General features: G+C 74.4%; 178 protein-coding genes and 4 pseudogenes (2 of these 182 running past the window's edge). 74 read left to right on the top strand and 108 right to left on the bottom strand.

The window, feature by feature from the left end; translation table 11 throughout:
- Window positions 1-16, top strand: partial view of a hypothetical protein gene (locus tag AB0I60_RS19075; RefSeq protein ID WP_360731521.1) — the final stretch only. Its footprint begins 290 nt before the window's first position; the window shows 16 of its 306 coding nt (coding positions 291-306); the start codon falls outside the window, past its left edge; it ends in the stop codon at window positions 14-16.
- Between the two features lie 83 nt (window positions 17-99).
- On the top strand, window positions 100-669 hold the full coding sequence (locus AB0I60_RS19080; protein WP_360731523.1) for a hypothetical protein: 570 nt from the start codon (window positions 100-102) through the stop codon (window positions 667-669).
- A 46-nt stretch (window positions 670-715) separates the two neighbouring features.
- On the opposite strand, the gene AB0I60_RS19085 is transcribed toward AB0I60_RS19080, so the two are convergent.
- Window positions 716-1,939, bottom strand: a complete 1,224-nt coding sequence (locus AB0I60_RS19085; protein WP_360731525.1) for a globin domain-containing protein — start codon at window positions 1,937-1,939, stop codon at window positions 716-718.
- Window positions 1,940-2,085: 146 nt separating this feature from the next.
- Here AB0I60_RS19085 and AB0I60_RS19090 point away from each other — a divergent pair, with 146 nt between their 5' ends.
- On the top strand, window positions 2,086-2,571 hold the full coding sequence (locus AB0I60_RS19090; RefSeq protein ID WP_360731527.1) for an Rrf2 family transcriptional regulator: 486 nt from the start codon (window positions 2,086-2,088) through the stop codon (window positions 2,569-2,571).
- 46 nt (window positions 2,572-2,617) lie between these two features.
- On the opposite strand, the gene AB0I60_RS19095 is transcribed toward AB0I60_RS19090, so the two are convergent.
- Both AB0I60_RS19095 and AB0I60_RS19100 read right to left on the bottom strand, forming a co-directional pair.
- Window positions 2,618-5,326, bottom strand: a complete 2,709-nt coding sequence (locus AB0I60_RS19095) for an RNA repair domain-containing protein (RefSeq protein ID WP_360731529.1) — start codon at window positions 5,324-5,326, stop codon at window positions 2,618-2,620.
- Window positions 5,326-6,966, bottom strand: a complete 1,641-nt coding sequence (locus AB0I60_RS19100; RefSeq protein ID WP_360731531.1) for an RNA ligase family protein — start codon at window positions 6,964-6,966, stop codon at window positions 5,326-5,328. Before AB0I60_RS19100 ends, AB0I60_RS19095 begins: the two co-directional genes overlap by 1 nt.
- A gap of 148 nt (window positions 6,967-7,114) precedes the next feature.
- Here AB0I60_RS19100 and htpG point away from each other — a divergent pair, with 148 nt between their 5' ends.
- A complete protein-coding gene (htpG, locus tag AB0I60_RS19105) occupies window positions 7,115-8,986 on the top strand; it encodes a molecular chaperone HtpG (protein WP_360731533.1) in 1,872 nt (623 codons plus the stop codon).
- A 47-nt stretch (window positions 8,987-9,033) separates the two neighbouring features.
- Here htpG and argS read toward each other — a convergent pair whose 3' ends face one another.
- Together argS and AB0I60_RS19115 are read right to left on the bottom strand one after the other, a co-directional pair.
- Entirely contained in the window at window positions 9,034-10,776 is a 1,743-nt protein-coding gene (gene argS, locus AB0I60_RS19110) for an arginine--tRNA ligase (protein WP_360731535.1), read from the bottom strand.
- A 125-nt stretch (window positions 10,777-10,901) separates the two neighbouring features.
- Window positions 10,902-11,534: a DsbA family oxidoreductase gene (locus tag AB0I60_RS19115; RefSeq protein WP_360731536.1), complete on the bottom strand. Its 633-nt coding sequence runs from the start codon at window positions 11,532-11,534 to the stop codon at window positions 10,902-10,904.
- A gap of 116 nt (window positions 11,535-11,650) precedes the next feature.
- Here AB0I60_RS19115 and AB0I60_RS19120 point away from each other — a divergent pair, with 116 nt between their 5' ends.
- Entirely contained in the window at window positions 11,651-12,007 is a 357-nt protein-coding gene (locus AB0I60_RS19120; RefSeq protein ID WP_360731538.1) for a helix-turn-helix domain-containing protein, read from the top strand.
- Window positions 12,008-12,159: 152 nt separating this feature from the next.
- Here the strand turns inward: AB0I60_RS19120 and AB0I60_RS19125 are convergent, their stop codons facing one another.
- Window positions 12,160-13,080 (bottom strand): hypothetical protein, encoded by a 921-nt coding sequence (locus tag AB0I60_RS19125; RefSeq protein ID WP_360731540.1) that lies wholly within the window; start codon window positions 13,078-13,080, stop codon window positions 12,160-12,162.
- 280 nt (window positions 13,081-13,360) lie between these two features.
- Here AB0I60_RS19125 and AB0I60_RS19130 point away from each other — a divergent pair, with 280 nt between their 5' ends.
- Together AB0I60_RS19130 and AB0I60_RS19135 are read left to right on the top strand one after the other, a co-directional pair.
- Entirely contained in the window at window positions 13,361-13,741 is a 381-nt protein-coding gene (locus tag AB0I60_RS19130; protein WP_360731541.1) for a hypothetical protein, read from the top strand.
- A gap of 130 nt (window positions 13,742-13,871) precedes the next feature.
- The gene (locus AB0I60_RS19135; RefSeq protein ID WP_360731543.1) at window positions 13,872-14,174 is read left to right on the top strand and encodes a hypothetical protein; all 303 of its coding nucleotides are present in this window, start codon (window positions 13,872-13,874) and stop codon (window positions 14,172-14,174) included.
- A 54-nt stretch (window positions 14,175-14,228) separates the two neighbouring features.
- Here the strand turns inward: AB0I60_RS19135 and AB0I60_RS19140 are convergent, their stop codons facing one another.
- Window positions 14,229-14,846 (bottom strand): hypothetical protein, encoded by a 618-nt coding sequence (locus tag AB0I60_RS19140; RefSeq protein WP_360731869.1) that lies wholly within the window; start codon window positions 14,844-14,846, stop codon window positions 14,229-14,231.
- A gap of 254 nt (window positions 14,847-15,100) precedes the next feature.
- Window positions 15,101-15,679 carry a helix-turn-helix domain-containing protein gene (locus AB0I60_RS19145; RefSeq protein ID WP_360731545.1) on the bottom strand — a complete coding sequence of 193 codons (579 nt, stop codon included), beginning with the start codon at window positions 15,677-15,679 and terminating at the stop codon, window positions 15,101-15,103.
- Between the two features lie 106 nt (window positions 15,680-15,785).
- Here AB0I60_RS19145 and AB0I60_RS19150 point away from each other — a divergent pair, with 106 nt between their 5' ends.
- Window positions 15,786-16,655, top strand: coding sequence for a VCBS repeat-containing protein (locus AB0I60_RS19150; protein ID WP_360731546.1), 870 nt, complete (start codon window positions 15,786-15,788; stop codon window positions 16,653-16,655).
- 178 nt (window positions 16,656-16,833) lie between these two features.
- Window positions 16,834-17,640 carry a DUF1684 domain-containing protein gene (locus AB0I60_RS19155; RefSeq protein ID WP_360731548.1) on the top strand — a complete coding sequence of 269 codons (807 nt, stop codon included), beginning with the start codon at window positions 16,834-16,836 and terminating at the stop codon, window positions 17,638-17,640.
- Between the two features lie 84 nt (window positions 17,641-17,724).
- Here AB0I60_RS19155 and AB0I60_RS19160 read toward each other — a convergent pair whose 3' ends face one another.
- Together AB0I60_RS19160 and AB0I60_RS19165 are read right to left on the bottom strand one after the other, a co-directional pair.
- Complete coding sequence (locus AB0I60_RS19160) at window positions 17,725-20,256, bottom strand: FtsX-like permease family protein (RefSeq protein ID WP_360731549.1); 2,532 nt, start codon at window positions 20,254-20,256, stop codon at window positions 17,725-17,727.
- Window positions 20,256-21,017, bottom strand: a complete 762-nt coding sequence (locus AB0I60_RS19165) for an ABC transporter ATP-binding protein (protein ID WP_360731551.1) — start codon at window positions 21,015-21,017, stop codon at window positions 20,256-20,258. Before AB0I60_RS19165 ends, AB0I60_RS19160 begins: the two co-directional genes overlap by 1 nt.
- A gap of 146 nt (window positions 21,018-21,163) precedes the next feature.
- On the opposite strand from AB0I60_RS19165, the gene AB0I60_RS19170 reads away from it, so the two are divergent.
- The 3 genes from AB0I60_RS19170 to AB0I60_RS19180 are packed head-to-tail and all read left to right on the top strand — an operon-like array spanning window position 21,164 to window position 23,812.
- Window positions 21,164-21,856, top strand: coding sequence for a response regulator transcription factor (locus tag AB0I60_RS19170; protein ID WP_360731553.1), 693 nt, complete (start codon window positions 21,164-21,166; stop codon window positions 21,854-21,856).
- Window positions 21,849-23,339 carry a HAMP domain-containing sensor histidine kinase gene (locus tag AB0I60_RS19175; protein ID WP_360731555.1) on the top strand — a complete coding sequence of 497 codons (1,491 nt, stop codon included), beginning with the start codon at window positions 21,849-21,851 and terminating at the stop codon, window positions 23,337-23,339. The genes AB0I60_RS19170 and AB0I60_RS19175 overlap by 8 nt, the downstream gene beginning before the upstream one ends.
- Window positions 23,336-23,812, top strand: coding sequence for a hypothetical protein (locus tag AB0I60_RS19180; protein WP_360731556.1), 477 nt, complete (start codon window positions 23,336-23,338; stop codon window positions 23,810-23,812). The genes AB0I60_RS19175 and AB0I60_RS19180 overlap by 4 nt, the downstream gene beginning before the upstream one ends.
- Before the next feature lie 10 nt (window positions 23,813-23,822).
- Here AB0I60_RS19180 and AB0I60_RS19185 read toward each other — a convergent pair whose 3' ends face one another.
- Entirely contained in the window at window positions 23,823-25,211 is a 1,389-nt protein-coding gene (locus tag AB0I60_RS19185) for an FAD-dependent monooxygenase (protein ID WP_360731558.1), read from the bottom strand.
- A 229-nt stretch (window positions 25,212-25,440) separates the two neighbouring features.
- On the opposite strand from AB0I60_RS19185, the gene AB0I60_RS19190 reads away from it, so the two are divergent.
- Window positions 25,441-26,592 (top strand): epoxide hydrolase family protein, encoded by a 1,152-nt coding sequence (locus AB0I60_RS19190; protein ID WP_360731560.1) that lies wholly within the window; start codon window positions 25,441-25,443, stop codon window positions 26,590-26,592.
- 13 nt (window positions 26,593-26,605) lie between these two features.
- On the opposite strand, the gene AB0I60_RS19195 is transcribed toward AB0I60_RS19190, so the two are convergent.
- From AB0I60_RS19195 to AB0I60_RS19210, 4 genes are all read right to left on the bottom strand, one after another.
- Window positions 26,606-27,370, bottom strand: a complete 765-nt coding sequence (locus AB0I60_RS19195) for a class I SAM-dependent methyltransferase (RefSeq protein WP_360731561.1) — start codon at window positions 27,368-27,370, stop codon at window positions 26,606-26,608.
- Window positions 27,357-28,514 carry a DegT/DnrJ/EryC1/StrS family aminotransferase gene (locus AB0I60_RS19200; RefSeq protein WP_360731563.1) on the bottom strand — a complete coding sequence of 386 codons (1,158 nt, stop codon included), beginning with the start codon at window positions 28,512-28,514 and terminating at the stop codon, window positions 27,357-27,359. Before AB0I60_RS19200 ends, AB0I60_RS19195 begins: the two co-directional genes overlap by 14 nt.
- Before the next feature lie 5 nt (window positions 28,515-28,519).
- Window positions 28,520-29,857, bottom strand: a complete 1,338-nt coding sequence (locus AB0I60_RS19205; protein WP_360731565.1) for a nucleotide disphospho-sugar-binding domain-containing protein — start codon at window positions 29,855-29,857, stop codon at window positions 28,520-28,522.
- Between the two features lie 80 nt (window positions 29,858-29,937).
- Window positions 29,938-32,145, bottom strand: coding sequence for a hypothetical protein (locus tag AB0I60_RS19210; RefSeq protein ID WP_360731566.1), 2,208 nt, complete (start codon window positions 32,143-32,145; stop codon window positions 29,938-29,940).
- 132 nt (window positions 32,146-32,277) lie between these two features.
- Between AB0I60_RS19210 and AB0I60_RS19215 the strand changes: the two genes are divergently transcribed.
- The 3 genes and pseudogenes from AB0I60_RS19215 (at window position 32,278) to AB0I60_RS19225 (ending at window position 35,256) form a co-directional block, all read left to right on the top strand.
- Window positions 32,278-33,543: a class I SAM-dependent methyltransferase gene (locus AB0I60_RS19215; protein WP_360731567.1), complete on the top strand. Its 1,266-nt coding sequence runs from the start codon at window positions 32,278-32,280 to the stop codon at window positions 33,541-33,543.
- Between the two features lie 240 nt (window positions 33,544-33,783).
- Window positions 33,784-34,940, top strand: a pseudogene (locus AB0I60_RS19220) (IS110 family transposase).
- 10 nt (window positions 34,941-34,950) lie between these two features.
- Window positions 34,951-35,256, top strand: coding sequence for a hypothetical protein (locus AB0I60_RS19225; RefSeq protein ID WP_360731568.1), 306 nt, complete (start codon window positions 34,951-34,953; stop codon window positions 35,254-35,256).
- 108 nt (window positions 35,257-35,364) lie between these two features.
- On the opposite strand, the gene AB0I60_RS19230 is transcribed toward AB0I60_RS19225, so the two are convergent.
- Window positions 35,365-37,017 (bottom strand): MFS transporter, encoded by a 1,653-nt coding sequence (locus AB0I60_RS19230; RefSeq protein WP_360731569.1) that lies wholly within the window; start codon window positions 37,015-37,017, stop codon window positions 35,365-35,367.
- Window positions 37,018-37,229: 212 nt separating this feature from the next.
- Between AB0I60_RS19230 and AB0I60_RS19235 the strand changes: the two genes are divergently transcribed.
- Window positions 37,230-40,433: a BTAD domain-containing putative transcriptional regulator gene (locus AB0I60_RS19235; RefSeq protein WP_360731571.1), complete on the top strand. Its 3,204-nt coding sequence runs from the start codon at window positions 37,230-37,232 to the stop codon at window positions 40,431-40,433.
- Window positions 40,434-40,685: 252 nt separating this feature from the next.
- Here the strand turns inward: AB0I60_RS19235 and AB0I60_RS19240 are convergent, their stop codons facing one another.
- From AB0I60_RS19240 to AB0I60_RS19255, 4 genes are all read right to left on the bottom strand, one after another.
- Window positions 40,686-41,867 carry an acyl-CoA dehydrogenase family protein gene (locus tag AB0I60_RS19240; RefSeq protein WP_360731573.1) on the bottom strand — a complete coding sequence of 394 codons (1,182 nt, stop codon included), beginning with the start codon at window positions 41,865-41,867 and terminating at the stop codon, window positions 40,686-40,688.
- 155 nt (window positions 41,868-42,022) lie between these two features.
- Window positions 42,023-42,487: an SgcJ/EcaC family oxidoreductase gene (locus AB0I60_RS19245; RefSeq protein ID WP_360731575.1), complete on the bottom strand. Its 465-nt coding sequence runs from the start codon at window positions 42,485-42,487 to the stop codon at window positions 42,023-42,025.
- Between the two features lie 128 nt (window positions 42,488-42,615).
- Entirely contained in the window at window positions 42,616-44,259 is a 1,644-nt protein-coding gene (locus tag AB0I60_RS19250; protein ID WP_360731577.1) for a GMC family oxidoreductase, read from the bottom strand.
- Between the two features lie 15 nt (window positions 44,260-44,274).
- Window positions 44,275-44,844 (bottom strand): DUF5987 family protein, encoded by a 570-nt coding sequence (locus AB0I60_RS19255; protein ID WP_360731579.1) that lies wholly within the window; start codon window positions 44,842-44,844, stop codon window positions 44,275-44,277.
- A gap of 654 nt (window positions 44,845-45,498) precedes the next feature.
- Here AB0I60_RS19255 and AB0I60_RS19260 point away from each other — a divergent pair.
- On the top strand, window positions 45,499-46,230 hold the full coding sequence (locus tag AB0I60_RS19260; protein WP_360731580.1) for a helix-turn-helix transcriptional regulator: 732 nt from the start codon (window positions 45,499-45,501) through the stop codon (window positions 46,228-46,230).
- Window positions 46,231-46,293: 63 nt separating this feature from the next.
- Here the strand turns inward: AB0I60_RS19260 and AB0I60_RS19265 are convergent, their stop codons facing one another.
- From AB0I60_RS19265 to AB0I60_RS19290, 6 genes are all read right to left on the bottom strand, one after another.
- Entirely contained in the window at window positions 46,294-47,658 is a 1,365-nt protein-coding gene (locus AB0I60_RS19265) for a cytochrome P450 (RefSeq protein WP_360731581.1), read from the bottom strand.
- Entirely contained in the window at window positions 47,655-48,716 is a 1,062-nt protein-coding gene (locus AB0I60_RS19270) for an enediyne biosynthesis protein (protein ID WP_360731582.1), read from the bottom strand. The genes AB0I60_RS19265 and AB0I60_RS19270 overlap by 4 nt, the downstream gene beginning before the upstream one ends.
- A gap of 2 nt (window positions 48,717-48,718) precedes the next feature.
- Window positions 48,719-50,665 (bottom strand): CRTAC1 family protein, encoded by a 1,947-nt coding sequence (locus tag AB0I60_RS19275; protein WP_360731584.1) that lies wholly within the window; start codon window positions 50,663-50,665, stop codon window positions 48,719-48,721.
- The gene (locus AB0I60_RS19280) at window positions 50,662-51,642 is read right to left on the bottom strand and encodes a DUF1702 family protein (protein ID WP_360731586.1); all 981 of its coding nucleotides are present in this window, start codon (window positions 51,640-51,642) and stop codon (window positions 50,662-50,664) included. The genes AB0I60_RS19275 and AB0I60_RS19280 overlap by 4 nt, the downstream gene beginning before the upstream one ends.
- A 119-nt stretch (window positions 51,643-51,761) precedes the next feature.
- Complete coding sequence (locus tag AB0I60_RS19285; protein ID WP_360731588.1) at window positions 51,762-52,751, bottom strand: DUF1702 family protein; 990 nt, start codon at window positions 52,749-52,751, stop codon at window positions 51,762-51,764.
- A gap of 34 nt (window positions 52,752-52,785) precedes the next feature.
- Complete coding sequence (locus AB0I60_RS19290) at window positions 52,786-53,700, bottom strand: hypothetical protein (RefSeq protein ID WP_360731590.1); 915 nt, start codon at window positions 53,698-53,700, stop codon at window positions 52,786-52,788.
- Between the two features lie 343 nt (window positions 53,701-54,043).
- Between AB0I60_RS19290 and AB0I60_RS19295 the strand changes: the two genes are divergently transcribed.
- The 4 genes from AB0I60_RS19295 to AB0I60_RS19310 are packed head-to-tail and all read left to right on the top strand — an operon-like array spanning window position 54,044 to window position 61,722.
- On the top strand, window positions 54,044-59,737 hold the full coding sequence (locus AB0I60_RS19295; protein ID WP_360731592.1) for a type I polyketide synthase: 5,694 nt from the start codon (window positions 54,044-54,046) through the stop codon (window positions 59,735-59,737).
- 1 nt (window position 59,738) lies between these two features.
- Window positions 59,739-60,194 (top strand): acyl-CoA thioesterase, encoded by a 456-nt coding sequence (locus tag AB0I60_RS19300; protein WP_360731594.1) that lies wholly within the window; start codon window positions 59,739-59,741, stop codon window positions 60,192-60,194.
- On the top strand, window positions 60,194-60,697 hold the full coding sequence (locus tag AB0I60_RS19305) for a flavin reductase family protein (protein ID WP_360731596.1): 504 nt from the start codon (window positions 60,194-60,196) through the stop codon (window positions 60,695-60,697). Before AB0I60_RS19300 ends, AB0I60_RS19305 begins: the two co-directional genes overlap by 1 nt.
- Before the next feature lie 14 nt (window positions 60,698-60,711).
- Window positions 60,712-61,722, top strand: a complete 1,011-nt coding sequence (locus tag AB0I60_RS19310) for an SDR family NAD(P)-dependent oxidoreductase (RefSeq protein ID WP_360731597.1) — start codon at window positions 60,712-60,714, stop codon at window positions 61,720-61,722.
- A gap of 61 nt (window positions 61,723-61,783) precedes the next feature.
- On the opposite strand, the gene AB0I60_RS19315 is transcribed toward AB0I60_RS19310, so the two are convergent.
- The 4 genes from AB0I60_RS19315 to AB0I60_RS19330 form a co-directional block, all read right to left on the bottom strand.
- Window positions 61,784-62,434, bottom strand: coding sequence for a TetR/AcrR family transcriptional regulator (locus AB0I60_RS19315; protein WP_360731598.1), 651 nt, complete (start codon window positions 62,432-62,434; stop codon window positions 61,784-61,786).
- A gap of 57 nt (window positions 62,435-62,491) precedes the next feature.
- Entirely contained in the window at window positions 62,492-63,283 is a 792-nt protein-coding gene (locus AB0I60_RS19320; RefSeq protein ID WP_360731600.1) for a TIGR03084 family metal-binding protein, read from the bottom strand.
- A 149-nt stretch (window positions 63,284-63,432) separates the two neighbouring features.
- On the bottom strand, window positions 63,433-64,737 hold the full coding sequence (locus AB0I60_RS19325) for an amidase family protein (protein ID WP_360731602.1): 1,305 nt from the start codon (window positions 64,735-64,737) through the stop codon (window positions 63,433-63,435).
- 191 nt (window positions 64,738-64,928) lie between these two features.
- Entirely contained in the window at window positions 64,929-65,291 is a 363-nt protein-coding gene (locus AB0I60_RS19330) for a YciI family protein (RefSeq protein ID WP_360731603.1), read from the bottom strand.
- Between the two features lie 296 nt (window positions 65,292-65,587).
- On the opposite strand from AB0I60_RS19330, the gene AB0I60_RS19335 reads away from it, so the two are divergent.
- Window positions 65,588-66,091 (top strand): carboxymuconolactone decarboxylase family protein, encoded by a 504-nt coding sequence (locus AB0I60_RS19335; RefSeq protein ID WP_360731870.1) that lies wholly within the window; start codon window positions 65,588-65,590, stop codon window positions 66,089-66,091.
- 6 nt (window positions 66,092-66,097) lie between these two features.
- Here AB0I60_RS19335 and rho read toward each other — a convergent pair whose 3' ends face one another.
- From rho to AB0I60_RS19365, 6 genes are all read right to left on the bottom strand, one after another.
- Window positions 66,098-67,234: a transcription termination factor Rho gene (rho, locus tag AB0I60_RS19340; RefSeq protein ID WP_360731605.1), complete on the bottom strand. Its 1,137-nt coding sequence runs from the start codon at window positions 67,232-67,234 to the stop codon at window positions 66,098-66,100.
- 411 nt (window positions 67,235-67,645) lie between these two features.
- On the bottom strand, window positions 67,646-72,589 hold the full coding sequence (locus AB0I60_RS19345; RefSeq protein ID WP_360731606.1) for an RHS repeat-associated core domain-containing protein: 4,944 nt from the start codon (window positions 72,587-72,589) through the stop codon (window positions 67,646-67,648).
- Entirely contained in the window at window positions 72,583-73,065 is a 483-nt protein-coding gene (locus tag AB0I60_RS19350; RefSeq protein ID WP_360731608.1) for a YbaB/EbfC family nucleoid-associated protein, read from the bottom strand. Before AB0I60_RS19350 ends, AB0I60_RS19345 begins: the two co-directional genes overlap by 7 nt.
- Window positions 73,062-73,394 carry a type VII secretion target gene (locus AB0I60_RS19355; RefSeq protein ID WP_360731610.1) on the bottom strand — a complete coding sequence of 111 codons (333 nt, stop codon included), beginning with the start codon at window positions 73,392-73,394 and terminating at the stop codon, window positions 73,062-73,064. Before AB0I60_RS19355 ends, AB0I60_RS19350 begins: the two co-directional genes overlap by 4 nt.
- 173 nt (window positions 73,395-73,567) lie before the next feature.
- On the bottom strand, window positions 73,568-75,055 hold the full coding sequence (locus tag AB0I60_RS19360) for a HAMP domain-containing sensor histidine kinase (RefSeq protein ID WP_360731611.1): 1,488 nt from the start codon (window positions 75,053-75,055) through the stop codon (window positions 73,568-73,570).
- Window positions 75,052-75,738 carry a response regulator transcription factor gene (locus tag AB0I60_RS19365; RefSeq protein ID WP_360731613.1) on the bottom strand — a complete coding sequence of 229 codons (687 nt, stop codon included), beginning with the start codon at window positions 75,736-75,738 and terminating at the stop codon, window positions 75,052-75,054. Before AB0I60_RS19365 ends, AB0I60_RS19360 begins: the two co-directional genes overlap by 4 nt.
- Window positions 75,739-75,938: 200 nt before the next feature.
- Between AB0I60_RS19365 and AB0I60_RS19370 the strand changes: the two genes are divergently transcribed.
- The gene (locus tag AB0I60_RS19370) at window positions 75,939-76,346 is read left to right on the top strand and encodes a hypothetical protein (RefSeq protein ID WP_360731614.1); all 408 of its coding nucleotides are present in this window, start codon (window positions 75,939-75,941) and stop codon (window positions 76,344-76,346) included.
- A 94-nt stretch (window positions 76,347-76,440) separates the two neighbouring features.
- Here the strand turns inward: AB0I60_RS19370 and AB0I60_RS19375 are convergent, their stop codons facing one another.
- Window positions 76,441-77,856, bottom strand: coding sequence for a BTAD domain-containing putative transcriptional regulator (locus tag AB0I60_RS19375; RefSeq protein WP_360731615.1), 1,416 nt, complete (start codon window positions 77,854-77,856; stop codon window positions 76,441-76,443).
- A gap of 199 nt (window positions 77,857-78,055) precedes the next feature.
- Here AB0I60_RS19375 and AB0I60_RS19380 point away from each other — a divergent pair, with 199 nt between their 5' ends.
- Window positions 78,056-79,648, top strand: a complete 1,593-nt coding sequence (locus AB0I60_RS19380) for a hypothetical protein (protein WP_360731617.1) — start codon at window positions 78,056-78,058, stop codon at window positions 79,646-79,648.
- 126 nt (window positions 79,649-79,774) lie between these two features.
- Here AB0I60_RS19380 and AB0I60_RS19385 read toward each other — a convergent pair whose 3' ends face one another.
- The 4 genes from AB0I60_RS19385 to AB0I60_RS19400 form a co-directional block, all read right to left on the bottom strand.
- The gene (locus AB0I60_RS19385; protein ID WP_360731619.1) at window positions 79,775-80,434 is read right to left on the bottom strand and encodes an RICIN domain-containing protein; all 660 of its coding nucleotides are present in this window, start codon (window positions 80,432-80,434) and stop codon (window positions 79,775-79,777) included.
- A gap of 43 nt (window positions 80,435-80,477) precedes the next feature.
- Complete coding sequence (locus AB0I60_RS19390) at window positions 80,478-81,098, bottom strand: hypothetical protein (protein ID WP_360731621.1); 621 nt, start codon at window positions 81,096-81,098, stop codon at window positions 80,478-80,480.
- 193 nt (window positions 81,099-81,291) lie between these two features.
- Window positions 81,292-82,848, bottom strand: coding sequence for an MFS transporter (locus AB0I60_RS19395; RefSeq protein WP_360731623.1), 1,557 nt, complete (start codon window positions 82,846-82,848; stop codon window positions 81,292-81,294).
- Window positions 82,849-82,850: 2 nt separating this feature from the next.
- Window positions 82,851-83,435 (bottom strand): TetR family transcriptional regulator, encoded by a 585-nt coding sequence (locus AB0I60_RS19400; protein WP_360731625.1) that lies wholly within the window; start codon window positions 83,433-83,435, stop codon window positions 82,851-82,853.
- Window positions 83,436-83,627: 192 nt separating this feature from the next.
- Here AB0I60_RS19400 and AB0I60_RS19405 point away from each other — a divergent pair, with 192 nt between their 5' ends.
- Window positions 83,628-84,206, top strand: a complete 579-nt coding sequence (locus AB0I60_RS19405) for a hypothetical protein (RefSeq protein WP_360731626.1) — start codon at window positions 83,628-83,630, stop codon at window positions 84,204-84,206.
- Window positions 84,207-84,232: 26 nt separating this feature from the next.
- On the opposite strand, the gene AB0I60_RS19410 is transcribed toward AB0I60_RS19405, so the two are convergent.
- Window positions 84,233-84,646 (bottom strand): hypothetical protein, encoded by a 414-nt coding sequence (locus tag AB0I60_RS19410; RefSeq protein WP_360731628.1) that lies wholly within the window; start codon window positions 84,644-84,646, stop codon window positions 84,233-84,235.
- A gap of 342 nt (window positions 84,647-84,988) precedes the next feature.
- Here AB0I60_RS19410 and AB0I60_RS19415 point away from each other — a divergent pair, with 342 nt between their 5' ends.
- Window positions 84,989-86,302 (top strand): GAF domain-containing protein, encoded by a 1,314-nt coding sequence (locus tag AB0I60_RS19415; RefSeq protein ID WP_360731630.1) that lies wholly within the window; start codon window positions 84,989-84,991, stop codon window positions 86,300-86,302.
- A 37-nt stretch (window positions 86,303-86,339) separates the two neighbouring features.
- Here the strand turns inward: AB0I60_RS19415 and AB0I60_RS19420 are convergent, their stop codons facing one another.
- Complete coding sequence (locus AB0I60_RS19420) at window positions 86,340-86,903, bottom strand: EF-hand domain-containing protein (protein ID WP_360731631.1); 564 nt, start codon at window positions 86,901-86,903, stop codon at window positions 86,340-86,342.
- Window positions 86,904-87,170: 267 nt separating this feature from the next.
- Here AB0I60_RS19420 and AB0I60_RS19425 point away from each other — a divergent pair, with 267 nt between their 5' ends.
- Complete coding sequence (locus AB0I60_RS19425; RefSeq protein WP_360731633.1) at window positions 87,171-88,001, top strand: serine protease; 831 nt, start codon at window positions 87,171-87,173, stop codon at window positions 87,999-88,001.
- 79 nt (window positions 88,002-88,080) lie between these two features.
- Here AB0I60_RS19425 and AB0I60_RS19430 read toward each other — a convergent pair whose 3' ends face one another.
- From AB0I60_RS19430 to AB0I60_RS19450, 5 genes are all read right to left on the bottom strand, one after another.
- Entirely contained in the window at window positions 88,081-88,662 is a 582-nt protein-coding gene (locus AB0I60_RS19430) for a dihydrofolate reductase family protein (protein ID WP_360731635.1), read from the bottom strand.
- Window positions 88,663-88,691: 29 nt separating this feature from the next.
- Window positions 88,692-91,040, bottom strand: coding sequence for a molybdopterin-dependent oxidoreductase (locus AB0I60_RS19435; RefSeq protein WP_360731637.1), 2,349 nt, complete (start codon window positions 91,038-91,040; stop codon window positions 88,692-88,694).
- Window positions 91,041-91,154: 114 nt separating this feature from the next.
- Window positions 91,155-91,706, bottom strand: coding sequence for an EF-hand domain-containing protein (locus tag AB0I60_RS19440; RefSeq protein WP_360731639.1), 552 nt, complete (start codon window positions 91,704-91,706; stop codon window positions 91,155-91,157).
- A gap of 102 nt (window positions 91,707-91,808) precedes the next feature.
- Window positions 91,809-92,966 (bottom strand): hypothetical protein, encoded by a 1,158-nt coding sequence (locus AB0I60_RS19445; RefSeq protein ID WP_360731641.1) that lies wholly within the window; start codon window positions 92,964-92,966, stop codon window positions 91,809-91,811.
- A 188-nt stretch (window positions 92,967-93,154) separates the two neighbouring features.
- Window positions 93,155-93,562, bottom strand: a complete 408-nt coding sequence (locus AB0I60_RS19450; RefSeq protein WP_360731643.1) for an SRPBCC family protein — start codon at window positions 93,560-93,562, stop codon at window positions 93,155-93,157.
- A 628-nt stretch (window positions 93,563-94,190) separates the two neighbouring features.
- Between AB0I60_RS19450 and AB0I60_RS19455 the strand changes: the two genes are divergently transcribed.
- Window positions 94,191-94,664 (top strand): DUF4082 domain-containing protein, encoded by a 474-nt coding sequence (locus AB0I60_RS19455; RefSeq protein WP_360731645.1) that lies wholly within the window; start codon window positions 94,191-94,193, stop codon window positions 94,662-94,664.
- Between the two features lie 143 nt (window positions 94,665-94,807).
- A complete protein-coding gene (locus AB0I60_RS19460; protein ID WP_360731647.1) occupies window positions 94,808-97,108 on the top strand; it encodes an excinuclease ABC subunit UvrA in 2,301 nt (766 codons plus the stop codon).
- Between the two features lie 5 nt (window positions 97,109-97,113).
- On the opposite strand, the gene AB0I60_RS19465 is transcribed toward AB0I60_RS19460, so the two are convergent.
- From AB0I60_RS19465 to AB0I60_RS19510, 10 genes are all read right to left on the bottom strand, one after another.
- Entirely contained in the window at window positions 97,114-97,791 is a 678-nt protein-coding gene (locus tag AB0I60_RS19465; protein ID WP_360731648.1) for a hypothetical protein, read from the bottom strand.
- A gap of 630 nt (window positions 97,792-98,421) precedes the next feature.
- Window positions 98,422-100,218, bottom strand: coding sequence for an ABC transporter ATP-binding protein (locus AB0I60_RS19470; protein ID WP_360731650.1), 1,797 nt, complete (start codon window positions 100,216-100,218; stop codon window positions 98,422-98,424).
- Between the two features lie 9 nt (window positions 100,219-100,227).
- Entirely contained in the window at window positions 100,228-100,647 is a 420-nt protein-coding gene (locus AB0I60_RS19475; RefSeq protein ID WP_360731652.1) for a lasso peptide biosynthesis B2 protein, read from the bottom strand.
- The gene (locus AB0I60_RS19480) at window positions 100,644-100,910 is read right to left on the bottom strand and encodes a lasso peptide biosynthesis PqqD family chaperone (protein ID WP_360731654.1); all 267 of its coding nucleotides are present in this window, start codon (window positions 100,908-100,910) and stop codon (window positions 100,644-100,646) included. The genes AB0I60_RS19475 and AB0I60_RS19480 overlap by 4 nt, the downstream gene beginning before the upstream one ends.
- Complete coding sequence (locus AB0I60_RS19485) at window positions 100,907-102,733, bottom strand: asparagine synthase-related protein (protein ID WP_360731655.1); 1,827 nt, start codon at window positions 102,731-102,733, stop codon at window positions 100,907-100,909. Before AB0I60_RS19485 ends, AB0I60_RS19480 begins: the two co-directional genes overlap by 4 nt.
- Before the next feature lie 112 nt (window positions 102,734-102,845).
- Window positions 102,846-103,094, bottom strand: a complete 249-nt coding sequence (locus tag AB0I60_RS19490) for a lasso RiPP family leader peptide-containing protein (protein WP_360731657.1) — start codon at window positions 103,092-103,094, stop codon at window positions 102,846-102,848.
- Between the two features lie 307 nt (window positions 103,095-103,401).
- Entirely contained in the window at window positions 103,402-110,220 is a 6,819-nt protein-coding gene (locus tag AB0I60_RS19495) for an amino acid adenylation domain-containing protein (RefSeq protein WP_360731659.1), read from the bottom strand.
- The gene (locus AB0I60_RS19500; RefSeq protein ID WP_360731660.1) at window positions 110,217-112,175 is read right to left on the bottom strand and encodes a beta-ketoacyl synthase N-terminal-like domain-containing protein; all 1,959 of its coding nucleotides are present in this window, start codon (window positions 112,173-112,175) and stop codon (window positions 110,217-110,219) included. Before AB0I60_RS19500 ends, AB0I60_RS19495 begins: the two co-directional genes overlap by 4 nt.
- Entirely contained in the window at window positions 112,168-114,450 is a 2,283-nt protein-coding gene (locus AB0I60_RS19505) for a non-ribosomal peptide synthetase (protein WP_360731662.1), read from the bottom strand. Before AB0I60_RS19505 ends, AB0I60_RS19500 begins: the two co-directional genes overlap by 8 nt.
- A gap of 91 nt (window positions 114,451-114,541) precedes the next feature.
- On the bottom strand, window positions 114,542-115,948 hold the full coding sequence (locus tag AB0I60_RS19510) for a PLP-dependent aminotransferase family protein (protein ID WP_360731664.1): 1,407 nt from the start codon (window positions 115,946-115,948) through the stop codon (window positions 114,542-114,544).
- Here AB0I60_RS19510 and AB0I60_RS19515 point away from each other — a divergent pair.
- Window positions 115,947-116,915, top strand: a complete 969-nt coding sequence (locus tag AB0I60_RS19515) for a DMT family transporter (RefSeq protein WP_360731666.1) — start codon at window positions 115,947-115,949, stop codon at window positions 116,913-116,915. The genes AB0I60_RS19510 and AB0I60_RS19515 overlap by 2 nt on opposite strands.
- A gap of 37 nt (window positions 116,916-116,952) precedes the next feature.
- On the opposite strand, the gene AB0I60_RS19520 is transcribed toward AB0I60_RS19515, so the two are convergent.
- Complete coding sequence (locus AB0I60_RS19520; protein ID WP_360731667.1) at window positions 116,953-117,618, bottom strand: TetR/AcrR family transcriptional regulator; 666 nt, start codon at window positions 117,616-117,618, stop codon at window positions 116,953-116,955.
- A gap of 207 nt (window positions 117,619-117,825) precedes the next feature.
- Between AB0I60_RS19520 and AB0I60_RS19525 the strand changes: the two genes are divergently transcribed.
- From AB0I60_RS19525 to AB0I60_RS19555, 7 genes and pseudogenes are all read left to right on the top strand, one after another.
- On the top strand, window positions 117,826-119,187 hold the full coding sequence (locus AB0I60_RS19525) for a serine hydrolase domain-containing protein (protein ID WP_360731668.1): 1,362 nt from the start codon (window positions 117,826-117,828) through the stop codon (window positions 119,185-119,187).
- 185 nt (window positions 119,188-119,372) lie between these two features.
- On the top strand, window positions 119,373-120,953 hold the full coding sequence (locus tag AB0I60_RS19530) for a helix-turn-helix domain-containing protein (protein ID WP_360731669.1): 1,581 nt from the start codon (window positions 119,373-119,375) through the stop codon (window positions 120,951-120,953).
- Between the two features lie 83 nt (window positions 120,954-121,036).
- Window positions 121,037-121,423, top strand: a complete 387-nt coding sequence (locus AB0I60_RS19535; RefSeq protein ID WP_360731670.1) for a phage holin family protein — start codon at window positions 121,037-121,039, stop codon at window positions 121,421-121,423.
- Complete coding sequence (locus AB0I60_RS19540; RefSeq protein WP_360731671.1) at window positions 121,420-121,851, top strand: DUF3618 domain-containing protein; 432 nt, start codon at window positions 121,420-121,422, stop codon at window positions 121,849-121,851. Before AB0I60_RS19535 ends, AB0I60_RS19540 begins: the two co-directional genes overlap by 4 nt.
- Window positions 121,848-122,132: a DUF4235 domain-containing protein gene (locus AB0I60_RS19545; RefSeq protein WP_360731672.1), complete on the top strand. Its 285-nt coding sequence runs from the start codon at window positions 121,848-121,850 to the stop codon at window positions 122,130-122,132. Before AB0I60_RS19540 ends, AB0I60_RS19545 begins: the two co-directional genes overlap by 4 nt.
- Before the next feature lie 115 nt (window positions 122,133-122,247).
- Window positions 122,248-122,836 (top strand): annotated as a pseudogene (locus tag AB0I60_RS19550) (IS481 family transposase); the annotation flags it as partial.
- Between the two features lie 102 nt (window positions 122,837-122,938).
- Window positions 122,939-123,667 carry a hypothetical protein gene (locus tag AB0I60_RS19555; RefSeq protein ID WP_360731872.1) on the top strand — a complete coding sequence of 243 codons (729 nt, stop codon included), beginning with the start codon at window positions 122,939-122,941 and terminating at the stop codon, window positions 123,665-123,667.
- Here the strand turns inward: AB0I60_RS19555 and AB0I60_RS19560 are convergent, their stop codons facing one another.
- Window positions 123,668-126,496, bottom strand: a complete 2,829-nt coding sequence (locus tag AB0I60_RS19560; RefSeq protein WP_360731673.1) for a BTAD domain-containing putative transcriptional regulator — start codon at window positions 126,494-126,496, stop codon at window positions 123,668-123,670. It abuts the gene before it with no gap.
- A gap of 85 nt (window positions 126,497-126,581) precedes the next feature.
- On the opposite strand from AB0I60_RS19560, the gene AB0I60_RS19565 reads away from it, so the two are divergent.
- Window positions 126,582-126,959, top strand: a complete 378-nt coding sequence (locus AB0I60_RS19565; protein WP_360731674.1) for a hypothetical protein — start codon at window positions 126,582-126,584, stop codon at window positions 126,957-126,959.
- 157 nt (window positions 126,960-127,116) lie between these two features.
- Here AB0I60_RS19565 and AB0I60_RS19570 read toward each other — a convergent pair whose 3' ends face one another.
- Window positions 127,117-127,977, bottom strand: a complete 861-nt coding sequence (locus AB0I60_RS19570) for an NYN domain-containing protein (protein WP_360731675.1) — start codon at window positions 127,975-127,977, stop codon at window positions 127,117-127,119.
- A 153-nt stretch (window positions 127,978-128,130) separates the two neighbouring features.
- On the opposite strand from AB0I60_RS19570, the gene AB0I60_RS19575 reads away from it, so the two are divergent.
- Together AB0I60_RS19575 and AB0I60_RS19580 are read left to right on the top strand one after the other, a co-directional pair.
- The gene (locus AB0I60_RS19575) at window positions 128,131-128,280 is read left to right on the top strand and encodes a hypothetical protein (RefSeq protein ID WP_360731676.1); all 150 of its coding nucleotides are present in this window, start codon (window positions 128,131-128,133) and stop codon (window positions 128,278-128,280) included.
- A gap of 362 nt (window positions 128,281-128,642) precedes the next feature.
- Window positions 128,643-130,574, top strand: a complete 1,932-nt coding sequence (locus AB0I60_RS19580; protein WP_360731677.1) for a Xaa-Pro dipeptidyl-peptidase — start codon at window positions 128,643-128,645, stop codon at window positions 130,572-130,574.
- 236 nt (window positions 130,575-130,810) lie between these two features.
- Here AB0I60_RS19580 and AB0I60_RS19585 read toward each other — a convergent pair whose 3' ends face one another.
- Complete coding sequence (locus AB0I60_RS19585) at window positions 130,811-132,271, bottom strand: amidohydrolase family protein (protein ID WP_360731678.1); 1,461 nt, start codon at window positions 132,269-132,271, stop codon at window positions 130,811-130,813.
- 140 nt (window positions 132,272-132,411) lie between these two features.
- Here AB0I60_RS19585 and AB0I60_RS19590 point away from each other — a divergent pair, with 140 nt between their 5' ends.
- Window positions 132,412-133,767 carry a serine hydrolase domain-containing protein gene (locus AB0I60_RS19590; protein WP_360731679.1) on the top strand — a complete coding sequence of 452 codons (1,356 nt, stop codon included), beginning with the start codon at window positions 132,412-132,414 and terminating at the stop codon, window positions 133,765-133,767.
- A 192-nt stretch (window positions 133,768-133,959) separates the two neighbouring features.
- On the opposite strand, the gene AB0I60_RS19595 is transcribed toward AB0I60_RS19590, so the two are convergent.
- Window positions 133,960-134,250 carry a hypothetical protein gene (locus AB0I60_RS19595; RefSeq protein ID WP_360731680.1) on the bottom strand — a complete coding sequence of 97 codons (291 nt, stop codon included), beginning with the start codon at window positions 134,248-134,250 and terminating at the stop codon, window positions 133,960-133,962.
- A 335-nt stretch (window positions 134,251-134,585) separates the two neighbouring features.
- On the opposite strand from AB0I60_RS19595, the gene AB0I60_RS19600 reads away from it, so the two are divergent.
- Window positions 134,586-135,416, top strand: coding sequence for a hypothetical protein (locus tag AB0I60_RS19600; protein WP_360731681.1), 831 nt, complete (start codon window positions 134,586-134,588; stop codon window positions 135,414-135,416).
- A gap of 13 nt (window positions 135,417-135,429) precedes the next feature.
- Here AB0I60_RS19600 and AB0I60_RS19605 read toward each other — a convergent pair whose 3' ends face one another.
- Both AB0I60_RS19605 and bla read right to left on the bottom strand, forming a co-directional pair.
- Window positions 135,430-135,999 carry a D-alanyl-D-alanine carboxypeptidase family protein gene (locus tag AB0I60_RS19605; RefSeq protein ID WP_360731682.1) on the bottom strand — a complete coding sequence of 190 codons (570 nt, stop codon included), beginning with the start codon at window positions 135,997-135,999 and terminating at the stop codon, window positions 135,430-135,432.
- 40 nt (window positions 136,000-136,039) lie between these two features.
- A complete protein-coding gene (gene bla, locus AB0I60_RS19610; RefSeq protein WP_360731683.1) occupies window positions 136,040-137,068 on the bottom strand; it encodes a class A beta-lactamase in 1,029 nt (342 codons plus the stop codon).
- Between bla and AB0I60_RS19615 the strand changes: the two are divergent.
- From AB0I60_RS19615 to AB0I60_RS19630, 4 genes and pseudogenes are all read left to right on the top strand, one after another.
- Window positions 137,054-137,913, top strand: a pseudogene (locus AB0I60_RS19615) (LysR family transcriptional regulator); the annotation flags it as partial. The gene bla and the pseudogene AB0I60_RS19615 overlap by 15 nt on opposite strands.
- A gap of 110 nt (window positions 137,914-138,023) precedes the next feature.
- Complete coding sequence (locus tag AB0I60_RS19620; protein WP_360731684.1) at window positions 138,024-138,929, top strand: serine hydrolase; 906 nt, start codon at window positions 138,024-138,026, stop codon at window positions 138,927-138,929.
- An 82-nt stretch (window positions 138,930-139,011) separates the two neighbouring features.
- Window positions 139,012-141,237 (top strand): glycoside hydrolase family 3 C-terminal domain-containing protein, encoded by a 2,226-nt coding sequence (locus tag AB0I60_RS19625; RefSeq protein WP_360731686.1) that lies wholly within the window; start codon window positions 139,012-139,014, stop codon window positions 141,235-141,237.
- A gap of 415 nt (window positions 141,238-141,652) precedes the next feature.
- A complete protein-coding gene (locus AB0I60_RS19630) occupies window positions 141,653-147,115 on the top strand; it encodes a carboxyl transferase domain-containing protein (RefSeq protein ID WP_360731687.1) in 5,463 nt (1,820 codons plus the stop codon).
- 459 nt (window positions 147,116-147,574) lie between these two features.
- Here AB0I60_RS19630 and AB0I60_RS19635 read toward each other — a convergent pair whose 3' ends face one another.
- The gene (locus tag AB0I60_RS19635; protein ID WP_360731688.1) at window positions 147,575-148,720 is read right to left on the bottom strand and encodes a S8 family peptidase; all 1,146 of its coding nucleotides are present in this window, start codon (window positions 148,718-148,720) and stop codon (window positions 147,575-147,577) included.
- Between the two features lie 170 nt (window positions 148,721-148,890).
- Between AB0I60_RS19635 and AB0I60_RS19640 the strand changes: the two are divergent.
- Window positions 148,891-149,067 (top strand): annotated as a pseudogene (locus AB0I60_RS19640) (serine hydrolase); the annotation flags it as partial.
- Between the two features lie 252 nt (window positions 149,068-149,319).
- Here the strand turns inward: AB0I60_RS19640 and AB0I60_RS19645 are convergent.
- The 7 genes from AB0I60_RS19645 to AB0I60_RS19675 form a co-directional block, all read right to left on the bottom strand.
- Window positions 149,320-149,991 (bottom strand): papain-like cysteine protease family protein, encoded by a 672-nt coding sequence (locus AB0I60_RS19645; protein WP_360731690.1) that lies wholly within the window; start codon window positions 149,989-149,991, stop codon window positions 149,320-149,322.
- A gap of 273 nt (window positions 149,992-150,264) precedes the next feature.
- The gene (locus tag AB0I60_RS19650) at window positions 150,265-151,842 is read right to left on the bottom strand and encodes a carboxylesterase family protein (RefSeq protein ID WP_360731691.1); all 1,578 of its coding nucleotides are present in this window, start codon (window positions 151,840-151,842) and stop codon (window positions 150,265-150,267) included.
- A gap of 157 nt (window positions 151,843-151,999) precedes the next feature.
- The gene (locus AB0I60_RS19655) at window positions 152,000-152,644 is read right to left on the bottom strand and encodes a class I SAM-dependent methyltransferase (RefSeq protein ID WP_360731693.1); all 645 of its coding nucleotides are present in this window, start codon (window positions 152,642-152,644) and stop codon (window positions 152,000-152,002) included.
- A 28-nt stretch (window positions 152,645-152,672) separates the two neighbouring features.
- Entirely contained in the window at window positions 152,673-153,620 is a 948-nt protein-coding gene (soxR, locus tag AB0I60_RS19660) for a redox-sensitive transcriptional activator SoxR (protein ID WP_360731694.1), read from the bottom strand.
- Between the two features lie 134 nt (window positions 153,621-153,754).
- Window positions 153,755-154,852, bottom strand: coding sequence for a CU044_5270 family protein (locus AB0I60_RS19665; RefSeq protein ID WP_360731696.1), 1,098 nt, complete (start codon window positions 154,850-154,852; stop codon window positions 153,755-153,757).
- Window positions 154,845-155,450, bottom strand: coding sequence for an RNA polymerase sigma factor (locus AB0I60_RS19670; protein ID WP_360731698.1), 606 nt, complete (start codon window positions 155,448-155,450; stop codon window positions 154,845-154,847). Before AB0I60_RS19670 ends, AB0I60_RS19665 begins: the two co-directional genes overlap by 8 nt.
- A gap of 80 nt (window positions 155,451-155,530) precedes the next feature.
- Window positions 155,531-156,157, bottom strand: a complete 627-nt coding sequence (locus AB0I60_RS19675; RefSeq protein WP_360731700.1) for a hypothetical protein — start codon at window positions 156,155-156,157, stop codon at window positions 155,531-155,533.
- A gap of 19 nt (window positions 156,158-156,176) precedes the next feature.
- Here AB0I60_RS19675 and AB0I60_RS19680 point away from each other — a divergent pair, with 19 nt between their 5' ends.
- The 3 genes from AB0I60_RS19680 to AB0I60_RS19690 all read left to right on the top strand — a co-directional run bounded on the left by AB0I60_RS19680 (window position 156,177) and on the right by AB0I60_RS19690 (window position 157,064).
- On the top strand, window positions 156,177-156,341 hold the full coding sequence (locus AB0I60_RS19680; RefSeq protein WP_360731702.1) for a hypothetical protein: 165 nt from the start codon (window positions 156,177-156,179) through the stop codon (window positions 156,339-156,341).
- Between the two features lie 53 nt (window positions 156,342-156,394).
- The gene (locus AB0I60_RS19685) at window positions 156,395-156,694 is read left to right on the top strand and encodes a hypothetical protein (protein WP_360731704.1); all 300 of its coding nucleotides are present in this window, start codon (window positions 156,395-156,397) and stop codon (window positions 156,692-156,694) included.
- Window positions 156,695-156,758: 64 nt separating this feature from the next.
- Window positions 156,759-157,064, top strand: a complete 306-nt coding sequence (locus AB0I60_RS19690; protein ID WP_360731705.1) for a hypothetical protein — start codon at window positions 156,759-156,761, stop codon at window positions 157,062-157,064.
- Window positions 157,065-157,119: 55 nt separating this feature from the next.
- On the opposite strand, the gene AB0I60_RS19695 is transcribed toward AB0I60_RS19690, so the two are convergent.
- Together AB0I60_RS19695 and AB0I60_RS19700 are read right to left on the bottom strand one after the other, a co-directional pair.
- The gene (locus AB0I60_RS19695; protein ID WP_360731707.1) at window positions 157,120-157,554 is read right to left on the bottom strand and encodes a hypothetical protein; all 435 of its coding nucleotides are present in this window, start codon (window positions 157,552-157,554) and stop codon (window positions 157,120-157,122) included.
- A 56-nt stretch (window positions 157,555-157,610) separates the two neighbouring features.
- The gene (locus AB0I60_RS19700; protein ID WP_360731709.1) at window positions 157,611-158,297 is read right to left on the bottom strand and encodes a TetR/AcrR family transcriptional regulator; all 687 of its coding nucleotides are present in this window, start codon (window positions 158,295-158,297) and stop codon (window positions 157,611-157,613) included.
- Window positions 158,298-158,391: 94 nt separating this feature from the next.
- Between AB0I60_RS19700 and AB0I60_RS19705 the strand changes: the two genes are divergently transcribed.
- From AB0I60_RS19705 to AB0I60_RS19715, 3 genes are all read left to right on the top strand, one after another.
- On the top strand, window positions 158,392-159,246 hold the full coding sequence (locus AB0I60_RS19705) for an MBL fold metallo-hydrolase (RefSeq protein WP_360731711.1): 855 nt from the start codon (window positions 158,392-158,394) through the stop codon (window positions 159,244-159,246).
- A 268-nt stretch (window positions 159,247-159,514) separates the two neighbouring features.
- Window positions 159,515-161,137: an ABC-F family ATP-binding cassette domain-containing protein gene (locus tag AB0I60_RS19710; RefSeq protein WP_360731712.1), complete on the top strand. Its 1,623-nt coding sequence runs from the start codon at window positions 159,515-159,517 to the stop codon at window positions 161,135-161,137.
- Window positions 161,138-161,168: 31 nt separating this feature from the next.
- Entirely contained in the window at window positions 161,169-162,794 is a 1,626-nt protein-coding gene (locus AB0I60_RS19715; protein ID WP_360731714.1) for an ABC-F family ATP-binding cassette domain-containing protein, read from the top strand.
- 116 nt (window positions 162,795-162,910) lie between these two features.
- Here AB0I60_RS19715 and AB0I60_RS19720 read toward each other — a convergent pair whose 3' ends face one another.
- Entirely contained in the window at window positions 162,911-164,110 is a 1,200-nt protein-coding gene (locus tag AB0I60_RS19720; RefSeq protein WP_360731716.1) for a glycoside hydrolase family 3 N-terminal domain-containing protein, read from the bottom strand.
- Window positions 164,111-164,193: 83 nt separating this feature from the next.
- On the opposite strand from AB0I60_RS19720, the gene AB0I60_RS19725 reads away from it, so the two are divergent.
- Both AB0I60_RS19725 and AB0I60_RS19730 read left to right on the top strand, forming a co-directional pair.
- Entirely contained in the window at window positions 164,194-166,815 is a 2,622-nt protein-coding gene (locus AB0I60_RS19725; RefSeq protein WP_360731718.1) for an AAA family ATPase, read from the top strand.
- A gap of 40 nt (window positions 166,816-166,855) precedes the next feature.
- Window positions 166,856-167,530: a DUF1986 domain-containing protein gene (locus AB0I60_RS19730; protein WP_360731720.1), complete on the top strand. Its 675-nt coding sequence runs from the start codon at window positions 166,856-166,858 to the stop codon at window positions 167,528-167,530.
- Between the two features lie 61 nt (window positions 167,531-167,591).
- Here the strand turns inward: AB0I60_RS19730 and AB0I60_RS19735 are convergent, their stop codons facing one another.
- Window positions 167,592-170,291 (bottom strand): hypothetical protein, encoded by a 2,700-nt coding sequence (locus tag AB0I60_RS19735; protein WP_360731722.1) that lies wholly within the window; start codon window positions 170,289-170,291, stop codon window positions 167,592-167,594.
- 323 nt (window positions 170,292-170,614) lie between these two features.
- On the opposite strand from AB0I60_RS19735, the gene AB0I60_RS19740 reads away from it, so the two are divergent.
- Both AB0I60_RS19740 and AB0I60_RS19745 read left to right on the top strand, forming a co-directional pair.
- Window positions 170,615-171,871: a D-alanyl-D-alanine carboxypeptidase family protein gene (locus tag AB0I60_RS19740; RefSeq protein ID WP_360731724.1), complete on the top strand. Its 1,257-nt coding sequence runs from the start codon at window positions 170,615-170,617 to the stop codon at window positions 171,869-171,871.
- A 132-nt stretch (window positions 171,872-172,003) separates the two neighbouring features.
- Window positions 172,004-173,446, top strand: coding sequence for an NB-ARC domain-containing protein (locus AB0I60_RS19745; protein WP_360731726.1), 1,443 nt, complete (start codon window positions 172,004-172,006; stop codon window positions 173,444-173,446).
- Between the two features lie 92 nt (window positions 173,447-173,538).
- Here AB0I60_RS19745 and AB0I60_RS19750 read toward each other — a convergent pair whose 3' ends face one another.
- Window positions 173,539-174,003 carry a hypothetical protein gene (locus tag AB0I60_RS19750; RefSeq protein WP_360731728.1) on the bottom strand — a complete coding sequence of 155 codons (465 nt, stop codon included), beginning with the start codon at window positions 174,001-174,003 and terminating at the stop codon, window positions 173,539-173,541.
- A 270-nt stretch (window positions 174,004-174,273) separates the two neighbouring features.
- Between AB0I60_RS19750 and AB0I60_RS19755 the strand changes: the two genes are divergently transcribed.
- Entirely contained in the window at window positions 174,274-175,287 is a 1,014-nt protein-coding gene (locus AB0I60_RS19755; protein WP_360731873.1) for a helix-turn-helix domain-containing protein, read from the top strand.
- A 436-nt stretch (window positions 175,288-175,723) separates the two neighbouring features.
- Entirely contained in the window at window positions 175,724-178,516 is a 2,793-nt protein-coding gene (locus tag AB0I60_RS19760) for a BTAD domain-containing putative transcriptional regulator (RefSeq protein ID WP_360731729.1), read from the top strand.
- 13 nt (window positions 178,517-178,529) lie between these two features.
- Here the strand turns inward: AB0I60_RS19760 and AB0I60_RS19765 are convergent, their stop codons facing one another.
- From AB0I60_RS19765 to AB0I60_RS19775, 3 genes are read right to left on the bottom strand one after another with little or no spacing between them, the layout of a single operon-like run.
- Window positions 178,530-179,963 (bottom strand): VWA domain-containing protein, encoded by a 1,434-nt coding sequence (locus AB0I60_RS19765; protein ID WP_360731731.1) that lies wholly within the window; start codon window positions 179,961-179,963, stop codon window positions 178,530-178,532.
- A gap of 15 nt (window positions 179,964-179,978) precedes the next feature.
- Window positions 179,979-182,240 (bottom strand): tetratricopeptide repeat protein, encoded by a 2,262-nt coding sequence (locus AB0I60_RS19770; RefSeq protein WP_360731733.1) that lies wholly within the window; start codon window positions 182,238-182,240, stop codon window positions 179,979-179,981.
- Window positions 182,237-183,724 (bottom strand): serine protease, encoded by a 1,488-nt coding sequence (locus tag AB0I60_RS19775; RefSeq protein WP_360731735.1) that lies wholly within the window; start codon window positions 183,722-183,724, stop codon window positions 182,237-182,239. Before AB0I60_RS19775 ends, AB0I60_RS19770 begins: the two co-directional genes overlap by 4 nt.
- 195 nt (window positions 183,725-183,919) lie before the next feature.
- Here AB0I60_RS19775 and AB0I60_RS19780 point away from each other — a divergent pair, with 195 nt between their 5' ends.
- Window positions 183,920-184,414, top strand: coding sequence for a SigE family RNA polymerase sigma factor (locus tag AB0I60_RS19780; protein WP_360731737.1), 495 nt, complete (start codon window positions 183,920-183,922; stop codon window positions 184,412-184,414).
- Window positions 184,415-184,430: 16 nt separating this feature from the next.
- On the opposite strand, the gene AB0I60_RS19785 is transcribed toward AB0I60_RS19780, so the two are convergent.
- Complete coding sequence (locus tag AB0I60_RS19785; protein ID WP_360731739.1) at window positions 184,431-184,955, bottom strand: MarR family transcriptional regulator; 525 nt, start codon at window positions 184,953-184,955, stop codon at window positions 184,431-184,433.
- Between the two features lie 84 nt (window positions 184,956-185,039).
- Between AB0I60_RS19785 and AB0I60_RS19790 the strand changes: the two genes are divergently transcribed.
- Window positions 185,040-186,383 (top strand): MFS transporter, encoded by a 1,344-nt coding sequence (locus AB0I60_RS19790; RefSeq protein WP_360731741.1) that lies wholly within the window; start codon window positions 185,040-185,042, stop codon window positions 186,381-186,383.
- A gap of 101 nt (window positions 186,384-186,484) precedes the next feature.
- Here AB0I60_RS19790 and AB0I60_RS19795 read toward each other — a convergent pair whose 3' ends face one another.
- The 3 genes from AB0I60_RS19795 to AB0I60_RS19805 form a co-directional block, all read right to left on the bottom strand.
- On the bottom strand, window positions 186,485-187,573 hold the full coding sequence (locus AB0I60_RS19795) for a trypsin-like serine protease (protein WP_360731743.1): 1,089 nt from the start codon (window positions 187,571-187,573) through the stop codon (window positions 186,485-186,487).
- Window positions 187,574-187,936: 363 nt separating this feature from the next.
- Window positions 187,937-189,679 (bottom strand): carbohydrate binding domain-containing protein, encoded by a 1,743-nt coding sequence (locus tag AB0I60_RS19800; protein WP_360731745.1) that lies wholly within the window; start codon window positions 189,677-189,679, stop codon window positions 187,937-187,939.
- A gap of 254 nt (window positions 189,680-189,933) precedes the next feature.
- A complete protein-coding gene (locus tag AB0I60_RS19805; RefSeq protein WP_360731747.1) occupies window positions 189,934-190,323 on the bottom strand; it encodes an SH3 domain-containing protein in 390 nt (129 codons plus the stop codon).
- Window positions 190,324-190,463: 140 nt separating this feature from the next.
- Here AB0I60_RS19805 and AB0I60_RS19810 point away from each other — a divergent pair, with 140 nt between their 5' ends.
- A complete protein-coding gene (locus AB0I60_RS19810; protein WP_360731749.1) occupies window positions 190,464-191,411 on the top strand; it encodes a winged helix-turn-helix domain-containing protein in 948 nt (315 codons plus the stop codon).
- A 31-nt stretch (window positions 191,412-191,442) separates the two neighbouring features.
- Here AB0I60_RS19810 and AB0I60_RS19815 read toward each other — a convergent pair whose 3' ends face one another.
- The gene (locus AB0I60_RS19815; RefSeq protein WP_360731751.1) at window positions 191,443-191,910 is read right to left on the bottom strand and encodes a hypothetical protein; all 468 of its coding nucleotides are present in this window, start codon (window positions 191,908-191,910) and stop codon (window positions 191,443-191,445) included.
- 218 nt (window positions 191,911-192,128) lie between these two features.
- Here AB0I60_RS19815 and AB0I60_RS19820 point away from each other — a divergent pair, with 218 nt between their 5' ends.
- The gene (locus AB0I60_RS19820) at window positions 192,129-193,757 is read left to right on the top strand and encodes a sodium:proton antiporter (protein ID WP_360731753.1); all 1,629 of its coding nucleotides are present in this window, start codon (window positions 192,129-192,131) and stop codon (window positions 193,755-193,757) included.
- A 45-nt stretch (window positions 193,758-193,802) separates the two neighbouring features.
- On the opposite strand, the gene AB0I60_RS19825 is transcribed toward AB0I60_RS19820, so the two are convergent.
- From AB0I60_RS19825 to AB0I60_RS19855, 7 genes are read right to left on the bottom strand one after another with little or no spacing between them, the layout of a single operon-like run.
- Window positions 193,803-194,324, bottom strand: coding sequence for a GNAT family N-acetyltransferase (locus tag AB0I60_RS19825; RefSeq protein WP_360731755.1), 522 nt, complete (start codon window positions 194,322-194,324; stop codon window positions 193,803-193,805).
- On the bottom strand, window positions 194,321-194,659 hold the full coding sequence (locus AB0I60_RS19830; RefSeq protein ID WP_360731756.1) for a DUF6204 family protein: 339 nt from the start codon (window positions 194,657-194,659) through the stop codon (window positions 194,321-194,323). The genes AB0I60_RS19825 and AB0I60_RS19830 overlap by 4 nt, the downstream gene beginning before the upstream one ends.
- 44 nt (window positions 194,660-194,703) lie before the next feature.
- Window positions 194,704-195,243 carry an HPP family protein gene (locus AB0I60_RS19835; protein WP_360731757.1) on the bottom strand — a complete coding sequence of 180 codons (540 nt, stop codon included), beginning with the start codon at window positions 195,241-195,243 and terminating at the stop codon, window positions 194,704-194,706.
- Window positions 195,240-195,962, bottom strand: coding sequence for a respiratory nitrate reductase subunit gamma (gene narI, locus AB0I60_RS19840; RefSeq protein ID WP_360731758.1), 723 nt, complete (start codon window positions 195,960-195,962; stop codon window positions 195,240-195,242). Before narI ends, AB0I60_RS19835 begins: the two co-directional genes overlap by 4 nt.
- Window positions 195,959-196,588: a nitrate reductase molybdenum cofactor assembly chaperone gene (narJ, locus tag AB0I60_RS19845; RefSeq protein ID WP_360731760.1), complete on the bottom strand. Its 630-nt coding sequence runs from the start codon at window positions 196,586-196,588 to the stop codon at window positions 195,959-195,961. The genes narI and narJ overlap by 4 nt, the downstream gene beginning before the upstream one ends.
- Complete coding sequence (gene narH, locus AB0I60_RS19850; protein WP_360731761.1) at window positions 196,585-198,120, bottom strand: nitrate reductase subunit beta; 1,536 nt, start codon at window positions 198,118-198,120, stop codon at window positions 196,585-196,587. The genes narJ and narH overlap by 4 nt, the downstream gene beginning before the upstream one ends.
- Window positions 198,120-201,809: a nitrate reductase subunit alpha gene (locus AB0I60_RS19855; protein WP_360731762.1), complete on the bottom strand. Its 3,690-nt coding sequence runs from the start codon at window positions 201,807-201,809 to the stop codon at window positions 198,120-198,122. Before AB0I60_RS19855 ends, narH begins: the two co-directional genes overlap by 1 nt.
- A 260-nt stretch (window positions 201,810-202,069) precedes the next feature.
- Between AB0I60_RS19855 and AB0I60_RS19860 the strand changes: the two genes are divergently transcribed.
- Window positions 202,070-202,501 carry a hypothetical protein gene (locus tag AB0I60_RS19860; protein ID WP_360731763.1) on the top strand — a complete coding sequence of 144 codons (432 nt, stop codon included), beginning with the start codon at window positions 202,070-202,072 and terminating at the stop codon, window positions 202,499-202,501.
- Window positions 202,502-202,712: 211 nt separating this feature from the next.
- Here AB0I60_RS19860 and AB0I60_RS19865 read toward each other — a convergent pair whose 3' ends face one another.
- The 8 genes from AB0I60_RS19865 to AB0I60_RS19900 form a co-directional block, all read right to left on the bottom strand.
- Window positions 202,713-203,519 (bottom strand): alpha/beta hydrolase, encoded by an 807-nt coding sequence (locus AB0I60_RS19865; RefSeq protein WP_360731765.1) that lies wholly within the window; start codon window positions 203,517-203,519, stop codon window positions 202,713-202,715.
- A gap of 45 nt (window positions 203,520-203,564) precedes the next feature.
- On the bottom strand, window positions 203,565-204,671 hold the full coding sequence (locus tag AB0I60_RS19870; protein WP_360731766.1) for a hypothetical protein: 1,107 nt from the start codon (window positions 204,669-204,671) through the stop codon (window positions 203,565-203,567).
- Complete coding sequence (locus AB0I60_RS19875) at window positions 204,668-205,906, bottom strand: proton-conducting transporter membrane subunit (RefSeq protein WP_360731768.1); 1,239 nt, start codon at window positions 205,904-205,906, stop codon at window positions 204,668-204,670. Before AB0I60_RS19875 ends, AB0I60_RS19870 begins: the two co-directional genes overlap by 4 nt.
- Window positions 205,903-208,599, bottom strand: a complete 2,697-nt coding sequence (locus AB0I60_RS19880; protein WP_360731769.1) for a DUF2309 domain-containing protein — start codon at window positions 208,597-208,599, stop codon at window positions 205,903-205,905. Before AB0I60_RS19880 ends, AB0I60_RS19875 begins: the two co-directional genes overlap by 4 nt.
- Window positions 208,596-210,215: a SulP family inorganic anion transporter gene (locus AB0I60_RS19885; protein WP_360731771.1), complete on the bottom strand. Its 1,620-nt coding sequence runs from the start codon at window positions 210,213-210,215 to the stop codon at window positions 208,596-208,598. The genes AB0I60_RS19880 and AB0I60_RS19885 overlap by 4 nt, the downstream gene beginning before the upstream one ends.
- 71 nt (window positions 210,216-210,286) lie before the next feature.
- A complete protein-coding gene (locus tag AB0I60_RS19890) occupies window positions 210,287-210,580 on the bottom strand; it encodes a hypothetical protein (RefSeq protein WP_360731773.1) in 294 nt (97 codons plus the stop codon).
- A 442-nt stretch (window positions 210,581-211,022) separates the two neighbouring features.
- The gene (locus AB0I60_RS19895; protein ID WP_360731774.1) at window positions 211,023-211,217 is read right to left on the bottom strand and encodes a hypothetical protein; all 195 of its coding nucleotides are present in this window, start codon (window positions 211,215-211,217) and stop codon (window positions 211,023-211,025) included.
- 16 nt (window positions 211,218-211,233) lie between these two features.
- Entirely contained in the window at window positions 211,234-212,013 is a 780-nt protein-coding gene (locus AB0I60_RS19900) for a sigma factor (protein ID WP_360731776.1), read from the bottom strand.
- A 316-nt stretch (window positions 212,014-212,329) separates the two neighbouring features.
- Between AB0I60_RS19900 and AB0I60_RS19905 the strand changes: the two genes are divergently transcribed.
- Both AB0I60_RS19905 and AB0I60_RS19910 read left to right on the top strand, forming a co-directional pair.
- The gene (locus AB0I60_RS19905; RefSeq protein ID WP_360731778.1) at window positions 212,330-213,295 is read left to right on the top strand and encodes an aldo/keto reductase; all 966 of its coding nucleotides are present in this window, start codon (window positions 212,330-212,332) and stop codon (window positions 213,293-213,295) included.
- 28 nt (window positions 213,296-213,323) lie between these two features.
- Window positions 213,324-214,253 carry an alpha/beta hydrolase gene (locus tag AB0I60_RS19910; RefSeq protein WP_360731780.1) on the top strand — a complete coding sequence of 310 codons (930 nt, stop codon included), beginning with the start codon at window positions 213,324-213,326 and terminating at the stop codon, window positions 214,251-214,253.
- Window positions 214,254-214,335: 82 nt separating this feature from the next.
- On the opposite strand, the gene AB0I60_RS19915 is transcribed toward AB0I60_RS19910, so the two are convergent.
- Together AB0I60_RS19915 and AB0I60_RS19920 are read right to left on the bottom strand one after the other, a co-directional pair.
- Complete coding sequence (locus AB0I60_RS19915; protein ID WP_360731782.1) at window positions 214,336-214,929, bottom strand: TetR/AcrR family transcriptional regulator; 594 nt, start codon at window positions 214,927-214,929, stop codon at window positions 214,336-214,338.
- A 154-nt stretch (window positions 214,930-215,083) separates the two neighbouring features.
- Window positions 215,084-216,079 carry a hypothetical protein gene (locus AB0I60_RS19920; RefSeq protein ID WP_360731783.1) on the bottom strand — a complete coding sequence of 332 codons (996 nt, stop codon included), beginning with the start codon at window positions 216,077-216,079 and terminating at the stop codon, window positions 215,084-215,086.
- A gap of 129 nt (window positions 216,080-216,208) precedes the next feature.
- On the opposite strand from AB0I60_RS19920, the gene AB0I60_RS19925 reads away from it, so the two are divergent.
- The 4 genes from AB0I60_RS19925 (at window position 216,209) to AB0I60_RS19940 (ending at window position 219,879) form a co-directional block, all read left to right on the top strand.
- Window positions 216,209-217,267 carry an ATP-binding protein gene (locus AB0I60_RS19925; RefSeq protein ID WP_360731785.1) on the top strand — a complete coding sequence of 353 codons (1,059 nt, stop codon included), beginning with the start codon at window positions 216,209-216,211 and terminating at the stop codon, window positions 217,265-217,267.
- 59 nt (window positions 217,268-217,326) lie between these two features.
- Window positions 217,327-218,457, top strand: coding sequence for a hypothetical protein (locus AB0I60_RS19930; protein WP_360731787.1), 1,131 nt, complete (start codon window positions 217,327-217,329; stop codon window positions 218,455-218,457).
- A complete protein-coding gene (locus tag AB0I60_RS19935) occupies window positions 218,442-219,092 on the top strand; it encodes a response regulator transcription factor (protein WP_360731789.1) in 651 nt (216 codons plus the stop codon). The genes AB0I60_RS19930 and AB0I60_RS19935 overlap by 16 nt, the downstream gene beginning before the upstream one ends.
- Before the next feature lie 124 nt (window positions 219,093-219,216).
- On the top strand, window positions 219,217-219,879 hold the full coding sequence (locus AB0I60_RS19940; RefSeq protein WP_360731791.1) for a hypothetical protein: 663 nt from the start codon (window positions 219,217-219,219) through the stop codon (window positions 219,877-219,879).
- Between the two features lie 65 nt (window positions 219,880-219,944).
- Here AB0I60_RS19940 and AB0I60_RS19945 read toward each other — a convergent pair whose 3' ends face one another.
- On the bottom strand, window positions 219,945-220,541 hold the full coding sequence (locus AB0I60_RS19945; protein WP_360731793.1) for a phosphoribosylanthranilate isomerase: 597 nt from the start codon (window positions 220,539-220,541) through the stop codon (window positions 219,945-219,947).
- A gap of 305 nt (window positions 220,542-220,846) precedes the next feature.
- Here AB0I60_RS19945 and AB0I60_RS19950 point away from each other — a divergent pair, with 305 nt between their 5' ends.
- Both AB0I60_RS19950 and AB0I60_RS19955 read left to right on the top strand, forming a co-directional pair.
- On the top strand, window positions 220,847-223,261 hold the full coding sequence (locus AB0I60_RS19950) for a hypothetical protein (RefSeq protein ID WP_360731794.1): 2,415 nt from the start codon (window positions 220,847-220,849) through the stop codon (window positions 223,259-223,261).
- Window positions 223,262-223,480: 219 nt separating this feature from the next.
- The gene (locus AB0I60_RS19955; RefSeq protein WP_360731796.1) at window positions 223,481-224,029 is read left to right on the top strand and encodes a GrpB family protein; all 549 of its coding nucleotides are present in this window, start codon (window positions 223,481-223,483) and stop codon (window positions 224,027-224,029) included.
- A gap of 81 nt (window positions 224,030-224,110) precedes the next feature.
- On the opposite strand, the gene AB0I60_RS19960 is transcribed toward AB0I60_RS19955, so the two are convergent.
- The 4 genes from AB0I60_RS19960 to AB0I60_RS19975 are packed head-to-tail and all read right to left on the bottom strand — an operon-like array spanning window position 224,111 to window position 229,248.
- Window positions 224,111-226,606 (bottom strand): CHAT domain-containing protein, encoded by a 2,496-nt coding sequence (locus AB0I60_RS19960; protein WP_360731798.1) that lies wholly within the window; start codon window positions 226,604-226,606, stop codon window positions 224,111-224,113.
- A 5-nt stretch (window positions 226,607-226,611) separates the two neighbouring features.
- Window positions 226,612-227,094: a hypothetical protein gene (locus AB0I60_RS19965; RefSeq protein WP_360731800.1), complete on the bottom strand. Its 483-nt coding sequence runs from the start codon at window positions 227,092-227,094 to the stop codon at window positions 226,612-226,614.
- The gene (locus AB0I60_RS19970) at window positions 227,091-227,702 is read right to left on the bottom strand and encodes a sigma-70 family RNA polymerase sigma factor (RefSeq protein ID WP_360731802.1); all 612 of its coding nucleotides are present in this window, start codon (window positions 227,700-227,702) and stop codon (window positions 227,091-227,093) included. Before AB0I60_RS19970 ends, AB0I60_RS19965 begins: the two co-directional genes overlap by 4 nt.
- Window positions 227,683-229,248 carry a S8 family serine peptidase gene (locus AB0I60_RS19975; protein WP_360731804.1) on the bottom strand — a complete coding sequence of 522 codons (1,566 nt, stop codon included), beginning with the start codon at window positions 229,246-229,248 and terminating at the stop codon, window positions 227,683-227,685. The genes AB0I60_RS19970 and AB0I60_RS19975 overlap by 20 nt, the downstream gene beginning before the upstream one ends.
- A gap of 182 nt (window positions 229,249-229,430) precedes the next feature.
- On the opposite strand from AB0I60_RS19975, the gene AB0I60_RS19980 reads away from it, so the two are divergent.
- On the top strand, window positions 229,431-230,686 hold the 5' portion of the coding sequence (locus AB0I60_RS19980) for a LamG-like jellyroll fold domain-containing protein (protein ID WP_360731805.1). It continues 481 nt past the right edge of the window; the window shows 1,256 of its 1,737 coding nt (coding positions 1-1,256); the start codon lies at window positions 229,431-229,433; its stop codon lies off the right edge, out of view.

Here is a 230,686-nt window from a genome sequence, read left to right on the forward strand (position 1 = left end):
CATCAACACCAACTGAGTCGTGGTCCGGGTGGAGGTGAGCGCCCTCGCCCGGACCGCGCGTGAGGCGGGAGGACGATGCGAGGTCATCGGATCGCAGCGGTGGTGGGGGTGCTCGTCGTGGTGGCGGGCGGGTGTGGCACTCCGGTGGGCGGCCCGGCCGGTGGGACGTCGGCGAACGTCACCACGACCCCCGACTCCCGACCGCTCGACGACCCGTCGGCGTGGAACTCCCCTCCGGTGGACGACCCGTCGGCGCGGGCCACCCGGATCGCCGAGTTCTCCAGGCGGCGGGCACCCGAAGCGTTCGCCGGCACAGCTCTGAACAAGGCGGGGCCGGCGATCCTGGTCTACCGCAAACCCGGCTCCGGGCTCGACCAGGCCGTGACGACGATCTTCGCGGGCGTCCCGGTGGAGTTCGTGGACGCCGTGCGCAGCGAGGTCGAGCTGCGCGCCGTGCTCGACCAGGTCCTCGGTGCCGCGAAGGAGTGGTCGGAGCAGGGTGTTCGCGTCCGGAGTGCGAGCATGGACTTCGTGCATGGTCGTGTCGAGGTCATGAGCCCGGACGGCGACCGCGCGGTCGACCTGCTCAAGCGGCGGTACGGCGACGTGGTCGAGGTCGTGGACGGCGACGTGGTGCCCCCGACGATGCCTGGCACGTCGAGGCGCTGAGGCACCACCGGCGACGGGGCGTCGCCGCGCGGGCCGGGGATCGCGGTCAGGCGGTGGTCGGCGTCGGGGTTTCGCGGCCCAGCCACGCGTCCGGACCGAACACCTCGTAGCGGATGTCGGTCGCCGCCACGCCGCGATCCAGCAGCGCGCGCCGGACGATCCGCATGAACGGCAGCGGACCGCACAGCAGGACCCGGGTGCCGGGCTCGACCGGGATCAGGTCCGGGTCGATTAGACCGGCCGCGATCTCGGTGCGGGGCGGGAGGCTCGTCGGGCGGCCGTTCTCGTACCAGAGCAGCAGCGACGCCGTGGGCAGGTGCTCCACCGCCGCGAACAGGTCGGCTCGCAGCGCGTGCGCGGCGGGTGCGCGGTCGGCGTGGACGACGGTCACCGGGCGCGGGTCGTCGCGTCGGGCCAGGTCGAGCAGGGTGGCGACGACCGGTGTCGTGCCGACGCCCGCGCCGACCAGCAGCAGCGGGCGGTCGTCGGCGGGCAGGACGGCGTCGCCGAACGGCGGGCTCACGGCGAGCCGCGTGCCGGGCGTGACGCCGTGCAGGAGGGGGGACACCTCGCCGGCGGGCCGGTCGTCGGCGGCGCGGTGCCGCTTCACGGTGATGCGGAGGTCGTCCTCGCCCGGCGGGCTGCTGATCGTGTACTGGCGGACCTGCCTGCCGCCGTCGGGCAGGGTGACCGCGACGCTCACGTACTGGCCCGGCCGGTGGACCGGCGGCGGGCCGTCCACCGGACGCAGGCGCAGGCTGAGCACGTCCTGCGTCTCGCGCTCGACGCCGGTCACCACGTGGGTGCTGAACGGTCGGCCGAAGTCGTTGCCCGCGCCCTGGTACAGGCGGGCTTCCTCGGCGACCAGCAGGCACGCGAACAGCCAGTAGACCTCGTCCCACGCCGCGATCACGTCGGGCGTCGCGGCGTCGCCCAGGACCTCGCGGATGGCGGCCATGAGGTGCCGGCCGACGACCAGGTACTGGGCGGGCGCGACGCCGAGCGACGCGTGCTTGTGCGCGATCCGGCTGATCACCGCGGTGAGCGGCACCGGTCCGAGGCCGGCGAAGTGCCCGGCGACGGCGGCGACGGACGCGGCCAGCGCCTGCCGCTGCACGCCGGTGGCCTGGTTGCCCCGGTTGAACAGGTCGAGCAGTTCCGGGTGGGCGGTGAGCAGCCGGCGGTAGAACCGGCCGGTGATCTCCGCGCCGTGGCGGGCGACGGTGTCGGCGGTGGCGCGGATGATCCGCACCGAGTCTGGGGCGAGCATGGCAGGTGGCCTTCCGCTGCGAGTCGATCTCGACATAAAAAAGGTATCAGCGATGCCTCTTTTCAGTCCCCGTGCTGATGAACACCTAGAACCAGGGACCTTTGGACGTTCCTCGGGCGGTACCGACTGCTTGGTAGCCTCGGCCCATGCGGTTGACCAGGGGTACCGACATCGCGCTCCGGGTGCTGATGGTCGCCGCCGCCCGCCAACGGCTGTCCACTGTGGACGAACTCGCCGAGCTGATGGCGGTGCCGCGCAACCACCTGGCCAAGGTGGTGCAGCGGCTGGCCCGGCTCGGCCTGCTGGTGACCGTGCGGGGGCGGACGGGCGGCCTGCGGATCGCGCCCGAGGCGCTCACCTGGTCGGTGGGCCGGGTGGTCCGCGAGTTCGAGGGGCAGGACGAGGTGGTCGACTGCGAACACCCGCCGTGCCCGCTGCGGGGCGCGTGCCGCCTGCGCGGCGCACTGCGCCGGGCGCACGACGCGTTCCTGGCCGAACTCGACGCGGTGCCGCTGCACAGCCTGGTCAGCCCGCCGATCGCCGACCTGGTGACCGCCGACCCGGTGCCGGCTGACCGGCCGGCCGCCGACGTGGCGAGCGGTGACCGGCCGCACCGCCTCCCGCTGGTCTGATCGACGCACAGCCGTTCGGCGCAGGACAGGTGCAGCGCAGGACGGTTCAGCGCAGGGTGGGCACGTCGCCGTTCTCCGCGCGGGTCACCTCGACGTCGCGCCGGCCGCCGCGCCACTGCGCGCCCAGGCGGCGCACCACCGCCGCGTCCGGTGGGCGGCGGCCCAGGCCGATGGCGAACCGCACGGCCTTCGCGTCGCGCTCGAACGGGCGCGGCCACGCGTGTGCGTCCGCCGCTCCCGCCGACTCCAGCGCGGTCAGCAGCGCCCGCAGCCGGCCGCGCACCGGCCCGACCTGGTCCGGTGGCGTCGTCACGACGGCCCACGCCGCGTGCGCCCGGTGCAGGTACGGCGGGGTCGACAGGCCCTCGCCGCCGGCCTCGGCGATCTCCCACCCCCGGTACAGCTCGGTGGTCAGCAGGTCGCGGAAGCCCGGTCCCACCTGGTCCGTGCACGACCGGACCGGCGCGGCGGGCGTCATGATCGTCACCGGGGCCCCGGTCCGGCCGACCTGGCCGGTGAGGCTGATCGGGTCCCGCCAGTCCCACGCGGCCCACGTCCCGAAGAAGTCCCCGAGCCGGTCACCGCCGTCGAGCGCGGTCCGGGCCGCCAGCACCGCCCACCCGAGCCCGGGTACGCCGCCGAACGGCGCGGAGTCCAGGCCGCGCGCCCGCGCCCACGCCTTCACCTCCCGGGCCAGCCGCTGGAAAGCACCGGCCCGGTCGCCCACCGCCGCCAGGAGCGCGTCGGCGTCGCCAACCGAGGCCGCCGCGACCGGATCGCCCTCCACCGCCTGCACGAGGTCGACGCCCAGCCCGCCGACGTCCAGCCGCCACCCCGGCGACCGCGCCCCGACCACCGGCCGCAGCCCGGTCGCGTCCGGCAGCGCCGCCCGCACCCGCTCCGCCACGGACGCCGGCCCGACCGCTGCCGCACCGGACACAGCGGCATCGGACACGGCGGCACCAGCCACCGGGGGAGCGGCCATGACGACCAGGTCCAAGTCGCCGTCCGGCAGGGCGCAGCCCGTCCGGCGCGAACCGACCACGCGCACGTCGCCCAACGCCTCCGCGAGCGCGTGCGCGACCCGGTCGGCCACCGCGTCCAGCGACGGGCCCGGCGGGTCGGGCTCCTCGGCGCACCACCGGACCTCGCCCGTGCCGAGCGCGACGGCCAGCCGGGGCCGCATCGGTCCGGCACCGCGCCGGGACAGCACCACCACCTCGTCCACCCGGCCGTCCCGCGCGCCGATCCGCTCGGCCGCCTGCCGCGACCGGCCGACGGTGAGGTGCGGGGTGAACCCGTCGCGCGCGGGTGTGGCCGGGAACCGCCGGCGCAGCGCGTCGTGCAGCGCCGTCCACGGGCCGCCGCCGGCCGCCGGGTCGAGCCACACCAGGTCGGGCCGGAACTCCCGGACGCCCTCGACCCGCACCGGGAACGGCGGCAGCCCGGCCACCGCCCCGGCCAGCAGCGGCGCGGCGCGCTCGAACTCCGACTCGGGCACGAACCCGTGCAGCAGCGTGACGTGCGGCGGCCAGCGGTCGGCGCGCGGGTCGTGCTCCCGGCGCAGCCGCTCGACCTCCTCCCACGGTCCGGGCAGCCACACCACGGCCGTGCGCGGCGTCGGCGGCACGTCGAGCACCCCGGCCGGCGAGTCCTCGGCGACCGGCACCACCAGCCCGGTCAGCACGCCGTAGTGGTCCGACGGGAACAGGCCGTCCACCGGTCGGTCACCGACCAGTTCCGCCCCCGTGCAGCGCACCCGGCCGCGCACCAGCACCCGGTCGAGCCGCGCGGCACGCCCGGTCAGCGACGACACGGCCGCCAGCGGGTTGGTCACCGGGTCGAACGTCGGCGGCTCGTCCTCGCGCGCCTCCAGCCACGCGTCGCGCATTCCGAGCGCGGTCGCGGGCCGGCGCGTGCCGTCGTTGAAGTCGCCGACCAGCACCACGTCGCCGTCGACCCCGGCCAGCGCCTCGCCGACGCGGGCGAGCTGCGCCCGCCGCTTGGCCGCGCCGTTGGCGGTGTGGTCGCTGGTCAGGTGGGTGGCGGCGACCACCAGCGGACCCGACGCAGTCGCCACGACGGTCGCGGCCACCGCCTTGTGCGCGCCCAGCGGCAGCCGCCCGGCCTCCAGCACGGGCAGCCGGCTGAGCACCACGACCCCCGTGCGGTCGACGTCCGGCGCGGCCGGGTCCACGTCGAGCGCGTAGCCCGCCCGCACCCACGGCTGCGCCAGCAGCAGGGCCAGCAGCGCGGGCTCGACCTCCTGCAGCGCGATCACGTCCGCGTCCGCCGCCGCCAGCGCCGCGAGCAGCAACGGCCGCCGCCGCGCGGTGTGCACCAGCTCCCGGTCGTACCGGTCCCACAGCACGTTCCAGGTCACCACCCGCACGGCCGCCGCCGGTCCCGGCCGGGCGCGGTCCGGCCCGGCGAGCGGTGCCCAGCCGCGCGCCGGGGTCCAGGCGTGGGGCGTGCTCGCGGTGAACGCGGACGGGCTGAGCAGGCGCGGCGCGCGCACCCGGCCCGCCGTCGAGTCGCCGACCCGGTCCAGCCCGGTCTCCCGGTCCCACACCCGCTCGCCGTCCGCCTCCACGAACAGCACCCGGTGCCACGGCACGTCGCCGCCGGGCGTGAAGGCCGGCAGCGCGACCCTCTTGGGCCGGGCCCCGCGCTGGTGCAGGCCCAGCACGAAACGGGCCGGGTCGAACCTCGGGTCCCAGCGGACCTGGTGGTAGACCTGCTCGCTGGTGCGCATCACGGCTCCTCGTCGGCGATGACGCCGGCCGCGCCGACGTACCAGGTCCGGTGCGCCTGCCACGGGTAGGGCGGGTCGAACCGGCGGGCCTGCGCGTCCTGCACCGGGGCCGGCACGGGGTGCGCCCGCGCCGCGTTGCGCCGTGCCGCCTCGCGCCCGTCCACCAGCAGCACGGCGTGCGTGAGCGTCGCGTCGTGCCGGCGCGCGACCTCGTGCACGGCCACCCGCTGCCGGGCGGTGAGCGAGGTGGCGTCCCACACCACGGTCCGGTGCGCGCGCAGCGCGGCGTCCAGCCGGTCCAACCCCTCCCGCAGCACGCGCGCGTTCGCGCGCTGGTCGGCGCGGTCGCCGGCTTCCTCGCGCAGGTCGTCCAGCGACACCCGCGCGTCGACGTCGGGCAGCCCGGCGACGAACGTCGACTTGCCGCTGCCCGCGACGCCGCAGGTCTGCACGAGCGCCGGGTGGTCGCCGGCCCGCCACCGCCACGTCGCGGCCTCCGCCTCGGCGGCGCCGAGCACCCGCCCGGCGCGGATGCTCGCGTCCCGAGCCTCGGCCAGGCACCGGCCGCGCAGCGCCGCGCGCAGCCCGTCCCAGCCGCCGACCTCCTCGGCGTGCAGGGCCGACCACGCCACCCGCTCCCGCCCGTCGTGGTCGTCGGGCGGCAGCACGGCCGCCGCCACCGCGTGCAGCACGTCCAGCTCGACCGCCGTCGACATCCGCAGCAGGCCGGGCCGGCGCGCGTCGTCCGGGAACGGGTCGGCCGGCCGCCGGTGCAGGCCGACCAGGTCGCCGACCCGCCGGGCGAGCCCGACGCCGACCACGCCCGCCAGCGCCGACATCAGCAAGCCCCGCCCCGCCCCGTGCAGCGCGGCGGCGAGCACACCCGCCAGGCGCGCGTCACCGACCCGGGCCAGGCCCTCGGCGACCACCTCGGCGGGTGCCGCGTCCCCGGCCAGGCCGACGACGTCCAGCAGGTCCGCGACGGCGAACGGCCCCCCGGACCGCACGTCCCACAGCACGGAGCGGGCGGCCCGGCCGTTGGGCACGACGGGGGCGTTCATCCAGTGCGTGCCGGTCCGCACGTGCCGCGCGCGCACCCACTTGGCCACCCGCGACCCGAACTCGGCGCGGTCGAACCCGTCGGCCGCGCGCACCACGAACCCCTCCTGGCGGTCGGTGTCGACCTTCAGCCGGCGCAGCGCGCGCTCGTCGAAGACGCCGCGCCACAGCACCGGGGGAGTGGGCACGCCGACGCCCCGCAGGAAGCGGGCGGTGTCGTCCCAGCCCAGGCAGCGGTCGCCGTCCCACACCGAGAAGCCGTAGAACCAGCTCTCCAGCCCGGAGTAGGCCAGCGAGTGGCGCGCGTAGACGTTCTCGCCGCAGATCCGGCGGCCCGCCGCGAGGTGCGGCGCGATCCGGCCCTGGAGCGCCTTCACCCACGAGCGCGACGGGTGGTGCGCCGAGTCCACCGACCGGGCGTGCAGGCCGTCCGCGTACAGGGTGGTGTTCTCGCCGTCGAGCTTCTCGGTGACGACGACCTCCCGGCCGCGCAGCCCGTCCAGCCCGGTGACCCGCACGTCGTCCGGCGACGCGCCCGGCGACCACGGGAGGTGCGGCGTGCGCGGGTAGTGCGCGCGCATGGCGTTTCCCCTCCCCAGTCGGCGCGGCGGGTGTCCCGGTGCACCCTAGAGACCGCCGCCCGGCGTGATCGACCGCATTTCCGCGACCGCGCGCGGCCGGCGGTCGATACCATCGCGGGTCGACGGTGCACGGACGGAAAGGAAGATTGTGGAAACGCTGGAGTTCCAGTCGGAGGCGCGTCAGCTGCTGCGGCTGATGATCCACTCGATCTACTCGAACAAGGACACGTTCCTGCGCGAGCTGGTGTCGAACGCCTCGGACGCGTTGGACAAGCTGAGGCTGGAGACGTTCCGGGACAAGGACCTGGTCGCGGACACCTCGGACCTCCACGTGGCCATCGAGGTCGACCGCGCGGCCCGGACCCTCACCGTGCGCGACAACGGCATCGGCATGACCCGCGACGACGTGGTCGGCCTGATCGGCACCATCGCCAAGTCCGGCACGGCGGAGTTCCTGGACAAGCTCAAGGAGGCCAAGGACGCCGCCGCGTCCCAGGACCTCATCGGCCAGTTCGGCATCGGCTTCTACTCGACGTTCATGGTCGCGGACAAGGTCACCCTGGTCACCAGGCACCCGCGCTCCGCCGAGGGCGTGCGGTGGGAGTCGACCGGCGAGGGCACCTACACCATCGAGGACGTCCCGGACGTCCCGCAGGGCACGTCGGTGACCCTGCACCTCAAGCCCGCCGACGCCGAGGACCAGCTCGCCGACTACACCTCGACCGCGAAGATCACCGAGATCGTCAAGCGGTACGCCGACTTCATCACCTGGCCGATCCGGCTCGCGCCGGAGGAGGAGGGCGGCGAGCCGACCACCGTCAACTCGCGCAAGGCGCTGTGGGCGCGGCCCGCCTCCGAGGTCACCGAGGAGGAGTACGCCGAGTTCTACCGGCACGTCAGCCACGACTGGAACGCGCCGCTGGAAACCATCCGGATGCAGGCCGAGGGCACGTTCGAGTACCAGGCGCTGCTGTTCCTGCCGTCGCAGGCGCCCTTCGACCTGTTCATGCGCGAGCGCAAGCGCGGCGTCCAGCTCTACGTCAAGCGGGTCTTCATCATGGAGGACTGCGAGGAGCTGATGCCGGAGTACCTGCGGTTCGTCAAGGGCGTGGTGGACGCCCAGGACCTGTCGCTCAACGTCTCGCGCGAGATCCTCCAGCAGGACCGGCAGATCCAGCTCATGCGCCGCCGGCTGGTCAAGAAGGTGCTGTCCACCGTGAAGTCGATGGCGGCCGACAAGCCCGACGCCTACCGGACGTTCTGGCGCGAGTTCGGCGCGGTGGTGAAGGAGGGCCTGATCGCGGACTCCGAGAACCGCGACGCGATCCTGGCCGTCTCCTCGTTCGCCTCCACGCACGACGAGGAGGAGCCGACCACGCTGGCCTCCTACGTCGAGCGGATGAAGCCCGACCAGCAGCACATCTACTACATGACCGGCGACTCGCGGACCGCGATCGAGCAGTCCCCGCACCTGGAAGCGCTGCGCGCCAAGGGTTTCGAGGTGCTGGTCCTGACCGACCCGATCGACGAGATGTGGGTCGGGTCGGTGCCCGCCTTCGCCGGCCACGAGTTCCAGTCGATCGCCAAGGGGCAGGTCGACCTGGAGACCGACGAGGAGAAGGCCGAGGCCGAGCAGCGCGAGAAGGACTTCGCCGGGCTGCTGGGGTGGCTGACCACGACGCTGGACGAGCACGTCAAGCAGGTCCGGCTGTCCTCGCGGCTGACCACCTCGCCCGCGTGCGTGGTCGGCGACACGCACGACCTGACCCCGCAGCTGGAGAAGATGTACCGGGCGATGGGGCAGGAGATGCCGCACGTCAAGCGCATCCTGGAGCTCAACCCGAACCACCCGCTGGTGAGCGGGCTGCGGGAGGCGTTCGACGGCTCGGAGGACCACGCCGCGCTGGTCGGCACGGCGGAGCTGCTGTTCGGCACGGCGGTGCTGGCCGAGGGCGGCGACCTGCCCGACCCGGCCCGGTTCGCCAAGCTGCTGGCCGACCACCTCCAGCGCTCGCTGTGACGCGCGGGCCGTCGCCCCGGTCCACCCCGGGGCGACGGCCGTCCCCGCTACATGCGCTCGGGTGCGGTGATGCCGAGGAGGCCCAGGCCGTGGCCGAGGGTGCGCGCGGTCAACCGGCACAGCGCGACCCGGTTGCCGCGCACCGGCTCGTCGGCCTTGAGCACCGGGCACGCCTCGTAGAACGCCGTGAACGCCCGCGCCAGCTCGTAGAGGTACCCGCAGAGCCGGTGCGGTTCCAGCGCGTCCGCCACCTCGACGAGCACCGCCCCGTAGCCGTCCAGCTCCAGCGCGAGCGCCCGTTCGGCCGGTTCCAGCGGCACGTCGGCGTCGATCGCGGACTCGCCCGCCCGGCGCAGGATCGAGCTGATCCGGGCGTGCGCGTACTGGAGGTACACCCCGGTGTTGCCGGTGAACGACACCATCCGGTCGACGTCGAACGCGTAGTCCTTGACCCGTGAGGTGGACAGGTCCGCGTACTTGACCGCGCCGATGCCCGCCTGCTCGGCGATCCGGTCCAGCGCTTCCGGGGCGAGCGCGGGGTTCTTCTCCGCGACCACGGCCCGCGCGCGCCCGACGGCGGCGTCGAGCAGGTCCGACAACCGGACCGTGCCGCCCGCGCGGGTCTTGAACGGCCGCCCGTCCGGGCCGAGGACCGTGCCGTACGCGACGTGCTCGGCGCGGGTCGCGCCGGTCAGCCAGCCGGCACGGCGGGCCGCCTCGAACACGAGCCGGAAGTGCAGCGCCTGGCGCGCGTCGGTGACGTAGACCAGGCGGTCGGCGGCCAGCGCGCGGACGCGGTGGCGGAGGGTGGCCAGGTCGGTCGTGTCGTACCCGTAGCCGCCGTCGCTCTTGCGCACCACGAGCGGCACCGGGGTGCCCTCGGGCCCGGTGACCTCCTCGGAGAACACGACGACCGCGCCGTCGCTGACCACGGCGACGCCTGCGGCGAGCAACTCCTCCACGGTGTCGGCCAGCAGCGGGTTGTAGAACGACTCGCCGACCGAGTCCTCCGGCGTGAGCAGGACGCCCAGCCGGCGGTAGAGCCCGTGGAACGCCTTCTCGGACTCGGCCACGATCGCCCGCCACGCGGCGACCGTCTCCAGGTCGCCGGCCTGCAGCTCCACCACCCGGGCGCGGGCGCGGTCGGCGAACGCCGGGTCGGCGTCGAACTCCGCCCGCGCGGCCCGGTAGAGCGCGTCCAGCGCGGACACCCCGCTGCCGCCGTCCTGGCCCGCCGCGCCGGGGTGCCACGCCGCGCCGGGGTGCTCGCGCAGGTGCTGGATCAGCATCCCGAACTGGGTGCCCCAGTCGCCGAGGTGGTTCTGCCGCACCACGTCCGCGCCCAGGAAGTCCAGCACCCGGGTCAGGCTGTCGCCGATGACCGTCGTGCGCAGGTGGCCGACGTGCATCTCCTTGGCGATGTTCGGCGCGGAGTAGTCGACCACCGTCCGCCGGCCCGCCTCCGGGCGCGGCACGCCCGAGCGCGGATCGGCGAGCCGGGCCGCGACCTGCCGCCAGATCACCCGGTCGGGCAGGGTGAGGTTGAGGAACCCGGGCCCGGACACCGCCGCGCCGCCGCCCAGCGCGTCGACCACCGAGGCGGCCAGCTCGCCGGGCGGCACGCCGACCCGCTTGGCCAGCGCGAGCGGCGCGTTCGACTGGTAGTCCGCGCGGTCGGATCGCCGCACCACGGGGTCCGCCCCGGCCAGGTCCGGTCGGACCCGGCCGATCGCACCGGCCACCGAACCGGCGACCTGGTCGAGCAACGGCGACACCGCGTGCAGGCTCATCTCCCCACGCATCCCTTCGCGAGCGTGCCCTGGTTCGGGTGGCCCACCTTCTACGGGAACCGGGGTGCGCGGGGCCACCTTATTTCGGCGGTCGCGCACCCCCCGGGACCGGGAGCCCGGCGCGATCAGCTCCGGGCGTCGGTCCACGCGGTGCCCAGCGCCTCGGCGAAGGTCTCCACGGGCTGCGCGCCGGACACGCCGAACTTGCGGTCGATCACGAAGAACGGCACGCCGTTCGCGCCGAGCTGGGCGGCCTCGGCCTCGTCGGAGCGCACCGCGTCCAGGTAGGACTGCGGGTCCTCCAGCACGCCGCGCGCCTCGACCGGGTCGAGGCCGGCCTCCTTGGCGACGGTGACCAGCGCCTCGGTGCCGAACAGCGAGGTGCCCTCGGCGAAGTGCGCCGCGAACAGCTGCTTCACCAGGCGGTGCTGCACGCCCTGCTCGCGGGCGAAGTGCAGCAGCCGGTGGGCGTCGAGGGTGCTGCCGACCTCGCGGTCGGTGCGGTAGCCGAGGCCCTCGCCGCGCGCCAGCTCCGCGACCTCGCCGTCCATGGTCGCGCCGCGCGGGCCGTACTTGGCGGTGAGCATGTCGGTGACCGACTCGGTGGCGCCGGGCTCGCGGGCCGGGTCCAACTCGTAGGAGCGGTGCACGACCTCGACGTCGTCGGCGTGCTCGAAGCCGGCGAGCGCCTGCTCGAAGCGGGTGATGCCGATGTAGCACCACGGGCAGACGAGGTCGCTCCAGATTTCAACGCGCATGTGGCTGTTCCTCAAAGCATGGGGCTGGTCAAGCCGGGCTGGTCGCCCACCAGCTTACACTGCGCTTTCGACAGCACTAACTTTTACGCAGCGCTGACCGGCGGTAAGCTGTCAGGGTGAAGTTCGACGTCTTCGCCAAGGACTGCCCGTCGCGTGGGGTATTGGACCACCTGACCGGTCGGTGGGGTGTGCTGACCCTGACCGGCCTGCGCCGGGGCCCGGCCCGGTTCAACGCGCTGCGCCGGCGGGTGGACGGGGTCAGCGAGAAGATGCTCGCGCAGACCCTGCAAGCGTTGGAACGGGACGGTTTCGTGCGGCGGGAGGTGCTCGCGGCCATGCCGCCGAGCGTCAACTACTCGCTGACCCCGCTCGGTGAGACGACGGCGGACCACCTGCTCGCGTTCATCGGTCACGTGCAGGAACAGATGCCGGCGGTGCTCGACGCGCGAGCGGCGGCGGAGCAGCGCGCCTGACCGTGCGTGGGTGTGGATGCGCCCGACACCTCGGACTGGTGATCGGGCGGCGCGGCCGGTCGTCACATGCGGTGACTACGGGCCGATCGTGATCGACTGACGGATGATCTTGCGCCACCAACGGGCGGACTGTTCCCCTTCCGGGTCGGCTGCTACGCGTTCGCGCGGCGCAGGCGTTCGGCGGCCTGCGCGCGGACGGTGCCGCACGACAACGGGGCGTCCCCGTGCAGGGCCTCCCACCGCGCGTTGTGCAGCGCCGGCCACAGCCCCGCCGCCCACGCGACCTCTTGCTCCTCTGCGGTGAACCGGCGTCCCCGGTGGCGTTGGTAGGCGGCGAGGAACGCGGCCGAAGCGGCGATCGGGGCCAAGGTCGGCGGCGTGGCGCTGGAGAACGCCCCGGACGCCGCGCCGACCAGGGCCGCCTCCGGTTGCCAGGCCAGGCTGTCCCAGTCGTGCACCACCCACACGCGCCCGTCACGCCAGCGGAGGTTCTGCGCCTCGAAGTCGGCGTGACCGAGCACGCGCGGCAGGGCCGTGGCGAGCAGCCGCACGCGGACCCGCCCGGCGGCCTCCACGACGTACCGGGGCACGGCCCGCTGGTCGCGTTCGTCGAGGAACCCGATCGGGGGCCACAGCCCGGGACCGTCGTGGTCCCACCGCACCCAGCGGGGGTTGGGCAGCGGAGGGGGCACGTCGACCGCCGCCAGCTCCGCCGTCGCCCGCGCGAACACCGCCGCACAGCGGGCCGCGACGTCCGGCGAGTCACCGGCGAGCGGTGCGCCGCCGGGCCGGAACTCCTCGGCGTGCACGGCAAGGCCGTCGACCGCGAGCACGGGCGTGAGCGGGCGTGGACACGGGAAACCTCGCTCCGCCAACCGCTTCTGCGCCACCACGCACGCCCCGGCCCGCCCGTCGTCCGCGCGCGCCTTCACCACGACGTCCCGACCGTCGTCCAGCCGCACCCCGAACACCGTCGAGATCCGCTGCCACCGGAAGATCACGCGGACGGGTCGTGCGCCCAGGTGGGCGTCGCACCACGCGTCCAGCCACCCCGGCAGGTCGTCCGACGCCATGGGGACGACTGTGCCACGCCCTGCCGATCGCGGGGGTGCGCTGCTCGCCGGAGTCACCAGTGCAGGCCAATTCTGTTACGAGCACCTGTGGCGCGCATCACGGTTGAGCCCGGGTTGGTCGTCTTACCAGCGGAGTCAACGGTTCCCGCGCCCTCCTTCCGGAGAGGTTATTTCACCGTCGTGAAATTGGAGTCGGAAAAGGGCCGGTATTCGGTTGTTAGCGTCCTCGGAGCCGTCCGCGAACACCTCGGCGCGCGGTACGACGACTGGAGGAACAGACATGGTGAAACTCGCCCGTGCCCTGACCGCCGCCACGGCCGCCCTCGCCGGGGTGGCCGCCCTCTCGCTCGGGGCGGGCACCGCCCAGGCGTCCTCGACCGACCCGGTCTACCTGCTCACCACCGACAACGTGACCTGCGGGCAGATCGGCACCAACGGCACGAGTGGCGGCGTCTTCTCCAGCTACGAGTGCAGGAGCGGCATCGCCGGCTACAGCGTCCTGGTGCGGCCGACGAGCGGCTCGTTCGACAACGTCTACCTCGCGACGCTGTCCCTCGCGGATTGCGCCTCCGCCGGCGACAACGGCGTGAACGGCGCCATCTGGTCGAACTACGTGTGCCAGTTGGGCGTCGCCGGCTACAGCCTGAAGGTGACCGGCTGAGCGCCGGGCTGGGCGTTCCAGATTATTCCCACATCCACCCCAGGCGGCCTGCCTAGCTTGGGCGGCGATGGTCCGCCGGGTGCCCGACCTGGCGGAGAAGGGGGAAAGGATCGTGCGTACGTTCACGAGGATGGCGACCGTGGCGCTGTCGACGGCGGCTGCGGCCACGGCGGTGGCCACGGTGTCGTTGCCCGCTGCGTCGGCTGCCGAGGTGTCGGCTGCGGTGACCTGCCAGACGGGGATCGACTCGCGGGGGCCCGGCGGGGCCGGGCGCGGGCACACGTGGTGCACCGGGAAGCGCGTCTACGTGCAGACCACCGTCTACTGCGACAACGGGTCCAGCTCCAAGAGCGCCTGGCTGTGGGAGTACTCCAAGGCGGAGTGCCAGTACGGCATCAAGGCGTACAAGGTCTCGTACGCCACCCGTACCTGACCGCCGGTCGCACGGCCCCCGGCACCGCGTGCCGGGGGCCGTGCGGTCCGGGCCTCACAGGCAGGGCGGCTGGTAGCCGTTGATGCGCAGCTCGCGGAATTCGAGCTTGTTGGGCGTCTTGCCGACGAACACCAGGCCGCGCGCCTCGGCCAGCGCCGACGCGAACGAGTGCCCCGGCTTGCCCAGCTCCGGCAGCCACGTCCACTTGTCGGGGGAGAAGCTGAAGAACTTCCGGACCACCTTGCCGCCGGTGGAGGGGATGAGGGTGAGCCACTTGTCGCCGCCGCTCCAGTGGGGCGCGGGGCGCAGTTGGACGTAAAGGTCGTCGGTGGCGCTGTAGGTCATCCAGAAGCCGGACGACCGGGACAGGTCCGCCTGCGCCTCGAACTCGTTGCCCAGCCACACCACGACCACGTGCCACTCGGCGTTGAGGAAGGCGACCTTGGCGGCGTACCCCTTGCCCTGGCGGACGAGCAGGCTGCCGGTCGGTGGCACGGTGGTGCCCTCGCCGGACGCGAGCCACTGCTGCAACCGGTCGATGGAGGGGGTCGCGCACTCGCAACCCCTCCGGGCCGAAGGCCCGTTGTCGGGAACCCCTGCCGGCGTGGCGTCCGCGATCGCGGACGAGCCGAGGAGGGAGAAGGCCACTGCGTAGACGAGAGCCGCGAACACCTTGGAGAACGCGACCTTCGTGCGACCGTACGTCGAACTTTCGCGCATTCACCGGAAGCTAGCACAGGGACGGGCCGTACGGTGGTCTGGACCACATGAATCCGGATCGGACCGGTTCGCGCTACGTGGTGCCGAACCCGCCTTGTGCGGCAACGACTCCAGGGAACGAGCGCATCCGGGGGAACGTCGAGGCGTAGCAGGAGCGCAACGCGTTGGGCTCGACGGCCGACGTGCCGGACCGCCGGAAGCGCACCTCAGCCGACGGGGTTGCGCGGTCGGCTCAGCGCCGCGTTCACGGCTCGTGCCGCGTGGCGCACGGCGTCGGCGACGAACGAGCGGCGGCGCTGGTCGGGTAAGACCGCGCCGACCGCGCCCACCTGCCGCCCGGTCGGCGTGAGCACCGGGGTGGTGACGAGGTCCAGGTCCCGGGGCACCGGGCAGCCCGGTCTCAGCAGCAGCACGTCCTCGGGGCCGGCCGGGCTGGTCGCCGCGACCAGGTCCTCCCGGCGGCAGCGCACGGTGAGCACCGCGCCGGACCGGGTGGCGGCGGCCAGGTCCTGCAACGGGCGGCGGGCGGCGGCCAGCAGGTGCGGGTAGGGCTGCCATGCCTGGCCGAGCCGGAAGACCTGCGGGCCGACCCGGTAGAGGTCGCTGGACCGCTCCACCACGCCCAGCGCTTCGAGCTGCCGCAACAATCGGTGGGTGGTCGCCTTGGGTATTCCGCAAAAATGTGCGATCCAGGTCAACCCGACTCCATCCGGATGGCTCACCAGTGCGTCCAACAGGGTGAATGCGCGGCCCAGGACACCGCGTTCCGACTCCGTTTGGTTCATGGCCTGTTGCACCCCCTCGAGTCGTCATTAAACCGGAAGTTGCTTTCCGGTCCACTGGGCGGAACAGGTGGTTTCCGGGGTGCTGCACCGGTCGCAGACTGTCGCCATGTTCAATTTCCGGAAACAGTTCGCAGTCGGTGCGGCCGTTGCCGCGGCACTGGCCCTGGGCCTGCCCCCGGGCGTTGCCGCCGCCACCCCGGACGACGATCTCCAGATCAAGTCGACCGCATCGGACTCGTCACCCCAAAGAGTGGCGGGTGACTTCAACGGTGACGGAACCGACGATGTCGCCGTGTGGCGGCCGAGTAACGGCACCTGGTACGTCCAAGGTCAGTTCACCGTGCAATGGGGTGTCGGCGGCGACATCCCGGTGGCGGCCGATTTCAACGGCGACAACATCACCGACATCGCGGTCTGGCGGCCGAGCAACGGCACCTGGTACGTGCGCGGCATCGGGAACGTCGTCTGGGGCGTGGGCGGTGACGTCCCGGTGGTCGGCGACTACAACGGCGACAACCGCGCCGACTACGCGGTGTGGCGGCCGAGCAACGGCACCTGGTACGTGCGCGGCATCGAGACCGTGGCCTGGGGTTCCGGCGAGGACGTCCCGATCGTGGGCGACTACAACGGCGACAACCGCGCCGACTACGCGGTGTGGCGGCCCAGCAACGGCACCTGGTACGCGCGCGGGATCGCCACCGTGGCGTGGGGCGTGGGCGGCGACATCCCGGTGACCGGCGATTTCGACGGCGACAACACCTCCGATTTCACCGTGTGGCGACCGAGCAACGGGACCTGGTACGTGCGCGGTATCGGCAACGTCGGCTGGGGCGTGGGCGGTGACGTCCCGGTTTCCGGCGATTTCAACGGCGACAACCGGACCGACTACGCGGTGTGGCGGCCGAGCAACGGCACCTGGTACGCGCGCGGCCTGTTCACCACGGCGTGGGGCGTCGGCGGCGACATCCCGGTGTGATCCGGCGGATACCGACACTTCGCTGAAGGCCCGGCACGGCGAAAACCCGGTGCGGGAACGCGTGGTCCGCGTTCCCGCACCGGGGCGTGCCCGGAAATCCCGTCAGGTGGGACGCGGAATAGCCGTGCGGCAGCCTTGTTGGCACCGGCGACGACGTTTTCGTGGAATGAGGTGCGCGGTGGGCAGTGCGGTGGCGGAACAGGCGCAGGGGTTCGCCCGGCAGTGGCAGGAGTGGAAGGACGAGCGGGAGCGGTTGCTGGCCGACCCGCACGGCTGGTTGGCGCTGGTGTCGCTGGACTGGTTGGAGGACGCGCCGCGCGCCTACCCGGGCCTGCCCGGCGTGTGGTGGCAGGACGCCGACGCGGCGCACTTCGACCCGCAGGGCGCGCAGGCCGTCCACGACGGTGCGCCGGTCACCGGACCGGTGCGGTTCGACCTGGTGCAGAGCGGGCCGGGGACGCGGGTGGTGGTCGGCGACGTGGAGGTCGAGGTGGCCCGCCGGGGCGGCTACCTGATCCGGGTGCACGACCCGGCGGCACCCGCGCTGGCCGGCTTCCGGGGCGTGCCGAGCTACGAACCCCGCCTGGAGTGGGTGCTCACCGGCACGTTCGAGCCGTTCGACGAGCCGCGCCCGACCACGGTCGGCGCGGTGGTCGAGGGGCTCAGCCACGTCTACACCGCGCCCGGCGTGGTCCGGTTCCGGCACGGCGCGCAGGAGCACGTGCTGACCGCGTTCAACGGCAAGGACGGCGGGCTGAGCATCCTGTTCACCGACGGCACCAGCGGGGTCACGACGTACGCGGCGAACCGGTCGCTGGCGGTGGCCGCGCCCTCGGCGGACGGGGAGGTCGTGCTCGACTTCACCCGCGCGGTGAACCTGCCGTGCGCGTTCACCGACTACGCGACCTGCCCGCTGCCGCCGGAGGGCAACCGGCTGCCGTTCGACGTCGAGGCCGGGGAGAAGATCCCCCACGAGCGCTCCTGAGCAGGAGTCGCCACGGCGGTCGCCCGCCGCGTGCCGACCGGGGTCCCGGAGCGGCCTTCGCCGCCGCTCCGGGGCCCCGGGCCCCTACCGGTCGCGCATCCCGGTGACGATCGCCGTGCGCGCCGCGCGCCGGGCCGGGACCAGGGCCGCGAGCACGGACGCGGCCACGGCCACCAGCACGGTCGCGCCGAGCTGCCCGAACGGCACGACGAAGTCCAGCGGCTGGGTGGGCGTGGACGCGGCCCGCGCGAGCAGCCACGCCGAGCCGAGGCCGAGGGTCAGCCCGATCACCGCGCCCGTCAGCGCCATCAGCAGCGACTCGACCACCAGCACCCCGCGCAGTCGACCCCTGGTGAGGCCGAGCGCGCGCAGCAGCGCGGACTCCCGGGTGCGTTCCAGCACCGACAGCGACAGCGTGTTCGCGATCCCGGAGACGGCGATCAGCACGGCCAGCCCGACCAGCGCCCAGAGGAACGACAGCAACTGCCGGATGCCCTTGCTGCCGCGCTCCCGGGCCTCGGCGGAGCTCTCCACCTGCGCCAGCGGCGCGTCCCCGGTGGCGCGGTCGACGGCGGCCCGGCCGTCGACCGCCGACACCCCGGGCTCGAGCTTGACCAGGACGTCGGCGAACCCCGTGGCACCGGGTTGCAGTTGCTGCCGGGTGCCGAACTCGACCAGCCCGAGGTCCAGTCCCGTGGCGTTGTCGTACACGGCCACGACCTCCAGGTCCCGCTGCACGCGCTCGTCGCCGTAGGACGTGGTGGGCGCGGTGTCACCGACCACGAGACCGGTCAGCTCCGCCAGCTCGCGGCTCAGCGCGATCTCGCCGGGGCCGAGCCGGTCGAGCGCCCCGCTGAGCACGGCGGGCCGGACGACCGTGCCGATCGCGTCGGCGCGCACGGCGGTGAGCTGCGCGGCGGCGCTGCCCACCTCCACGCCGAGCACGTCGCGCGGCGCGGCGACGGCCACCTCGGGCAGGCCGGCGAGCCGGTCGGCCAGGGGAGCGGTCAGCGGTCGGCCGTGCACGGAGGAGGAGACGGTGAAGTCCGCCGGGAACTGCTCGTCGAGCCGGCGGTCCGAACTCTGCTGCACCCCGGCCGCGACGCTGGTCACGAGGGTGACCACGGTCAGCCCGATGGTCAGCGCGGCGGTGGTGGCGGCGGTCCGGCGGGGGTTGCGGCGGGCGTTGGCCGTGGCGAGCCGGGCGGGCACGCCGAACAGCGCGCGCGGGACCGCGCCCAGCGCGGTGGCCGCCGGGCCGACCAGGAGCGGCCCGAGCACCAGCACCGCGCCGAGCAGGGCCGCCGACCCGGCCGTGGTGAACCCGACGCCCTCGCCGTCGGCGGTACCCAGCCCGACCGCGATGGCGACCGCGCCGGCCGCCACCAGCACCGAGGCGAACGCGATCCGGGCCCGCCCGACGCGGGCCGGGGTCGCGCCGTCCGGCGGGGTCCGCAACGCGGCCACCGGGGCGACCCGGGTGGCCTTGAGCGCCGGCAGCACGGCGGCCAGCACGGTGACCACCACTCCCACGCCGAGTGCGACGGCCGCTGTCCGCTTGGACAGCGGCAGGTACACGGCGACCTCCGCGCCGTGCGAGCCGAACGAGCCGATGCCGAGCTGGAGCAGCGCCGCGACGCCCAGCCCGCCGAGCACGCCCAGCGCGGACGCGACCACGCCCATCACCGCCGCCTCGGCCAGGACGCTGCCGAAGACCTGCCCGCGCCCCGCGCCCACGCACCGCAGCAACGCCAGCTCCCGGGTCCGCTGGGACACCAGGATCGTGAACGTGGTGGCGATGACCATCGCGGCCACCAGCAGCGAGAGCACCGAGAACGCGGTCAGGAAGCGGGTGAACCCGGCGGCCTCGGGCGCGGTCTGCCGGACCAGCGCCGCGACGGCCTCCTCCCCGGTGGCGACCACGACGTCCGACCGGTCCAGCGCGGCCCGGACCGCCGCCGCGAGCTGCTGCTGGTCCGTGCCGGGCCGGGCGCGCGCCACGACCTCGGTGAACCCCCGGTCCGGTGCGACCGAGCGCAGCGCGCCGGGCAGCACGACCAGTTCGGCACCGCTCGCCAGCTCCCCGGTGGTCACGGCGGGCCGGAACGTGCCGACCAGGGTGAACGCCCGCTCCCGGTCCTCGGCGTCCAGCAGGGTCACGCGCTGCCCGAGCGCGTAGCGGGCCGCCGTGGTCGCGTCGAGGGCCACCTCGTCGTCGGTGCCCGGGTAGCGCCCCTCGGCCCGGTCGTAGGGCCGCAGGAGCTCGTCGGACGGCAACGCCGAGACCAGGGCGGTGGCGGCCTTGCCCGACGGGCCGAGCAGCGGCACGCCGGCCGACGCGCGGCCCTCCGCCGCCGCCACCCCGGGCACGGCGCGGACCGCGTCCAGGGTGCGCTGGTCGAGCGGGCTGTCCGGGCGGTAGGACCCGGTGGTGATGGTCACCGAGACGTCCACGTTGCGGGCCGCCTTGGCGAAGGCGTCGCGCAGGCCCGCCCGCGACGCGTCGGTCAGCACCAGCGACCCGGTCACGAACGCGACGCCGAGCACGATCGCCGTGGACGACAGCAGGAGGCGGGCGGTGCGGGCCCGCAGGCCGGCGAGGACCGTGCGCAGCATCACGCGCCCCCGAGGTGCCGGAGCGCGGCCAGCACGGTGTCCGGGGTCGGGCGGTCGACCTCGCCCGCGAGCCGGCCGTCCGCCAGCAGCACGACGCGGTCGGCGTAGGACGCGGCCACCGGGTCGTGCGTCACCATCACCACGGTCTGGCCGAACTCGCGCACCGACGCGCGCAGGAAGCCCAGCACCTCCGCGCCCGCCCGGGAGTCGAGGTTGCCGGTCGGCTCGTCGGCGAACACCACGTCCGGCCGGCCGACCAGGGCCCGCGCGCACGCCACCCGCTGCTGCTGGCCGCCGGACAGCTCCGCCGGCCGGTGCCGCAGCCGGTCGCGCAGGCCCAGGGCGTCGACGACGGCGTCGAACCAGGCCGGGTCGGGCTCGCGCCCGGCCAGCTCCAGGCCGAGCAGGACGTTCTGGCGCGCGGTGAGCGCGGGCAGCAGGTTGAACGACTGGAACACGAACCCGATCCGCTCCCGGCGCAACCGGGTCAGCTCCCGGTCCGTCCGGCCGGTGACCTCGGTCCCTCCGATGTGGACCGTGCCCGAGTCGACCGCGTCCAGCCCGGCCAGGCAGTGCAGCAGGGTGGACTTGCCCGAGCCGGACGGTCCCATGATGGCGGTGAACCGGCCGGCCCCGAACGACACCCCGACGCCGTCCAGCGCGCGGACCGAGGCGTCGCCCCGCCCGTGGACCTTCACCAGGTCCCGTGCGGTGACGGCGGCGCGGACGCCCGCCTCCCGGGGTGTGGACAGCAGTTCCATCGCGCACTCGCTCCCTGTCGCGTCCGGACGGGCCGCGCCTCGGCGGCCCGGCTCGCGGCCAGGCTGGCAGGGGCGCGCTGAGCGCCGCCTGAAGCCACCTGAAGATCGCTTCAGCTCCGGTCCGGGAGGTCTGGGAGGATGGGGACGTGCGGGTACTGGTGGTCGAGGACGAGCGGCGGCTGGCCGAGACGCTCCAGTGGGGACTGGAAGCGGACGGCTACGCCGTGGACCTCGCGCACGACGGCGGCGAGGGCCTGCGGCTGGCCGAGGAGCACCCGTACCAGGCGATCGTCCTCGACCTCATGCTCCCGGTGCTCAACGGCTACCGGGTGTGCGCCGAGCTGCGGCGACGCGGCGTGACCACCCCGATCCTGGTGCTCACCGCCAAGGACGGGGAGTACGACGAGGTGGAGGCGCTGGACACCGGGGCCGACGACTTCCTGAACAAGCCCTTCTCCTACCCGGTGCTCACCGCCCGGCTGCGCGCGCTGATGCGCCGGGGGCCGGCCGGGCGCGAGCCGGTGCTCCGGGTCGGCGACCTGGCGGTCGACCCCGGCCGCCGCACCTGCCGGCGCGCGGGGCGGGAGATCGCGCTGACCGCCAAGGAGTTCGCCGTGCTGGAGTGCCTGGCGCGGCGGGCCGGGCAGGTGGTGTCCAAAGTGGACATCATCGAACAGGTCTGGGACATGGCCTACGACGGCGACCCGAACATCGTGGAGGTCTACGTGAGCGCGTTGCGCCGCAAGGTGGACGCGCCGTTCGGCCGCCGCACGATCGGCACCGTGCGCGGCGTGGGCTACCGGCTGGTCGCCGACACGACCGGTGTCGCCGGTGGCTAGGTGGTGGCCGGTGTCGCTGCGCGCGAGCGCGGCCCTGGCCGCCGGACTGGCGTGCGCGGGCGTGTTCGCGCTGGGCGGCCTGGCGATGCGGGCGGCGGTGCACGACGGCCGGCTGGACGCCGCCGAGGGCACCACCCGCGTCCAGCTCGGCCGGGTGGCCGACGCCTACCGGGCCGGCACCCGCACCCCGCCCGCCGACGGCGGCCTGGCCGGCGACGCGATGTTCGAGGTGGTCGCCGACTCCGGTGAGGTCGTGGTGCGCAGCGCGAACCTGGCCCGGCTCGACCCGCGCCGGGCCGCGCTGCCGCCGGCCCCGGCCGGTGCGCCGCCGGACTGGACCACCCGCACCACCGACACCCTGCGGCCGGGGCAGCACCCCGACTGGCGGGAGTACCGCGAGTACACCGTGCTGGGCACGGTGGTCGACGGCGTGCCCTCCGCCCTGGTCGAGCCCCTCGGGCGGGCCGCCGCGACGCCGTTCACGGACCTCGCCGGCACCGAGGACGGCCGCCGCCACCGGCTGACCCTGTACCTGTTCGTGCTGCCCTGGGACGCGCAGTCCGCGGCGCGCGGCGTCACCCAGGTGCTGCGCACCGCCGTCCCGGTCGCGGTGCTCGTGGTGGCGGCCGTCGCGTGGCTGGCGACCGGCCGCGCGTTGCGCCCGGTGGAGGCGATCCGGCGGGAGATGGCCGAGATCGGCGAGCACGACCTCGCCCGCCGCGTGCCCGTGCCGCAGTCCGGGGACGAGGTGGCCGGGCTCGCCGCCACCACCAACGCCACCCTCGACCGGCTGGAGCGGTCGCTGCGCAGGCAGCAGCAGTTCGTCGCCGACGCCAGCCACGAGCTGCGCAGCCCGCTCGCGGGTCTGCGCGCCGGGCTGGAAGTGGCGCTGCTGCACGCCGACCGCGCCGACTGGCCGCGCACCGCGAGCCGCGCGCTCGCCGACGTGCAACGCCTCCAGGACCTCACCTCGGACCTGCTGCTGCTGGCCGGGTCCGAGGCCGACCAGGTGCCGCCGGTCGCCGTGGACCTCGCGGAGATGGCCCGCGAGCAGGCCGCCGAACGCGGTGTCGCCTGCGTCGCGGACGGGCCGGCGCCCGTGCGCGGCCGGCCGGCGCGGCTGGACCGGCTGCTGCGCAACCTCCTGGACAACGCCCAGCGGCACGCGCGCTCGCAGGTCACCGTGCGGGTCACGACCGAGCACCCGGCCGGTGCCGGTCCGGGGGAGGTCGTGGTGGAGGTGCTGGACGACGGCCCCGGGATCGCGCCGGAGGACCGGGAGCGGGTGTTCGAGCGGTTCACCAGGCTGGACGACGCGCGGGCGCGGGACACCGGGGGCTCGGGCCTGGGGCTGGCCATCGCGCGCGGGATCGCGCAGCGCCACGGCGGGACGCTGCGGGTGGAGGACGGCGACGGGGCCCGCCTGGTGGCCAGGCTGCCGCTGCTAACGGATCACGCCCCCGCAGCGAGTCCACCTGCGTGAGAACAGTCCTCTTCGCCGTACTCGTCCTGGTCGCGGGGTGCTCCGTCAGCGTGACGGGCAGCGGCGGTTCCACCGCCACCACCGCGACCGCCCCCACCACAGCCGACGAGACCACGGCGGGCGGGAGCACCGCCACGACGGAACCCGGTGCGGACGAGCCGACCGGCAGCCCGCTGCCGCTGCCCCCGGTCGACGAGTCCGCGCCCACCCGGTTCTGCGACCGGCCGTTCACCGGGGCGCTGGGCAAGCCGATGCTCGCCGCCGTCGTGGAGACCCCGTCGGGCCGGCTGGACTGCGACCGGGCGGGCGCGGTGCTGGTCGACTACTACGCCGAGCGCCACGACCCCACCGCCGGTCTGCCGCCCCTCGTCGTCGCCGGCATGACCTGCAACCAGGTGCCGGAACCGGCGTTGCCGCAGGTGGTGTGCACCGACGGCGCGGACGTCATCTACTCGATGTGGCCCCAGACCTGACCCGCGCGGGTCAGGAGTCGGCCGTGCGGACGGGGGTGTGCTCGCGGGGTGCGGCCGACCGGGACGGGCCGGGCCCCGGCTTGCGCAGGCCGTGGCGCAGGACGCGCAGGACCATGCCCGGCCGCATGAGCGCGGTCGGGGGGTCCACCAGGCCGGCGACCCGCATGAACGCGTCGGTGACCTCCGGGTCCCGGGTCGCCGCGTACTGGACCCGGGCCAGGTAGGCGTTGCCGATCCGGACCTTGGGGGTGCGGCGGCCCTCCACGCCGGGGAAGTCCAGGTCGCCGCCCGCCGAGATCTCCCACGGGTTGTCCACGACGTCGGCGATGGCGGACAGCAGCGCGCCGGTCCGCACCTCGTCGTGGGCGCGGAGGTGGTCGCGCAGCGCGACCGCCTCCAGCGCGGCGACGCTCATGCCCTGGCCGTAGACGGGGTTGAAGCTGCACACCGCGTCACCGATCGGCACCAGCCCGTCGGGGAACCGGCGCAGTCGCTCGTAGCGCCGGCGGACGCTGGCCGGGAAGCGGAAGCTCACCGGGTCGTCCAGCGGCTGCCCGTCCACGACGGCCCGGTAGATCTCCGGCACCGGCAGCGACCGGGTGAAGTCGAGGAACCGCTCCGGGTCGGTGGGCGGGTGGTCGCCGAGGAGGCCGGTCAGCGACAGGATGCAGACGTCCCGCCCGATCTGCCCGAAGAACGCGCCGCGCGGGTGGGCCGGCGAGGCCACCGGGTTGATCGACTGGACGCCGTCGAACCACTCCGGGCGGGTGCGGTAGAGGCGGCTGGTGTAGGCCAGGCCGACCTTCACCCGCTCCTCCTCGGGCCGCCGGTAGCCCCACTGCTCCAGCCACGCCGGGGTGCGCGAGCCGCGCCCGGTGGCGTCGACCACCAGGTCGGCGGGCAGCACGCGCTCCTGCCCGGCCTTGTCCCGCACCCGCGCGCCGACCACCCGCGCGCGGTCGGCGGTCGTCTCCAGGCCGAGGACGTCGTGCTCCTCCAGGAAGTCCACAGTGGACATGTCGGCGACCTCGGCGCGGAGCCGGCCCTCCAGGAACGGCCGGGGCGCGGTCACCGACACCAGGCCGGTGTGGCTGGGGCGCAGCTCGCGGGCGTTGAAGTACCAGCGCATCTCGCCCAGGTCGCCGGTCGGCACGCCGGCCGCGCGCATCCGGTCGGTGAAGCCGGGGAACAGCTCCTCCAGCACCAGGTGGCCGCGCGCGTGCAGGCCGTGCGCGTGCCGGGTGTGCGGTGTGCCGCGCCGGGCCTCGAACACCCCCAGCACCTGGTCGCGGTCCACCACGGTGACCTCGCGGTAGGACTCGGCGAGCACCCTGGCCGCCAGCACCCCGGCGATGCTCGCCCCGAGCACAACGGCACGTCCTCGAACCAGTCTGCCCATGGCGGCGGCCTGCTTTCCGGTGTCGTCGGTTGGCGTCCTGCGGCCCGATGGTGGCAGCCGCCCGGTCCGTCGCGCTTCTCCCGGATTGCGGGGCCGCGCGGAATCCGGCCGGCGTGCCGCATCGAACCCCGTTGCGCACGGACCCCATTGCGCACGGCGGGAGATGCGCGCGCGGTGCTGCCGGCGAAGGCTGGCAGGGATCGTCACCGCCGACCCGGGGAGGGCACCCATGGACCCGTTCCGCATCGAGGTCCCCGAGACCGAGCTCGCCGACCTGCGGCAGCGCCTGACGTCGGCGCGCTGGCCCGCCGCGCCGCCCGACGAGGGCTGGGACCGGGGCGTGCCGCCGTCGTACCTGCGCGAGCTGGCCGAGCACTGGCGCGCCACCTACGACTGGCGCGCGCACGAGGCCCGCCTCAACGAGCTGCCCCAGTTCACCACCGCGATCGACGGGGTGGACGTGCACTTCCTGCACGTCCGCTCGCCCGAGCCGGGCGCGACCCCGCTGCTGCTCACGCACGGCTGGCCGGGCTCGTTCGTGGAGTTCTCCGAGGTGGTCGGCCCGCTCGCGGACCCGGTCGCGCACGGCGGCGCGGCGTCGGACGCGTTCCACGTCGTGGTCCCCTCGCTGCCCGGCCACGGCTTCTCCGGACCGGCCGGCGCGGGGTGGGACTACCCGCGCGTGGCACGGGCGTGGGCGGAGCTGATGGACCGGCTCGGCTACGGGCGCTACCTCGCGCACGGCGGCGACCACGGCGCGTTCATCTCGCTGGAACTGGCCAGGCTGGCGCCGGAGCGGGTGCTCGGCGCGCACGTGAACATGTTGCTGGCGCTGCCCGGCGGCGACCCGGCGGAACTGGCCGGGCTGACCGAGGTCGAGCAGGGGCGGCTGGCCCGGCTGGGCGCGTGGGAGCGCGAGCTGTCCGGCTACATGAAGCTCCAGGCCACCAAGCCGACCACGCTCGGGTACGCGCTCACCGACTCCCCGATCGGCCAGCTGGCCTGGATCGCGGAGCGGTTCAAGGACTGGACCGGCGCGAAGAACGTGCCGGAGGAGGTCGTGGACCGCGACCACCTGCTGACCGACGTCTCGGTCTACTGGTTCACCCGCACCGCCGCCACCTCCGCGCAGGCGTTCTACGACAACCGCGAGTACATGGCGCGGGTGTTCACGCCGGGCGCGGTCCCGGAGCCGGTGCGGGTGCCGATCGGCGTCCTGGTGCTGGGGGAGGACATCGCGCCGGTGCGGCGGTTCGCCGAGCGGGACCACCCGTCCATCACCTGGTGGACGGAGTTCGAGCACGGCGGCCACTTCGCGTCGATGGAGCAGCCGGGGGTCTTCGTGGACGACCTGCGCGGGTTCGCCGCGACGCTGCGCTGACCGGTCCGGGCGGTCACGCCGGCCTGGGGTGCTGCCCGGAGTTCTGGGCGGGCACCCCGGCCGGCGCGGTGCGGTGCCGCGCCACGAACACCCCGCGCCCCGACTGGACGTCCGGCAGGTACCGGGCCGTGCAGCCCGCGACGCGGAACGCCGCCAGGTACTCCTCGCGCGTCCACAGGCCGAAGTCCTGCGTCTCGGTGAAGTGCTCGATCCCGGACGCGTCGGCGACCGCGTAGTGGCTGACGATCCGCGCCGCGCCGCCGAGTCCGCGCGTGTGCGAGAGGCGGGTCACCGTGACCGGGCCGACGCGCAGGGCGTCGCCGGCCACGTGCCCGTCGAGGAAGTTCTCCGGGAAGTACCAGGGTTCCACGACCAGCACGCCGCCCGGTGTCGCGTGCGCGGCCATCGCGGTCAGCGCCCGCGCGAGGTCCGCCCGCGACGGCAGGTAGGCCACGGCCGTGGACAGCGAGATGACCGCGTCGAAACACCGCCCCAGGCGGAGGTCGCGCATGTCGGCGTGGTGCAGCGGCACGTCCGGCAGCTTCCGGCGGCCCACCGCGAGCATGTCCGCCGACAGGTCCACCCCCTCGACGTGGTCGAACGCCGGCACCAGGTGCCTGAGGTGCTCGGCCGTGCCGCAGCCGACGTCGAGCAGCGACGCCGCGCCCGGCCGCGCGTCGCGGACGATCCGCACCACGTCGGCGCTCTCCGCCGCGAAGTCCTGGCCCCGCGCGGTGTACACGAGGTCGTACACCTCGGCCAGCTCACGTCCGAACAAGGTGGCTCTCCACGACGGTGCGCAACTCGTCGGCCACCAGGTGCACGTCGTCGTCGCTCAGCCCGTGGTGGCCGGGCAGGATCAGGGTGGTGCGGGCGGCCTCCTCGGTCCCCGGCAGGGTGCCTTCCCACCCGAACACCGGCACGGCGTGCAGCGGCGAGTAGCGGAAGGTCGTGTAGATGCCCCGTTCCAGCAGGTGCTGCGCCACCGCGTCGCGGATGCCGCCGGCGAACTGCACCCAGTAGAAGTAGTTCGACGTCGTGTGGCCCGGCGGCAGCGGCGGCGGCGTGCGCACGCCCCCCACGTCGGCGAGCAGCCGGGTGTAGAGGTCCGCGATCTCCGCGCGGCGGCGGAGGAACGCGGGCAGCCTGGCCAGCTGGACGCTGCCGATGGCGGCGGTCATGTCGTTGCCGATGACCCGCCGGCCGACCTCGGAGATGTGCAGCTCCCACCACTGGGCCGCGCCCTTGCCGGCCGTGGTGAACGCACTGCGGTCCTCCAGGCCGTGGTAGGCCAGGCGGTGCGCCCTCCGCGCCCGTTCCGGGTCGCGGGTGTAGAGCACGCCGCCGTCGCCGGTGGTCATGATCTTGCGGGAGTCGAAGCTCCACATGGCGATGTCGCCGAACGTCCCGCACGCCTTGCCGTCCACGGTGGACGAGATGGAGCACGCCGCGTCCTCGATCAGCGCCACGCCCCGGGACCGGCACAGCTCGGCGATCGCCGCGACCTCGCCGGGGTAGCCGCCGTAGTGCAGGACCACCACCGCGCGGGTGCGCGGCGTCAGGGCCGCTTCGACGTGCGCCACCGTCGGGTTCAGCGTGCGCGGGTCGACGTCGCAGAAGACCGGCCGCGCGCCGACCGCGACGACGGAGTTCGCGTTGGCCACGAAGCCCTGCGACGGCATGACCACCTCGTCGCCCGGCATGAGGTCGAGCAGCTCGCAGGCCAGGAACAGGCCGGCGGTGGCGGAGTTGAGGAACAGCACCCGGTCCGGCGGCACGCCGATCCGCTCGGCGAACTCCGCCTCGAACCGCCGGGTGCGCGGGCCGTACCCCAGCCAGCGCCCGGCGAACACCTCGGCGATCGCGGCCAGCTCCTGCTCGCCCAGGTCGGGCTGGAAGACGTTGATCATCCCGTGCGCCACGGCGGTCACCTCCGGTGCTGCGCGGTCAGGGCCTCCAGCACCGGCACCACCTCGGCCGGGCTGGGGGTGGCGAGCGCGTCGGCGCGCAGACCTTCCGCGCCCGCCCGGAACGACGGGTCGGTCAGCACGGAGGTGATCTGCTCGCGCATGGCGTCCACGTCGGGCCGGCCGATGTCGAGCACGGCTCCCGCGCGCTTCGCCGTCACGTGCCGCACGGTCGCCGGGGACGCGGCGTGCCGGGTCGCCCCCGTGCCGTCGCCCTCCTCGGTCGCGGTCACGCCCGCCTCGGGCGAGTCGGTGATGAGCTGCGGCACCGCTGCCGCCGCCGCTGCGGCGTAGCTGCCGAACCCGCCGTGGTGGATCAGCGCGCCGCAGGTCGGCACGAGCTGGTTGACCGGCACGTAGTCGCAGACCCGGACGTTGTCGGGGATCCGGGTGGCGTTGGCGGTCTGCTTGCGGTCGAGCGTGGCCACGACCTCGACGTCCAGGGTGGACACCGCGTCGAGCAGGAGCGGGACGTGGTCCCAGCCGCCCTCCAGGTAGCGGCGCCACGACAGACCCAGGGAGATCGCCACGCGGGGCCGCTCCGGGACCGGGTACAGCCAGTCCGGCATGGGCGTCTGGCCGGAGTGCGGTATCCAGCGCACGCCCACCGTCCGGGTGTCCACCGGCAGCCTCATGCCGACCGGCAGCGGGGTGACCGTCCACTGGCCGCGCAGCAGCTCGTCGTCCAGCTCCACGCCGTGCCGGTCGGCGACCGGCGCCATCGTCTCCACCACCGGGTCCACCGCGCCCGCGCCCGCCAGCCGGTCCGCCCGGTCGCGCAGCAGGTCGAGGGAGTGCACCCAGTAGTCCGGCGCGGTGATGAACCGGGCCTGCGCCGCGCCCACCGCCCGCGCCGCGACCGCCGCCCCGGGGAAGCACGGGTCCCACAGCACCAGGTCGGGCCCCCAGTGCCGGGCGAGGTCCACCAGCCGGTCCATCACCGGCTGCGGCTCGCCGGGCGAGGCGCCGAAGGGGTGGAAGTCCCACATGGCCGGGAGCATGAACTGGCTGAACGAGTCCCACGCCTCCCGCTCCCCGGGCCCGACTCCCAGCGCGGAGGTCGCCTCGGCCACGGCGGCGCGCTCGCGCACGTACGGCCGGCCCGGACCCATCGGCACCGGGAGGTCGGCGCGGTCGCCCAGCGGCACGGCGGTGAGCCCCACCGAGGCGACCGCCTCGGCGATCTCGGGGTGGGACGGCACGCACACCTCGTGCCCGGCGGCCTGGAGCGCGTGGGCCAGCGGCACGACGGGGTAGAGGTGCGACGGGTTGGGCCAGATGGGCAGCATGACGCGCATACGGACTCCCGTGGTCTAGGCGAGCGGTCGTGGCGGTGCCGGCCGGCGGAGGTGCGCCGTGCCGGCCGGCGGTCGGGGCGTCAGCAGGCGATCGTGACGCGGGGCGAGCTGCGGTTGAACGCCATGTTCGGGTCGAACATGACCGCGCTGTACGTGCCGGTGCCCGCGCACGGCACGTCGAGCCGCGCGCTGCCGCCGGGCGGGATCACCTGCTCGGTGCTGGAGTGCCACGCCGAACCGTCCGCCTCGTGGCGCAGCAGCCAGAACGTGAGCGGGGTGGCGCAGTTGTTGCGCGCCTCGCTCCACACCCGCAGCCCGTCGCGGACCGGGGTGGACGGCGTGGTGATGCACGCCGACGGGGTGGGCCGGTCGCCCGGGACGGTGTTGCCGGGCGCGTCCGCGCCGTCGTCGAACCGCAGGGCGTCCACGATCCGCTGGTCGACCGCGTTGCCGTGCGAGTCGGCGAACTCGGCGCGCAGCGACAGCCGCGCGCCCTGCACCGGCACGAGCGCGGTGGACGCGGTCGCGGTGCGCTGCCGCACCTCGACCGGGTGCCACGTCCGGCCGCCGTCCCACGACGCGCCGACCTTCGGGGTGCCGGGCGTGCCGACCGCCGCCCCGGGCTGCGCCGAGACCTCGACCGGCAGCTCCAGCACCCGTCCGGCGCTCACCCGGTTGTCCTGGTCGACCTCGGGGAAGTAGCGGACCACCCACAGCGGCAGCGCGGCGTCGGCGACGGTGTCCGACCGGAACGTCCACGTGGTGTCGACCCGCGTGGACAGCCGGAACATCGAGGACCGCTCGGAGGTGTTCTCGACGCGCAGCCGGGACGGCCCCGGCCGCACGGTCGCCTGCGCCTGGCCGCCGGACGAGCGGCCGACCTCCCGGCCGTCCTGGAACAGCCGCACCGAGGCGCGGTCGGTGCGCGACCCCGCGCGGTGGTCGCGCTGGTCGGTGTAGAGCGGCGAGCCGAACCAGATCCGGTCGCCGGTGCGGCGCGCGTGGTCGGGGCGGAACAGGAACGGGCCGAACACCGCCTGGTTCCAGCGGTCCTCGTACCGCGTGCCCGCCCGGTACGCCCGGTAGTCCGAGCCCATGGCGGTGGCGTAGACCATCACGCCGCCCTGCTCGACCTGCTCGCCGAACGAGCCGGACCACTGGGTGTCGCGGGTGTCGAGCAGGTGCGTCACGCGGGCGGGCAGGTCGTAGGGCAGCAGCGTGCCCGAGATCGCGGCGTAGCCGGTCGCCAGGCCGTACCAGCCCTTGGTGGCCTGCCGGCCGGGCACCTGGCCGTGGTGCCACGCGGTCTGCGTGGCGAGTTCGGCGTCCCGGACGTCGCGGTGGAAGCCGGTGAAGAACCCGCCCTGCTCGGTGTCGAGCAGGTTGTAGGTGTAGGGGGTGTTGCGGAAGTCGCCGTGCGGCCCCGGCACGCCCCACGCGGACGACAGGCCCGAGGTCATCTCCTCGGGCGTCACGCGCGGCCCCAGGTGCGCGGTGTGCAGCTTGCCCAGCGGGACCGACGTCAGCGAGGTGCTGAACACCTCGCCCTCGCCGTAGCGCCGCTCGAAGCCGAGGTCGACCCACGCGGGCCGGGCGTCGGGCCGTTCGACGGTGGTCGTGACGGGCCGGGTGGTGCGGGCGTCCACCACGACGGTGGTGTCGCCGGTCAGCTCCAGGGTCGGCTGCACGATCCGGTGCCAGTCGCCGTCCGCCTCGACCACGTCGCCGACCAGCGTGTAGCGGCCCGGCGGGAGGTCCAGCGAGGACTCCGGCCCCCTGGCGTAGCGGTCCACGTCGGCGTCCAGGCCGAACAGGCGCGTCTCGGCGCGGTCCGCCGGCCGCCCGTCCGGGCCGAGGTGCCGGACGGTGAGCCGGTGCGTCCCCGCCGGCGGCGCGGGCTCGCGCCGGGCCGGCAGGCTCGCCCGCCGCGCGTCGCGCACCCCCGCGCCGAGCAGGCCGCGCACGTCGAACAGGCGGCGGTCGAGGCGGCCGGCGGCGAGGTCGTCGCGGACGTCCTCGGGCACGACCTCCAGCCGGTCGCCGACGCGCGAGGTGGTGAACCGCACCCCCTCGCGGCCGGGCGCCCCGGTGACCCGCGCCCGCGTGCCGTCCGGCGAGACGGTGACGCGGTCCCCGGTGACCAGGGTGACCTCGCGGTCCCCGCTCGCGGGAGCCGGCGCGGCCGGCGGCGGCTCGCCGGGACCTGGTCGCGCGGCGGTGGCGCAGGTGACCGCCAGGGCTATCGGGAGCAGGATCGCGGAACGGTGCGGACGACGGCGAAAGGGCATTGTGCTACCTCCTCCGACATCGTGTCCGGTGCGCCGCGAACGGCGCATCTCCGATCGTGCGGCATCGCGCCGGAGGGGACGTCCGCATTCTGGGAGAAGGGTTCGCCGAGGGCCTCCGCCGATACTCGGAATATGACCGAGAAATCGACTGCGCCGACCGTCGGTCGGAAAGCGGAGAACACGTTCCCGTGCCGGATCTGCGGTGGTGAGGTGCGCCAGTGGTTCGACTTCGGGCGGCAGCCCGTGTCGAACGCGTTCCTGCCGCCCGAGCAGGTCGGGCGCACCCTCTTCTACCGCCTCGCGGTGGGCCTGTGCACGTCGTGCGCGATGGTCCAGCAGGCCGAGGAGCTGCCGCGCGGCCGGATGTTCCACGCCGACTACCCGTACCGGGCGTCCGGGTCGGCCTGGATGCGCAAGCACTTCAGCGAGGTCGCGGAGCGGTTCGTGGAGACCGAGCTGGCCGGGCCGGACCCGTTCCTGGTGGAGATCGGCAGCAACGACGGCGTGATGCTGCGGACGATCAGCGAGGCCGGGGTGCGGCACCTGGGCGTCGACCCGTCCGGCGGGGCAGCCGAGGTGGCCGCGCGGCAGGGCATCGACGTCCGGGTCGACTTCTTCGAGGAGTCCCTCGCCCGGGAGGTCCGGGCCGAGCACGGGCCCGCCGACGTCATCTACTCGGCGAACACGCTGAGCCACATCGCCTACATCGACTCGATCCTGCGCGGCGTGGCGGCCCTGCTGGCACCGGACGGCGCGTTCGTCTTCGAGGACCGCTACCTGGGCGACATCATAGAGAACACCTACTTCGACCAGGTCTACGACGAGCACTTCTACCTGTTCTCGGTGCGGTCGGTCGGCGCGATGGTCGCGCGGTTCGGACTGGAGCTGGTGGACGTCGAGCACCTGGACACCCACGGCGGCACGATCCGCTACACGGTCACCCTCCGGGGGGCGCGCAGGCGGGACTCCTCCGTGCGCGAGGCGCTGGAGCGCGAGGACGAGCTCGGGCTGACCGACCCGGCGACCTTCGCCGCCTTCGGCGACCGCGTCGACCGGGTCCGCGACGAGCTGGTGGCGCTGCTGGAGCGGCTGCGCGCGGAAGGGCGGACGGTGGTCGGCTACGGGGCCACCTCGAAGAGCGCGACGGTGACCAACTACTGCGGGATCGGCACGGACCTGGTGTCGTTCGTGTGCGATTCGACGCCGGAGAAGCAGGGCACCCTGTCACCCGGTTCGGGCATTCCCGTCCGGCCGCCGGGCGATTTCACCGGGGACTACCCGGAATACGCCGTGCTGTTCGCCTGGAACCACGCGGAGGAAATCATGGCGAAAGAGCGGGGATTCCGCGAGAACGGCGGGAAGTGGATCATGTACGTGCCGGAGGTCCGGGTGATCTGAGGGGGTGTGCCCCCGTTACCTTTTCGTGGTTCCTGATCGAGGAGCTGTGGTCGCCGGGTCCGGCATGACTGACGCCCCCAGTCGAAGGCATGATCCGGGGGTGGTGTCACCGGACCCGGTGGCATCGAGGGACCGCTGATAGGGACACGGCCGCCCTCCGGGCAGGTCTCGTCGCAACGTGGGTGCCGGCGCTCGGCGCCCGACCGGCGAGCACCCGGGACGAACGATCGGGCATGGTGGATGAGCAGCGGTTTCGGTGTGTTCCTGGGCCTGGACGTGGGCAAGGGCACGCATCACGCGGTCGGCCTGGACCCGGCCGGCAAACGCCTGCACGACGGCCCGCTGTCCAACAGCGAACCCAGGCTGCGGACGCTGTTCGACAAGCTCGCCACGCACGGTGAGCTGCTGGTCGCGGTCGTCCGCGCCGCCGGGCACCGGGTCGCCCACCTGCCCGGCCTGGCCATGCGCCGCATCGCCGACCTCTACCTCGGACGCGCGAAAACCGACGCCCGGGACGCGTTCATCATCGCCGACGCCGCCCGGACGCTGCCGCACACCCTGCGCCCCGTCGACGTCGGCGACGACGCCCTGGCCGAACTGGAGGTGCTGGTCGGATTCGACGACGATCTGGCCGGCGAAGCAGCCCGCATCGGCAACCGCATCCGCGGCCTTCTCGCCGGCATCCACCCCGCACTCGAACGCGCCATCGGCTCCGGGACCAGCCACCCAGCAGTGCTGGAGATCCTGTCCCGCTGCGGCGGCCCGACCGGCATCCGCGCCGCCGGCCGACGCAAACTCATCACGATCGCCACCGCGTACGCACCCCGCATGGACGACAGACTGGTCACCGCGATCCTGGCCGCGCTGGACGAGCAGACCGTCACTGTTCCGGGCACCGCAGCGGCGGACGCCGTGCTGCCCCGGCTCGCGGACAGTCTGAAAACCGTGCTCCAGCAACGTAAACAGGTCACCACCGAGGTCGAGGGATGCTCGATGCGCACTCCCTTGCCGGGGTCCTGACCTCGATGCCCGGCATCGGTGTCAGGACCGCCGCCCGGATCCTGCTGGAGATCGGCGACGCTTCGGCGTTCAAGTCCTCCGCGCGTCTGGCCGCCTACGTCGGCATCGCCCCGGTCACCCGCAGTTCAGGGTCTTCGATCAAGGGTGAGCATCCCGCGCGCACCGGCAACCGCAAGCTCAAACGGGCGTTCTTCCTGGCCACGATTGCCGCACTGTCCGATCCCACCAGCAGGGCCTATCACGACCGGAGGAAGGCTGAGGGGAAGAAGCACAACGCCGCCCTGATCCGCCTGGCCCGGCGCCGCTGCGACGTGCTGTTCGCGATGCTGCGCACCAAGACCTTCTATCGGGCGTCGGAGACCACCGCAGCCGCATAGCATCACCACCGTGATCGAACTCGACCTCGCCCAGTTCGCTGCGGCCGTGCACGCACACGCGCCGCAGTGGGAACGCGCGGGGGTCCAATGGCAGCTCACGTTCGGCCCTGAACGTGACAAATCCGCCGCATGGGTCGACTGCGGGACCGGCGAACTGTTGGCCCGACTCATCGTTTGGACGAGTGGTGAGGCTGAACTCGCCGCCGGGAACATCGTGACCGGCGTCATCGACCAGGTTCACTACGAACTGGCGAGCCCACAGGAACTCGGCACGTGCCTGGACGACCTCACGAACCGGCTCACCGACCACAACTGATCGAGTTCCTGTTTGACAAGATCCATAGGGACACCCCCGGGGGAGGGCGCTCGCGACGGTGGCCGGGGACGTCCTCTCGTCCCCGGCCACCGTCGCGAGCACCCGCCGTCACCGACGGCCGGTGTGCTGCTCCTCCGACACCTGCCGAGCCGCGTCCCGGCCCGTCGTGTCCCGGTCGGTCGCGTCCTGCGCGGTCGTGTCCCGGTCGACCGGCTCGTCCTGCCCGCCCTCGGCGGACGGGGCGGGCACGTGCCGCAGCACGGCGACCACCAGCGCGGCCAGCAGCACCATCGCGCCGCCGGCGATCCAGCCCACGACGTGCAGGCCGTCGGTGAACGCGGCCCGCGCCGCGCCCAGCACCTGGTCCGCCAGGTCGCCCGGCAGCCGCGACGCCACGTCGGCGGCGGCGGGCAGGCTGTCGTTGACCGCCTCGGCGTCGGCGGGCGGCAGGTCGCGCGGCACGACGACCGCCGACTGGTAGGCCGCCGCGCCGATGGTGCCCAGGACCGCGATGCCGAACGAGATGCCGAACTCGCCGTTGGTCTCCGACAGCGCCGACGCCGCGCCGGCCTTCTCCGGCGGGGCCGAGCCGACGACGAGCTGGGTGCTCAGCACGCCCATCGGGCTGGTGCCGGCGAACGCGATCGCGTAGCCGACCACGACGAGCGCCACGCTGCCCACCGAGTCGGTGAAGGTCAGCAGCACCAGGCCGAGCGCGGTGACCAGCAGCCCGACCGCGATGACGTGCGCGGGCTTGTACTTCGCCGCCGCCGCAGGGGCGACCATGTTGCCCAGCACCGCCAGCGCGAACGCCGGCACCAGCCAGAGCCCGGCGATGAACGGGTCCAGGCCCGCCACCTGCTGGAGGTACACCGACACCAGCAGCGTGATGCCGCCCATGGTGGCCGAGCTGATCAGGGCGACGCCGAGCGCGGAGGACAGCGTGCGGTTGGCGAACAGCCGCAGGTCCAGCAGCGGGTGCTCCAGTTTGCGCTGCCGGGCCGCGAACAGCGCGCCGAACACCAGGCCGACCAGGACGCCGCCGACCGACAGGGCCGTGACGCCGTCGATGGCGAGGTGCTTGACGCCGTAGACGAACGGCAGCAGCGTCAGCAGCGACAGGGCGACGCTGACCAGGTCGAGCTTGCCGCCGCCGTCGCCCTTGTGCTCGGGCAGCAGAACCGGGCCGAGCACCAGCAGCAGCGCCATCACCGGCACGCCCAGCAGGAAGACCGAGCCCCACCACCAGTTCTGCAGCATGGCACCGCCGACCACCGGGCCGATCGCCATGCCGCCCATGAAGCAGCTCATCCACGCCCCGATGGCCATGCCCTGCTGCTTGGGATCGCGGAACATGTTGCTGATCAGGGCCAGCAGCGACGGCATCAGGGTCGCGCCCGAGATGCCCAGCAGCGCCCGCGCCGCGATCAGCATCTCCGGCGAGGTGGAGAACGCGGCCAGGACGGACGACGCGCCGAAGACGGTCGCGCCGATCAGCAGCAGCTTGCGGCGTCCGATGAGGTCGCCCAGCGCGCCCCAGGTGATCAGGAAGCCGGCGATCATGAACCCGTAGATGTCCATGATCCAGAGCTGCTCGGTGGCAGTGGCGCCGAGGTCGGCGCTCAGGTGGGGCAGCGCGAGGTTGAGCACGCTGATGTCGAGCGACAGGAGCAGGGTCGGCAGGGCGAGAACCGCGAGACCGATCCATTCCCTCTTGCCGGCCTTCGGCCCCGGGGACTCCGTGGCGGTGTTCGGTTCCATGGGTAGAACGTCCTTTCGCATCTCGTCGGACGGCCGGGCGCACGCCGACCCGTGCGACGGGCTCGCACCCCGGGACTCCGGCGGTCCGCCCTGGTGAGCGGGGCGGTGGAGCCCGGTGTCGCGTCCCGTGGGCAGTGTGGCGGGGAGCGCTGTCGGAGTGCTGTCGGTCGGTTGTCCGCGAACTCCCGGTCGGGTCGCGCTACGGTTGTCCGGTGCGTTTCGGGGTGCTCGGACCACTGGAGACGCGGACGACGGCCGGGGACGAGGTGGAGATCCCCGAGTCGAAGATCCGCGCGCTGCTCGCCGTCCTGCTGACGCACCGGCGGCGGCTGGTGTCCGTGGACCTGATCGTGGACGAGCTGTGGGGCGACCGGCCGCCGGCGAACCCGGCCGCCGCCGTGCAGCTCAAGGTGTCGCGGCTGCGCAAGGTGCTGGCCGCCGCCGAGTCCGGCGGGCGGGACCTGGTGGTCTCCCGGGCACCGGGCTACCTGCTCGACGCGCCGGCCGAGGCGGTGGACGCCGACCGGTTCGAGCGGCTGGTCAGCCGCGCCCGCGCCGCCGGCGACCTGCGCGTGCGCGCGACGCTGCTGTCCGAGGCGCTGACCCTGTGGCGGGGCGCGGCGTTCGCCGACTTCGCGGACTACGAGTTCGTCCGCGCCTGCACCGCCCGGCTGGACGAGGAGCGGCTGGTCGCCCTGGAGGACCTGGCGGAGGCCCGGCTGGGGTTCGCCGACCCCGGCTCGGTCGTGGCGGAGCTGGCGGACCTGGTGGCGCTGCACCCGATGCGCGAGCGGCTGCGCGCCGTCCACATGCTCGCGCTCTACCGCGCCGGCCGCCAGGGCGAGGCCCTCGCGTCCTACCGGGAGCTGCACGCCGTGCTGGACGACCAGCTCGGCGTCGCGCCGGGCCCCCGGGTCACCACGCTGCACCAGGCGATCCTGCGGCACGACCCGGCGCTGTTCCCGGCCGAGGACGCCGTGCTGCGCACGAACCTGCCGGTGGCGCTGACCCCGATGGTGGGCCGGGAGGACGCCGTGCCCGAGCTGTGCGCGCTGCTGTCCGGTGAACGGCTGGTGACGCTGCTCGGCCTCGGCGGGATCGGCAAGACCCGGCTGGCGCTGGAGGTCGCCCGCAGCTGCGCGGACCGGTTCCCCGACGGCGTCCGGCTGGTCGAGCTGGCCCCGGTGGCGCGCGGTGGCGGCGCCGACGCGGTGGTGCGCGCGGTGCTGGCCGTGCTCGGCGTGCGGGAGGCGACCGCCGACCCGGGCACGCCGCTGGACCTGCTGGTCGGCGCGCTCGCCGACAAGGAGCTGCTGCTCGTGCTGGACAACTGCGAGCACCTCGTCGCGGGGGTCGCCGAGGTCGCGGGCGCGCTGCTCGCCTCGGCACCGGGCCTGCGCGTGCTGGCCACCAGCCGGGAACCGCTGGGCCTGGTCGGCGAGGCGCTGTGGTCGGTGCCCTCGCTCGGCGTGCCCACCGAGGACGTCGAGGACCACGCCGCCGCGCTGGGGGCCTTCAGCGCGGTGCGGCTGTTCGTCGCCCGTGCTACGTCCGCCGCACCGGGTTTCCGGCTGGACCGCTCGAACGCGCGCGCAGTGGCCCGGCTGTGCCGCCGGCTCGACGGCCTGCCGCTGGCGCTGGAGCTGGCCGCCGCCCGGGTGCGCACGCTCGGCGTCGCCGACCTGCTGTCCCGGTTGGACGACCGGTTCCGGGTCCTCGGCAGCGGTCCTCGCGGTGTGCCCGAGCGCCAGCGGACGCTGCGGGCCACCATCGACTGGAGCTGGGAGCTGCTGTCCGAACAGGAGCGGACGGTCCTGGTGCGGCTCACCGCGTTCGCCGGCGGGTGCGCCGTGGACGCCGCCGAGGCGGTGTGCGCGGGCGGCGGGATCGACCCGGGGGACGTGCTGGACCTGGTGGCCCGGCTGGTCGACCGGTGCCTGGTGCGGGTCTCCTACTCCGGTGGCGCGGCGCGCTACTGGCTGCTGGAGACCATCGCCGAGTACTGCCGCGAACTCGACCGGGACGACCGGGCCGCCACCGGCGAGCGGCACCGCCGGTACTACCTGGACCTCGCGGAGGGCGCGGACCCGGAGCTGCGCGGCCCCGAGCAGGCGCTGTGGCTGGCCCGGCTGGACGTGGAGAGCGCGAACCTGCGCGCGGCCCTGGCGGACGCGGTGGCCGCCGGCGCGGCGGACGAGGCGCTGCGCCTGGTGACCGCGTCCGCCTGGTACTGGTTCCTGCGCGGCCGGCTGCGCGAGGCCGTCGAGTCGTGCTCCGCCGCGCTGGCGCTCGACGCGGGCGACCCGGTGCTGCGGGCGCGCGCGGCGGTGTGGCGCGAGGGCCTCGCCCTGGTGGCCGGCGACCAGTCGGCGGTGCGGCGCGGTGCCGAGGCGCTGGCCGCCTACGAGGAGCTGGACGACGCGCCGGGCCTGGCGCGGGCGCGCTGGTTCCTCGGTTTCGTCGGCTCGGACTTCGCCGACCTGGCCACCAGCGAACACCTGGTGGCCCGCGCCCTGGACGCCTTCCGCGAGCTGGGCGACCGGTGGGGCGAGGCGGCGGCGCTGAGCACGCTCGCCAAGAACGGGATGGTGCGCGGCGACCTGGCCGCGCTCAAGACGTTCGGCAGCGACAGCATGGACCTGTTCGTGCGGCTGGGCGACCGGTGGGGCCAGTTGCAGGCCACCGACTCGCTGACCACGCTCGCCGAGATCGTCGGCGACTACGAGTACGCCGGCGCGCTGCACTGGGACGGCCTGCGCACCGCCGAGGAGCTGGGCCTGTGGCCCGAGGTGTCCAGCCGGCTGTCCTGGCTGGGCCGGATGGCCATGCTCAAGGCCGACTTCTCGGTGGCGCGGGAGTACCACGAGCGCGCGAAGCGGCTGGCCGTCGAGCAGGGCTACAAGCCCGGCGAGGTCTTCGCGACCATGGGGCTGGGCATCGCCGCGCGCCGGGAGGGCAAGCTCGACCTCGCCGACAGCCAGCTCGGCGCGGTGCTGTCGTGGCTGCCGCGCGAGGCCGACGAGGTCGGCGACACCCTGCCGCTGGCCCTGATCACGCCCGAACTCGGGTTCATCGCCGAACAGCGCGGGGACGCGTCCACCGCCCGCGCCCTGCACCTCAAGGGCCTGCGCATCGCGAGCAGGCTGGCGGGCGACCCGCGCGGCGTCGTGCTGTCGCTGGAGGGGCTGGCCGGCGCCCAGGCGCTGGACGGCGACCACCGCCGGGCAGCCCGCCTGCTGGGTGCCGCAGCCGCCTCCCGCCGCTCGGCGGACGCGCCGCTCGCACCCGCCGAGATGGGCGACGTGGAGCGGATCACCGCCGCGATCACCGCGCACCTCGGTGCCGAGGCGTTCGAGGCCGAGTTCGCCCGGGGAGGGCTGTTGACGCCCGCCGAGGCCAGCGCCGGCCTGGGGTAATCGCACGGGCCCGGCGAGCCGGGCCGACGTGCCGCGCGGACACCTTCGCGTCATGACCGGATCCCGTCGGGGTGCGGCGACCTGTCGGTCCCCGGGTACCCCGGATCCCGGCCCGGTGAACGTGGTTCGGCACGGGAAGCGGTGCCGGCGTCCTCCTTGGGGACGGGAACGCCGACAACGGGCCCCGCGCCGCACGAGCGGCGCGGAACCCGTTGTCGTGGAAGGAGTTCCGCTGCTCCTCCCGGGAAGGGGCTAGATGTAGAGGGTGTTGGGGGGCAGCCCGCACAGCACGCGGCCGTGCAGCTCGGCGTTCGTGTTGGGGTGCATCAGGGCGTGCAGGTTGACCGCGTCCACGTCCCGGCGGATGCGCTGGATCGGCACGTCGCTGTAGATGGACGACCCGCCGCTGGCGGTGGCGAAGATGTCCACCGCCTCCTTGGCCCGGCGGCACACCGCCCCCAGGTCGGCACGCGCCAGCGCGCGCTCCTCGATGGACCACGGCGACCCGTCGACGCCCTTGGCGTCCACCAGGTCCGCCAGCCGGTGCGCGTGGAACCGCGCCTCGTCGACCTTCATCGACGCCTCACCGACCTGGAGGTGGGTCAACGGCGCCTCGCGCTGGTCGTCGTAGGCGGTGTAGGTGATCTTGCGGCCGGGCAGGCGCTCGAAGAACGCCTCCTGCGCGGCAACCGCCAGCCCGACGACGGTGCCCACCGACGACGCGGCGGCGACCGGCAGCAGGGGAGCGCGGTAGATCGGCGAGTCCGCGTTCGCCGGGGACGCGTGGCTGCCCTGCACCACCGCGCCCAGCGGCATCACCCGGTCGTGCGGGACGAAGACGTTGTCGGCCACGGTGCTGACGCTGCCGGTGCCCTTCAAGCCCGAGGTGTGCCAGTCGTCCACGATCTTCAGGTCCGACATGGGCACCAGGGCCATGATCGGGGCCGGTTCGCCGTTCGGGTCCAGCAGGACGGCGATGACCTCCTGCCACTGGCTGTGCCACGCGCCGGTGATGAAGCCCCACTTGCCGTTGACCACCACGCCGCCGTCGGCCGGGGTCGCCGTCCCGGTCGGGCTCAGCGTGCCGCAGACCCGCACGTCCGGGGTGGAGAACACCTCGTCCTGCACCGACTCCGGGAACAGGCAGGTCATCCAGGTGGGGATCCAGTACACCGACGCGGTCCAGGCGGCGGAGCCGTCCGCGCGGCCCAGTTCGGTGGCGACGTCCACGAGGGTGCGGGTGTCGGCCTCGTAGCCCCCGTGGCGGCGCGGCACGCGCAGCCGGAAGACGCCGGCGTCGGCCAGGGCGTCGACCGACTTGTCGTGCAGCCTGCGGTTCTCCTCGGACCAGGCGGCGTGGTCGCCCAGCAGCGGGGCCACCTCCGAGGCACGGCCGACGAGGTCCTCCCTCGTCGGGATCTCGCTGTTCGACACCATTTCCTCCCTGAGTGCTCGGACGCCGGGATCGCGGCGGGCCGGAGTCGCTCCACGGCCCGGAGGACCCCACGACCCTCCCACCCGCGCCCCGGCCGCCGCATCTCGCCGATTGCTGAGTGCGCCCGTCGACCGGTCGGCGCGGCCGGTGCGGGTCAGGCGTTGGCGGGGCTGTTCTGGTAGTTCGCCAGGTGCCACTCGCCGTGCTGCTTGACGACCACCCACGACGCGCGGATGGCGCGCTGCGCGGTGACGTCGCTGTCGCCCGGTGCGAGGACACCGCCCTTGGTCACCAGGATGCCGGAGTCCGCGCCGAACAGCCGCAGGTCCAACGGTGTGCCGGTGACCTTCGTGCCCCGGTACGGGCCTTCGAACGCGGCGGCGAAGAACTCGCGGATCTCGGTGCGGCCCTTGCGGTAGTGGCCGGGCAGGATCATCACGCCGTCCTCGGTGAAGAGGTCGGCGATCGCCCCGGCGTCGTGCGCCGCCCAGCCCGTGACCATGCGCTGGGGCAGCGCCGCGATGGCGGCCTGGTCGGCCTCTGACAGTCCACTGTGGACTCCGGTGGACCTGTCGGCCGTTCGGTCGGACGGGGACGTGGTCCGGTCGGACGTGGTCATGCTTCTCCTCCGTGCCTCTCGTCGGGACGCGCCCGCGTGGGAACGCCGGTCGGACGTCGTGCACCGCTCGACCATGCCCCGCCGGGGGCGGTCGGCGCATCTCCTGCCGTGCTCGACCCGGTGCCGGGTCAACTCCGCGCGAACCTGGCCACGCCGCGCCGGCCGGCGGTTCCGCCGTCCGGGGACGGCGCACCGTAGGTGACGTCCACGCCCCGGTCGCGCAGCGCCCGGACGATGCCGGGGATCGCGCGCTCGGCCAGCGCGGCGATGGTGAGCGCGGGGTTCACCGTGACGGCTCCGGGCACGGCCGAACCGTCGGTGACGAAGATGCCGGGGTGGCCGCGCAGCTCGTGCCCGTCGTCCAGCGCCGAGGTCCCCGGGTCGTCGCCGATGCGGCAGGAGGCCAGCGGGTGCACGGTGTACGCGCCCACCACGTCGTTGGTCCACGGCATGACCTTGGACAGCCCGTCGCGCTCCATGACGTCCTTGACCGCCGCGTCGGACCGCCGCCAGCCCGCGAGCGTGTTCTCCGTGGGCCGGTAGGAGATCGAGCCACGGCCCAGCATCTGCTGCGAGATGCGCACGGCGTTGCCGGTGGGCGGCGGGGTGCCGAAGACGCCCTCGTTGTCGTCCTCGGTCATGGCGAAGATGGTCAGCCACGACTGCCACTGCTCCACGAGCCGCTTCTTCTCCGCGCCGAACCACGTCGGCCCGCTCGCGTCCGGCACCTGGGCGAGGATGGTGCCGAAGCCCGGCGGGAAGTAGAGCTGCTCCAGGCAGAAGCGGGAGAACTCCGGCAGCGACGGGTCCAGGTCGTCCCAGCTCGCCACGCAGGGGCCCTTGCCGATCTGGTTGGCGGCGTAGGCCAGGCCGCCCTCCCGGCCCAGGCCGAGCAGGTCGCGCGCCCGGTCCTCGTCGACGATCGCGGTGTTGAGGCGCTCGCCGTTGCCGGAGAAGTACCGGCCGACCGCGTGCGGCATCGTGCCGAGGGTCTCCTCCGAGCGCTGGAGGATGACCGGGGTCGCGCCCGCGCCGGCGGCGAGGACCACCACCTTGGCGTCGATCTCGCCGCTGTCCACGCTCATCCGGTAGTCGACGTCGTGGACCACGTTGTAGCTCACGCGGTAGCCGCCGTCGTCGTTGCGCGACAGGCGTTGCACCTCGTGCAGCGGGCGGATCTGCGCGCCGTGCGCCACGGCCGCCGGCAGGTAGTTGAGCAGCAGCGACCGCTTGGCGTCGAACCGGCAGCCGGACATCATCCAGTTGCAGTTCGTGCAGCGCTCGGTGTCGATAGCCACCGGCACCGGGTTCGCGGTGCGGCCCGCGTGGTCGCACGCCGCGGCGAACAGGCCGCCGGAGTAGGTCACCTCGTCCCAGCCCTGGCGGGTCACCGGCAGGGCCTCGCACACCTTGTCGTACCAGGGGTCCAGCGTGTCGCGGGTGATGGCGGTGGGCCACATCCGGCGGTCCGCGCCGCCCCGGCGCTCGAAGACGAACCGGGGCGCGCGGGGCATCGCGGCGAAGTAGACCACGCTGCCGCCGCCCACGCAGTTGCCGCCCAGCAGGCTCATCCCGTCCCCGACGACGAAGTCGAAGATCCTGGTGTAGGAGGAGCCGAGCAGGAAGTCGTGCTCGAAGTCCTCGCCCTCCAACCACGGCCCGCGTTCCAGCACGACGACCTTCGCGCCGCCCGCCGCGAGGTGGTAGGCGGCGATCGCGCCGCCGAAACCGCTGCCGACGATCAGCACGTCGGTGCTCTCGGTGCTCGTCATCGCACGCTCCAATCGTCAGGACGGGTCGCCGGCCGGCGTCGTGCCGGGGTGCGTCCGCGCCAGTTCGCGGCGGTAGGAGTACGCGGGGAACCGCCACAGCCCGTCGGCGTCCGGCTCGGCGAACCCCATCGCGCGCAGCCCGGGGTGGCCCGCCGCCATCGCCTCGGTGGTGTGCAGGTGCGCCCCGGTGTCGAACGCCATGTTGCTGAACAGCGCCAGCGCGACCCAGCCGTCCTTCTCCGGGTGGCCGGGCGCGACCAGTTCGGCGACCAGGCCGGTGCGCTGGGCGAACGGCAGCGCGACGAACGGCGGCACGTCCGGGTCCAGCGCGGTGCCCAGCCGGGCGGCGTAGTCGCGCGCGTGCTGGTTGAGCAGGAGGCTGAGGCTGTCCAGCCCGTCCACGACGCCGGCGGCGGGCGTTTCCAGCAGCGCGACCGCGCCCGCGTCGACGGCTCCGCCGCCGGGTGCCGCGCCCGCGACGGCGCGGTCCTCCGGCGACCGCTTCGCGCCCGGGACGATGGTGTCGGCGAATGCCTCCAGGGTCAGGGTGCGGACGGCGCGATCCGCTGCGGTGTCCGAGTGCACGGCAGGTCCTCTCTCCGGGCGGGAAATGGTGATGGGCGGTGCTCGCGGGTGCGGGTACCGCGTCGCCCCGGTGGGCCGGGGGTGATCGCCCGAGCGGTTGGTCCCATGGTCGCGCCGCAGCACCGGCCGGCGCTTCTCCGGGCGTGCCGTGCTGTACCCGGCGGACCCGGTTCGGGCACCCGAAGGTCCTCGTGGACGCACCCGGCACACCGCTGGATGCAGCACCCGGGTACGGCTTCCGGAGGTACCGGCGGTGCTCTGAAAAATTCCCCCGGAGCGCCCGGAAATGATCGGAAAATGCCTCTGCGGTGCCGGCCATATTGACCGGTTCGGTGAGTTCTAAACATCGTTCGAAACGATCTTGCGCGGCCCCGGAAGATGATCTTGATGGGGCCTGTTTGGGCTCGTCCGCGCAGCTTGCACACCTGAGACAGCCCCTGGTAACTTGCGAACATGGGCGATTCCCGGGCCTGGGGGCGGTGCAGACCGTAAAGCGCAACGGCGCGCTGGGGTCGAGGCACGAACCGGGAATCGCGCCAAGGGGGAGTCGACAGTGCCGGGTCGTCCGGTCCGGTGCCCGGCACACCACTGTGGAATGGAGTTCGACTTGTGGTGCAGGTTATCGAACGAGCAGTAGGTCAAGTCATCGATTTTATGCACAAAAACATCGGTGAACAATTTACTATAGACGACATGGCGCGGACCGCGAACTACAGCAAGTTCCACTTCTCGCGGGCGTTCCAGCGGGTGACCGGGGTGTCGCCGGGCAGGTTCCTGGCGGCCATCAGGTTGCAGGAGGCCAAGCGGCTGCTGGTGTCCACCACGTTGACCGTGACGGACATCAGCCACCGCGTCGGCTACACCAGCGTCGGCACCTTCAGCTCCCGCTTCAGGAGCAGCGTCGGGGTGTCGCCCACGACGTTCCGGCAGTCGGGCGGCTTCGCCCGGCACATCCCGATGGCCAGGCGTGCCGTGGACGCGCGCACGGCCGTCGTCCGGGGCGAGATCTCCGCGCCGGCGGGCCCTCCCGGGCTGCTGTTCGTCGGCCTGTTCCCGGGCGGCATCCCGCAGGGTGCGCCGATCCGGTGCGCGGTGCTGCGCCGGCCCGGCCCGTACCTGCTGACCGCCGTGCCGCCCGGCACGTGGCACCTGCTCGCGCAGTCCGTGGCACTGGGGCGCGAGTCCATGCTGGGGGACGGCCCGTTCGCGCAGGACCTCGCGCTGTCGGTGGCGTCCCACGGCCCGATCACCGTCCGGCCCGGTCGACCGGTCGAGCGCGCGGACCTCACGCTGCGCCCGATCTGCAACCTCGACCCGCCGGTCCTGCTGGCGCTGCTGGACGTGCGCACGCACGCCCTGGGCGCACGGGCCAACGCGGGCGCCTGACGGCCGGTGCGCGCAGGGGTCGTCCTCCGGAGTCGGGAGGACGACCCTCTCGCGCACCGCCGGTCAGCCGGCCGGGTGCACGGTCACCGCCAGGCCGCCCCGGATGCGCAGCGACAGCATCGGTTCGGGCACGACGGGGCGGTCGGGCACGGCCCGCAGGTCCAGTTCGCGGGTCACCACGGCGAGGGTGAACACCGCCTCCATCAGCCCGAGGTGGCTGCCCACGCAGAACCGGGGCCCCGCGCCGAACGGCAGGTAGGCGTAGCGCGGCCGGTCGTGCGCCGCCGAGGGGTCGAACCGGTCGGGGTCGAAGCGGTCCGGCCGGTCCCAGAACGCCGGGTGCCGGTGCAGCGTGTACGGGCAGACCAGGACGTCCGCCCCGGCCGGCACGGACCAGCCGCCGACGTCGTCGTCGGCCTGCGCGCGGCGCGGCAGGATCCAGACCGGCGGGAACAGCCGCACCACCTCGTCGACCACCATCGCGGTGTAGCGCAGGGCGTGCAGGTCCTCGAAGACCGGCGCGCGGTCGCCCAGCACCGCCCGCGCCTCGGCCCGCACCCGCTCCTTGACCTCGGGGTGCCGGTCGAGCAGGTGGAACGCCCAGCCGAGCGTGCTGGCCGTGGTCTCGTGCCCGGCCAGCAGCAACGTGACCAGCTCGTCGTGCAGCCGCCGCTCGCCGACCGCCGCGTCGGGCTCCTCGGCGACCGAGGCGAGCACGCGGGACAGCACGTCGTCGCCGTCCGCGCCGCCGTGCTCGACCCGCCGGGCCGCGAGCCGGTCCACGACCCGGCGCAGCTCCTTGCGCGCCCGGCGGAAGCGGAGCTGGTGGGGGAGCGGCACCCACATCGGCACCGCGCTCATCGTCACCATCTCGAACATCGCCTGGTCCTGCACGGCCTCGAAGGAGTGCCCGATGTGCTCGAACCGGGACAGGTCCTCCGACAGCAGGGTGCGCCCCAGCACGTCCAGGGTCAGGCCGGTCACCTCGTCGGTCAGGTTGACCGGCGGCCCGCCGGTGCCGGCGCGCAGCCGGTCGACCAGCCGGCCCGCCGCCTCGGCGACCGCGCCCGCCTGGCCGGCGATCCGCCGGTGCTGGAACGCCGGCTGGGTGGCCCGGCGCTGCTTGCGCCACAGCTCGCCCTCGCTGGTGAGCAGCCCGTCGCCGATGGCGCGGCGGGCGTGCACCAGGCCGATCCCCTTGTGGTAGGCGGCGGCGTTGTCGGCGAGCACGTGCTTGGCGTGGTCGGGGTGGTTGAAGAAGTACAGCGTCTTGGGCCCGATGGCCATCCGGACGGCGTCGCCGTACTGCTCGGCCGCCGAGGTCATCAGGGCCAGCCGGTCCCCCGCGAGCTTGCGGAGCAGGCCGGGGGTGGCGCTGCGCGGGGGTCCCGGGGGTGTCCGCCCGGTGCGGGTCGCGGCGCGCGTCATGTCCGCACGACCTCACCCGGCTGCACCGCGCCGTTGCGCCTCGGGTCCACTGTGGACTTGGCGGCGGGTTCGTCGCCGGGTTCCTCCGTGGTCGGCGCGGCGGCGGCCTGCGCCCGCTGCTGCTCCTCGCGCTGGAGCCGCGCGCGCTCGACGATGTCCAGCGCCCACAGGAAACCGCCTCGGAACAGGCACACGATCGCCGTGGCGAAGAAGATGCCGTACGGGATGCTCATGCCCGTCAGCACGCCGTACACGGCGGCCACACCGCCGCCGAACGCGATCTGCGACAGCGGGCGGGACGGGCTGGTGCCGGGATCGGTCACCATGTAGTTGGTGAACAGCACGAACGCCACCCCGGTCATCATGCCCAGCCCCGCCGGGATCGACACGTCGAGCAGCACGCCCCGGACGACCGCCTGGAGGGCGAACCCGACCAGCCACGCCGTGATCAGCCACAGCCGGCCGGTGAGCATCCCGTTGAGCATGGTGCCCGCCACGATGATGATGACCGGGATCAGCCAGTCGACCACCGTGCCGACGTGCTCGGTGAAGTGGTAGGGCGGGGCGATCGACGCCCACGGGAACACCAGCAGGATCACCGTGATGCCGAAGTTCGACGGGTTCATGAAGTGCCGCAGCCGGCCGCGCACCGGGGCGCGCAGCACCCACTTCGCGCCGACGGCCACCGTCACGCCGAAGATCATCGCCCACACGTTGTCGTTGACGTAGATGAGCATGTTCATGGCGAGGGCGGTGATGTGCGCGGGGTAGAGGAACTCCACCACGCCCCGGAACCCGTTGCCCGCGAACCGGGGCGGCCGGCCGCCCTGCCGCGCGGACACCGCCTCCAGGCCGATCTCCACCAGGTAGCCGGTGGCCAGCGCGATGAACGGCCACAGCCACGGCTGCTCGAAGCCGAGCACGGTGTAGCCCAGGACGTTGAACACGGTGATGGAGATGGCGAAGCGCCGCAGGGCGGTGATCACCTTCGGGTTGTGGTGCGGCGCGCTCGGTGCCGCTCCGGCCGCCGCCGGCGGGGCCGCTGTCGTCTCGGCCACGGTCACTCCTCCTCAGCCTGGTCGCCGAGCCGGACGTGGTGCCGGCCCGGGGAGAGGGTCATGTCCTGCTGGTGCACCCGGCCGTCGCGGTCGCGCCACTCGACGTGCACGTCGACCGGGCCGTCGGCGTCGCCCAGCCCGAAGTGGACCTCGTGGCTGCGCTTGCCGGAGTGCCCGCTGCCGCCGTCGACCCGGTTGACCTGCTTGCGGCCGTCCGACGTGGTCACGGTGACCTGCGCGCCGATCGCGGGGGAGCCGGCGGTGCCGTCGTCGCCCCGCAGGGTCAGCCGCAGACCCAGGGAGTCCCGGTCCGTGGCACCGGTGTTGCGGTGGAAGACCGGGTCCGCCCACTGCCGGGAGACGGCCATGTCCAGCCGGCCGTCGCCGTCCACGTCGCCGGTGGCGACGCCCCGGGTGGGCACCGGGACGTCCAGGCCCAGCGAGGGCGCGAGGTCGGTGTAGCGCCCGTCCGGGTCCTTGGCGAACAGGTGGAAGCGCTGGTTGCCCGAGACGTCGTCGCCGGCGGTCATGTTCGGCCACCACAGCGGGTTCGACAGCAGGGAGTCGTTGGCGGTGGCCAGCTCCTGCAACTGGGGCCAGCGGTTCACCTCGCCCTTGACGAAGCCGGTCGCCTGCGCCACCTCCAGCTCACCGCTGTTGTCGAAGTCGGCGAGCTTGACGTCCCAGCCCCACCCCGACCACGCCAGGTTCAGCGGCGCGCTCTCGTCCTCCCACGGGGCCACGCCCCGGGTGAGCTGGTCCTTGACCGCCTTGGTGTCGCCGGAGGTGCTCATCCACGCGAAGTGGCTCTCCTCGATGCCGAACGACGTGGTGATGTTGCTGACGTACATGTCGTAGACGCCGTCGCCGTTGAGGTCGCCGAAGTCGACGCCCATGCCCTTGAACGAGTCCTTGCCGACGTTCTTGGACTTGGGCTCCAGCGGGCTGCGCTCGCCCTCGACGAGGGCGAACTCGAAGCGCCCCGGCGTGGAGCGGTTGTGCAGCATCCGGTCCGGGCCGAAGTCGTGCGCCAGGTACAGCTCCGGCAGCAGGTCGCCGTCGACGTCGGTGGCGCTCGACGCCAGCGCCCAGCCCGTGGACGCCTCCTGCGGGATGGCCGTCTCGTCGCACTCGAACGTCGCGGTGGGATTCGCGCCCTTGGTCGCGCCGGTCCAGCGGAACAGGTAGTCCTGGCCGCCGTTGAGCGCCAGCGACATCGAGTGGTTCATCTGCACGCCGGAGTCCTTCGCCGGGTCGAGCACCGGGCCGTGCGGGAAGTAGTTGCCGATGTAGATGTCCTGGTGGCCGTCGCCGTCGAAATCCGCGACGGTGGCCGAGTTGCTGTTCCACTGCGGCCCCGAGTACCGGCCGCCGCTCGCGCCGGGCACCAGTTCGGTCGGGGTGTAGGAGTCGGCGGTGAGGTCCTTCGCGCCGCTCTTCGCCAGGTGCAGGATGGGCGTGCGGCCCCACAGGTAGACCAGCAGGTCCATCCGGCCGTCCTCGTTGAAGTCGCCGGGCACGCACCCCATCGGCGCCATCACGTCGTTGGTCGGCAGCGACCCGGCGCTGAGCGCGAACGGCTCGTAGCGCGGCTCCTTGCCCGCTTCGGGCGCGGGGGTGACGACGACCTGGTCGGTGCGGACGTCGACGAAGCAGATGTCGTTGGACAGCTCGTCGCCGTCGAGGTCGTTGAGCGCGATGGCGGACCCGACCGACGAGATCCACGCGTCGATGTGCCGGTAGTCCTGGTTGACCTCGCGCATGGACTGCTGGGTGTAGCCGCCGGGCAGCGCGACGGACTCGGCCGAGAACCCGAACGGCGCCGCCAGCTCGCGCTTCTCGGCGGCCGACGACGTGGGCAGCCGCGCCACCGCGAAGGTGGCCGCGACGAGCACCAGCGCGATGATCCCGGGCAGCTGTTTGCGCAGCCAGGCTGCGGTGGTGCTCACCTGCGGACTCCTTCCTGGTGGACGAACTGCCGGGCGATCCGCTGCCGCCAGGTCTCGTACGCGGGCACCGCGCCGTCCACGACGGGCGGTGCGGGGCGCACGTCCTGGGTGACCCGGGCCGCCTTCTCCGGCGTGGTGCCGCAGAACACCCGCGTGGCCAGGCCGGTGTGCGGCACCACCAGGCCGGCCTTGACCCGGGCCTCGGCGGCGAACGCGCTCGCCTGGGCGACCATGGCGGCGTGCGGGCCGGAGCGGTGCCGGAACAGCACGAGCTCGTCCTCGGACTCGCCGCCCGCGTAGGTGGCGGCCAGGCCCGCGCCCGCGTACAGGTCCTCCTGGCGGTGCTCGGGGAACCGGTCGATCAGGTCCGCGACGTGCTGGGCGTCGGTGCCGCCGACGAACCACAGCGCGCGGCCGATGCCCTGGTCGAGCGCGCGGCCCGCGTACGAGCGCGGCCCGGCGGCCGGCCACGGGAAGCGCGGGTCGGCGTACTGGTGGTGCACGTACTGCTCGGTCTTGAAGTACGCCTGGTGGAAGCCGTAGCCGTCGAGCACCAGCCAGCGCAGCAGCGGGTCGGTCCGCGCGTCGGCGGGCCAGCGGAAGCGGGGCAGCCGGGCCATCGCCCAGCCGATCCCGACGTAGACCATGTAGACGTGGTCGGCGGCGCGGCCTTCGAGGAACTGCTCGACGTGCCGGTTGCCGCCGAACGGCAGGCCGTCGAGCACGGCGAAGCCCATGCCGGCGCCCTCGTAGGCGAAGCCCCGGAACTGCGCGGGGATCGCTTCGAGCGGCTCCTCGGCGTCCCGGGGCCGGCGTGCTCCGACGGCGTGCGCGTAGCCGGCCAGGAACGTCCGGCCGACCGTTTCCAGCAGTTCCCGGGACGTGTCGTCCTTCACCCGGAACCCGCGCACCGCCAACGTGGTCTCGGCGATGCCGGGAGTCAGTACTCGGCGCCGCAAGGCGCGCAGTGCACTCACCTCGGTCCCCTCCCAAAGTCCGGCAAACCGGTGACCGGACAGCTGATTGCAAAAATCGTCGCAGTGCGCCGGGCCGGTGGTCTACTCCTGGCGTGCGCTCCGGTTGTGCCGGAATGCGGTCAGCTCCGCACGAATCGCCGGGTCGCCGTGAAATGGGCCCGGATCGCGCTGCGCCACACCTCGTACGGCGGCACCGGACCGCTTTCCTCGCGGCCGGGCGCGGTCGCGTCCACGAGATCGGCGGCGGCCTCCGGCGAGCCGCCGGTAAACATTTCCGACGCAATCGTGCTGTGTTCCGGCACGAATCCGGCGTGCACCCGCGCCTTGGCCGCGAAGACCGCACCCAGCGCGAGTTCCGCGCGGTGCCCGCCGGCCGCGCCGGCCAGTGCGGACAGCTCGTCCGGGGTACCGCCGCCGGCGAAGGTGGCGGCCAGGCCGACCCCGCTCCACAGGTCGGCGTGCCGGGCCGGGTCGAACCGGCGCACGGCCGCCGCGACCTCCGGGCCGCGCGCGCCGTGGATGAACCACAGCGCCCGCCCGATGCCCTGGTCGACCGCGCGGGGGAAGTAGTCGGCGCGGCCCTGCCACGGGTAGGGCTCGGGCACCCGCTGCTCGTCCACCCACCGCCGGGTGTGGAAGTAGGCGAGGTCGAAGCCGTAGCCGTCGACCGCCAGCCAGCTCACCGCCGGGTGGTACGGCGAGCCGGGCAGGTCGGGCATGACCTTGCGCCACAGCCGGCGCGGCAGCCGCGCCATGGCGAACCCGATGCCGATGTAGGCCACGAACAGGTGCTCCGCGCCGTCCCCTTCGAGCAGGTCGCGCACCCGCGTGCCGCGTCCGGCCACGTCCCGGATGGTGAAGGCCATCACCGCGCCCTCGTGGGCGAAGCCGCGCAGCCCGGGGTCGACGAAGCGGAGCCTGCGGGCCACCTCCCACCCGTCGCGCGAGTCGATGCCCCACTCGAAGCCGCAGACCACCGCCTGCGGCACCGCTTCGAGCCGGGCGGCGTCCGGGGAGGTCGCGCCGGGGAAGCCGCGCGCGCGGAACGCCACCTCCTCCAGCGACGGGGCCAGCGCCAGCCGGCGCAACGAGCCGAGCGCGGTCGACATGTGCAAGCACCCCCAGGGGGGTCGGGCCCCGGGGTCAGCTCACCCACGGGGCGGTCGGGTACCACGGGATGACGCCCCGGCCGGCGAGCAGCCGGACGTCCCAGTACAGGACGGTGAAGACGCCGACCGCGATCAGCGTCGCGGCGGTGAGCACGGCCGCCCGAGCGCCCAGCCACCGCCGCAGCGGGCCGCCCGCGACCGTGCCCAGCAGCAGGACCAGTACGGCGACCACGACCACGTTGCCCACCGACTGGAGGACGAACGCGGCGGCGCCGTACAGCGGGTTCCCGCTCTCGGCGGCGTCCCGGAACATCACCCGGAACAGCGGGAAGGGCCGGCCGATCAGGAAGCCGCCGATCAGCGCGCCCAGCAGCACCGTCCGGGCGGCGGGGCGGCGGCGGAACGGGTCGGGCACCAGCTCCAGCGCGGCCAGGCCCAGGTAGACCATGGTCAGCCCGATGACGCCGAACACCACCAGCGACTGGACCGCGCGCCCGGTGAGCGCGCCGGCCTGCACCGGCACGGTGTCGAACTGCGGCATCCGGGTGCCGACCAGGCCGACCAGCGCGCCGTAGACCGCCGCCACCGGGATCATCCCGGCCGCCAGCAGGCCCAGCGGTGCCAGGGACGCGCGCAGCCTGGCCCACCGGCCGGCGGTCGTGCCGAGCAGGGGCGCGACCGCGCCGAACGCGGCGATGTTGCAGGCGGTGAACGTGCCCGCGAGGCCGCTGACGAAGGCGAACGCGACACCCGCGACGGGCGCGGTCCCCGCGTCGTGGCCGAGCAGCGCGTCCGCCACGGTGCCGCCGATGGTCTTGTCCACGAACGCCGCCGACCACGCGACGGTGAGCAGGAAGCCGGCCAGGGCGGAGAGCGCGACGACCCGCCACCGCCGGCGGGGCGGGGAGGCCGGCAGGTCGCCCCGGACCGGGGTCGCGGTGTGCGCCATGCGTCCTCCTCGTCGATTCCGCCGGTTCTCCCGGCCGGGTCCGCCGGTGCTGCGGGCCGGTGCTTTCCAGCATCCGTCCGGTTGGTCCGGGAAATCTTCTCCGAGGATGCGCACTCGCTGCTCCGGGTGGCGCACCGGGTTTACCCCGCGATGGTCGGGAAGGTGTCGGACAATGTCCATCACGCTGTTATGACAAAGCCCAGGTCACAGGGCAAAATCGGAGTAGCAACGCCTGCGGGGCTCCGGCACGATAGGTGTCACTCGTATTTCTTCGATGTGCCGCGCCGATTTAGGGGTGCGGTGTCCGTCGAGGTCCGAACGGAGTCGCGGAAACGGTGAGAGCATGAGCAGTGAACGGATCGCAATTGTCGGCATCGGCCTGCGCTACCCCGATGCCGGTTCTGCCGCCGAACTGTGGGAGAACGTCCTGGCGGGCCGCCGCGCCTTCCGGCGGCTGCCGGACGAGCGGATGAACCACGCCGACTACTTCTCGCCGGACCCCGCCGCGCCGGACCGCTTCTACTCGGCGAAGGCCGCGGTGCTGCGGGACTTCGAGTTCGACCGGGTGCGCTACCGGGTCGCGGGCAGCACCTACCGGTCCACCGACCTGACGCACTGGCTCGCGCTGGACGTGGCGACCCGGGCGCTGGCCGACGCGGGGTTCCCGGAGGGCGAGGGGCTGCCCCGCCGCACCACGGGCGTCGTGCTGGGCAACAGCCTCACCGGCGAGTTCTCCCGCGCCAACGTGATGCGGCTGCGCTGGCCGTACGTGCGCCGCACGGTCGCCGCCGCGCTGACCGCCAAGGGCTGGCCGGAGGACGAGACGGCGGGCTTCCTGCGCGACCTGGAAGGGCGGTACAAGGCGCCGTTCCCGGCGATCGACGAGGACTCGCTCGCGGGCGGCCTGTCCAACACCATCGCGGGCCGGATCTGCAACCACTTCGACCTGGGCGGCGGCGGGTACACCGTGGACGGCGCGTGCTCGTCGTCGCTGCTGTCCGTGGCGACCGCCGCGAAGTCGCTGGCCGACGGGGAGCTGGACGTCGCCGTCGCGGGCGGCGTGGACCTGTCGATCGACCCGTTCGAGGTGATCGGGTTCGCCAAGACCGGCGCGCTGTCCACCGGCGAGATGAAGGTCTACGACCGCGACTCGAACGGGTTCTGGCCCGGCGAGGGCGCGGGCGCGCTGGTGCTGGTGCGCGAGGACGACGCCGCCGAGCGCGGCCTCGACGTCTACGCGACCATCGCCGGCTGGGGCGTGTCCTCGGACGGCAAGGGCGGCATCACCCGGCCCGAGGCGAGCGGCCACCGGCTGGCCATCTCGCGCGCGTACGGCCGGGCCGGCTACGGCGTGGACTCGGTGTCCTACTTCGAGGGCCACGGCACCGGCACGGCGCTGGGCGACGCCACCGAGATCGACGCGCTGTCCACCGCCCGCCGGGAGGCCGACCCGGCGGCCCGGCCGGCGGCGCTGAGCAGCGTCAAGGGCAACTTCGGGCACACCAAGGCCGCGGCGGGCGTCGCCGGTCTGATCAAGGCGGCCCTCGCCGTGCACCACCAGGTGATCCCGCCGGGCACCGGCCACCACGACCCGCACCCGAAGCTGCTGGCCGGGGACGCGGCGGTGTACGTGCCGCGCGAGGCCGAGCTGTGGCCCGCCGACCGGCCCGTGCGCGCCGGCGTGTCGGCCATGGGCTTCGGCGGCATCAACACCCACGTCGCGCTGGAGCAGGCGCCCGGCACCACCCGCCGCGCCGAGCTGGAGGACCGCACCCGCGCGCTGGTGACCGGCCGCCAGGACGCCGAGCTGCTGCTGTTCGACGGCCCGGACGAGGCGGCGGTGCGGGAGCGGCTGGCCGAGGCCGCCGCGCTGGCGCCCCGGCTGGCCTTCGCCGAGCTGGCCGACCTGGCGGGCGCGCTGGCCGGCCGGCTGACCGGCGGGCCGGTCCGGGCGGCGGTCGTCGCGCGCGACCCGGAGGAGGCCGCGCGCAAGCTCACCCGGCTGCTCGACGGCGGCCCGGTGACCGACCCGGCGGACGGGGTGTTCCTGGCCGCGCGCGCCACGCCGCCGCGCATCGCCTACCTGTTCCCCGGCCAGGGGTCCGGTCGGGGCGCGGTCGGCGCGATCCGGCACCGGTTCGCCGCCGCCGAGCGGGTGTTCCGGGAGCTGGAGCTGCCGGCCGACGGCGACCAGGTGGCCACCGAGGTCGCCCAGCCGAGGATCGTGGCGGGCGCGCTGGCCGGGCTGGCGGTGCTGCGGGAGCTGGGCGTGGAGGCCGCCGCGGCGGTCGGGCACAGCCTCGGCGAGCTGACCGCCGTGCACTGGGCGGGCGCGCTGGGCGCGGACCGGGTGCTCGACCTCGCCGCCGAGCGGGGACGGGTGATGGCGTCCGCGAGCCGGGGCGGCGGTGCGATGGCCGGCCTGGCGACCGGGCCGGAGCGGGCGCTGGAGCTGGCCGCCGGCGAGGACGTGGTGGTCGCGGGCTACAACGGGCCCGAGCAGACCGTCCTGTCCGGACCGGCCGAAGCCGTCGACCGGGTGTGCGCCGGGGCGAAGGCCGCCGGCGTGCACGCCGCCCGGATCCCCGTGTCGCACGCCTTCCACTCGCCGCTGGTCGCGCCCGCCGCCGAGGCGATGGGCGACCGGCTGGCGGACTACGACTTCGCCCGTCCCGAACGGCCCGTGCACTCGACGGTGACCGGGGACGTGCTCGACCCCGGCGCGGACCTGCGCCGCCTGCTGCGCGACCAGGTGCTGGAACCGGTGCGCTTCCACGAGGCGGCGGCCCGGGCGGCGGCCGGTGCCGACCTGCTGCTGGAGGTCGGGCCCGGCCGGGTGCTCACCGGCCTGGTCGCCGGGATCGCGCCGGGCACGCCGGCCGTCGCGCTGGACACCGACCACGCCTCGCTGGTCCCGCTGCTGACGGCGGTCGGCGCGGCCTTCGCGCTCGGTGCGCCGGTCCGGGTGCCCGCCCTGTTCGCCGGGCGCGCGCTGCGCGACCTGCCGCTGGACGGCGCGATGACGTTCCTGTCCAGCCCGTGCGAGGCCGCGCCCGCGCTGGACGTCGCCCTGGCCGACGCCGCGCCGGCGGACGTCGACACCGTCACCACCGCCGAGGGCGAGTCCACCCTGGACCTGCTGCGCCGGCTGGCCGCCGAACGCGCGGAGCTGCCGCTGGAGGCGATCGGCCCGGACACCCACCCGCTCGACGACCTGCACCTCAGCTCGATCACCGTGGGCCAGCTCGTCAACGGGGTGACCAGCGGCCTGGGCCGGCCCGCGCTGACCGCCACGCCGAACTTCGCCACCGTGCGGCTGGGCGAGCTGGCCGCGCTGATCGACGAGCTGGCGTCCACCGCGCACGAGGAGGAGGCCCCCGGCGAGGTGCCCGGCGTCGCGCCGTGGGTGCGGCCGTTCGAGGTGGCGCACGTGGCCCGCCCGCGCCCCGACGCCGAACCGGCCGCACCGGGGGAGTGGACCGTGTTCGCCCGGCCGGACCACCCGCTGGCGCAGCCGCTGCGGGCGGCGCTGCCCGGTGACGGGGTGCTGCTGCTGCCCGAGGAGGGCGACCCGGCCCTGTCCCTGGCCGCCGCGCGGGCCGTCCTGGCCGCTGCGCCGGGGACGCGCTTCGCGGTCGTGCAGGGCCGGTTGGGCGCGTCCGGCCTGGCCCGCTCCCTGCACCTGGAAGCCCCGGGCGTGCCGGTGACCGTGGTCGAGGGCTCGCCCGGCGTGGACGACGTCGTCGCCGAGGTCGCCGCCACCACCGGCTTCACCCAGGTCCGCTACGAGCACGGCGTGCGCACGGTCCCCGTGCTGCGCGCGGTGACCGGCACCCCGGGCGCTCCGGCGTTGGACGCCTCCGACGTCCTGCTGGTGACCGGCGGCGGCAAGGGCATCACGGCGGAGTGCGCGCTGGCGGTGGCGCGGGACTGCGGCGCGGCCCTGGCGCTGGTCGGCCGCGCCGACCCGGCGCACGACGCCGAGCTGGCCGCCAACCTGGAGCGGGTGGCGGCGGCGGGCGTCCGGTTCCACTACGCGCGCGCCGACGTGACCTCGCCGGAGCAGGTCGCCGACGCGGTCCGGCGGTTCCGCGCCGAGCTGGGTGAGGTCACCGCCGTGCTGCACGGCGCGGGCCGCAACGAGCCGCGCGCGCTGACCGGCCTGACCGACGAGGACTTCGCCGCCACCCTCGCGCCCAAGGTCGACGGCCTGCGGACCGTGCTCGCCTCGGTCGACCCGGAGCGGATCAAGCTGCTGGTCACGTTCGGCAGCATCATCGGCCGCGCCGGGCTGCGCGGCGAGGCGCACTACGCCACCGCGAACGACTGGCTGACCGAGCTGACCGTCGAGTTCGGCCGCGAGCACCCGGCCGCGCGCGTGCTGGCCCTGGAGTGGTCGGTCTGGTCCGGGGCGGGCATGGGCGAGCGGCTGGGCGTGGTCGAGGCCCTGGCGCGCGACGGCATCACGCCGGTCTCCGCCGACGAGGGCGTGGCGGTGCTGCGCGAGGTGCTCGCCGACCCGGGGCTGGGCCCCGTGCTGGTGGTCGGCGGCCGGGCGGCCGGGCTGCCCACGCTGGAGTTCGACCGCGCCGACCTGCCGCTCACCCGGTTCGTGGACCGCGTGCTGGTGCACTACCCGGGGGTGGAGCTGGTGACCGAGGCCGACCTGTCGGCGGGCAGCGACCCGTACCTGGCCGACCACCGGCTGGCGGGCGACCTGCTGTTCCCGGCGGTGCTCGGCATGGAGGCCATGGCCCAGGTGGCGTGCGCGCTCACCGGGGCGACCGCGCCGCCGCTGCTGGAGGACCTGGAGTTCCCGCGCCCGGTCGTGGTGCGGCCGGACGGCGCGCTGACCGTGCGGCTGGCCGCGCAGGTCCGCGCGCCGGGCGTGGTGGACGTGGTGCTCCGGGCCGAGGACACCGGGTTCGGCGCGGACCACTTCCGCGCCCGGCTGGTGTTCCCGCGTCCGGACCTCGCCCCGGTCCCGGCCGACGACCCCGGGCTGCCTCCCGTGCCGGTGGACCCGGTGGGCGAGCTGTACGGCGGGGTGCTGTTCCAGGGCAAGAGGTTCCAGCGGCTGCTGGGCTACCGGCGGGCGTCCGCGCGGCACGCGGTGGCGGAGGTCGCCGCCACGCCCGTGTCGTCCTGGTTCGCGCCATTCCTGCCGCAGGACCGGGTGCTCGCCGACCCCGGCACCCGGGACGTGGTCATGCACGCCATCCAGTGCTGCGTGCCGGACGCCACCCTGCTGCCGCAGCGCGTGGCGCGGCTGCACCTCGCCGACCCCGCCGACCGGTCCACCGAGCACGTGGTGCTCGACGCCCGCGAACGGGCGCAGGACGGCGACAGCTACACCTACGACGTCGACGTGCGCGACGCGGCCGGCCGGCCCGTCGAGCGCTGGGAGGGGCTGGTGCTGCGGGCGGTCCACAAGCGCGACGGCGCGGGGCCGTGGACGCCGACCATGCTCGGCCCGTACCTGGAGCGCTCGTTGGAACGGGTGCTCTCCGGCGGCGGCGCGGTCGTCGTGGAGCCCGACCCCGCCGACACCGCGCCGGACCGCCGGGCGCAGACCGCGCTGGCGCTGAGCCGGGCGCTGGACCGGCGGGTCGACGTGCGGTACCGGCCGGACGGCAAGCCCGAGGTCGACGGCGCGGCGGTGACCGCGTCGCACGGCGCGGGCCTGACCCTGGCCGTGGCGGGCACCGGGCGGCTGGGCTGCGACGTCGAGCCCGCCGCGCCGCGTGCGGAGCAGGACTGGGCCGGGCTGCTCGGTGCCGACCTGCTGCCCGTGCGCGACCTGCTGCGGGCCGAGGCCGACGAGTCGCCGGACGTGTCCGGCACGCGGCTGTGGGGCGCGCTGGAGTGCCTGCGCAAGACCGGGTCCACCACCCGGGCGCTCACCGTGGACCGGGTGCACCCCGACGGGTGGGCCGTGCTGTCGGCCGGCGACGCGGAGATCGCCACCTGGGCCACCACCGTGACCGGGCGCGACGAACCAGTGGTGTTCGCGGTGCTCGTCGGGAAGGAGGACTGACATGCCGGAGTACTTCGAGATCCGCCACACCGTCGGCTTCGAGGAGACCAACCTCGTCGGCAACGTCTACTACGTGAACTACCTGCGGTGGCAGGGCCGGTGCCGGGAGATGTTCCTGCGCGACAAGGCACCCGGCGTGTTGGAGGACGTCCGCGAGGACCTGAAGCTGTTCACGCTCAAGGTGGACTGCGAGTTCTTCGCCGAGATCACCGCGTTCGACGAGCTGTCGGTGCGGATGCGGCTGGACGAGATGACCCAGACGCAGATCCAGTTCAGCTTCGACTACGTCAAGCTCGACGACGGGCCGGAAGTGCTGGTGGCGCGCGGGAAGCAGCGCGTGGCCTGCATGAGGGGCCCGAACACCGACACCGTCCCGTCGCGGGTGCCCGACGAGCTGCGGACGGCGCTCGAACCGTACGCGGGGACGGCGGAGCCGGCACGGGCGGGGCTGGGGTGATGACCGTGCACGAGACGGCTCCCGTGTTGGAGGAAACCACGCTGCGGGACGCCATGTCCCGGTTCGCGACCGGTGTCGCCGTGGTCACCGTGGGCGGTGAGCACGCGCACGGCATGACCGCGAACGCGTTCACGTGCGTCTCGCTGGAACCGCCGCTGGTGCTGTGCTGCGTGTCCCGTCGGGCGACCATGCACACGGCCATCGACCGCGCGGGGCGGTTCGCGGTCTCCGTCATGCGCGGTGACCAGGAGCGCACCGCCCGGTACTTCGCCGACAAGCGCCGCCCGCGCGGCGGGGCGCAGTTCGACGTGGTCGACTGCACGCCCGGCCCGCACACCGGTGCCCCGCTGCTGTCCGGGGCGTTGGCGTGGCTGGAGTGCGACCTGGCGCAGTGGTACGAGGGCGGCGACCACACCATCTTCCTCGGTCGGGTGCTCGGCTGCGGGCGCGGCCCGGACAGCCCGGCGCTGCTGTTCTACGACCGGGGATTCCACCGGATCTGAGGAGGGGAGCGGCCGTGCTGGTGACGGTCACCGGGGGCAGTGGTTTCGTCGGCGCGCACACCGTCGCCGAACTGGTGCGCGGCGGGCACGAGGTGCGGGTGCTCGCCCGCGCCGAGTCCGCAGTGGACAGTGCGTTGCGACCGCTGGGCGTGCCCGGCGCGGAGGTGGTGGTGGGGGACGTCACCGACGAGCGGGCGGTGGTCGCGGCGGTGCGCGGCGCGGACGCCGTGGTGCACTGCGCCTCGGTCTACTCGTTCGACCGGCGGCGGCGCGCGGAGATGCTGCGCACCAACGTCCGGGGTACGGAGCTGGTGCTGGGAGCCGCGACGCGGCAGGGCGTCGGGCGGGTGGTGCACGTGTCGAGCATCGCCGCCCTGTTCGGCGCCGGCGTCCGGGTGCTGCGGGAGGACACGCCGGTCGGCACCAGCCGCGAACCGTACGCGGCGACCAAGGCCGGGTCGGAGGCCGTGGCCCGGCGGCACCAGGAGCGCGGGGACCCGGTGGTGATCAGCTACCCGCCCGCCCTGCTCGGCCCGCACGACCCCAAACCCGGCGACCAGACGTGCCGGCTGCGGGACCTGCTGCGCGGCCTGGTGCCGGTGTGGCCGGCGGGCGGGCTCCAGCTCGGCGACGTCCGCGACACGGCGGCGCTGCACGCGGCGCTGCTCGCCCCCGGCGTGACCGGGCGCCACTTCGGCCCCGGCCGCTACCTCACCACGGCCGAGTACGTGCGGGCGGTGCGGGAGGTGACGGGCCGCGCGCTGCCCGCGCTCTTCCCGCCGGCGGCGGCCCTGGTTCCGGTGGGGCGCCTGGTCGACCTGGTGCAGCCGTGGTGGCCGTGGCACATCCCGGCGGAGCACGGCGCGATCGCGACCGCCGGCGCGGCCACCCGCGTCGACCCGTCGGCGAGCACGGCGGCCCTCCCGCCCCGCCCGTTCCGGGACACCGTCACCGACACCGTCCGCTGGATGGCCGACACCGGGGTGCTCCCGCCGCAGCGGGCGGGGCTCGCGGCGTCGCGGTGACGGGGGACCGGTGCCCGCCGGGCGTTCAGGGACGCCCGGCGGGCACCGGTCGCGGGGTCGGTCAGGCGACCTCGGGGACCCGGGCGGCCGAGTCCGCGACCGAGTGCCGGGCGGCAGCCGGGTCGTCGCCGGCGCTGACCATCATGCCGACGAGCTGCGCCTCGAACACGGCGTCGGCGGTGAACGGCCCGACCAGGTACCGGCCGAGTTCCAGGGTGACCAGCCCGTGGGTGGCGATCCACATGTGGTGCGCCACCAGCTCCGGGTCGGCCGGGGCGAAGCGGCCCGCCGCGACGCAGCGGGCGGCGCAGCGGGCGACGTTGGTGAGCGTGAAGCGGCCGTACTGGCGGTCGTCGTCGGACAGGGTGAACCCGGCCAGCGGGAAGGTGCCGAACATGACCGGGTACAGGTGCGGGTTGGCCAGGGCGTTGCCCCGGTACGCCCGGCCGAGCAGCGCCATGTCGGCCACCGGGTCGTCGGTCCGCCCGACCCCGGTCAGGTAGCGCTGCAACCGCGCGAAGCCCTCGTGCACCATCTCCCGCACCAGGCCGCTCATCCCGCCGAAGTGGGTGTACACGGCCATGGTCGACGACCCGGCCTCGGCCGCGAGCCGCCGGGTCGACAGCGCGCCCGGCCCCTCCTCGGCGAGCAGGCGGGCCCCGATGTCCACCAGGGCGGACCGGGTGTGCGCAGCCGCGCGCCGAGGGCTCACCGGAGCACTCCGGCCGTCCGGTGGGCCGCTCCGGCGCTGCCGTGGGTCGGCAAGGGGTCAGCGTCCCGCTGCGACGGTCGAGGCGGGACGGCGGCCCGGACCTGCGGGGCCCCGGTAGCACTGCGCCAGCTCCAGCCAGCGGGAGGCCGTCTCGCCCTCCGCCCGCACGTCGAGGTCGGCGTGGTGCCGGCGGCGCGTCACCAGCAGGCAGAAGTCGACCGCCGAACCGGTCACCCGCTGCGCGGCGTCCTCGGGCCCGTGGTCCCAGCGCCGCCCGGACGGGGCGGTGATCTCGAACCGGAACTCCTCGCCCGGCGGCTGCTCGCCGCGCGCCAGGTAGCCGAAGTCCTTGGTGCGCACCGCGAAGCCGACCAGGAACCCGATCCGGTCGTCCCACTCGCGGGTCACGCCCAGCGCGTCCGCGACGTCCTGCCCGTGCCCGAACAGCTCCATCATCCCGGCACTGGCCAGCACGGCGGGCGGCAGCGGGTTCACCAGCCACGGCACCGGGGTGTCGGCCGGCACGGCGGCCAGCGCGGTGATCGCGCCGGCCTTGGTCCCCTGCCACCGCCGCACCAGTTCGGGCACGTCCAGCGCGAGGTGCGGGGCCATCGAGGCCGCCACGTTCGCGTCGAAGTCGTCGGACAGGGTCGCCAGCACCGCGCGGAACCGGTCGCCGTCCCCGGCGGCCGTGCCCGCCATGCCGAAGACCGACGTCAGGTGCGCCACCTGGTGCTTGACCGTCCACCCCGGCGCGGGGGTGGGCCGGGACCACTGCTCGTGGTCGAGGTCGGCGACCATCCGGTCGAAGTCGTCGCCGGTGGCCCGGAGCGCCGTGAACACGTCCATGCGCAGCACGTCCTCTGGTCGAGTCCTCCCCGGCGGACCCGGTGCGACCGCACCGGCCACGCGGGGTCCGCACGCGGCTGTCCACTCCGACGATGCCCGAGCACCGGGGCGAAGTCTTCTCGCGGCGTGCTCAAGGCCCGCAGGCGGGCTCAGACCAGCGCGGCCGCCACCGCCTCACCGATGCGCAGCAGCCGGGTGTCGCCGAACGCGCGGCCCTCCAGGCACACCCCGACCGGCAGCCCGTCGCGGGAGCGGCCCGCCGGCAGCGACAGCATCGGCAGGCCGGCGACCGTGCCCGGGTCGACGTTGCGCGTCACGGTGGGGAACACCGGGACCTCCCGCCCGTTCAGGGTGATCACCTCGTCCTCGCCGAGCAGCGGCGGCAGCACCGGGGCGGTCGGCCCGAGCAGGACGTCCACCCGGCCGAACAGCTCCGCGTACGTGCGGCGCAACCGCCACCGGGCGGCCCGCGCCTCCTCGTAGACGTCGGGGGTCACGGCGGTGGCGCACATCGCGTCGACCAGGGCGCGCACGTCGGGCGAGGCGATCCGGGCGGACCACTCGCCGACGGGGGCGGAGACCCGCCGGGCCAGCAGGCGCGGCGCCTCGTAGAACACCAGGTCGTGGCCCGCCCCCGCCGCCGACAGCACCTCGTCGCCGAGGTCGACCTCGACCAGGTGGACCCCGGCCCGCTCCAGGGCGGTCAGCGCCTCGTCGGCGACCCGGGCGACCTCCGGGTCGAGGTGCCGGTAGCTGCTGCGCGGCAGGCCGACGCGCAGGCCCGCGAGGGCGACCGGGGGCGCGTCCGGCTCTCCGGTGACCACCCGGTCGACGGTGCGCACGTCCGGCACGGTGCGGGCGTGGACGCCGACGGTGTCCCGGGTGGACGACAGGTTCACCACGCCGTCGCCCGGGTAGCGGCCGGTGGACGGGCGGAACCCGACCACGCCGCAGAACGAGGCGGGCACCGTGACGGAGCCGCCGGTGTCGGTGCCGAGGGCGAACGGCACCACGCCGAGCGCGACCCCGACCGCGCTGCCCCCGCTGGACCCGCCGGCGCTGCGGTCCCGGTCCACGGGGTTGCGCACCGGCCCGAAAGCCCGGTTGTTGCTGGTGATCCCGAACGCCAGCTCGTGCAGGTTGGTCTTGCCGACCACCACCGCCCCGGCGGCGCGCAGCACGCCGACGACACCCGCGTCGACGGCGGCGGGCGAGTCGTCGAGCAGCCGGCTGCCGGCCGTGGTCGGCACGCCCCGGACGTCGACGTTGTCCTTGACCGAGAACGGGATGCCGGCGAGTTCGCCGGTGCCGGGCGACCCGTCGCGGACGGGGCCGATCCAGTCGCCGTGCGCGGACGCCGAGGCCCGCGCGACCACCTCGGCCCGCCGGCGGTCGCGGTCGGCGGGTGCGAGGTCCGTCCAGCCGGCCAAGGTCAGGGCAACGCCGTCCGCCATGTCGGTCCTTCCCGCCGTGCGTGGTGGTCGACCGTAGGGGCGGCCGGCCACGCGCTCATTGTCCTGGCGCGACGGGTGCTGTGCCCTGTGCGCACGGCGTGCGGTGCGCCTGGCGAGCCCGGTGCACGGGTGCCGCCGCCACCAGGGCTCCGGAGCTCGGTGGCGGCGGTGCGCGTGGTGGCGGGCCGGGCTCAGCCGGGGAGGTCCTCGAACTCCACGACCTGCCGCACCTCGACCTCGACCTGGTCGAACAGGTCCGCGTACTGGGCGGCGTAGGCCACGGCCTCGGCCCGGTCCGTGGCGTTGATCAGCGCGAACCCGCCGATGACCTCCTTGGCCTCGGTGAACGGGCCGTCCGTCGCGGAGACGCCGGAGCCGCGCTCCTTGCGGACCCGGGCGCCCTTCTCCGAGGGGTGCACGCCCTCGGCGGTGATCAGGATGCCCCGGTCGATCCAGTCCTGGACGAACCTGCCCATGCGCTCGACGAACTCCGGGCTGGGGTTCCACGCCTCGGAGGCGCGCTCGTCGAGCCGGTGCATCAGCAGAAACCGCATGACTTGCTCCCTGTGTCGTCCTGGCCGGCGCGGCAGTCGTGGCCGGCCCTCACCACCGCGTCGAACGGCGGAACGCCATTTCGACACCGGTTCGCGGGCAATTCTCCGGACCCGTCGACGTGGGACGTGCGCCCGTGCGGCCCGGCCGACAACTCGCTTGCTCGGACGGACAACTCGGTTTACGGTTTGGACAACCAAGTTGACTAGTTGACTGAAGGAGTGCCGTGCCCACCGAGACCGACCTCGTCTTCCCCGACCACACCCCGGAGACCGCGCCGCCCGGGTCACGCCGCGCGATGACCGCCACCGCCGAACGGCTCGGCCACCTGCCCGCCCCCGTCGCGCGGCTCGCGGCCTCACCGCACCTGCTCGACGGGTTCCTCAAGGTCAGCGGCCTGTTCTCGGCCACCACGCTGGACCCTCTCGCCCGCGAGGTCGTCATCCTCACCATCGCCACCCGCAACGGGTGCGAGGTGTGCGTGGCCATGCACACCGCCGCGCTGCGCGGGCTCGGCGCCGACGACGCCCTGGTCGACGCGCTGCGCGAGCAGCGGCCGGTGGCCGACGAGCGGCTGGAAGCCGTGCGGGCGTTCACCCTGGAGGTCGTCACGACGAGCGGGGCCGTGGACGACGACGCGCTCCGGGCGTTCCTGGCCCGTGGTCACACCCCGCAGAACGCCCTGGAGGTCGTGCTGGGCATCGGCGCGTACACGATGTCCACGCTCGCCAACCGGCTCACCCGCGCGCCGCTGGACGAGCAGCTCGCGCCCTTCGCCTGGCACCCCCACGTGCCGGCGTAGTCCCGCTCACGCCGCCGAGGGACGGGTCAACCGGCTCAGGAACTCGTGGTTCGTCCGGGTCTTGCGCAGGCCGTCCAGCAGCACGTCGACGTCGCGGCCGTCGAGCGCGCGCCGCAGCGTCCGCGTCACGGCGAACTCCTGGGGCGAGAGCAGCAGGTCGTCCCGCCGGGTGCCCGACTGCGCCAGGTCCACCGCCGGGAACACCCGCCTGGCCGCGACCTTGCGGTCGAGCTTCAGCTCGGCGTTGCCGGTGGCCTTGAACTCCTCGAAGATCAGGGTGTCGCCGGTCGAGCCGGTCTCCACCAGCGCGGTGGCGAACACGGTCAGCGACCCGCCGCCGTCGACGTTGCGCGCCGCGCCGAGGAACCGCTTGGGCGGCAGCAGGGCGCCGGAGTCGATCCCGCCGGACAGGATGCGCCCGGACGCGGGCGCGGCCAGGTTGTAGGCCCGGCCCAGGCGGGTCAGCGAGTCGAGCAGCACGACCACGTCGCGGCCCTCCTCGACCAGCCGCTTGGCCCGCTCGGTGGCCAGCTCCGCCAGCGCGATGTGGTCGGCGGGGGAGCGGTCGAACGTGGAGGCGACCACCTCGCCGGGCACCGAGCGGCTGATGTCGGTGACCTCCTCGGGGCGCTCGCCGACGAGCACGACGATCAGGTGGCACTCGGGGTGGTTGCGGGCGATGCCCGCCGCGATCGCGCGCAGCACGGAGGTCTTGCCGGCCTTGGGCGGTGCGACGACCAGCGCCCGCTGCCCCTTGCCGACCGGCATGACGAGGTCCACGACCCGCGTGGTCAGCTCCTCGGGCCGGGTCTCCAGCCGCAGCCGCTCGGTCGGGTGCGTCGACACCAGGTCGGCGAAGTCCGGCCGGTGCCGGGCCGAGGCGACCGCGCGGCCGTTGACCTGGTCGACCTGGACCAGTTGCGGTCGCGCGGCACGACCGTGACCGGGCCCGGCGGAGCCGGACACCAGGTCGCCGCGCCGCAGGCCGAGGCGGGCGGCGAGGGCTTGGGGGACGCCCACGTCGTCCGGGCCGGGCAGGTAGCCCGACGTGCGGACGACGGCGGTGCGCCCCACGACGTCGAGCACCCCGGTGACCGGGGTGAGCGTGGCGTTCTCGTTGTCTCGCAAAAGTGTTGCCGTCATGATGGGTGTGTCCTTTCCGGACCGGAGCGCCCCGCGACCACGCGGGGACGGGAGAAGGTCGGAACGCCGGAGACCGGAGTCGGACCCTTCGGAGGAAGTCCCGGTGGGAGGCATGGCCAACATCCACCTCAGGACACCCCGACCATAGCGCGCCCCGCCGCAGTCCGCAACGTGATCCCCGCCGCGCCGGTCCGGTCGTGGGGGACCGGGCCGGCGGAGTTCACGGACCGATGTGCCAGGTGAGCCAGGCAATCGTCGGGACCGGGACGGGTCGGGTTCGGTCTCGGCCCAGTCGGGGCTGCCGTCCGGCCGCACCGTCCAGCTACCCCGCACGGCAGGAGTTCCACCGGCGTGCCGTGGACCGGCCCCGCTGCCTGCGGTGCCGTCCGGTGCCGTCCGCTTCTCCGCGGGCTACATGCGCTGCCCTGGTGGGACGTTCGTGCGGTTGCCGCCGATCACGTCGTAGGTGCCGTTGGACGGCCCGATGTGGGTCACGCCGACCGTGTTGAGGTTGGCGTCCTCGGTCAGCACCTCGGTGTTCCGGTTCGGGTAGTACTCGGCGTAGGACCCGGTGCTGTTCGGGTCGTAGTAGTACTGCGAGCCGGAGTGGTCGGGGCGCACCACCGATTCCGTGAACTGGCCGTTGGGCCGCTGGGTGACCAGGCTGGTGGAGCCGTCCGGGTTGTGGGTCATCGTCCACGGGTTGCCCTGCGCGTCCACGCCCTGCACGGGGGCGTTGCCGAGGCTGGTCTGCGGCGTGCCGCCGGGCGTGAACGTGTGGATCCCGTCCGGCGACCCGACGTAGACGTTGGACCCGTGGGCGTTGGCGATCCCCTGGAACTGCGGCTGGCACGACGTGCACATCGGCCTGGTCACCACGATCGGGTTGCCCGGCTGGCCGTTCCACGCCTGGAGTTCCGCGTGCGAGGCGTTGTACTGGCCGTTCACCCCGCCGTCGAAGTTGTGCGGCGCGAACGGCGTGTTCGAGTTGTTCATGATCGTCTGCGGCGGTACCGAGTCGAACCGGCCCGGCGGGGACGTCCAGCCGCTCTGGTACTGGTTGTAGCCGGTGAACGCGTTGGTCTTGTCGCCGGGGTAGTGGCCCTGGTTGTTCAAGGTCTGGCACGGCGTCGGCATCAGGCCGAGCGGGTCGGCGGCGGCGGTCGGGTTGCCCGCGTACGCGCGCGGGTTCGCGGCCGGGGCGAGGCCCAGCGGGTCGTGCGTGGCGTACCGGCCCACCAGCGGGTCGTAGTACCGGTGCACGTTGTAGTACAGGCCGGTCTCGTCGTCGTGGTACTGGCCGGGGAAGCGCAGCGGCGTCCCGGCCGGGTTCGGGGCACCGCCCCACAGCGTGGTCTCCTGGTGCCAGTCCAGCGCGCCGTCCGGGTCGAGCAGCTCGGTCGGCGTGCCGACCGCGTCGGTGACGACGGCCTGGAACCGGTGGTCCGCCCACCGCCCGCCGGTGGTCGCGCGCCACGTCTGGGCCACCGCGCGGTGGCCGCCGGGCGCCCAGTCCCACACCACGGCCGCCGCGCCGTCGCGCACCTGCTCGGCCACCGTCGTGCCGTCCCAGGTGAAGTCGACCCGCTCCGGCACCGAGCCGTCCGGGAGCACCCGGTGCTTCCACACCCGGCGGCCCAGCGCGTCGTAGCCGTAGCGCCACCGGCCGCCGGGGGTGTCGGCGCGGACGAGCCGGTCCTCGGCGTCCCAGCCGAACCGCCACGCGTCGACCCGGCCGTCGGGCCGGGTCACCTCGCGCAGCACGACCCGGCCCTCCCCGTCGTAGCCGTAGCGGACGTTGCCCGCGCGCACGACCAGCGTGCCCCGGTACTCGCGCGGCCCGTTGCCGTCCGGGGCCCGGTGCGAGCGGGCGTGGACCACGTTGCCCGCCGGGTCGTAGCCGTAGGACTCGCCGCCGTGCGCGTCCCGCACGGCGGTGACCCGGCCCGCCGCGTCGAGGTCGAACGCCCGGCCGCCGGTGAGCTGGTCGTCCACCGCGACCAGCCGCCCGTCCGGGCGGTAGTGGAAGGAGCGCCGCTGCAGCGTCGCCGGCCCCGCCGACACGACCTGCGCGGTCAACCGGTCCGCCGCGTCCCACCGCTGCGCCAGCAGCACGTTCCCGACCCGCCGCTCGACCTCGCGGCCCCCGGCGTCGTAGCCGAACCGGAGGGTGCGGCCGGCGGTGTGCAGGGCGGTCGGGCGGCCCGCCGCGTCGTGCTCCCACGCGCTGAGCGCGCCAGAGGGCGTGCGGCGGCCGACCCGGCGGCCCAGCACGTCGTAGCGGGACGTGAGGACGCGCCCGCCCACGGACTCCGCCAGCACGCGGCCGGCGGCGTCGTAGCTGATCACGAGGTCCGCGTCCGGCGTCGTGGCGCGCAGCACCCGGCCGACGCCGTCGTAGGCCAGGCGGGCCGAGCCGTCCGCGTGGTTGCGGGCGACCACGCGGCCCCGCGCGTCGCGTGCGTAGTGGACGGTCTGCCCGGCCGCGTTCGTGCGGGCGACGAGCTGCCCGGCGGCGTCGTAGGCGTAGCGCACCAGACGCCCGTCGAAGTCCTTCTCCGACAACAGGTTGCCGACCGAGTCGTAGGTGTAGCGCCACACCTGGCTGTGCTCGTTGGTCACCGACGCGGGCCGCAGCTCGGTGTCGTAGGCGAACTCCAGCCGCGACCCGTCCGGCCGGACCTCGGCCACGGGCAGGTCGAACACGCCGATCTCGACCCGCGTGGCCGCGCCGAGGGCGTCGCGCGCCTCGCGGAGGTTGCCCTCGCCGTCGTGCCGCAGGACGACGGCCGTGCCGTCCGGGTCGATGCGGCCGGCCGGCTTGCCCTCCGGCGTCCAGGTGAACCGGGTCCGCCCGCCCGCCCGGTCCACGACCTGCGCCTTGCGGCCCAGCTCGTCGTAGGCGTACCGGGTCGTCGCGCCGGTCGGGTCGGTCGCCGACACCACCAGCCCCAGCAGGTTCACCTCGAACGTGGTCACCCCGCCGGCGGCGTCGGTGACCGAGCGCAGGTTGCCCAGCCCGTCGTAGTCGTAGGCGGTCCGGCCGCCCATCGGGTCGACCAGCGCGGTCAGCGCGCCGGCGGCGCTGTACTCGCGCCGCCACACCGCCCCGTCCGGGTCGACCACCGACACCAGCCGGCCGAACGCGTTGTACTCGCCCAGCGAGCGGGTGCCGTCCGGGTAGGTCACCGCGACCAGGTTGCCGCGCTCGTCGTAGTCGTAGGACGTGGTGCGCCCCAACTGATCCGTGCGCGACAGCGGCTGGTGGTGCTCGTTCCACGCGGTGGAGGTGCTGTGCCCCAACGGGTCCGTTTCGCGCACGACGCGGTAGCGCTCGTCCAGGTGGTAGACGGTGGTGTGCCCCAACGAGTTCGTCGCGCGGGTGACACCCGGCTCGTACTCCACGGCGTAGTTCAGGTAGCCGCCCGCACCCTCGGCGCGCACGCACCGGTTCGCCGAGTCGTAGGTGTAGCGGTACCACATGCCGTTGCGGTCCTCGCAGCGGACGATCCGCTCCTGCTCGTCGTACTCGAACCGCAGCGGCGTGCCGGTCGAGTTGACCACCTCGGTGAGCCTGCGGTCGTCGTAGCGGAACTCGGCCAGCAGCACGTCGCCGCCGTCGCCCACCAACCAGAACGCGGTGATCAGGCGGTCCCGGCTGTCGACCCGGACGCGGTAGCCGCCGGAGTGCACGACCTCCACGAGGGTGCCGTCCCCGTCGCGGCCGAACTCGACCCGCCGGCCGTTCGCGTCGGACACGGCGCTGAGCAGCCGCTCCCGGCCCGTGGTGGCGGCGAAGTGCAGGACGCGGTCCTGCTCGGGCAGCAGCACGGCGTAGCCGCCGGCGGCCGTCCTGGTCAGCGGCCGGCGCGGGCCGTTCTCGGGCAGCACCTCGCCGCCCTCGGCGGGGTGCGGGTAGAGCAGCAGCGTGCCGTCCTCGGCGGCGAACGCCACCCCGTCGTCGTCCACCTCCAGGCGCTGGTCGGCGGTGGACGCCCAGGACCGGCCGAACGACCGGCCCAGGCGGTAGTTCGACAGGTGGGTGCGGGAGAGCACCAGGGGGAGCGTGGAGTCCAGGTCGACGTCGGTCTGCGGCAGGACCATCCACCCGGTGGTGACGTCGATCGGGTCGCCGCAGGTGGGCCGGTTGTCGACCGGGTTGTCGTGCGCGCCCTTGGGGGTGGCGTCCTCGCGGATGCCCCGGTCGTTCTTGGGCGGGCCGTCGGTGCGGGGCGGCGGGCCGTCGGTGCGCGGGGGAGGCCCGCCGGGACCGCGCGGCGGCGGTGGCGCGGTGCGCGGGGGCGGTGGGCCGGCGGTGCGCGGCGGGGGCGGCACGGCCGTGGGAGGCGGGTCGGCCTTGGGCGGCGGACCGGCCTTCGGCGGGGGCGGCGCTTCGACCTTCGGCGGCGGCGGAACGGACGCGCCGGACGTGGACGTGGTGCCGTCGCCGCCCTTCGGCGGCGGGGGAGGCGGGTCGGCCTTCGGGGGCGGCGGCGGGCCGTCCGCGCCGGAGCTGGTGGTCGTGCCGCCGCTCGGGCCGTCGGTGGACCGCGCGGGCGGCGGGCCGCTCCTGGTCGGCGGCGGCGGTGCGGACCCGGACGGCGACTTGATGTTGCGCAACGACTTCGCGGCGTCGTCGAACAGGTCGCCCGCGCGCTTGAGCAGCGGCACGAGCGCCTTGAGCGCCCGGACCAGCCGGGTGGTGTGGCGGGCGATCAGCATGGCGACCTTGGCCACCTCCTGGATCACCTGCGGCACGACCCAGGTGAGCCCGATGCCCAGCGTCGCCACCACCTGGAGCGCCCAGCTGATCAGGTGGCCGACCAGTTCGGCGATGATGTCGCGGACCAGGCTGCGCACCGCGCCGACGACCTCGCCGGCCGTCTTCACGCCGCTGGACGCGCCCGCCGCGCCCTCCTGGGCGGCGGTGAGCAGCTTCGCCGTGTCGGCCGCGCGCTCGCGGTACGCGTCGGCCGCCGCGCCCTGCCAATCGGCCGTGTCGGCGGCGAGCATCGCGGTCAGGTCGCCGGAGATCGCGCCGAGTTCGGCGGCGACGTTCTTCCACGTCTCGGAGTGCGCCTTGATCTCGTCCGGGTTGCCCGCGAGCTGGTCCAGCCCCTCCTTGAGCGGGCCGACGTGCTCGATCAGCCAGCCGACGCCCGCCGCGAACACCGCCCCGACCGGGTCCATCACCGCGCCCAGGGCGGTCAGCCCGACGTCGACCGCGCCCATGGCGATCGAGGCCCAGTCGCCCTGCTCGATGGCCTGGTGCAGGCCCACGGCGGACTCGACCATCGTCGCGCCCGTGTAGGACTTGGTGGAGTCCTCGGTCGGGGCGACCAGCGGGTTCACCACGGCCGGTTCTCCTCGTCGTCGGGCCCGGCGTCCCCGGCGGGCGGCGCGGCGGGCTCGTCGTGGCCCTCGTCGTCGTCGGTCGGGTCGGGGAAGCGCGAGCGCAGGTTGTCCAGGACCAGCGCGCGGGTCTGCGCGTCCTCGTCGCCCAGCCCGTCGGTCATCACCTCGGCCACCCGGTCGGCGATGCCGGCCTGCGCTTGCCGCACGGTCTGCATCACCAGCCCGGACAGCCGCTCCAGCGGCACGCTGCGCGCCCGGTCGCCGAACTCCAGGTCGACCAGGCCGCCGTCCGCGCGGACGGTCACCCGCACCGCGCCGTCCGGGCTGGACGCGGTCAGCCGCAGCGCCTCCGTGCGCGCGCCGACCTCCTGGTAGCGGGCGGCCTTGTCGGCCAGCCCCCGGGCCCAGGCGTTCATCCGGGCCTCCGCCTCGTCGGGGTCGCGCACCGGCTCCCCGAACCCCGTGGGCACGCTCACGACGCACCGCCCAGCGACTCGGTGCGCAGCGCGGTCATCGTCCGGCCGTGCGCGGACTCCTGGTCGTCGTAGGCGGTGGCGGTGTCGCGGATGCTCGCCGAGATGTCCGACACCCCCTCGGCCGCCGCGTCCAGCGCCCCGACCGCCTTCTCCTCCATCGGGTTGACGATCAGCGGCATGAACGCGCACAGCAGGCCGTAGGAATCGCCCGACATTCCGGCGATCCGCGCCGCGTCGGCGGCGGTGGCCAACCGGTCCACCAAGCCGTCCAGGTGGCTGCCGTGCGCCCGCAGCGCCTCCGGCACGGCGCTGTACCCGCCCGCTGACATCTCCCAATCCCCTTCCGGTGCGACTGCGCGCCGAGCACTGCCAGCGCGGCGCGCGCTCCGGCACACCACGCCGAGTCACGGCGGCGAGCCCCCGATTCTGGCGAAGAACCGGGCACTTCGGCGAGAGCGCGTCCACGACACCCGCTTTTTCGCCCGAATGACGTATCCGGCCGTCACCCGTCGAACGCGGGCCGGCCGGCGTCCCTGTCGCGCGGGTCACCACCCGGACCGAGGGGGAGCGTGGCGACGAGCCGTGCGCCGGCGGTGCCGGGGTGGTCGGTGGCGTGGAGCGTGCCGTGGTGGGTGGTGGCGATGCGGCGGGCGATGGGCAGGCCGAGGCCGGTGCCGCCGGTGTCGCGGGTGCGGGCGTCGTCCAGGCGGGTGAAGCGGTCGAAGACGCGTTCGCGGTCGTCGGGCGGGATGCCGGGGCCGTCGTCGAGGACTTCGAGTATGGCCTGCTGGTCGGCGGTGGTGAGGTGGATGGTGATGGTGGTGGTGGCGTGGCGTTCGGCGTTGTCGAGCAGGTTTCCCAGCAGCCGTTCCAACAGCGCGCGGCGGCCGTGCACGGGTGCGGGGTGGTCGGGCAGGTCGGTGACCAGGGTGTGTCGGGTGCGGCGGTGCGCGGTGTGTTCGGCGACCAGGGTGGTGAGGTCGACGGTGGAGTTGTGGCCGGTGGTGGGGGTGTGGTCGAGGCGGGCGAGCAGGAGCAGGTCGGTGGCCAGGTGTTGCAGGCGGTCAGTGTCAGCCAGGGCGGCGTCGACCACGGCGGGCCAGTCGGCCTGGCCGGGGTGGGCGGTGGCGATCTCCAGTTCGGCGCGCAAGGCGGTGATCGGGCTGCGCAGCTCGTGGGAGGCATCGGCGACGAAACGCCGGTTGTCCTCCACCGCGGTCTCCAACCGGTCGAGGGTGGTGTTGACGGTGGTGGCCAACGCGGTGATCTCACTGCGGCCACGGGGCACCGGAACGCGCCGGGACAAGTCCTGCTCGGTGATGTCGGCCATCTCCCGCCGGATCGCCTCGACCGGTCGCAGCACCCGGCCCATCGCCAGCCACACCACATACCCGAACAGTCCGATCAGCAACAGCGCGCCGCCCGCCAGGGCCAGCACCCGGTGGTTGAGGGTCCGCTGGACCTGCGCAAGCTGCTCCCGCTGTGCCGCCCTCTCCGGCCACTGGGCGTCGACTTCCGGTAACGGTAGTGGGCCGAACGTCTGGGCGGGGGCGACTATTTCGATGCGCTTGATGCTGTACGGGTCTGTGAAGGGCCACAACGACAACTGAGGCACGGAGATACTCGAAGAGTAGGACGCGAAGGCGAGCACCGTCTCGTTCGGATCCGGCGACTCGTGCGGAACGAGGTCGCCGAGATGCGAGAGAGGTGTCTCAACACTATCCGCATTACGAGCGCAGTAGCGGTGGAATACGCCCGTGGGCGGTGCCTCTTCGCCAGGAAGGATGATGTGTGGCCCCAAGTCGGTGCTGGACGTCCCGGCGCAGATGGACGCGTCCTGATGAGGGGCGGCGTCCGGCCGCATGGCTTGTGCACGCAAGAAGATTGCGGCAAGGACCGCGATGGCGAGCACGGGCACGGCGACCACCCCGGTGGCGAGCACGGTCACCCGTCGACGCATCCCGTGCGGCTGGGTCGTCAGTCGGTTCACGTGGGTTCTCCCCGGTTGCCGTCGAGGCGGTAGCCGACGCCGCGCACGGTGACGATCGTGCGCCGGCGGAACGGGGTGTCGATCTTGCGGCGCAGGGTGCTGATGTAGACCTCGACCAGGTTGGGGTCCGGTTCGCGGGCCTCGTCCCACGCCCCGGCGATGATCTCGGCCTTGGTCACCACCTGGTCCTGTCGGCGGAGCAGCAGTTCCAGCACCGCGAACTCCTTGGCGGTGAGGGCGATGGGCTTCTGCCCTCGGTGGCAGGTGCGGGCGGCCGGGTCCAGTTCCAGGTCTCCGGCGCGCAGCACGACCGGCCGGGTCGGGCCACCTCGGCGCACCAGCGCCCGCAGCCGGGCGACCAGGACCGGATAGGAGAACGGCTTGGTCAGGTAGTCATCGGCACCGGTGTCCAGGCCCTCGGTCTCGTCCCACTCGCCGTCCTTGGCGGTGAGCATGAGGATCGGGGTCCACACGCCGGCGGCCCGCAGTCGGGCGCACACCCGGTAGCCGTTCAACCCGGGCAGCATCACGTCCAGCACGATCGCGTCATAGGTGTGCTCGGTCGCCCGCCACAGGCCGTCCGACCCGTTGTATTCCACATCGACCGCGAAATTCTCGGCGACGAGCCCGCGAACCAGCAGGCCAGCCAGACGCCGGTCGTCCTCCACCACCAGTACCCGCATGTCCCCACCATGGCGCAGTCGCTCCGACTTGTCCCTGAAATCCGCTTCAGGCTTCTCCAGGTTCCCTTCAGTTCCCGCCTGCCACCGTGTCACCGGTCCCGCGAGCAGGAAGCGGAATCCGACCTCGTCGGGCGTCCGAGTCGAATACAGGGGGGTGCTCGGACGCCCGGCGGATTCGAAGCGATGTGGAGGAGTGACAGATGGTCGGAAAATGGAAGAAAACGGCTGCCGCGCTGGCCATCGGCGTGGTCACATTGCCGGTGACGACCGTCCCGGCGATCGCCGGCGCACCGGGTACCGACCCCACGGTCCAATCCTGCTACGGCAGTGCCAAGTCCTACACCGCCATCGGTGACGTCAGCGCGGACTGGGCGGAGTGGCCGGACTACGGCTACGCCACCACCACGTCGGCATGTGCGGACATCAATGTGAAGACGAACTACAGCCGTTATGTCAGGGTGTGCTTCGCCACGACCAGCACCTGCAACGAGTGGAAGCCGGCGTACGCGGGTCAGTGGACGGTGGTCGCGAGCGACGTCCTGGACAACACGAAGTTCTGGCTCCGGTTCCAAGGTCACAACAACTCGACCGGCCAGGTCGCGTGTTGACGTCGACCCGACGAGCGGGTGGCCGTCCACCACCTGGCACACCCCGGGGGGAGCACGATGCCTGCGTCGTTGGGCGGAAAAGGAACGTGTGCTGTCAGAGTTCGAGGAGTTGTCGGAACTCGGTCGCCGGTGGGTTGTGCCGGGCGTTGGAGGCTTCCAGGACGGCGGCTTCGAGGACGTCGAGTCGCACGTCGGCGATGGTGCGGGGGGACGTGACGCCGGGGGTGTGGTGGTAGTTCGCCACGACGACGTCGAGGAACACGGGTTTCCGGAGCCGCCACCCTCGTAGCAGGAGCACCTGTGCGATTGCCGGGTACGGCGTGGTGGACGGGGTGGCGAGCCACGAGTTCAGGGTGGTTTCGGTGACGCTGGAGTCGATGCCGGCGGCGGTGAGCGCCTGGGTGATGGCGGGGGCGAGTGGGCCGGCGTACCGGTCCGGGTCCCGGGTGATCAGGTCGTCGTAGAGCAGTAGCGCGTCCACGGTGGTGGCCTGCGCCTCCGTCGTCCGGCCCTGTTCGGTCAGGGTGCGCGCGGTGGCGAACAGCGCCTGCGCGCGTTCGACGGACGGGTGCTCCGGGTCCGGGGTCCGGTGCAGGACGAGCATCGATGTCACGACCGTGAGCAGAACGGCTACGACGAGGGCGGCCGAACGTCGCAACGGGCGTGGCCGGGGGCGTTCCGGCTCCGGGACATTGGCCGGCTGCGGAGTGGCCGGTACGTCGTCGGGTGGGCGGTGCCAGGGTGTGGTGGTGGGCCGGGCAGGGGCCGGTAGGCGGCCGTGCCGGATCGCCCGGTGCAGGGCTCGGAGTTCCGGGCCGGGGTCGGTGGCCAGTTCGTCCGCCAGGCGTTGCCGGACGGCGGAGTAGCGGGCGAGGGCCTCCGCGCCCCGGCCGGCCGCGCACAGGGCCCGCATGTGCAGCGACTCCAGCGGTTCGACCAGTGGGTGCTCGGCGACCAGCGGGGGCAGCGCGGTGAGAACGGCGGCGGACCGGTCGAGGCGGAGTTCCAGCTCCGCCCAGCGGACCACCGCGTCCAGCCGCCGCCGGTTCCACTCCACCCGCACCTGCTCCGCCCAGTCGCCCCGGAGGTGCGCCAGCGGGGCACCGCGCCACAGGCCCAGCGCGTCGGCGAGCGCGGCGGCCCGGGTCTCGTCGTCGTGCCCCTGGTCGTGGCCCTGTTCGACCAGGCGGCGGAACCGGTGCAGGTCCACCAGGTCCGGGTCGACGTCGAGGACGTAGCCGGCGTGCCGGCGCTCGATCCGCGCGGTCGGGCTCCCGTCGGCGGCTCGGTCCAGGAGTCGCCGGATCCGGCTCAGGTGCGAGTACAGGACGGCCCGGGGGTCGGCGGGCGGGCTGCTGTCCCAGACCCGGTCGACGAGCGCTTCGATCGGGACGGGCCGGCGCGCGTCCACCACGAGGGCGGCCAGCACCGCCTGCTGCCGGGGAGTGCCCACGTCCAGCGGGCGGCCCGCCGACCGCACCTCCAGTTCGCCGAACATCCGGAACTCCATGCGCACCTCAACCGGTTGCCGCCGCACGGGAACAGCCGAGCGCACCCCATGCTGGCCGGTCCGCAAGGTCGCCACAAGGTCCCCGAACAGGGTGCGCCGCCATGGTGGGGGCCCGCGGCGGCCGATCGGGTCGGCGGGGATCACCGCACGGGCGAGGCAGCTGTGCGCGGAGACCGATTCCCGAGAGACGGAGCGCAAGATGACACGAAGTCGAATGCCGGTGGCGGTCGTCGTGGCCGCCGTCGTCGCCGGGGTGGCGCTGGTGGCGCCCGCGCCCGCTCAGGCCGTTCCCGTGCAGGGCAGCACGGGGTGGTCGATCCTGCTGTGCAAGTTCTCCGACCGGCCCGCCGAACCTCGGACCCCGCAGTTCTTCCGCGACTTCCTGACCCCGGAGGGCATCGGGCTCGGCGGGGTCGCCGACTACTTCGCCGACCAGTCGCGCGGACGCGTCACGCTGAACGGCTCGGTGGTGCGCGGCTGGTACACCATGCCGTTCACGCTCGCCCAGGAACTGCCCAAGGAGCGGTGGGTGAAGATCCAGGACTGCGTCGACACGGCCGCCCGCAACGGCTACACCGTGCCCGCCGGCCACCGGACCCTGGCGGTCCTCAACGACCAGTCGGACGGCGGCGAGCAGGGCGGGCGCGTCGTGCTCGGCCTGGGCGCGTGGAACGTCGGGTTCGCCGCGCACGAGATGTTGCACAGCTACGGGCTGGACCACTCGTTCTCCGACGACCCGACCTTCCACCTGCCGGACACGCGGGTCGGCGAGTACGACGACCCGTGGGACGTGATGAGCGCGATGCGCATCCACTCGTTCACCACGCCCCGGTTCGGCACCAGCGCGGTCGGCCTCAACGGCTACTTCCGGGACAAGCTGGGCTGGCTCCAGGGTTCCCGGGTGCTGACCCTCGGCGCGGACGGGGTCGGTGCCCGGAACGTGACCCTCGCCCCGCTGGAGAACGCGAACACCGGGTTGCCGCAACTGATCCGGATCCCGTTCGACCCGGGCGACCTGTTCCACTACTACACCGTGGAGTACCGCAGCCGGACCGGCTGGAGCGCGGGCATCCCGGCGAACACCGTGCTCATCCACGAGGTCCGCGACGGCAACCCGTACCTGCTGCGCACCAGGGGCGGCAGCCGTGACCCGGTCCAGTCCCTGGACGCCAACGGGGTGTCCATCCGGGTCGACCGGACGGACGGCGGCAACGCCGTGGTCGACGTCAGGTCGGCCATCACCGAGCGGTGCTTGCAGGGCTACGTCTGGCGAGAGGCGCGTTCCACCGACCGGGTGTGCGTGGCACCCTCCGTGCGGCAGCAGGCGTGGGCGGACAACGCGGTGGCGTCCTCGCGGTGGGTGGACGGTCCGTATGGTCCGCACACGTGCATCTCGGGGTATGTGTGGCGGGAGGCGTTCAGCGGCGACGACGTGTGCGTGCTTCCGGCGAACCGGAGCCAGGCGTGGGCCGACAACGCGGCGGCGGCTTCCCGCGTCAACCCCGCGCGGTTCGTGTACGGGCCGAACACGTGCAAGTCCGGGTTCGTGTGGCGTGAGGCCGACGGTGGTGACTACGTCTGCGTGGACCCGGGGGTTCGGCAGCAGGCGCGGTCGGACAACGCGGCAGCGCCTTCGCGGTGGGTGGACGGTCCGTACGGTCCGCACACGTGCATCTCGGGGTATGTGTGGCGGGAGGCGTTCAACGGCGACGACGTGTGCGTGGTTCCGGCCGTCCGAAGCCAGGCGTGGGCCGACAACGGCGCGGCTGGATCACGGGTCGCACGCCCCTGAGGACACCGGACCTTTCCGATCCGGCAGCGGTGTCCACAGTGGATGTGGACACCGCTGCCGGGGCAGTTCTCTCGAACGGGAGCCTGCCGGAGGGTCGACCGACGCACCGGTTCCGGTCGCGGGTCGCTACGGCGTGGTCAGGTACCAGCGCTGGTTCGTCTGGTGGTCGCCGAGGCACGTCCACTGGTGCACGATGGTGCCGTTCGACACGGTACCGACGCCGCCTGCCACGTCGAGGCACTTCCCGCTGTGCACCGCGACGAGCCGGTGAATGGTGCGGTCGTCGACGGAGTACCCGTACAGTCGCCACTTCTGGTTGGTCTGGGCGGGGCCGAGGCACGTCCACTGCTGCGCCCGGTCACCGTCGCTGTGCGCGCCGGTACCGCCCGCGATGTCCAGGCACTTGTTGCTGTGCCACACGTGGAGGGTGTACACGTACTGTTCGTCGGTGGTCCGGAAGAACCACAGCTGGTTGCCCTGGTCGCGGCCGAGGCAGTCCCAGATGACGGCGGGGTCGCCGTCCCTCTGCGCGCCGGGGCCACCGGCGATGTCGAGGCACTTGCCGCTGTTCTGGGCACGGATGTTGTACGGCCCGTACAACCGGGGCGGCGTCTGGGCCGTGACCTGTCGCGCACCAAAACCGAAACCGGGATCGGCCGGCGGCAGGTCGGCGGCGATGGCGGCGACGGCGGTGCCCGGTGTGGGGGCGGCGGTCGCGGGCGAGGCACCGACGTGCACCGCGCAGGCGGCGATGACAATGGGGATCCACAAGGCTTTCCGGAACATTCTGCTTCCTCGCGCTGGTCGGTCCGCCACTCTGAGCCGGTCTTCAGAACACCGAGTCGACCTTCTGCGCGATCACGTCCACGCTCTCGGCCTGGAACACCCCGCCGGTCTGCACGGCCTGGTCGTGCGAGCAGAACACGTCCACGAAGTCCGGCGCGGTGAGGGTCACCAGGGCGCGGATGGTCAGCGTCCGGTGCCAGCCGCCGGCACCGCCCCAGTCCTGGAGCTGGCCACCGACGAACACGTGCTCGTTCCAGGTCTCCATGAAGCACCGGAACGAGGTGGGCGGCTCCAGCGAGTTCGCGATCAGGACGTCCGCCCCGATGACCCACGACCCGGCGGGCAGCTTCCGGTCGATGGGCTGGGACCCGACGCGCACGCGCGCCCCGGCACCCCTGGGCAGCGCCGTGATGCTGCCCGAGGTCCATCGCATGGCGGTGACTTCGGCCGCGTTCCAGGTCACGGTGGTCTCCGTCGGGGCGCAGGCCGCCCCAGCCTTGCCCTCCAGCACGCGGGTCCTGGTGCCGTCGAAGCAGCCGGTGCCGGCCCCGCCGGTCTTCGGGTCGTCGGCCAGCGCCTGCGACGCCGACGACGCCAGGACGACCGCCGCCAGCGTGGCCACCAGTGCGCCCAGCCGTCTGCGGGCCCTCGTTCGGATTCCCATGCTGTTCCCCTTCGCTGGATGCGGGTTGCTGCGGCGGGATGCGCCGGTCCCGCTGCGGATTCCGAGGGGAAGCGGGACCGTGCGCGTCGGCCCAGTGTCGGGCGCGCTCGCCGGGGCCGTCCAAGGCGCAGCGTCGATGCGCCCATAGATCGCGGCTATGTCCGCAGGTCACGCGTGACCGTGGCGTGGTGGGTCAGTGCGCGGCTTTGGCGACGTCGGTGCATTTCGGGGTCAGGAAGAACACCACGAGTGCCACGGCGAGCATGATGCCGCCGCCGACGAGTCCGGTGGTCTGGAGGGAGTGGGTGAAGGCTCGGGTCGCGTGGGCGGCGAGGTCGGGCATCCCCAGCTCGGTGGCGATCGTGACCGCCGCGCCCAGGGACTCCTCCGCCTGCCCGGCGAGGGCCGGATCCGCCTGGTGCAGGGCGTCGAAGCCCGCGCTGTCGGTGAACTGCGCCCGGAAGATCAGGGCCGAGGTGCTGCCCAGGACCGTCACGCCGAGGGTGCCGCCGAACTCGTAGGCGGTCTCCTCCAGTGCTCCGGCGTTGCCCGCCTTCTCCGCCGGGGCGCCGCCCATGATCATGGCCGAGCCGATGGCGAGGGCTCCCGTGCCCGCGCCGACGAGGCAGAGCGCGATGGTCATGTGGGTGAGGTCGAGGTGGTCGCCGGTGAGCCGGAGGTAGACCAGGCCGAGGCCGGCGAGCGCGAGTCCGCCGGCCAGGACGGCGCGGGAGCCGATCAGGCGGCTCAGCGGCGGGGCGGCGAGCGAGGCCGCCGAACCGGCGAGCGCGATCGGCATCAGCCGCACGCCCGACTCGATCGGGCTGACGCCCTCGACCAGTTGGAGCCACTGGGCGACCAGCAGCAGCGCCGCGATCAGGGAGAACACCGCGCCGAGCGCGGCGATGATGCCGGCGGAGAACTGGCGACCCTGGAACAGCCGCAGGTCGAGCAGCGGGTGGTCGCTGCGCAGGCAGCGCAGCACGAACCAGGTCAACGTCACCGCCGCGACCGCGAGGGCGAGCCAGGCCGACGGCACCGCGAGGCTCGACTCCTCGCCGAACTGCTTGATCGCCCACACCAACGCGACCATGCCGACCAGCGAGAGGACGGCGGCGAGCGCGTCCCACCGGCCGGGGTTCGTCGCGCGGGACTCGGGCAGCAGCAGCACGGCCGCGATGACCCCGACCACCATCAGCGGCACGTTGACGAGGAACGCGGCGTGCCAGGAGAAGCGGTCCAGCAGGAACCCGCCGACCAGCGGGCCGACGACCGCGCCGAGACCGGACACGGCGGCCCAGATGCTCAGGGCGGTGGCGCGTTCTTCGGCATCGGTGAAGACGACCCGGATCAGCGACAGGGTGGTCGGCATGACCATCGCGCCGCCGACGCCGAGCAGCGCCCTGACCGCGATCACGAGTTCGGCGGAGTCGGCGGTCAGCACCAGCAGGGAGGCCGCCGCGAAGACGGCGTAGCCGAGCACCAGCGTCCGCTTGCGCCCCCAGCGGTCCGCGATCGCGGCGACGGAGACGAGCAGGCCGGCCAGCACGAGGGAGTAGGCGTCCACGAACCACAGCTGCTGCGCCGAGGTGGGGTGCAGGTCGGCGGCCATCTCGGGCAGCGCGATGTTGAGGATCGTCATGTCCATCGTGATGACGAGCAGGCTCGCGCTGAGCACCGCGAGCGCGGCCCAGCGCCGGCCGCGCGACAGCGCGGGGACGGGCTCGGGCGTGGTGGTGTGCGCGGACATGGCTACCGACCTCCGGTGTCGGGCATGGTGAAGATCGCGCGCAGGACCCGGGTGACGGTCTCCCGGCTGAGCGGGACGTCGTGCAGGGCGGCGTGGATCACGGTGCCGTCGAGGTAGACCTCGGCCGCGACGGCCCGTTCCCGGCCCACGTGCTCGGCGAGGACGTCGGCGAGCCGGTCGGTCCAGCGCAGCGCGAGCGAGCGCAGGCTCGCGTCCGAGGCCGCTGCGGTGACCAGTGCCACGGAGGCGTGCACCTGCCGGGTGTCGACCAGGAAGCCGCACATGGACGCGGCGAGGCACTCGGCGGGGTCGTCACAGGTCGACAGCTCCTGCTCGACCTGGGCGAGGTAGGTGTCGACCTCGTCGCCGAGCATCCGCAGCGTCGCCTCGCGCAGGTCGTCGATCGACTCGAAGTAGCGGGTGGTGGACCCGAGCGCGACCCCGGCCCGCGCCGCCACCGCCCGGTGGGTCAGCGCCGCCGCGCCCTGCTCCACGGTGATCTCCGCCGCCGCGTCCAGGATCGCCCGTCGCCGCGCTTCGGGGTCCCGCTTCCTCGGTCGGGGGTCCGCCGGTTCGTGCTCGCCCATGCCGCCTCCAGTTAAAGAACATATGTACATGTACTTTTGTACACTATGTGGCCCGGGGCGGGTTGTCGGTGGTGCGCCGGATCACGGAGACCTCGTGGATCGCCCGTCGTCGGTGCAGTTCGAGGAGCGCTGGTGTTCGCACGAGCAAAGAGGTCCGTGTCGTTTCGGCCGGTTCGGGCTTAGCTTCGGGCGGTGGCGAACGAAGTGACCATTCCGCTCCTGCCCTGTCCTTCCATCGACGAGATCGGGTCGTTCTACGAGATGCTCGGCTTCGGGATCACCTACCGGCAGACGCGGCCGAACCCGCACATCGCGGTGCGGCGGGAAGACATCAACCTGCACTTCTTCGGGATGGACGGCTACGACCCGGCGCAGTCGTACAGCACGTGCCTGGTCGTCGTGGAGGACATCGGCGACCTGTTCGACGCGTTCGCGGCGGGGATGCGGGCCGTGCACGGGAAGCTGCTCGTCTCCGGCATCCCGCGCATGACCCGGCCCCGGCTGCGCAACGACCGGTACACCGGGTTCACCGTCGTGGATCCGGGCGGCAACTGGATCCGGATCACCAAGGCCACCACGGAACCCGCGGCGCAGACCAAACTCGCCAAGGCCCTGGAGAACGCGGCGAGGCAGGCGGACGCGCATGGCGACGAACGTCAGGGGCTGAAGATCCTGGAAGGCGCGTTGCGGCGGGCGACCGGTGACGAGCCGGAGTTCCAGGAGGTGCAGGAGTACCGCGACGAGCTCATCGAACGGATCAAGGGGGTCTGAGTTGTGCGCGGCCGGCAGTCATGTGGTCAGTCGACTGCCGGCCACAGGCGCAGCAACCACATCTCCCGCTCGCCCACTTCGCGGCAGTGTGCCTGGATGGCGAAGTGAGGTGAAGGGAGTGGGATCTCCCAGTCCTCCGCCATGTCGATGTCGAGTTGGTTGATCCGGGCTGGCGTCGTCCGCTCCCAGCGCACGGTCGCGGTGACGGTCTCCCGCCAGGGTTGCGGGGAGGCGGGCGGAGGCCCGTCGTGGATCTCGACGGTCAGTTCCACCGGGCCGTCCTCGCGGTCGGTGAGCAGTTCGAGTTGGCCCGAGCCCGGGTCGACGAGCAGGGTGCCGTATCGGGCGGGCTTGCCGTGCTGTGGCAGCTCGTCGGCTTCGAGGAGGAAGCACCCTCTGGACGCTTCCACGACGTCGGTGCGCCGGTGGGTGATGGTCATCGTAGTCGCTACTCAGCCGATCGGGCAGTGGGGAAGACGGCGGTCGATCATGCGGTGAAGCGGCACGGGGTCGAGGGCCTTGGGTTGGAAGGCTGGAGGGCTGGAATGGCGGGTTTCGGCTTCGCGGCTTCAGCTCCCTCGGCGACTCTACGGGTCCGGCGGGTTCCTCGAAGCACTCGGCGTCGCCCCCGACGCCTGCCCGCCGACCGGGTCGCCGCACGCCTGCCGGCCTCCAACGCCTCACGTCCCGACTCCCGCGTGCAGGGGCAGCCGGGCCGTCCCGCATTCGGCTGTGGGGCCGGTATTAAGCTGTCCGCAACAGATCGAGGAACGGACCACACCATGACTGCGGCATCAGGTTCTCGCCAGGGCACCGCGTTGCCCCGGGTTGCCGGGCAGGCTGCCGAGGAGGACCTCCGGGTCCTGTTCGGGCAGTCCATCGCGGTGTTCGCCTCGTTGGCGGGGCCGGTGCACCTGGTGGAGGCGGCGAACCCGGCGTTCTTCGCCGCCATCGGCGAGGACCGGGCGCGCACCGGGGTGCCGCTCGCCGAGTTGATGCCCGAGCTGGCGGATCAGGGTTTCATCGCGCTGCTCGACCAGGTCCACCGCACCGGGGAGCCCTACACCGGCCGCGATGTCCGGATCGTGCTGGGCGCCGGGCCGCACGCGCGGGAGGCGTTCTTCGACTTCACCTACGAGCCGCGCCGCGACGAGGCGGGCGAGGTCGTCGGGATCACGGTGATCGGCGTGGAGACCACCCAGGTCAAGCACGCCCAGCTCCTGATGGCCGAGCACCGCGCCCTGCTGGAGCAGATCGCGCGGCAGGCGCCGCTGAGCGAGGTGCTGGACGGGATGGCGCGCTGTATCGAGGACCTCGCGCCGCAGGAGGTGCTGGTGTCCGTGCTGCTCGCCGACGCCGAGGGCCGGCACCTGCTGCACGGGGCCGCGCCCAGCCTGCCCGCGTTCTACAACGAGGCCATCGACGGGATCGCCACGGGCGAGGGCGTCGGCTCCTGCGGCACGGCCGCGCACCGCGGGGAACCGGTCGTCGTCACCGACATCGGCACCGACCCGTTCTGGGACGACTTCCGGGAGCTGGCCGACCGGGCCGGGCTGGCCGCCTGCTGGTCGACGCCGATCCTGGCCCGCGACGGCAGCCTGCTGGGCACCTTCGCCATGTACCACCGCGTCCCGCGCGCGCCGCAGGAGTCCGACCTCGCCCTGGCCCGCGTCTTCGCCGGCACGGCGGCACTGGCCATCGAGCGCCACCACGACGAGCTGGCGCGACGCGACGCCGAGACCCGCGCCGAAGCCGCTCGCGCCGACCTGGCCGAGGCGGTGCGGGCGGAGCAGAAGCTGCGCGCCGACGCCGAGCACCGTGCCGTCGCCGCTGCGGAACTGGCCGAGCGGATGCGTGCCGCCGCGACCGAGCAGGCCGCCGTGCCGCACCCCGAGCACTGCCAACTCGGCGGTGCCGACGGGTGCGCCGCGCCGGCCGAGCTGAAGGTCGCCGACGCCTGGGGCGACGCGGCGTGGGGCTGCCACGACCACGCCGAGGAAGCACTGCTCAACGTGCGCTCGGCGTTCATCGCCAGCGAGGAACTCGGCGGTCTGGCGGCCTACGTCAACCGGCGGCCCGCACCCCGCACCGGCTGAACCCCCGCACGCCCGGGAGGTCGGGTGCGCGCCGGGCTCACCCCGTCACGTCGGCCGACAGGGGGCTGCCGAGCAGCCAGTTGCCGGGGGCGTCGGGGTCCGCGCTGAGGTAGAACTCGCCGATGGCGGCCCGGAACTCGTCGTGGTCGATGCTGCCGCTGCCGTTGCGGTCCAGGCGCCGGAACGCGGAGGCGGAGGTCTCCGGGCTGATGCCGAGCGCGTCGTACATGCGGACGTACTCGTCGGCGCTGAGCGTGCCGCTGCCGTCGGTGTCCAGCGCCCGCATGAGCGCGTTCACGATGTTCATGATCAGGCGCTCGAAGTTCTCCGGCCGGGTCACGGCGGTCCGCATGGCGTCGATGAACGCCTGCCGGCTCACGCGCTCCTCGGGATCGGCGGCGCCGGCGTCGCGCAGGACGTCCCACCACCCGGTGAACGCCTCGCGCAGGGCGGTGCGGTTCTCCTGGTCGTCCTCCGGCGCCACGGCGGCGAAGACCTGCGCCATCTGGTCGAAGTCGGCTCGCGTGAGCCGACCGTCACCGGTGTGGTCGAACCAGTCGAACAGGATGCTGAACTTGCGATCGGTGATGTCGTGCGCCATCGATTCCACCTCGGTCCGGCGAAGGCAGGGATGGTTTTCTCGGCACGTTCGCGCTTCAGGGGTCGACGGCCCGTCAGCGTTGGCAGGTTACCGCACGGCGCGGGACGGCGCTGTGTCGAAAGCGGTCGACCGGTTCCCGGGTAGCGCAGGCGCTACCACGAATGGTCACGTTGTCGCCCTGCCAATAGACGCGTTGCGCGCATGGTCATGTCCACGGTGAACGGAAAGGATCGGTCTCGTTCGTCGTTCCCAGTGCGAAGGAAGAGCATGTCGAGACTGAAGTCCGTGCGCCGTGGAGTGGTTCGGGTGGCCGGCGTCCTGCTGATGGGCACGCTCGCCACCACGGCGATGACCGGCTCCGCCGGAGCCATCGTCAACGGCAAGGACTCCACCGAGCGGTACCCGTTCATGGCCTCGATCCCGTTGACCGTGCCCTCGGCGGGCAACTTTAAGGCCGTGTGCGGGGCATCGCTGATCCACCCGCAGTGGGTGCTGACGGCGGGGCACTGCGTCGAGCAGGGGGAAGGAGGGGCGGTGATGGACGGGACCGTGCGCGTCGGCAGCGACCGGCGGACGTCCGGCGGCACCGTCCGGAAGATCGACCGCGTCGTGCGCCACCCCGGCTACGAGGTGGGGCAGGGGGCGAAGCCGAACCGCAACGACGTCGCGCTGCTGCGCCTGGACCGACCGGTCGCGCACCAGCCGATCCGGATCGCCGAGCGGGCGGGCAGGCCCGGCACCCCGACGCGGCTGCTGGGGTTCGGCACCACGACCGAGGGAAGCGGTCCGGACGGGTGGAAGTTCCCCGAGCGGCTCCAGCAGCTCGACGCCCGGCGCGGTGCCGAGTCCGAGTGCGCGCCGGGCTTCGCGGACCGCACGCGGCTGTGCACGATCAGCCGGAAGGCCGGTGCCATGGCGTGCTCCGGTGACTCCGGCGGGCCGCAGGTCCAGCGGGGGGACTGGGGCCGCTGGGAGCTGATCGGCGTGACGCTCGGCCCCGGTGACGGAGACGGGCCGTGCGCGAACGGCCCCGGGCTCTACACCAACGCGACGGCCTACACCGGCTGGATCCACAAGACGATTCACAGCAAGCGCTGATTCCACTGTGGAGCGTCCGGTGTGGTCGGGTGCCGCCGCAGCTTCCGCGCGGCGGCACCCGTCGTATCACCGAGGACGGTCAGCGGCGCACCTGGTAGCGCAGGTGCAGCACCCGGTTCGCCCGGATCACCACGTCGGGGTCCTCCAGCAGGTGCTGTGCCCGCACCGACCCGAAGTAGCGCTTGCCGGACCCGAACACGACGGGGACGACGTCCATGCGCACCTCGTCGACCAGGCCCGCAGCCAGCACCTGACCACCGACGTCGCCGGCGGCCACCTCGACCAGGCGGTCGCCCGCGAGTTGCTGCGCCGTGGCCACGGCCGCCTCGACGCCGTCCACGAAGTGGAACGGGGCCTCGGCGTCCCAGCCCTCGGGCGCGGGCCGGTGCGTCACGACGACCACGTGGTCGATCCCGCCCGGCGGCTTCCCGTCCCAGCCGTCGGTCAGGTCGAACACGTGGCGGCCGACGATTGTCACGCCGATCTGGTCCCAGTACGGCCGGGTGTAGTCGTAGGAGGTCTGCGACACCTTCACGACACCGCTGTCGTCCAACGGGACGTCACCGCCGGACAGCCACTCGAACAGCGGTCCGGGCTGGTCGTCCTCGTCCGCGACGAAGCCGTCCACCGACACCGAGCTGTACATGACCACCTTGCCCACGGGCCCTCCTCCGCTGCGGGGCGCCCAAACTAGCCTGTCGTGAGCCGGCTCGGACCGGTGGTGCCGTGCCGGTGTTCGAGGTCCGGCGGTGTGAAGGCGAGCAGTTCGGGGACGGGCTCGGTGTACAGCTCGACCTCGACCAGCGCGGTGTGGGCGCTGGGGCCCTGGGACAGGCGCGAGCAGGGCCGGTCGGCGGTGAGGGCGTTGGGGTTGCCGTGGCGGTCCAGGGTTCCGCTCGAACCCGGCCGGACCGGGTCCCACCACGCCCCGGTGGACAGTTGCACGACACCCGGCATGACGTCGTCGGACAGGATCGCGCCGGCGAGGCAGCCGCCCCGGTCGTTGTGGACGCGGACGACCGCGCCGTCGGTGATGCCGCGCCGCGCGGCGTCCTCGGGGTTGATCGTCACGGGTTCGCGGCCGTGGACCTTCGAGCCCAGGCTGTGGTCGCCGTTGTCGTACTGGCTGTGCAGGCGGGAGGCGGGCTGGTTGGAGATCAGGTGCAGGGGGAACCGGTCGGCCAGGTCGCCGCCGAGCCACTCGGCCGGTTCGTACCAGGTCGGGTGTCCGGCGCAGTCGTCGTAGCCGAACGAGTCGATCTCCTCGGAGAAGATCTCGATCCGACCCGACGGGGTCGGCAGGGGGAAGCGCGCCGGGTCCGAGCGGAGGTCCTCGAAGCTGCCGGGGAAGGGGCCGGTCGCCAGGGGCCGCTCGGTGCTGGAAGCCCGCCAGAACTCGTCGAAGTCCGGGAGGGCGACCCGGTCGGCGAACCCGGCCCTGGTCTGCTCGTAGAGGTGGCGCACCCAGTCGATCTCGCTGCGCGACTCGGTGAACTCCTGCTCGTAGCCGAGCCGGGCGGCCAGGTCGGCGAAGATCCGGTGGTCGGTGCGGGACTCGCCGGCGGGTTCGCGGACCTTCGGCATCGCCACGAGGTGCGGGTCGCCGAACCCGGCGCCGAAGTCGTCGCGCTCCAGGCCGGTGGCGACGGGCAGGACGATGTCGGCGAACTTGGCCGTGGTGTTCCACCAGGCTTCGTGGACCACCACCGTGTCGGGGTGCTGCCAGGCGCGGGTCAGCCGGTGCAGGTCCTGGTGGTGGTGGAACGGGTTGCCCCCGCACCAGTAGACCAGGCGGAGGTCGGGCAGCGTGAGGCGCTTCCCGTCGTAGTCGATGGTCCGGCCCGGGTGCAGCAGGGTGTCGGCGATCCGGGCGACGGGGATGAAGTCCTCCACGGGGTTGGGGACTTCGGGGACCGTCGCGACGGAGGGGTGGTCCCGGGCGACGCCGGTCGCGTCCATCGTGGCGTAGCCCGCGCCCCAGCCGCAGCCGGGACGGCCCATCGAGCCGGACATGGCGGCCAGCACGACGGACATCCAGATGGGTTGTTCGCCGTGGTCCGCCCGCTGCACCGCGTAGTTGACCATGATGAGCGATCGCCGGGTGGCGATGCGGCGGGCGAGGTCGGTGATCGTGTCGCGGCCGATGCCGGTGATCCCCTCGGCCCAGGCGGCGTCCTTCGGGGTGCCGTCGGGCTCACCGAGCAGGTAGGAGGCGAAGCGGTCGAAGCCGACGCAGCACCGGCGGAGGAAGTCCTCGTCGTGCCAGCCGTTGACCAGCATCGTGTGGGCGATGCCGAGCATCGCGGCGGTGTCGGTGTTGGGGACGACGGGCAGCCACTCGGCGTCGAGGAAATCCGCGGTGTCACTGCGGATGGGGCTGACGTTGACGAACCGCACCCCGGCGTCGCGGCACCGGCGTTGCAGGTCCCGGGTCCGGTGCCGGGTCCGCCCGCCGGGGTTGACCTGGCTGTTCTTCAGGGCCAGCCCGCCGAACGCCACCACCAGTTCGCAGTGCTCGGCTATCTCGTCCCACACCGGCATCCGGGACTGGAAGCTCCACGGGTGGCCGCCGATGACGTGGGGGAGGACGACCTCCAGCGCCGCCGAGCTGTAGGTGTTGCGGGAGTCGGTGTAGCCCCCGCCCAGCGCCAGGAACCGCTGGAGCTGGCCCTGCGCCTGGTGGAACCTGCCCGCGCTCGCCCAGCCGTAGGACCCGCCGAACACCGCGTTGTCGCCGTGCTGTGCGCGGACCCGGCGGAGTTCGTCGCTCACCAGGGTGAGCGCGTCGTCCCACCCCACCTCCACGAAGGCGTCCGAACCCCGGGCCGTGCCGCGGGTGCGCGGTTCGCCGTCCAGCCAGCCCTTGCGCACTGCCGGGCGTAATACCCGGGCGCCGTCCTCGGCCGCCGCCACCATGCCCGGCCCGATCGGCGACGGCGCGGGGTCGTCGGGCTGCGGTTCGATCCGCACCAACCGGCCGGATTCGACCACGGCGGTGTAGTTGCCCCAGTGCGTCGCAACCGACATCCGTCGTTCCATCGTTGCACCATCCTCCCGATTTCGAGCAACAACACCGTGACTCATGGTAACGGTCCGCGCACGCAATCGGCTCCGAGGACGACGGGCACCCACCGCCCGGGTGGTGGGGTGCCGTCAGCCGGTGAACCGGCCGAACAGGTGGGTGGCGGGGTCGTCCGGGTCGTCGCCGTAGAAGAACTCCGCGAGCGCCCGGTGGAACTCGGCGCGGTCCAGCCCGCCCGAGCCGTCCAGGTCCAGCGCCGCGAAGACGGCGGCGCTGTCCTCGGGGGACACGTTGCCCGCCAGGCCGAAGATCTGCTGGAACTCCGCCTGGTCGACCCGGTCGTCCCCGTCGAGGTCGATCAGGTCGAAGTAGCAGTCGGCCACCGGCCCGACCTGCTGCGGGTACCGGGAGGGGTCGGCCAGCGCGGTCCGGAAGCCCTCGGTCATCTCCCGCAGGTCGACCTTCCCGTCGCCGTCCCGGTCCATGGGCTCGATCACGCCGGTCCAGAACGCGTCCAGCCCGTCGGTCAACCGGCGGGCGGTTGCGGAATCCGGCGCGGCACCCCGGGCCGCGATGTAGCGCTCGCCCATCATCCGGACGTCCTGACGGGTGATGACCCCGTCGCCGTCGACGTCCGCGCCCCTGAACCACTGCCGGTACTTGAGATCCTGAACCTGGGTCACGACCGGGGAACGTAGTCAGGCCGTGGCGCGGGCGTCCAGCGGCGCGACCACCGGGGAGATCGGATCACGCTTTCGGGTGAGGCCACCGCGTGCGCGGCGCGGTCAGGTGGCGGCGATGTCCAGCTTGCCGATCTTGTTCGAGGTCAGCAGCCCGAACCAGACCGCGCCGGGTTGGTGGACGTTGATGTCGCAGGGGTAGGAGGCCGACGAGGGCGTGCTCCACATCCGGACCTGGTGGGTGACCGGGTCGAAGCGCGCGATCTGGTTGCCCAGCCCGAACAGGGCGGGGAAGCTGACCGAGAAGTAGATGTTGCCGTCGCCGGCCTCGGCGATCGGACCCGGCATCGGCAGCGGGTTGCCGATGCTGCCGACGCCCAGTCCGCTGAGGACGCCGGTCAGCAACCCGCCCACGCCCAGCAGCGGGTACTCGGTGACCTGCCCGGTGGTGGGGTTGATGCGGGCGATCTTCATGCCGAGGGCTTCGCCGACCCAGATCGTGCCGTCGGCGGCGGTGCGCACGCCGACCGGGAATGATCCCGGCGTGGGCATCGGGTACTGGGTGAACACGTGCGTGTCCACGTCGAGGGTGGCGACCTTGTTCACCTGCGGCAGGTCGAACACGACGGTGCGCCCGGGGCCCGGTTTGATGATCCCGAACAGAGCGCCGACCTGACCGAGCACCTCGCCGGGCACCCGGTACTTGCTCCACTGCCCGGTCGCCGGGTCGTAGCGGCCGATGGAGTCCAGCCCGCCGAGGGTGAACCACAGCGCGCCGTCCGGTCCCAGGGCCAGGTCGTTGGCCAGCCCGAGGCCGCTGTGCAGCGGGATGCCCAGCGGCTGGAGGGCGAAGGCGTCGGCCCACGGCAGCGGGAACTCGGTCATGGAGCCGTCGGCGGTGTCGACGCGCAGCAGGCTGTTGCCCGTCACCTGGGGCATCCACAGGTCGCCTGCCGGGTCCAGGTCCATGCCGCCGGGCACCGACAGCGGCATCGGCGTGGAGAAGTTGGCGAACTGCCCGGTGGCCGGGTCGAACCGGGCGACCTGGCTGCTCAGGTACTGCTCGACCCACAGCGCCCCGCTGTGGTCGAACTCCACCTCGCACGCGCCCCCGACCGGCAGCGAGGAGGGCACCGGGCCGTACTCGGTGATCGGCGTCGCCGCCCCGGCGGGAACCGGTGCGGGCAGCCCGGACACGAGCAGCCCGGACACGAGCAGCGCCACCACCGTGGTGGGCAACGACTTCCGCTGTGCTGATCTCATGGCCACTCCCGGGATCGATGCTCCGGTCACGCCAGGTCGTCACATCGAGTAAAGCTCTCCGGCCATCGGGTGGCACCAAATGGCACCCGAATGGCCTAGCATGTTGCGGCTGGTTGGCGTGCCTGGCTGCTTCCGGGGCCGGCACGCCAACCGGCGGGAGGTCGACCCTGTGGACGCGGTCCTGCCGTTCAGCCCACTTCCTGCGCGCTGAGCGCTGCCTGCGCCGCGAGCCCGTTCGCCATGTCCTGCATGAAGCCCTGGAGGTAGGCCGGGAACGTCTCGCTCATCTCCGCCACCGCGACCGAGTAGGTGCCGTGCCAGTGGATGCGGGTGCCGGTGCCGGGCAGCTCCTGCAACTCCACGGTGGCCTGGTAGTCGGACATGAACGGGATCTCGACGCCCTCGTAGCGGAACTCGCGTTCGGGGTCGAGGGCCGTGATCCGCTCCTTGGTCACGACGTCGCCGGTGCGGAACGCGCGCGTCGCCCCGACGCCGTCGCGCCCGTCGTCCGAGAGGCCGGCGGACCGGTCGGGCTCCAGCGCGTCGATGGCGGTCCACGTGGGCCAGCTGCGCGCGTCCAGCAGGAGGGCCCACACCGCCGACGGGGTGCCGCCGAGTCGGCTGTCACGTCGTAGTCGCTCATGGGATCGACGGTATTCAACGGGGTGGCGGGGCGGGAATGCGCGGAATTGCCGCCTATCGGTCGAGGATTGCGGTCAGGGGGTCGGGTCCCGGCAGGAGCAGGTCGGACGCGCGGGTCGTGGCGCGGGCAGGCGCAGGGGTTGCGCCGGTTGCCGGAGGGTGTAGCGGGGTGGCGATCTCGGGCGACCTTCGGCTTGGAAACGCCTTCACGGCTTTGAGGAGAGTGCATGTCATCACCTCGGTCAGTGCGAGCGGCGGTGGCCGTGGTCGCGCTGTCCGCGGTCGTCGGCGGTGGTACGGCGCAGGCCGCCGAACAGGCGTGTCCGTGCTCGTCCTGGGCTCCGGGGACCACGGGCGTTGCTGGGCGGACCCGGTGACCGAGTACCAGGTCTCCGTCGACGGCGGCCAGACCTGGGAGTGGGGGCACTTCAGCGGCGGCGTCGGCGGTGAGAACGTGCCGGTGCGCCACACCTGGGCGTACGAGTTCACGCCCACCGCGCCCGGGTCTACACGATCGTCAGCCGCGTCAACACCGACACGGTCCACGGCGCGGTCTCCGCTCCGACGACGCTGGACGTGGGCGTGCCCGCGCCCATCCCCACCGGCGCGTGCACGCCGTGCACGCCGGACCTGGGTCCGCGCAACGCGAACCGCTGGGAGGACGAGAACCGGCGGGTCACGCTGGGCCTCAGGTTCTCCGTCGACCGGCCCGGCTTCATCACCGGCATCCGGCACGGCCAGGACCCGTCCACGCACCTGGCACGCCTGTGGCGTTCGGACGGGACGGTGCTCGCCTCCCGGAGGATCGCGGGCGGCGGCGGTAACGACTGGACGTTCCCGTCACCCGTGGCCGTGTCACCGGGTCAGGAGTACGTGGTGGACATCTCGCTCTTCGGCCCCTACGTCAGCCACCACACGCTGCACACGGCGACGCTGCGGCAGTCCCCGTTCATCGTGCCCCCGCACGCCGGGGTGCACGCCTACGACGAACAGTTCCCGACCTCGACGTGGCACGACAGCAACTACCTCGTCAGCCCCGTCTTCACCTCGTCCTGACGACCGGTCGGGCGCGCGGGTTCCGCGCGCCCGACCATCGAGGATCACTCCACTGTGTCCGCTGCTCGCGGCGGGAAGTGCTGTGGCGCAGGTGGTGTCCGCTGCGCCCCGCCGATGTCGGTGGTGGCCGGTAGCGTTCGGGCATGGTCTCAGTCGATCCCGCCGGCAGCCCCCGGATTGTCGTCACCGGAGCACGCACGAACAACCTCCGCGACGTCTCCCTCGAGGTGCCGAAGCATCTGCTGACCGTGTTCACCGGGGTGTCCGGCTCCGGCAAGTCCTCGCTCGTGCTGGACACGATCGCCGCCGAGTCGCAGCGGCTGGTGAACGACTCCTACTCGACGTTCATCCGTGCCCGGCTGCCGCAGATGCCCGCGCCCGAGGTGCAGGCGATGGACGGCCTGACCTTCACCGTCCTGATCGACCAGCGCCGCTTCACCGGCAACTCGCGCTCCACGGTCGCCACGGCCACCGACATCGCACCGCTGCTGCGGCTGGTGTTCTCCCGGATCGGCGAGCCGTCGGCGGGGTACACGCCCGCCTACTCGTTCAACGACCCGTCCGGGATGTGCCCGAACTGCGAGGGGCTCGGCACCGTCCACGACATCGACGTCGACCGGCTGATCGACCCGGACAAGACCATCGACCAGGGGCCGGTGCGCTTCAGCATCTTCCGGCCGGGCGTGTACCGGTGGAAGCGCTTCGCCTACGCCGGCCTGTTCGACCGGTCGAAGCCGTTGAAGGACTACACGCCGGAGGAGATGGACCAGTTCCTCTACGCGGACCAGCTCAAGCTGGAGAACCCGGACCCGCGCTTCCCGCAGAGCGCGCGCTTCGACGGCGTGATCACCCGGATGCGGGACGTCTACTTCAAGCAGGGGCGCTCCAAGATGTCGGCGTCGGTCCGCGCGGAGCTGGACGAGCTGGTCACCACGCACCAGTGCCCGGACTGCGGGGGCTCACGGCTGAACCCGGCGGCGCGGGCGAGCCTGGTCGACGGGCTGTCGATCGTGGATTGGGTGCGGATGCCGGTCTCGGAGCTGCGCGGGATGCTCGACGGCTTCGCGGACCCGCGCGTGGCCCCGGCGCTCGCCGGCATCCGCCACGTGCTCGACGCCCTGCTCTCGGTCGGGCTCGGGTACCTCACGCTGGACCGGGAGTCCTCGACGCTGTCGGGCGGCGAGGCGCAGCGGGTGAAGATCGTGCGGCACCTGGGCAGCGCGCTCACCGACGTGACCTACGTGTTCGACGAGCCGAGCACCGGGCTGCACCCCGCCGACATCAAGCGCCTGGTGGAGCTGCTCAAGCGGCTGCGCCGGCGCGGCAACACCATCCTGGTCGTGGAGCACCACCCGCAGGTGATCGCCGTCGCCGACCACGTGGTGGACCTGGGGCCCGGTGCCGGTGCCGACGGTGGCCGGATCGAGTTCGAGGGCACACCGGGCGGCCTGCGCGACAGCGGGACGACCACCGGGCGGCTGCTCGCCCAGCCCCTGCGCCTGCGGTCGGCGGTGCGGCCGGCGCACGGCACCGCGCGGGTGGTCGGCGCCCGCTCGCACAACCTGACCGGGTTCGACGTGGACGTGCCGCTCGGCGTGCTGACGGCGGTGACGGGTGTCGCCGGGTCGGGGAAGAGCTCGTTCGCCACGGTCGAGCTGCCGCAGCAGCACCCGGGCTTCACCGTCGTCGGCCAGGAGCCGCTGCGCGGCGGGGTCCGGTCGATGTCGCTGACCGTGCTGGGCGTGGCCGACGCCGTGCGCTCCGCGTTCGCCGCCGCGTCGGGGCTGGACCCGTCGTGGTTCAGCTTCAACGGTCGCGGCGCGTGCCCCACCTGCAAGGGCAAGGGGCACATCACCACCGAGCTGGCGTTCCTGGACGACGTCTCGACGCCGTGCGACGAGTGCGGCGGGCTGCGCTTCAACGAGACCGCGCTCGCGGCGCGGCTGGACGGCAGGTCCATCGCGGACGTGCTCGCCGCGCCGCCGGCGGAGGTCGCGGCGCTGTTCGCCGACCACGCGGACATCGCGGGCGCGATGTCGTGGGTGCAGCGCACCGGCCTGGGCTACGTGGCGGTGGGCCGCTCGCTCGACACCCTGTCCGGCGGCGAGAAGCAGCGGCTGCTGCTGGCCCGCCACCTCAGCGACCCGCGCCGCGACCGGGCCGACCGGATCGTGCTGGACGAGCCGACCACGGGCCTGCACCCCGACGACGTCGACACCCTCAACACGCTGTTCGCCGACCTGGTCGACGGGGGAGCGACCCTGGTCGTGGTCGAGCACACCATGCGCGTGGTCGTCCGCGCCGACCACGTCATCGACATCGGTCCGGGCGCGGGTTCCGAGGGCGGCCGGCTGGTCTTCGAGGGCCCGCCCGCCGAACTGGCCGCGCGGCCGGACTCGCTCACCGGCCTGGCGCTGGCAGCGGCGATCGGGGCGGTGCACTGAACCGGTCAGATCCACACTTCCCGGAGCGGGCCCCGCTGCTCGAGCCGGCTCTCCACCAGGATTCCGCTGCCGTAGCTCCTGTCGTCGGTCAGGTCGACGCCCAGCGCGGCGCAGTACCGGTCGAGCACCTCGACGGTGAAGCGCTGCCGGATGTCGGGGTTCGCGTAGCGCGCGGTGTCCTCGAACGCCTGCGGTTCGCCGGACGCGCCCCAGTGCCGGCGCCCGCCGTCCTCGATGACGTCGATCGTGCGCACGTACCCCTCCGGCGTCGTGCCGCCCGGCCCCCACAGCCGGAACTGCACGCCCAGCCGCGCCTCCATGCCCGCGCAGCGGATCGGTTCGGCGACCCGGGACACCCCGAACGCCCGCACGCCCAGCCGCCGGGCCAGCTCCGAGCACGTGCTCGTCGCGTCGGTGGCGTGGGCGTAGCTGTCGAAGTAGGCGACCCACGAACCGTGCTGCACCAGCAGCTCCCTCGGGCGCAGGCCGGGCAGCAGCGGGTTGAGGTGGGGGAGCTGCGCGGCCAGCGGTCCGGGGACCCGCCGGGTGCGCGGACCGAGGCCGAGTTCGGCCCGCCACGCGGCCAGTTCCGCCGCGACGTCCGCCACCGCGCCCTCGACGAACCCGGCGGACGCCTGGAAGAACGCGACCGCTTCCGGAGCCGCCACAGGACGTGCTGTCACGGCGACCAACCTAACGCGTGTTTCAAAGCTGAGGTGACCGCAGGTGTCGTTGTTGCAGACGGATCGAGGTCTCCGGTGGACGGGTCGACGACCAAGAAACCCGCAAGACCGGAACGAAGTGGAGCAGTGGCAGGCGATCGTGACCGGGCTGCCGGCCGGTGCCGACGCCGCCGGCCTGATCGGGTGGGACGTGTCGGTCGGTTCCACGATCGTGCGGGCGCACCGGCACGCCGCCGGCGCGCGCAACCGGCCCGGACCCGACCGGACCGTGTGCCGGCAGACAAGGCATACAGCTCCACGTGCAACCGCGCCTACCTGCGGCACCGCCGGATCAAGGCGACCATCGACCAACCCCGCGACCAAACTGCCCACCGCAAGGACAAGGGCACACGCGGCGGACGACCACCCGCGTTCGACCCCCGGGCATACCCCCAGCGCCACGCCGTCGAGTGCGGTGTCAACCTGCCCACACAACACCGGGCCATGGCCACCCGCTACGACGAACTCGTCCTCCGCTACCAGGCCACCGTCCACCTCGCCGCCATCAACCTGGCTACGACGCTCCTGGAACGCGGGCGGACCCGCCGCCGCCCGGCCCCGGCGTGCCGAGGCCGGGTGGCTGGCCGGCCGTCACCCCACCAGGTTCGGCTGCTCGCCGAGCAGGTGCGCCACCTCCGGGTAGCGGCCGGTGGCCTGCACCCGGCCGCCGTCGAGCACGACCACGTGGTCGGCCGCGCGGATCGTGGACGGCCGGTGCGCGATCACCAGCAGCGTGCACTCCGCGCTGATGTCCTCGATGGTGCGGGCGAGGGCGGCCTCGTTGGCCGCGTCGAGCTGGGACGTCGGCTCGTCCATCAGCAGCAGTTGCGGGCGGGGCAGCAGGGCGCGGGCGATCGCCACCCGCTGCTGCTCGCCGCCGGACAGCGTGCTGCCGTGCTCGCCCACCGGGGTGTCCAGGCCCAGCGGCAGGCGGTCGACCAGGCTCTCCAGGCCCGCCAGCCGCACCGCCCGCGCGACCTCGGCGTCGGAGGCGCCCGGCTCGGCGTAGGTCACGTTCTCCCGCAGCGTGCCGTGCATGACCGGCGCGCTCTGCTCCACCAGGCTGATCGCCTCGCGGCACTCCCGCACGGTCATCTCCGCCACGTGGTCCCGCCCGCCCAGCAGGATGCGCCCGGTGCGCGGCTCGTGGAACCGGGCGATCAGGCCGAACACCGTCGACTTGCCCGCGCCGGACGGCCCGACCAGCGCCACGTGGCTGTTGCGCGCCACGGTGAACGACACGTCGTGCAGCACCGGCCGGTCCGGCTGGTAGGCGAAGCCGACGTTGCGGAACTCGACCGCCGGCGCGTCCGGGTCCGGGGCCGGCCTGCGCGGGCGGGCACCGGCCGCGCCGGTGGTCTCCTCGTCCTCGGTGGGCACGTCGGTCACGGCGCTGATCCGCTGGAGCGCGGCCAGGCCGCGCTGGAGGGTGGCGAACACGTCGAACATGTTCGACAGCGGCGTGGCGATGTAGGTGACGTAGAGCAGGAACCCGACCAGCTCGGCCAGCGACGACTGCCCGCCCGCCACCCGCAGCCCGCCGATCACCAGCACGCTGATCATCGCGCCGTGCGTGGCCAGCGTCATCGCCGGGTTGATCACCGCGTTGCGCTTCACGGCCTGGATGCTGTTCGCGTACGACTCCTCGGCCAGCCGCCCGATCCGCTCCTGCTCGCGCTGCTCGGCGCGCATCACCCGGACCGTGCGGATGGCCGACAGCGCGCGCTCCAGTTCGGCGCTCATCCCGCCGAGGTTGTCCTGCGCGTCCTCCACCGAGCGCCGGATGCCCGCCAGCAGCAGCGTGGTCAGCCCGCCGATCGTGCCGACGATGACCGCGACGAGCAGGAACAGGGTGGCGTCGAGCAAGATCATCATGGCGATGCCGCCGACCACGATGAACACCCCGACGCCGGCCTCCACCAGGTCGTAGGCCAGCGAGTCGCGCAGCAGCGCGGTGTCGCTGGTGGTGCGGGTGAGCAGGTCGCCGAGCCGGTGCTCCTGGTAGCGGCGCACCGGCCAGCGCAGCAGCCGGGCCACGATGGTCCTGCGCAGCCCCAGCACGATCCGCTCGCCGGTCCGCTCCAGCAGGTAGTGGCCGAACGCGGTGATCACCGCCTCCGCCACGAACACCACCGTCAGCAGGACGAGCGACACCTGGAAGGGGCGGCTGTGGGAGAAGTCCTCGATGGTCCGGGTCGCCAGCAGCGGCTGGGCCAGGCCCATCACGCCGCCGACCAGGGACAGGCCCAGTGCCGCGCCGATCACGCCCCGGTGGCCCCGGGTGACCCGCACCAGGTCGCGCCAGCCGACCCGTCGTGCTCCTCCGTCCGCGAAGTCCGGCTCGTCGTCCTCGTCGGCTGCCCCGCGCGGACGCACGCCGTTCCTCATCCGGTCTCCCTAGCGGTGCTGTGGTGCGACGGTGATCAGCGGGACGAAGGCCAGCACCTGCTCGCCCTCGTCCACCGCGCTGCCCTCGGCCTCGACCCAGGCGTGCGCGCTGAACGGCGAGGTCCGGGCCCCCACCCGCCAGGTGGGCCACGCGCCGCGCGCCCGGCACACCAGGGCGGTGGCGATCGAGCGGGGTAGGCAGCCCTTGCCGGCGCAGGTGAGGCTGACCGCGATGACCGCCGACCGCGCGGCCCTGGCCTGGTCGGTGGTGGCGGGGGCGGCCCCGGCGCGCAGCGCGGTGAGCAGCCGGCGGATCCGGTGCGGCGGCAGGTGCGAGAGCAGCAGCGCCACGCCGACCGCCGTCCGCACCAGCAGGCGCGTGCGCAGCGGCGGCCGGGCCGCGCTGAACAGGGTCTCCGGCGAGCTCACGCGGTCACCACCAGACCGGCGTCCAGGAGCTGGCCGACCAGCTCCCGCACGTCCGACACGGCGTCGTCCACGGCGGTGGACCCGTCCTGGTCGACCAGCGTGCGGGCGATGGCCACCTCGTCGTCGCCGGCGAGCCCGCGCACCAGGGTGGTCAACCCGCTCGGGTTGAGCTGCCAGTACTCGCCGGACCGCTGGTCGAGCAGCACGCCGCCGCCGTCCCCGGTCTCGGCCAGCGACACGTCCTCGCGCAGGTGCAGGGTCATCGGACGACCTCCGGGGTGGCCGCGTCGACGGCGGCGGGTTGTTCCAGGTCACGCAGCCAGCGCTCGCAGCTGACCGAGGTGGAGATGGCGTAGGGGGTGAACATCCGGATGCGGAAGCTGGTACAGGTCTCGCGCAGCACGCCCGGGTCCACCAGGCCGAGCCGGCCCAGGCGGGAGTCCGCGCACAGCTCGGCGAGCTGCCGCACGTTGGCCCGCAGGCCGTCGTGCTCCACGTTGGACCCCTCGGCCTTGGTCGACCGTGCCAGGCAGGGTTCCGGCACGATGCCGCGCATCGCCTCGGCCAGCAGCGGCTTGTACTTCCACGGTGTGCGGCGCTCGTGGGTGCGGGCGGACGTGCACGCCTGCACCACGGCGTCGTCCAGGTAGGGCGAGGTGATCCGGGTGCCCTCGGCGGCGTAGAGCGGGACGGTCGCGCGGACCAGGCTCGCGCCTGTCCGGATGCCCCAGACGGTGTGGTGCGCGGTCCAGTCCCGGCCGTGCCGCCGGGTGGTCGCGGCCTCCTCCAGCAGCAGGTCGCGGGCCAGCTCGACGGCCTCCGGCGTCGCCCACGGCGGGAGCTGCACGAGGGTGGCCGCCGTCTCCCGGTCCAGCGGCGACGCCTCCAGCGCGCGGGCCCGCCGGGCCAGCCACCCCGGGTAGTCCTCGCGCCGGTCCAGGGCGTGCCCCAGGATGTCGCGCCACCGCAGGTGCTCCAGCGCCCGGTACGCGCGCAGGTGCCGCCACGCGGTCAGCGGGTGCCGGCGCAGCAGCTCGAACACGCCGGACGCGCCGCCCATCAGGGTCTCGTCGCCGCCGTCGCCGGTGAGGTGGACCTGCGAGCCCTGGTCGCCGACCAGGCGGGCGAGCGTCCGGTACATCGGGCGGTCCTCGACGCCCGGGAACGGCTCCTCGGTGGCGGGCAGCCGGTCGAGGACGTCGCTGTAGTGGCTGGGCAGCCGGTCGCGGGGAACGGTGAGGCGGCGCAGGTTCGGCAGGTACCCGGCGGCGAGGTCGGCCCACAGCGGGTCGTCGTCGCCCAGGTCGGCGCCGAGCCTGGTCACGGTGGTCAGCGGCCGGCCGCCGCGCGAGGCGAGGAAGCACAGCGTGGTGGAGTCGAGCCCGCCGGACAGGTCGGCGGTCACCGTCAGCCCGGAGTCCTGCCGCGCGCGCACCGCGTCGGCGAGCGCGACCCGCAGCGCGCCGGCGGCCTCGGCCAGCGGCAGGTCGGCGGGCGGTGGTTCCCAGCGCCGGCGGGACCGCCCGCGACCGGCGGGGGAGAGCACCAGGCAGCAGTCCTCGTCGACGGCGCGCACGCCCTCCCAGAGCGGCGCGTTCACCGTGTGCAGCGGGACTTCGGAGAGCAGGAGCTTGAGCACCAGCCGCCGCCGGTCCAGGTCGGCGGAGGTGAGCCGGGCGAGCACGTCGGCGCGGGTGGCCGCCACGGTCAGGCCGCCGACGTCGGCGTGCACGACGCGGCGCAGGCCGGACAGCGTGCCCTGGGCGCGCACGGTGCCGCGCACGGAGGCCAGCAGGTGGAAGCACCCGGGCGCGGTGAACCCGTCCAGCGCGCTCGCGTGCTCGGTGCGGGCGGCGAGCGCGGTGAGCCGCTCGGGCGTGGCGGAGCAGAACCCCAGCGCGGCGACCGACGTCCGGCCCGCCGTGCCCACCCGCAGGTCCACCGGGTCCCACCGGCCCACCAGCCAGGGGCGGCCGGACGGGTGGTCGACCCGCCGGGGCGCGTCGAGCGTCGCGGCGATCGAGTGGGACTCGGGGTGGTCGGGCAGCACGACCAGCCATTCGTCGGCGGGACCGACGGCATTCACGTGACGTTCCCCCTCGGTGCGGCCCGGACGTGGCGGGGCGGCGTGGTCGCGGCACGGGGTGGTGCGGGCCGGTCGTGCACCGGGCCCGCACCACCTCGTGGTCGAATCCTGGTCAGAGCAGGATGTGCCGTGGACGGCGACGGTGGTCCCGGTCCTTGAAGATCGGACGGCTGTGCTTGGTGAGTCGCTCGAACGAACCGAGCTTCAGCAACGTCGGTTTCGAGTACATCGCGCACCCCCTCTCCTCGTTCGTCTCCGATACCGCTGGGCTGTTGTCTGCACGGGATCGCGCGTTCTGTGCGATGGCCAGATTACGCACTCCGAGGCTGTTGGGAATGCCTGGCGGACGGGTTGATCCCATCGAGCGACGTCAGGCAAATCGTGATTCTCCATGCGCTTTCGAGGAGGGATTTCGGCCTGGCGTGGCCGGTGTCGTCACGGAGGGTCGACTGATCCCGGTCAGGCGGGTATATCGGTGGTGTGACGGCATGGCGCGATCGGGGAAAGTGTTCGCGGCGAGATCGGAGTGAATCGCGGGCGTGGATTCGGGTGCCTCGCCCGAGTGGGTGTCCAGGGTGAGCGGAGAGTCGTCCGCAGCGGCTCCCCCGACAACCTCGACAACCGAAATTCCCCGCCGTTCGGAAAAGTCCTCCCCGACCGGCGTCGGGTCAGCCGCCGGCCAGGTCGACGGTCGGCCGTGGCGTGGTGCCGAACAGCAGTTGGTCCTCGCGCGCGATGATGTCGACCTCGTCCGGGACGGCCAGCGCCGCGAGCAGGTCGGCCACCGTGCCGTCCAGCGACGCCGTCATCCGGTCGAGCGCCGTGCACACCTTGCGCAGCACCACGTCCATCCGGTCGTCGGCGAACGTCCCCGCGTTGTAGACCAGGCTCAGCGAGATCGTCTCCGCAGGTCCGACCACCACGCGCACGTCGTGCTCGGTGTTGGCCCCGCCGATCACCCGCCGCCAGGTCTCCGACCGGGGTGCCGCGCGCAGCGGACCGTCCATGAAGAACAGGCACGACTCGTAGAGGTCCGCTCCGTCCGCGACCTCGCCGACCTCCTTGATGCGCCGCAACGGGACCCACTGGTGCGCCCGGTCCTCCACCTGGGACGCCTGGAGTTCGCGCAGCCACGCCACGAGCGGTGCGGCCGGGTCGACGGTCACGCGTGCGGGCAGGTGCAGGTTGCTGTAGCCGACGACCTGTTCCGCGCCGGGCACCTCGTCCGGCCGCCCGCCGACGACGTTGCCGAACAGCACGTCGGTCTCACCCGTGATGTCGTGCAGCAGCAACGCCCACGCGGCCTGCACGAGCGTGAACAGCGTCAGTTGGTGCCGCCGGGCGGTGACGCGCAGCGCGGCGCTCGCCCGGCGCGACACCATGGCCGACCGGCCGGTCCGCTGCGGGTGCCTCGGCGCGGACAGGTCGCCGGCGAGCCGGTGCACGAGCGGTGTCGCCGTGGTGAAGCCGGCCAGCCGCGCCCGCCAATGGTCCAGCGCGGGAGCGAGGTCGCGCCGCTCGAACCACTCGACGTACCGGACCGGGGCGACGACCTCGGGCAGGTCCGGTTCGACGCCGTCGAGGATCGCCCGGTAGACGGTCTCCGCCTCGTGGAACGCCCGGTAGAACGAGACGCCGTCGAACAGCAGGTAGTTGACGAACCAGGTCCACCAGTACGCGCGCTCGCCGACCCGGAACAGGGCGTGCCGCGACTGTCCGGGCTCCGCCGGGTCGAAGCCGCGCGAGTACCACTCGTCCATGTGGGCGTGCCGCCGGCGGGCCTGCTCGGCGGCGTCGAGGTGCCGCCAGTCCTCGACCTCGAACCGCAGCGGCACCGCGCGGTGGACCACCTGCAACGGCCTCGGCACGCCCTCGGTGAGCACGCCCGTGCGCAGGGTGGGCTGGCGGGCCACGACCACGCCCCACGCCCGCGCCCACGCCTCGGGGTCGATGTCCTCGCCCGCCCAGGTGAGGTCGAACCCGTACAGGCTCGGCTCGCCGCGCTCGCGGTGGCGCGCGAGCATCCAGTCCTGGTGCGGGCCGACCGGGTACACGTCCTCGACGTGCCGGCCGGTGCCGAAGACCCGAGTCAGCGTCTCCTGGTCGAGGCCCGCCAGCGGGAAGTCGGACGGCGTGCACGTGCCGATGTCCTCGGTGGCGGCGTGCTCGGCGAGGTCGGCGAAGGCGCGCGCCACGTCGGCGACGGCGTCCGCCGCGCCGGTGCCGGCCGCCTGCACCCGCGCGTGGACGCCGTCCCAGCGCACCACCACGTCGAGATCGGCACCGAGCCGTTCGACCCGGTGGTCGAACGTGCCGCGCAGCAACGGTTCCGGGTTGGCGACGTCCACGTCCACCAGTCGCACGACGACCGGTTCGACGCCGGGCACGGCCGCCCGCACCTGCTCCTTGACCGAGGACAGCGAGATCTCGTCGGACGGCGGCAGCGACGCCACGACGTCGAACCGGCCGACGCCCGTCGTCACAGCCCGGCGGCACACCGAGAGCCCGCCGCGCCGCGACCGCCGCACGCCGAGCACGGCGGCGGCGAGCAGCACCTCGGCGGTCGACATCCGGTAGGCCGCAGCCAGGGGACCGGTGATCGCCGCGACCTGCTCGGCACCCGGCACGTGCTCGACCACCTCGGCAGTCCCCGCCACGGCCGCCGTCACGGCCACCGCCGGCTGCTCGGCCGCCCACGCCGTGAAGGCGACCGGGCGGTGCGGCAGCCGGATCGCCGCGCCGGCCGCGAGCTGCCGGTAGGCCAGGCCCAGCTCCGCCAGCAGCAGGCGCACCCCGCGCTCGTCCACGGCCTGCCGGTGCACCACGAGCGCGAGTCGTTGCGGCACTTCGGAATCCCGGTCCGCGCCGACGAGCCGCACGACCTCGACGGCCGGGTCGAAGCCCGCGACCGCCTCGGCGACATCCGGGCACCACACCACGGCCGGCTCCACCGGCACGACCGACCAGTGCTCGCCGTCGAGCGCGAGCCGCAGCGCGTCGTGCCGCCGGGCGACGAACGCCAGCGCGGCGTCGAGCAGCTCCGGGTCCAGCCGGGCCGTGGCCGACACCGCCACCACCGACACCGGGTCGGCGGCGCGCAGCAGCCGCTGGGCGGTGGTCAGCGGCACCCGGGCCGGCACCTCCCGGGCCGGCCGCGCCACGGCGGCCAGCTCGGCGATCGTCGGGTGCTCGAACATGCCCCGCGCGGTGAGTTCCAGCCCTTCCGCGCGTGCCCGGCCGACCACCTGGACGCTGCGCAGCGAGTCGCCGCCCAACGCGAAGAAGTCGTCCGTCACGCCGACCCGCGCCAACCCCAGCACCTCGGCCCACACGCTGGCCAGCAGCCGTTCGGTCTCGGTGCGCGGCGCGACGAACGTGGTGTCGTCGGCGCGCGCCGAGGCGGGCGGCGGCAGCGCGTCCCGGTCGACCTTCCCGCTGCGGTTGAGCGGCAGCCGGTCGAGCACGACGAACCGCGCGGGCACCAGGTGTCCGGGCAGCCGCTCGGCCAGGTGCGCCTGCACGGACGGCACGAGTTCGGCCTCCCACCGGTCGCGCAGGCAGAAGTTCGCGTAGCGCGACCAGTCGACCCGCTCGCGCGGTGCCGGCGGCTCGGCGGGCGGTGCGCCGCCGGCGGCGGCCACCAGGTCGAACAGCCCGGGGCCGGCCGCCGACAACCGCAGCACGACCCGGTAGCCGAGGTCTTCCACGACCCGGGCGAGCTGGTCGGGGTCGACCCCGCGCGGCCCGGCCGGGTCGGCGAGGTCGCCGACGGTGGCCGGGGCTCCGGCCGGGTCGGCGAGCACGGCCGCCGCGCGCAGGTCGTCGGCGACGCGGGCGTTCGGGATGCCGCGCACCGCGACGACGTCCGGGCGTTCGGCCAGCAGCGCGCGCACCCCGGCCACGGTCCCGGGCCACGGCCGGGCCGGCAGGTCGCGCGGCGGCGCGGGCCCGCCGACCCGGAGCAGCACGTCGTAGCGGAACCGCTCCATCTCGGTGTGGTGCGACCCGCGCTTGAGCCGGAGGTCGACGGAGGTGACGCCGTCGAGCCTGCGGAACAGCTCCGGGTCCACCAGCAGTTCGTTCTCGCCGCCCACCCGCTGCGCGACCCGGGCGCGCAGGTCGGCCGCCGGTTCGTCGTCGGCGCTGCGGTGGCGCTCGACCGAGGTGTGGAACGCGTCCAGCAGGCCGAGGTGGCGGACGTCGCCGACGACCAGAACACCGCCGGGCGCGACCAGTCCGAGCAGCCGGTGCAGCACGGTGACCAGGTAGTCCACCGAGGGGAAGTACTGGACCACCGAGTCGAGCAGGACCGCGTCGAACCGCCGGTCGGCCAGCCCTGTCACGTCGTCGGCGGGCTGGCGGCGCAGCTCGACCCGGTCCGGGCCGAGCCCGGCCCGCTCCGCCTGCCCCCGGGCCGCCGCGAGCGCCGAGGCGGACACGTCGGTGCCGACGTAGTGCTCGCACAGCGGCGCGAGCCGGCGCAGGAACAACCCCGTGCCGCAGCCGACGTCGAGCACCCGGCGCGGCCGGTCCCCGGCGACCAGCGCCACGGCGTGGTCGAGCCACTCGTCCATCGCCGCGCGCGGGATGGGCTCCCCGGTGTAGCTGGAGTCCCAACTGGCGAACGGGTCGGCCTGCCCGTCGAACGCCAGGTCGAACACCTCGCCCCAGCCGTCGACGGTGGCCGCGCTCGACCGCGCCACCAGCTCGCTGCCCGGCTCGACCGACAGGTAGCCGACCAGGTCGACGCCGCCCTCCCGGTCGGTGCGCGGCAGCACGACGGCCTCGCCGACCGCCGGGTGCTCCAGCAGCGCGGCCTCGACCTCGCCCGGCTCGACCCGGTGGCCGCGCACCTTCACCTGCCGGTCGGTGCGGCCGAGGAACTCCAGCGCCCCGCCGGGCAGCCACCGCACCCGGTCGCCGGTCCGGTACATGCGCGCGCCCGGCACCCCGCTGAACGGCTCGGGCAGGAACCGCCACGCCGTGAGGCCCGGCCGGTCCAGGTACCCGCGCGCCAGCCCGTGGCCCGCGACGAACAGCTCCCCGGGCACCCCGACCGGCACCGGTTCCAGCCGCTCGTCCAGCACGTAGCCGCGCAGGTCCGGCAGCGCCCGGCCGATCGGCGACGACGGCGCGGCGGCCAGGTCGTCGCGGAGCACCCGCTTGTAGGTGACGTGCACGGTCGTCTCGGTGATCCCGTACATGTTGACCAGCGCGGGTTTCGCGTCGCCGTGCTCGGCGAACCACTGCTCCAGCTCGCGCACGTGCAACGCGTCGCCGCCGAACACGACCGCGCGCACGTCCAAGTCGCGGAACGACCGCCCGATCGCGGTCAACGTCGTGCGCAGCGCGCGGAACGCGGGCGGTGTCTGCGTGAGCACGGTGACCCGCTCGGCGCGCAGCAGGTCCACCAGCGCTTCGTGGTCGCGGACCGCGTCGGCGGGCACGACCGCCACCCGGCCGCCCTTGCTGAACGCGCCCCACATCTCCCACACCGACAGGTCGAACGCGTGCGAGTGCAGCAGTGCCCACACGTCGGTGCCGTCGAAGTCGAAGTGCTCGTCGGCGGCCGTGATCAGCCGGACGACCTGGCGGTGCTCGATCATCACGCCCTTGGGCCGGCCGGTCGAGCCGGACGTGTAGATCACGTACGCGAGGTGGTCGGGTGCGGTCACCGGCGGCGGGTCGTGGTCCGGCCCGTCCACGGGCAGGTCCAGCAGCACGGTCGGGCCGTCGTGGTCGGGGAACCGGTCGAGCAGGTGCTCCTGGGTCAGCAGCACGCGCGCGCCCGTGTCGCCGAGGACGTACTTCAGCCGCTCGGCCGGGTTGGTCGGGTCCAGCGGCACGTACGCGCCGCCGGCCTTGAGCACGGCGAGCGTCGACACGACCAGGTCGAGGTCGCGCGCGGTGCAGATGGCGACCAGCGCCTCCGGCCCGACGCCGAGGTCGCGCAACCGGTGCGCGAGCCGGTTGGCCCGCCGGTTGAGCTGCGCGTAGGTCAGCCGCTCCGACCCCAGGGTGACCGCGACGGCGTCCGGGGTCCGCGCGGCCTGCCGCTCGAACAGCCCCGGCAGGGTGTCCCGCACGTCCGGGTCGAGCGGCTGCGCGCCGAACACGTCGAGCACCCGGGCGCGCTCGGCGGCGTCGAGCAGGGCCAGTTCGGACAGCCGGGCGGTCGGCCGCGCGGCGAGGTCGGCGAGCAGCGTCCGGAACCGGTCGGCCAGCCGCGCGACGGCATCAGGGGTGAACAGGTCGGACTTGTAGACGAACCGGGCGGTCGCGTCGTCGGCGTCCGGCCCGGACGGCGGGCGGACCTCCAGCCACAGGTCCACGAACGCCGCGTCGAGGCCCATCGGGAAGTGCTCCACGCCCAGCGCCCCGGCGGGTGCGGGCGCGACGGCCGGCGGCCGGGTGTTCTGGAGCGTCAGCATCACCTGCACCAGCGGGTTGTGGCTCATCACCCGTTCCGGCTGGAGTTCCTCGACCAGCTTCTCGAACGGCAGGTCGGCGTGCGCGAACGCGCCCAGCGCCACGGCCCGCGCCCGGTCGAGCAGCTCGGTTCCGGTGGGGTCGCCGTCGAGCCGCACCCGCAGCGGCAGCGTGTTGGTGAACATGCCGATGAGCTGCTCGTGCTCGGAGCGGGTGCGCCCGGCGACCGGGCTGCCGACGACCAGGTCGGTGGCGCCGGTCAGCCGGCTCAGCAGGGCCGCGAGCGCGGTGTGCAGCACCATGAACGGCGTGGCCCGGTGCGCCCGGCCGCAGTCGACCACCGCGCGCCACAGCCCACCGGGCAGCGGGACCTGGTGGGTCGCGCCGTCGAACGTCTGCACGGTCGGGCGCGGCAGGTCGGTCGGCAGGTCGGTCAGCGTCGGTGCGCCCGCCAGGTGCTCGCGCCACCAGGCGAGCGCCGCCGCCTGGTCCGGGCCGCCCGCCTCCGCGCGCTGCCGGCGCGCGAAGTCCCGGTACTGCGCCGGGAGCGGGGCCAGCGGGTCGGGCCGGCCCTCGACCCGCGCGGCGTAGAGCCGGGCCAGCTCGCCGAAGAACAGCCCGGTGGACCACCCGTCGACCAGGATGTGGTGCACCACGGCGGACAGCACGTGGTCGCGCTCGCCCAGCCGGTAGAGCCGCAGCCGCAGCGGCGGTGCCGAGGTCAGGTCGAACGGGGTGGCGAGGTCGGCGGCGATCCGGCGCACCGCCTCGGCGGCCGGCTCCGGCGACGCGCCGAGGTCGACCGGCCGCAGCGCGACCTCCCCGGCGGGGTGCACGACCTGCACCGGTTCGCCGCCGGTCGCGGGGAAGCTGGTGCGCAGCACCTCGTGCCGCTGCACGATCCGGCGCAGGCTCCAGGACAGCGCGTCGGGGTCGAGCGGGCCGGACAGCCGCGCCGCCCAGCTCGTGGTGTAGGCGGTGGTGCCCGGCAGGAGCTGGTCGAGGAACCACAGCCGCTGCTGCGGGAAGGAGAGCGGAGCGCCCGCCGGACCCGTCATCGTGCCCCCTCCAGGAGTTCGCCGATGGCCGAGGCGACCCCCGCCGGCGTCGGGTCGGCGAAGACCTCGGCCGGGGTGAGCGCCACGTCGAACGTCTCGTCCACGCGGGCGATCAGCGCGACGGCGATGAGCGAGTCGCCGCCGAGCGCGAAGAAGTCGTCGTCCTCGTCCACCTGCGGCTGGTGCAGCACCTCGGCGAACAGCAGGGCCACGGTCGCCACGACGTCGTCCGCCTGCCACGACGGCGGGTCCGGCTTCGCGGTGACGACGGGCGGGGCGGCCGGTTCCGGTTCCACGACGTACCGCTGTCGCTGGAACGGGTAGGTGGGCAGCGGGACGCGCAGGCGGCGTTCGACCGGCGCGACCGCCTCGCCCGCGAGCCACCGCGCGCCGAGCCGTTGCAACTCCCGGGCCTCGCCGTCCTCGATGTCCGGCCGGTCGTCGGTCAGCGACCGGATCGCGTCGGCGTGGTCGGTGACAACCGCGCACCAGCGGCGCGGGAACGCGACCCGGCCGACCTGGAGCGTGTAGGCCACGTCGTCCAGCGACTGCTCGGGGTGCGCCGCCAGGTGCGCGGCCAGTTCGGTCCTCGCCTGCCGCAGCGCGGCGTCCGTGGTCGCCGAGAGGAGCAGCAGCCGGTGCGGTCGCGGCGGCGCGGAGGGGCGCGGCGCGGGCGCTTCCTCCACCACGACGTGCGCGTTGGTCGAGCCGATCCCGAACGAGCTGACCCCCGCCCGCCGGGGGTGCCCCGGGTCCGGCCACGGCGCCGCCCGCGTGCGGACCGCGAACGGGCCGGCCGCGAAGTCGATGTCCGGGTTGGGCTGCTCGAAGTTCGCGCTCGGCGGCAGCACCCGGTGGCGCAGCGCGAGCACGACCTTCAGCAGCCCGGCGATCCCCGAGGCGGCGTCGGTGTGGCCGATGTTGGGCTTGACCGTGCCCAGCACGGTCGATCCCGGCCGCCCGCCGCCGAACGCCCTGGTGAGCGCGGCCACCTCGATCGGGTCGCCGACCCTGGTGCCGGTGCCGTGCGACTCGACGTAGTCGACGGTCGCCGGGTCCACCTCGGCCGCCGCGAGCGCCGACCGGACCACCCGGGCCTGCCCGGCCACGCCCGGCGCGCCGTAGCCCACGCGGTCGCCGCCGTCGTTGTTCACCGCCGAACCGCGCAGCACGGCGTGGATGTGGTCGCCGTCCTCCACCGCGTCGGCGTAGCGCTTGAGCACCACCACGCCCGCGCCGTCGCCGAACACCGTGCCGTCGGCCTTGGCGTCGAACGCGCGGCACACCCCGTCCGGCGAGAGCACGCTGCCCGCCCGCGCCACCGCGCCGCGCGCCGGCACCCGCACCGACACCCCGCCCGCCAGCGCCAGGTCGCAGTCGCCGAACAGCAGCGCCTGGCTCGCCTGGTGCACCGCGACCAGCGCGGTCGAGCACGTCGACAGCACGGTCATGCTCGGCCCGGTCAGCCCCAGCTTGTGCGACACCCGCAGGCACAGGTGGTCCGCGCCCGCGACCATCGCCAGCCGCACGTCGTCCAGGCCCGGGAACCGGTCGCGGTGCCGGCCGACCAGCGACCAGTACCGGGACTGCCCGCAGCCGCCGTACACGCCGACCACCGCGTCCGTCGCGGACGGCGGGTAGCCCGCGTTCTCCATGGCCTGCCAGCAGGTCTCCAGGAACACCCGGTGCTGCGGGTCGCTGAGCACCGCGTCGACCGGCGCGTAGCCGAAGAACTCCGCGTCGAACCACTCCGCCCGGTCGAGCTTGCCGTACCGGCGCACGTACGCCGGGTCGGCCAGCAGCGCCGGGTCCTCGCCGGCGGCCAGCAGCTCGTCGGTGGTCAGCTCGCGCACGGCCGACGCCCCGGTGACGACGGTCTGCCAGTAGGCGTCCAGGTCGGCCGCGCCGGCGAACCGGCCCGCGACGCCGACCACGGCGATGTGGGTGTCAGTCACCGCTGCCCTCGATCCTGCTCCGGCGGCGCCGCGCCACCCCGGCCCGGTCCGGGCGCGTGGGCGTCGGTGCCACGGCTCGGGGGAGGCCCGCCTCCAGGTGGCGGGAGAACGCGGCGATGGTGGGGAACTCGTACAGCTCGACCAGCGTCACGTCCCGGGACGCGACCTGCACGAGGTGGCCGTAGACCTGCACCAGGGACATCGAGTTGCCGCCGATGTCGAAGAAGCTGTCGTGGATGCCGACCCGGTCCAGGCCCAGCACGGTCTGCCAGATCCCGACGAGCTGCCGTTGCAGGTCGGTCCCGGGCGGTTCGTACGGCGCGGACGCCGCCCGCCGGGCCGCGTCGGGCAGGGCGCTGCGGTCGACCTTGCCGGTCGCGGTGAGCGGGAGGCGGTCCAGCACCACGTACTCGTCGGGGAGCATGTAGCGGGGCAGCCGCGCGGCCAGGTGCCCGCGCAGCGCCTCGACGTCCGGGTTGCCGGTGACGTGGGCGACCAGCCGCCCGTCCGGGGCGGTCACCACCGCCTGGTCGACGCCGGGGTGCGCGACGAGCGCGGCCTCGACCTCGCCCGGCTCGATCCGCACCCCGCCGCTGCCCTGCACCTGGTGGTCGGTCCGGCCGACGAAGTCCAGCTCGCCGTCCGGCCGCCACCGGGCGCGGTCGCCGGTCCGGTACAGGCGCGCGCCCGCCGCCCACGGGTGCGGGACGAACCGGTCGGCCGTCAGGCCGGGCTCGCCCAGGTAGCCGCGCGCCGTGCCGACGCCGCCCAGGTGGACCTCGCCGACCTCGCCGACCGGCGCGGGCCGCATCCGGTCGTCGAGTACGTGCACCTCCGCGCCGTCCACCGGCCGGCCGATCGGCGGCACGCCGTCGCCGCCGGGCCGCAGCCGCGACCACGTGCTCCACACCCCGACCTCGGTCAGCCCGTACAGGTTGAGCACCTCGAACGGCAGCCCCGGGTCGGGGTGCCGGTGCAGGGCCGCGCCGCCGACGTGCAGCACGCGCAGCGCGCAGTCGGCCGGCCAGCGCAGCGCGAGCGCGGTCGCGCCGACCGGCGTCGGCAGGAAGCACGTGGTGATCCGCTCGGCGAGCAGCCACTCCCGCAGGTCGGCGGGGGAGGACAGCAGCGCGGCGTCGGGGGCGTGCACGCTCGCGCCGGACGCCAGCGCGGCCAGGGTGTCCAGCACGCTGACGTCGAACCCGGGCGAGGCGGTCATGCCGACCCGGTCGGCGGGGGTGAGCGCGAGCAGCCGCCGCGACCAGTCGACCGTCGCGGCCAGCGACCGGTGGGTGGACATCACGCCCTTGGGCGTGCCCGTGGAGCCGGAGGTGTAGGTGACGTAGGCGAGCTGGTCGGGGTGGACCGGCGCGGCGGGCCCTACCGGAGGCGCAGGTGGTCCGTCGACCGCGATGGTCGGGTAAGGCAGATCGGCGTGGTCGGGCCCGGTGACGACGACCGCCGGGTCGGCCCGCTCCAGCATCAGGGCGAGCCGGGCGGGCGGGTTGACCGGGTCCAGCGGCACGATCGCCGCTCCCAGCCGCAGGGCCGCGAGCTGGGCGACGACCAGATCGGCACCGCGCGGCAGCACCACCCCGACCGCGCCGCCGGCCCGCGCCCCCGCCGCGTGCAACCGCCCGGCCAGCCCGGCCGAGGCGCGGTCCAGCTCCCGGTAGGTCAGGCTCCGCGCGCCGTCGGAGACCGCGAGCGCGTCGGGTGCGGCGGCCGTTCGCTCGCCGATGAGGACGTGGACGGGCGTTGTCGACAAATCGCGCACGCTCCCCCCAGTGGTGTGTGCGTCGGCGACCGGAGCCGCGCTCGACTGTAACCCCGGACACACTTCCCGTACACCCGATCGGGAATCGGGGCGGCTGCGGCGCTTCGGGCCGCACGACCCGCGCCGGGGATGCCGCGCGACGCGGACGAGGTGGTCGACGGCGTCCTGCTCCGGGAACCGGGCGTGGCCCTTCTCGACGGCCGCCCGCACCCCGGCGTTGTCGGTGACCATGGCCTCGATCGCCGGGTAGCTCGGCGCGCGGTCGCCCAGCGGGGTCCACAGCGCGAGTTCCAGGGCGGCCAGGCGGGCGGCGTCGCTTCCCCGGTCGGCCTCCACGCAGGCGTCGAGTTCGGGGGACGGCGGCCACTCGTGGCCACCGGCCGACGCGGCGACGAGCGTCAGCGAGCGCACCCGCGCGAGGTGCTCCGGGGCGGAGTCGAGCGCGAGGAACACGCCGCCCCACAGACCGCTGTCGCGGACGGAGCCGTGCAGCAGCACCAGGGGCGTCCCGTCGCCGGACTTCTCGGCCCACAGCCGGCCACCGGGACGTGTGCGGTGGTCATGCGCCCGATCCGACCCCCGCCCGTGGTCAGGGCCGCGCCTGGTCGGCCAGGGCGCGGCCGATCACCCGGGCGCCGTCCGGGAACGCGCCGGGGTCGGGGCCGGTGAAGTTCAGCCTGAGGTGGGGTGCGGTCGGTTCGGCGGGGAACCACTCGTCGCCCGACGCGATCACGACGCCGGCCGCGTCGCAGTCCCGGACGAGCCGGGCCAGGTCGGTGCCGTCCGGCAGGCGCAGCCACAGGTTCAGGCCGCCCTGCGGCACGGCGGTCAGGCTCGCGGTCGGCACGTGCTCGTGGACGGCGGCGACCAGCAGGTCGCGGCGGGCGGCGAGCTGGTGGCGCAGGTCGCGCCGGTAGCGGCGCCACGCGGGCTGGGTGACCACGTCGAGCGCGACGGCCTGGAGCACGCCGCTGACGTACATCGACACGGCCTCGACGTCGGCCAGGATGCGCTCCCGGGCCGGGCCGCGCGCGACGACGCCGGCCACCCGCACCGCCGGCGACACGCTCTTGGTCAGCGACCGCAGGTGCACCACGTGCCCGCCGTCGTCGCGGGCCGCGATGGGGACCGGGTCGGCGGTGATGCCGAAGTCGTGCGCCCAGTCGTCCTCGACCAGGAACGCGCCGTGCCGGCGCACCACGTCCAGCACCCGGTCGGCCAGGTCGGGCGACCACCGCGCGCCGGTCGGGTTGGCGAAGTTCGGCTGCGCGTAGAACGCCCGCGCCCCGGTGGACGCGAACGCGCGCGCCACCTCGTCCGGGTCGGGCCCCTGCGGGCCGGACGGCACGGGCACGACCCGGACGCCGACCTGGGCGGCGGCCAGCAGCGCGCCCCAGTACGTCGGCGACTCGACCAGCAGCGGGCGGTCCGGGCCGACCAGCGCGCGGAACGCCGTGCTCAGCGCGCTCTGGCTGCCCGGGAACACGACGACGTCGCCGGCCGACGGGCGGGCCGCCCCGAACGCGCCCAGCTCGGCCGCGAACCACGCCTGGAGCTCCGGCAGCCCGGCGGTCGGCGGTCGGCGCACGGCGGCGTCGCCGCGCGCCGCGCGGGAGAACGCGGCCCGCACCAGGCGTTCGGGCAGCAGTTCGCGGTCCGGGTAGCCGGAGTGCAGCGCGATCACGTCGTTCGGGGCGGTGCGCAGCGCGGTGGACCGGCGCGCGTCGCGGAACCGGGGCGCCCCCAGCGCCGACGTCTGCCAGCCGTAGTCGTTCGGGCGCGCGGTGGGCACCGCGCGGACGAACGTCCCGACACCCGGCCTGCTCTCCACCAGGCCCCGGGCTCCCAGAGCCCGCACCGCCTTCTGCACGGTGACCGGGCTCGCCGCGTACCGGGCGACCAGCGACCGGGTGGACGGCAGCCGCGCGCCCGGCGGCGCGGACGCGATCCACTCGTGCAGGTCGGCCACGATCCGGGCACTGCTATCGTCGGACATGAGTGGCAACAGTAGCGCTACCCTCACCAAGCCGACGGTGCTACCCGCGTCGCGGGCCGGGCTGTGGTGGGGCCTGCTCGGGGTGGGCGCGTTCTCGTTCACCGTCCCGTTCACCAGGGTCGTCGTCGCCGGCGGGATGTCACCGCTGTTCGTCGGTGCCGGCCGCGCGGTCGTCGCGGCGGTGCTCGCCGCCGTCGCGCTGGCGGTCACCGGCCAGCGACGGCCGCGCGGCGCCCAGTGGGCCCGGCTCGCGGTCGTCGGCGGGGGAGTGGTCGCCGGGTTCCCGCTGCTGACCTCCTTCGCGCTGACCACCGCGTCGGCCGGCCACAGCGCCGTCGTGATCGCCCTGCTGCCGGCGGTCACCGCCGTGATCGCGGTGCTGCGCGGGCGGGAGCGCCCGCCGCCGTCGTTCTGGGCCATGGCCGCCGTGGGCGCGGTCGCCGCCGTGGGGTTCGCCGCCGCGCAGGGCGGCGGCGTCGGCGGCCTGCACTGGTCGGACCTGCTGCTGCTGGGCGCGGTGCTGGCGGCCGGCATCGGGTACGCCGAGGGCGGCCTTCTCGCGCGCGAACTCGGCGCGTGGCAGACGGTGTCCTGGGCGCTCGTGCTCTCCGCGCCGCTCATGGCGGTGCTCACCGGCGTGGCAGTCGCGCGGCAGCCGCCGACCGGCACGGCCGTCGAGTGGGCGGCGTTCGGCTACCTGGCCGGGGTGAGCATGTTCCTGGGCTTCTTCGCCTGGTACCGGGGGCTCGCCATCGGCCCGATGGCGCGGGTGAGCCAGGTGCAGCTGGTCCAGCCGGTGTTGACGATCAGCTGGGCCGCGCTGCTGCTGGGCGAGGAGCTGACCTGGTCGACGGCCCTCGGCGGGCTCGCGGTCGTCGCCAGCGCGGCCGTCGCCGTGCGCGCCCGGCTCGGGTCGACGACCGGGTCCGCGCCGGGGGTCGTCCGGACCGGGCCGGAGCGCACCTGATCCGGGGTGCCGGGACCGCAGTGGTCCCGGCACCGCCTCAGGCGGTCTGCGGCAGCCGGCCGAGGATCACCTCCAGCCCGAAGGTGAAGATCTCCTCCTGGGTGAACGCCTCCAGGTCCTCGGCGAAGGAGTGCAGCGTCGGGAAGTCCCGGGCGTACACGGCCCCGGTCGTCCGGCGCACGCGCTCCCAGTAGTCCGGGTCGTCGTCCCACGCCTGGCGCAGCGGGTGCAGCGACGCCGCACCGACGGCGAACCGGACCAGGGTGGTGCCGATGCCCACCGCCTGGTGCCGGTCGGGGTAGAGGGCGGTGAGGATGCTCATCAGCGCTTCGTTGACGCGCAGCTCGTGCGGGCTGATCAGCGAGTAGCCCATGCCCAGCGTCACCTGGAGCAGTTCGGGGTAGGTGGTCGACAGCCGGTAGTAGCCGGTCAGGATCTCGCGCAGGTCGTCCACGGTGCCGGTGCCGGGCGCGGGCAGCGCGATGCCCGCCAGCAGGTCGTCGTAGATCGCGGCGAGGATCTCGTCCTTGCTCCGGAAGTACGTGTAGAGCGCCATCGGGCGCACCTTCAGTTCGGTGGCGATGCGTCGCATCGTGACCGCTTCCAGCCCGTCGGACTCCATGATCGCGGTGGCCGTGCGGATGATCAGTTCGCGGTCCAGCGTCCCGCGTGGCGCGCGACCGGTGCGCGGCTCAGCCGTCATCGGACCATCGTAACGTACGTGTACGGTTGCCACAATCGACGCTCTGACGTGCGTCGACGCCTTGGTCGCAACTCCCGAATTCCACCCGCCTATTCGTCGGCGAGCACGAGGCGGCCCGTCCGGCGGCGCGCGTAACGTCACGCCGCCAGGGGTACGGCGGGTTCGTCGCGGCGGCTCCGAGGCCCAACGGGAGCACCGGAGGTCGCAGTGTCCGAAGTGGATCGGGCGGAACTGGCCGCGCTGCTGGCCGACGTCGCGGAGGAGGTCGGCGTGGCCGGCGCGCAGTTCGCCGTCGCCACCGCGCCCGACGCCGAACCGGTGGCCGTCGCCTACGGCACCGCCAACCCCGACACCAGGTCGCCGATGACGGCCACCACGCTCGTGCAGGTCGGATCCACCACCAAGGTCTACACCGCCGCGCTGGCGATGGCGCTGGTGGACGACGGGCTCGCCGACCTCGACGCCCCGGTCCGCACCCACCTGCCCGACCTGCGGCTGGGCGACCGGGTCGCGGAGCGCACGATCACCCTGCGGCACCTCATGTCCATGTCGTCGGGCCTGGACAACGGGCCGTACGCGGACACCGGCGTCGGCGACGACTGCGTGCGCCGGTACGTGGACCTGCTGGACGGCCTGCCGCAGCACTTCCCGCCGGGCACCGGCTTCGGCTACTCCAACGCCTCCACCGTGGTCACCGGGGCGGTGGTCGAGGTGCTGACCGGGCGCACGTGGGACGACGCGCTGCGCGCCCGGCTGCTCGACCCGGTGGGCCTCGACCGGACCGCGACCCGGTACGAGGAGCTGCCCTACCACCGGGTCGCGGTCGGGGTCGGGCTGGTCGGGGGAGTGCCGCAGGTGCGCCGCGTCGGGTGGTGCGCCACCCGGGGCATGGGCCCGGCGGGGTCGTCGGCGGCGGCGTCGGCGGCCGACGTCGTGCGGTTCGGCCAGGTGTTCCTGCGCGGCGGCCGGGCGGCGGACGGCACCCGGGTGCTGTCCGACCGGGCCGTGGCGACCATGCAGCAGGCGCAGGTGGACGTGCCCGCCAAGCTGTTCGCGGACCGCTGGTGCGTCGGGCCGTACCAGCGGGACTGGGGCGGGGTGGCGGTGTACGGGCACAGCGGCACCACGCCGAACGGGTCGTCGCTGCTGCTGTGGGTGCCGGTGCGCGGGGTGGCGCTGGCCTGCCTGACCAACACCGCCGACCTCGGCTACCCGCTCGCCGACGCGATGGCCACCGCCGTGCTGTCCCGGTGGTGCGGCGTGCACCGGGACCGGACCGGGCCGCGCCCCGTCGACCACCCGGTCGACGCGGACCTGTACGTCGGGCGGTACGCCGCGCACGGCGTCGACTACGCGGTCGAGCGGTCGGCGACCGGGCTGACGGTCACCATGACGGGGGAAGCGGAGACCGTGGTCAGCGGCCTGGTCCCGTTGGGGGACCACCGGTTCTGGCCCGAGGACCCGAGGGTGTCCGGCCACCACCCGTGGGACGTCGCGTTCTGCCCCGACGGCACCGGCCGGATCGTCCGCCTGCTCAACGGCGCGTTCCCCGCCCGCCGCGTGTCCTGAGGCCGTCCGCCGCCCCCGCTCGTGGTCGGTCTGCGGCGGGCCGCAGGGCCCCGTTCAGGCGACCTCCGGCGTCACGCCGACGCGTCCGATAATCGATCACCGCCCGACACGCAAGCTTCTGACCTGCACCAACTGTCTATTCGTGACCATTGCCGTACCAGTACTGTACATGTACAGTACGCCGAATGGGCCGGCAGCTGAGCGTCGAACGGGTCGTGGACGAGGTGGGCAGCACGCTGCTCCGCGTGGCGGCCCACCCGGGCCACCTCGACACCGCCGTCACCGGGGTCGCCATCCACGACCCCGGCGACGAGCACCCCACCGCGCCCGGCGAGGCGGTGCTCGGCGTCGGCGTCACCGACCCCGACCACGTGTGCCGGCTGCTGCACGAACTCGGCGCGGCGGACGCGGCGGCCCTGCTCGTGCGGGCCCCGGCGGCGGACGGCGCGCGGGTGCGCGAGGCGTCGGCCGCCACGGGCGTCGCCGTGCTGGAGGTCAGCCGCGACGCGACCTGGACCCAGGTGGTCGGCCTGGTGCGGGCCGCGCTGGAGGAGCCCGCGGCCGGGCTCGCCCCCGACGAGTCGCGCGACGACCTGTTCGACGTCGCCAACGCCACGGCCGCGCTGCTCGGCCTCGACATCACCATCGAGAACCGCTCGTCGCGGGTGCTGGCGTTCTCGGCGGGGCAGGAGGACGTGGACGAGGGCCGGCGGCGCACGGTGCTCGACCTGGGCGTGCCGGAGTACTACGTGCGCCTGCTCACCGAGCGCGGGGTGTTCCGCCGGCTCTACCGCGCCCGGCGGCCGGTCTACGTCGAGTCGCTCGAACCCGGCACCCGGCCCCGCGCCGCGATCGCCCTGCGACACAACGAGAACGTCATCGGCTTCCTGTGGGCGATCGTGAACGCCCCGCTGACCGGGCCGGCCGAGCAGGCGTTCGTGGACGCGTCCCTGGTGGTCGCCGCGCACCTGTCCCGGCACCTCGCCGGCCCCGCACCCGGCGCGCGGCTGCGCGACGAGCTCGTCGCCGCCGTGCTGGACGACCCGAGGCGGTCCGCCGACGCGCTGCGCCGCCTGGGGCTGGACGGCCGTCCGCTGTGCGTGCTCGCCCTGGACACCCGGGACGGCGGCGAGGAGCGGCGGCCGGCGGACGCGCGCCGGCTCGGCGACGCGCTCGCCCTGCACCTGGCCGGGGTGCACCGGTCCGGCGCGGCGGGCGTGGTGCGCAACGTGGTCTACGCGCTCGTGCCGGTACCGTCCGAAGAGGACGGTCAGGCGCACGTGGCCCGGGTGGCGGCGGCGTTCCTGGGCAAGTTCGGCGACCGGGCGCGGGCCCGAGCCGGGGTGGGCTCGGTCGCGCCGACGGCGGAGCTGATCGGCCGGTCGCGGCAGGACGCGGACGACGTGCTGCGGGCGCTGCGCGACGGCCGGGAGGAGCGGGTGGCCACCTGCGCCGCGCTGCGCGTCGACCTGATGGTGCTGCGGCTGGCCGACCAGGCGCGCGCGGACCTCGCCGCGTGCGGGCCGGTGGCCAGGCTGCTCGCCTACGACGCCAAGCACCGGACCGACCTGGTCGGCACCCTGGACGCCTACCTCGACTCGTTCGGCGACGTGGGCACCGCCGCGACCCGCCTGCACGTCCACCCCAACACGTTCCGCTACCGGCTCGCCAGGTTGTGCGACGTGGGCGGGCTGGACCTGTCCGACCCCGATGCGCGCCTGGGCGCGATCCTCGACCTCCGGCTGCACGGGATGGTCGAGGTCTGACCGCCCGCCCGGACGCGAGGGGTGAACTGCTGCGTTCGGGGTATCCCGTCCGTGTGATCCGCGCGGACGGAGAGGAGCGGGACGTGGCCGAGACGTCGACCAGCGAGCTGGTGCGCGACGTGACCAGGCAGACGAGCCGGTTGGTGCGCGAGGAGATCCGGCTCGCCGTGGCCGAGATCTCCGAGAAGGGCAAGCACGTCGGGATCGGCGTGGGGCTGGTGGGCGCGGCCGGCGTGCTGGCGTGGTTCGGGGTCGGCACGGTGGTGGCCGGCCTGGTGCTGGTGCTCGCGCTGGTGCTGCCCGCCTGGGCCGCCGCCTTCATCGTCGCCGCCGTCGTGTTCGCGGTGGCCGGCGTGCTGGTCCTGGTCGGGCGCAAGCAGGTCGCCGCAGGCACCCCTCCGCTGCCGGAAGAGGCCATTGAAGGCGTGAAGCGCGACATCGCCACCGTGAGCGAGAGGACGCACCGATGAGCAGGAAGATCCCGCACGTCACCCCCGAGACGGGCCGGGAGGTGCCCAAGGACCCCGAGGAGCTGCGCCGCGACATCGAGCAGACCCGCCGGGAGCTGGGCGACACCGTCGAGGCGCTGGCGCACAAGGTCGACGTGCCGGCCCGGGTGAAGGAGAGCGTGCACGAGGGCGTGGACAAGGCCAAGGAGAAGGCGGGCGAGGCCGCGACCCGCGTCGACCAGGCCGTCACGCGGGTGGCGGCCGAGGCGCAGGCGGTGGCCGGGAAGGCGTCCGCGGTGGCGACCAAGGCGACGGACTCGTTGCCGCAGCCGGTGCAGGACAAGGTCGTGCTGGTCGGCGAGCAGGCCCGGCGCCGCCCGATGGCCGTGGTCGGCGGCCTGGTCGCGGCGGTCGTCGTGGTGACCTGGCTGGTGAGGAGGGGACGATGACGCTGGTGCGGGTGCTGTACAAACCGCTGGGCCCGCTGCTGGGCGTGGCCGGCGGCCTGATCGCCGGGCGGCTGTCCGGGCACCTCTGGAAGCTGGTCAGCGGCGACTCCGAACCGCCCGCCGCCAACCAGCAGGACCGGGGCTGGGCCGAGGTGCTGTTCGCGGCCACCCTCCAGGGCGCGGTGTTCGGCCTGGTCAAGGCCGCCGTCGACCGGGGCGGGGCGACCCTGTTCGACAAGGTGACCGGTGAGTGGCCGGGGGACACCCGCGACGTCGACTGACTGTTGCAGGTCATGACGTTGGTGACGGTGGGGCGGGCCTGAACGGGCGGACGGGTCTTCCAACGGCAGGATGAGAAGTACGACCAACTCGTCCGCCGAGCAGAACGACCCGTCCGTGCTCCACCGCAACGCCCCGCTGTCCTTGGAAGGCCGCCACCGCCTGGTCCAACGCTGCCGCACTCGCCCGATTGCCCACGTCGCGGCCGAGATGGGCATCTGGTCCACTTGGACGTCAAGAAGGCCGGCCTGATCCCCAACTGCGGCGGATGGCGGACAAACGGCCGCGACAGCGAGCAGGCCCGCCGGGTCGGACGCGCCAGGATCAAGGGTGCCCGCGCCGGCTACATCCGTGTGCACTCCGCGGTCGACGGGTTCTCCCACCTGACCTGTACCGAGGCCCTGCCCGACGAGAAGGCCGTCACTGCGATCGCCTTCCAGCCCCGGGCCAGGGCGTTCCTCGCCGCCCACGGCATCGGCCACATCCACCGCGTCGTCACCGACAACGGTTCTTGCCACCACGTCCACGACTTCGCCAAGGCCCTGCTCGGAGCCCGCCACCAGCGCATCAAGCCCCACACCCCGCGCCACAACGGCAAAATCGAGCGCTACAACCGCATCCCCACCGAGCAATTCCTGCCGCCGGAAACCAGCCGCCGGCCACCCGGCTCCACGACGGCGTCACCAACCACATGGCCTCATCCAGCCGGCGTCGGGCGGCCACGAGCCCGTCGTGGAATTCGCCGGCACCGGTCGGCGGCGGTGGCTACGGTGACGCCGTTGACCGGGATCGGCGGAGGGGTGACGGGGTGCGACTGGCCGGACGGCGGTGGCGGACGTCGGTCAGCGCGGCGCGGCTCGGCGGGGAGACCTACCGGGTGGTCCGCCCGGCACGGCCGATCGCCCACGGTGTGCTGCACGACTGCCGCTTCGGGCCCGTGATGGCGGTGGACAAGGCCGCGACGGTCGACCTGGCGTTCGCCTGGTGGCTGGCCGCGCGCTCGCCGCGCAGCCTGGTCTACCTGCCGTTGCGCGCCAATCCCTTCACGTGCCAGGACAACGCGTCGGACGACGGCCGCAAGCTCGACTTGGTGCTGCTGCACCACAGCCTCCAGTTCCCGGTGTCGCGGTGGAAGCAGGTGCGCGCCCGCCTTTCTCCCGCCGCGACCCACACCGTGGAGATGCCGGCCGGGGCGTTCCGCTCCTTCGACCGCGCGGACCACGAGCGGACCTACCACCGCGAGTTCCACGACCACCTCCGCTGGTCCGTCGCGGCGGACACGCTGTTCCTCGTCGGCAGCCGGCCGGCTTTCGAGCTGGCCGGCGAGCAACTCCGCGCACTGGCCGAGGACGGCCCGGCGGAGGTCGTGGCGTGGCCCGACTCGTACTGCTGCGCGGAGATCGGGGTGGGGCAGGGCAACGGCCTCCACCGGCACGAGCGCAACCCGCCGGCGCGGTTGCACATCGACCGGTGCCACGAGCACTGGCCCGCCCCGGTCCGCGCGCCGAGGAAGTCGACCCGGGCCGCCGCGCGGTAGTCAGCCGAGGGTGTCGAGCCGCCGGCGCACCGCGTCGGCCTCGGCGTCGCGGCCCTGCCGCAGGTACAGCTCCAACGCCTCGTGCCACACCGCGCGGGCCCGGTCCTCCTCGCCCAGCGCCCGGTGGGTGTGCCCGAGCCGCTCCAACGTCCCGGCGGTGTAGTACGTGCTGCCCAGCGGCCGGTACAGGGCGAGCGCCCGGCCGTAGTGCCCGGCGGCCTGCCGGTAGTGGCCCGTGGCGTGCTCGACGTACCCGAGGCTGTCGAGGACGTGCGCCTCCACCTCCGGGTCGTCGCGGTGCTCCCGGTTGAGCGCCAGCGCGGTCCGGCAGTGGTCGCGCGCCACGTCGTGGTCGCCCATCAGCGCCGCCACCCACCCCGCGTCGGCGTGCGCCGAGGACTGGCCGACCGGGTGGTCCAGCGCGCGGTACAGGTCCAGGGCCAGCAGGACGTGCTCCAGCGCCCGCCGGTTGTCCCCGCCGCGCGACCGGGCCTCGGCCAGCACCCGGTGGCTGAGCGCCTGGTGCGCGCGGGAGCCCTGGGCGCGGGCCAGTTCCAGCGACCGGTCCAGGTGGACCACCGCCTCGGCGAGCCGGCCCAGCCGGATGTGGGCGCGGCCCAGGAACTGGTGGGCGTGGGTGCGGGCGGCCGGGTCGGGCAGGTGGGCGGCGGCGTCCAGCGCGGTGTGCCACAGCGCCAGCTCGCCGGGGTGGTGCCCGCGCCGGGAGTGGAACGTGGTCAGGGTGAGCGCCAACTGCCACACCCGCCTGTACCAGCGGTGCGCGTGGGCGGTCCGCTGCGCTGCGGTGAGCTGCGGGTACTCGGCGTCCAGCCAGGACATCGCCGCCGGGGCCGTGGTCAGCGGGTACGCCTGGACGCCGGGCTCGGGCGGGTCGAGCCGCACCGGGTCGTGGTGCGGGTCCAGCAGGTGCTGCGCGCCGTGGGCGGTGTGCAGGTAGAAGTCGACCGCGCGGCGCAGCGCCGCCTCGCGGACCGGCGGGGCGAGGTCACGGGCCAGGGTGGCGGCGTAGTCGCGGATCAGGTCGTGCATGGCGTACCGGCCGCCGGAGCGCCGGTCGAGCAGGGACGCGTCCTCCAGCGCGGTGAGCGCCTTGCGCGCGCGGGCCGCCGGCAGGCCGGTCGCCGCCGCTGCGGCGGCCAGGTCGGTGTCCGGGCCGGGGGCGACGCCCAGCACGGTGAACACCCACCGCTGCTCGTCGGTCAGGTCCCGCAGCGACCAGGACAGCACGGCGGGCAGGCTGGCCGCCGGGTCGTCGTGGTCGAGCACGTCCAGGCCGAGCCGGCGCAGCTCCGCCGCCGGTTCGGCCAGCGGCACCCCGGGTCGGGTGTGGGCGTGCCGGGCGGTGATCGACAGCGCCAGCGGGTAGCGACCGCACAGGTCGACCAGCTCCTCGGTGGCGTCGGGCTCGGCGGCCACCCGCGTCGCGCCCAGGCGTGCGACCAGCAGCGAGTGGGCCTCGGCGCGGGTCAGCACGTCGAGCTGGAGGTGCCGGGCGCCGTGGCGGTCGATCAGCGACGCGAGCCGGTTGCGGCCGGTCACCACCACCGCGCAGGTCGGCGTGCCGGGCAGCAGCGGGGCGACCTGCGCGGTGCCGGCCGCGTTGTCCAGCACCACCAGCATCCGCCTGCCCGCCACCAGGCTGCGGTACAGCGCCGCCCTGGTGTCCCGGTCGTCGGGCACCCGGTCGGGCGCGACGCCGAGCGCGGCGAGGAAACCGCCCAGCACCTCCTCCGGCGGCACCGGGCGCCCGGCCGGGCTGAAGCCGTGCAGGTCCACGAACAGGTGCCCGTCGGGGAACCGGTGGGCGTTGTCGTGCGCCCAGTGCAGCACCAGCGCGGTCTTGCCGATCCCGCCCGCGCCGCCGACCGCCGCGACCGGGACCGGTCCGGACGTCGCGGTGCCCAGCGCCGCGCTCAACGCGGCCAGCTCGTCCGCGCGCCCGGTGAACGACGGGGGCGCGGCGGGCAGTTGGCGCGGCACCGGCACTGCCGCCGCCGCTCGACCGGTGTCGCGCTCCGCGTGCAGCGCGGGGTCGCTGGTGAGGATCTGCCGGTGCAGCACGCGCAGCGGCGGCCCGGGATCGGTGCCCAGCTCCTCGGCCAGCCGGGCACGGACGCGCTGGTAGTGCGCCAAGGCGTCGGCCTGGCGGCCGTCGCGGTGGAGCGCGAGCATGAGCTGGGCCGCGACGCGCTCGTCCAGCGGGTGCCGGGCGGCCCTCGCGGACAGGCCGGGCAGCAGGCCGGCGTGCCGCCCGCTGCGCAGCGCCAGGTCGGCGTGGTCCAGCTCGACCGCCAGCAGCTCCCCGGCCAGCGTGGCGCGCAGGTCGCGCGCCCACGGGGTGTCCAGGTCGGACACCGGCTCGCCCCGCCACGAACCCAGCGCGCGGTCGAGCAGGTCTACCGCCTCCCGGTCGTCGTCGCACGCCCGGCCGCGCGCGGCCAGGTCGCGGAACCGGTGCAGGTCCACGTTCTGCGCGTCGACCGCCAGCGTGTAGCCGCCGGACCGCCGCAGCAGCGACACCCCGTCGACCGCAGGCAGAACCGCGCGCAGCCGGGAGAGGTAGTTGTAGAGGGTGTTCCGGCCGCGCGACGGGGGATCGCCGCCCCACACGCGGTCGAGCAGGCGTTCGGCCGGCACCACGCGGTTGGCCTCGACCAGCAGCACGGCCAGCACCCCGCGCTGCTTCGCGTGCCCCAGGTCGAGCCGGGCCCCGCCGACCTCGGCCTCCACCCCGCCCAGCACCCGGAACTCCACCGCCGTCACCACCGCCCGCCCCCGGCGGAACTGCGGGTTCCAGGTTCCGCGCACGGTTCGCCGATGATCAGCCGGGCAGAGTGGGCCACGCAGCGATCCAACACCACGGCCGCACGCTGCCCACACGAAGGGATCCCCAGTGCCCACCGCGCTGAACCGCAGGTCGCTCTCCTCCCTCGCCGTCACGGCCGCCGCCGCCGCGCTCCTGGCGGGCGGTGCCACCGCCGCCAACGCCGTGCCGGCCGCCGGGGGCGCGACGGCCCAGCACCGGGCGTGCCACGTGCACGCCCTGTCCGACGGTCGCGGTGCCGAGGTCTGCCGCACGTGGACGCCGCACGGCGACGGCACCTACTACGGCACCTGGCAGGTCGACCGGGCCGACGCGAACGTCATCGCGCAGGGCCGCTTCGACGGCAAGGTGCGCAACCTGGGCGTCCAGGGCTCGTACAGCCGGGTCAAGGACTTCGTGACCCGGGCCTGCGACAGCAGCGGCAAGCGCTGCTCGTCCTGGGCCTGATCCGGCCCGGAGCGGCGGCGGAGCCCCCCGGTGGCCGCCCGCACCCTCCCCCGTGGGATGCGGACGGCGATCCCGCCGCGTGCTCGACGGTCTGTGGTCACCGGGCGGTCCGCCCGGTGACCACAGCGGCCCGACGTGCGCTGCCCGGCTCGGCGGGCTATCCCCGGCGGTCCGCCGGTTCGGGGTGGACCGAGTACGCCCGGGGGTACTTGCGGCCCGGGTTAGGCGTCGGCGACCCCGTGAACGACACCGGGGTGCCGGTGGCCAGCGCGGTGCGCCCGGCGGGCAGGTCGTCGCTGGAGACGAACCACGAGCCGCCCCGCGCGTCGGTGATGAACCCGTGCGGCTGCCCCGCCCGCCAGCCGGTCACCGTCCCGCGCCGCCGCCCGCGCGGCGAGCCGGCACCGGTGGCGACCACCCCGGCGGACCGCACGAACGGCGGGCGCAGCGGGTAGCCGTCCCGGTCCGCCGGCGCGAACAGCGCGTCGAACCCGGGCGTGCTGCTCGCGGCGGCCCGCAGCGGCGCGGCGGTGCGCGGCGTCCAGGCCGGCGGCAGCGGCGAGGACCGGACGTCCACGACCGGCACCAGGACCCGGATCCCGCGCCCGGTCAGCCGGGTCGCCAGCGGGGTGAAGTCGGCGTCCCCGGTGACCAGCACCACCCACTGGAGCGGCACGGTGGTCGCGCGCTCCCACGCCTCCAGCGCGAAGTGGACGTCGACCCCCTTCTCCTTGCCGCCGTGCAGCGGCAGGTCGTGCCGCACGATCCCGGCCGACGCCAGCGCGGCGTCGAAGGAGGTGGCCGGCGTCTCGATGCGCCCGCGCACGTAGTGCGCCTCGTCCACCGTGCAGGCGTCGAGAGGCAGACCGGTCTCGGTGTGCACGTGCCAGCGCAGGGCGTCGTGGAAGCCGTCGAGCGCGATCCGGGCTGCGCGGGGGTGCTCGGTGGCGTAGAAGTCGCTGAGGTAGGCGAACCACGTCCCGTCGTAGAACACCCCGATGCGCGCCACTTCCCCCACCGGCCGGAGTTTACCCGCACGGCCGGACGGCGGTCGGCCCGCGTGGGGAGTCCGGTGTGGAGCGTGTCCCTGGCGGGCTTGCAACCGTCCGGTGCCTGTGGTGGGGGTGGGGTTGTGCCATCGTGGAGCAGGCGACTGGGCGAGGAGGCGGACGTGGCACGCAAGCGCGGGGGCGGGTTGGCGTTGTACGTGGCGCTGGCGGTGGCGCTGGTCCTGTTCGTGCCGGCCCTGCGCGAACGGGCCGCCGACCTGCTCGCCCCGCTCCTGGACCAGCTCCGGGACCTCAGCCCGTGGCGCGGCTGACGAGCACCTGATCTCCGTCGGCCTCCGGGCTCCGGTGTCCACTGAGGACCCGATGGTCCCGTGACCGATGAGCCCGCTCGGCCTGCCCCCGGTCGTGGCGACGACCGGTGAGCAGAGCGCCCTGGCCGGCACCGCACGGGAGGGCGGCCCGCCGGGCTGATCGACACCCGTCCGTGGTGCATCCGGGGTTCCGCCGGACGGCGGGTCGGACGCGGTAGGGGAGCGCGCCGGCTCCCGTGGCGGACGCGCGCCGATCACGGGTTCTTAGCCCGGATGTCCCCGTACGTTCCGCCCTACTGCGGGACTGCGCCTTGCCTCCAAGCTCGACCCGGCGGGGGTCTCACGTCGGGAAGGCGGCGCAGATGCGATCGGGTTGGGTGAATCTGGTGACGGTGGCGCTGGTCGCGGCGGCGACCGCGGTGCCGGGAACCGCTGCCGCGGTGCCGGGAGGCGCGCGGGCGGCCAGCGAACCGGTGTACGACTTCGCCTCCGCCATCAGGGAGACGGTGTGGGTCGACACCGGGCGCGACGGTGACGCGGACGGGCGCAACGACCGCGTCGCCGCCGATCTCGTGCGACCCCGCGAGGCGGCGGCCAAGGGCGTGAAGGTGCCGGTCATCATGGACGCCAGCCCCTACTACTCGTGCTGCGGCCGAGGTGGGGAGAAGGAGGTCAAGACCTACGACAGCGCCGGTCGCCCGGTCGGCTTCCCGCTGCACTACGACAACTTCTTCGTGCCGCGCGGGTACGCCGTCGTGCTGGTCGACCTGGCCGGCACCAACCGGTCGCGCGGGTGCGTCGACATCGGCGGGGTGTCGGACATCGGGTCGGCCAAGTCGGTGGTGGACTGGCTCAACGGGCGGGCCACCGGGTACTCCTCGGCCACCGGGGGCACGGCCGTCGCCGCCGGCTGGAGCACCGGGGACGTCGGCATGATCGGCAAGTCCTACGACGGCACCATCGCCAACGGCGTGGCCGCGACCGGGGTCGCGGGGCTGAAGACCATCGTGCCGATCGCGGCGATCTCCAGCTGGTACGACTACTACCGCACCGACGGGGCGGTCGGGAACTCCGGGTCGCCCGCCGGGCTCGCGCAGACCGTGTCCGCGCGCAACCAGGGCCAGAACTGCTCGGCGGCGGGCCAGCGGCTGCGCCAGGTCTTCCCGGCCAACGGGGACTACTCGACCGCGTGGGTGGAGCGGGACTACGTCGCCGCCGCCAAGAACGTGAAGGCCAGCGTGTTCGCCGTCCACGGCGTCAACGACCTCAACGTCAAGTCGGTCAACTTCGGCCAGTGGTGGAGCGCGCTGGCCTCGACCGGCGTGGACCGCAAGCTGTGGCTCTCGCAGACCGGGCACGTCGACCCGTTCGACTTCCGCCGCGCCGAGTGGGTCGCCGCGCTGCACCAGTGGTTCGACCACTACCTGCTGGGCATCGACAACGGCGTCGGGAACTCGCCCCGGGTCAGCGTCGAGCGGCAGCCCGACGTCTGGGTCGACCAGGCGGCGTGGCCCGCGCCGGGCACCCGGGACGTCGCGCTGCGGCCGGTCGCCGGCCCGACCGCCGGGGTCGGCACGCTGACCTCCGGCCCGGCCGTGGCGGGCACCGCGTCGTTCACCGACACCGGGCGGGTGGGCGAGACGACCTGGGCCGCCCAGCCGGCCGCGACGTCCACCTCCCGCGTGCTGTACTCGACGGGGCCGCTGGCGCAGGACGTGCAGGTGTCGGGCACCGGCACGGTCACGGTGACCGTCACGCCCGCCACGTCCACCGCGCGCGTCTCCGCGGTGCTCGTGGACTACGGCCCGCAGACCATCCGGAACTACGGCGGCGCGGGCGAGGGCGTCAAGTTCGGCACCGCCGAGAACTGCTGGGGTTCCAGCACCACCGGCGACGACGCGTGCTACCGGATCGCGGCCACCGACACCGCGAACGTCGGGCTGCACATCTTCAGCCGGGGCTGGGCGGACCTGGCCAACCACCGGTCGCTGAGCGAGGAGGCGCAGCTCGTCCCGGGCCGGCCGGTCACCATGACGTTCCGGCTGGCGAGCACCGACAAGGTCGTGCCGAAGGGCCACCGGCTCGCGGTGATCATCGGCGGCACGGACGCGGGCTTCGTCTCGGCCCCGGCGCAGCCGGGCCGGCTCACCGTCGACCTGGCGAAGACCTTCGTCACGCTGCCGATCGCCGGCACCGCACCGGTCTCCGGCCCGGCGGAGTCGTCGGCCGACCTGTCGGCCGCGAATCCGGCGCAGGTCGTGTGGGACCGGCCCGCGCGCCTCGACCGGGGCTGAGCGGGACCCGGCGGTCCGGCCCCGCGCGGTGGTGGGGCCGGACCACCGGGGGGGCGGGGGTGCGACGCCCGGTCCGGCGCGGCCAATCCGGGGGGAGCCGACGAACCCGGACGTCCCGCCGTCGAACTCCGGTCCGCGCAGCACGTCCCGCGCCAGGTCGGGATCGCTCACGCACCCCCCGCCACCAGCCGGCGAGGACGGTTGCGTGGTGGCCGCCGTGGTCGGCGGCGGTCGGGTCAGCCGCGCAGCGGACGACCGGGCAGGGCGTCCTGCATCTGCTGGTCGCGGACCACGAACGTGCCGCCCACCAGCAGGTGGTGCACGCCGACGGACGGCCGGGTGGAGTCCTGGTAGGTGGCGGTGTCGGTGATCCGCTCCGGGTCCAGCACGACGATGTCCGCGTCCGCGCCCACACCCAGGTGCCCCTTGTGCGCCGCGCCCGCCGCGACGGTGTCCAGCGTGCGGGCCGGCAGCCACGAGCAGCGCCGGAACGCCTCCAGCCACGTCCACGCTCCGGACTCGCGGACCATCTGGCGCAGCGACTTGGCGTAGGTGCCCGCCGTGCGCGGGTGCGTCTTGCCGCCGGGCGGGAGCGGCCACTCGTAGGTGTCCCAGGTGCCGTCCGGCCAGGTGATCGGCATCGCGTCGCTGGCCACCATCGAGTCCGGGAACGCCATCGACCGGCGCAGCAGGTCCCGGTCCACCGGGTCGTCGTCGTCCAGGAAGGCGATGATGCAGCTCGCGGCCGGGTCGGTCGCGCGCAGCTCCGCCAGCCGGCCGAGGTCGGCGACCTGCTCGCCGGAGTCCACCAGCGTGATCGCGGTCGGCCCGATGCCCAGGTTGCCCAGGCGCTCGGGCGCGAGGAAGGCCGCGCCGATGCCCGTGCTGCCCGCCCCGTACGGGTAGCACTCGACGGTGACCCGGGACCCCTCGGCCTGGGTGCGGGCGATCAGGTCCAGCACGCGGTCGACGTGCCGCAGCGACGTGCTGTTGACGTGGCAGTGGTGCATCGCGGCACCGGTCTCCACGGCGGCCCGGACCAGCTCGGCCGAACCGTCGTACCGGGTGTTCGGGTCGGTCTCGACCAGCTCGCGGACGTGGGTGAAGATCGGGGCGTCCCTGCTCGCCGCCAGCGCCGCCACGCTCAGGAACTCGGCGGGGTCGGTCTGCGGCGCGTAGCCGACCGGCACGCCCACGCCGAGCGCGCCCGCCGCCAGCTCGTCCTCCACGACCCGCAGCCACGCCACCAGCTCGGCGGGCGTGGACGAGCGCAGCCAGCGCGGGTCGTCGAGGAGGTGCATCGCGGCCCACGGGTCGGCGTTCTCCTCGAAACCCAACTGCACCTTGGCCCGTGCGGCGGCCCACGACGCGGAGAAGCCGTAGTGCAGCGGGCGTCCCTGCGCGGCGGCCTCGGCGTACGCGCGGTCCAGCGGGTTGAGGCCCGATTCCAGGTCCAGCGCGGTGGTGACACCGTCCATGGCCTGGAGGCGTTGGGCCGCGACGCTGTGCACGTGGCTGTGCAGGTCCACGAAACCCGGGCCCACCACCAGGCCGGTCACGTCCACCACCACCGCGCCGTCCGGCGCGGGCAGGTCCTGGCCGACTGCGGCCACCTTCCCGTCCCGCACCAGCACGTCCGCGACCTCGTCCAGTCCGGTGCCGGGATCGATGACCCGGCCGCCACGCAGCAGCACCATGGGGCCCAGCCCACCACGCGCGGGGCGCGGCCCACCTCGTCCGGCACGCCAACACCGCGCCGCCGGATTGGTGGCGGCTCCCGATGACCCGCGTCGCGCACCGCCGCCACAGTGGGCGCGACACCCGCGAGGAGGACCCGATGGCGACGACGAGGTTGACCGACGACCTGCTGGTCGGTCAGGACTGGCAGGCCCGGCTGGACGAGCTGCGCCGGCGGCACCGGGTGCCGGGGTGCCAGGTGGGGCTGATGACGGTCGACGGGGACCTGCGCGTGCTGGCCTCGGGCCTGGCCGGCGTCGACACGGGCGTGGAGACGACCGCCGACACGTTGTTCCACTACGGGTCGATCGGCAAGCTGTGGACCGCCACGCTGGTCCTCCAGCTCGTGGACGACGGCCTGCTCGACCTGGACACGCCGGTCGTGGAGGTGCTGCCCGGCTTCACCCTCGCCACCCCGGAGTACGCCGAGCGGATCACGGTGCGCCACCTGCTCGTGCACACCAGCGGCATCGACGGCGACCTGTTCACCGACACCGGGCCCGGCGACGACTGCCTGGAGAAGTACGTCGCGTCGCTGGCCACCGCCGCGTCGGTCACCGAGCCCGGCGGCCCGTTGAGCTACTGCAACTCCGGGTTCGTGGTCGCGGGCCGGGTCGTGGAGGTGCTGCGCGGCAGCACGTGGGACGACGCGCTGGCCGAGCGGATCTACGAGCCGCTGGGCCTGACCCACGTGCTCACCCTCCCGAACGACGCCCCGCTGTTCCGCACGGCCATCGGGCACGGCCTGGACGACGACGTGCTCCGGCAGGTGCCGCACTGGCAGTCGCCGAGGTCGAACGGCCCGGCCGGCTCGGTGTCCGGCACCGCCGGCGAGCTGCTGCGGTTCGCCGTGGCCCACCTGCGCGACGGCGAGGGCCTCAACGGCGGGCGCGTCCTGTCGCCGGGGTCGGCGCGGCTGATGCGGGAGAAGCAGGTCGACCTGTCGCGCCGGCTGACCACCTACGACGGCTGGGGCCTGGGCTGGATGCTGTCGGACTGGAACGGCGCGCGGGTGGTGCACCACGGCGGCGCCACCGACGGGCAGATCGCGCAGTTGCGGACGTTCCCGGAGTTGGGCCTCGCGCTGTGCGCGCTGACCAACGCCGACCACGGTGCGGCGCTGGTCGAGGCCGTGGAGGCCGAACTGCTGCCGGAACTCGGCCTGGCCCCGGGCCGTCCGGTGGTCGACCCCGACGCGGCGGGCGCGGACGTGTCGTCCGTGCTGGGCCGGTACGAGTCCCGCCTGCTGTCGTGCGAGCTGGAGAACCGGTCGGGGTCGCTCACGCTGCGGGTCTCGGTGCAGGGCCAGGCCCCCGGCGACCCGGTCCCGGTGACCCCGCTGGGCGGTGACCGGTTCGAGGTCGAGTTCAGGGGGACGCGGCACGAGTTCGCCCACCTGGTGCACGACGGCCGCGAGTTCCTCCACCTCAGCCGGCTGCTCGAACGCACGGTCTGACCCGGTTCCCGGAGCGGGGTGGCGCGCTCACCGACGACCGCGCCACCCACCCGTGCCCAGCGCCCGGATCATCGCCGCGCCGCACGAGCACCGTCGTGAGCACGGCCTGGTGGACGACGGACGCCGTCCGGTCGGCGTTGATGAGGAAGAAGAACCCGGTACCCGGCCCATTCGTCAGCTTCACCAGGCCGATCACGTGCCAGATGCGGAGCCGAACGCGAAGGGCGGCAGGTACGCCCCGCCGACCGCCCCGCGCCGGGACAAGGCGACGATCGCCAACACGATCGCCGCGACGTTGGGCACGGCGGCGACCAGGAACGCGAGTGCCACCCCGAACATGTCGATCCGACCGACGACGCCGGGCAGCTCGCCGAAGATCCCGAGCCCGGCACCCATCTGCGTGACAGCGGCGACGAGCACGACGCCGGAAGGCCACCGGGCGAGCGTGACCGTTCGCTGCGCCGAACCTTGCACCGGCAGCACGGCGATAGGCGATAGTCGTCCACGTGATTTCCCGGGAGCCGATTGCGGTCTTTATCGGTCTGGACCGCGAGCGGAAACGGCGAGTCGGTTCGTGTCCGCAAACTGCGGATTCGCTATGCGTGTGAAGGCCGGTCGGGGGTTGTCGGTATGTTGTCGTCCGCCCAAGACGTGTCGTGTGCGGATCGTCCGACATCGATTCCTCCGGAGCGAAAACGAGTAGTTCTGTGAACGATCATGCTGAAAATGGCGCAACCTGCGAAGACGCCGGCGAAGCGGAGGACGTGGGCAGGGCGGAAGACGCGCGGGAATCCGCGTCCGGTCCCACTCGCAACTCGATGCCGGGGAATGCGCACAACGTGCTCCAGGCGCGCGAGATGTCGGTGCACCTCGCCGGGCGGTGGGCCCGGTGGCTGCCCGTGGCCGCGGTGATCGGATCGGCCGCAGCGGTCCTGGCGGTCGTGGTGTTCAAGCCCGTGGTGCGGGTTTCCGACGAGTCCGCCGACCGGCCGGCCGCGTCGAGTTCCGCCGGCGCGGCGGCCCTGCCCGGTACCGTGCTGGAGACGCCCGCGCCGGCACCGCCGACGAGCGTCGTGGCACCGCCGGCCGTCGCCTTTCCCGAGGTAACCACGGCACGGCCGCCCTTGACGACCGCCGCGCCGCAGGTGCCGCCCGCTGCCGCACCCGCGCCGCCGCACGACCTGGTGTGCCTGCCCGCCGGCACCCGCATCACGGTGGAGAACCACGACAGCAACCTGTGGCTGACGGTCTACTACAACCGGTCCGAGGCGGGGGAGCGCGCGGTCATGGGCACCCCGACCGAGCCGCAGTTCCGGCTGGTCCACGACAGCGCCGACCCGTGCGTCCACCGGATGATCACGCATTCTTCCCGGGACGAAGCGCCGATGTGCCTGACCGCGCCGGCCGCGCCCGAAGGGGAGGTGGCCCAGTACCCCTGCCGGCCGGGCGCACCGGACCAGCAGTGGGTGCTGGAAAACCACTGGGAGCAATCCCCGACGCAGTTGTGGCGCCACCTCAAGCCCGCGCACGACCGCGCGCTGTGCGCTCAGCAGCGCGACCCCGGCAGGGCCGAGCACATGCCCGTCGTGCTCCACCGGTGCGGGACAGAATGGCAGCAACAATGGGGCATCGGCTCGCCGGCCCGGTGATCGTCCTGGGCACTCACGAGCCGGTGGCGCTGGGGAGCAGGGCGGGGCAGCCGGAATCGACGTAGGACGGGTCGTACTCGAAGTGCCAGTACTCGTTGTCGTAGCGGCGGCACCAGCCCAGGCTCCGGGCGTTGCGCTCGACCCAGATCGCCGAGTCCTGCGGCTGGATGTCCACCGCCCGCCCCTTCACGTGCATGGACTTCTCCGGCGGCAGCACGTACTTCGCGGCCAGTTCCGGCGAGCCGAGCTGCCGGACCGACGCGTCGAACTCCGCCTGCTGCTGGCCGGTGCTGCGCTTGCCGTCGTTGAGGCACAGCCGGACGCCCTTGCCGCCCGCCGCGTCGACCAGGCGCTGCCACGCGGCCAGCACCTCCGGGTGCAGTCCCGTGGCGGGTTCGTTCAGGTAACGCCCGTCCACGGAGCAGGCGGGGCCGCCGTCGGGGCCGGGGACCCCCTCCAGGATCGCCAGGGGCCGGCCGGGCACCGGGTCGGGCACGAACCGGAGCCGGCCGGTCGCCCCCAGCCCGCCCGCGACCCCCGCCACCAGCAGCACCACCAGCGGGATCACCACGCGCACGATCACCGGACCACGACCCCCGACCCCGCGCCGACCGGGTGCCGCGTCACGTCAGCACCTCCACCGCCTGCGCCGCCGCCTCGGCGAGCAGCGCCTCGTCGTACTGGGCGTCTCCGGTCGTCTTGCTGGACATGATTGCTAGGACGAACGGGGCCCCGCCGGGTTGCCACACGATGCCGATGTCGTTGGCCGTCCCGTAGTCGCCGGAGCCCGTCTTGTCGGCCACCGCCCACCCCCGGGGCACGCCCGCGCGGATGCGCCGGTCGCCCGTGGTGTTGCGTTCCAGCAGGTCACGCAGGAACGCGCGCTGCTCGGCCGGCAGCACGTCGCCCAGCACGATCCGCTGGTAGTCGGTGCCGATCGCCCGAGGGGACGTGGTGTCGCGCGGATCACCCGGCGTGGCCTCCACGAGGTCGGGCTCGACCCGGTCCGCCCTGGTCACCCCGTCGCCCAGGCCGCGCAGGAACGCGGTCAGCGCGGCCGGCCCGCCCAGGTCGCGGACCAGGAGGTTGCCCGCCGTGCCGTCGCTGTACCGGACGGCGGCGTCGCACAGGTCGCGGATGGTCATGCCGGTGCCGACGTGCTCGCGGGTGATCCTCGAACTCTTCATGAGGTCGGCCTCGGTGTAGCGCACGACGGTGTCCAGGTGCTGGAGGGGGTTGCGCTGGAGGACCGCTGCGGCGGCCAGGCCCTTGAACGTCGAGCAGAACGCGAAGCGCTCGTCGGCGCGGTACGCGAAGGAGGCGCCGGTCCCGGTGTGGACGGCGTAGACCCCCAGGCGCGCGTCGAACTCCTTCTCCAGCTCCTCCCACCGGCCGTCGACGGGGACGACCGGGGTGGTGGGCGCAGCGGACGTCGTGGAGGACGTCCCGGACGGGCTCGGCTCGGTGGTGGCGCACGAGGTCAGCGGGAGCAGCAGTGCCGCGCCCAGCAGTGAACGGCGGGTGATCGGAGCGATGGGGTCCTCCCGGGTGTGAGTGCGGACGGTCCGGTGGCCGGTGATCGTCGGCAGCCTGTCAGCCTGCGGTGCATCGCGTCCAAGACGGGAACGGTCGCATTGATGCCGATCCGGCATAGGATCGGGGGCGTGGATGTCGTCGCGGCCTGTCGGGCGTTCGTCGCCGTGAGCGGGCACGGCAGCTTCACGGTCGGCGCGTCCGTGGCCCGGATACCGCAGTCGGTGGCGAGCCGGCGGATCGCCGCGCTGGAGAGGCACCTCGGGGTCAGGCTGCTGACCAGGTCCTCGCGCAGCGTGGCGCTCACGCCGTTCGGCCGGGAGCTGCTGCCCTCCGCCCGGCGGCTGGTCGAGCTGGTGGAGGCGATGGAGCACGACGCCGAGCAGGCGCGGCTGCGGCCGTTCCGGCTGGCCGTGCCCGCCGCGTGCGGACCGCACCGGCTGGCCAGGCTGGTCGCCGCCGCGCGGGAGCACGGCCTGACCCTGACCCCCGCCCGGCCGACGCGGCCGAGCGCGCCGAACTGGCCCGCACGGTCGAGGTCCGCGCGGCGTTGGTCGCGGTGCCACCGGACGACGGCGCGTGGCGCGTGCCCCTCGGCCTCGCCGGGCGGACCGACCCGGGAGGGGCCTCGGCGCTGTACCTGGAGGCGCTGCGCGCGGGCCGGGTGGACCGGGGCACCCGGCGCAGCCGGGTCTGGATCCACGCGGAGGACGACGTGCCGCACGTGCGCGACCGGCTGACCCGGCTGCGGGACGCCGTGGGCCTGCTGCCCGCCCAGGTGGTGGTGGCGTCGTCGCTGGTCACCGCGACGGCCGAGGTGCTGGGCTCGGCGGACCTGCTGCTCTGCTCGCGGTCGGAGGCCGACGAGCTGGGCCTGCACTGGCGGCCGGTCGGCGAACTGGTGCTGGCCCGGGGCTACGAGGTGACGTCGCGGGCGCGCGAGGACGCCCAGCGGGTGCGCGCCCTGCCGCCCGCGCTGATCGGCGCGTGCCTGGGCGTCCCGGACGTGCCGGTGCCGACCGGACCGGGGGCCGGGGAACCGGACCGGCCGGGCCAGGGGAGCGGGAGGACGGGATGACGGCGACGGCGAAGGTGCTGCGCGACGCGCGGGAGGCGTTGGCGGCCGGTGGGCTGCGCGGGTCGTTCCTGGTGCACGACCTGGACACCGGGGACGAGCTGGGGATCGACGCCGACGTGGAGTTCCCGGTCGCGTCCCTGGTGAAGGTGCCGCTCGCGGTCGCCACCCTGGAACGGGTCGCGCGCGGCGAGCTGGACGGGGCGCGGCCGGTCGCGGTGCGGCCCGGCCTGGTCACCACCCCCGGGCCGACCGGCCTGAGCCGGTTCCGGCACCCGGCCACGATCGCCCTGGACGACCTGGTCTACCTGAGCACGTCGATCAGCGACAGCGTCGCCGCCGACGCGCTGTTCGCGCTGACCCCGCCCGCCGCCGTGACCGCCGAGCTGCGCCGGCTGGGGTACCACGGGATCGCGGTCCGCCACCTCATGGCCGACCTGGTCGACACGCCGGCCGAGCGGTTCGCGCCGCCGGAGGCGCACCTGGCGCACGCGCTGGCGATCACGGCGGGCACGGCCGGCCAGGGCCACCCGGTGCCGCAGCTCGACATCAGCCTGGCCAACACCGGGTCGCCCCGGGCGTTCGTGGACCTGGTGCGCGGGCTGTGGCGGCCGTCGGCGGTCGACCCGGCGGTCGCCGCCCGGGTCCGCGCCCTGATGGGGGACAACCTCATGCGGCAGCGCCTGGCCCCCGACTTCGTATCCGACGCGTCCCGGTGGTCGTCCAAGACCGGCACGCTGCTCAACCTGCGCCACGAAGTCGGGGTGGTCGAGCACGCGGACGGGCAGGCGTACGTGGTGGCGGCCTTCACCGAGTCGCGGGTGCCGGCGGTCGTGCAGCCCGGGGCGGAGGCGTTGATGGCGCACGTCGCGCGCACCCTGCGCGACCAGTTGCGGATGTCCTGACGGCGCATCCCCTGCGGGGCCCGCGCGGCGGCGTTAGGTTGCGGACGTCGTCACCGGCGTGCCACCGGCGGAAGGGCCCCGCATGACCCCGCACCCCGAGCAGGCCGCGCTGACCAGCGGTGCCGACTTCTGGCACACCACCGAGGTCGCGGGGACGCCGGCGATCACGCTGACCGACGGCCCGCACGGCGTGCGCCTGGCCGCCACGCCCGGCGACCCGCTGACCGGCCGGCCCGCGACCTGCTTCCCGCCGGCCGTGACCACGGCCTCGACCTGGGACCCCGACCTGGTGCGGCGGGTGGGCGAGGCGCTGGGCGACGAGGCGCGCGCGGCGGGCGTCGCGGTGCTGCTGGGTCCGGGCGCCAACCTCAAGCGCAGCCCGTTGTGCGGACGGAACTTCGAGTACTTCTCGGAGGACCCGCTGCTGACCGGCGTCCTGGCCACCGCCTGGGTGCGCGGCGTGCAGAGCCGGCAGGTGGGCGCGTCGGTCAAGCACTTCGCGGCCAACAGCCAGGAGACCGACCGGATGACGGTCAGCGCCGACCTGGACGAGCGCACGCTGCGCGAGCTGTACCTGAGCGCGTTCCGGCGGGTGGTGCAGGAGGGCCGGCCGTGGACCGTGATGTGCTCCTACAACCGGGTGAACGGGGTGTACGCGAGCCAGGACCGCTTCCTGCTGACCGACGTGCTGCGCGGCGAGTGGGGGTTCGACGGCGTGGTGGTCTCGGACTGGGGCGCGGTGGTCGACCGGGTCGCGGCCGTCGCGGCGGGGCTCGACCTGACCATGCCCGGACCGGACGACGCCGGCGACCGGGCGCTGGTCGAGGCCGTCGAGGCGGGCGACCTGGCACCGGAGGTGCTCGCGGCAGCGGCCGACCGGGTGCGCGACCTGGTGGGCCGGGCGGCGGCGCGGCGGCCGGGGGAGTACGACGCGGACGCGCACCACGCGTTGGCCCGAGAGGTCGCCGCACGCGGTGCGGTGCTGTTGAAGAACGAGGGCGCGGTGCTCCCGCTGCACACCGACCGCACGTCGGTCGCGGTGCTGGGCGAGTACGCCCGCACACCGCGCTACCAGGGCGGCGGCAGCTCGACCATCACCCCGACCAGGCTGGACGACCCGCTGACCTGCATCGCCACCGCCACGTCGGGGCCGGTCCGGTTCGCGCCCGGCTACCTCGTGGACCACCCCGGGTCGGGCGGCACCGGGTCGGGCAGCGCCGGGCCGGACGAGCCCGGTGCGGACGGGGTGGCGGCGGAGCTGGTGGCGGAGGCCGTGGAGGCGGCGCAGGAGTGCGACGTGGCGGTGGTGTTCGTCGGCACGCCGGAGGAGGCGGAGGGCCGGGACCGCACGACCCTCGACCTGCCGGCCGCCCACCTGGAGCTGGTCCGGCAGGTCGCGGCGGCCAACCCGCGCACGGTGGTCGTGCTGTGCAACGGCGGTGTCGTGCGCACCACGCCGTGGGACGCGGACGTGGCCGGCGTGCTGGAGTGCTGGCTGCCGGGGCAGGCGGGCGGCAGCGCGCTCGCCGACGTGCTGTTCGGGGTGGTCAACCCGTCCGGCAGGCTCGCCGAGACGATCCCGCTGCGCCTGGCCGACCACCCGTCGCACCTGGACTTCCCGGGCACGGACGGGCACCTGCGCTACGGCGAGGGCGTCCACGTCGGCTATCGCGGGTTCGACGCCCGGGAGCTGGGCGTGGCCTACCCGTTCGGCTTCGGCCTGTCCTACACGACGTTCGAGTACGGCACGGCCACCGCGTCCGCGGACGGCTCCGGGATCACGGTCCGGGTGGAGGTGACCAACACCGGCGACCGGGACGGGCGCGAGGTCGTGCAGGTGTACGTGAGCCGGCCGGGTTCGCGGGTCCGGCGCGCGCCGCGCGAGCTGAAGGCGTTCGCGACCGTGCCGGTCGACGCCGGGCGGACCGTCGAGGTGGTCCTCGACATCGCCCGGGGCGACCTGGCGCACTGGGACGTGCGGCTCGGTCGGTGGGTGGTGGAGGGTGGGCCGCACCACGTGGCGGTGGGGGCGTCGTCCCGTGACCTGCGCACAACGGTGGTGGTGGACGTGGTGGGCGACGACGTGCGCGTGCCGCTGACCGCGCAGACCAGCCTGGCGGACTGGCTCGCCGATCCCCGGGGCGCCCGGGTGCTGGGCGCGGCGCTGTCCGGACCGGGGTCGCCGGTCGACCAGGGCCTGCTCGGGCTCGTCGCGGCGATGCCGCTGGACCGGGTGGCGAAGCTGCTGCCGGGCGGGGCGCTCGACCCGGCCTCGGTCGACGCCCTGGTCGCCGCCGCGAACTCCTGACCACGGTATTCCCGTTGTGGTGCAAGGCTTCGGAGGTGAGCGCAGGGCGTCGGGCGGGTGAGCGGCGCGGGTCCCGGCCGGGGTCGGCGTGCCTCTGTCCACACCGGACCGGAGGGCGTGGCGGCCGGGCGTCGAGCGCGCCCGGGTAGCGCGACCAGGTGACCTTCGGGCAGCGGTCGGCGAGGTGCCGCCCGTGCCGGGGTCGGTGTATAGCGCAGGTCACACCGCGCCTGCGGCCCGCATCGTAAACGGAGCTGTCCGCGCAACTGGGCTTTTGGACGTTCTCCACAAATGCGGAGCCGTGTCATGCTTCCTCTGCGACATTCCCCTACTCGCCAGTAGGAACCAGGCTGTACAGGCGCGGTGGGGGCCGCCCCGGGGAGGGCGCGCACAGTCAACAGGAAGGCTCGGTTCGGTGTTCAGTCGTGTCGTCATCGTCAACCGTGGTGAGGCCGCCATGCGGCTCATCCACGCGGTCAGGGACTTGGCCGCGGAGACCGCCACAACGATCGAAACGGTAGCGCTGCACACCGACGTCGACCGCACGGCGACGTTCGTGCGCGAGGCGGACATCGCCTACGACCTCGGTCCGGCGTCCGCGCGCCCGTACCTGGACCTGAAAGTGCTGGAACGGGCCCTGGTCGAGACCGGTGCCGACGCGGCGTGGGTCGGCTGGGGCTTCGTCGCCGAGGACCCGGCGTTCGCCGAGCTGTGCGAGAAGGTCGGCGTGACCTTCGTCGGGCCGAGCCCGGACGCCATGCGCAAGCTCGGCGACAAGATCGGCGCGAAGCTGATCGCCGAGGAGGTCGGCGTCCCGGTCGCGCCGTGGAGCCGGGGCGCGGTCGAGTCGCTGGAGGCCGCCACCGAGTCGGCCGCGCGGATCGGCTACCCGCTGATGCTCAAGGCCACGGCGGGCGGCGGCGGGCGCGGCATCCGCGTGATCAACGACGCGGCCGAGTTGGCGGATGCCTACGAACGCACCAGCCAGGAGGCCGCGCGGGCGTTCGGCAGCGGCGTGGTCTTCCTGGAGCGCCTGGTCACCGGTGCCCGGCACGTCGAGGTGCAGGTCATCGCGGACGGCCAGGGCACGGCGTGGGCGCTGGGCGTGCGCGACTGCTCGGTGCAGCGGCGCAACCAGAAGGTCATCGAGGAGTCGGCCTCGCCCGTCCTCGGCCCGGAGCAGACGGCCGAGCTGAAGGCGTCGGCCGAGCGGCTGGCCGTCGCGGTCGGCTACCGGGGCGCGGCCACCGTGGAGTTCCTGTACCACCCCGGCGACCGGCTGTTCGCGTTCCTGGAGGTCAACACCCGCCTCCAGGTCGAGCACCCGATCACCGAGTCCACCACCGGGTTCGACCTGGTCAAGGCCCAGCTGTGGGTCGCCTCCGGCGGTCGCCTGGAGGGGTCGCCGCCGCCCGAGCGCGGTCACGCCGTCGAGGCCAGGCTCAACGCCGAGGACCCCGACCGCGACTTCGCGCCGTCGCCCGGCCGGATCGTCCGGCTGGACCTGCCCGCCGGGCCCGGCATCCGGGTCGACACCGGCGTCAGCGAGGGCGACACCATCCCCGCCGACTTCGACTCGATGATCGCCAAGATCATCGCTTACGGCCGCGACCGCGACGAGGCGCTGGGCCGGCTGCGCCGCGCCATGGCGCAGACCACCGTCGTCATCGAGGGCGGCGCGACCAACAAGAGCTTCGTGCTCGACCTGCTCGACCAGCCCGAGGTGATCGACGCCGGCGCCGACACCGGCTGGATCGACCGGGTGCGCGCCCAGGGCAGGCTCGTCTCGCACCGGCACTCCGCCATCGCGCTGGTCGCCGCCGCCATCGAGGCGTACGAGGAGGAGGAGCGCGCCGAGCGGCAGCGGCTGCTGTCCACCGCGTTCGGCGGGCGTCCGCAGGTCCGGCACGAGAGCGGCCGTCCGCTGGACCTCAAGCTGCGCGGCGTCGACTACCGGGTGCGCGTGGCCCGGGTCGGCGCGCACCGGTTCCGGGTCGGCGTCGAGGCGGGCGACGACGTCCGCGTGGCCGACGTCGAGCTGGAGCGCTTCGACCGGCACACCGGCCGGATCGTGGTCAACGGCACCCGCTTCCGCCTGCTCACCGACACGTTCGGGTCGGTGCACCTGGTCGAGGTGGACGGCGTCACGCACCGGGTCAGCCGCGACGAGGGCGGCGTCGTCCGCTCGCCCGCGCCCGCGCTGGTCGTGGCCACGCCGCTGGCCGTCGGCGCGGAGGTCGAGGCGGGCGCACCGGTCCTGGTGCTGGAGAGCATGAAGATGGAGACGGTGCTGCGCGCGCCGTTCAAGGCCCGCCTCAAGGAGTGCGCGGTCTCCGTCGGCAGCCAGGTGGAGACCGGCGCACCGCTGCTGCGGCTGGAGCCGGTCGTCGACGCCGAGGCCGAGGAGGCCCCGTCCGGCGCGACCGTCGAGCTGGACCTGCCCGCCGCGCCCGGCGAGGTCCCGGCGGCGGAGCGCGCCGCGCGCGGCCGGGAGGACCTGCGCAGCCTGCTGCTCGGGTTCGACGTCGACCCGCACGACGACGGCCGGGTGCTGGACGACTACCTCGCCGCCCGCCGGGCCGCCGCCGACGACGGCCGCCGCCCGCCCGCCGAGGAGCTGGGGCTGGTCGCCGTGTTCGCCGACCTCGCCGAGCTCAGCCGCAACCGGCCCGCCGGCGAGGACGGCGGGCAGGGGACCGGGCACGTGCACAGCGCCCGCGAGTACTTCCACACCTACCTGCAGAGCCTGGACGTGGAGCGGGCCGGGCTGCCGGAGTCGTTCCAGGCCAAGCTCGCCAAGGCGCTGGGCCACTACGGCGTCACCGAGCTGGAGCGCACGCCCGAGCTGGAAGCCGCCGTGTTCCGGATCTTCCTGGCCCAGCAGCGCGCGGCCACCGACGCGACGGTCGTCACCACCCTGCTGCGCGCCTGGCTGCGCGAGCTGCCGCCGGACGAGGCGCTGCGCGAGACCGCCGGCCTCGCCCTGGAACGCCTGGTCGCCGCGACGCAGGTCCGCTTCCCGGTGGTCGCCGACCTCGCCCGGGGCGTGGTGTTCGCGTGGTTCGGCCAGCCGCTGCTGCGCCGCAACCGGGCCCGCGTCTACGCCGACGTCCGCAAGCACCTGCGCCACCTCGACGCCGAACCGGACGCGCCGGACCGCGCCGAGCGGATCGCCGAGATGGTGCGCAGCACCGAGCCGCTGGTGCGGCTGCTCGGCCAGCGGCTGGTCCGCGCCGACCTCGACAACGCGATCATGCTGGAGGTGCTGACCCGCCGGTACTACGGCAACAAGGGCCTCACCGGGGTGCGCCGCGAGGAGGTCGCGGGCTGCACGTTCGTCGTCGCCGAGCGCGCCGACTCGTGCGTGGCCTCCACCGCCGTCGGCTTCGACGCGCTGGGCAGCGCGCTGCGCGGGCTCGCCGAGCTGGCCCGGGGCGAGGACGCCATCGACGCCGACATCTACCTGGCCTGGGAGAACCAGCCCGAGGGCTCCGAGGCGATGGCGGCGGCGCTGGCCGACGTGGTCGGCGGGGTCGCCCTGCCCGACCAGGTCCGGCGGGTCACCGCCACGGTCGCCGGCAGCGGCGGCGCGGTGATGCACCACCACTTCACCTTCCGCCCGTCCACCACCGGGATGACCGAGGAACGGCTGATCCGGGGCCTGCACCCCTACATCGCGCAGCGGATGCAGCTGGAGCGGCTGCGCAAGTTCGACCTCACCCGGCTGCCGTCGTCGGACGAGGAGGTCTACCTGTTCCAGTGCGTGGCGCGGGAGAACCCGGCCGACGACCGGCTGGTCGCCTTCGCCCAGGTCCGCGACCTGACCGAGCTGCGCGAGCAGGACGGCCGGCTGGTCGCGCTGCCCACCGCCGAGGACACCCTGGCGACGTGCCTGGACTCCATCCGCCGCGCCCGGGCGCAGCGGCCGTCGAACAAGCGGTTCACCACCAACCGGATCGTGGTCTACGTCTGGCCGCCGAGCGACATCTCGCGCGCCGAGCTCCAGACCATCGCCGGGCGCGTGCTGCCGACGACGGCGGGCGCGGGCCTGGAGGAGATCCTGTTCATCGCGCGGCAGCGCAGCCCCAAGACCGGCGAGCTGACCAAGATCGCGGTGCGGGTCTCGTTCGACGCGACCGGCGGCAGCACGCTGTCGGTGGGCGAGCCGTCGTCCGAACCGCTCGAACCGCTCGACGGCTACCGGCTCAAGGTGCTGCGGGCCAGCAGCCGCAACACCGTCTACCCGTACGAGCTGACCGGCCTGCTGGGCAGCTTCACCGAGCACGACCTGGACGAGGACCACGCCCTGGTGCCCGTCGACCGGCCGAAGGGCCGCAACTCGGCGGCGATCGTGGCCGGTGTGGTCACCACGCCGACCCGGCGCCACCCGCAGGGCGTGACCCGCGTGGTGCTGCTGGGCGACCCGACCAAGTCGCTGGGCGCGCTGTCCGAGCCGGAGTGCCGGCGGGTGATCGCCGCGCTCGACCTGGCGGAGCGGATGGGCGTGCCGCTGGAGTGGTACGCGCTGTCCGCCGGTGCCCGGATCTCGATGGAGTCCGGCACCGAGAACATGGACTGGGTGGCGGCGGCGCTCAAGCGGATCGTCGAGTTCACCCAGGACGGCGGCGAGATCAACATCGTGGTCGCGGGCATCAACGTCGGCGCGCAGCCGTACTGGAACGCCGAGGCGACCATGCTCATGCACACCAAGGGCATCCTGGTGATGACGCCGGACTCGGCCATGGTGCTCACCGGCAAGCAGGCGCTGGACTTCTCCGGCGGCGTCTCGGCCGAGGACAACTTCGGCATCGGCGGCTACGACCGGGTGATGGGCCCGAACGGCCAGGCGCAGTACTGGGCGCCGGACCTGGCCGCCGCGCGCGGCGTGCTGATGGCGCACTACGACCACACCTACGTCGCACCCGGCGAGGCCGGGCCCAGGCGGGCGCGCACGTCCGACCCGGTCGACCGGGACATCTCGGACTTCCCGCACGCGGTGCCCGACAGCGACTTCACCACCGTCGGCCAGATCTTCTCGGCCGAGGCCAACCCGGACCGCAAGAAGCCGTTCGACATCCGGACCGTGATGCGGGCGCTGTCCGACCAGGACCACCCGGTGCTGGAGCGCTGGGCGGGCATGGCCGACGCCGACACCGCCGCCGTGCAGGACGTGCACCTCGGCGGCATCCCGGTGTGCCTGCTGGGCATCGAGTCCCGGGCGGTGCCGCGCCGGGGCTTCCCGCCCACCGACGGCCCGGACACCTACACGGCGGGCACGCTGTTCCCCCGGTCGTCGAAGAAGGCCGCGCGGGCGATCAACGCGGCCAGCGGCAACCGGCCGCTGGTGGTGCTGGCCAACCTGTCCGGCTTCGACGGCTCGCCGGAGTCGATGCGCAAGCTCCAGTTGGAGTACGGCGCGGAGATCGGCCGCGCGATCGTGAACTTCCAGGGCCCGATCGTGTTCGTGGTGATCTCGCGCTACCACGGCGGCGCGTTCGTGGTCTTCTCGAAGGCGCTCAACCCGCAGATGACCGTGCTGGCGCTGGAGGGCTCGTTCGCCTCCGTGCTGGGCGGGGCACCGGCGGCGGCGGCGGTGTTCTCGGGCGACGTGAACGCCCGCACGGCGTCGGACGCGCGGGTGCGGGAGCTGGAGGCCCGGGTGCTCGCGGCGACCGGCGCCGACCGCGCGGCGCTGACGGCGGAGCTGGACGAGCTGCGGTCGTCGGTGCGGGCGGAGAAGCTGAACGAGGTGGCCGCCGAGTTCGACCGGGTGCACAACATCCAGCGCGCGGTGGAGGTCGGGTCGGTGGACGCGGTGATCCGGGCGGCGGAGCTGCGGCCCCGGGTGATCGAGGCCATCGAGGCTCGGCTGCGGTAGGGCCGGGTCTGCCGGTCGGGTCTGTTGGCTGGGGGTTTGTGGCTCGGGTGTGAGGGTTCTGCTGTGGTCTGGAGCACAGTGGGAACAAGGTGGCGGCACCGGCCGTTGTACGCAGCGGTCGGTGCGGTCCGTGTCCCCGGGCCTCACCAGAAATGCCTTCGCGGAATACCGTTCGGCTGGAGCCGCGTCGCGCACACCGCCGAGAGGCGACCGCCGTGCCGACCCTCGCTCCTGCGGGCGTGACCGGCCCCGGCCGGCACGTACCGCGGGGGCGTTTTCTTCGTCGGCTTGGTTCGTGGGGGTTCGAGGTGGGCTCGCCCCCGGAGGCCGGAATTGTTCACCACCGGGACGTGCTGACTGCGGCCAGGAGCGGGGGCGGGAGGGGTGAAGCCCGCCGATGCCGTCGGTGGTGGTGATGGTGGTGGGCGGTGTTGCGTTCGGGGTTTCGGGGTTCTTGGGTTATGGGGTTATGGCCAGTAGGCGGTTGGGGGAGGCTCTGGGGTCTGAGATCGTGTTCTTCGTGCTGTTGTTGATCAGTGTGGTTGCCACCTGGGCGGGGGTCAGGGTGGGGGTTGCGGACAGGAGCAGGGCTGCCGCGCCGGAGACGTGTGGTGTCGCCATGGACGTGCCGGACAGGTCCGCCGAGTCCGTGTCGCTGCCGGTGTAAGCCGAGGTGATGCTGTCGCCCGGCGCGAACAGGTCGACGCAGCTCCCGTAGTTCGAGAAGTACGCCCGGCGGTCGGTCCAGTCGCTCGCCGCCGCCGTCAGCGCCTCGCGCACCCGGGACGGCGAGTGCCGGCACGCGTCGTCGGACTCGTTGCCGGCCGCGACCACGGCCACCACGCCGTCGGCGATGGTGCGGCGCACCGCGTCCTCGATGACCTTGTCGGGTGCGTCGCCGCCCAGGCTCATGTTCGCCACCGCCGGACCGGATGCGTGGTGGGCGACCACCCAGTCCAGCGCCTCCGCGACGTCCTCGCTGCTGCCGTTGCCGCCGCAGTCGAACACCTTCGCCGAGACCAGTTTCACGCCCTTCGCCACGCCGTACGACTGGCCGCCGACGGTGCCGGCGACGTGCGTGCCGTGCCCGTGGCAGTCCTCCTGCTGGTCGTCCACGGTGTTCGTGCCCCAGACGGCCCGCCCGCCGAAGTCGCGGTGGCTGACCCGGATTCCGGTGTCGACCACGTACACGGTCACGTTCGACGCGGTGGTGGGGTACCGGTAGTTGTCGTCCAACGGGAGTCGGCGCTGGTCGACCCGGTCCAGTCCCCACGACGGCGGGTTGCGTTGTTCACCGGACAGGGTGATCCGCTGGTTCTGCTGCACGTAGGAGACGGCCGGGTCGGCGGCCAGTCGGCGGGCGTCGCGGGCCGTCATGCGCACCGAGAACCCGTGGAACACGTGGGAGAACTGGTGGACGACGGTTCCCGAGTACCGGGCCGCCAGGGAGTCGTTCGTGGGTTTCTCCTTCAGGACTACGACATAGCTGCCGTCGATCGCGCCGGGTGTGTTCGCGCCCAGCACGTCGGCCACCGCGACCGGGGTGACGCCGACCAGTCCGCCCGCCACTGCCGCCACGACCGCGATCGAAGATCTCGTCCTCATCGCACCTCCTGTGCGTCTCCGGATTTCGGCAGGTTAGGACGGTTCCCCGGCGCGGTGACAACAACGGTTCGGGCGATTGCTCCGTGCCCGAGCGGAAAGCAGCCGAACGGTCGCGCTACCAACGTCCGGCGTTCGCGTCGAATGGCCGACCGGGCGGATTTTCGGCACTGTTGTCCGGAAACGGCGCTGTTTCGGGAGTCGGACAGGGTAAGGCGGAAGTCGTCAACTGGAGGGTCGGGAGTGCTGAGCCCGTGGCCCGGGATGGGGTGTTCCGGATCGGCAGCGTGACCAAGACGTTCGTGGCCGTGGTGGTCCTGCAACTGGTCGGTGAGGGCCTTCTGGTGCTGACGCTCAAGTGCGGCAGGAAGATTCCGGGGCACAACGGTTCGATCTTCGGGTGGTTCACCGACGTGTGGGTGAGCGAGGACGGGTCGACGCGGTTGGTGTTGTCGCCAACCTGGCGCGGGGCGAGGTGCCGGCGATCTCGGAGTTGCACGAGAAGGTGTTCTGCTGAGGGGGAGGTGGTGGGGTGCGGGGCGGGCGGAGCGCCAGGGGTGTGGTGCTCCGCCCGGTCGGGTGTGGGTGTGTCGGTGATCGTCCTAGTGGGACTTGGTGATGTTGACGATCGTGTCGCCCCAGGTGAAGCGGGCGTTGCGGCGGTACTGGTTGTAGGACCAGGTCTGGTAGCGCTGGTAGGCGGGCCACGGGTCGCCGACCAGGATGGTCTGGTTGGTGGTGTCGTAGCCGTAGATCACCTCGGCGTGGCCGCCGCCCGAGGTCCAGTAGATGCCGGTGAGGTTGGGGATCCCGGCGTCGATCTGCTGGGTGATGGACGCGTAGGTGATCGTCCCGTCGGCGTCCTCGGCGGTGAAGCCGGTGCCCCGGAAGCCGTCGACGATCTCCGGGATCTCCGCGCCCTCGTTCGGGCAGTACCCCGGTGACGTGTTCTTGCCCGCCGCGCAGAACGCCTGCTGGGTGGTGCCGGCACCGAGCAGGCGCTCGATGCTGGCGCCCGTCGCGGCCCAGCACCACTGGTCCTGCTGCTGCACCTGCTGGGTGTAGTTGAGCCGCTTGGCGGCCTGGGGTGTCACGCCGCCGAGCGCGGCCGGCGGCGTGACGTCCCGGACCTCGGCGTGCTCCCGGGTCTTGATCACCCCGTGGGGTGCGTCCCGGTCGCCGGTCGCCGACGCCGGTGGTGTCAGCACGGCCGTGGCCGCGAGCACGGCGGAGGCCAGGCAGGGCAGGCCCCGTCGGATCATCTTCCGATTCACGGTGTTCTCCTTGCAGGGGAGGGTTTCCGGTGTTGCGCCGGTCGACCGTTCGAGGGTCGGCCGGGCACCCACGGTGCTCAGGCCGCGCTTTCTTGGACAACCGCCGGTGGTCCGCCGGCGGCGTCCGCGTGATTGTTCACGGGGCGTGGGCGAAGTCGGAAACCCGTGCCGGCGGGCGTTCGGTCGAGTGCCTGCGGTGCGGGGAACGGGGCGTCGAGAACATTCACCGGGTGTTCACCCGGCGTGAATCGGGATCGGTTGGGTGGAATGCGGTCAGGGGGTGATGCCGTGCCAGAAGTCGCAGTGGTGCTGTCGGCCGATCTCGCCGGTCATCGTGCTGTTGCCCGCCGGCAGCAGGGACATGACGCGCGGGTCGTCGGCGGTGTACGGGGTCCACAGCGGGGTGCCGGGGACGGTGGGGTTGCCGGTGCGGGCGAAACCCGTCCACTGCGCGACGAGTTGCCGGCCGTACGCGCTCTGGTTGGCGTTCCACGTGCCGCTGCCGACGAAGTACAGGAAGTTGTTCTCCGACACGTGGAATGCGCCGTTGGGCTTGGTCTGGTCCAGCCAGGTCGCGGGCGGGGAGTCCGGGTTGTCCACCTGGTAGGCGAAGACCGGCAGGTGCCGGGACAGGTGCCGGGCGGTGAGCAGTGACGGGCACACCGAGTTCGAGTCGGCGACGATCGTGCGGTAGGCCAGGAAGGCGGACGGCTCGGGGAACCGCTCCAGCGGGTACCGCGCGAACACCTCGTCGGCGTGCTCCCCGTACTGCTCACCGACCAGTTTCCGGTACTGCTCGGGTGTTTCGGCGGGGGCCAGTTGCACTTCGTCGCGGGCGACGCCGGCCATCACGCGCGCGGGGTTGAGCCGGCCGCGTTCGATCGCGCGGGCCGGGGACAGCGGGATGGTGACGCCGTCCACCACGGGCGCGATGGTGCCACTGGTCGCTCCCATGCCGTTGCCCGCCTGCTCGACCAGCCGGGCGGCCGGCAGTGCGCGCAGGCACGCGGCGACGTCGTCGGTGCAGCCCAGCGACTCGGCGAACCGGGCCCCGGCGCGCTGCGCCTCGCGCTCGCTCGGCCAGCGGGCCTTGCAGTCCTGCGGCTGCCACGAGGTGTCCTTGCCCAGCAACGAGTTGTAGAGGCCGCTCTGGATGATCCCCTTGTGGAACAGGCCGCGTGCGGCGGGGGAGACGAGCTGCGCGCACACGCTGGACCCGCCGGCCGACGCGCCGTAGATGGTGACGTTGCCGGGATCGCCGCCGAACGCCGCGATGTTGCGGCGCACCCAGCGCAGTGCGGCCTGCTGGTCCTGCAACGCGTAGTTGCCCGAGTTCGGGCCGAGCTCCGCTGCGGCGAGGAAGCCGAGCACCCCCAGCCGGTAGTTGATCTCGACGCTGACCACCCGCCCGGCGGCGGCCATCCGGCTCGCGTCGGTGGGGCCGAACAGCAGGAAGCCGCCGCCGTGGATCTGCACCATCACCGGCAGCGGCTCGGAGCCCCGGTCGAGCGGGACGCGCACGTCGAGGTTCAGGCAGTCCTCGGCGGTGGGCGCCGAAGTGGGCTGCGGGCACCGGTTCCCGGGTTCGGTGGCGGCGAACTCCCCCGACCACGGCGGCACCGGGTGCGGCGGCCTCCAGCGCAGCGCGCCGACCGGCGCCGCCGCGTACCGGATGCCCAGCCACGACGTGACCCCGTTGCCGACCACGCCGCAGACCGCGCCCTCGGCGGTGCGCACCGAGGTACCCGGCGCGCAGGCCGGCGCGGCGGCGGGCGCGGTCGAACTCGCGGTCCCCGACAGCACCACGGCGGCGGCGCTGACCGCCGCGACGACCGTAGTCCGTGCTCTCATTCGGCTCACCCCTCACAGGCCGGGACATCAGGGGGCCCATGCTGGGAGGGCGCGCGGACCCGGGTCGAGGGGGATCACCCGGCCGCGCCTGCGGCATCCGTGGCGTCCGGCGCGCGGTGCTGCGATCGGTGGGCAGCGGGACCGCCGATCGTCGGCGCTATGCCGGGCGGCGCGCGAAAACGAGCGCGCCCGGGGTGCGGTCGTCCGGCTTGACGAGCAGGTGCGCCTCGATCTCGAAACCCGCGTCGCGCAGGCGGCCGGCGACCTCGCCCGGATGGCGGCGGTGCACGTGCACCTTCATCGGGTGGCCGCCGTAGCCCTCGGTCTTGAGCGTGGTGCCGTCGCCGACGTGGAAGCCGACCAGCACCGGGCCGCCGGGGCGCACGACCCGCCGGAAGTGCGCGAGCACGCCGGGCAGGCCGTCGTCCGGGACGTGGATCAGCGACCAGAACGCGAGCAGGCCGGCCACCGAGTCGTCGGGCAGGTCCAGGTCGGTCATCGAGCCGACGTCGAACCGCAGTCCGGGGTGCTCCCGCCGGGCCGTCTCGACCATCCCCGGCGACAGGTCGAGGCCGAACGCGTCGACGCCGAGCCGGTGCAGGTGGGCCGTCACCTGGCCGGGTCCGCAGCCCACGTCCGCGACCGGGCCGCCGCCTGCCGCCGTGACCTGGTCGGCGAACAGCGCCAGGGAGGCCAGCAGGTAGGGGTGCTCGTCCAGGGTGTGCCCGACGAGGTCGTTGTAGCTGTGCGCCACGGTGTCGTAGGAGGTGCGGGTGTCCGCCAGCCAGGTGTCCGATCGCATGGCGGACAAGGGTAATCGGCGCTCCCCGTCACGCGGCCGGGCCGGTGGGCCGCCCGACGGCGAGGGCCCGCGCGCGGTCGTCGTCCGCGACGCGCTCGGCGAGGCACGTCCGGTGCGCGAGCACCGTGTGGCCGCCGGGACCGTCGAGGCTGCGGACGTCCAGGACCAGGCCGTCGCCGCCGGCGCTGAGGGTGGTGGGCAGGCCGCAGAAGGAGCACGGCCGGCGGAACGCGGCGAAGTCCGCCGGGTCCAGGCTGAGCCGCACCCACGCGGGCGGGGTGAGCCGCGAGATCCGGTCCACGACGGCGTCCACCTCGCGGCCGACCTCGGGCGGGTCCGCCGCGTCGACCGACGCGCCGACCTCCTCGTGGCCGACGATCCGGACGAGCGCGCCCCACGGCTGGTGCTCCAGCACCAGCGCGCGCACCCGCCGGCCGGGCAGCAGCGCCAGGCTCGCGGTCTCGAACCGCTCGTCGGGCGCCCACGGCGGCGGGCCGGCGGGAGGCGCGACCGGCCCGTCGCCGTGCCCGGGGTGCAGCAGCAGTTGCGGGCCCGCGCCGCGCGCGCCGAGGCTGTCGTCCGGGTTGAGGACGCGGCAGCGCCGCAGGGACAGGCAGCCGCAGCCGATGCAGCCGGTCAGCTCGCGCTCCAGGTGCTCGACCTCGCGCCGCCGGGCGTCGAGGTGGTCGCGCCACCGCCCGGCGATGCGCGCCCAGTCGCCCCGGCCCGGCATCCGGTCCTCGGGCAGGTCGGCGAACACCTCGGCCACCTCGGCGAGCGGGATGCCGAGCCGCTTGGCGAACAGCACCAGCGACAGCCGGCGCAGCACGTGCCGGCGGTAGCGGCGCTGGTTGCCGGCGGTGCGGTCGGAGGAGATGAGGCCCTGCTCCTCGTAGAACCGGACGGCCGAGGTGGCGACGCCCGCCCGCCGGGCCAGTTCGCCGATGGTCAGCAGGTCGGTGGGGGTCTGGGGCACGGGTCCTCGCTGACTTCAAGGGGACTTGAAGGCCGAGGGTAGTGCCGCCGTCCGCGCGGCACGGCGTCGCCGTGCCGGGTCGCGTTCGGCGCGGTGGTGGGCCCCCGGCGAACCCACCACCGCACCGGCCCGGATCAGCCGGCGGGTCGCTCGCCGACGCCGCCGACCACCGCGGTGGTCACCGAGGAGCAGCTGGTGACGGTGCCCGGCGGGACGCCGGGGAACAGCGAGTCCGACACCTGCCGCTCGCCGATCACCTCGCCGGTCGCGGGATCGAGGATGATCTCCTGGCGGTTGCCGTCCTCGGTGACGCCCAGCGCCACGCCCCGGCGGCCGTCGAGGTCGGCGGCGTTGTCGGTGACGTCCAGGCCGGGCACGAAGGTCAACGCCCGCAACAGGGTCGCGCGGACCGCAGCGGGCAGCATCCCGGCGCGCAACGCGTCGGCGGCGTAGACGAGGGCGTGCGCGTCGCCGCCGCTGTCCGCGCGCAGCCGCTCGTAGAGCCGCTCGGGATCGGTCGGCAGGCCCGCGACGAACTGCGGCTTGGGGAACTGCCAGTTGCCGTGCTCGGGGGCGTTCTCGACGAAGTTGCCGCCCTTGGCGCGCTGCTCCGGCCACGGCGACTCCTCGATCACCACGCCGGCCGCGCGTGCCTCCGCCTCGGTGCCCTCGAGCCACTTCCGGTTGCCGGTCTCCCGCCGCCGCCGCACCCACTCGCCCTCGGGGTCGGCCGGGATCCAGACCTCGATCACGTTCTCGTTGAGGTAGGAGAAGTTGCGGGTCTCGGTTCCCATTTCCCGCGCCCACCACGCGTGGGTGCCCAGGTAGCGGTAGTGGCCGGCGGGCACCACCGCGTCCCTTGCCCGCGCGGCGAGTTCGGCGGCACCGGTCAGCGCCTCGCGGGCCTGGGCGGTGGCGGAGGAGGGCGTGAACACGACCGTCTGCGCCACCACACCTCCGACCGCGAGCACCACGACCGCAGCCGCCGCCGCCCACCACCGCCGTGCCGGCCGCGCCCTACGGCTTTTCGCCGCCCCGATCGGCACGACGTCGGCCTGCGCCGCCTCGGTGTCGGGCGCGTCGGGTGCCACCGCGCCGGACGCCGCCGCCATCAGGTTCTCCCGGACGGCGGTGAGACCCCGCTGGTCGGTCTTGATGTCCTCGTACAGCTCGGACAGGGCGTGGTCCACCTCGTCGTCGGTCCACACACCGGCCTGTTCGCGCTCACGCATCGCCGTCCTCCGTTCCGCTGGTCGCAACAGGGCTGTGTGACTGCAATGACTTGCGCACCCGGTGCAGGCGCGAGTGGACCGTGCCCACCGGGATGCCCATGGCCTGGGCCACCTCGGTCGAGGTCAGCCGGCCCCACGACGTCAGCAGCAGCACGTCCCGGTCGCCCGGTTCCAGCGCGGCCAGCGCGCCGGCCAGGTGCCGCAGGCGCTGCTGCGCGGCGACCCGCTCGGTCGAGCGGACCTCGGGGGACTCCGGCGGCACCCGGTCCGCCCCGGCCGCCCGCGCGCGGGCCTGCCACCCCCGGACCTCCTGCCGCACGTGCCGCCGCAGCAGGTTGCCGGCGATCCCGTACAGCCAGGGCCGCACCCCGGCCCGCGCCGGGTCGTAGGCGTGCCGCTGTTGCAGGGCCACCAGGAAGGTCTCGGAGACCAGGTCGTCGGCCGTCTGGTCGCCGACCCGGCGGGACAGGTAGGCGTGCAGCGACCCGGCGTGCTCGTCGAAGAGCCCGCCGAACACCGACGCCGGGTCGGGTCCTGACAGGTCCGGGTGGTCACCGGGCGGCGGCCACCGGTCGGGCTCCGCTGATCTGGCGGTCATCCTCGTCACGCCAGTACTTGCCCGCAGCCCGGCGAACCCTTCACGGCGGGCCGGGTACCCCGCGCCACCCCGCCGGCCGGTCAGCCCGGCGGGATGCGCACGGCGATCTCGTCGCCGAGCCGGGCACCCCCGAGCAGTTCGAGGTCGTCCCCGCTCCAGAAGCGGCCGGGGTCGTACCAGTTGGGGCTGCGGTCGGCCGGCAGCAGGCCCATCGCCTGGTAGGTCACCGCGACCACCTCGGCGCAGTAGGCGGTCTCCAGGGCGATGTCGGCCCGCTTGCGCAGCGGGACCCGGCCCCGCAGCCAGCGCGACGCCAGCCGGGCCGTGGACGGGAACGGCGTGCCGTCCATCCGGGCGATCGTGCGCAGCACGGCGTCCTCGACCTCGCGGGTGACCTGGTGGTCCAGCTGCCGCAACCAGGCCCGCTGCCCGTACTTGCGCGCCCAGGTCAGCACGGCTTCGCGCAGGTCGTGCAACTGGGCACCGCGCTGCTGCCGCCCGGACCACAGGTCGGGCAGCGAGCGGCCCAGCTCGGCGTGCCACATCAGCGGCGGCAGGTCGTCGACCACCACGGCCATGCCGACGTGGTTGACCGGGCTGTTGGTCAACGCCTGGATCGCCCGGTCGGCGGCGCTGCGGCCCCGGAACACCCACACATCGCCGGTGCGGGTCGAGTCGAGGGCTTCGTCCAAGGAGATGCCTGCCACGACCCGGTAGCCTAGGCACATGCGTTGGTGGAAGCTCGCCGGCCTGGCCGCGTTCGTCGGAGTCGCCGCGACCGGGGTGGTCGCCGCGCGCGCCGAACGCCGCCGCCGCGCCTATACCCCGGAGCAGATCCGGGAACGCCTCCACACCCGGCTGGCCGAGGCGGACGCCGCCGACCGCTCCTGACGCCCCGGCTTGGGTGCGGTCGATGTCAAGCGGACTTCAAGTTCCAGCGTGCCGTGACCGGACCTTCCCCGATCGGCCCCTCCACCACCTCCGATTCGCAAGGCACCTCCGGGCGCTGGTCCGAGCTGTTCTCCGGCCGCCTGCTCGCCACCGGCTTCCTGATAGCTGCCGTGATCGCGTCGATGCTCGTCAGCCGGGTGCCGGCGGGCCGGGGCGCGTCGAGGGCCCACCTCGTCGGCTTCCTGGTCTTCGCGGTCGGCGCGGCGGTCAACGCGGTGAGCCCCTCGACGGAGGTGCTGATCGTCGGCCGGGATGGTGTCCGCACTGTGGGGCGGCGCTGTGCGCGGGCGTGAGGTGGGTGGTCGCGCAGGTGGTCGGCGCCGGTCTCGGCCCGAGCGCCGCCCGGCGGGCCGTCCGGTGGCCGACGACGCCCCGGCGCTCGCCGTCGTCGCGTGGGCGGTGGTGCTGTTCGTCGCGGGCATCGGCATCGGCCTCGCGTTCCCGCACCTGAGCGTCGCCGCGATGAGCAGCACGGACGACCCGGCGGAGGGCGCGAAAGCCGCCGCCCTCACCACCCGGCTCATCGCCTACGCCGTGACCTCGGCCGTCGCGGGCACGCTGCTCAACGCCGGCGGGGCGGCTCTTGCGGACTCCGCGCGCGTGATGACCTTCGGGCTCGCCGCGCTGGGCGTGGTGACCTCCGTGCGCGCCACCCGAAGGTGACGGCACGCCGGACCGTGGGTGCCGGGTGGGCGGCGGAGACCCACCCGGCCGCGCGTCAGCCCGTGCGCACGACATCCTCGTTGTAGGTGCGCGAGCAGATGTAGAACGGCAGCGGCGGTTTCTTGCCCCACCTGAGCGTGCACTGCCGCCACTGAAGCGGGTACTCCGTGCCGCCGGACGGCGCGATGGACTCGGACACGGTCTTGTTGCAGGTCCCCTTGACGCGCCCGGACTTCCCCTCCCAGCGGTACTCGACGTACAGGGTGACGATGCAGTTCGTCGTGGTGATGACGAAGGAGTTCGGACCGTGCTCAGGACTGGAGTCACCGGGGTTGTACTGGATCGCCTGCAACGATGCGCTCTCGTCCGGGTGGGCGCTGTCGGCGGTCGGGGTGCGGGCGGGGGTCGGGGCGGCCGAGCCGGTGACGGGGCCGGCGAGCAGGGCCGCGAGGCCGGCGAACGCCACGACGGCCGATCGGGTGGATAACACCAGGATCTCCTCCGGGGGTCGGGTTCCGACTCCCGAGTGCCCGGTTCGCACCGGCGTCACACTCGTCCGGAAGGGCTGGTGCGAACGGGTTCCGACCCGAGGTCAGGCCGAGTCCGCCGCTCGGTGTGTGCGGACCGGGCCCCGGGCGCGGGCGGCGTCGCCGCCAGGCCGGTCAGCACGGCGCGGACCAGCCGTTCCGCCTCGCGGTCCACGGCGCGGGGGCCGTCCAGGCGGAGGAGCCCGTCGCGGAGCAGCGTGGCCAGCCCGTGCACGGCGGCCCACAGGGTGAACTCGGCACCGGGCCGGGCCGCCGCCGCCAGACCGCCCGCCGCCACCAGCCGGTCCAGCTCGTCGGTCAGCACGTCGTGCGGGTGCGGCGCGTCGGGCTCGTCGTGGTGCGCGCCGAACGCGAGCCCGGCCACCGCCGGGTCGGCCAGCGTCCACCGCACGTAGCCGCGCCCCACCGCGACCAGGCGCTGCCCGGGGTCGGTGCACCGGCCCCGGGCGCGCGCGGCGGCGTGCCGCAGGTGCTCGGCCAGCCCCGCGAGCACCCGGCCGGCCAGGGTGCGCACCAGGGCGTCGCGCGAGGCGAAGTGGTGGTACGCGGCGCTGGGGCTGACGCCGACGCGGGCCGAGACCTCGCGCAGCGACCAGCCCTCGACGCCGCGCTCGCGCACCAGGGCCTCGGCGGCGTCGAGCAGGGCGCTGCCCAGGTCGCCGTGGTGGTAGGGCCGTCCGGTCATGCCCTGATCTTATCAGCGTTCAGATCGTGCTAGCGTCGGCGACGGTATCTGAACACCGATCAGATGGGGGCGGGACATGGGCAGTGGACCGGTCGTGACCGGGGAACCGGTCGAGGTGGCCGACGGGGTGCACGTCATCCCGGACGGCCGGGTGCCGCTCGTGCCCAACGTCGGGATCGTGGTCGGCGAGCACGCCGCCCTGGTCGTCGACACCGGGTTGGGGCCGCGCAGCGGGCGGTACGTGCTCGACCGGGCGCGGCACCTGGCCGGCGGGCGGGCGCTGTACCTGACGACGACGCACTTCCACCCGGAGCACGGCTTCGGCGCGCAGGTGTTCCGGGGCGCGGCGACCGCCGTGCACCACCGCGCCCAGCGCGACGAGCTGCGCCGCAAGGGCCCGGCGTATCTGGACCTGTTCGCCGGGCTCGGCCCGGAGGTCGCCGCCGAGCTGGCCGACGTCCGGCTGACCGGGGCGGACGTGGTCTACGACGGCGACCGGCTGGAGCTGGACCTCGGCGGGCGCACGGCCGTGCTGGAGCACCGGGGGCCGGCGCACAGCGCGGGCGACCAGACCGTCCTGGTGGACGACCGGGTGCTGTTCACCGGCGACCTGGTGGAGAACCGGATGTTCCCGATCGTGCCGCACTTCCCGCCGTTCGACGTGGACGCCGACGCCGACCGGTGGATCGCCGTCCTGGGGGAGCTGCGCGACCTCCGCCCGGCCGTGGTCGTGCCGGGTCACGGCGAGGTCGGCGGGACCGGGCTGATCGAGGACGTGCGCGACTACCTGGACCACGTGCGCCGCGAGGTGGCCCGGCTGGGCGGCGGGGGACTGGCGTTCGAGGAGGTGGCGGCGGAGGTCGGGCGCGGCGCCCGCGAGCGGTGGAGCACCTGGGAGCAGCCCGAGTGGATCGCGCTCACCGCGCGGGCGTTCCACGGTCGGGCCTGACGCGCCACGCGGACGGCCCGCGCGACCGTCCACAGTGGTGTGCAGGGTGCGTGTCGGTGGGGTGTGCTATTTTCGGATCGAAGGTTGCCTGAGATCAGGAGTGGTGACGTGGCAGGTGAAGACGACATCTCCGGGTGATCCCCGGAGTCGGTGAACCACCGGTGTGCGCGCTGGACGTGTGCCGCCGTCGTGGTCCTGTCGTCGTTCCCCCACATCCACCAGCGGTGCCGCCGTCGTGCGCCCGTTCGTCACCTCCGAGGTCTGTTCCGTGTCCGACGCCTTCATCGTCGTGTCGTCCCTGTCGTTCTCCTGGCCGGACGACACCCCCGTGTTCCAGGACCTGTCCTTCAGCGTGCCGGGCGGTCGCACCGGTCTGGTCGCGCCGAACGGGGCGGGGAAGAGCACCCTGCTCAAGCTGATCGCCGGCGAGCTGCGGCCCACGGGCGGCAGCGTGTCCGTCGACGGCGTGCTCGGCCACCTGCCGCAGTCCCTGCCGCTGACCGGCGACCTGACGGTGGCCGAGGTGCTGGGCATCGCCCCGGTGCTCGCGGCGATCGCGGCCGTCGAGTCCGGTGACGCGGCCGAGGAGCACTTCACCACCATCGGCACCGACTGGGACGTCGAGGAGCGCACCCGCGCCCAGCTCGACCGGCTCGGGCTCGGCGCGCTCGACCTCGACCGCCGGCTGGACACCTTCAGCGGCGGGCAGGTCGTCTCGCTCGGGCTGGCCGCGCAGCTCCTGCGCCGGCCGGACGTGCTGCTGCTCGACGAGCCGACCAACAACCTCGACCTGGACGCCCGGCACCGGCTCTACGACGTGCTCCAGGACTGGTCCGGCTGCCTGCTGCTGGTCAGCCACGACCGGGAGCTGCTGGACCGGATGGAGCGCATCGCCGAGCTGGACCGGGGCCGCATCCGCTTCCACGGCGGCACCTTCTCCGAGTACGAGGCCGTGGTGGAGGCCGAGCGCGACCTCGCCGACCACACCGTGCGGGCCGCCGAGCGGGAGGTCAAGCGCGAGAAGCGGGAGTTGCAGCAGGCCCGGGAACGCGCGCAGCGGCGGGCCGGCAACGCTGCCCGCACCCTGGGCAGCGCGGGCCTGCCGAAGATCTTCGCCGGCACGATGAAGCGCAACGCCCAGGAGTCCGCCGGCAAGGCGAACGAGGTGCACACCGCGCGGCTGAGCGCCGCCAAGGCCCGGTTGGACGAGGCCGAGGGCAACCTGCGCGAGGACCACCGGCTGTCCCTGGACCTGCCCGGCACGGCGGTGCCCGCCGGCCGCACGCTGTTCGTGGGCGAGGGGCTGCGGGTGCGGCGCGGCGGCCAGGAGCTGTACGCGGGGGTCGACCTGGCGATCCGGGGCCCGGAGCGGATCGCGCTGACCGGCCCGAACGGGTCCGGGAAGTCCACGCTGCTGCGGGTGGTCAACGGCGACCTGGAGCCCGACGAGGGCCGCGTCACCCGGCACCCCGGCCGGGTGGCGTACCTGTCCCAGCGGCTGGACCTGCTCGACCCGGACCTGAGCGTCGCGGACAACCTGGCCGCCTACGCGCCCGCGCTGCCACCGTCGCAGCGGATGAACCTGCTGGCCCGCTTCCTGTTCCGGGGTGCGCGCGGCGCGCTGCCGGTCGGCGTGCTCTCCGGCGGTGAGCGGCTGCGCGCCACGCTGGCGTGCGTGCTGTTCGCCGAGCCCGCGCCGCACCTGCTGCTGCTCGACGAGCCGACCAACAACCTCGACCTGGTCAGCGTCGGGCAGCTGGCGAGCGCGCTGGACGCCTACCGGGGCGCGTTCGTGGTGGTCAGCCACGACGAGCGGTTCCTCACCGAGATCGGGGTCGGCCGCCGGCTGCGGCTGGTGGACGGGCGGCTGCTCGACACCACCGCGCCCTGACCGACACCCGACCACCTCCCGGGGAGAAGCCGTGCCCGCTGCCCTGCTCGCCCACGACCTGGTCCGCGTGCTCGGTGCGCGCAGGGTCCTCGACGGCCTGTCCCTGACCGCCGCGCCCGGCCACCGGATCGGGCTGGTCGGGGAGAACGGCGTCGGCAAGTCCACGCTGCTGAGGCTGCTCGCCGGCGTGGACCGGCCGGACGCCGGCACCGTCACCCGGCCCGAGGACGTCGGCTTCCTGCACCAGGAGCTGCCGTTCGCGCCGGACGCGACGATCGCCGACGTGCTCGCCGACGCCGTCCGCGACGCCCGCGAAGACCTCGCCGAACTGGACCGCCTGGGTGCCGAGCTGGCCCGCGCCCCGCAGGACGGGGCGCTGCTCGCCGCGTACGCCGAGCGGCTCGACCGCGCCCAGCACCGGGAGTCCTGGGACGCCGACCGGCGGGCCGGGCTGGTGTTGGCCGGGCTGGGGCTCGGGGACCTGCCGCACGACCGCCCGCTGGCCGCGCTCTCCGGTGGGCAGCGCGGCCGGCTGGCCCTGGCCGCGCTGCTCGTGCGGCGGCCGTCGGCGCTGCTGCTGGACGAGCCGACCAACCACCTGGACGACGAGGCCATGGCGTTCGTGGAGCACCACCTGCGCGGGCTGCCGGGCGTGGTCGTGGTGGCCAGTCACGACCGGGCGTTCCTCGACGCCGTGTGCACCGACCTGGTCGACCTCGACCCGGCGCTGGGCGGCCCGACCAGGTTCGGCGGCGGCTACACCGCGTACGCGGCCCGCAAGCGCGCCGACCGCGAGCGGTGGCGGCGGCAGCACGCGGAACAGCAGGAGGAGGTGGAGGCCCTGCGGCACGCGGCCGAGCGCACCGCGCACCAGGTCGCGCCGAACCGGGAGAAGAGCGACAACGAGAAGATGGGCTACGGCCACGCCGGCGGCCGGGTGCAGAACCAGGTCGCCCGGCGCGTCCGCAACGCCACCCGCCGCCTGGAGGTGCTGGAGCGCACCCGCGTCCCGGAACCGCCGCGCCCGCTGGAGTTCCGCCCGGTCGCGCTGGCCACCGGCGAGGGCGAGGAGGACCCGGTGTCGCTGCACGACGTCCGGGTGCCCGGCCGGCTCGCCGTCGAGCGGTTCACCGTCGCGCCGGGCACGCGGCTGCTGGTCACGGGCGCGAACGGGGCCGGGAAGTCGACGCTGCTGGCGGTGCTCGCCGGCACCCTGCGGCACGGGGGCGAGGTGCGGCGGCGGGAGGGCCTGACCGTCGGGCTGCTCGCGCAGGACACCGCCTTCGCGCACCCGGACCGGACCGCGCGCGAGACCTACGTCCGGACGCTGGGCGTCGACCGCGCGGAGGAGGTGCCGCTGCGGTCGCTGGGCCTGCTGGCCGACCGCGACCTGGACACCGCGACCGGCCACCTGTCGGCGGGCCAGCGCCGCCGGCTCGCCCTGGCCCTGCTGGTGGCGGACCCGCCGGAACTGCTGCTGCTCGACGAGCCGACCAACCACCTCGCGCCGGCGTTGTGCGACGAACTGGAAGAGGCACTGGGCCCCGGCCCCGGCGCGGTCGTCGTGGCGACCCACGACCGGTGGCTGCGCGGCCGGTGGCGCGGCACGCAGGTGAGGATGGTCGACGGCGCGATCGCCGACCCGACCCGACTCTGAGCCGCCGGCCTCGCCGACCCGACCCGTTCCCCGGTCCGCGCTCGCGCCCCCGGTCCACGCCGCCCGGCCTGTGACCCGCGCCGCCGACCCACCCGCCGACTCGTCGGAAGCGGTGGTCAGCAGGCGTTCTTGTGGGACAGCACGCGCCGGGCGGCCTCGTCCACGCGGGTGGCCGGGAGGGTGCCCGCCGCCACCGACGCCTCCAGGTGGTCCAGCACCTCGCCGGTCCGGCCGCCGCTGGACCACAGGGCGATGTCCGCGCCGGCGGCCAGGGCCTGGCGCACCGCCTCGGGCAGGTCCACGCGGTCGGTCACCGCGCGCATCGCCCCCAGGTCGTCGGTCATCGCCGGGCCGGTGAAGCCGAACTCGCCGCGCAGCAGCGCGTACGCCTCGGGGCTCAGGGTCGCCGGCAGGCCGCCGGTCAGGCCCGGCACGTCGATGTGCCCGAGCATCACCACGACCCGGCCGTAGCGGGCGATGTCGCGGTAGGGGACCAGGTCCGCCCGGCGCAAAGCGTCCAGCGGCGGCGAGGTCACCGCGCCCCGGTGCGAGTCGCCGCTGGTGTTGCCGTGGCCGGGGAAGTGCTTGAGCACGGGGGTGGTCCCGACCTCCTGCAACCCCTGGGCGAAGGCGAGGGCGTACTCGGCCGCCACGGCGGGGTCGGCGCTGAACGACCGGTCGCCGATCACCGTCGCGTCGGGCAGGCCGCTGGTGTCCACCACGGGCGCGAGGTCCATGGTGACGCCGCGCTTGGCCAGGGCGGCGGCGCGGTCGCGGGCCAGCACCCGCACCTGGTCGGGGGTCATCGCGGCGGCCATCTCCCGGGCGCTGGGGATCGAGCCGTCCAGCACGTCGACCCGCTGCACCCGGCCACCCTCGTCGTCCACGGCCACCTGGAGCGGCAGGGTCGCCGCGCCGCGCACCGCGTCCAGGCCGGCGGACAGCAGGCCGGTGTCGTCGCCGCCGATGAAGATGCCGCCGACCTGTTCGGCGCTCACCAGGTCCAGCGCGTCCGCCGGGCCGCGCGGGTCGACGCCGACCATCAGCAGTTGGGCCAGCCGGTGCCGGAGGGTGAGCGACGCGACCGTGGCCGGGCACGGGTCGGGCGGCGGCGCGGGCGAGGGGTCGCGGGTGGTGGTGGGGGTCTGCGAGGTGGTCGCCGCGCCACCGGGCGCGGCCACGGGGTGCCCGTCCACCCGGTGCCCGGGGTCGTGCAGCAGCGCCGCGAGCAGCGCGCCCAGCGCGGTGGAGACCAGCAGGGCCCGGGTCCCGGGTCTCGGGCCGCCGCGACGCCCGATCGGCAGCTCGTTCCGCACCGGACCAACCTACGGCAAGCGCGGCGGGACCACCGGTCGGCCGTGGTGGGGCGGTGGCCGCCGGCAGTACGGTCGGTGGCCCTATGGAGCTGCTCGGGCGGGACGACCTGCTGGCCGGCGTGCGGGCCGGGCTCGCGCGCGGTCGCGTGCTGGTGCACGGCCCGGCCGGGATCGGGAAGACCGCGCTGCTGGAAGCCGTGGTCGCGGCGGGCCCCGGCGCGGTGCTGCTGCGCAGCCGCCCTGCCGAAGCCGACCGGCTCGTCCCGCACCTGGTGCTGGCGGACCTGCTCGGTGACGTCCGGGTCGACCTGCCGGGGCCGCAGGCGCAGGCGCTGGACCGCGCGCTGCGCCGCGTGCCGGGGGAACCGGACCCGCTGGCCCTGCGGCGGGCGGTGCTGGCGGCGTTCCGGGCGCTCGACCCGGTGGTCGTGGTCGACGACGCCCAGTGGGTGGACGGCGCGTCGGCGTCCGTGCTGGCGTTCGCGCTGGCCAGGGCGCGGACCCGGGCGCTGGTCGCGGCCCGGGAGCCGGTGGCCTGGTGGTGCGGCGGCGAGGTGGTCGAGGTGCCGCCGCTGCCGGTCGCGGCGACCGCCGAGCTGATGGCCCGGCACGGCCGGGTCGACGTGCGGCTGACCGGTGGGAACCCCGGGTACGCCGTCGAGCTGGCCGCGTCGGGCGGGGAGGTCCCGGCCCGGCTGCGCGCGGTCGTCCGGGACCTGGTGGCCGCGCAGCCCGCCGGCACCCGGGCGACCCTGCTGGTGGCGGCCCTGCTGGACCGGCCGACCGTGCGGCTGATCACGCACTGCGGGCGGGACCGGGCCGCTGCGGAGCTCGCGGGCTGCCCGCTGGTCCGCGTGGACGCCGACGGCGCGGTGCGCTTCCGGCAGCCGCTGGTCGCCGAGGCGCTGCCGCTGGTGGTGCCGCCGGAGGAGGTGCGCGCCGCGCACGCCCGGCTGGCCGGGCTGGCGACCGACCCGGTGCAGCGGGCCCGGCACCGGGCCCACGCGGTCAGCGGGTTCGACGAGTCCACCGCCGTCGCCCTGGTGGAGGCCGCGACCGCCGCCCGCCGGGACGGCCACCTCGACCGGGCCGCCGAGCTGGGCGAACTCGCCGCCGAGCGCACCCCGCCGACCGTCCCGGCCCGCGCGGCGGGACGGCGGCTGCGCGCGGCGGCCGACGCGCTGGGCGCGGGCCGCCGCGAGCTGGCGACCGCGCTTGCCCGGACCGTGCTGGGCTCGCCCGGCGTGCCGCGCACCCAGCGGGTCCGCGCGCAACTGGTGCTGGTCGACGCGGTCGGCTACGCCCGCAAGGCAGCCGACGCCATCGTCGGCGAGGCGCTGATCGGCGCGAAGGGCGACGCGGCGCTGGAAGCACCGGCCGAGTACCGGTTCGCGGTGCACTCGGCGGTGGGCGGCGACCTGCGCGGCGCGGCCCGGCACCTGGCGGACGCCGTGCTGCTGGCCCGCACCGCCGAGGACGTGCGCACCGAGGTCATGTCGCTGTGCTCGCTGGCGCTGTGCCAGATGGCGATGGGCGACCCCACCGCGTCGCGCACGCTGGACCTCGCGCGGCGGACCGTGCCCGACGGGATGGTGGTCGGGCACGACGGCGCGCTGTGGGCGGCGGCCCGCCTCGACCTGTTCGCCGACCGCCTCCAGGCGGCGTCCGACCGGCTCACCGCGCTGCTCGACCACGCGGGCGAGCGCGGTGCGCGGTCCGAGGTCATCGGCATGACGTGGGCCGCGATCGAGGTGTGGGTGGCGATGGGCCGCTGCGGCAGCGCGCGCCGCCGCGCCCAGGAGTGCCTGCGCCTGGCCGAGGACACCGGCTACGACCTGGCGCTGGCCTGCTACGGGTCGGCGCTGGCCGAGGCGTACGGGGGCGACCCGGTGGTGGCCGACGCCCTGGCCCGGCGCGGGATCGCCCGCGCCGAGGCCGACGGCGACCTGTCGTTCCTGGTGCGCAACCTGCACGCCCAGGGCGTGGCGGCGTTGGGCGCGGGACTGCCGGAGGCGGCCGTCGGGCCGCTGCGCCGGGCGGCGGCGCTCGAACTGGACATGGGGTTCGACGACCCGGCGGTGTTCGCGCTGCGCCCCGACCTGGCGGAGGCGCTGGTCGCGGTCGGCGGGCTGGCGGAGGCCGCCGGGGTGGTCGGCCGGGCGCGAGCCGCCGCCGTGCGGCTGGGCCGGCGCGGCGTGGTGGCGTCGCTGGACCGGGCGGACGGCCTGCTCCGGCTGGCGCTCAAGGACCACGGCGCGGCCGAGCGGGCGTTGAGCGCCGCCGTCGAGGCGCACCGCGAGCTGGGGCAGCCGTTGCAGTGGGGGCGCAGCCTGCTGGCGTCCGGCGTGGCGGAACGCCGGCGCAAGAGGAGGGGTGCCGCGCGCCGGCTGCTGGAGCAGGCCCGCGAGGTGTTCACCGCGAGCGGGGCACCGGGCTGGGCCGACCGGGCGGCGGTGCTGCTCGGCGACACCCCGCAGGGCACCGCCCTCGCCGGGTTCGAGGCGCGGATCGCGCGGCAGGTCGTGGGCGGTGCCAGCAACCCGGAGGTGGCCGGGCGGCTCAACATCAGCGTCAAGACGGTGGAGGGCGCGCTCACCCGGATCTACCGCAAGCTCGACGTGCGCAACCGCACCCAGTTGGCCGCCCGGATGCGAGGGGACGGGGAATTCCCCGTTTCCGACCCGGGAACCGGACATCCATCCTGACTCTCGCTTGTCCCCCCTGCCTAGTGGACGAGGAGATCCCATGCGTCCCTTCATCCTTGCCTGCGCCCTGCTGTGCGCGGTGACCGCCGTACCGGCGAACGCCGCGCCGAGCGGCGAGGTCGCACCCATGATCATCGGCGGCACGCTGGTGTCGTCGGCCCCGTGGTCGGCGGCGGTCTACCGCAACGGCTCGTTCACCTGCTCCGGCACCATCATCGCGCCGCAGTGGGTGCTCACCGCCAAGCACTGCGTCGGCTCCGGCCTCACCGTCCGGGTCGGCAACGTCCAGCGCGCCCAGGGCACGCCCAGCTCGGTGACCCGGTACGTCAGCCACGCGCAGGCCGACGTGTCGCTGCTCCAGCTCGCCACGCCGATCCAGACCAGCCAGTACTCCAGGCTCGCGGACGCCAACCCGCCGACCGGCAGCACCAACCAGATCTACGGCTGGGGCTACACCAGCCGCAACGGCCCGGTCTCGCCGCAGCTCAAGACCGCCAACGTGCGCGTCACCTCGATCTGCCGCGACTACTACGGCGGCCAGGCGCTGTGCAGCAGCCGGATCAACGGCAACGCGTGGTCCGGCGACTCCGGCGGCCCGCAGATGTACAACGGCCTCCAGGTCGGCGTCGCCTCGACGGCGGACGGCAGCTCGACCCAGCAGTACAGCAGCGTGCCCGCCGTCCGGTCGTGGATCCGCTCCACGTCGGGCGTCTGACCGCTGCTGCCCGGGTGGCCCGCGCCGTCCCCGGCGCGGGCCGCTCCGCGTGCGGGGCCGGTCAGCCGGCCGGGTCGGTGACGGTGCCGGTGACCACCAGGTCGGGGCTGCCCGGCGGCCACGCGGTGAGCAGCAGCCGGACCGCCTCGGCGGGCTCCGCCTCGGTGTCGGCGGCGGTCGGCACGGTGAACTCCGAGGTCACCTCGCCCGGCGGGAAGTAGACCTGGACCTGGAGCCCGGTCGTGGACAGCGGGCGGGACGGCAGCGGGTCCTCCTGGTGGGACTGCCGGCGGAACCACTGCCCGTCCACGTCGGTGGTGGACAGCTCCGGCCCGCCGGGCGGGACGACCGGTGCGCCGACCAGCCCGATGCCCACGTCGGCCGGCGCGGACAGCGTCGCCCGCCAGGTCAGCACCCCGCCCTCGGCGACCCGGTCGGCCACCGGGGTGACGGTGATCGTCGGCCGGGGGTCGTCCTCCCGGACGGCGAGCCCGCCCGCGTACCGGCCGGCGACCGTGCCCCGCACGGCTTTGACCAGCAGCGGGCGCTGGGAGTCCGGGCTCCACCGGGTGTTGCCGGTGACCTCCATGGGCGTCCGGACCACGTGCCCGCCCGGTTCGAGCGTGACCAGCCGCTGGGTGAACGAGCGGCGGGCGTCGTCGTAGGCGAACAGCCGGAAGGAGCCGGGGCCGTCGCCGGTCACGGTGACCGGCACCTGGTAGGTGCGGGTGCCGGAGTCGCCCTCGGCCACGGTCACCACGCCGACGTCCACGCGCGGCAGCGGGCCCGCGCCGGGGTCCGGCAGGCCGTGGTCCCAGCCGTGGGCGTCCACCAGCCACGCCGTGCCCGACGCGCCGTGCGGCACCAGTTCCAGCGCGGTGACCCGGTGCAGGTCGACGCCGTGCGCCGACAGCGGCACGCGGACCTCCTGCGCCCACCGCGCCGACATCCGCGAGGTGGCGGGCAGCCCGTCGAGCGCCACCGCGCCCAGCACCGCGCGGTGCCCGCCCGCGTCGGTGACCGCCACGTCGAACCGGGTGCCGGTGCTGTTCGGCGGCACGATCAGCCGCAGCGCCAGCGCCCGCGCCCCGGCCAGCGAGACCTCCCGGCCGGGGCGCACCCGTGCGACCTGGCCCGCCTGCGACCACGACAGGGCGACGGCGTGGCGGTCGGGCTCCGGCTCGATGCCGTTGAACCGGGTGAAGTGCGGCGACGCGCGCCACTCCGCCGGGTCGACGCACGCCGCCGCCGCGTCCTTGGTCACTTGCAGGCACACCCGCGCGGCACCCTCGGCCACCGTCGCCTGGTCCGGCACGACGAACGCCGACCGCGCGCCGCCCACCGCGTGGGACAGCACGCGCGCCGGGTCGGCGGAGGGCGCTCGCGCGCCCGAGCCGTCCAGCAGCGGCAGCACGCGCTGGTCGCCCGCGACGAACAGCCGCGCCGCCGCCGCGACGTAGGTGGCACCGGCCGTCTGCTGCTGGACCGGGGTCAGCCGGGTCCCGGTGCCCGGCGAGCAGACCGGGTCGGCCGGCGGGGTCGAGAAGTCGTCGTCCGCCGGGGCCTCGGCCTGGCCGGGCGTCCACTCGGTGTTGAAGTAGTTGTGGTTCGCGCCCACGAAGTACAGGGCGCTGTGCAGCGCGGTGCCCCGGCCCAGTCCCCGGGTGGCGTCCAGGTAGAGCTGTCCCTGGAGGTCGCTCACGTCGCCGTCGCACCCCGGCAGGATGGTCGCGGACGGGACGTCCGGCGCGGGGTTGTGGCCGAACAGCGTCGGGCCGATCAGCAGGTCGCCCTTGATCGTCCAGCGGGCCGGCCCGTCGTGGCCGCTGCCGGGCGGCGGCGGGGTGAGGCTGTCGGTGGCGGCCCGGTTGACGCCCTCGCCGCCGCGCGAGTGCCCGACCAGGACCACGTTCGCCAGGTCGGCGACCGGTGCCGCGCGGACCGCGTCGGGTGCCGTCGGGCGGCCGGTGCCCGCCCAGTCCGCCCACTTCGCCAGGTGCGTGCGGACCAGCGCGGACCGCGCGCCCGCGCCCGCCTCGGGGTCCTGGGCGTCCTGCGCGTTGACGCCGTTGGCGGACACCGACACCGTGACGTAGCCCTGCGAGGCGAGCAGCCGCTGCGCCTGGAGGTAGCCCCGGTGGCTGGGCACCGCCCTGGTGCCCGCCGGGCACGGCCACACCAGCAGGACGCTGTCCGGCGTCGCGGGGTCGTAGCAGGTGAAGTGCCTGCCGTGCAGGAACAGCGCGAGCGGGCGCGGGCCGGGCAGCCCCTCCGGCGCCACCACCACGGCCTGCACCTCGATCGGTGCGGCGTACCCCGGCACGGTGATCGGGTCGAGGGCGTACTCGCCGGTGCGGGTCGGGAACGGGCCGGGCGTGCCGGGGTCGACGGCCGCCGCCGGTCCCGGCGCGGGCGCGGGCGGCGGTGCCGCCGTGACGCGCGCGGGTTCCTCGGCGTCGAGCCGCCGGCCGGCTGCCCTGACCTGGAGCCCCTCGGTGCTGCGGACCCCGGGCGAGGCCAGCGCGTACGAGCGCAGGTCGGCGGAGGGGAGCGGCCGGCCCAGCAGGCGGTCGCCGTCCCAGAACTCGACCGCCGCGCCGCCCGCCGGTACCGGGCGCGGTGCGGTCCACACCAGCTCCGTGCCGGTGGACGTCCACCCGGGAGCCGGCGGATCCGCCGCCGCCGCAGCGGCGACCGGGGCCGGTGCGGCGAGGCTCGTCACGAGCAGCGCAGCAGCGACCGGCAGCGTTTTCAGGCGCATGGTGGAATTCCCCTCGCATCGCGTTCGCCCGCACCTTGTCTAGCGCCGACGCGGACGGCACTACAAGCGACAGAAGGCGGGTTTCACCCCAGCTGAAATGGGTGACTCCGGAATGCTTGTGCGGTAGAGGATAACCTTTCCCGCCGCGGTCCACTGTGGAGGGAAGAGGGGTTCCGGGCCCGGCCGCGCCTCGACACCGGTTCCACGTCCGTCGACCCGGGACGGTGGACCGGGTCCCTCCGGTGCCGAGGCGGGCGTCCCCGTCAGGGGCAGGTGGGACCGGCCACGACCGGGTGCGGGTGGGTGCCGTTAGCCTGTGCCGCGTGCGCCTCCCCGCGTCCCGACGACCCGCTGCCCTGGCACTCGCCTGCTGCGCGCTGGCGGCCACCGCCGTGCTCGGTGCCCCGACCGCCCACGGCCAGCCGGGGGCGTGCGGCAACCGGGTGGCCCCGCCCCCGCCGGTCGACACGTCCGAGCAGGTGCCGCCCGGCGGGACGCCGCCCCCGGCGCTGCGGGTGCCCGACGAGCCGGTCGGCGGCGACAAGCTCGGCGGGTGCGGCCTGGTGCTGCCCGCCGACGCCCCGAAGCTCCCGGACGGCCTCACCGCCGCCGGGTGGGTGCTCGCCGACCTGGACTCCGGCGCGGTGCTCGCGGGCCAGGACCCGCACGGCAGGCAGCGCCCGGCGTCGGTGATCAAGGTGCTGCTCGCGGCCGTCGTGGTCGCCGAGCTGCCCGCCGACGCGAAGGTCGTGGCGACCGCCGAGGACACCGCCCAGGAGTGCACGTGCGTCGGCCTGCGCGAAGGCGCGGAGTACACCGTCGACCAGCTCCTCCAGGTGCTGATGATGGTGTCGGGCAACGACGTCGCCCACGCGCTGGCGCGCAAGCTCGGCGGCGTCCCCGCCGCGCTGGCCAAGATGAACGCGCGGGCCGCCGAGTGGGGCGCGCTGGACACCCGCGCGGCGTCGCCGTCGGGGTTGGACGCGCCCGGCATGAGCACGTCGGCCTACGACATGGCGCTGATCTTCCGGGCCGCGCTCAAGCAGCCCCGGATCGCCAGGGCCATCGCCACCCCGGTGGTCGACTTCCCGGCCGCCGACGGCAACGGGACCGTGGTGCTCGGCACCGACAACCGGCTCCTGTCCACCTACGAGGGCGCGCTCGGCGGCAAGACCGGCTTCACCGACGACGCCCGCCACACGTTCGTCGGTGCGGCCCAACGCGGCTCCCGCCGCCTGGTCGTGGTCCTGCTGCGCGGCGAGCCGCAGCCGTTGCGCCTGACGGAGCAGGCCGCGCTGCTGCTGGACTACGGCTTCGCGCTGCCCCCGGCCAACCCGGTCGGCCGGCTGGTGGACGGCGCGCCGAAGACGACGAACCCCACCCCGCCGACCTCCCCGACGTCGGGTGCGATCCCGCCGGCGGAGGTCGCGGGCGCGCAGGACCTGCGCGACCCGGACGCGTTCGGCACGATCGGCCTGCCGATCACGATCGCCGCCGGCACCGGCCTGCTCCTGGGCCTGGTGGTCTACCTCCGCAAGCGCCGCGCCCGCGCGGTCCGAGCCGCCGCCACCCCGGACTGACCCCCTCCCCTCGTCGTGGACCCGGCTGCCGCCGTGGCCAGCCGATTCGAGACATGTCCGAGATCGGTTCCAGGGCGGACGGCGATCGTCGGATCGGCCGCCGGGGGGCGGTGGCGGGGGATCGGAGGGGCCGTGGAGGAAATCGACCCGGTCGGGGCCAGGGGGAGCGCGGACTTCGTGGCGCTGCTGCGGCGGCGCAGGGCGGTGGCCGGGTTGTCCTACCGGCAGCTCGACCGGCGGGCCCGGCAGTGCGGCCGGGCGCTGCCGCCCAGCACCACCGCCTCGATGCTGGGCCGCTCGACGCTGCCGGGGGCCGAGCTGGTCGCCACGTTCGTGCGGGCCTGCGGTGCGGACGCGGAGGAGGTGGACACCTGGCTGACGGCCCGTCTCCGCATCCTGACCACCGCCCTGCCCCGCCCACCGGAACCCACCGTTCCGCCGGCACCCGTCGATCCGACCCTGCTCGACAACCGGCCGAAGCTTGAGCAGCCGGCTGTCACTCTTGAAGCGTCCACGGGGTCTCCGGGCGACCCGCCGGGTTCGGCATTCACCCCGCCGGTCCCGCAGCAACTGCCCGCGTGCCCGGCCGCCCAGGTCGGTCGGAGCCGGCACCTGGCCGAGCTGGACGCGGTGGTCGACGGGACGGTTTCCCCGCTGGTCGTCGTCACCGGGCCGCCGGGGGTCGGGAAGTCCGCGCTGGCCGTGCGGTGGGCGCACCGGGCCGCGCACCGGTTCCCGGACGGGCGGCTCCACCTGGACCTCGCCGACCCGCTCCCGGTGCCCTCCGCCGTGGCGCACCTGCTGGTAGGGCTGGGCGTGCCGGCACCGGCCGTGCCGGACGACGTGCGACAGGCCGTCGCCCTGTACCGCTCGGTGGTCGCGGACCGGCGGGTGCTGGTCGTGCTGGACAACGCCGGGTCGCCCGACCAGGTGCGTCCGCTGCGCCCGTCCGCCCCCGGCTCGTGCACGCTGGTGACCAGCCGCAACCGCCTGACCGCGCTGGCCGTGCACGACGGCGCTCACCTGGTCGGGGTGCCGCCGCTGGCCCGGGACGACGCAGTCCGACTGCTGGCACGGGCGGCGGGCGATCGGCTGGTCGCGGCCGAGCCCGGCGCAGCCGGCGCGGTGGCCGATCTGTGCGACGGCGTGCCACTGGCGTTGCGAGTCGCGGCCACCGTGCTCGACCCGACATCCGACACCCCACTGGCCGACCTGGTGGCAGAGTTGCGCACGGGCGCGCTGAGGGTGCTGGAGGACAGGAGCGACGTGAGCCTGACAGCAACCTTCCACCGGTCGTACGACGCCCTGGACACCCCGTCGAAGCGCCTGTTCCGTTTGTTCGGCACCACACCCCGACCCACGATCACCCCACCGACCGCCGCCGCCGCGCTGAACGTGGACCAGCCACGAGCCCGCACCCTGCTGCGCAACCTCACTCGCCACCACCTCGTGGCGTACCTGGGCAACGACCGCTACCGGGTGCCCGGCCTGCTGCGCGAGTACGCCCGAAGCCGCCCGCCGGTCGTGGAAGGGACGAATCGCCGAGTGAGCGGCCCGTCCGGCACTGCCGCGTGAGGCGCGTGTGCCATCGCCGGAACTCCGGCCCCCACCGCACTCCGAGTGCGGTGGGGGCCGGAGTCATCGCCGCTCGACCGGCGGTCTGTCGATCAGGTGGGGATGTCGGTGTGCGGGACGCCGCAGGTGCCCGAGCTCAGGGTCTCGTTGGCGATGCTGGTGACCTCGCAGACGGTGATCGTCAGCCTGCCGTTCTCCTCGAAGCTCTTGTTCAGGTTCGTCCAGCCACGGGCCTTGCCCAGGCTGTTGTAGATGACGCCGCTCCGGTAGTCCCCGTCGGGGGACTCGTACAGCCAGGAGATGGCCACCGGGGAGTTGTTCGCGTTCTCGTCCCGCAGCCAGAACCATTCGCCGTAGGACACGAAGCACCCGTAACCCAAGGGGACCAAGCCGTCCGTTTCGGCGCAGTACACGCCCGTTTGGCCGGGACCGCTGTCGGACGCGTCCACGGTGGGCTGCCACCCGTCCGCAGCGTGGGCGGTGCCGGTCAGCGACAGCACCAGGGTCGGCACGGCGACCAGGGCGGACAGCGCCGAGAGCAGTCGGTTCTTCTTCATGGGATGATCTCCGATTTCCGTGACGTGCGGTGTCCGTCAGGCCGGAGCGGCTGTGGTCCGACCGACTCCGAGCGTGGCCACGGTTCCGGGGTGCGGACAAGGCGGAATCACGTTCCGATGTGTTCGAACAAGGGGACCCGGTTGTTTCGAACGTCCTGAGCACAAGTCGCTTTCAGCGGGACGGGACCGAACCGCGTGCCGTGTTGATCACTGGAACGGCGGTCGCCGGAGTTGCGCCGCCCGGCCACGCTGTGGGGCATGAGCAGAGGCATGGGGGAGGGGCCGGCCGGGCTGCCGCTGGAAGCACCACAGCCACCCCCGGCCGGCACGGCGGCCGAGTTCACGGCTGCGCTGCGCGCGTTGCGGGCGTGGTCCGGCCTGACCTACCGGCAGGTGGAGGGGAAGACGACCGCGCTCGGCGAACCGATCCCGACCAGCACGATCGCGACCACGCTGGGCCGGGCCACGTTGCCGCGTGAGTCGTTCGTCGCCGCGTTCACCCGCGCGTGCGGCCTCGGTGACGACGAGGTCCGCCTGTGGTTGGACGCCCGCGCCCGCATCGCCATCGGCGACCAGGCTCAGCCCGGCGACCACACCCACGGCGACGAGGACGCCGATGGCGAAGCGGAGGACGTTCCTCGGCCGGAGGAACCCGTCGCTCCCGGGTTCCGGTGGTGGCGTCGAGCGGGAAGCGTGGTCGCAGCGATGAGTGTCGGCGTCCTGGGCACCCTGGGCGTCCAGGCGCTCCTGTCGAACGCGGACACCCGACACCCGGCACCTCCCGGCACGGAATCCGTTGCGGGGTTGAGAATCCTGGCCGCAGGCAGTTGGGCGCGTATCCACCCGGCCCGAACGCCGGAACTGTGCGTCACCGAGGGCAAGGAGCGCAGGGGGCGCTACGAGACGGAGATCGCCGTTCAACGTCCCTGTGCGCAAACCGTCTCGCCGCGCACGTTCATCGAACCTCTGGGTGACAACGCGGTGCAGATCCAGTGGCACCACCCGAAGCACAGCATCGGGTGCCTGACCGTGCTGCTCGAAGGAGTCGGCTCGAACCTGGTCGAGCCACGGGAGGACTGCGCCGACGACAACCCGGCGCAGCGCTTCAGGATCGAACCGATCGGTCCGCCGGCAGCAGCCCACTTCCGCATCCGCCCGGCTGCCGGTGATCAGTGCTTGAGCCTGCGCGACCAGGACACCACCGATGGCGCGGAGATCGTCCGAGGCCGTTGTTCCGGTGCCGCCGACCAGGAATTCCTGATCGAACTCATTCCGCCGCCGTGACGACCTCGTGCGTGACGACCTCGTGCGTGGCGAGCTCGGCCCGCTGTTCGGGCTGCTGCTGGAGGCGTACAAGGCGATCACGGCGATCACGGCGATCGTGCCCCTGCTCGACGGGGTGTGAGACGGCGGCCGGTCGTGGCCCCTCATCAGGGGGGACGGTCGGCGGGCCCAGGGGGGTGGGGCCCGCCGACCGGGATCGCGGTGCGGGAACCGACGTCGACACGGCCCGCGCGCCGGCCGCTCCGGATCACCGGGGGGACCGACCCGCCGATCCGGTCGGTGCGGCGGGGTGACCGGTTCCGCGTCCTCGACGCCCCCTGGCCGGGCCAGTGTGCCCGACCGAATGCCCGAATCTCTTCGGTAGCGCTTGAACGCCCTGGTCGGAACAGCTATGACAGGTCCCGCCCGATCACGAGGAAGAGTCGGAGACGGGGCGATGGCCACAGAATTCCGCCTGCTGGGCAACATCGAGGCGCACCTCGACGGGAACCCGGTCGACATCGGGCACAGCCAACTGCGCGCGGTCTTGGCGGTGCTGCTGGTCGAAATCAACCGCACGGTGTCCGTCGACCGGTTCATCGACCGGGTCTGGGGTGCCCGACGCCCGCTGCGCCGCCCGCGCAACGGGGTGCAGCACGGCATCTCCCTGCTCCGCAGCGCGCTCGCCGACGTGCCGGGGGTCGCCATCACCTGGCAGGCGACCGGGTACCGGCTCAGCGCCGACCCCGACACCGTGGACCTGCACCGGTTCCGCGCCGAGGTCGCGCAGGCGCGGGCCACCGGTGACGACGCCGACGCCGCCGCGCTGTTCGCGCAGGCCCTGGCACGGTGGGAAGGCGAGCCGTTCGCCGGTCTGGACACCCCGTGGTTCACCACGCTGCGCGACTCGGTCCTCCAGGAGCACCACACCGCCCAGCTCGACCTCACCGACCTGCACCTGCGGCAGGGCCGTCACGCCGCGCTGCTGCCCGAGCTGACCGCCCGCAGCCACCGCCACCCGCTGGACGAACGCCTGGCGGGCCAGGTGGTCCTGGCCTACTACCGCAACGGCCGCGCCGCCGACGCCCTGACCCACTACCGGCACCTCCGGCAGCGGCTCGCCGACGAGCTGGGCACCAACCCCGGCCCCGCCCTGCAACAGCTGTTCCAGCAGGTCCTCACCGCCGACCCGGCGCTGGCCGCCCCCGCCGCCGAGCGCGTGCCCGTGCCCCGGCACCTGCCCGCGCCGCCGAGGCTGTTCACCGGGCGCACCCGGGAACTCGCCCACCTCACCGCCGCCCTGGACGACCGGGCCGAGGCGGGCGGCGCCGTGGTGATCTCGGCGCTCGCCGGCGCCGGTGGCATCGGCAAGACCTGGCTCGCGCTGACCTGGGCCCACCGACACCTGGACCGGTTCCCCGACGGTCAGCTCTTCGTGGACCTGCACGGGTTCAGCCCGTCCGGGCGGCCGACCGACCCGGCGGACGCGCTGCGCGGGTTCCTCACAGCCCTGGGCGCCGACCCCGGCAGCCTCCCGCCGGGCCTGGACGACCTGGCCGCGCGCTACCGCGACCTGGTCGCGGGCCGGCGGGTGCTCGTGGTGCTGGACAACGCCGCCTCCGCCGAGCAGGTCGTCCCGCTGCTGCCGGGCAGCCCGACCTGCACCGTGCTGGTGACCGGCCGCCGCCGGCCGGCCTCCCTGATCGACCGGCACGGCGCGCGCCACCTGCCCCTGGGCGTGCTGACCCGGGCCGAGGCGCGGGACCTGCTGGCCGGACGCCTCGGCGCGGGCCGGGTCGCCGCCGAGCCCGCCGCCGTGGACGAGCTGGTCGAGCTGTGCGGGGGCTACCCGCTGGCCCTGTCGATCACCGCGCGCAACGCCGCCACCCGCCCCGGCCTCGCGCTCGCCGAGATCGCCGCCGAGCTGCGCGAACTGGGTCTGGAGGTGCTCGACCACGACACCGACCCCGCCGCCAGCCTGCCCACGGTGCTGTCCTGGTCGCTGCGCCGGCTGACCGACGAGCAGCGCACCGTGTTCGCGCTGGCGGGCATCGCCCCCGGTCCCGACACCACGCGGGCCGCCGTGGTCGCCCTGACCGGCCTGCCCCCGGCCCGCGTGCACCGGGCGCTGTCCGCCCTGGAGGAGGCGTCGCTGGTCGAGCGCCGGCCGCACGGCCGGTACGCCATGCACGACCTGGTCCGCGACTACGCCGCCGCCACCGCGCACCGCACCGTGTCCGACGACGAGCGGCAGGCGGCGCCGGCCCGGGTGATGGACTTCCACCTGCACACCGCGCACGCCGCCGACCGCCTGCTGGAACCCCAGCGCCCGCTCGTGCCGCCCTGCCCTCCCACGCCGGGCGTCCAGCCCCTCCCGCTGCCCGACACCGCAGCCGCGATGGCCTGGCTGGAGGCCGAGCACGCCACCCTGCTGGCCACCCAGCGCGCCGCCGCCGACCTCGGCCGCCACCACCTCGTCTGGCACCTGGCCTGGGCGCTGGACATCTTCCACTTCCGGCAGGGGCACCTGCACGACGCCCTCGCCGCCTGGCGGGCCGCGCTGGACGCCGCCGCGCACCTGCCCGACCCCACCGCCCTCACCCGCGCCCACCGGCTCCTCGGCCGGGTGTGCTCCCGGCTGGGCCTGCACGAGGAGGCCACCGCGCACCTGGGGGAGGCCCTCGACGTGGCCGCGCGCCACCACGACGTCGCCGAGCAGGCGCACACCCACCGGGTGCTCGCGTTCGCCTCGGCGGGGCGGGGCGACGACCGGCGTGCCCTGCACCACGCACGGCACGCCCTCGACCTCTACCGCCCCCTCGGCCGGCCGACGTGGGAGGCCGACGCGCACAACCAGGTGGGCTGGTACGCCACGCGCCTGGACGAGCACGACATTGCCGACGAGCACTGCCGGACGGCCCTCGCCCTGCACCGCCGGCACCACAACACCGACGGCGAGGCCGCCGCCCTGGACAGCCTCGGGCTCATCGCCCACCGCACCGGCGACCACCGGCAGGCCGTGGACCACTACCGCCGGGCGCTGGCCCTGTGCCGGGACCTCGGCCACAGCTCCCAGGTCGCGGACACCCTCGACAGCGTGGGCCACCCCTACGCCGCCCTCGGGTGGCACGACGAGGCCCGCGAGGCGTGGCGGGAGGCGTTGGAGCTGTACCGGGAGCAACAGCGCGAAGCCGACGTCGACCGCGTCGAACGGCAGCTCGACGCCCTCGACAGCACCCCGGCGACCTGACCGCCCGCACGGGTCACACCATGATCGGCCGTCCGCAGTCGCCGCAGAACCGCGCCCCCGCCGGCCACTCCCGGCCGCACGAGCCGCAGCGGACGGCCGGGCCCTCGGGCACCCGTTCGACGGTCCGGGGTTCCTCCTGCACCGACGACCCGTAGACGCTGACGCTGGACTGGCGGGAGATGACCGCGATCCGCAGCAGGTCCTCCACGGCGAGGTCCTGCTTCACCCGGACCACGCCGTCACCGGGCTCGCCGACCACGTCGACCAGTCGCAGCAGCTGGGTCAGCACCTCGTCGTTGCCCAGTCCGGTGGCCAGCACCACCGCCCGGCCCCACCGCGCCGCCGCGCCCGCCAGGTCGCCGCACCCGTGGGCGTCGTAGCCCTCCATCACGGCGCGGGCCAGCTCGGCCTGCCCGGCGTAGTGCGCGAGCGCCGGGTCGACCCGGCTGGAGAGGGCGGACTCGTCGGTGTAGTGCACGATCACCGCCTTCGGCCTGCCCGCCTTGACGTGCCCGGCGTGCTCGGGCGGGCGCATCTCCAGGTCGATGCGGGCCACCCGGAGGTCCGTGCCGCGCTCCGCGTCGTCCGCGCGGTCGAGCGCGAGGCGCAGGTGGTACTCGCGGGTCTCCGCACCCCAGGAGCCGGTGGGGAACGCGGTGGTGCGCTCGTCGAGCGGGACGCCGACCAGGTCGGCCTCCGCCGGGTGGGTCTGGCGCAGGAAGCCGAGGCGGGCCCCGGCGGTGGTGCTCACCAGGATCCGCAGCTCCGGCACGTGCTTGGCCATGGCGGTGCGGGTCATCGCGGCGAAGTCGTCGACGAGGTCGTCGGGGCGGCGGATCGCGTCGGCGGTGCCGTTCATCGCCTCGGCGATGCGCACCAGCTCCGAGGGCAGCCAGTCGGTGCCGATGCCCCGGGCGTCGCAGGAGAAGTCCGCGCGGTGCTCGTCCAGCACGCGGTCGAGCTCCTCGGCCGGCTCGCCGTTCTGGCCGTCGGTCAGCAGGATGACGTGCCGCACGGCGTCGGGGTGCTCGCGCAGCAGCCGTCCGGCGAGGGCCAGCCAGCGGCCGATGGCCGTGCCGCCCGACGCGGTCAGCTTCCGCACCGCCGCCCTGGCCTCCTTGCGGGTCTTCGGGTTCGCCGTGGCCAGCCCCTGCGCCGGGTAGACCTGCCGGGCCCGCTCGGTGCCCGCGACCACGGCGAACAGCGCGCCGTCGCGCAGCGCGCCGATCGCGGCCCTGGTGCCCTGCCGGGCCGCCGAGATCTTGTTCGCCGGGTAGGACATCGAACCCGAGCAGTCGACCACGATCACCTGGGCCACGTCCGGCAGCGCGCCGGCGGCCTCGGGCACCCGGGCCCGCACCACGAGCGCCGCGTGCACCTCGTCCTCGGCCGGCGACAGGTAGGGGTTCTGGGTGACGAGCAGCTCGAACTCGGGTCGGTCCGGCACGGGGTCCCCCTCGGGTCAGCGGAACGTGAACGGGCGGTGCTGGTTGGCCAGGTCGACCAGGTCGGAGCGGTCGGCCCGCTCCCCGGCCTGCCGCGCCAGCGCCCGGTAGCACCTCTCCAGCAGGGCGCGCAGGGCGGTCTCGGGGCCACCGGTGGCGGGGCCCAGGCCGAACCGGGCCTCGTGCACCACGGCCTCAAGCCGGGTGCGCGACTCGCCGGCCGGGGCACCGCCGTCCAGGTGGAGCGCCGCCAGCCGGGTGGCGGCCTCGGCCAGGTCCGCCGCGCTCGGCCGGGACCCGTCCGCGAGCCGCTCGCCGAGCACCCGCACGGCGGCGATCCGGGCCGCGTCGTGGTGCCGGGAGATCGCGGGCGTCTCGTCCAGCAGGGCCACCGCGCCCGCCCGGTCGCCGCGCGCGAGGTGGGCGCGGGCCAGCCCGAACACCGCGCCGGCCACCGACCGGTCGCGCCGCCACACGGCGAGGTAGTGCGACTCGGCCGCCGCCGGGTCGCCGATGCGCTCGGTGCAGTAGGCCAGGGCGAGCCGGGGCACGATCTCGCCCGGCAGCGCGGCGTAGACGTCGTCGAAGCGCGCCCGCGCCGCGTCGAGGTCCGGCTCGTCCTGGGCGAGCAGCACCAGGCCGTCGTGCCACCACAGCCGCCAGTCCGGGGTGCCGCCCACCCGCTCGCGTGCCTGCGCCAGGGCGGCGCGGGCCGCGTCGAGGTCGTCGGCGGCCAGCGCCGCGCGGCAGCGGGCGAACGCGGCCTCCGCGCCGGGCAGGTCGGCCTCGACCAGCACGGCCAGCAGCCGCGCCGCGTCGTCGGTGGCCGCGTCGAGCAGCGCCGCCACCGGGTCGGCGGAGTGCACCCTCGGCGCGGGCAGGCCGACCGCGACGGCCCGGGGCGACGGCGTGCCGACGTCCAGCGGCAGGTCGGCGAGGCGGACCCCGGCCGGGCGGCGCGTCCAGCGGGTCAGCGGCGGCACCGCGCCCAGCCCGGCGTCCAGCGGCACCGCGTTGGACTCGAACACCTCCGACGGCTCCGGGCGCGGCCGGCCGTCGCGCAGCGCGGCGATCTCCCGCTGCACGCCGCGCAGCTGGTCGGCCATCTCCGCCGCGCCGCCGAACCGCCGGGCCGGGTCGGGGTCCTTGGCCCGCGCGCACAGCCGGCGGAACGACTCGATGCCGGGTGCGATCCGCTGCTGGTCGCGCAGGTGCTGCTCGGCGGGCACCTGCTGGCCGGTGTGGTCGGCGGTGGCCCGGTAGAGCTGGTGCAGGGTCTCGCCGACGGTGTGCACCTCCGAGCGCACGGTCAGCCCGTGCTCGGCGATCTCCGCGCGGGACACCTGGAACTGCGGGGTGCCGACGACCTGGCTGGTGCGGTCGTCGGCCCGGCGCACCCCGCCGAGGTCGATCAGCTTGACCCGGTTGGCGCGGCTGCCCTGCCCGTCGGGCCGCATGATCACGTTGTCCGGTTTGAGGTCGCAGTACAGCAGGCCGCGCTCGTGCAGGTGGTCCAGCGCGGCCAGCACCTGGAGCACGCAGGTGATCACGTGCTCGGTCAGCAGCGGTTCGCTGAGCACGCCCCGCCCGTGCTGGGCGTGCGCGGCCACCGCGCTGAGCGGGAGCCCGCTGACGTACTCCATCACGATGTAGTCGCGCGTCTCGCCGGTGTGCGCGTCCGGGTGCGCGACGAAGTTGTAGACCCCGACGATGTTGGGGTGGTCGATCTGGGTGAGCGCCCACAGCTCGGACTGCGACAGCGCGGTGTCGGCGGTGTCGATCAGCCCCTTGAGCACGCACAGGCGGCCGTTGAGCCGGGCGTCCTTGGCCAGGTACACCCACCCCAGGCCGCCCCGGTCGATGCAGCCCAGCACCTCGTAGCGCTGCTCCACCAGGTCGCCGGGCTCCAGGCTGGGCAGGAACGAGAACGGCTTGCCGCACGCCAGGCAGTAGCCCGCGCCGCCGGCGGGCAGCCGGTTGCGGTCGGGGCACTTCTCGCCGGCGCACCGCCGCTTGCGGTCCGGGACGCGGAAGTCGGTGAGGATGCGGCTGGACGGGTCGGGGAAGTCGAACACCGGCAGCGCGTACGGGTCGCTCTCGCGGGAGCGCCGCGAGGCACCGGGACCGGCCCCCGACGCCGCCGACCCCGCCGCGGTCGTCATGGAGGCCCCGGTCGCCGGCTGCGGAGCCGCCGAGGTCTCCGGCGGCCGGTCGCAGGTGTCGCAGTACCCCGTCTCGTCGATCGAGCCGGCGCACGCGCCCCTGGTGCAACGCGTCACGTGGTCCCCTCCTGGTCGATCGCGCGGCGCACCGCGTCCTGGTAGGCCCGGACGGCGGCGTGCGCGCCCGCCCGGTCGCCGGCGAGCGCGTCCTCGGCACGCCGCAGCGCCTCGCCCAGCGCCGGGTCCTCGGCCAGCCCGTGCTCACCCACCCTGGTCCGCAGCACGCCGAGCAGCCCCCGGTCGTCGGCGAGCGCCCGCGCCCGCCGGACCCGCCGCTCGGCCCGCGCCAGCGCGCGCTCGAAGTCGCCCAGCCGCCGGGCCACCGCCGCCGGGTCGAGTCGCGCGGCCTGGCGCAGCGCGCCCAGCCGCACGTGCCACCGGGCGTTGTCGGGCAGCCCGGCGACCCGGACGGCGAACGCGTCCACGACCGTGGCCACCGACTCCGAGGCCAGCTCGCGGGCCGCCGCCGACCCGCCGGGCCCGTCCTGCCGGAAGCCCAGCACCAGCCGGCCGCCGGCCGCCAGCACCGGCCGGATCACCTCGTCCAGCAGGGCGCCGGGGTCGTCGGCCTCGTCCACGCCGTCCAGCACGATCGTCATCGGGGGAGCGCCCGCGCGCAGCCGGTCCGACGGGCTCTCGGCGGCGTCCACCGCCAGCCCCGCGCGGCCGACGACCCGCGCCGACACCTCGCCCGCCGTGCACCCGCCGACGTCCAGCGCCAGGTCGACGCCGGGCGCGTCGCCCGCCTCGGACCGCGCACCGGACACCGCGACCGCCTGCCGCACGGCGTCGAGCTCGTCACCGAGCACGACCAGCACCGCCGCGCCCCGGTGCCGCCGGCCCAGCCACTCGGCCAGTTCGGCAACCGTGCCCGCCGGCACGCCCCGGACGTCGGCGAACAGCGGGTCGATGCCGGTGTCGCCGACGATCCACCGGGCGACCGGCGGCAGGTGGGCGGCGACCACGTCGACCGGGATCATCCAGGACAGGCCGGCCGTGGCGCCGTGGTGGGCGACCACGACGCCCAGCACGTGCCCGGTGGCCGAGTCCGCGACGCCCGCGCCGCTGAACCCGACCCGCACCGGCGGCTCGGTCGCCGACCTCGGGTTCATCTGGAGCCACTCCGCGCCGGAGTGCCCGGACAGCGTCAACCTCGCCCACACGCCCAGGTCCAGGCCCTGCGGGTGGCCCAGCACGTGCACGGTCCGGTCGAAGGTCAGCGCTACCCGGCGCAGCGTGGCGACGTGCTCCCGGGGCTGCGGCACGGCCAGGCGCAGCAGCGCGACGTCGCCGTGCCCGTCCTCGTCGGGCGGCACGAACAGGCCCCTGATCACCTGGGCGGGCGAGCTGGGGGTGCCCGCGACCTCCACCATGTCGGCGACCAGCCCGTCGTGCCCGGCCACCACGTGCGCGCAGGTCAGGACGTGGGCGCGGTCCACCAGCACGCCCGCGCCCAGCACCGGGCCCGTCCCGCCCCGGCGGATGCGGACCCGCCAGGGTTCCCGGCCGGCGCGCGGCGGGGGCGGTTGCTGGTCGGTCATCGGTGGCAGAGTAGGCAGCCGCGATCCCGTGAGCACCGCTGTTCGACGGGGCGACAACCATTCGGCCCAGTGGAAATTTCCGGTGCCGGGCGCTTCTCCGCGATCTTCGCAGCGCGGCTGCTCCGAGTGCCGGACACGCCGTTGGTGTGATGCGCGGCACGGGGACGCGAGGGGGTGCTGCGGCGGATCAGGGGTGTGACCGAGGAAGAGTTCCAGCGGTTCGCGGAGTCCGGCACCGCCGCGATCCGCCGCACCGCCTACCGGATGTGCGGCGACCGGCACGCCGCCGACGACCTGACCCAGGCGACGCTGACGAAGCTGTTCGTGGCGTGGCCGAGGCTGGCGCGGGACGTCAACCTCGACGCCTACGCCCGCAAGGTGCTGCTGCGCACGGCGATCGACGAGGGGCGGCGGCCGTTCCGCAGGCACGAAACAGCGGTGGGGGAGCTGCCGCCGGTGGCCGCGCGCCCGGCCGGCGTGGAGGACGTGCTGGACGTGCGGGCCGCGCTGCTGCGCCTGCCGCCCCGGCAGCGCGCGGCGGTCGTGCTGCGCTACTGCGCCGACCTGAGCCTGGCGGAGACCGCGCGGCGGATGGGCTGCGCCGAGGGCACGGTCAAGAGCCAGGCCGCGAAGGGGTTGACCGCGTTGCGCGGGTTCCTGGCGGTGGACGCCGACCGGACGGCCGCGTGACGGTGTTCGGCGGTGCTCAGGGGGTTTCGCCCACGACGCGCAGCAGGCTGTCGACCATGGCGTCGGCGTCCGGCGGTTCCGGCGTGCCGCCGAGGGCTTCGGTCACCCGGTTCATCGCGGAGGTGATGGCGCGGGCCTCCTCGGGCGTGACGTGCTGCGCGAACACCTCGCGGATCGCGCCCAGGAACGTGGTGGTGGAGTTGCGCAGCACCTCCCGGCCGTGGTCGGTGAGCGCCGCGTAGGTGATGCGCAGGTTGTCGGGGTCGCCCTGGCGCTCCACCAGGCCCTGCCCGGCCATCGCCGTGACGACCTGGCTGATCGCGCTGCGTGACACGAACACCTGCCGTGCCAGCTCGTTCATCGGCAGCCGGCCGCCCTCTGTGGCACCCAGGCGGGAGAGCACCTCGCCCCACGTCAGGGTCAGGCCCGCGTGCTCGCGCAGGACGGCCTCGATCCGCCGGGCGGCCAGCGTCTGCGCCTTCCAGGTCGCCATCCACGCGAAGAACCGGTCGTCCACCAGCTCGGAGATCTCGTCCCGCACCCGGCAGACCCTACCGGACAACCGTTCGACCTGAATGGTGAAGATCTGTATGGTTCAGTCCTTCATCAACTAGGGGAGGTCCGGATGGCGCGGAACGGTTCGCGGTGGGCGCTGGCGGCGATGCTGGCCGCCGCCGCGATGGACCTGGTCGACACGACGATCGTCGCGGTGGCCGCGCCGGCGATCCGCGCCGACCTGGGCGCGAGCGCCGCCGAGGTGGAGTGGGCGGTCGCCGGCTACGCGCTGGCGTTCGGGGTGGGGCTGGTGGCCGGGGCCCGGGTGGGCGACCGGTACGGCCGGCGGCCGGTGTTCCTCGCCGGGGTGGCGGCGTTCGTGGTCGCCTCGGCCGCCTGCGGGCTCGCGCCCGACCCGGCGGTGCTGGTCGGCGCGCGGGTCGTGCAGGGGCTGGCGGCGGCGCTGATGATCCCGCAGGTGCTCACCGTCATCCAGGTCTCCGTGCCGCCCGCCCGGCGGGCCGGGGCCTTCGCCGCGTACGGGGTGACGGCGGCGGTCGGGACCGTGTCCGGCCCGCTGCTCGGCGGCCTGCTGGTCGAGGCGGACCTGCTCGGGCTGGGCTGGCGGCCGGTGTTCCTGGTCAACGTGCCCGTCGGCGTGGTGGCGTTCCTGGTCGCGGCGGTGGCGGTGCCCGACTCGCGCGCGCCCCGGGCCGAACGCCTGGACGTGCCGGGCACGCTCCTGCTGACCGCCGGCGTGGTGGCGGTGCTCCACCCGCTGGTGCACGGCCCGCAGCACGGGTGGCCGTGGTGGACGGTGGCGTTGCCGGTGGGTTCGGTCGCGGTGTTCGCCGCATTCGTTGCGTGGCAACGAGGTGCGCGGTCACCATTGGTTCCGCTGAGCCTGTTCCGGCAGCGCGGGTTCGTCGGCGGCGCGTGCGCGCAGGTCGCGCTGTACGCGGGGGTGACCGGGTTCTTCCTGGTGCTGGCGCTGGAGTTGCAGACCGTGCACGGGTTCAGCGCGCTGCGCACCGGGGTCACGTTCGTGGCGTGGTCGGCGGGTGTCGCGGTGGCGTCCGGGTTCTCCGGGCCGCTCGCCGCCCGGTTCGGCCGGCGGCTGCCGGCGGCGGGTGCCCTGGTGCTGTGCCTGGGGATGGCGGCGCTGCTGCTCGCGACCGGGTCCGTGCACGGGGGGTGGGGCCTGGCACCCGGCCTGGTCGTGGCGGGGGTCGGGATGGGCCTGGTGGCACCGACCCTGGTCGAGGTGTCGTTGCGGGAGGTCGGCGTCGAGCACGCCGGCACGGCGTCGGGGGTCGTCGCGACGGCGGGCCAGCTCGGCGGCGCGCTCGGCGTGGCGGGCCTGGGCGCGGTGTACCTCGGCGGTGGCCTGGCGGTGGTGCTGTGGTGCGAGGTGGCGGTGTTCGCGCTGGCCGCCGCCACGACCCTGCTCATCCCGCACACCGCCACCCGCTGAGCAGTGCCCGCAACGACGACGGCCCGGCCCACCGCGAACGGTGGGCCGGGCCACGCCCGGTGTCGGACGCGGTCACACCACGCGCGGGGTCGGAATTGGGGTCAGAACTGGACGCTCCACGCGTCCAGGTAGCCGACGTCCTGCGGGCCGACGTCCTGGAGCTTCAGCTTCCAGGTGCCGTTGGCCACCTCCGACGAGGCGTTCACGGTGTAGGTGGTGAGGATGTTGTCCGCCGAGTCGGCGGACGAGTTCTTCAACCGGTACGTGGAGCCGTCCGGAGCCACCAGGTCCAGGACCACGTCGCCCCGGTAGGGGTGCTTCACGTCGACGTTCACCTTCAGCGCGGACGGGGCGTTGCCCGCCTGGCCGGAGACGGTGACCGGGCTGGTCACGGCCGCGCCGTTGTCCGGGATGTCGAGGTTGTCGGTGTTCTCGAACTTCTTGCCGACGGGCGGGGTGGTCCCGCCGGTCTGCTGGTTGATCCACGCGAGGTTCGCGGCGATGCCCGTGTACAGGGTCGTCGTGGCGCACTCGCCGTTGTTGTCGCCCGGTCCGTGCGTCTCGCCGACCAGCGTCCAGTTGCCCCGCGTGCCCACCAGGGCCGGGCCGCCGGAGTCGCCGTGGCACGCCGAGTGCGTGCGGTCGCCCGAGACGCAGACGTCGGTGGACGCGCCGCCGCCCGCCGCGCACCGGCTGGACGCCAGGATGGTCAGGTCGATCTCCTGGAGCGTGGACGGGTTGGCGCAGGACGGCCAGCTCGTGCAGCCGTAGCCGATCAGCCGGACCGGGCTGCCGGCGGCCGGGTTCGCGGTGGCCATCGGCACCGGGGTGTAGGTCGACGCCTGCGACAGGTGCATCAGGGTCAGGTCCGTGCCCGGCCGGTTGACCACGCGGTCGACGCTGCGGACCTCGCCGCCGGAGCTGCGGGTGTTCGACCCGAGCCGGGCCGAGCCCGCGCTGCCGCAGTGCGTCGCGGTGACGATCCACTGCGGTGCCACCAGGCTGCCGCCGCAGCCGTTGCTCATCTGGGCGTGGAACGGGTAGACCTCGGTGGCGTTGTGGCCGCCGATGACCTGCACCTCCACCGGCGGGTCGTCGGGCGCGGCGACGGCGTCGTGCCCTGCGCCGGTGACCAGCGCCAAGGCCATGGCCACGAATGCGGCACGGCTCAGCAGGCGAGCGGTTCTCATGGGTCTGCCTCTCGGTCGCGCTGCAGGGAACCGCGCGGACACCGGGAAGGGCGGGTCGCGCGGGCGGCCCGGGGGCGCGTACCCGGTCGCCTCTGCACCTTTGCGCGCCGGCTCCTCGCGCGGGTCATTCAAGCTGGGCATCCACCGGGTTTATGGCTTCCGGCCGGTGTGTCCGCTACCCGGACACACCGGCTCCCACCAGCGCGTACTGTGATTTCCGAAAGCGTCGGAGGGCTTATTCGTCCCATAGTGCGAAACGAACTGTGAACTGGTGAATGGGAGTGTTCGGCGGAATGGGACATAACCGGAAAAAGGCGGGTGCGCCCCCTTGTCGGGACACACCCGCCCTTTTCCGTCAGCCGGTCAGCTGATCGTGAAGTCGTCCGCGTAGATCGACGGCTGGCCGTACCAGCCGTGCACGTAGACGGTGACCTGGCCCGAGGAGCCGGCGGTGAACGGGACGGACAGCTGCGTCCAGTCGTTCGCCGACGTCCACGCGCTGCCGGTCGCCCCGCCGCTCACACCGATGAACGCGTAGTTGCCGCGCACCCACGCCTTGAGCGTGTACGCCTTGCCCGGCGTGACGGTGACCGTCTGGGACGCCTGCCCGTTGCCCGCACCGCTGGGCGTCACCTGGAGCGCGTGCGTGCCCGAGTGCGCCGGGGTGCTGACGATCGCGTCGCCCGGGGCCGTCCACGGGGACAGCGCGCCGTCCTCGAACCCGCCGTTGACCACCGCGCCGCCCGGCACGGTGCCCTTGACCTTCACCGTGAACGACGCGGAGTGCGTCGCCGTGGGGCTGGTGCCGGTCACGGTGAACGAGTAGTCGCCGGGCACCGCGCCGGCCGCCGCCGCGACGGTCAGCGTCGCCGACCCGCCCGCCGTGACGCTGGACGCCGACAGGGTGGCGGTGACACCGGTGCGCGCCGGTCCCGCCGTGAGGGTCACCGTCTCGGCCTTGCCGGACGCGACGGCCGTGCTCACGGTCGCGGTGGTCGAGCCGCCCGGGTCGATCGCCGCCGACGACGGGGAGACGCCGAGGGTGAAGTCGTTGACCGGGTTCGGGGTCCCGCCACCGCTGAACGGCGCGAAGATCCGGGTGAACTCCCACGTGCTCTGCGGGATGCCGGAGCAGTTGTCGGCCGCCGAGCCGCCGGGGCAGCCGCCGTTGTCGCGCTGGAGCGCCCAGAACGACAGCGTGTTGATGCCCTTGGCGACGGCCCAGTCGTAGACGGTGCGGGCGTCGGCGATCTGGAAGGTCTCGGAGGGGCCGTAGTCGTCCACGCCGATCATCTCGGTCACGCCGACCATCGCCCACCGCTGGGCCTCGGTCTTGCCCGGCCACAGCGTGCCGAGCTGGGTGACCAGGCCCTGCGCGGCGGTCTTGGTGTCCTCCGCCATCTGGTGCTGCCCGCCGTCGTAGTAGTCGAACGTCATCAGGTTCACGACGTCGATGCGCGCGTTGTTGGTGACGGCGTTGCGCAGCACCGCGAGGCCGCTGGGCGCGAGCCCGGTCGGGGTGGTGGGCAGGGTGTAGGAGAACTGGATGGTGCGGCCGTTGGCGGCGGCCCAGTCCTGGGTCAGCTTGATCGCCTTGTTGCGGCGGTCGATGCCCGCCGCGTTGTCCAGCGCCTCGACCTCGATGTCCAGGTCGAGCCGGCTCACGTCGTAGGTGGTGATGACGTTCTGGAAGGCGGCGGCGATCTTGGCCACGTCGGTGCAGCTGTCGGCGATCTCGGTGCCCGTGTGGTCGGCGGTGTAGCCGCCGAAGGACGGGATCGCGTCGCCGCCGTTGGCGCGCAGCGCGGCGATCTCGGCACCGAACACGCCCGACGACACCGGCATCCCGGCGTCGCCGTTCCACAGCGGCGTGCAGGAGCCCTTCGTCGCGGTCTGGAGGAACGCGAAGGTCAGGTACTTCGCGCCGGACTGCTGGGCGAGGGTGGCCGGGTTCTCGCCGGTCCACGCCTCGAAGTAGGGCGCGAACACGCGGGCGGGCAGCGGCTTGGCGGCGGTGGCGCGCGGTGCCGCGCCGGCGGTCGTGGGCAGCAGGGACAGGGAGGTGAGCAGGGCCACCAGGAGTACCAGGGCTCTGGTCGGACGCATGAGCGCTCCAGGCAGGGGAAGGGACGCGGGCCCGGTGGGGGTCCGGCGGTGGCGGCCGGCCCTCAGAATTGGACTAGACCACATGGGTTGTCAAGACGTCTCGCGGTATGCGGCATACGTCGTGAAATGTCCGCTGTCGTGCGAGAAGTCCGCTGTGCGGTCCAGAGTGGACAGACGGTCTGGAGGGTGGGAACCCGGGTCGCGATGCGCCCCGGGCGCGGGGTCGTCCGCACCCGGGGAGCGACCGTGCGAGGTCAGGAACCGCAGAAGTAGTTGCTGCCGCCGCCCGGCAACTGGTCGTCACGGGTCCAGCCGCGCACGCCAGTGCGACCGTTGCGGAGGTAGGTCCACGTGGCGTTCGTGCCGTTCTCGCGGGTGTAGCAGTAGTAGTCCAACCGGTCGGACGGCTGGCTGGAGCCCAGCGCCGTGCAACTGGTCGAGGAGCCCGTGCGGATGCGGGCTCCGGCGTTCGCCCCGGTGATGCCGGAGATCGGGTCGTGGTTGGGCGGCGTGCCGCTGCCGCACGCCCAGTGCTGCGGCGTGACCCCGTCGCCCTTGGGCGCGGCCCCGGCGGGTGCGGAGAGCAGGACGGCGGGCACGGCGACGGCGGCCACCGCGACCGCGACCCTGGTGATGGTGTTCATGGCAATCCCCCTGCGAATGGAACGGGTGGAGCGGAATCGACCTTCCTCCCTGCGGGTGAACCTGGCCAGAATGTTGCGTCACACCGAAAGTTGACGACAACAATGTGGGCCCAGGGGAAGCTACTTCACGGGGGGAATCCGTGCTGCGCGTCATCTTCACCACTGACGACCTGGTGCGCACAACCGTGGCACCGTCCGCCGACCCGTTGTGGGAGGTGGTGCTCGGCGGGTGCCGGCTGCGGGACCGGGATCGCCCGTCGGCATTTCACGAGTGGGCCCTCGAAGTGCGGGCCACGCTCGATTCCCGCAGTCCTGCGGTCCGCGTCCTGCACCTGCTGGCACCCGCTCCGGACCTGCTCACGCCCCCGGAGGCGGCGGACGGGCTGGAGGAGGGGCTCGCCGCGCTGCGCGCCACGCCCGGATCCCGGGTGCGTGCGGAATTGCGCCGGTTCGGGCCGATGCCGGAATGGATGAAGCCCTTGTGCAACGGTGATCGCCGGGCGTTGGGGGTGCTCGCCGACATGATCCGCCAGCTGCATTCACGGCTCGTCGCACCGTATTCCGAGGTGATCCGGGAAAGCGTGAACGCGGATCGCGCGCGGCGGGCCCGCGACCTGGTCGACGGCGGCGTGCACGGCCTGCTCGCCGGGCTCGGGCCGTATGCGCGGTGGCAGCCGCCGGTGCTGGAGGTCGACCACCCGCAGGACCGCGAGCTGCTGCTGCGCGGCCGGGGGCTGCGGTTGGTCCCGTCCTACTTCGGCCGGGGCCGGCCGTGCACGCTGGACGACCCGGCGGCCCCGCCCGTGCTGGTGTACCCGCTGGAGGACACCGACCGGTGGAGGGGCGCGGAGACGCGCAGCCTGGACGCGCTGCTGGGGCCGACCCGCAGCGCGGTCCTGGAGTGCGCGCGGACCGGCGCGGGCACGACGGAGCTGGCCCGCCGCGTGGGCACCTCGCCCGCGTCGGTCAGCCGGCACACCGGGGTGCTGCGCGCCGCCGGTCTGCTGCGGACCAGCCGGTACGGCACCCAGACCGTCCACTCGCTGACCGTCCTGGGCGAGTCGCTGCTCGCCGGCCGCCAGCGGTAGCCCCGACCGCGCCGGCGTCCGGGTGCGGCGGTCAGCGCAGGCGTGCGGCGAGCGCGGCGGCGATGGCCTCGGCACCGACCCAGTGGTCGGCGGCGCGGGCGGTGTCGGGCAGGTCGACGGTGTCCAGCGGGGGACCGGCGAGCCGGATGTCGGGGCCGGCGGGGTAGAAGCGCAGCGCCGTGGCACCGGGGTGCAGGGGCAGCACGGCGGGGGAGCCGTCCAGCGTGCAGGCCAGGGCCATGACCTGCCGGTCGTCCGCCTCGGGGTCGACCCGGACCTGGTCGGTGCGCACCTCGACGCCCAGGCCGGCCAGGTGCGCGGTGACCACGTCGGCGAGGCCGTCGCTGGCGGCGATGAGCCGGGCCCGGCGCACGACGTCGGCGTAGCGGGCGGTGTGCTCGACGGCCTCGCCGGCGGGTGCCGAGGGGGTGGCGCGCAGGTCGGTGAAGCGGGCGCGGGCGTCCTGCTCGACGCGGGCGAGGTCGACGGTCTTGGCCATGCCGGGTGGTGCTCCTGCCTTGCGGGCTGCGCGGTGACGCCCGACTGTACGTCGCGGTACCGCAAAAGTGCGGAAAGGGTCGGTGTGTCGCACCGCTGTTCGGGTGAACCGGGAGCGCCGTTCGGCCGGCACCGGCCCTCCGGGGTGGTCGGGTGCCACCGCCGGGCGCGCGGCGGGTTCTTGATCCAGCATGGACCCACCACGGCGGAGGAGGGCGTGTGCTGGAGGTCGTCGCAGTCCTGGTCCTGGCGCTCGTGGTGATCGCCGCCGCCGCCGTGCTCGCGCCCAGGGCCGGGGTGGCGGCCCCGCTCGTCCTGGTGCTGGTGGGCATCGCCGTCGCCGTGGCCCCGGTGCTCGAAGGCGTGCAGGTCGACCCGGAGTGGATCCTCCAGGGCCTGCTGCCGCCGCTGCTCTACTCCTCCGCCGTGTCGATGCCCGCGATGAACTTCCGCCGCGAGTTCCGGGCGATCAGCGGCCTGTCCGTGCTGCTGGTGGTGGCGAGCGCGCTGGTGCTGGGCGCGCTGTTCTCCCGGCTGGTGCCCGACCTGGGCTTCGTGTGGGGCGTCGCGCTGGGCGCGATCATCAGCCCCACGGACGCGGTGGCGACGTCGATCATCAAGGGCACCGGCCTGCCGCGCCGCGCCCTGGTCATCCTCGACGGCGAGAGCCTGCTCAACGACGCCACCGCGCTCGTGCTGCTGCGCACCGCCGTGGTGGCCACCGCCGCCGCGTTCTCGTTCTGGGACGCGCTGGGCACCTTCGCCTACGCCATCGCGGTCGCCGTCGTGATCGGGTTCGTCGTCGGCCGGGGCAACCTGGCGGTGCGCCGGCGGGTGGAGGACGCGACGGTGAACACGATCCTGTCGTTCACCGTGCCGTTCGCCGCCGCCGTCCCGGCCGAGCTGCTGGGCAGCTCCGGCCTGGTCGCCGCCGTGGTGGCGGGTCTGATCACCGGGTCGCGGGCACCCCGCGCGCTGCCGCCGTCGCACCGGATGTCGGACGCGCAGAACTGGGCGACCGTGGAACTCGTCCTCGAAGGGGTGGTCTTCCTCGGGATGGGGCTCCAGCTCGCCACCGTCCTGGACGAGGTGCGCCGCGAGCACACCGGCCTCGGCCCGGCGGTCGGGATCGCGGCCTGCGCACTGGCCGTGACCCTGCTCGTGCGCGCCGCCTACGTCGCGCCGCTGCTGTGGGCGCTGCGCCGGCGGGCGTCGCACGGGCAGGCACTCCAGCCGCGCATCGCCGAGGCGGGCGAGCGCCTGGAAGCCGGCGAGCCGGTCAGGAGCCGGCGACTGCGCCGCCGCGAGCCCACCGAGCGCGAGCTGGCACGCTTCGCCACGCGCGTGCGCCGAGCGCTGGCCGACATCGACTACCTGATCAGCCAACCGCTGGGGGCGCGGGAGGGCGTGGTGGTGGTGTGGGCGGGGATGCGCGGCGCGGTGACCGTGGCCGCCGCCCAGACCCTCCCGGCCGACGCCCCGCACCGGCCGCTGCTGGTGTTCGTGGCGTTCACCGTGGCGACGCTGTCCCTGCTGGTGCAGGGCGGCACGGTCGGGCCCCTGGTGAGCCGCCTGTTCCCGACCCGGGCGGACGAGCGGGACGCCCGTGAGCAGGACACCGAGCGGCAGGAGATCGTCGCGCTGATGCGCGAGGCGGCCCAGGGCACCGCGCGCCCGGACGGCACGTCGAAGAAGGAGCACTACCTGGCGGTGCTGGAGGCACAACGGGAAGCGCTGCTCGACGCGCGCGACGACGGCACGTTCGACGCCGACGCCCTGTCCGCCGCACTGCGCAACGTCGACGCCGCCCAGATCACGCTGGAACTGCGCGGCGGCCCGACCGGCTGACCCGCGCCGACCGGGGCAGCCGGCACGGCGGCGTTCGGGGACGTCCTAACGGGCCGGTCGCTCGTAGATGATCTCCAAGCCGTCTTCCTCGTCCCACTGCTCGCCGTTCTCGACGAACCCGTACTGCGCCACGAGCCGGTACGACGGTTCGTTGTCGGGGCTGATGGTGGCGCGGACCGTGCGCACGCCCGGTTCCCCGGCCGCCCGGCGCAGCAGTGCTTCCAAGGCCGCTCGGGCATAGCCGCGCCGGCGGTGGTCGGGGTGGACCGCGTAGCCGACCTCCACCATCCCGTCCGCGTCCGGCGGGCCGTGGTAGCCCGCGCGGCCGACGGCCAGGCGGCGCCGCTCGTCCCAGATCACGCCGGTCACCCACGCCGCGCTCGCCGGGTCCTCCTCGGCCTGCCGGTGCCGCATCCGCCACACGCCGCGCCACTCGGGGCCCGCGAAGTAGTCCGGCAGCGGCACCGGGGCGGCCGTGTTCGCCGCTGCCGCGTCGCCCTCCGCCAAGGCCCGGAACACCTCGCCGGTCAGGTGCACGATCCGGACCTCGGGCGGTGCCGGGTTCACGCGCGGCGCTTGGGGCGGTTGACCTTCATCAGGTCGACGTCCGTCGCCGACGCCCGGAGGTCGCGGAAGTCCACTCCGAACTCCTCCACCGCCCGCGCGGCCAGGCCGAGCGCCCGGTCGCGCACCGCGCGGTCGTCGGCGGCCACCTCGGCGCGGAACTGCACGCGGTAGCTGAAGAAGTCGAGCGCGCGGTCGTAGGACAGCGCGCCCTGCTCCGAGAACCCGTTGGTGAGCACCCCGTGCCGGTCGACCTCGGCCAGCAGCCGGGCGCGCCCGGCGTCGTCCAGGTCGGCGAACCGGCCGCGAACCATGACCCGGTAGGTGTGCTCCACCATCTGCGCTCCACTGTCGGCGACGTGCTCCGGCCGCCCATGGTCGATCACGCGGACGCGCGCCGCAATCGGTTATCGGGCGCGGCTTCCGGAGGGGCGGCCGGCCGCCACGCCGGGTACGGGACCCCGGCGGCGCGGTTGACCACCCAGCCCGCCGCGACCAGCAGCACGACCCCCGCCAGGACGACGGCGAGGTGCGCGGGCGTGCGCAGCACTCCCAGCGCCACGATGAGCGTGGTCGCCCCGGCCGGCGGGTGCGGCAGCCCGGACCACACCATCCCGCCGCAGGTCAGGGTCAGCGCCAGGGCCGCCGCGCCGACCCGGGCCCAGGTCGCGTTCGCCAGGTCGGCCGGCACCTCCCACAGCCCGAACGCGGTCAGCGCCACCGCGCCGGACACCACGCCCACCAGGTGCCCGGACAGCGCGTTGCGCGGGCTGGCCGCCGGGTGCGAGGGCGTGGCGAACAGCAGGTACGCGGTCGGCCCGAGGGACGGGAACACCAGCGGCGCACCGGTCGCCACCGCCAGCCCTCCGAGCACGAACATGGTCAGCAGCACGCTGACCGCCGGGCGCAGGGCCGCCCTCACCGGTCCTCCCAACCACGCCGGGGCGCACGCGCGGCCGGGCGGTCCTCCCGGCTGCGGTACACCAGGTAGGGCCGCACGAGGTAGCGCACTGGCGCGCTGAACGCGTGCACCAGCCGGCTGAACGGCCACAGCGCGAACAACGCCATGCCGAACAGCACGTGCAGCCGGAACACCAGCGGCACGTCCCGCATCAGCGCCGGGTCGGGTTGCAGCAGCAGGATGCCCCGGAACCACGGCGAGATCGTGGCCCGGTAGTCGTAGCCGCCGCCCAGGCCGTTGGTCAGCACGGTCGCCGCCATGCCCAGCAGCAGCGCGCCGACGAGCACCGGGTACATCAGCAGGTCGTCGCGGCCGGTCGCGCGCCGCACGGCGGGCACCCGCCACCGCCGGTACAGCAGCACGCCCAGGCCGAGGACGGTGGCCGCGCCGGTGAGGCTGCCCGCCGTGAGCGACGCGAGGTGGTAGACCTCGTCGGACACCCCGAGCCACCGGGTCAGCGCGGCGGGCACGAGCAGCCCGGCGACGTGCCCGCCGACCACGAACAGCAGTCCGAAGTGGAACAGCGGGCCGCCGACGCGCAGCAGCCGCGACTCGTGCAACTGGGAGCTGCGGGTGGTCCAGCCGAACCGGTCGTGCCGGTAGCGCCACACCGTCCCGCCGACCAGCAGCGCGATCGTCAGGTAGGGCGCGACCACCCACAGCAGCAGGTCGAGGGTCACCGGGGCCTCCCCGAGGCCGGGTAGCCGAGCAGGACCGGCTGCCGCTCGACCTCGACGCCGGGCTCCCGGCCGCCGAAGGGGTGCAGGCCGACCTGCTCGACGCGGTCGTCGCCGGCGACCGGTCGGGCGTCGTCGCGCGCCGGCAGGGTGTCCAGCACCGCCGCCACGACCGGCGCGTACGGGGTGCCCAGCGCCGCCAGGTTGCGGTGCAGCAGCGCCACGGCGGGCCGGAACCCGGCCAGCAGCCGCCGCCCCGGCGTACCGGTGCGCGCCGCGAACTCCAGCAGCACCGGCAGGTAGTCGGGCAGCTCGCCGTCGGCGAGCGCGAAGCCGTGCCGGCGGTACTCCTGCTTGACGGCGGCCAGCGCGCCGCCGCGCCGGCGGGTGTCGCCGTCGGTGTACCAGGTCAGGTGCAGGCACCGGTCGGACCTGGTGTCGAACACCTCGACGTAGTGCCGCGCGGCCTCGACCGGCGGCACCCGCTCCAGGTGGTCGAGCAGCCCGGCGACGCCCGGCGCGGGCACCTCGTCCAGGCAGCGGCGCAGCAGCGGCAGCAGGCCGCGCACCTCGTCGGGGTAGTGCAGGCAGTGCGAGGCCACCTGGTGCAGCACCCGGCGGCGGTTCACGGCCGCCCTCCCGTGGTGGGGAACATCCCGGCGGGCCGCTCGCCCTCGCGCCACACGAACAGGTCGGTGCGGCCGTCCGCGAGCTCCGGGCCGCCGTCCAGGCTGCACGTGGTGGCGATGCCCTCCAGGTCGTGCGCCTGCCCGACGCCGGAGGTCGGGATCACGTACCGGTCGTCGTACTTGGCCACGGCCAGCAGCCGGTAGAGCGCCGAGGTCGACTCGGCGGTCATGCCGACCGCCGCCGGCCCGCGCGGGTCGGGCGGTTCGCCGAGGTTGACCGCGCGCAGGTGCGAGCGCATCGCCGCGAGCCGGCGCAGCGCCAGCCGGACCGGCCCCTGGTCGCCCGCCGTGAACAGGCCGGCCAGGTAGTCCAGCGGGATGCGCAGGGCGTCGATCGCGCCGAACAGGTTGCCCGCGTCCTCGCCGTCGAAGCCGGTCGTCGCCACCGCGTCGACCACCGGCGACAGCGGCGGGACGTACCAGACCATCGGCATGGTCCGGTACTCCGGGTGCAGCGGCAGCGCGATCCGGTGCTCCACGATCAGCGAGTACACCGGGGAGCGCTGCGCGGCCGTGATCCAGTCGTGCGGGATGCCCGCGCGCTCGGCCGCCGCGACGACGCCCGGGTCGCGCGGGTCCAGGAAGACGCCCAGCTGGGCCTGGTAGAGCCGCTGCTCGTCGGGCTCGCTCGCGGCCTCGCCGACGCGGTCGGCGTCGTAGAGCAGGACCCCGATGTAGCGCAGCCGCCCGACGCAGGTCTCCGCGCACACGGTGGGCAGCCCGACTTCCAGCCTCGGGTAGCAGAACGTGCACTTCTCGGCCTTGCCGGTCTTGTGGTTGAAGTAGACCTTCTTGTACGGGCAGCCGGTGACGCACATCCGCCAGCCCCGGCAGCGGTCCTGGTCCACCAGCACGATCCCGTCCTCGGCCCGCTTGTACATCGCGCCGGACGGGCAGGAGGCCACGCAGGACGGGTTGAGGCAGTGCTCGCAGATGCGCGGCAGGTAGAACATGAACGACTGCTCGAACTCGAACTTCACCTCCCGCCCCAGCTTCTCCACCACCGGGTCGGCCGGGGCGTGCTCGGGCGCACCGCCGAGGCTGTCCTCCCAGTTCGGGCCCCAGCGCACGGCGGTCGGCTCGCCGGTCACGGCGGACAGCGGGCGGGCGGTGGGCGTGTCGTCGCCCAGCGGGGCGTCGGTGAGGGTGCGGTAGTCGTAGGTCCACGGCTCGTAGTAGTCGTCCAGCGCGGGCAGGTCGGGGTTGGCGAACAGCGACAGCAGCCGGCGCACCCGGCCGCCCGCCGCGAGCTCCAGCCTGCCCCGGCGCAGCCGCCAGCCGCCCCGCCACCGGTCCTGGTCCTCGTACCGGCGCGGGTAGCCCTGGCCGGGCTTGGTCTCGACGTTGTTGAACCAGGCGTACTCGACGCCGCTGCGGTTGGTCCAGGTCTGCTTGCAGGTGACCGAGCACGTGTGGCACCCGATGCACTTGTCCAGGTTCATGACCATGGCCAGTTGCGCCATGACGCGCATCAGTAGGTCACCTCCTGGCTCCGCCGGCGCAGCACGGTGACCTCGTCGCGCTGGTTGCCGGTGGGGCCGTAGTAGTTGAGGGCGAAGCTGAGCTGCCCGTAGCCGCCGATCAGGTGGGTGGGCTTGATCTGGAGGCGGGTCAGCGAGTTGTGGATGCCGCCGCGCCGGCCGGTGGTCTCGCTCTTGGGCACGTTCACCGTCCGCTCCTGGGCGTGGTAGAGGAACACCGTGCCGGTGGGCATCCGGTGCGACACGATGGCCCGCGCCACCACCACGCCGTTGCGGTTGACCGCCTCGACCCAGTCGTTGTCGGACACGCCGATGGCCGCCGCGTCGGCCGGGCTGATCCAGAACGCCGGCCCGCCCCGCGACAGCGTCTGCATGATCGGGTTGTCCTGGTACTCGGAGTGGATGGACCACTTCGAGTGCGGGGTCAGGTAGCGGACGGTCACCTCCGGGCCGTCGGGCCCCAGCCGGGGTTCGCCGAACAGCCGGTGCAGGTCCAGCGGCGGGCGGTAGACCGGGAGCTGCTCGCCGATCTCGGCCACCCAGTCGTGGTCGAGGTAGAAGTGCTGCCGGCCGGTCAGCGTGTGCCACGGCTTGAGCCGCTCGACGTTGATCGTGAACGGGGAGTACCGCCGGCCGCCGGACTCGTCGCCCGACCACTCCGGGCTGGTCACCACCGGGGCGGGCCGCGAGCGGGTGTCGGCGAAGGTGACCCGGTGCCCCCGGTGGGCCGCGACCATCGGCCGCAGCGGCCGGCCGACCCGCTCCTCCAGCGCGCGGAAGCCCTCGTCGGCGATCCGGCCGTTGGTGGTGCCCGACAGCGCCAGCACCGCGTCGGCGGCCTTGCGGTCGGTGTCCAGCAGGGGCCGCCCGGCCGCCGGGCCGCTCGCGGCGACGCCGTTGGCCGAGGCCAGCCAGGCGACCTCCGGCCCGACCTCGACCGTCCACCCCTTGGTGGTGACGCCCTGCTCGTCCAGCAGCGGCCCGAGCGCGGCGAGCTTCGCGGCCACCGCCGGGTAGTCCCGCTCGACGACGGTGAGCACGGGGAAGGTCCGGCCCGGCACCGGCTCGGTCTCGCCGGAGCGCCAGTCCCGCACCACGCCGCCGGGCTGCGCGGTCTCGCCCGGGGTGTCGTGCTGGAGCGCGGTCGCCACCAGGTCGCGGCGCACGCCCAGGTGGACGCGGGCCAGCTCGGACAGCTTCTCCGCGATGGCGTGGAAGGCGTCGAAGTCGGTGCGGGCCTGCCACGGCGGGTCGACGGCGGCGTTGAACGAGTGGACGAACGGGTGCATGTCCGTGCTGGACAGGTCGTGCTTCTCGTACCAGGTCGCGGCGGGCAGCGTGACGTCCGCGAACAGCGTGGTGCTGGTCATCCGGAAGTCCAGCGCCAGCAACAGGTCCAGCTTCCCCTCCGGTGCCTCGTCGCGCCACCGCACGGACTCCGGGCGCTGGTCGGGCGGCGCCTCGGTGGCGCGCGGCTCGCCGCCCGTGCCCAGCAGGTGCCGCAGGAAGTACTCGTTGCCCTTGGCCGAGGAGCCCAGCAGGTTGGCCCGCCACACGGTCAGCACGCGCGGCCAGTTCTCCGGCGCGTCCGGGTCCTCGCAGGCGAAGCCGACCTCGCCGGAGCGCACCCGCTCCAGCACGTGCGCGACCGGGTCGGCCCCGGCCGCGTCGGCGTCGGCGACCAGGTCCAGCGGGTTGCGGTCGAAGGTGGGGTAGGACGGCATCCAGCCCAGCCGCGCGGACCGGGCCAGGCAGTCCGACGCGGTCTGCCCGGCGAGCCCGCCCGCCGCGCCCGGCCAGGTCAGCGCGTCGGCCGTGAGCCGGTCGTAGCGCCACTGGTCGGTGTGGGTGTACCAGTAGGCGGTGCCGATCATCTGGCGCGGCGGGCGGTGCCAGTCCAGCGCGCCCGCGAGGGTGGCCCAGCCGGTCAGCGGGCGCACCTTCTCCTGGCCGACGTAGTGCGCCCAGCCACCGCCGTTGCGCCCCTGGCAGCCGGTGATCAGCAGCAGGGTCAGGAACGAGCGGTAGACCAGGTCGGAGTGGAACCAGTGGTTGGTGCCGGCACCCATCACGATCATGCAGCGCCCCCGGGAGCGCACGGCGGTGTCGGCGAACTCGCGCGCGATGCGCGCGGTCCGCTCGGCGGGCACGCCGGTCAGCCGCTGCGCCCAGGCCGGCGTGCCGGGGGAGTCCGGGTCGTCGTAGCCGGCGGGCCACTGCCCCGGCAGTCCCTCGCGGTGCACGCCGTACTGCGCCAGCAGCAGGTCGTGCACCGTGGTCACGGTCCGGCCGGCGACCACCCGCGTGGGCACGCCGCGCACGACGGTGCCCGCCCGGCCGTCCGGCTCGTCGAACCGGGGCAGCACCACCTCGACCGGCGTCCCGCCCAGGACGGTCAGCGCCGGCGTGACACCGGCCAGGTCGAGGTTCCACCGGCCGGGCTCGCCGTCCCGGCGGAAGCCCAGCGACCCGTTGGGCACCACGGGCTCGCCGGTCCGCTCGTCGAGCAGCACGGTCTTCCACTCCGCGCCCGGCGCGGTGTCGCCGAGGTCGGCGGCGGTGAGGAACTTGCCCGCGACCAGGCCGTCCGCGCGCTGCTCCAGGGTGACCAGGAACGGCAGGTCGGTGAACTGCCGCACGTAGTCGGTGAAGAACGGGGTGGGGGTGTCCACGAAGAACTCGCGCAGCACGACGTGCCCCATGGCGATGGCCAGCGCGGCGTCCGTGCCGGGGTGCGGTGCCAGCCACTCGTCGGCGAACTTCGTCGCGTCGGAGTAGTCCGGCGAGCACACCACGACCTTCTGCCCCCGGTAGCGGGCCTCGGTCATGAAGTGCGCGTCGGGCGTGCGGGTGACCGGGACGTTGGAGCCCCACAGCACGAGGTAGGCGGCGTCCCACCAGTCCGCCGACTCCGGCACGTCGGTCTGGTCGCCGAAGACCTGCGGCGAGGCGGGCGGCAGGTCGGCGTACCAGTCGTAGAACGACAGCATGGGTGCGCCGATCAGCGCCATGAACCGGGAGCCCACGGCGTGCGACACCATGGACATGGCCGGGATGGGCGAGAAGCCGGCGATCCGGTCCGGGCCGTGGCGCGCGATGGTGTGCACGTGCGCGGCGGCGACCATCTCGACCGCCTCGTCCCAGGTGACCCGGACCAGCCCGCCCCGGCCCCGGGCCCGGTGGTAGACCCGGCGCTTGAGCGGGTCGTCCACGATGGACGCCCACGCGGCCACCGGGTCGTCGTGCGCCCGGCGGGCCTCGCGGTACATCTCGACCAGGACGCCGCGCGCGTAGGGGTAGCGCACCCGCAGCGGCGAGTAGGTGTACCAGGAGAACGAGGCGCCGCGCGGGCACCCGCGCGGCTCGTACTCCGGGCGGTCGGGCCCGGTCGACGGGTAGTCGACGTCCTGGGTCTCCCAGGTGATGATGCCGTCCTTGACGAAGACGTTCCACCGGCACGAGCCGGTGCAGTTCACGCCGTGCGTCGAGGGGACGACCTTGTCGTGGCTCCACCGGTCCCGGTAGAAGCCATCGGCCTCCCGCCCGCCCCGGTGGAAGGCCGCGCGGAGGTCGTCCGACACCTCGGCCTCGGTCAGGAACCGCCCGGCGGACAGCAGCAGGTCGGCCGCCCGACCCTGGCCGGTGATGATTTTTGCCGCGCGTTGGAATGCCGCGCACATGGGTTACGTCCTTCCCCCGACGTGACGTGCTATTGGCGCGAGTCGACGTCATATAACTCTCGGTGATGGGATCATCACAGGAGTTTGTGATGTAGATCACACCAATTTCGACGAAATTGTCCGGCGATTACCGAGTGCACTATTCCGCGCGGGCAGTTCGTCGGAATTGACCGCCTCGATTCACCCGATCCGGCGAAGAGGGTGCGATGATCGACCCCTAGAATTGACCCACGGCGCGAGACCGGGAGAAAGGTCTGCACATGAGCGCCGAAGCACGCCTGCACATCCGCGCCGCTGTCTGGGGCCGGGCCGACAACAGGATCGCCGTGCTGCTGCTGGAGGGTCGCGGCGGCACGCCCCTGGACCCCGCGCGGCTCACCGCGACCGGGTTGGCGCTGATCACCGACCTCGGGCGGATCGCCCTGCCGACCGCACGCGCGTGGCAGGTCCGGGCGGAGCCCGCGTCGATCACCGTGCGGTGGTCGCACCGGGTGCCGCTGGTCGACCACGCCCCCGTGGAGCTGCCCGGGGTGTGGCGGTGGGCGGCCCGACGCCGGGGCGCGGTCCTGGTGCTGCTCGGAAAGGACCTCGGGGTGGCCGAACCGGAACCGGCCCGCCGCGCGCTGCTCGCGCGGGCCGCCGCCGCGGGTTCCCTGGCCGGGGGAGCGGTGCCGTTCGCCGAGGCCCGCTGAACCCGCGCCGACCGCACCCGTGATTCGCCCGGAACGGCCGGGGCACCTCCCGCCCGACCATTCCGGACGTCCGGAACAATGCGGACACCGGGTGCTTTCCGCGTGCATTCCGGAGTTCAAACACCGGAAATCAACCGTTGCCGGCACCCGTCGTGCGGGTGCCCGGCGGATTGTGCGTGCGATATGCGCCGACTGGTCCGATTCGGCCCGTTCATCCTTCGTCGGGATCGGTTCGGGATGCGATGAAATCACCCACCGCGCGGGCGAAGCCGGACGGTTCGTCGTCGTGCACCCAATGGCCCGCCGCCGGGAATTCCACCAGGCGCGTGCCCGGCCGCCGTTCGACCATCTCCCGCGCCAACCAGCCGGGCAGCAGCGGGCTCCGGCCGCCGCGCAGCACCAGCGCCGGGCAGCTCGACCCGAGCCAGTCCGGCCACCAGTCGCCGACGCAGCCCTCCTGCACCGCCATCATGTCGTCCCAGTCGAACAGCAGCCGCCACCCGGCCGCGTCCTCGACCGCGCTCGCCATGAAGTAGCCGCTGTCGGGCACGTGCCGTGCGAGTGCGCGGGCCAGCCCGTCGCGCGTCGGCGCGGACGACGGCCACCCCCGGACGTCGAGCACCGGGTCCGCGACCTCCGGCCGGCGCACCACCGGCCCGATGTCCTCCACGACCAGCGCGGACACCAGGTCCGGCCGGCGGGCCGCCAGCCGCTGCGCGGTGAGCCCGCCCGACGAGTGCCCCAGCACCACCACCGGGCCCAGCCCGAGGTGGTCGAGCAGGTCGGCGGCGTCCTGCGCGAACTCGTCGCGGCCGTAGCCCGCCGCGCGCCCGCTGCGCCCGTGCCCGCGCTGGTCCGGCGCGAGGACGCGGGCCCGGCCCGCCAGGTCGGCGGCGAGCCGGGCGAACACCGCGCCCCGGCCGAACGTCCCGTGCAGGGCGAGCACGGGGGTCCCCGGCCCGCCGAAGTCGGTGCACGCCAACGACGGCCGGTCCTCGCGGGTGAACGTGATCTCCACCGGTGCGAGGGTAGGCCCGCCGAGGTCGGTCGGCGGACCCGCCCGTCACCACCCGGTCAGACCGGGCACTAGACCTCCCAGGGCCAGCAGCGACAACGCGACCGCGACCGCGTAGTGCTCCAGCGGCGTCAGGTCGCGCTCGCCGGTCTCCCCGGTGTGGCCCGCGAACAGGCCGAGGTGGCCGCGCAGCACCGTGACGCCGTTGACCGCGACCGCCACCACCACCGCCGCCACCACGAACGGCGCGGGGTGGTCCAGCAGCCGGTGCACGTCGGCGAACCCCGGCAGCAGCGGGAACCCCGCCAGCACCAGCCCGAAACCGAGGTGGGCCACGGCCAGCCGGGGCGTGCGGGCCAGGTCGCCCGAGGGCGCGCCCAGCGACAGGGCACCCCGCCGGGCGGCCAGCGCCGCCACCGTCATCGCCAGCCCGGTCGCCGCGACGACGCCGGCGGGCCGCGCGCCGCCGACCAGCACCACGCCGTTCACGCTCACGAGCAAGAACGCGAGCGACCGCAGCACGTCGGCCTGCACCACCGCGAACACCGCGCCGAGCAGCGCCGCCGCCCCGCCCACCACGGCGGCGGCCGGCACCTGCGGCACGACCAGCCCGACCGGCAGCAGGAACGCCGCCACCACGCCCATCGGCGCGCGGGCCACGAAACGCGGGAACCAGCTGTGCACGGGCACCGCCGCCGCGCGGACCGCCACGCCCAGCAGCACCAGCACCTCGCCGACCGGCGGGGGGACCAGCAGCCCGGAGGCCACCAGCAGGACGCTGGGCACGTGGTAGACCGCGAACAACCGGCCGTCCCGCGCCGCCGTCCACGCCACGGCTGCGGTCGCCGCCCACAGCACCGCGTGCACCGCCGGCGTGTCCGCGATCGTGAACCCGCAGGCGAGTCCGACCAGGACCAGGGCGCGCGCCTGCGTCCGGGGCGGGTGCGCGGCAACCGGGCTCAACGCCGCGATCACCACCCCGGCCAGGCTGAACGCCGTGCACACCAAGCCGTCCGGGAACGCGGCCGAGGACAGCAGGAACACCGCTGTCGCGCCGATCGCGGACCTGCGCCGCGCGCTGCGCGGGTCGGCCTCCCGGCCGACCAGCACGGCCACGACCACCCACCCGATGGCGACCGCCGTCGACACGATCACCGGGCCACCGCCGCCCGCGCCGGGCCGTCGTCGGCCGCCGCCAGCCGGCGCACCAGGCCGTCGTCGGCCGCCGCGCACCGCCGCACCAGCCGGGCCGCGCCCGCCGCCCGCGCCACCAGGACCGCGTCGAGGTACCCGCGCTCCAGCGCGAACCGGTAGAGCCACAGCCGGACGGGCCGGGGCACCAGCCGCTGCCAGGACCCGCCGCCGTGCCCGACCGGCTCGCCGAGCGCCTGTTCCAGGTGGTGGTGGTCGTGCAGCAGGCTGGGGGAGCGCAGGATCTGCGCGCTGCGCAGCGCCGCGTGCCCGAGCAGGTGCACGAGCGCGAGCAGCTCCCAGCCGAGCCCGACCTCCACGAGCACCAGGCCGACCTGCGTGGTGGAGGCGTAGGCGAGCGAGGTCTTGACGTCGGTCTGCGCGCGGCCGACGAGCGTGGCGTGCACGGCGGTGAGCCCGCCGACGACCACGACCAGGACCGGCACCGCCGGGGCCTGCGACCACTCCGGGGCGGTGCGCAGCAGCAGGTACGGCCCCAGGCTGACCGAGATCGCGCCGTAGCAGATCGCGCTGGACGGCGTCGGCCCCTCCATCGCGCGCGGCAGCCACCCGCCGAACGGGAACTGCGCCGCCTTGCCCATGGCACCCCACAGCAGCAGCAGGCCGACCGCGAGCGGCGGCCCGCCGTGGTGCGCGACCACCGCCGCGCCGACCAGCCCCACGTCGCACAGCCGGTAGGTGGCGAACGCGCGCAGCCCGTGCACGACCGGCCCGCGCCGCCGGTGGAAGAACGCGATCAGCAGCGCGGACGCGAGCCCGGTCAGCTCCCAGCCGACCACCAGCAGGTCCAGCGTGCCCGCCAGCACCACCAGTTGCACGCCCGCCACGAACAGCGCCAGCAGCAGGTGGAACCGCCGGAAGCCGGGGTCGCGGTGCAGGTACCGCCGGGAGAACGCGCCGATCAGCGCGCCCAGCAGCCCGGCGAGCACCCCCACCGGCACCGACAGCCCGTCCGCCGCGAGCACCAGCGGGAACCCGTCGAACCACGTGCCCAGCGGCACCCGCAGCGGGCCGCCCGTCGCCACGGCGGCCAGCAGCCCGGCGGACACCGCCGCCGACAGCACGGCCACCGCCGACACCGCCCGCTCACCCAGCGGCAGGTCCACCCACGACACCAGCCCCAGCAGCAGGAACGCGCCGAACGGCACCGCGACCGCCGCGATCAGCACGCCGGTCACGGGACCGGCACCGGCACGTCGGCTTCCGCCAGCACGTGCGCGCACCCGAGGTGGTCGCGGGAGCCCGCGTACACCTCGACCGACCGGGCCACCACCGGGAACGCGGTGCGCTCCCGCACGTGCGGCTGGAAGGCCCCGTCCTGGAACACGAAGACCTCGTCCCGCTCCGGCACCCACGCGGCGAACCGGATCCAGCCGCCGGACACCAGCCGCTCCAGCACCGGGTTCGCCGCCACGATCGCGGACAGCCGCTGCGGGGTCGCCTCCACCACCAGCAGCAGGCGCACCGGTTCGTGGATCTCCACCATCTGCCACGGCAGGCCGGTGCGCAGGTCGGACGCGTGCCCGTCCATCACGCCGATCAGGCCGGTGATGTTGTGCGGCAGCTTGGTGCCGCAGCCGTACCCGGCCGGGTCCACGAAGCTGAAGTAGTACTCCAGGTTGATGCCCGCGCACACCGGCCCGACCGCCGCGAGCAGCGACGCCAGCAGCGCGCCGTCGGTGTCGGCGGCGGGCTCGTAGGAGGCCAGGAACGCCCGCCGGTCCAGGAACAGGCCCCGGGTCAGCGCGCGCCGGCCGACCACGCACACCGCGTTGGTGGCGTGCCCGTACTCCGGCCGGGGCTGGCCGAGGTCGACCGCGTGCGCCTCGGCGTGCGCCAAGGCATCCTCCGGTGCCAGGTCGGGCGGCGCGGACTCGAACCGGCGGCACCGCTCGTGCGCGGCCAGCACGCACGCCTCGGCGAGGGCGTCCTTGGCCGCCTGCAACGGTTCCACGAGCCCAGCGGGCACCAGGTCCTCGTCGTAGTAGGTCATCGTGTCGTCGCACGTGTTGTGGTAGCCGCCGACGAACCACGTGCCCTCGGGGATGAGGGTGCCGCGCTCCGCCAGTCCACTCCGGACCGTCGGGTCGTTGGCCATCGCCGCGAACGCCCGCGCGTTCGGGCCGCCCCGCCCGCCGCCGGTCGCGCCGCAGTCGTGCGCCGACTCGTGCGGGTTGTTCAGGCTGGACGACCCGTGCCCGACGACCAGCACGACGGGCGCGAGCCCGAGGCCCAACCCGGTGGTGCGCAGCACCGCCGACACGATGTCGGTCATCTCGGCGGGGGAGAACTCCATCACCAGGCGGGTCGGCACGGCCGGCGCGGGCCGGTGCGACCAGCGGTGCGCGGCGCGCGGGAACAGGCAGCGCCCGACCAGCGACGCCAACCCGGCCACGCCGAGCGCCACGCTGGCCAGCGAGCCCCGGACCAGCGTCCGGCTGCCGACCGCCACCGACCGGGTCCACCGCGCCCGCAGCCGGCGGGGCGCGCGGCCGGAGTCGATCGGCTGCTCGACCACGGTGTGCCGGGGCGTGACGACCACCGGGCACAGCGGGCGCGGGCGCACGTCGTCCAGGCCCCGGTAGTTCATGGCCACGCCGAAGAACCCGGCGAACCCGAAGGTCTCCGCCGCCGGGCAGCACTCCTCCAGGTGGCGGCGCACCGACTCCTCGCGCTCGTCCAGGCAGAACACCGCCTGGAACGCGGGTGTCCCGGCGGGCACGGCCAGCCGCTGGTGGGCGGTCAGCCCGTCCAGCACGCCGACCCGGTGCCGCCGCTCGTAGGCCAGGTGCAGCAGCCGGCGGCGCTCCACCTCGTCGCAGCCGTCCACCACGCCCAGCCACGTCGAGGCCCGGTCGTGGTCGGCCAGCGGCACGTCCATCAGCCGGGCCAGCGCGAACGCCTCGTACACCAGTTCCAGCCCCGGGAGCGGCGCGACGTCGTCGGCCGGCGGCGCGGTGGCCCGGACGTGCCGGGCGGCGAACAGGTCGAGGGTGAGCTGCACGGCCAGGTAGTCGACCAGCCGCGCCGGCCGCGCCGCGACCGGCGCGCGGTCCGGCCTGGACTCGAACTGGCGCACCATGCCCGCCCAGCCCCGCAGCGACAGCAGGGTGGCGGTCACCACCGCGCCACGGTCCTCTTCGGACACTTCCAGCTCGTCCATCGCCCAGGCCACCGTCTGGTCCGCCGGCCGGTCGCCGTGCTCGCGCAAGCACGCCGCCAGACCGCGCAGGAACGGCTCCGGCGGGCCGCCCGCCCGGCCGTAGAGCGCGCGGAACGCGGCCAGCAGCCCCCGGTCGCGCTCCGGCATCGGCCAGGCGGCGACGCCCTGGTCGAGGAACGCGGCGGTGAACCGGATCAGCAGCGGGTGCACCAGGTGGTCCGGGTCGACGCCGGTCGCGGCGAGCACCCGGTCGCGCGGGCGCGGGCGGTCCGGCGGGTCGGCCGGCCCGGGTGCCGCCGCCCGCAGCACGTCCCAGCGCGGGTCCACCGCGTCCACGGCGTCGGTCTCGGCGAGCAGCCAGTGCAGCGCGGGACCGCGCGGCACCTCGACCCGGTGGCGCAGCCGGACCTCGTGGAACCGGCGCAGCGTCGGCCCGCCGGGCACCACCGGCACCCCGTCGTCCACGACCTCGGCCGCCACCACGGCGTCCAGGTCGTCGGGCGTGATCCGGCCGGAGGCCAGGAACTCGTGGAACGCCGCCTCGCCGAGGTACGGCTCGGTGCCGAACACCTCGGCCGCGCGGGTCACCGCGTCGGTGAACGGCAGGTGCTCGAAGGCGTGCAGGGTGTTGTGGTGCACGAACGCCTGCAACGGGCCCTGCTCGGGCAGCAGGCCGGCGGCGTGCGCGACCAGGTCGTCGATGGTCATCGGGTCCGCCTGCGCGTCGCGTGCGGGTCGTCCGACGCCGCCGTCAGCTCGTCCAGGCCCTCGACGGTGAGCGTCGCGCCGGGCAGCTCCCGGGCCAGCTCGTCCAGCCGGGCCAGGAACGTGTGGTCGACCAGCGCGACGCCGCGCACGTCCACGACCACCTCGGTGATCCCGGGCCCGGCCCGGCTGATCAGCTTGCGGACCGGCAGCAGCGCGGGGAAGACCGCCGCGTCGCGCAACCGGATCCGCAGCACCGACCCGACGGTGGTGGCCTGCGGCCGGGGCGCGAACGCGGCCGGCCGGACCCCGCGCGCCAGGTGCAGCACGAGCTTGAGCGCCAGGCCCGACGCCACGCCGACGAGCAGGTCGGTGGCCAGCGTGACGACCAGCGTGGTGAGGAACAGGGCGAGCTGGTCCCAACCGATCGCGGCGACGTGCCGGACCTGTCCGGGCGAGGCGAGCCGGAACCCGGTGTAGACCAGCATGGCGGCCAGCGCGGCGAGCGGGATGGTCTGCACCACGCCGGGGATCAGCGCCACGAACAGCAGCAGGATCGCGCCGTGGCAGACGTTGGACCACCGGCTCCGCGCGCCCGCGTCGAGGTTGGCCTTGCTGCGCACGATCTCGGCGATCATCGGCAGGCCGCCGACCAGGGCCGAGGCGAGGTTGCCGGTGCCGACCGCGAGCAGGTCGCGGTTGACGTTCGAGGTGCGCTGCGCCGGGTCCATCGCGTCGACCGCGAGCACGGTCAGCGTCGACTCGATGGTGCCGATCAGCGAGAACATCACGATGTACTGGATGGACGTGCCGCTGAACACCTGGGAGAAGTCGGGGAAGGTGATCGCGTCGAGCAGCGAGCCGGGCAGCCGCACCAGGTACTCGGGGCCGAGGTGGTGGTCCGCGCCGAGGAACGTGTAGTCGTGCGGCCGGTCCAGGTGCAGCCACAGGCCCAGCGGGATCGCCACGGCCAGCACCAGCAGCGGTGCCGGGACGAGCCTGCTCCAGCGGGCGCGCACCAGCGGCAGCCCGAACAGCAGCAGCAGCGACAGCGCGCCGACCAGCAGGATGACCGGGTTGGCGTGCAGCAGGCTGTGCGGGATCTCGGCGAGCAGCCCGAACGGCGACTCGGCGGTCGGCTTCACCCCCAGCGCCACGTGCGCCTGCTTGGCGATGATGATCACGCCGATGGCGGCCAGCATCCCGTGCACCACCGACGGGGACATGGCGATGCCGACGCCGGCGGCGCGGACCAGGCCGAACACGACCTGCACCAGCGCGGCGACCACGCCGACCGCCAGCGCCCGGCGGTAGCCCGCGACCAGGTCGCCCTGGCCGAGGTCGTGCACGCTGCCGACGGCGATCACGATCAGGCCGGCGGCGGGGCCCTTGATGGTCAGCGGCGCGCCGCCGAGGAACCCGCCCAGGATGCCGCCGATGATGGCCGTGAGGACGCCCGCGATCGGCGGGAACCCGCTGGCCACCGCGATGCCCAGGCACAGCGGGAGCGCGATGAGGGCGACCAGGAAACCGGACTTCAGGTCGGATTTCGGTGGGCGCCGGGTCGCCGGGGCGGGCGGTCGACCGGTCTGCCTGATTCCACGGGATTGGCCGGGCATCGGATTTGTCCTTTTTTGGGCGCGACTGGGACACCGCGGTCGCTGTTACGACGGCGGTGCGGCTGGGGATTTCAGCGCCCGTTCGGGGGGCCGCGCGCGACGCGGGTGTCGACGCGGGCGGCGGTCGGCGCCACGGGGACGGCGACCGCCTCGCGGAGGTGGTTCCGCTGGAGTGCGACGACGGGTGCGCCCGGGGTGGCCTCGTCCGCGAGGCCCAGGTCGGGGTGGGTGTGCGCGAGTGCGGGCACCCCGACGTACAGGTGCTGCCCGGTGGTGTCCCGCGCCTGGGCGGGTGCCGCGTGGTCGACGCCGACCACCAGGAAGGTCCCGATGAGCGCCGCGACGAACAGGGCGAGAGCGCGCACGAAAACCTCCTCTGGAGATGTCGGTGATTTCGCGGAGCGGTCGCCGGAGAATCGCGGACCGCAATCCGGGCAAGCCGTTCGATCATCGGGGACGCGCGGAACGGCCGTCAAGGGCCTGAAGTCGTCAATTAACAGAGGCGTGCCGGGATTACTGCGAGAGGACTAGTCCGGAACGCGCGTCTATTGTTCCGGTATCGGGTGCGCCCGGCGGATTACCTGCGCTGTTTCGTTCGCGGTAGTGGTCGATCACCCGCATGGCGGAATCCGTCCGGTAACCGGGCTTGGGCATTCGGTCTGGACCGGAGCAGTTCCGCACCGGTCGGAAAACGCATTCCCGGACGTCCACCAGCGCCGAACGGTCGGAACGGCGGCTATTCGGCGCCAGTCGAGACGCGCGGCGGGTGTCCGGTGCGGGAACCGCGTCCGGAACCGGACGGGCCGGCTACTTCTTCGGGCGGATCGCGACAGGGGTGTGGACCGGTGCCGACACCGGGCCCGCGCCGACCGTGCCGGTGATCGTCCCGTCGGCCGACTTCGGACCGGCCGGCAGGCGGAACACGAACACCACCGACTCGCCGCCCGCCAGTTCGCGGTCGGCCGCGCAGGTCACCGAACCCCGGCCGGCCGGGCAGCCCACCCGGGCTGCGCGCCGTCTAGGCCGACCACCGGCCGCGCCGCAGGGTGTTGCCCGGTCCCACCACCTGGACGCCGTCCGGGAGGTCGAGCGCCGGCACCGGCGTCGTGCCGGTGTTGCGGACGGTCACCGGCAGGTCGGTCGGCGGTCCTCCGGTGCCCAGCGCGAACCCGGCGGGCGGGGACGGCACCAGCTCCGGTGCGGTCGTCGCGCCGGTCGTGGTCGGCACCCCGCCGCCGGGGGCGGTGGCCGTGCCGGTGCCCGGGGTCGGCGCGGTGCCGGGAACGGTCGTCGTGCCCGGGACCGGTGCGCCCACCGCCGTGGACAGCGGGGTCGTCGAAGCGCCCGTCGTCACCTCGGCCGGCGCGGTCGGCCGGCTCGCCTGGGCGGTCGGCACGGCCGCCCCCGACTGGCCCTCGATCTCGGTCTGCCACAGCACTGTCTGCCGCCGCTCGGGCAGGCCGGCGAACGCCCGCGACGCCAGGAACCGCTCCAGCGTGGCCACCGCCGGGTCCTGGAACGGCACGGAGGTGGCCTGCTCGACGCCGGACACGGCGGTCACGTCGTCGGCCAGCCGCAGCGGCTTGTCCCGCCGGGTGCGGTCGTAGGCGGTGTGCCGCAGGGCGGTGAACAGGTAGACGCGGAACGCGGTGTCCGGCCCACGGCCGTCGCGCAGCACGTCGAGCACCTTGGCGAACGCGTCGGAGACCAGGTCGTCGGCCTCGGCGGCGGACCGGGACAGCGCGCGGGCGAGGTTGCGCGCGGCCTCCACGTGCCGTTCGTAGAGCCGGCCGATCACCGGACGTCTCCCCCCCGGGCACGATAGGTGAGCAGTTGTCGTCCGGGACGATATCGACCCCTATGCGAGTGCGTGCGCGCTGATCGCCGGAACCTGGGCCTCGTGCGGGGGACCGGCCGTCGACCGGGGGCCTCGGAGGGGGCCGTCCGCTGGTTGACGCGAGCGTCGCTCGCCCCGGCGGGGCCTCGGGAACGCTCTCCGGGACGCTGGTGACGTGCGGTTTCCCGGGATGGGCGACGAACCGCGGCACTCTGCCGTTTTTTCGTCTATGGGTGTAGACTAACCGAAATTTTTCGCCGCTACTCAAGGAGTGTCCATGGGCGAGGCGCCCCGCGTTCCGGTCCGGCAGCTGGGTCCCGGCGGCCCGCAGGTGCCGCTGTTCGGCCTCGGCTCCTGGAACACCTGGGACCGGATGGACTTCGACGACGCCGTGGCGCTCCTGCGGCACGCCGTGGACGCCGGCGTGTCCCTGTTCGACGTCGCGCACTACAACATGGGCCCGCACGCCGAGCAGGCCCGCACGGACATCATCTTCGGCGAGGCCGTGCGCGCCGCCGGGATCGCCCGCGACGACTACCACCTGTGCGGCAAGCTGTGGCTGTGGGAGTACCCCACCGCCGGCTTCGCCGAGCAGATGAAGACCTCGCTGGAGCGCATCGGCGTGGAGAAGGCGGACAGCGTCGTGGTCGGCGACTACATGTCCCCGCCCGACATCCCGTCGATCGTCACCGACGTCGAGGAGCAGATCCAGGCCGGGAAGTTCGACACCTGGGGCGTCAACAACTGGGTCGCCTCCGACCTGGAGGCCGCGCTCGCGTTCGCCGAGAAGGAGGGCCTGACGCCGCCGTCCTTCGCCCAGCTCAAGTACAGCATCGCCCGGCGGACCATGGCCGAGGGCCCGTACTACGCCGAGCACTTCACCTCCGGCCGGCTCGTGCTCCAGGCGTCCGACGTGTTCGAGGGCGGCATCCTCGCCGGCCGCAAGTTCCCGGAGCGCAAGATCGGCGCGGACCCCGGCGGCATCCGCGACGCCATCCGCGAGGCGGCCGACCGCGTCGCGGAGGTGGCGCAGCGCTACGACGCGACCGCCGCCCAGGTCGCCATCGCCTTCTGCCTCACCAACCCGGCCGTCGCCAACGTGCTGTTCGGCGTGAGCAGGCTCGCCCAGTTCGAGGACAACCTCGGCGCGCTGCGCCTGGCCACCGACCACGGCGCGCAGCTGCGCGCCGAGCTGGATCCGCTGTGGACCGACCGCGAGGTCAACGCCGACGGGTCGTGGTGACCACCTGACGGACAAGGAGGACCGGCTCATGCCCCTCGACCCGGCCGCCGCCCGGCTGCTCGCGGCCACCCCCGGGCCGCCGGCGGACGCGGCCCCGCCGACCCCGGCGCAGCTGCGCGCCCTGTTCGCGTCGGGCCTCGCGGTCCCCGACGACCTGCCGGAGGTGGGGTCGGTCACCGACCTGGCCGTACCCGGGCCGGCCGGCGAGCTGCGGGTGCGCCTGTACCTGCCCGGCGTCGAGGGGCCGGTGCCGCTGTTCGTGTGGATGCACGGCGGCGGCTGGACGGTGGGCGGCATCGAGGAGAACGAGCTGGTCAACCGCCGGGTGTGCCGCGACGCGCGCGTCGCGGTCGCCTCGGTGGAGTACCGGCTGGCGCCCGAGGATCCCTACCCGGCCGCGCCGGACGACTGCTACGCCGCGCTGACCTGGTTGGCGGGCAACGCCCACCGGTACGGCGTGGACGCCTCCCGCATCGCGGTGGGCGGCGAGAGCGCGGGTGGCAACCTGGCGACCGTGCTGTGCCTGTGCAGCCGGGACCGGGGCGGCCCCCGGATCGCCGCGCAGGTGCTGGTCTGCCCGGTCACCGCGCACCCCGCCGACAAGGGGCTGCCCTCCTACGCGGACTGCGCCGACGGCTTCGGCATGAGCGCCGACGCGATGCGGTTCTTCTTCCACCAGTACCCGTCCTCGCCCCGGGACCTGGACGACCCGTACCTGCTGCCGTCCCGCTCGAAGGACCTCACGGGCCTGCCGCCCGCACTCGTGCTGACCGCCGAGTACGACGTGCTGCGGTCGGAGGGGGAGCAGTACGCGGACCGGTTGGCGCGCGCGGGCGTGCCGACGACGTACAAGCAGTACGACGGGCAGATCCACGGCTTCTACGGCCTGTACACCGACCTGCCCGCGTCCCCGGTCGCGCACGCCGACGTGGTGGAGTTCCTGACCCGCGTCCTCTGACCCGACGAGGGCGGGCCGGCCCCCGACCCGGCCCGCCCTCGTCGTTCCACCGCCCCGCGCCGTCGGCACCCGGCGTACCCGGTCAGGCTGCGGTCAGGCGGGCGAAGAACGTGTCCAGGTGCTGCCGCTGGAGCTTGCGGGTCGAGAAGCGCGGGCCCACCAGGCTCATCACGTTGGCACCGGCCGTCACGAGCACGATCTCGTCCACGAGCTGGTCGTCCGGCGTCGCGGTGCGGATGTCGCCGTCCGCCCGGCCGCGCCGCACGTGCTCGTGCAGGAAACCGCGCCACACCTTGAGGTGCTCCTGGTAGCGGGCGTGCAAGTGCTTGTTGGACAACGACATCTCCCAGAACGCCATCAGCACCCGGCCCGCCGTGACGCGCTTGGCGTCCAGCGGCATCGAGCCGTAGCACATGGCGCGCAACGCCTCCACGCCCGAGCTGTCGGTGAGCGAGCCGGAGATGTGCTTGTTCATCATGGACAGCGCGCGGTCGAAGGTGGCCTCCACCAAGGCGTCCTTGGTGGCGAAGTACCGCTTCAGCGCGCCGTTGGCGAACCCGGCCGCCGTGGCGATCTCCCGCATGGTGGCGGCTTCCAGCCCGCCCCGGACGATCAGGCCCCAGGTCACGTCCACGATGTGCTCGCGGCGTTCGTCGTGGTCGATGACCTTGGGCATCCTGCTCCTCCGGGTACGGCGTTTTGGTCTACGCGCGTAGTATATCCGGCGGTGATCGCACTTCCCGGTCAGTGAAACGCTTTTGTGCGAACCGATCGGCGGTGCTCCGGGAGTCCCGCGCCGCCCGGCGTTCGCGGCGGGGACCCCGGCGGGGTCACGTCATGGCCAGCGACTGGGCCATGGCCCGGAACGCGGGCACCTGGTCGGGGTACCGCGCCGGGTCGAAGTCGCCGGAGATCAGGATGTACCCGTCGTAGGAGAACAGGATCACCGCGTACGTCGTGTACCGCCCGAACCCGATCAGCTCGAACCCGCTGTGCCCGGCGATGGACACCTCCGCGACCGACGCGGCGACGGGTTCGGTCGGCAGCCTGCCGAACCTCTCCTCGGCGACCGCGCGGCGCTCCTCCAGGGGGATGGTGGCCATCCCGATCGCCGGCGCGGCGACCACCTTGGGCACGCCCATCACGTCCGTGCCGTCGAGGCTGAGCCAGATCGCGTCCGTCCTGGGCAGCCGCTGGAAGCCCGGTGCCGGGGTCAGCTCCATGCGCAGCCCGCGCGCCCCGGTCCAGCGGGTGTCGCGCAACGCGATCAGCAGGTCGTTGGTGGACAGCGGGTCGCCCGGTGCCAGGCTGCCGACCACCTCCACCAAGTGGCCGTCGGCGACGAACCGCACGGCGGCGTGGCCCCACCTGCCGTCGGCCCTCGCCTGCTCGCCGGTCACCGCGACCGCCGGGTGGCCGGCCACCTCGACGCGGCGCGGGGTGTCGACGACGAGGCCCTGCGCGGCCTGCGGTCCGGTGTAGGAGGCGGTGATCTCGTCCAGCAGGACCCCCACCGCCTTGCCCTCCGGCACCGAGGAGGTCGTGACGACGACCGAGCTGCGGCTGCCGGCCCGGGACAGGCCCGGCCGGGACAGGCCGGGCAGGTCCTCGTCGACCTCCATGCCGTCGGGCACGCGCAGGGCCACCTCGGTGCCCGGGATGTCCGCGAAGCCGTCGACCGTCCCGTCCGCCACCGGGGGAGCGGTCGTGGTGGTCGGCGCGGCCGTGGTCGTGGAGGTGGTCGCGGCCGGTGTGGTGGTGGTGCCGCACGCGGCCGTCAGGAGTGCCGCGAGCAGGGCGGCGGGAAGTCTTGTGCGCGACGACATGCGGTGTCCCCCAAGTGGTGATCGTCCGTGCGGACGGAAGCGGGACAGTACTCCGAGGCGGTTCCCGGGCGCGCGCGAGATCCCGGTGCCGTCCACACGGGACCGCGCCCGGTCACGTAGGGTCTGGCCGTGGCGGGGCAGGTCGAAGCGGAGTTCCTGGCGGCCGTCGGGCGGTACGCCGGACCGGTGCGCGGTGTCGGCGTCGTGCTGCTGAGCGCGTTCGGCGTGTGCTCCGCCTCCGACGAAGGTCTCCCGCTCGCGTTCGGCCTGCTCGGTCTGGTGGTCCTCGGCGCGGTCGCCGACTTCGCCGGCGGGCGGCTGGTCGCCCTGGTGTCCGCCGTGGTCCGGGTGGTCGCGGTGTGCGCGGCGCAGGGCGAGCTGGGCGGCGAGGCCGGGCTGTGGGCGCTGAACGTCCTGACCACGACCGCGATCACCCTCCAGTGGGAGTGGGGCCCGGAGGTCGCCGTGCCGGTCACCGGGGTGCTGCTGGGCGTGCAGTTGTGGGCGACCGGGTTCGACGGCGCGGTGGTGCTGCGGGTGGTCGTGGAGTGCTCGCTGGCCCGGTTCGCGTTCCTGGTGGTCCGGCGCTCCACCCGGCAGGTCGACGTGTCCCGCGTCCGGCGGGCCGCCTCGGAGCGCGCCGAGGCGCTGGCCGCCGAACGCCGCGCCCGCGAACGCGAGTACCTCGCCCTGCTGCACGACACCGCGTCGGCCACGTTCCTGGTGGTCGCCACCGAGGGCATCGACCCGGACGCGGTCGCCGGCTACGCGCGCCGTGACCTCGCGCTGCTCGCCGGCACCGCCGAGGCGCGCGACAACCCGGTCGACGTCGGCACGTCGCTGCGCGCGCTCGCCGACCGCTCGCCGCTGCGCGTCGACACCACGGCACACCCCGCCCCGGTGCCCGCGGCGGTTGCGGTGGCGCTGGTGCGCGCGGTGCGCGAAGCGCTGGCCAACGTCGAGCGGCACGCCGGCACCGGGCACGCCGAACTGGCCGTCACCACCGCCGCCGACCGGGTCGTGGTGACCGTCGCGGACCGGGGCCCGGGGTTCGACCCCGACGCGGTCTCCGAGCACCGGCGGGGGATCAGCGGGTCGATCGTGGCGCGGATGGCGGGCGTCGGCGGCGTCGCCTCGGTCACCTCGGCGGCCGGCGGCACCACGGTCCGGCTGGCGTGGCCGGCATGAGCGGCCCGCCCCCGGCCCCGCACGCTCGGACCGCGCGCGCCCGGACGGTCGGCGGCCCGGTGACCGGAGGCCCTGCGGCGGGCGGTCCTGCGGTCGGCGCGCGGGTCGGTTGTGGTGCGGCCTCGGCGGAGGAACAGGTCTTCGCGAGCATCCGGCTGGTGCTGCTGGGCGTGGTCGCGGTGCTCCAGCTCGGGCTGTCGCTGCCGCCCCTGCTGGCCTACGACCACGGACCGGGCGCGCGGATCGCGTTCGGGGTGCTGGCGCTGGTCACGCTGGGCTGCGCGCCGTGGGTGGCGCGGCGGCGGCCGTTGCCGGGCGCGGTCGTCGCGGGCGGCGTCGTGGCGGTGATGGCGGCGTCCGTGCCGGCCGCGCTCGCCCTGCCGCCGGACGGGCACTTCGGTGCCGCGCACTGGTCGTTCGGGCTGGTCGGGTGGCACCTGCTGGTGCTGCTCGCGGACCGCGTGCCCGCGCTGCTCGCCGCCATCGGCGCGCACCTGGCCGTGGAGGTCGGGCTGTTCGCGCTGGCGGGCACGCCGGACCGGACGGAGATCGGCGCGGCGGGCGTGGTGGTGCTCGGGGTGACCAGCTTCCAGCTCGGCGTCCTGCTGCTGACCCGGGTGCTGCTGCGCACCGCGCGCCAGGCGGCCGAGGTGGCGGCGCAGGAGGAGCGGGCCGCGACCCGCGCCGCGCTGGCCGAGCAGTGGGCGCAGGACCTGCGGGCCGGGTTCGCGGGCGGGCTGGGCAGCACGGTGCCGCTGCTCGCCGACCTCGCGGACGGCGTGCTCGACCCGCGCGCCGAGGACACCCGGCGGCGGTGCGCGTTCGCCGCGACCCAGCTCCGGCGGCTGTTCGCCGAGCACGACGAGGTGCCCGACCCGCTGGTGCACGAGGTCGCCGCCTGCGTCGACGTGGCCGAGCGGCGCGGCCTGGCGGTGTCGCTGGCGGTCAGCGGGTCGGCGGTGCCGGTGCCCACGGACGTGCGGCGCGAGCTGACCGGCCCGGTGGCGTCGGCGCTGTCCGCCGCCCGGGAACGCGCGCGGGTCAGCCTGCTGCGCGCCGACGGGGAGGTGCGGCTGGCCGTGATCGCCGACGCGGAGGCCGAGGTCGGGGCGGTGTCGGGCCGGGTAGACGTGCGGTGCGACACGTACGGTGGGCAGACCCGGACGGAGGCCCGATGGCGGACGAGTTGAGCGCGGTCGTGGTGGACGACCACCCGGCCGTGCGGGCCGGGGTCGGCTACTGGCTCGCGTCGGGCGTGCCGCCGGTCCGGGTGGTCGCCGAGGGCGAGGACGTCCGGGTCGCGTGGCTGGACGAGGGCGCGGACGCCGACGTGGTGATCCTCGACCTGCACCTGGGCGGGCCGACGCCCGTGCTGGGCGACCTGCGGCGGCTGGTCGAGGCGGGCCGGCGGGTCGTCGTGTACTCGATGCGCGCCGACGACGAGATCGCGCTCCAGTGCCTGGAGCTGGGCGCGCTGTGCTACCTGACCAAGGCGGAGGGCGCGGAGCACCTGGTGCCGGCCACCCACGCGGCGGCGCAGGGCCGCCCGTACACCCCGCCGTCGCTGGCCGGCGCCCTGGCGGGCGACCGGTCGGAGGCCCGCCCCGCGCTGTCCGCCCGGGAGGCCGAGGTGCTGGTGGAGTGGTTCCAGTCGGAGTCGAAGGACTTCGTCGCGCGGCGGCTGGGGATCTCGGTGAGCACGGTCAACTCGCACCTGGAGCGCATCCGGATCAAGTACGCGCTGATCGGCCGCGAGGCCCCGACCAAAGCCGCCCTGGTGGCGCGCGCGATCCAGGACGGCCTGGTCGGCGTCGACGACCTGTGACGCCGACCAGCGCCGAAGACCTCTGACCAATCGTTGGCTGCTTGTGGTGCGAACGACCGACAGCGCGCACCGGCCGGCCGGGCTAGCTTGCAGGCACATCCCTCGTCCGGTTAGGAGCCTTGCCTTGACGCACGCCCGTGGCGCCCTGCTCACCGCCGTCGGTGCGGCGGCCCTCCTGTTGTCCGCCTGCGGGAGCTCGACCGGTGGAGTCGCCACGCCCGGCACCACCACGCCCGGCACCACCACGCCCGCCGCGACCACCTCCGCCGAGACCTCCGCCGCCGCCACCAGCACCGGCAAGAGCGGTGCCGGGGAGATGACCGCCGAGGTGTCCGAGGACGTCACCAAGCCCGGAAGCAAGCTGAAGGTGGGCGACCGCGCCGTCGTGCCGTTCAAGTACGGCACCACCAAGACGGGCACCGTTGCGATCACGGTCACCGCGATCGAGGAGGGCGCGAACGCGGACCTGGTGAAGTTCGGCGACAAGGCCAAGGGCATCACCCCGGTCTACATCCGGGTGACCGTGGAGAACGTCGGCGGCACCGACCTGTCGCACAGCTCGCTGAGCCTGCGCGCGCTCGGCGCGGACGGCAAGGGCACCGGCGTGATCATCAGCGGCGACACCGACCAGTGCGAGTCGGAGACCGCCGGCAAGGACTTCACCAAGGCGGGCGCGAAGTACGAGACCTGCGTCCTCCAGGGCACCCGCGAAGGCACCAAGGCCCCCTCCGCGAGCTACAACAACGGCGACGGCTACGACAAGTCCCCGATCGTCTGGCAGGGCTGAGCCACCGCTCGGCAGGCGCGGCCCGGACCGCAGCGGTCCGGGCCGCTGCCGTTCGGGGCTGCCGCTCAGGCCCGCGCGGCGGCGACGAACTCGCGCATCCGGCCGTGGTCCTTCACGCCCCGGCTCGACTCGATGCCGCTGGAGACGTCCACGCCCCACGGCCGGGCCTGCGCGACCGCCTCGGCCACGTTCGCCACGTCCAGCCCGCCCGCGAGCAGCCACGGGCCCTCCGGGCGCGCGCCGTCCAGCGCCGCCAGGTCCCAGCGGTGACCGGAACCCGCCTCGGGGGAGTCCAGCAGCAGCAGGTCCTCGCCGTACGCGCCGACCCGCACGTCCGTGCCGGCCGTCAGCGTCACGGCCCTCACCAGCCTGGTGCCCGCCGTGGCGACCTCGTCGAACGCCTCCTTCGGGTACTCGCCGTGCAACTGCACGGCGGCGACCCCGGCGTCGACGGCCACCCGCAGCACCTCGGCCGCCGGCACGCCCCGGAACACGCCGACCGTCAGCACGCCCGCCGGCACCTCGCGCACCAACCGCCGCGCGGTGCCCGCGTCGACCCGGCGCGGGCTCGCGCTGAGCACGAACCCGACGGCGTCCGCGCCGACCTCGGCGGCGACCTCGACGTCGGCGTGGGTGCGCAGCCCGCACAGCTTCACGTACATGCCGCCGACCCTATCGCCCGCGCTCCCGTTCGCGGTCGGGTGACCGGACCGGGCCGAAGCGCCCCGGTGCTCTCCGCACTTCGCGCGTCCGCGCTCGTCCAACCGCAGAGCCGGGGCGTCCCGGTCCCGCGATTTCGGGTCTCCGGTTGGGCCGTTGGGGCATCGCCGGCCGGCACCGGGGTGAGGGCCGTTGTCCCGCCGCCCCGCTCGTTCCTACGTTGCGACTGGGGAAGCGGGTCCCGTCCGGTTCGGTGAGGAAACGAGGCACGACCATGCGAAGAGGCAGGTCCAGAGCTTTCCGGATAGTGCTGGTACCCCTGTTGGCCGCCGGTGCCGTGGTGCCGGTCGCCGCGACCCCCGCGAGCACCGACCCGCTCGCCGCGTCCACCCTGGCGAAGTCCGTGCGGACCCCGTCCACGCCGGCCGACCACGGCGCGACGGCGTCCTGGGCGCTGTCCTACGACAACAAGTCGCCGGCCGTCGGCTCGTCGACGATCACCGACCCCATCTCCGCCGGGCACACCTACCTGCCCGGCTCGCTGAAGGTCCCGCAGGGCTGGACCCCGCAGTGGTCCACCGACGGGACCACCTTCCAGGACACCGAACCCGCCTCCGGCACCGTCGCCGTGCGCGCCGCCAACCCGGTCGCCCGACCGGACGGCACCTCGCTGGCCAGCGAGCTCACCCCACCGGTCCAGGCCGTCGCCACGGCGACCGGCGGCGACGGGTTCACCCCGCTGCTGCACCGCACGCCGACCGGCTCGTTGCAGGCGTGGAACATCTTCCACCACGCGGCGACCACGCAGGGCAAGGTGGTGTGCAGCGAGTTGGCCACCGGTTCGCTGTGCGCCGGAGGCCCGTGGCCGCGCACGCTGAACACGGCGGTCGGCCCGTTGCAGGGCGCGACCAGCGGCGACATCGCCAGCCCGCTGGAACCGCAGTACGTCCGGGACCCGGGCAACTCCGCGCTGGTCTACTACGCGGCGGTCACGGAGACCTCCGTCGGCGTCGGCTGCCTCGACCTGGAGAACGCGGCGAACTGCGGCTACTGGCCGCTGCTGGCCTCCGGTGGTTCCCCGGTCGCGGTCAACAACCTCGCCGGGCTGGTCGAGGTCGGCGGCGACCTGTACGGCGTCGCCACGTCCGGCGCGGTGACCTGCTGGACGATGTCGTTTAAGACCGCGTGCCCCGGTCAGCCGTACGCGCCGATCGTGCCGCCCAACGGCGCGAACCCCGCCCTGCCCGCCTCGCTCTACCTCGGCGCGATGACCGTGGTGGCCGGCAAAGTGTTCGCGTCCTCGTCGCCGCAGGCGGGGCAGGTCCCGGCGATGGGCTGCTTCGACCCGGCGACCGGTGCCGCGTGCGCCGGCTGGGCGAGCCCGCGCGCGGTCGGGCCGGCGGACAACTACGCCTACAACGCCTACACCGCCTACGACACGTCCGGCACTCCCGTGGGCGCGTGCGCGAGCACGACCGGCGGGACGAACGTGACCACCTGCTACACCACGGCCGGTGGTCCGCTGGCGTCGCCGTCGTCGGTCACCGGCCTGCCCGGCGGCGTGCTGGTGTTCAACCCCGAGGTCGTCGTGGGGCTCGACGGCCACACCCGCAGCTACCTCGGCATCTGGGGCGGCCCGTACCCCGGTGCGACCATCTGCCACGACTGGGCCACCGGGGCGGGCTGCGCGGGCTTCCCGAACCCGGCCCAGCACCCGACCGTCAACGGCGGCGCGACCCGCGACTACGGGTACGCGTTCGACGCGACCACCCAGTGCCTGATCGGGCTGGGCGACGCGGGTGTGCTGTTCTCGCTGGACCCGGCCACCGGCGCGTCGCCGTGTGCGCGCAGCGGCGCGTCGGTCAGCCTGACCCCGTCGTCGTACTACTGCGACGGCGGCCCGAACCACGTCACCGGCTACCTGTCGGCGAAACTGGTCGGCATCACCCCGGCCAACGTCAACTTCGGCGCGTCGAGCGTGTCCGTGGTGGACCAGAACGGCACGCCCGTGCCGACGTCCGGGTTCGCGCCGGACGGCTCGGTCGACCTGACCGGCGTTTCGGCGTCCACCCACACCTCCCTGACGGTGAACGCGCGGCTGGTGCTCGACAGCGGCGCGGATTTCACGGGCGGGGCCAAGCCGAACCTGGTGGTGGACTTCGCGGGTGATCCGCCGCAGGTGTGCTTCCAGACGACGCTGGCCACCACCTGCACGGTGACCGACGTGACCAACACGGCCACCGGCTTGGACGGCTCCGGGTCGTTCACCTCCAACACCGTGTCGGTGCCGATCGCGCCGGGGCCGGCGTGCCAACCCGTGGTGCGGGTGGAGAAGGAGATCTGCGCGTCGCACACCGCGTCGCACTGCGGACCCGGCGGCGCCGGACCGTGGGTGAAGAGGACGCCGGTCGGCCTGCTCGGGGCGGTGTTCGGCACGGCCCGGTGGCGCATCACGATCACCAACGACGGACCGGTGCCGATCGACAACGCCACCGTCTACGACCTCCAAGAGCCGTCCTGCGAGACGGCGGGCGGCACGTTCAGCCTGGCCCCCGGCCAGTCCAAGCAGGTGTACTGCTCGACGTACGCGCTGCTGACCCTGTTCCCGGTGACCAACTACGCCAAGGCGCAGTACACGCCGAGGAACTCGCCGCCGGGCACGCAGCCCACCTACTCGCCGTACTCGTCGGCGATGGCGTGCGCGCTGCTCTGCAATCTGTAGCCCGTCCCGCACACCGAACGGCCGGTCCGCGTTCCGCACCGCGCGGGCCGGCCCCGGCGGGGGTCCACCCGGGACGGACCCGGTCCCGCCGGCGCGCGGGGCCGGCCGTTGCCCCGGATGCGGCGCGCGGGGCCGGCTTCCCACCGCCGACCGACCACAGTGGCCGCATCCGCGAAATTGCGGGGCGCGGTCCCGGTCGGGGTGCCTACCATCGGTCCGATGATCCCCGTGCGCGGCCGGTACGACTACAAGGTCGAACTCGTGCCATACGAAGAAGGGGTCGTCGCGCAGTACGAACAGGACCGGGCGGTGGTGTCCGGGGCGCTCGGCCTGCTGGCGCGCGCGATCGAGCCGATCGGCAGCCGGCTCGTGCCGGGCATCTGGGCCAAACCGATCATGGACCTGGTGGTGCTGGTCGGCGACCGGGACGCGCCCCGCGCGGCGTCCCGCCTCGCCCGCCGGGGCTTCCAGGTGATCCCGCTGGCCGAGCTGTCCCGCACGATGCTGCGCCGTTACCGGCGGGGCAGCGGCGAACCCGACCTGCACGTGCACCTGGTGGGGCCGGGCGTGTGGACGGCCAGCCCGGAGCGCGCGTTCTACCGGCTGCTGCGCGAGCGCCCGGCCGCCGCGGCGGCCTACTGCTCGGTCAAGCGCCTGGCGCTGGAACTCAGCGGCGGCGACCCGCAGCGGTACAGCGCGGTGAAGGGCCGGTTCATCGAGTGGTTGGCGACGACCGTGGACTCAGACGACCCCGACCACCGCCCGTGACCCGGTCGTCGGGCCGGGCGCGACGATCGTCCACAGGGGATCGGAGCGTGCGGTCCTCGCCGGCTGCACCGGGCGCGGTGGTCAGCCGCCCCAGCCGTGGCAGACGAAGGGCATGAGCCACTCGTGCTCGGTGGCGTCGGCGAGCGCCTTGCCGGGCGGGACGCCCCGGGTCAGCGCGCGGTGGTAGGCGGTCATCACGTCCACCGCCGCGTGGTCGTCGACGCGGGCGACGCTGGACACCACGGTGCGGCTGCCGCTGTAGAGCAGGGCGGCGGTGAAGCCGAGGATCTCGTCCCCGGCGCGCACGACCGCCTGCCCGATGTCGCACGACGACAGCACCACGTGGTCGGGCACGGCGGCGAGCTGGTGCACGTCGTGGGCCATGAGCGGCCCGTCGACCAGGTCCAGGCGGGAGAACAGGACATTTTCCTGCTCGTGGTGGCCGTGCGAGGCGAAGTGCGCCAGCCCGCTGCGGTCGACCGCGTGCAGGACCCCGGCCACGGTGGCGTCCGGGCCGTCCAGGACGGTGCTGCCCGGGTAGATCCGCGCGAGGCGGCGCACCTCGTCGGAGGAGTGGTCGAGGTTGGGGCCGCCGACCAGCAGCACGGGGCCGGGCGGGCGGACCGCGCGGGTCGCGGCCACCCACGCCGAGGGCGACGGGGTGACGGTGACCGGCCGGCCGCGCAGCGCGTCGAGCAGGCCCCACGGCATCGCCGACAGCCCCCCGGTGGGCACCAGGACCAGGTCGCGGTCGCCGACGACGGCCAGCAGCGGGGCGAGCACGTGCTCGGTGACGATCCCGAGCTGCCGCCTGATCGAGGTGTGCACGACCCGTTCGATGGTGGCCGGCAGGCTCCGGCCGCACGCCGCGTCCAGGTCGCCGCGCAGCCGGGCGACCGCCTCGAACACCGGCGCGGACGCGCCCAGCCCGAGCAGCTCGGCCCGGCACCCGCCGATCACCTGCGCCAGCAGCCGGTCGCCGTGGGTCAGGAAGATCACCATCGCGCTGCCCGCCTCTGCGAGCGCGGCCTTCACCTCGGCGAAACCGGCCTCCGGGTGGCGCTCGCCGGACCCCTCGGTGCGCCAGCCCTTGGCCCGGATCTCGCGCTCGATGTGCCGGGCGCGGCGTAAGGCGTCGGGGTCCTGGCTGCCGCGCAGCTCGGCCGTGCGCGCCTCGGTGGCCGCCGCGCGCAGCTCGGCCACCGCGTCCACGGTCTGCTCGTCGGCCGGGGTGCGGACCGGCGGGAACCGGAACGCCTGGGCGCGGGAGCGCTCCAGCCACCGGTAGACCACCTCAGGCCGGCCGTCCTCCAGCGCCGCCGCCAGGCCGACCCGGGCCAGCTCGCCGCCCAGCGACGTGGTGCCGGTCTGGAGGTCCAGGCTGCCGAACCGCGCGCGGTGCTCGCGCAGCAGCGCCAGGCCGGAGCGGGCCTCGGCGAACGCGCGCCGCCGGCCGCCCTCGGCCGCGCCCAGCTCGGCCAGCACCAGCCGGCGCAGCAGCCGGTTCGCCAGCGGCGCGCTCGGCCGGTCCCGGTCCGGCAGCTCCGCGCGCGCCTCCGCGCACCGCCCGCACGCGACGTGGGCGCGGGCCGCCAGCAGCGCGGCCTCGTCGGCGTCGTTGCGCAGCCCCAGCGACCGCAGCCGCCCGGCCAGCCGCGACGCCGCCCGCGCGAGCCGGGCCGTGCCGCCGCCGGAGGCGAAGTCCGCGCGCAGCACGGCCAGCTCGGCGACCCCGGCCCAGGTGTCGTTGCGCCGCCGCCGGAAGTGCAGCCGGGCCCGCGCCGCCCACCGCCGCGCCTCGACCGGGTCGCCGGCGGCGAGCTTGGCCCGCGCCATGGTCAGCTCCGCCTCGGCGTGCTCGTGGCCCATCCGCAGCGCCGGCACCTGCCGCAGGAACGTCTCCAGCTCGGTGGCCGCCTCGCTGGGCAGCCCCGCCGCCAGCAGCGCCCGCGCCCGGTCGCCCGCCAGCACCGCGAGCATCCCCTGCCCCTGGTCGGCGTACACCCCGGCCGCGATGTCGAAGTCCCGCAGCGCGCCGGGGATGTCCCCGGTCAGCACCCGGCACTGGCCGCGCCCGTGCACCGCCTTCGCCACCGTGCGCGGCATCCCGTCGTCGGCCCCGAGCGACCCGCCGATCCGCGCGCACAGGTCGAGGTCGGCCAGGGCCGGCCGCACGCGGCCCGCGATCTGGTGCAGCATCCCCCGGTTGAGCAGCACCCGGGCCAGCGCCGCCCGCTGGTCGGTGCGCCGCAGGCGCTGGATCGCGTCGTCGAACAGCGGCAGCGCGTCGTCCAGCCGGCCGGTCATCAGCAGCACCAGCGCCCGCTGCGACAGCAGCAGGTGCCGGTCCTCGGGCGGGCCGACCTGCTCGGCGTCGTCCAGCAGCTCCAGCGCGCGGCCGGTGTTGCCCTGCGCCACCTCGGCGGCGGCGAGGGTGCCGAGCACCCGGGCGGTCTGCGACGGGGTCGCCCCGCCCAGCCGCAGCGCGGTGCGGAGCCGACGCGCGCCGACCGCCGGGCGACCGCTGTTGATCTCCTCTATCGCGCGCTCGTGCAGGGCCCGCACACGGTCGCTCACCGGCCCTATAGTGTCATCGTCGGCGTGCTGACCGCACCGGCCCTCCCCTCCGGTCGGATGACGAACTGCATCAGGCCCGACGGCACGCGGTCCAGCGAGAACCGGCCCTCGTCGTCGGAGCGCGTGCACAGCGGGCCGGCCGAGGTGCGCACCTCCACCGGGTGCGCGGCGGGCGGCGAGATCCAGCCGTCGATGCGCAGCGTGCCGTCGCCCCTGGCCCGCACGTTGACCAGGAAGTCGAGCGTCTCCCCGGTGAAGGTGATCAGCCGCGAGCGCACGTCGCCGCGCGCACCCGCCAGCTCGTGGTGCTCGGCGATGCGCACCACCTCGACGTCGACCTCCTCCACCTGGATGGCGAACCGCACCAGGTCCACCAGGTCGACGGGCACCGGGTCGAGCGACTCGTACATCCAGCGGACCTCGCGCAGGATGCCGTGGTCCAGCTCGTCCAGCTCGCCGCGCGGTCCGTCCTGGTCGGCCGTCGTCACCGCCAGCTCCCCTCTTGGTCGGCGAGGAGCTGCTTGCGCAGCTGGGCCAGGCACCGGCCCCGGGTGGGGCCGATGCTGCCGCGCGGCATCCCGAGCGCGGCGCTGATCTCGGAGTACTCGGCGCGGCCGACGAACGCGACCACCCGCAGCAGCTCGCGGCAGCGGTGCGACAGCCGGCCGACCGCTTCCCACAGCCGCGCGCGGCGGTCGGCGAACACCACCTCCTCGTCGGGGCGCGGGCCGGGGTCGGGCAGCTGGTCGTCGGGCGCGACGCCGACCAGGTCGTGGCCGCGCTGCTCGTCGCGCAGCGACCAGGACACCCGCTTGGTCACCGTGACCAGCCACGCGGTCAGCGCGCGCGGCGAGGTGATGTCGCCCATCGAGCCCAGCAGCCGCAGCCACGCGGTCTGCACGGCGTCGCCGGCCCGCTCGCGGTCCAGGCCCTGCGCCCGCGCCACCTGCCACAGCACGGGGGTCAGCGCCTCCACGATCCGACCCAGCGCCTCCCGGTCGCCGTCCCGGGCGGAGACGAACAGCGCGGCGAGCCCTTCGTGGTCCACGAAGGGCTTGCCGCCCGCCGGGTGGCGGTCAGACCTCGTACTGCTCATAGCAGCGCTCCAGCGCCGCCCACGCCCGCTTGACCACGGTCTCCTGGTCGACGGCGGCCAGGCTCAGCCCGGTGTCCGCCGCCGCCACGTCGATCAGCGCGTTCGCCACGGCGGCGGCGGCCAGCGGCGTGGCGAAGGACGTGCCGTCCCACACCGCGAACCCGCTGCGGAAGTCGTCCGGGTCCAGGCCGCTGCGGTGCGCGTCGGCCAGTCCCGGCTGCCGGGGCCCGCTCACGTCGGTGGGGAAGGTGCTGACCACCCCCGCGCCGGTGGCCCAGCAGGTGACCCACCCGCCGTCGTTGGAGAAGCCCGCCTTGGTGGCGTTGGGGTTGAGCGCACCGACGCTGATCACGCCGGGGCCCGCGCCCGGCAGGTCCGGCAGGTCGGCGAACGCCGCCGGGTAGAACCGCCTGCTGGTGGAGTTGTTGCCGGACGCGGCCAGCACCAGCACGCCCTGCTCGGTGAGCCGCCGCACGACCTCGGCGAGGTGCGTGGTGTAGACGGAGTCGGCGGGCGACTCGTCGAGGTAGCCCAGCGACAGCGAGACCACGTCGACCATGTCCTCGGGCCGGTCCTCGCGCTGGGCGCGGTCGACCCGCCGGGAGATCTCCTCCAGGGCCGCGATGACGTCCGAGCCGTAGGCGATCCCGTCGCTGTGCATGACCCGGACGGCCAGCACGTCGGCGCTGGGCGCGGCCTGCCGGATGATGCCCGCGATGAACGTGCCGTGGCCGGTGTTGCTGTCGACGTCCCGGATGAGGCTGTCCGACAGCACCGGGCTGTCCCAGTAGTCCAGCAGCGACGGCGCGGCGGTGGCGTTGTCCCGGATCGCCTGCTGGGCCTCGTCCAGCACGGAGATGAACCCGTCGGCCGGCGGCGGCGCGGACCGGTCGCGGATGCCGAACCACGGGTGCGGCCCGATGCCGGAGTCCAGCAGCGCGACCACGGGCCGGCGGGTGAACCGGTCGCCCAGCTCGTCGCGGCGCGGGGCCGGCCCGGCGACGGCGACCGGCACGCGGGACGCGCCCGACGGCGAGCGGCGGTAGGAGCCGTCCACCTGGTCGCTGTTGGTGTCCCACGGCGTGCCGGCGATCGTGACGGCGCTGAACACCAGGTGCTCCAACGAGATCCGCCGCACCACGTCCGGGTCGAGCACGTCGGCGGCGCGCAGGTGTTGCAGCGCGACCCACGCGTCGACGTCCTGGTCGGGCCCGGACAGCGCGCGCAGCGCCACCGGGCGGGCGGTCGCCCCGGACCGGCCGCTGGGCGGGTCGAGGTCGTACCCGGCGTCGTTGAGCACGGACCGGACCGAGTCGAGCGCGGCCCCGTCGCACAGCACGTCGTCGGGGACGAGCAGCACCCTCGGCCGGTACGCGGTGGCCCGCGGTCTCCCGCCGCCCGCCGCCTCGGCCCGTGCGGGGTCCAGCACGCGGCCCTCGTGCCGGTCCAGCAACTCGACCGGCACCCGCAGCTTCGCCGAGGGCTCGCCGTCGGTTCCCCCCGACTCCAGCGCGCCCACCCTCCTCCGGATGAACTGGATCACCACCAAACCCCTCCTGTCTCGCGGTGACACCTTCCCCCGCCCCTGCCCCACACGTGTGCCGTTCGGGTGTTTCGAATACGCCGAGGTGGTCACGAAACGGTAACGGAGGTCAACCCCAGGCGATGATGAGGAACATTCACGTCGGGTTCGCCGCCCGTTGTCACGGCCTGCCTAGCATCCCGGCCATGACCTCCCGCCGCACGTTCCTGCTGGGTACCGGGGCTGCCGCCGCCGGCACGCTGGTCCCCGCGACCGCGACCGCGCAGGGCACCGAGCCCGAGACCCGCACCGCCCGGCCGGACGCCGGCCGCGACCGGTTCACCCTCGCGGTCATCCCGGACACCCAGTACCTGTTCGACCGCGACCGGGGCAACGCCGAACCCCTCGACGCCGCGCTGCGCCACCTGGTCGACCGGACCGCCGCCGACAACATCGTGTTCACCGCGCACCTGGGGGACCTCACCGAGAACGGGCTCAAGGGCGAGATCGAGGACGTCGGCCGGTCGTTCCGGGCGCTGGACCGGCGGCGGGTCGGTTACAGCGTGCTGGCGGGCAACCACGACCTCGACGCGCGCACCGACGACCAGCGCGGTCGCACGCCGTACCTCGACGAGTTCGGGCCGCGCCGGTTCCGCGACTCGCCGACCTTCCGGGGCGCGAGCCCGGACGGCTACAACAGCTACCACGTGTTCCGCGCGGCCGGCCGCGAGTGGCTGGTGCTCGCGCTGGACTGGCGGATGTCGGACAAGGGCTTCGCCTGGACCCGCGACGTGCTGGCCCGGAATCCGAAGCTGCCGGTCGTGCTGACCACGCACGAGTTCGTCCACGCCGGCGACGCGGGCGAGGCGGAGCTGTCGGACTACGGCCGCCGGCTGTGGGAGGGGCTGGTCAAGGACCACGACCAGATCTTCCTCACCCTCAACGGCCACTTCTGGCCACCGGCGCGGACCGTGCTCACCAACGCCGCCGGCAACGACGTCCACGTGCACATCACCAACTACCAGGACCGCTACTACGGCGGCAGCGCGATGATCCGGCTCTACGAGTTCGACCTCGCGCGCAACACCATCGACGTGCGCACCTACTCGCCGTGGCTGCTCGGGAAGAGTTCGCTCAACGCGCTGGAGCGCAAGGAGGTCGAACTGACCGGCGACGCCGACCGGTTCAGCGTGCCGATCGACTTCGAGCGCCGGTTCGCGGGCTTCGCCCCGGTCCCGCCGCGCCCGGAGCGGCCGGTGCGGCAACTGCTCGTGCCCGGCACGGTCGCCTACTGGCGGGCCGACTCGCTCAAGGACCTGTCCGGCAACGGCAACGACCTGCGGCAGGTCGGCGCGGTCACCGCGACCGCCGAGCACCACCGCGATTCCCCCAGCCGGGCCAGCCGGTTCTTCGGCAAGGAGGGGTATCTGTCCACTGTGGACAACGCACCGATGAACCGGCT

The organism is Actinosynnema sp. NPDC050436 (genome assembly GCF_040655415.1).
GTDB lineage: Bacteria > Actinomycetota > Actinomycetes > Mycobacteriales > Pseudonocardiaceae > Actinosynnema.

Excerpts from the sequence above, each read along its gene's own strand:
- AB0I60_RS19085 (WP_360731525.1), bottom strand. The coding sequence starts at position 1,939 with ATGCTCGCCCCAGACTCGGTGCGGATCATCCGCGCCACCGCCGACACC.
- AB0I60_RS19090 (WP_360731527.1), top strand. The coding sequence starts at position 2,086 with ATGCGGTTGACCAGGGGTACCGACATCGCGCTCCGGGTGCTGATGGTC.
- AB0I60_RS19095 (WP_360731529.1), bottom strand. The coding sequence starts at position 5,326 with ATGCGCACCAGCGAGCAGGTCTACCACCAGGTCCGCTGGGACCCGAGG.
- AB0I60_RS19100 (WP_360731531.1), bottom strand. The coding sequence starts at position 6,966 with ATGCGCGCGCACTACCCGCGCACGCCGCACCTCCCGTGGTCGCCGGGC.
- argS (WP_360731535.1), bottom strand. The coding sequence starts at position 10,776 with ATGAGCCTGCACGCGGTGTCGCCGTTGCTCGACCAGGTCGCCGGTTCG.
- AB0I60_RS19115 (WP_360731536.1), bottom strand. The coding sequence starts at position 11,534 with ATGCGCGTTGAAATCTGGAGCGACCTCGTCTGCCCGTGGTGCTACATC.
- AB0I60_RS19125 (WP_360731540.1), bottom strand. The coding sequence starts at position 13,080 with ATGGCGTCGGACGACCTGCCGGGGTGGCTGGACGCGTGGTGCGACGCC.
- AB0I60_RS19130 (WP_360731541.1), top strand. The coding sequence starts at position 13,361 with ATGGTGAAACTCGCCCGTGCCCTGACCGCCGCCACGGCCGCCCTCGCC.
- AB0I60_RS19135 (WP_360731543.1), top strand. The coding sequence starts at position 13,872 with ATGGCGACCGTGGCGCTGTCGACGGCGGCTGCGGCCACGGCGGTGGCC.
- AB0I60_RS19145 (WP_360731545.1), bottom strand. The coding sequence starts at position 15,679 with ATGAACCAAACGGAGTCGGAACGCGGTGTCCTGGGCCGCGCATTCACC.
- AB0I60_RS19150 (WP_360731546.1), top strand. The coding sequence starts at position 15,786 with ATGTTCAATTTCCGGAAACAGTTCGCAGTCGGTGCGGCCGTTGCCGCG.
- AB0I60_RS19160 (WP_360731549.1), bottom strand. The coding sequence starts at position 20,256 with ATGCTGCGCACGGTCCTCGCCGGCCTGCGGGCCCGCACCGCCCGCCTC.
- AB0I60_RS19165 (WP_360731551.1), bottom strand. The coding sequence starts at position 21,017 with ATGGAACTGCTGTCCACACCCCGGGAGGCGGGCGTCCGCGCCGCCGTC.
- AB0I60_RS19185 (WP_360731558.1), bottom strand. The coding sequence starts at position 25,211 with ATGGGCAGACTGGTTCGAGGACGTGCCGTTGTGCTCGGGGCGAGCATC.
- AB0I60_RS19190 (WP_360731560.1), top strand. The coding sequence starts at position 25,441 with ATGGACCCGTTCCGCATCGAGGTCCCCGAGACCGAGCTCGCCGACCTG.
- AB0I60_RS19205 (WP_360731565.1), bottom strand. The coding sequence starts at position 29,857 with ATGCGCGTCATGCTGCCCATCTGGCCCAACCCGTCGCACCTCTACCCC.
- AB0I60_RS19210 (WP_360731566.1), bottom strand. The coding sequence starts at position 32,145 with ATGCCCTTTCGCCGTCGTCCGCACCGTTCCGCGATCCTGCTCCCGATA.
- AB0I60_RS19215 (WP_360731567.1), top strand. The coding sequence starts at position 32,278 with ATGACCGAGAAATCGACTGCGCCGACCGTCGGTCGGAAAGCGGAGAAC.
- AB0I60_RS19230 (WP_360731569.1), bottom strand. The coding sequence starts at position 37,017 with ATGGAACCGAACACCGCCACGGAGTCCCCGGGGCCGAAGGCCGGCAAG.
- AB0I60_RS19245 (WP_360731575.1), bottom strand. The coding sequence starts at position 42,487 with ATGACCACGTCCGACCGGACCACGTCCCCGTCCGACCGAACGGCCGAC.
- AB0I60_RS19250 (WP_360731577.1), bottom strand. The coding sequence starts at position 44,259 with ATGACGAGCACCGAGAGCACCGACGTGCTGATCGTCGGCAGCGGTTTC.
- AB0I60_RS19260 (WP_360731580.1), top strand. The coding sequence starts at position 45,499 with ATGCACAAAAACATCGGTGAACAATTTACTATAGACGACATGGCGCGG.
- AB0I60_RS19265 (WP_360731581.1), bottom strand. The coding sequence starts at position 47,658 with ATGACGCGCGCCGCGACCCGCACCGGGCGGACACCCCCGGGACCCCCG.
- AB0I60_RS19285 (WP_360731588.1), bottom strand. The coding sequence starts at position 52,751 with ATGTCGACCGCGCTCGGCTCGTTGCGCCGGCTGGCGCTGGCCCCGTCG.
- AB0I60_RS19290 (WP_360731590.1), bottom strand. The coding sequence starts at position 53,700 with ATGGCGCACACCGCGACCCCGGTCCGGGGCGACCTGCCGGCCTCCCCG.
- AB0I60_RS19295 (WP_360731592.1), top strand. The coding sequence starts at position 54,044 with ATGAGCAGTGAACGGATCGCAATTGTCGGCATCGGCCTGCGCTACCCC.
- AB0I60_RS19300 (WP_360731594.1), top strand. The coding sequence starts at position 59,739 with ATGCCGGAGTACTTCGAGATCCGCCACACCGTCGGCTTCGAGGAGACC.
- AB0I60_RS19305 (WP_360731596.1), top strand. The coding sequence starts at position 60,194 with ATGACCGTGCACGAGACGGCTCCCGTGTTGGAGGAAACCACGCTGCGG.
- AB0I60_RS19320 (WP_360731600.1), bottom strand. The coding sequence starts at position 63,283 with ATGGACGTGTTCACGGCGCTCCGGGCCACCGGCGACGACTTCGACCGG.
- AB0I60_RS19325 (WP_360731602.1), bottom strand. The coding sequence starts at position 64,737 with ATGGCGGACGGCGTTGCCCTGACCTTGGCCGGCTGGACGGACCTCGCA.
- AB0I60_RS19330 (WP_360731603.1), bottom strand. The coding sequence starts at position 65,291 with ATGCGGTTTCTGCTGATGCACCGGCTCGACGAGCGCGCCTCCGAGGCG.
- AB0I60_RS19335 (WP_360731870.1), top strand. The coding sequence starts at position 65,588 with ATGACCGCCACCGCCGAACGGCTCGGCCACCTGCCCGCCCCCGTCGCG.
- rho (WP_360731605.1), bottom strand. The coding sequence starts at position 67,234 with ATGACGGCAACACTTTTGCGAGACAACGAGAACGCCACGCTCACCCCG.
- AB0I60_RS19355 (WP_360731610.1), bottom strand. The coding sequence starts at position 73,394 with ATGTCAGCGGGCGGGTACAGCGCCGTGCCGGAGGCGCTGCGGGCGCAC.
- AB0I60_RS19365 (WP_360731613.1), bottom strand. The coding sequence starts at position 75,738 with ATGCGGGTACTGGTGGTGGAGGACGACCGGCGTCTGGCTGGCCTGCTG.
- AB0I60_RS19370 (WP_360731614.1), top strand. The coding sequence starts at position 75,939 with ATGGTCGGAAAATGGAAGAAAACGGCTGCCGCGCTGGCCATCGGCGTG.
- AB0I60_RS19375 (WP_360731615.1), bottom strand. The coding sequence starts at position 77,856 with ATGGAGTTCCGGATGTTCGGCGAACTGGAGGTGCGGTCGGCGGGCCGC.
- AB0I60_RS19380 (WP_360731617.1), top strand. The coding sequence starts at position 78,056 with ATGACACGAAGTCGAATGCCGGTGGCGGTCGTCGTGGCCGCCGTCGTC.
- AB0I60_RS19385 (WP_360731619.1), bottom strand. The coding sequence starts at position 80,434 with ATGTTCCGGAAAGCCTTGTGGATCCCCATTGTCATCGCCGCCTGCGCG.
- AB0I60_RS19390 (WP_360731621.1), bottom strand. The coding sequence starts at position 81,098 with ATGGGAATCCGAACGAGGGCCCGCAGACGGCTGGGCGCACTGGTGGCC.
- AB0I60_RS19395 (WP_360731623.1), bottom strand. The coding sequence starts at position 82,848 with ATGTCCGCGCACACCACCACGCCCGAGCCCGTCCCCGCGCTGTCGCGC.
- AB0I60_RS19400 (WP_360731625.1), bottom strand. The coding sequence starts at position 83,435 with ATGGGCGAGCACGAACCGGCGGACCCCCGACCGAGGAAGCGGGACCCC.
- AB0I60_RS19410 (WP_360731628.1), bottom strand. The coding sequence starts at position 84,646 with ATGACCATCACCCACCGGCGCACCGACGTCGTGGAAGCGTCCAGAGGG.
- AB0I60_RS19415 (WP_360731630.1), top strand. The coding sequence starts at position 84,989 with ATGACTGCGGCATCAGGTTCTCGCCAGGGCACCGCGTTGCCCCGGGTT.
- AB0I60_RS19420 (WP_360731631.1), bottom strand. The coding sequence starts at position 86,903 with ATGGCGCACGACATCACCGATCGCAAGTTCAGCATCCTGTTCGACTGG.
- AB0I60_RS19425 (WP_360731633.1), top strand. The coding sequence starts at position 87,171 with ATGTCGAGACTGAAGTCCGTGCGCCGTGGAGTGGTTCGGGTGGCCGGC.
- AB0I60_RS19435 (WP_360731637.1), bottom strand. The coding sequence starts at position 91,040 with ATGGAACGACGGATGTCGGTTGCGACGCACTGGGGCAACTACACCGCC.
- AB0I60_RS19445 (WP_360731641.1), bottom strand. The coding sequence starts at position 92,966 with ATGAGATCAGCACAGCGGAAGTCGTTGCCCACCACGGTGGTGGCGCTG.
- AB0I60_RS19460 (WP_360731647.1), top strand. The coding sequence starts at position 94,808 with ATGGTCTCAGTCGATCCCGCCGGCAGCCCCCGGATTGTCGTCACCGGA.
- AB0I60_RS19470 (WP_360731650.1), bottom strand. The coding sequence starts at position 100,218 with ATGAGGAACGGCGTGCGTCCGCGCGGGGCAGCCGACGAGGACGACGAG.
- AB0I60_RS19480 (WP_360731654.1), bottom strand. The coding sequence starts at position 100,910 with ATGACCCTGCACCTGCGCGAGGACGTGTCGCTGGCCGAGACCGGGGAC.
- AB0I60_RS19490 (WP_360731657.1), bottom strand. The coding sequence starts at position 103,094 with ATGGGATCAACCCGTCCGCCAGGCATTCCCAACAGCCTCGGAGTGCGT.
- AB0I60_RS19495 (WP_360731659.1), bottom strand. The coding sequence starts at position 110,220 with ATGACGGGTCCGGCGGGCGCTCCGCTCTCCTTCCCGCAGCAGCGGCTG.
- AB0I60_RS19515 (WP_360731666.1), top strand. The coding sequence starts at position 115,947 with ATGAGTGGCAACAGTAGCGCTACCCTCACCAAGCCGACGGTGCTACCC.
- AB0I60_RS19510 (WP_360731664.1), bottom strand. The coding sequence starts at position 115,948 with ATGTCCGACGATAGCAGTGCCCGGATCGTGGCCGACCTGCACGAGTGG.
- AB0I60_RS19520 (WP_360731667.1), bottom strand. The coding sequence starts at position 117,618 with ATGACGGCTGAGCCGCGCACCGGTCGCGCGCCACGCGGGACGCTGGAC.
- AB0I60_RS19530 (WP_360731669.1), top strand. The coding sequence starts at position 119,373 with ATGGGCCGGCAGCTGAGCGTCGAACGGGTCGTGGACGAGGTGGGCAGC.
- AB0I60_RS19540 (WP_360731671.1), top strand. The coding sequence starts at position 121,420 with ATGAGCAGGAAGATCCCGCACGTCACCCCCGAGACGGGCCGGGAGGTG.
- AB0I60_RS19545 (WP_360731672.1), top strand. The coding sequence starts at position 121,848 with ATGACGCTGGTGCGGGTGCTGTACAAACCGCTGGGCCCGCTGCTGGGC.
- AB0I60_RS19580 (WP_360731677.1), top strand. The coding sequence starts at position 128,643 with ATGCGATCGGGTTGGGTGAATCTGGTGACGGTGGCGCTGGTCGCGGCG.
- AB0I60_RS19585 (WP_360731678.1), bottom strand. The coding sequence starts at position 132,271 with ATGGTGCTGCTGCGTGGCGGCCGGGTCATCGATCCCGGCACCGGACTG.
- AB0I60_RS19590 (WP_360731679.1), top strand. The coding sequence starts at position 132,412 with ATGGCGACGACGAGGTTGACCGACGACCTGCTGGTCGGTCAGGACTGG.
- AB0I60_RS19600 (WP_360731681.1), top strand. The coding sequence starts at position 134,586 with ATGCCGGGGAATGCGCACAACGTGCTCCAGGCGCGCGAGATGTCGGTG.
- bla (WP_360731683.1), bottom strand. The coding sequence starts at position 137,068 with ATGCCGGATCGGCATCAATGCGACCGTTCCCGTCTTGGACGCGATGCA.
- AB0I60_RS19620 (WP_360731684.1), top strand. The coding sequence starts at position 138,024 with ATGACGGCGACGGCGAAGGTGCTGCGCGACGCGCGGGAGGCGTTGGCG.
- AB0I60_RS19625 (WP_360731686.1), top strand. The coding sequence starts at position 139,012 with ATGACCCCGCACCCCGAGCAGGCCGCGCTGACCAGCGGTGCCGACTTC.
- AB0I60_RS19635 (WP_360731688.1), bottom strand. The coding sequence starts at position 148,720 with ATGAGGACGAGATCTTCGATCGCGGTCGTGGCGGCAGTGGCGGGCGGA.
- AB0I60_RS19650 (WP_360731691.1), bottom strand. The coding sequence starts at position 151,842 with ATGAGAGCACGGACTACGGTCGTCGCGGCGGTCAGCGCCGCCGCCGTG.
- AB0I60_RS19655 (WP_360731693.1), bottom strand. The coding sequence starts at position 152,644 with ATGCGATCGGACACCTGGCTGGCGGACACCCGCACCTCCTACGACACC.
- AB0I60_RS19665 (WP_360731696.1), bottom strand. The coding sequence starts at position 154,852 with ATGCGTGAGCGCGAACAGGCCGGTGTGTGGACCGACGACGAGGTGGAC.
- AB0I60_RS19670 (WP_360731698.1), bottom strand. The coding sequence starts at position 155,450 with ATGACCGCCAGATCAGCGGAGCCCGACCGGTGGCCGCCGCCCGGTGAC.
- AB0I60_RS19680 (WP_360731702.1), top strand. The coding sequence starts at position 156,177 with ATGCGTTGGTGGAAGCTCGCCGGCCTGGCCGCGTTCGTCGGAGTCGCC.
- AB0I60_RS19700 (WP_360731709.1), bottom strand. The coding sequence starts at position 158,297 with ATGACCGGACGGCCCTACCACCACGGCGACCTGGGCAGCGCCCTGCTC.
- AB0I60_RS19725 (WP_360731718.1), top strand. The coding sequence starts at position 164,194 with ATGGAGCTGCTCGGGCGGGACGACCTGCTGGCCGGCGTGCGGGCCGGG.
- AB0I60_RS19730 (WP_360731720.1), top strand. The coding sequence starts at position 166,856 with ATGCGTCCCTTCATCCTTGCCTGCGCCCTGCTGTGCGCGGTGACCGCC.
- AB0I60_RS19735 (WP_360731722.1), bottom strand. The coding sequence starts at position 170,291 with ATGCGCCTGAAAACGCTGCCGGTCGCTGCTGCGCTGCTCGTGACGAGC.
- AB0I60_RS19750 (WP_360731728.1), bottom strand. The coding sequence starts at position 174,003 with ATGAAGAAGAACCGACTGCTCTCGGCGCTGTCCGCCCTGGTCGCCGTG.
- AB0I60_RS19755 (WP_360731873.1), top strand. The coding sequence starts at position 174,274 with ATGGGGGAGGGGCCGGCCGGGCTGCCGCTGGAAGCACCACAGCCACCC.
- AB0I60_RS19760 (WP_360731729.1), top strand. The coding sequence starts at position 175,724 with ATGGCCACAGAATTCCGCCTGCTGGGCAACATCGAGGCGCACCTCGAC.
- AB0I60_RS19775 (WP_360731735.1), bottom strand. The coding sequence starts at position 183,724 with ATGACCGACCAGCAACCGCCCCCGCCGCGCGCCGGCCGGGAACCCTGG.
- AB0I60_RS19790 (WP_360731741.1), top strand. The coding sequence starts at position 185,040 with ATGGCGCGGAACGGTTCGCGGTGGGCGCTGGCGGCGATGCTGGCCGCC.
- AB0I60_RS19795 (WP_360731743.1), bottom strand. The coding sequence starts at position 187,573 with ATGAGAACCGCTCGCCTGCTGAGCCGTGCCGCATTCGTGGCCATGGCC.
- AB0I60_RS19800 (WP_360731745.1), bottom strand. The coding sequence starts at position 189,679 with ATGCGTCCGACCAGAGCCCTGGTACTCCTGGTGGCCCTGCTCACCTCC.
- AB0I60_RS19805 (WP_360731747.1), bottom strand. The coding sequence starts at position 190,323 with ATGAACACCATCACCAGGGTCGCGGTCGCGGTGGCCGCCGTCGCCGTG.
- AB0I60_RS19815 (WP_360731751.1), bottom strand. The coding sequence starts at position 191,910 with ATGGCCAAGACCGTCGACCTCGCCCGCGTCGAGCAGGACGCCCGCGCC.
- AB0I60_RS19830 (WP_360731756.1), bottom strand. The coding sequence starts at position 194,659 with ATGGTGGAGCACACCTACCGGGTCATGGTTCGCGGCCGGTTCGCCGAC.
- narH (WP_360731761.1), bottom strand. The coding sequence starts at position 198,120 with ATGCGCGTCATGGCGCAACTGGCCATGGTCATGAACCTGGACAAGTGC.
- AB0I60_RS19855 (WP_360731762.1), bottom strand. The coding sequence starts at position 201,809 with ATGTGCGCGGCATTCCAACGCGCGGCAAAAATCATCACCGGCCAGGGT.
- AB0I60_RS19860 (WP_360731763.1), top strand. The coding sequence starts at position 202,070 with ATGAGCGCCGAAGCACGCCTGCACATCCGCGCCGCTGTCTGGGGCCGG.
- AB0I60_RS19880 (WP_360731769.1), bottom strand. The coding sequence starts at position 208,599 with ATGACCATCGACGACCTGGTCGCGCACGCCGCCGGCCTGCTGCCCGAG.
- AB0I60_RS19885 (WP_360731771.1), bottom strand. The coding sequence starts at position 210,215 with ATGCCCGGCCAATCCCGTGGAATCAGGCAGACCGGTCGACCGCCCGCC.
- AB0I60_RS19905 (WP_360731778.1), top strand. The coding sequence starts at position 212,330 with ATGGGCGAGGCGCCCCGCGTTCCGGTCCGGCAGCTGGGTCCCGGCGGC.
- AB0I60_RS19910 (WP_360731780.1), top strand. The coding sequence starts at position 213,324 with ATGCCCCTCGACCCGGCCGCCGCCCGGCTGCTCGCGGCCACCCCCGGG.
- AB0I60_RS19915 (WP_360731782.1), bottom strand. The coding sequence starts at position 214,929 with ATGCCCAAGGTCATCGACCACGACGAACGCCGCGAGCACATCGTGGAC.
- AB0I60_RS19920 (WP_360731783.1), bottom strand. The coding sequence starts at position 216,079 with ATGTCGTCGCGCACAAGACTTCCCGCCGCCCTGCTCGCGGCACTCCTG.
- AB0I60_RS19935 (WP_360731789.1), top strand. The coding sequence starts at position 218,442 with ATGGCGGACGAGTTGAGCGCGGTCGTGGTGGACGACCACCCGGCCGTG.
- AB0I60_RS19945 (WP_360731793.1), bottom strand. The coding sequence starts at position 220,541 with ATGTACGTGAAGCTGTGCGGGCTGCGCACCCACGCCGACGTCGAGGTC.
- AB0I60_RS19955 (WP_360731796.1), top strand. The coding sequence starts at position 223,481 with ATGATCCCCGTGCGCGGCCGGTACGACTACAAGGTCGAACTCGTGCCA.
- AB0I60_RS19970 (WP_360731802.1), bottom strand. The coding sequence starts at position 227,702 with ATGAGCAGTACGAGGTCTGACCGCCACCCGGCGGGCGGCAAGCCCTTC.